The organism is Pseudomonas lutea (assembly GCF_000759445.1).
In the GTDB taxonomy this organism is placed as follows: domain Bacteria; phylum Pseudomonadota; class Gammaproteobacteria; order Pseudomonadales; family Pseudomonadaceae; genus Aquipseudomonas; species Aquipseudomonas lutea.
This window is the reverse complement of sequence record NZ_JRMB01000002.1, coordinates 1-230,686: the sequence shown is the minus strand read 5'-3', so window position 1 is coordinate 230,686 and position 230,686 is coordinate 1. Positions and strand designations below refer to the sequence as shown.

Here is a 230,686-nt window from a genome sequence, read left to right as displayed (position 1 = left end):
GTGCAGTTCCATCACGATGCGGCCCATTGGCTCGTCGTTGGCGGTGATGTCGAAAAATACTTTGGAGTTTGCCACGTGGTTTTACCTTCTATCGAGTTTGGCGCGACTGTCGCGCAAGGGGTATAGGGTTGCACAGAAACGCCATTGGGCGTGTCCGTGCGTCGTGAAAAAAAGCTTTAGCCGCCGCTGACCTCGACTGTGCTCAGGCCATTGCCCTGGCGCCGAACCTGAATCTGCACGGGAATTCGCTCGTGCATTTCCTGCACATGGGAAATCACCCCGACCTTACGGCCCTGCGCCTGCAGCCCGTCGAGGGCGTCCATGGCCAGTTGCAGTGACTCGGGATCCAGGCTGCCAAAGCCCTCGTCGATGAACAGCGATTCGATCTTCAGCGTGCTGGACGCCATGGACGCCAGGCCCAGCGCCAGCGCCAGGGACACCAGGAAGGTTTCACCGCCCGAGAGCGAGTGGACCGAGCGCAGTTCGTCGCCCATTTCGGTGTCCATTACCAGTAAGCCGAGCATGCTGCCGCCGCGCTTGAGGCGATAGCGCCGCACCAGTTGCTTGAGTTGCGCGTTGGCGTGGTGCACCAGCAGATCCAGATTGTAGGCCTGGGCGATCTTGCGGAAGGTGTCGCCGGTGGCGGAGCCAATCAGCGCATTGAGCCGGCCCCAGCGCTGATACTCGGCCTGCGCCCCGGCGATGCGTGATTGCAGTTCGCTGCTGGCATCGCGTCGGCGGTTGTCTTCGCTCATTTGTGCGCGCAGGTCCGCGCACAGCTGGTCCTGAACCCCCGACTGCGCCTGCACGTCGGTCAAGGTGGCGAGCAACTGCTCGGCATCGACGCCATCACTGTGATGCGCCTGATGTTGCTGCAATTGCGCGGCGCGCTCATCCACCAGCACCCTGGCTTGTTCCAGCGCTTTTTCGCTGCTCTGCAGCTGCTGGCGCAAGCCGCTGACATGCTCGTCGCTGAGGCCCAGTAAGGTGTCCAGTGCAGCATCGTCCAGCTCGCTGTGGCTGGCGCGCCACTCCGCGATCTGCCGTTCGAGCTCCGTCAGTTCCTGTTGCAAAGCCTGCAGCCGCTGCTGTTCACCGTCGAGCTCTGCGGTCAGCTTGATCAATTCGCCCCGTGCGATCTGCAATCCGTCTGCGTTGGCCGCCAGGGCCTGGCGCGCGTGCTCCACGGCTTGCTCAAGCGCTTGCTGCCAATGCTCCGGCGAGCGGTATTCGCCTAACACCTGTGCCAGTCGCTGCTGCGCCGTCTGTTGCAGCTCGCGACGGCTGTCCACGTGCGCCTGCAGCTTCTGATGCTCAGCTTGCCGAGCCTGCTGGGCTGTCTGCTCACGCTCCAGTCTCAGCGCGCGCTCGGCGTGCTCCTGCTGCTCGGTCTTCTGCTGGTCGAGCTGCTCGACGCGCGCGGCGATGTCGTTGTCCAGCTGCATGAAACTCTGCGTCGCCGAGTCGCGCCATTGGGTCAGGCTCTCGGCAGGCAGCAGCGGCTCGAACTCTTGCAACGCCGCCTCGAACGCCTGATTATCCAGCGCGATGTTGCGCTGTTGATCGTCCAGCCCTTTCATCGCCTGCTGACTGGCTTCGCGCGCGTCCAGTACCTGTTGCTGCAGTGACTCGGCGTCGCGCTGCACTTTCAGCAAACGGGCCTGGCGCTGCTCGGCGGTGAGGATGTCCTGCGCCAGTTGGTGCAGACGCTCGCTCAGCCAGTCCCCCCGCAGGTGCTCGGGCTGTTCAAGCAGGCGCGGGTACAGCGGGTGTGCCTCCAGCTCAGGGGCGAGGGTTTGCAGCTGTTCGGCCAGCTGATCGTGTTGCGGTTTGGCCTGTTTGAGCTGGTTGTTCAGTTCGGCGACTTCCGCGCGCAGCTCGGCGAGCTTTTCACTGAGCTGCCCGACGGCTTGCCGCGCGCGCGCTTCTTCGCCGTCGTCGTGGCCCGACAGCGCTTCAAGCAGCGCCTCGGACTGGTGATACGGATGTTCTTCGCTGCCACACACCGGACACGGTTGCTGATCGATCAATTGCCCGCGCAGCTCTTCGACGCTGGCACTGCGCGCAAGCCGCTGACGCTGCAGCAGTTCGACGGTGACCTTCAGCGCTTGCTCGGCGGTCTCTTGCTCGGCCTTGAGTTTCAGGCCCTGGGCGATGCGCTGGGCACGACGCTCGGTGGCCTCTTGCTGGCGCGTTTGAAGGTCGAGCAGGCGGTTGGCGACCTCCTGATGACGCTGCCACAGGCGTTCAAGGGTGTCGCTGGCACCGTGCTGCTGACGATTGTCCTGCAGCAACTGCCCCAGCCGTTCCACTTCCTGACTGACCGCATCCGCCTTGACTTCGGCGGTGTCATAAAGCGCCTGCAAAGCGCTGCGGCGTTCGCTGAGCGTCTGCTCGGCAAGGGTGGCGTTTTTCTCCAGCTGCGGAAGCTCGGCGCGCCCCTGGATCAGTCGCGCGCTGAGCTGCACGGTCTGTTGAAGGCGCGGGCGGTAGGCGTTCCATGACTGACTCAGGGTGCTCAGCGCTGCGCTGTGCTCCAGTTGTTCGGCAATGACCTGCAGGCGTGCTTCAAGCTGCCGTTGCTGCTCGGCGAGTTGATCAAGCGTTGCCTGCCCCTCGCGACTGGCATTGGCCGCAGCCTGCGCCTGTTCGTCGAGTTGCTGCAGTTCTTGATTCAGGTGAGTAAGGCGGGTCTGCTGCTCGAACGCTTCACTCAGCCCCGGCCGCGCCTGGCCAAGCTGTTCCTGCGCTTGCTGGAAGGCGAGCTCGGCGTGAGCTTTTTGGCTGTCCAGCGCTGCAATTCGCGCATCGAGCGCGGTCTGCTGCACGTGGTGAGCTTGAATGGCCGCCGTCAGCGGTTGGACCTGCACTTGAAGCCTGGCCCGCTGGGCAAACAGATGCCGCTGTGGCGCCAGCCGCTCCAACAGACCCAGTCGTTGGCGATCCGCGCTCTGTGCATCCCAGGTTTGCTGTGCGCTGGTCAGTTGTTCGTTGGCGGCCTCATGGCTGTCACGCAACCGGTTCAGCTCCTTGAACCATTGCTGCTTGAGCTCCAGTTCGCGCAGCTGTGCCTGAACCTGCTTGAGCTGCTGTTGAGCTTCGGCGAAGCGCTGTTCCAGTTCGGCGCGCTGTTCAGTCTCCATGGGTGTCAGCGTGCCGGCCTGGGCCTGAAGGGTTTTCAGTGCTTCTTCGGCTTCCTTGCTTTTGCTGTAGGCGCGACGACCCAGCTGGCTATAGATCGCCGTGTCGGTGAGCTTTTCCAGCAGTTCGCTGCGTTCTTTGTCGTCGGCCTTGAGGAAGGCGCTGAACTCACTCTGCGCCAGCATCACGGCGCGGGTGAACTGCTCGAAGTTCAGGCCCAGCCGCGCTTCGAGCAGGGTTTTGTACTCGGTCTTGTTCTGCGTGCTGAGAATCTGCTCGCTGTCCAGATCGATCAGCGTCTGGCGGCTCGCCTGGAGCTTTTTCGTGGCGTTGTCGCGAGCGCGGTTGGCTTCCCAGCGTGCGCGGTAACGGCGCTTGTCGATGCCGACGAAGTCCACCTCGGCGTAACCGCTGCCGGTGCCGCGACGCAGCAGGTTGCGCGGGTCGTTGGTGCTGATGTCGCCATCGATCTCCGGCACACGAGACTGGCCGATGTTGTTTAGTCGGGGAATCGCGCCGAACAGCGCCAGGCACAGGGCATCCAGCAACGTGCTCTTGCCCGCGCCGGTGGGGCCGGTAATGGCAAACAGGCCAGCGCTGGCAAGGGGTTCGGCGGTGAAATCCAGCTCGAACGGGCCGGCCAGCGAAGCCAGGTTTTTCAGGCGGATGGCGAGGATTTTCATGGTTGTTCGCTCTCCAGCTGCACGTCTTGAAGAAGGGTGGCGAAATCCTGGAGGGTCTGTTCGTCGACCTCGCTGCCGTAGCTGTCCTGCCAGGCGCGGCTGAACAGCTCCTGTGGGCTCAGTTGGTCGAGTTCGATCAGGTCCTGCCGGGCGTCTTCATCGCGACCGCCCTTGCCGGCGTATTCGGCAGCGATGCGCACCAGCCGCACGGCCTTGTTTTCCAGCGCAGCCTCGATCTGGTTGCGCAGGTCGGGTTGCGGCTCGTCAAGGCGTACGCGGACTTCAAGCCACGGCTGACGGTCGACGTCCGCCAGGAGGTCTATGTCCGGAAGGTCACGCAGTTGCAACAAGAGCTCGGCCAGCGGCGCCGGGCCTATGCGTTGCAGGTTCACCGCGCGCGGGATCAGCAGCGGTTTGACGCTGACGAGCTTGTCGCCTTCGCATTCGATTTCGAGGATCTGGTGCTGGTAGCCAATTTCCGAAAAGGACAGCGGAATGGGCGACCCGCTGTAGCGAATCCGGTCCTCGCCGTTGACGCGCTGCGGCTTGTGCAGATGCCCCAGGGCGACGTAGGTGATGCTCTCGCCAAACAGGCTGGCGGGCAGGGCTTCGGCGTTACCGATGATCAGGCTGCGCTCGGAGTCTTCCGACACCGAGCCGCCAGCCATGTGCGCGTGGCTGATGGCGATCAGTGCCTGGCCTTTCTTGCGCCGTTGATTCGCTGCGGCGATCAGCATCTCGTGGACCTGACCAATGCCGCGCAGGTAGTTGTCGCCCAAGGCGGCACCCGTTACTTCGGCCGGGCGCAGAAAGGGCAGCGCCAGGCACCAGCCCAGCACTTTGCCCTTGGCGTTGGTCAGTGGCAGCAGCAAGCGATCGACGTCCAGCACGCCATCGTCGAGCCAGAGCACACGGCCCAGCGCGTGGGTGCGCAGGCGTCGCATCAGCGGCGCGGGTAACTCGATGCGCGAGCCGGAGTCGTGGTTGCCGGCGATCATCACGATGGTCACCTGGGGGTTCTGCTCGTGGGCGCTGACGATGAAGTCGTAAAGGCGCTCCTGGGATTTGACCGGCGGATTGACCGTGTCGAAGATGTCGCCGGCAATCAGCAGGACATCCGGCTTGCGTTCGGCCAGGCGGGCCAGCAGCCAGTTGAGGAAACCGGCATGTTCGAAATCTCGCTCCTGACCGTGAAGGTTCTGGCCAAGATGCCAGTCGGAGGTGTGGAACAGACGCATGGGGGTACCTTGGTTTAACGATCAACACATCCTGTGGAAACGCGCTTGCCCGCGATGGCGGTGGGTCTGTGCCAGGTTCGCGACCCGACACCCTGTTCATGGGCAAGCGCGCTCCCACGGTGGGACGCGCTGATCGGTGAAATTATTTCGGATACAGCGGCGGCAAGCTGTCGCCTCCGCCCGGGTCCTGGGTTTTTTCGATGGCGGGCAGCGCTTTGACAGCGCGCCAGAGGTCTTCACCCAGCCACAGTTTTTCGGTCTCGCTATAAAGCGCACCGTTCAGCCCGTCCAGCGCATTGGACAGCGGCACGAAGCGTGCGGCCATGTCGGCCAGGGTTTCGGGCTGCTGACGCGCCCAGGCATCGAGTGCCTGGCGGGTAGCATGCGGGTCGTTGGCCAGGCTCGCGCGTTTCAGGTCGTCGAGCACTGTACGCGGACTCGGGCCTGTTTGCGCGACCCGCGCCAGGGCCGGCTGCCAGCGCCCACGCCACCACAGGCCAAAGCCCAGCAGCGTGGTAAAGCTCAGCAGCACCGTGCTGAGCTGCCACGGCCAGACCGGCGGGCCGATCACGGTGACGTTGTTGTCGCTTACCGGCGTGTCCACCGCAAGTGCGGGGTTGATGCTCACTTGCAATGTGCGGGCGGGCAGGGCGCTGTGCTCCAGATGATCTTCCTGCGTGTTCCACCAGACCAGATCCACCGCTGGAATGTCGATGGCACCGGGACGATTGGGCACTAGGGCCTCGCGCTCCTCGCGCACGCCGGTCAAGCCTCGCTCACCGGGCTGATTGCTCAACTGCGGCTGGTCCGGGTAGCGCCGCAACGCACTGACGTCGGTGGCCGGAAGCGGCGGTAACTGCGCGCTCGAAAGGCCTTCGGCCTTGAGTTGCAAGGTGCGGGTGAGGGAATCACCGACCTGGCTATGGGCCGGCTCCGGGCTCCAGCTTTCGCTGAGGCTGACGCTGCGCGCGGGCAGCCACGGCACGTCAGTGGGGTAGTGCGCCGGTTGCGGCCTGACGTTAAGCGTCAACGGCAGCGACGTGACGTGCATCAATCGACCGGGTTTCGGCCCGCTTGCAACCGCTCCCGGCCCCATGGCCGCCGCTGCGGTCGCATCGGTGGTGTCCTGAACCAGCGTCGCGCTGAACGCTTGCGCCGGTATGGTCAGGTCGCCGCTGTGCTGCGGGTACAGCGCGTAGCGCATCTCGATGACGCCGTGGCGAATGCCGTTGATCTGCTTCTCGTAGGTGCGCGTGTCGCCGAGCTTTTCAACGCGCGCATCCGGCACTTGCAGCGGTGTCAGGCTACTGTCGTCGAACAGCGACACCGAGTGATAGATTCGCACGGTCAGCAGTGCCTGGGCCTGAACGTACACACTGTCCTGGTCCAGGCTCGCCTCCATGAATACCGGGTCGAGTTTTTGCGCCTGGCCCTGCGCCGCCGGACCGACATCGACCACCTGCAGCACAATCGGCTGGCTGGTCATTTCCCCCAGCTTCAGCGGCGGGATTTCAATCGATCCGCTGTGGCGCGGCATCAACGTAATCAGCCAGCGCGTGGTGGCGTGGACATTGCCTTCCAGCGTGGTGAGGCTGTTGAGCTGACGCGTGTCGCGCACTTCGAAGTCAGCGTCGAGCCCGCTCATGTCGGGCCTGCCGAAGACCGTGGCGTCGTCGGTTTCAAGGGTCAGTTCGACGGTCTCGCCGGTGTTGACGCGCGTGCGGTCGACGCTTGAAAGCAGCGTCGAGCCAGCGCTGTCGGCCTGGGCCAGCCCTGCGCACAGGCATAACATCCCTGCGATCAACCACCTGTGCAGACGACTCATCGGGTCTTTTCCTGATGCTGCTGTTGTTCGTACCAGAATTTGCGCCGCAGCAGTTCACCGGGTTCGTCGGGAATCTGCCTCAGCCACTGTTCAAGCGCCTGTTTCTGTTCGCCATCAACCTGCCCTTCGGCGGGCCTGCCAGCGGCGCGGGCCGGACCGTCGGCGTCGCCACCCGCACCGGAAGCCTCCTGGTCGGCAGCATTTTGCTCAGCCTCCGGCGGGCGGTTTTCATCCGGGTCGCGTGGTGCTGACGACGCGCTCGACGATGAATCCCCGGCACTGCCCTGGCGCGCGTTATTGCCGTTCTCGTCAGTCTCGGCCTTGGTCTCGGTTTCCGACGGGTTCGCCGTTTTGTTCAGCTCCAGCACTTGTTCCACCAATGCCTTGTTGGCCAACGCTGCCGGAAAGTCCGGCTGACGATCCAGCGCCTGTGCGTAAGCGTCGATGGCGCCTTCGAGCTCACCGCTGCGGGCCAGCGCATTGCCGCGATTGTAATGGTCGACGGCGCCGCTGCCTTGGGCAAAGCGCTGGGCGGCGCCTGCGTAATCTCCCGCCTGGTAGAGCGCAACGCCTTGCCAGCGCGGGTCCTGGAAATGTCGCGCGGCTTCTGCCGGGTGATGGCGTCTGAGCAGGCGCTCACCCTGTTGGTCCGGCCGGCGCCACAGGTCCTGGAAATCAAAGGCATAGCTGGCTTGAGGCACGGTCATCAACAACAAGGGCAGGCACAACAGCCAGCCGCGTCTTCCGGCACAGCCGGCCAGCAGCAACAGCGGCAGCAGCAGCCAATAACCCTGATCGGCCCAGCGGTCGAGCCGCACTTTCTGGCCCTCACTGATGAGACTTTTCGGGCCGTCGAGCAGCCCGAGGTCGTTCAGATCCTGATTGTCCAGGCGCAGGGCGGTGTAGCGGCCGGCCATGCTGTCGGCGAAGTCTTTCAGTACCGGCCCGTCAAGACGCGGTACCAGAATGCCGCCCTGAGCGTCTTTCAGAAAGCCGCCTTTCTCCTGGGTGACCGGTGCGCCTTCCGCAGTGCCGACACCCAGCATCAGTAACGCAGGCGCGTCGCGGCCGGTCATGGCCGCGCGGATACCCTGACGCTCGGCCTCGCTGAGGGATGAACCAATCCACAGCAAACGCCCCTGACCGAGGTCGCCCTGTTCAAGCAGGTCAAGCGCCTTGCGCACGGCCAGGTCTGCGCGCTGACCGGCCTCGGGCATGATCGACGGCCTGATTGCATCAAGCAGATTTTTACTGGTCGCCAGATCGTCGGACAGTGGCACCAGCGTATGGGCGCTGCCGGCGTAGACGATGATCGCGGTCTGTGAGTCGCTGCGCGCTTGCAGCAGGTCGAGAAGCTTGCGACGCGCCTGCTCCAGGCGCGTAGGCGGGCTGTCGGCCGCGAGCATTTCCGGAGTCAGCTCAAGCATGACCACCAGCGGGTCGACCGGCCGTTGGCTGTTTTGCTCGACCCGCTGCCAGCTGGGACCCAGCAAGGCCAACACCGCCAATAACCAGCCAATCCCCAGCACGATCCATGGCAGCTTGCTTTCTCGGCCGCCACCGCCACTGAGCAGCGCCGAGTGGAAAGCGCTGGGCAAAATCATCTGCCAACGGCCCACGCGCTTTTGCCGATTCCACAATCGCCACAACAGCCAGCCGAGCAGCGGCAGCAGCAGTAGCCAGCCGGGGCGCAGCCAGTGAGGCCAGAGACTGGCGAGAAATTCCATCATGGGCGCCTCAGCAGGCGCTGCACGCGTTGACGCCAGCGCGCGACCTGCGCAAACACCGGGGCGAAGGCAAACAAGCGATACAGCGCGTTGTTCGGCCAGCGTTCCTGGATCACCAGCAAAAGGCTCAGCAGCAGCGCCATTGCCAGCGGCCAGTGATACAGCGAGTGGGCAGGGCGCGCCTGGGTCGGTTGTTGCGCGACAGGCTCCAGCCGGTCCAGCGCCTTGCCTATACCGGCCAGTTCGACGCCGTTGCGCGCCCGGAAGTACTGCCCGCCGCTGACAGCGGCGATTTCCCGCAGGGCCGGCTCGTCCAGGTCGAGGCTCGGGTTGAGGCCCAGAATGCTGGTCGCGCCCTTGTCAGGATCGGCGCCGATACCAATCGGGTAGATCTTCACGCCCTCGCTGGCCGCCAGACGCGCAGCGGTTCTCGGGTCGATCTGGCCCGCGTTGTTGGCGCCATCAGTGACCAGGATCAGAACGCGACTCTGGGCCGGGCGTTGGCGCAGGCGTTTCAGGGCCAGGCCGATTGCATCGCCGATGGCGGTGTTCTTGCCGGCGATGCCGATCCGCGCTTCGTCCAGCCAGACGCGTACGGTTTTGCGGTCGAAGGTCAGCGGCGCCTGCAGATAGGCCTGGCTGCCGAACAGAATCAGGCCGATGCGATCGCCCTGGCGGTGCTCAAGAAAATCCCCCAGCAGCGTCTTTACCAGCGCCAGGCGGCTGACCTCGTCGTTTTTCCACATCATGTCCGGGTAATCCATCGAACCCGATACGTCCACGGCGACCAACAGGTCGCGGCCACTGGCAGCCACCGGCAAAGGCTCCCCCAGCCATTGCGGGCGGGCGGCGGCCATCAGCAGCAGGAGCCAGATAGCAATAAACGGAAGCTGCCGTCGCCAGCCCGGCAGATGTGCTCGCGCACGGCGGCCGGCGAGACCTTCCAGCTCCTGAAGAAAGCTGACCTTCAAAGCAGCTTCGCCACTGTCTGCGGGGGGCAGCAACAGGCGCATCACCCACGGCAGCGGCAGCAGGAGGAAAAGCCACGGCCAGGCGAACTCAAACATGCTTGCGAATCCAGGTCTCGACCGACAGAGTCAGGCCGTTGATGGCCTTGTCGTCCAGCTTGCACTCAGGCTTGTAGGCGCCTTCGACGAGAATCATCCAGCGTGTCAGGCCGGCAGCCGGGCAGCGGTTATCGAGAAAGGCCAGCCATTTGCGTCCGTTGAGCGTGTGGCTCTGGCTGTAGGGGTAATGATTGCGGCACAAGCGCTTGAGCAGACCGTTGATCTGCTGCAGCCAGGCACCGGCTGGCGCACCGTCGTAAGGTTTGGGCATCTGCGCGAGTTCGACCAGGGCGGCCTGGCGCAGCGGATCCAGCGCTTCAACGTTCTCGCGCGGGGCTTTTTTTGGCAGCAGCGTGCGTGCGCGCCACAGACCATAGGCCAGTGCCGGCAGCAAAATCAGCAGCAACCACCAGCCGGGTGCAGGCGGCCAGGCGCTAATCGGCTCCGGCAGAATCAGCGGCTGCAATTGGTCCAGCGCACTCATGGCTGTTTCACCGGACGTTGACCGTTAAGGTATTCGCGCAGTTGCTCAACCATCTCGCGCTGAGTGCTCAGCGGCATCATCAGCACCCGCAGCTTCTGCGCGAGCAGTTCCCAGCGCGCCTGACGCGCTTCGCCCTGGGCACGGTAGCTTTGGCGCAAATCGGCATTAAGGGTGTCGAGTTCCAGGTGTGCGCCCCGGTCGGCAAAGCGCAACAGGCCGGCGGCCGGCAACGCATGATCCAGCGGATCGGACAGCGGCAACAGCAGCAGGTCGCAGTGGCGCGACAGCAAGGCCAACTGCTGCTCGGCGGAATCGGTCAGCGCGCGCTCGTCGCAAAGGATGATCGCCAGGCTGCCCGGGCGCATGACCTCACGCGCGCGGCGCAACGCTACCCCGAACGTGTCGCGGTCGGCAGCGGCCTCGGTGTGCAGCGATTGATTGACCCGCACCAGCCGGTTCAGCAGCTGCAGCAGGCTTTGCTTGCTGCGTCGGGGTTTGATTTCGTAGTGCTCGTTGTCACCGAACACCAGCCCGCCGACGCGATCGTTGTGCCCCAGCGCGGCCCATCCCACCAGCGCCGCGGCCTGCGCGGCGAGCACCGATTTGAACATCAGCCCGGAGCCGAAAAACAAACGCCGGCTCTGTTCGACCATGATGAAGATCGGCCGCTCGCGTTCTTCATGGAACAGTTTGGTGTGGGGCTCCTGCGTGCGTGCGGTGACGCGCCAGTCGATGGTCCTGACGTCGTCGCCCGCCTGGTACACCCTGACCTGATCGAAGTCGACGCCGCGCCCGCGCAGTTTGGAGTGGTGCAGACCAATCAGCGGGCTGCGCTGGCTGGGGGTCGAAAACAACTGCACTTCACGCACGCGATGCCGCATCTCGATCAGCTCGGCAAGGCTGATGCGGATGCCCGGTTGGGAGATCAGGTAGGGTTGCATGGGGTCAGGCGACGGCCACGACGTCGAGGATGCGCTGGATCACACGGTCCTGGTCGATGCCCGCCGCCTCTGCTTCAAACGACAGGATGATGCGGTGGCGCAGGACGTCGAAGACCATCGCCTGGATGTCTTCGGGACTCACGAAGTCGCGTCCTGCCAGCCAGGCATGGGCGCGGGCGCAGCGGTCGAGTGAAATCGAACCCCGCGGGCTGGCGCCATAGCCGATCCACTCGGCCAGTTCGGCGTCGAACTTGGCCGGCGTACGGGTCGCCATCACCAGCTGCACAAGGTATTCCTCCACCGCATCGGCCATGTACAGGCCGAGAATTTCCTTGCGTGCAGCGAAGATAGCCTGCTGGCTAACCCGGCGCTCCGGCTTGGTTTCGCCGTTGAGTGCTTCACCACGGGCCTGCTGGAGAATCTTGCGTTCGACGGTTGCGTCAGGAAAGCCGATCTTGACGTGCATGAGGAAGCGGTCGAGCTGAGCCTCTGGCAACGGGTAGGTGCCTTCCTGCTCGATAGGGTTTTGTGTCGCCATCACCAGAAACAGCGGCGACAGGTCGTAAGTGCTGCGCCCGACGCTGACCTGGCGCTCGGCCATGGCTTCCAGCAGCGCCGATTGCACCTTGGCCGGCGCGCGATTGATCTCGTCCGCCAGCACCAGGTTATGGAAGATGGGGCCTTGCTGGAACACGAAGCTGCCGGTCTCAGGGCGATAGATTTCGGTACCGGTGATGTCGGCGGGCAGCAGGTCGGGGGTGAACTGGATGCGGTGAAACTGGGCTTCGATGCCTTCGGCCAGCTCTTTGATCGCCTTGGTCTTGGCCAGACCCGGTGCGCCTTCGACCAGCATGTGGCCGTCGGCCAACAGCGCGATCAGCAGGCGCTCAACCAGTTTCTCCTGCCCGAGGATCTGGGTGGAGAGAAAGGTTCGCAGCGCGATCAACGCTTCACGATGTTCCATCGATGACAGTTCCTGGCAGGAGAGGCAGCAGCGCCAGGTGGCGCCGAAGCTGGGGGCGTTACTTTAATCCATCGCAAGGGCGCCGACTAATCGGCCGATGGCTTTTTTCGGCTTTTCAGCCAGGGACTGGGCAAAAACAAGAACTGTCTTACATTTGTGTCACTGGGCGCCCGTAGTTGACAGGCTCTCAGTTGATCTGGCTGACGTAGGTGCCGACGTCCTTGAGGATGATTCGCAGCGTGGCGTCCAGCTCGGCCAGTTCATTGGCGGGGGTGCTGTGGGTGATGTCGTAGGCCGTGTCGCCGCCCAGGGGTTTGGCATCGCTGGCGTCGATTTCCACCACTAGCCGAGTGGCGCTGAGCGTGACGGTGATGTTGTCTTCGACGTGGATAGTGTCGTCACGAAAGGTAATATCGACCTCATCCTCGTCGGGAAAGCGCGCGAGCAAGAACAAATCACCGGTGCTGCTGCCATGACAGCATGCCAGCGCCATGTCGTCTTCTTCTTCGTCGCATGGGTTGTAGATGAAGCTGTCGGTGGTCATGAGCATGGCGGCTATTTCTCTGTCGTGGTTCAGGGCAGGTGGGATTTTGCCAGTCCTGCACGAGATTTGCTGAAGATTGCGTTTGTTCGCCGGCCAGATTACCGAGTGGCGCCTGACCCGACGCGTTCGCCAGCAAGCCGGCTCCTACGATTTTGAGTGTGTCCACACCGGCCACTTCCCGGCTAAAGCCGGTCCCACTAAAACAACCGCGTGCAGTCAGTGGTACCGGCTTCAGGTGACGCGGAGCGTCACAGGATGCATACCCACGCGGAGCGTGGGAACGATCAAGCGCAGAGTTGAGGGCGACTGGGCCGGCCTCTTCCCGGCTAAAGCCAGTCCCACTAACAGCAGCGCGTGCAGTCAGTGACATTGGCGCTGACTGTAGGACCGGCTTCAGCCGGGAAGCTGTTGATCTGCTTCAAGAGCGCTTTTGATCTGCTTTTGATTTTCGTACGCAAAACGTCCAGGCACCGCCAAACGCGACTTTGGTGCAGGCTGAACGGAGGTCTCGTGGAGTGGGCCGAGCCGCATGGATGCGGCGAGAGCTGCCCCCGCCATGGATGGCGGATGGCAGCGGGCCCACGGAGCGAGGCCGGAGTGAAGGAACCCCGACGAAGGAGGGGCCCAACCGAGAGCAAGCACCCTTGGTTACTTGGGGTGCTTTTCCAAGTAACTCGCCGAAGGCGAAACCCAAGGCCGTTAGGCCGAAGCTCCTGATCTTCACGACACAGACCCAGCGAAACACCTCGCCTGCAACCCGATGTCCGAATATGTCGCAGCATCGCAAGCAGATTCAGCCCCCCTGTCGTTAAGCTGCGCAGCAAGTGCACAAAAGCGCGGCGGAGCCTGCCTGGGCAGAAACCGCACCGACGTACACCCAAGCCGAACAAATGTGACGGCACACACACCAAAAGCGTTAGTAATTCACGCAGTGCGAATCGCATTGCCCACTGTCACGTTATGCTGACTATCATCGACCAGACGCAAACGTGACAAACGCACCAGCTCCACCCGACACACGCATCTCTCCTATATAAAAGCTCAAGCCAAGCGGAGTACCACAGATGGCGTTCTTCACCGCAGCCAGCAAGTCCGACTTCCAGCACCAACTGCGAGCGGCACTGGCTCAGCACATCAGTGAACAGGCACTGCCACAAGTGGCGCTGTTCGCCGATCAATTCTTCGGCATCATTTCCCTCGACGAACTTACCCAGCGCAGACTGTCCGACCTGGCCGGCTGCACCCTCTCGGCCTGGCGCCTGCTCGAACGCTTCGAGCACGGCACGCCGCAGGTGCGGGTCTACAACCCCGATTACGAGCGCCACGGCTGGCAGTCCACGCACACCGCCGTTGAAGTTCTGCACCACGACCTGCCGTTCCTGGTGGACTCGGTGCGTACCGAGCTCAACCGTCGCGGTTACAGCATCCACACGCTGCAGACCACCGTGCTGAGCGTGCGCCGTGACGCAAAAGGCCAACTGCTCGAACTGCTGCCAAAAGGCACCAGCGGCGATGACGTGCTGCAAGAATCGTTGATGTACCTGGAGATCGACCGCTGCGCCAACGCCGCGGAGCTGAATGTGCTGGCCCGTGAACTTGAGCAAGTGCTGGGCGAAGTGCGCGTCGCGGTAGAAGACTTCGAGCCGATGAAGGCCAAGCTGCACGAACTTCTGGCGGGCATCGACGCCACCGAGTACAACGTCGACCCCGAAGAGAAATCCGAGGTCAAGGTGTTCCTCGAGTGGCTGGTCAACAACCACTTCACCTTCCTCGGTTATGAAGAATTCACGGTCAGTAGCGAAGACGAAGGCGGGCAGCTCAGCTATGACCCGTCGTCCTTCCTGGGCCTGACCAAGCTGCTGCGCGCAGGACTTACCGCCGAAGACCTGCACATCGAAGGCTATGCGGTGAACTACCTGCAGGAGCCGACCCTGCTGTCCTTCGCCAAAGCCGCGCACCCGAGCCGTGTTCACCGCCCGGCGTACCCGGACTACGTGTCGATCCGCCAGATCGACGCCGACGGCAAGGTCATCAAGGAATCGCGGTTCATGGGCCTGTACACCTCGTCGGTTTATGGCGAGAGCGTGCGCAATATCCCGTACATCCGCCGCAAGGTTGCCGAAGTCGAGCGCCGTTCCGGGTTTGACGCCAAGGCGCACCTGGGCAAGGAGCTGGCGCAGGTGGTCGAAGTGCTGCCGCGCGATGACCTGTTCCAGACCCCGGTGGACGAGCTGTTCACCACCGTGATGTCGATCGTGCAGATTCAGGAGCGCAACAAGATCCGCGTGTTCCTGCGCAAAGACCCGTACGGCCGCTTCTGCTACTGCCTGGCGTACGTGCCGCGCGACGTTTACTCCACCGAAGTCCGTCAAAAAATCCAGCAAGTGCTGATGGAGCGCCTGAAGGCCAGCGACTGCGAGTTCTGGACCTTCTTCTCCGAGTCGGTGCTGGCGCGCGTGCAGTTGATCCTGCGCGTGGACCCGAAAGTCACCCTCGACATCGACCCGCAGCAACTGGAAAACGAAGTGATCCAGGCGTGCCGGTCGTGGAAAGACGACTACGCCAGCCTGGTGATCGAGAGCTTCGGCGAGGCGCAGGGCACCAACGTCCTGGCCGATTTCCCGAAAGGCTTCCCGGCCGGCTACCGCGAGCGTTTCGCGGCGCACTCAGCCGTTGTGGACATGCAGCATGTGCTGAGCCTGTCCGAAGCCAACCCGCTGGTGATGAGCTTCTACCAGCCGCTGTCAGGCGACAAGGCGCAGCTGCATTGCAAGCTGTACCACGCCGACACCCCGCTGGCGCTGTCCGACGTCTTGCCGATTCTGGAAAACCTTGGGCTGCGCGTACTGGGCGAATTCCCCTACCGCCTGCGCCATACCAATGGCCGCGAATTCTGGATTCATGATTTCGCGTTCACCTACGGCGAAGGCCTGAAGCTGGACCTGCAACAACTCAATGACACGCTGCAGGACGCGTTCGTCCACATCGTCCGTGGCGAAGCCGAGAACGATGCTTTCAACCGTCTGGTGCTGACGGCCGGTCTGCCGTGGCGCGACGTGGCGTTGCTGCGGGCCTACGCGCGTTACCTGAAGCAGATCCGCCTGGGCTTCGACCTTGGCTACATCGCCAGCACGTTGAACAACCATGCCGACATCGCCCGTGAGCTGACGCGTCTGTTCAAGACCCGTTTCTACCTGGCGCGCAAATTGAGCGGCGGCGACCTCGACGACATGCAACAACGTCTCGAACAGGCCATCCTGACTGCGCTCGATGGCGTGCAGGTGCTCAACGAAGACCGCATCCTGCGTCGCTACCTTGACCTGATCAAGGCGACCATGCGCACCAACTTCTACCAGGCCGACGCCAACGGTCAGAGCAAGAGCTATTTCAGCTTCAAGTTCAACCCGCGTCTGATCCCCGAACTGCCGAAGCCGGTACCGAAGTTCGAAATCTTCGTCTACTCGCCGCGTGTTGAAGGCGTGCACCTGCGCTTCGGCAACGTGGCCCGCGGCGGCCTGCGCTGGTCCGACCGCGAAGAAGACTTCCGTACCGAAGTCCTCGGGCTGGTCAAAGCCCAGCAGGTGAAGAACTCGGTCATTGTGCCGGTGGGCGCCAAAGGTGGCTTCCTGCCGCGCCGTCTGCCGACCACCGGCACCCGCGACGAGATCCAGGCCGAGGCGATCGCCTGCTACCGCATCTTCATTTCCGGGCTGCTGGACATCACCGACAACCTGAAAGAAGGCGCGCTGGTGCCGCCTGCCAACGTCGTGCGTCACGACGATGATGACCCGTACCTGGTCGTGGCCGCCGACAAGGGCACCGCGACCTTCTCCGACATCGCCAACGGCATTGCCATCGATTACGGCTTCTGGTTGGGTGACGCCTTCGCTTCCGGCGGCTCGGCGGGTTACGACCACAAGAAGATGGGCATCACCGCCAAGGGCGCGTGGGTCGGTGTGCAGCGCCACTTCCGCGAGCGCGGCATCAACGTCCAGCAGGACAGCATCAGCGTGATCGGCGTCGGTGACATGGCCGGCGACGTGTTCGGCAACGGCTTGTTGATGTCCGACAAACTGCAACTGGTGGCGGCGTTCAACCACCTGCACATCTTCATTGATCCAAACCCGGACCCGGCGAGCAGCTTCGCCGAGCGTCAGCGTCTGTTCGACCTGCCGCGTTCGGCCTGGACCGATTACGACACCAGCCTGATGTCCGAAGGCGGCGGTATCTTCCCGCGCAGCGCCAAAAGCATTGCGATCACTGCGCAGATGAAAGCACGCTTCGACATTACCGCTGACAAGCTGACCCCGACCGAACTGATGCACGCGCTGCTCAAGGCGCCGGTGGATCTGCTCTGGAACGGCGGCATCGGCACTTACGTCAAAGCCAGCACTGAAAGCCATGCCGATGTGGGTGACAAGGCCAACGACGCATTGCGCGTCAACGGCAATCAGCTGCGCTGCAAAGTGGTGGGCGAGGGCGGCAACCTCGGCATGACCCAACTGGGCCGCGTCGAGTTCGGCCTGATGGGCGGCGCGACCAACACCGACTTCATCGACAACGCCGGTGGCGTGGATTGCTCCGACCACGAAGTGAACATCAAGATCCTGCTGAACGAAGTGGTCCAGGCCGGTGACATGACCGAGAAGCAGCGCAACCTGCTGCTCGAAAGCATGACCGATGAAGTGGGCAACCTCGTCCTCGGCAACAACTACAAGCAGACTCAGGCCCTGTCGCTGGCGGAGCGCCGTGCCTACGAGCGCATCGCCGAATACAAGCGCCTGATGAGTGATCTGGAGTCGCGTGGCAAGCTGGACCGTGCCATTGAGTTCCTCCCGGCCGAAGACCAACTGGCCGAGCGCATCGCGGAGAAGAAAGGTCTGACCCGCGCGGAGCTGTCGGTGCTGATTTCCTACAGCAAGATCGACCTCAAGGAAGCGTTGCTGGAATCCCGCGTGCCGGATGACGATTATCTGGCCCGCGACATGGAAACCGCGTTCCCGCCGTCATTGGGTGCGAAGTTCTCGGAATCGATGCGTCGCCACCGTCTGAAGCGTGAAATCGTCAGCACGCAGATCGCCAACGATCTGGTCAACCACATGGGCATCACCTTCGTGCAGCGTCTCAAGGAGTCGACCGGCATGACGGCAGCCAACGTGGCCGGTGCGTATGTGATCGTGCGCGACATTTTCCACCTGCCGCACTGGTTCCGTCAGATCGAGGCGCTGGACTACAAGGTCCCGGCCGAGATTCAGCTGGCGCTGATGGATGAGCTGATGCGCCTGGGCCGCCGCGCGACCCGCTGGTTCCTGCGCAGCCGTCGCAACGAGCTGGACGCGGCACGCGATGTTGCGCACTTCGGTCCGCACATCGCGGCGCTGGGCCTGAAACTGGACGAGTTGCTGGAAGGCCCGACCCGCGAGGTCTGGCAGACGCGCTACCAAGAGTACGTCGCCGCCGGTGTGCCGGAGTTGCTGGCGCGGATGGTCGCGGGCACCAGTCACTTGTACACGCTGTTGCCGATCATCGAAGCGTCTGATGTCACCGGTCAGAATGCGGCGGATGTGGCGAAGGTGTACTTCGCGGTCGGCAGTTCGCTGGACGTGACCTGGTATCTGCAGCAGATCAGTGCCTTGCCGGTGGAGAATAATTGGCAGGCGCTCGCGCGTGAGGCGTTCCGTGATGATATCGATTGGCAGCAGCGGGCGATTACGGTCTCTGTGTTGCAGATGCCGAACGGTCCTGCGGACATCGAGGAGCGCTTGACGCTGTGGCTGGAGCAGCATGTGCAGATGGTTGAGCGCTGGCGCGCGATGTTGGTTGAGTTGCGTGCGGCGAGTGGCAATGACTATGCGATGTATGCGGTCGCCAACCGTGAGTTGCTGGACCTGGCGATGAGTGGGCAGACGTCGGTGGTTTGATGGTTAGCTTGCTGTAAACAGAGGCCCCGTATCGCAAGATGCGGGGCTTTTTTGTTTTTGCGTTTTGGAGATCAAGATCAGGGGCGTCTGCCTGGGGGCAGACTGTTTCGCCTTCGGCGAGTTACTTGGAAACCGTCGAAAGTCGCACCGTCCCCAAGTAACCAAGGGTGCTTGCTCCTGGTTTGGTTCCTCCTTCGTCGGAATTCCGTCACTCCGACGATGCTCCGTGGGCCCGCGCCGAACGGACATCCATGTCCTGACGGCGCTCTCGCCGCGTCCATGCGGCTCGACCCACTGCGCATCGTCTACGTTCAGCCTGCACCCAAGTCGCGATTGGCGGCGGCTGGGCTTTATGCGTATGAAGACCAAAAGCAGATCAGAAGCAGATCAGAAGCAGATCAAAGGCTTCCCGGCTGAAGCCGGTCCCACAGGAGTGCGCCTTCGGTGCCGCTGAATGCGCGCCCGCTGTTTTAGTGGGACCGGCTTCAGCCGGGAAGGGCCGACTTGGGCGCGACCAAATGCACTGGGTGAATGCAGTCTTCTGTAGGAGCCGGCTTGCTGGCGAACGCGAAGGGTCTGCTGGGAAGATGCCGCCTGACACACTGCTTTCGCCAGCAGGCCGGATCCTGCATTCTGCGTTGATCGTGCTCACACTTCACGTGGGCATGCATCCTTTGACGCATACGACGCCCTGGTGGGACCGGCTTTAGCCGGGAAGGGGCCGGATTGGACGCGATCAAATGCACTGGGTGAATGCAATTTTCTGTAGGAGCCGGCTTGCTGGCGAACGCGGAGTGTCTGCGGGGAAGATGCCGCCTGACACACTGTTTTCCCCCGACAAAGCGGCTTGTGCATGTTCTGCGTTGATCGCGCCCTCACTTTGCGTTGGCATGCATCCTTTGACGCTTTGCGTCGCTCTCTCGACAACGGGACGTGGTTATTTCAATCGCGCCATGCTGATGGCGTCGACCAGCACCCCGTCACGGATGGCGTAGTCCCGCAGGCGACCTTCGTTTTCGAAACCGAATTTGCGATACAGGGCCAGCGCGGCTTCGTTGTCGGCAAATACGGTCAGTTCGACACGGTGCAGGTTCATCCAGTTGTCCGCGACTTCCAGCACGGCAGCCATCAGCCGCGACCCAACCCCTTTGCCCTGCCACGCCGCTGCCACGCCCATACCAATGGCGCCTACATGACGCTGCCGAATGCGCGCGTATTGCTCCAGCCCGATGTTGCCGATCACTTGGCCCTGATGCAAAGCCACAAGCTTTACCGAACGCTCATCCGCGCCCGCCAGCCGCTTGCGCCAGACCTCAGCGGATTGATACGGCATTTGAAGCACCTGACGGCACACCAATGGGTCGTTATAAAGAGCCGTGACGCCCTCGATATGGGACTCGGTAAAACGATGGATCACTACCTGATCGACAGCCGCATTCACTGGATTCATCCTTTGAAAACAGAAAGAAGCGGCAGTCTAAGCGGCCAACTGCCCACGTGGCTACGCCGACCAGCAACCGTAAGAGGTGACAGCCTGCACGGTGACGCGGAGCGTCGCGGGATACATGCCTACGTGGAGCGTGGGCACGATCAATGCGGAACATGCAGGAGCCGGCTTGCTGGCAAAAACAGTGTGTCAGGCGGTATCTTCCCCGCAGACCCTCCGCGTTCGCCAGCAAGCCGGCTCCTACAGAATGACTGCATTCACCCAGTGCATTTGATCGCGTCCAATGCGGCCCATTCCCGGCTGAAGCCGGTCCCACTAAAAGCAGCGTGTGCATTGATCGGGACCGTCCTCTCGGCTGAAGCGGATGCTACCAAGGGCCGTATAAACACTGTGGGACCGGCTTCAGCCCCGGAAGCTCTTGATCTGCTTTAGACATCCTTTTGATCTGCGTACGCAAAAAGCCCAGTCACCGCGAAACGCGACTTGGGTGCAGGCTGAACGTAGACGATGCGCAGTGGGTCGAGCGGCATGGATGCCGCGAGAGCGCCGTCAGGACATGGATGTCCGTTCGGCGCGAGCCCACGGAGCATCGTCGGAGTGAGGGTATTCCGACGAAGGAGGAACCAAACCAGGAGCACAAGCCCTTGCCTGCTCTTTGAAACCGAAAGCGGGGTTTTATCAAGTAACTCGCCGAAGGCGAAACAGTCTGCCGTTAGGCAGACGCTCTCGATCTATCAAAAAAAGCCCATAAAAAAACCCCGCCGAAGCGGGGTTCTTTCAACACGGTTCAGCTATTACGCCTGAACAACCGGAATATTAGCGTTGGCCGCAGCCTCACGGAATTCCGCGATCTGATCGAAGCTCAAGTAACGGTAAACATCGGCAGCCATGCTGTCGATCTTGCCCGCGTACTCCATATACTCCTCGACCGTCGGCAGACGACCCAGAATCGACGCAACGGACGCCAACTCGGCCGAAGCCAGGTAAACGTTCGCACCATCGCCCAGACGGTTCGGGAAGTTACGAGTCGACGTCGAAACGACTGTCGAATTCGGCTCAACACGTGCCTGGTTACCCATGCACAGCGAGCAGCCCGGCATTTCCATGCGCGCGCCAGCCTTGCCGTAAATCCCGTAGTAACCTTCCTCGGTCAACTGGTGAGCGTCCATCTTGGTCGGCGGCGACAGCCACAGACGCGTCGGCAGCTGGCCTTTGACCTGCTCCAGCAACTTGCCCGCAGCGCGGAAGTGGCCGATGTTGGTCATGCACGAACCGATGAACACCTCGTCGATCTTCTCGCCAGCTACGCTGGACAGCAGACGGGCATCATCCGGGTCGTTTGGCGCGCAGAGCACAGGCTCTTTGACGTCAGCCAGATCGATTTCGATGATTTCCGCGTATTCGGCGTCAGCATCGGCTTCCAGCAACTCTGGGTTGGCGACCCAGGCTTCCATGGCCTGAGCACGACGCTCCAGCGTACGCGGATCACCGTAGCCTTCGCCGATCATCCAGCGCAGCAGGGTGATGTTGGATTTCAGGTACTCGGCGATCGACTCTTTCGACAGCTTGATGGTGCAGCCGGCGGCGGAGCGTTCGGCCGAGGCGTCGGACAGTTCGAAAGCTTGCTCGACGGTCAGGGTTTCCAGACCTTCGATCTCCAGAATGCGACCGGAGAAAGCGTTCTTCTTGCCCTTCTTCTCGACCGTCAGCAGGCCCTTCTGGATCGCGTAGTAAGGGATCGCATGAACCAGGTCACGCAGGGTGACGCCTGGTTGCAGCTTGCCTTTGAAGCGAACCAGAATCGACTCCGGCATGTCCAGCGGCATAACGCCGGTGGCAGCGGCAAACGCGACCAGACCTGAACCGGCCGGGAACGAGATGCCGATCGGGAAGCGGGTGTGCGAGTCACCACCGGTGCCGACGGTGTCCGGCAGCAGCATGCGGTTCAGCCAGCTGTGGATGATGCCGTCGCCCGGACGCAGGGAAACGCCGCCGCGGGTCATGATGAAGTCAGGCAGCGTGTGGTGAGTCTTGACGTCGATCGGCTTCGGATAGGCCGCAGTGTGGCAGAAAGACTGCATCACCAGATCGGTCGAGAAGCCCAGGCACGCCAGGTCTTTCAGTTCATCACGGGTCATGGGACCGGTGGTGTCCTGAGAACCGACGGTGGTCATCTTCGGCTCGCAGTAGGTGCCCGGACGGATGCCGTCGGTGCCACAGGCCTTGCCGACCATCTTCTGCGCCAGGGTAAAGCCTTTGGTGCTGGCCACTGGAACGTCGGGCAGCTTGAACAGCGTCGAAGGCGGCAGACCCAGCTCGGCGCGTGCCTTGCCAGTCAGGCCGCGACCGATGATCAGCGGAATACGGCCACCGGCGCGAACTTCGTCAAGCAGCACTGGCGTCTTCAGTTCGAAGGTTGCCAGCACGTCGTCGGTGCCGTGTTTGGTGACTTTGCCGGCATACGGGTAAACGTCGATCACGTCGCCCATGTTGATGTTCGAGACGTCGAACTCAATTGGCAGTGCGCCCGCATCTTCCATGGTGTTGTAGAAGATCGGAGCGATTTTGCTGCCGAAGCAGAAGCCGCCGGCGCGCTTGTTCGGCACGTTCGGGATGTCGTCACCGAAGAACCACAGCACCGAGTTGGTGGCTGACTTACGCGAGGAACCGGTACCGACCACGTCACCGACGTAGGCAATAGGGAAGCCTTGACCGCGCATGTCTTCGATTTGCTTCATCGGGCCGATCGAGCCTTGCACGTCGGGCACGATGCCGTCACGGGCCATTTTCAGCATGGCGAGGGCGTGCAGCGGGATGTCCGGACGCGACCAGGCATCAGGCGCAGGCGACAGGTCGTCGGTGTTGGTTTCACCGGTGACCTTGAAGACGCGCAGGCTGATCTTTTCGGCCAGGGTCGGACGCTTCTGGAACCACTCGCCGTCGGCCCAGGACTGCATCACGCCTTTGGCGTGTGCGTTGCCGTTCTTGGCTTTTTCAGCGACGTCGTGGAAGGCGTCGAACATCAGCAGGGTGTGCTTCAGTTGTTCTGCGGCCACCGGTGCCAGCTCGGCATCGTCCAGCAGCTCAACCATGGTGACGATGTTGTAGCCGCCCTGCATGGTGCCGAGCAGTTCGACAGCGCGCTTCTTGTCCAGCAGAGGGGAATGAACTTCGCCCTTGGCCAGGGCAGAAAGGAAACCGGCTTTGACGTAGGCCGCTTCGTCAACTCCCGGTGGAACGCGATTGGTGATCAGGTCAAGCAGGAAAGCTTCTTCGCCAGCCGGTGGGTTTTTCAGCAGCTCGACCAGGCCTGCGGTTTGTTCGGCGTTAAGCGGCTGGGGCACGATACCCTGGGCGGCACGCTCTTCGATGTGTTTACGGTAGGCTTCAAGCACAGTATTACCCTCATCAGTGGTCCCAAATGGGTGTCCGGGACGCTCATCCGGAAAAGGTCCGCATCGATGCTCTCGAACTTTTTAAAGTTTCTTGGCAGGAAGCTGACGATCTCCAACAGAAGCTGTTTTCAAAGTTTTACGCCTGCATGATCGGCTGGGGAGGGGACGCGAACCTTTCGCGTCAAACCGGACTGCGGGGCGGGCTTTGGGCAATAAGTAGCTGGGCGACTTACCGGACAAAGCCCTGACTGTGCTCGTGACGCTTTGAAAACAGCTTCCAACGGACATTGGCGCCTTAAAAGGCCCGGTGATTCTACGGGAAAAAACCGCTGAAGGTAAGTTAGCCCCCACAGGTTGAAGGGTGTACCTCGTTAGACAAAGGGCTAACATGCCGGCTTGTTCCGTTCGCCGTCGTGTTGTTTTGCCATGCCCAATCAGATCATCAAAACGCCCTGCGTGGGCCTCTGCTCCACCGTTTACGGGGACCTTGTGTGCCGGGGATGCAAGCGTTTCCATCACGAAGTCATCCACTGGAACGGTTACAACGAAGACGAAAAACGCGCGGTCTGGCTGCGCCTTGAACAGCTGCTGGTGCAGGTCATGGCGGCGAAGGTCGAGGTCTTCGACCCCGTGAAGCTGCGCCAGCAGCTGGAACAACGCAAGATCCGCTTCGTCCCGCACCAGTCGGAATATTGCTGGGCTTATCAGTTGATTGCGCGGGGCGCTCGGGTGATCAACCAATTGGACGCATACGGCATGGTGCTGCTGCCGGAGTTTCGCGACTGGTCACTGCCCGAACTGCGCGATGCCATTGATCGGGAATTCTTCCTGCTGTCCGAAGCGCATTACGAGCGTTACATCGCGCCGGGTTTCCTGAGGGACGCGATGGGCGCGCGCTGATCGTTTCGGCCCGGCAGCGGGGCAGGCGAAAATTCCCGGCTGTCACTGCCAGGCAGGCTGGTTCTGTCCGTCAGGCTCCGTATAATGCTGCGCCTTTCCCAACCCGCTATTTTGTGAACCCATGCAGACCTATCCAGACGTCGACGCTTTCCTGCTTTGCCCCACCCCGGACAGCTGGGTGCAGGCTGCCTTGCAGAACCTGGATATCCTGCTGATTGACCACGCCAACAATGAAAAGAAAGCCGCCGGCGCGGCGTTTCAGTTCATGTTTCAGTACAACGACAAATTTGACCTGCTCGCCAAAATGTCCCGGCTGGCCCGCGAGGAGCTGCGCCACTTCGAGCAAGTCATCGGCATCATCAAGAAGCGCGGCATTCCGATGGCCAACATCAGCTCCGCGCGTTATGCCGGTTCGTTGCGCAAACTCGTGCGCACCCATAACCCTTACCGGCTGACCGACGCGCTGGTGGTTGGCGCCATCGTGGAAGCACGCTCGTGCGAACGTTTCGCCGCGCTGGTGCCGCATCTGGATGAAGACCTGGCGAAGTTCTACGCCAGCCTGCTTAAATCCGAAGCCCGTCATTTTCAGGACTACCTGAAGCTGGCTTACACCTATGGCACTGCGGCGGACGTCGACGCCAAAATCGAAGAAATCCGCCTCGCCGAGCGCGAGCTGATCGAAAGCCCCGATGAAGACTTCCGCTTCCACAGCGGTGTACCGGCGGCTTAAGCCTTTTAGGGCAAACACCGATTCGTAGGAGCGCGTTTGCCCGCGAATCGGTCTCCCCCCGACATTCTTAGCGTCTGACCGACCGCGCTCGCGTTCGCCAGCAAGCCGGCTTCTACGGAGGCCGCTGCCACTGCATAAAAACGCCTCGTCAATCCGTCGAATCACGTTCGTCCGAATCAGTACACCTTAAATATTGTTTCATTGTGTGTTTACTGCCTAGGCAGTAAGATCCTTCCCATTCACTGCCTAAGCAGATAATGGGTGGCTACCAAATGGCACATTTTACCCCCGAGAATTTCCACGACAGCCTCCTTGGCATGTTGCTCGGCCGGACTGAACAGCTGAAAAATCGCATCCTCGATCGGCATCTGGAGCCCCACGGCGTCACCGCGCAGCAGTTCAAAGTGCTGGTGATGATCGCGCGCTTCTGCGCCGAAACCCCGGCTGACATCTGTCGCATGCTGAACCTGGACAGTGGTTCCATGACCCGCATGCTCGACCGTCTGGAGCAGAAAAACCTGTTGTCCCGCGCCCGTTCCGAGGCGGATCGCCGTCAGGTGCAACTGGTGCTGACCGATGAAGGCAGGGCGCTCTCCGACCTGTTGCCGGAAATCGGCGCACACGCGATGAACGAGATGGTCGGGGTGCTGGAAGACAGCGAGCTGCTGGCGCTGGAAAAGATTCTGACGAAAATTCTGGTTGCCTCGGGCGACCCCATCACGATTGCCCGGATTGCCGAACGATGAGCACTCATATCCAGCAGGGTTCGACCCTGCGCACGTCCCTGAGTCTGGTATTCGTGGCGCTGGTCCTGGCCGGTTGCGCCACCTCCAAAGGCCTGAAGACCGAAGGCGTCGGCATTGATGCCAACCACCTGCAAACCGCCCAAAGCCTCAACGGCATTCAGCTCTCGCCGGCGGCCTGGCCAAAGCGCGATTGGTGGACCAGCCTCGGCGATCCACAGCTCAACACGCTGATCACCGAAGCGTTGCGCGACAGCCCGGACATGCAAATTGCCGCTGCTCGCACGCATCAGGCGACCGCGCAGGCGTATGCCGCCGATGCCGAACGCATGCCGACCGTCGATGCCGACGCCAGCATCAGTCGCTCGCGTCTGGCCCGCGATCAGGATCCGACTGGCGCAGGCGGCCGTTACAGCACCTTGCGCAGCTTGAGCGCGGGCTTCAATTACAACTTTGATCTGTGGGGTGGCCAGCGTGCAGCCTGGGAAGCGGCGTTGGGGCAGGCCCGCGCCAGCGAAGTCGATCAGCAAGCGGCGCAATTGACCCTCGCCGCTGACGTGGCCCGCGCCTACAGCGACCTGGGCCAGGCCTACATCGTCCGCGATCTGGCGGCTGAAGACCTCAAGCGCACGAGTCAACTGCTGGATTTGGGCGCACGGCGTTTCAAGTCGGGCATCGACAGCGAATACCAGTACGAGCAGACCCAGAGCCTGGAAGCCAACTCTCGCGAATCGCTGGCGGACGCGGACAAGAGCCTGCGCAGCGCCAAAATCCAGTTGGCCGTGCTCATGGGCAAAGGCCCGGACCGTGGCGAACAACTGCGTCGGCCTGCGGTGCTGCAACCTGCTGTCGTGGCCCTGCCTTCAGTGGTGCCCGCCGAGTTACTAGGCCGTCGCCCGGACCTGGTGGCAGCGCGCTGGCGGGTTGAGGCGGCAAGCAAAAACATCGACGTCAGCAAGACCAACTTTTACCCCAACCTCAACCTCAGCGCCTCTGCAGGCGCCGAGTCGCTGCTGGGCGATGCAATGTTTGGTTCGGCGAGTCGCTTCTTCAATGTTGCGCCGACGGTCTCGCTGCCTATTTTCGACGGCGGACGTCGCCGTGCCGACCTTGACGCTCGGGACGCCGACTACGACCTCGCAGTGGCGCAGTACAACAAGACACTGGTCCGGGCGCTGGGCGATGTTAGCGATGGCATCGGCCAGTTGCGTGACATCCGCCGTCAGATCGAGGCGCGTCAGCAGGCGACCGATGTGATTCAGAAATCCTACGACACCGTCGTTCAGCGCTACTCATCGGGCATCGGCAATTACCTGGACGTCCTGAGCGTCGAGCAACAACTGCTGCAATCGCAACGCCAACAGGCTGATCTCAACGCGGAACGAATCGATCTTTCGATCCAGTTGATGCAGGCCCTCGGGGGAGGCTTTGAAGACAGCAAGCCCGGCGACAACGCCGCCCCGGACGTCCCGTCAACTGCTTCGATGACTCATTAAGGTAATCGACATGGCCACTGCCACTACCGAAAACAACGCTACACACGAACAAAAGGACAGCACCGGTCCTGACGCCGGGAAAGGTGCCGACAACAAAGCCGGTCAGAACACACCGACGAAAAACCCGCGCAAGCGCAAGCTGCTGCTACTCGGCCTGCTGTTGGTGGTCGTACTCGGGGTGATTGGCGTTTGGGCCTGGTACGAAATGTACGGGCGCTGGAGCGAAAGCACCGACGATGCCTATGTGAACGGCAACGTGGTGGAAATCACTCCGCAGGTCACCGGCACCGTGGTGAGTATCGGCGCTGACGATGGCGACCTGGTTCGTGAAGGTCAGGTGCTCGTCCAGTTCGACCCCAACGATGCCGAAGTCGCGCTGCAAAGTGCCGAAGCCAACCTGGCTAAAGTGGTGCGTCAGGTGCGCGGTCTGTACAGCAACGTCGATGGCATGAAAGCGCAACTGGCCGCTCAGCGGGCTGAGGTTCAGAGAGCCCAGGATAACTACAACCGTCGTCGCAGTCTGGCGGCGGGCGGGGCGATTTCCCAGGAAGAGCTGTCCCACGCCAAGGATGACCTGACCACCGCACAGAACGCGTTGACCAACATCCAGCAGCAGTTGGCCACCAGTACCGCGCTGGTGGACGACACACAGGTGTCTTCGCACCCGGACGTGAAATCCGCCGCCGCACAGTTGCGTCAGGCCTATCTGAGTAACGCGCGCAGCACGCTGATCGCGCCGGTCACCGGCTATGTCGCCAAGCGCACGGTGCAGCTGGGCCAGCGGGTGCAGCCGGGCACTGCGCTGATGGCGGTGATTCCGCTGGACCAGCTGTGGATAGACGCCAACTTCAAGGAAACCCAACTGGGCCAGATGCGGATCGGCCAGCCGGTGGACATCGAAGCGGATCTGTACGGCAGCGACGTCAAGTACAGCGGCACCGTAGACAGCGTCGGCGCCGGTACTGGCAGTGCGTTTGCCTTGCTCCCCGCGCAAAACGCCACGGGTAACTGGATCAAGATCGTGCAGCGGGTGCCGGTGCGCATTCACATCAATGCTGACGAGCTGTCGAAGCACCCGTTGCGAATCGGCCTGTCGACCACCGTTGACGTGAACCTGCACGACCAGAGCGGTCCGGTACTGGCGCAGCAAGCGCCTAAACAGCCGTTGTTCACCACCGACGTCTATGCCAGGCAACTGGCCGATGCCGACACGCTCATTGCACGCGTGATCCACGAAAACAGCGCCTCTTCGAGCGGCAAGACCGCTCAGCGCTGATTCGCCAATCCATCTCCCCAGACCCGTTCACGCGGGCCTGGGTGATCTTCGAGTGTCAAAGGATTCGCGATGAGTAATAACGCTCCCGCTTCTTTCACGCCGCCAAGCCTGTTGCTGACCACCATCGGCCTGTCGCTGGCGACGTTCATGCAAGTGCTCGACACCACGATCGCCAACGTGGCCTTGCCGACCATCTCCGGCAACCTGGGCGTCAGCTCGGAGCAGGGCACGTGGGTCATTACCTCGTTCGCGGTCAGTAACGCCATCGCATTGCCGCTGACCGGCTGGCTCAGTCGGCGCTTCGGCGAAGTGAAGCTGTTTCTGTGGGCCACATTGCTGTTCGTGACGGCGTCCTTCCTCTGCGGCATCTCGACGTCGATGCCTGAACTGGTGGGCTTTCGGGTTATTCAGGGCATGGTGGCCGGTCCGTTGTACCCCATGACCCAGACGCTGCTGATCGCGGTTTATCCCCCGGCGAAAAGGGGGATGGCATTGGCATTGCTGGCCATGGTGACGGTCGTGGCGCCCATCGCCGGGCCGATCCTTGGCGGCTGGATCACTGACAGTTACAGCTGGCCGTGGATTTTCTTCATCAACGTACCGATCGGTCTGTTCGCCGCCTTTGTCGTTCGTCAGCAGATGGCCACGCGGCCGGTGACCACCAGCCGGCAACCCATGGATTATGTGGGTCTGATCACGTTGATCATCGGGGTCGGCGCCCTGCAGATCGTGCTCGACAAGGGCAACGACCTGGATTGGTTTGAATCGAACTTCATCATCATCGGTTCGGTTATCTCGGCGATTGGCTTGGCGGTGTTTGTGATCTGGGAAATGACCGACGATCATCCGGTGGTCAACCTGCGGCTGTTTGCCTTCCGCAATTTCCGCTTCGGGACCATCTGTCTGGTGCTGGGCTACGCCGGGTTCTTCGGTATCAACTTGATCCTGCCGCAGTGGCTGCAGACGCAGATGGGCTACACGGCCACCTATGCGGGGCTGGCGGTGGCGCCGCTCGGGGTGCTACCGGTGCTGATGTCGCCCTTCGTCGGCCGCTATGCCCACAAATTCGATTTGCGTCTGTTGGCCGGCCTGGCATTCCTGGCCATCGGCCTGAGTTGTTTCATGCGGGCGGATTTCACCAGTCAGGTGGATTTCACCCACATCGCGCTGGTGCAATTGTTCATGGGGGCGGGCGTGGCGCTGTTCTTTATGCCGACCTTGAGCATCCTGCTGTCTGACTTGCCGCCTTCGCAGATTGCGGACGGCTCGGGCCTTGCGACGTTCTTGCGTAACCTGGGTGGCAGCTTCGCGGCCTCGTTGACCACGTGGATCTGGATACGCCGGGCTGACCAGCATCACGCGTATCTCAGCGAGAGCGTGAACGCCTACGAGCCCACGACACGGCACGCACTCGAAACCCTGGGCGGGGCGAGTAATCAGGCCTATGCGCAGCTTGATTCGATGGTGACCAGCCAGGCCTACATGATGTCGACCGTGGACTACTTCTACATGATGGGTTGGATCTTTCTGTCGCTGATCCTGATCATCTGGCTGGCCAAACCGCCGTTCACAGCGAAGGCGGCGCCTGGGGGAGGGCATTGATCGTCCGCCGGGCTGCGCAACTGCTTCGCCCTTACCGGCGTGTTGCCTGTCCGTGAGCGCCCGGGAATACCCGGTCGCAACCTTGTGAATGCGGCTTTAACGGATGTGCCGCCTCATCTGTGACCAACGTAGATCTTTGTAGGAGCAGCTTGCCCGCGAACGCGTTTTCTCAGACGCGACTTGTCTGAACGACCCACCGCAATTCGCGGGCAAGCGCGCTCCTACAGGTCTGTGTCCAGCGATAAGCCTGCATCCGACCCTGACCTGTCGCCAACCCGGCTGTCGCGGGAACGCATTTGCCCATGAATTGCGTTGTGCCAGACGTTTCAGCTCTGAATGCTCTACTGCAGGGGGCGGCGCATTCGATGTGGGTGAGGCGCCACAACAGCCACGACTGGCGAAGATCAGTGTAGGAGCGCGCTTGCCCGCGAATGCGTTTTCTCAGACGCTACTTGCCTGAATGACCCACCGCGATTCGCGGGCAAGCGCGCTCCTACAGGTCGGTGTCCGGCGATGAACCTGCATTCCTAACAGGTCGATGTCCGGCGATGAACCTGCATTCCTAACAGGTCGGTGTCCGGCGACAATCTGCATTCCTGCAGGGCATCGCCCGGGGGCAGTTTGTGTCCAGCCTTGATGTCCGGCTAACCCGGCTATTACTCATTAACCAAAAACCGACTACGGCTCGAATTCGAACGATTCCAGGTGAAAGCCCTGTTCATCGATCCGAAGCAGCCATCCTTCGCGGTCCCAGTCACCCAGCACGATGCGTTGGGCTGTAGTGCCGTCGAGCTGCACGTCATGAACCGCAGGCCGGTGGGTGTGGCCGTGGATCAGCGTCTGTACCCCGGATTCGGCCATCACGCGCACGACCTCGTCGGGCGTGACATCAACAATGTCGTTGGCCTTCATCCGCGTCTGCGCACGGCTTTCGCTGCGCAGTTTGCGGGCCAACTTGTGCCGCGTACTCAACGGCAGATGCCGGAGCACCCACAGCGTCAGCGGATGCCGCAGGTAGCGGCGCATGCGCATGTAGGCCTCGTCCCGCGTACACAGGCTGTCGCCGTGCATCAGTAACACCGGTTCGCCATTGAAATTTACGACGCTCGGGTCCTTGAGCAAGGTGCAGCCGGCCGCTTTGCAAAACGCCTTGCCGATCATGAAGTCGCGATTGCCATGCATCAGAAAGACTTTCGTGCCGCTGTCGCTCAATGTGCGCAATGCCTGGCAGATGGAGCGCTGAAACGGCGACATGGCGTCGTCACCGATCCAGGCCTCGAAAAAATCCCCGAGAATATAAAGTGATTCGGCGGTGCGTGCGCGCCCGGCCAGCAGACCGAGAAACGCCCGGGTGATGTCCGGGCGTCCTTCTTCAAGGTGAAGGTCGGAGATCAGCAATATCACTCAACGATCTCGGCTTTCTCGATGATTACGTCTTCAGCCGGCACGTCTTGATGTCCCGCCTTGGACGTAGTGGCGACGCCCTTGATCTTATCGACCACATCAGTGCCTTCCACCACCTCGCCGAACACCGCATAGCCCCAGCCCTGTACGGTTTTGCCCGTGTGGTTGAGAAAGCTGTTGTCGGCGACGTTGATGAAGAACTGCGCGGAGGCTGAATGCGGCTCCATGGTGCGGGCCATGGACACCGAGTACTTCTTGTTCGGCAGGCCGTTGTCGGCTTCGTTCTGGATGCTCGGACGCTTGTCTTTTTTCTCTTTCATGCCCGGCTCGAAGCCGCCGCCCTGGATCATGAAATTGCCAATCACGCGGTGAAAGACCGTGTTCTCGTAGTGGCCGGCCTTGACGTATTCGAGGAAGTTGGCAACGGTCAGCGGGGCCTTGTCAGCGTTCAATTGCAGAACGATTTCACCGTGATTGGTGGTCAGCTTTACTTTCGACATGTGTCAGCTCGCTCTTTGAAGTCGTGGTGGGAGGTGGTGAGCGCAGAACCGGGCGCACGTCGTGACGGGCCACAGTTGCAGGTTCACCCCAGGCGTGTAGTTTACAGAGGCTAGCCGCAGGACGGGTAGTTGCGATTGAACGGCCGTGGCAACCGGCCTCAAGCCCATCTCCGCAGTTTTGTCACGGCGCGCTGTCAGGGGCTTGACAGCTTCGGCTATGATAGGCGCTTTGATTTAACCGGCCTTCCTGGCCGCGACCCGTACAAGGATCCTATGAGCAAGCCCACTCAAGACGCCGCTGCGAACTCCAAGGCAGGCCCTGCAATTCCAACCAACTTCCTGCGCCCGATCGTGCAGGCTGACCTGGATTCGGGCAAGCACACCCAGATCGTGACCCGCTTCCCGCCGGAGCCCAATGGCTACCTGCACATCGGTCATGCCAAGTCGATCTGCGTCAACTTTGGTCTGGCTCAGGAATTCGGCGGCGTGACGCATCTGCGCTTCGACGACACCAACCCGGCGAAGGAAGACCAGGAGTACATCGACGCGATCGAAAGCGACGTCAAATGGCTGGGCTTCGAGTGGTCCGGCGAAGTGCGCTATGCCTCGCAATACTTCGACCAGCTGTACGCCTGGGCGGTCAATCTGATCGAGGCGGGCAAGGCCTACGTCGACGACCTGACCCCCGAACAGGCTCGCGAATACCGCGGCACGTTGACCGAACCCGGCAAGAACAGCCCGTTCCGCGAGCGCAGCGTCGAGGAAAACCTTGACCTGTTCAGCCGCATGAAAGCCGGCGAGTTCGAAGACGGCGCTCGTGTCCTGCGCGCGAAAATCGACATGGCTTCGCCGAACATGAACCTGCGCGATCCGATCCTCTACCGTATTCGCCACGCTCACCACCACCAGACCGGTGACAAGTGGTGCATCTACCCGATCTACGATTTCACCCACGGTCAGTCGGATGCCATCGAAGGCATTACCCATTCGATCTGCACCCTGGAGTTCGAGAGCCATCGCCCGCTTTACGAGTGGTTCCTCGACAACCTGCCGGTGCCGTGCAAGCCGCGCCAGTACGAGTTCTCGCGCCTGAACCTGAACTACACCATCACCAGCAAGCGCAAGCTCAAGCAGCTGGTCGATGAAAAACACGTGCACGGCTGGGACGACCCGCGCATGTCGACGCTGTCGGGCTTCCGCCGTCGCGGTTACACCCCGGCGTCGATCCGCAATTTCTGCGAAATGATCGGCACCAACCGCTCCGACGGTGTGGTCGACTTCGGCATGCTGGAATTCAGCATCCGTCAGGACCTGGACCACAACGCCCCGCGCGCCATGTGTGTGCTGCGACCGTTGAAGGTTGTCATCACCAACTACCCGGAAGGCAAGGTCGATCACCTCGAACTGCCGCGTCACCCGCAGAAGGAGGAGCTGGGCGTGCGCAAGCTGCCGTTCTCCCGCGAGATCTACATCGACCGCGACGATTTCATGGAAGAGCCGCCCAAGGGCTACAAGCGTCTGGAACCGAACGGCGAAGTGCGCCTGCGTGGCAGCTATGTGATTCGCGCCGACGAAGCCATCAAGGACGCCGACGGCAACATCGTCGAACTGCGCTGCTCCTACGACCCGGAAACCCTGGGCAAGAACCCTGAAGGCCGCAAGGTCAAAGGCGTCGTGCATTGGGTTCCGGCAGCCGAAAGCATCGAATGCGAAGTGCGTCTGTACGACCGCCTGTTCCTGTCGGCCAACCCCGAGAAAGCAGAAGAGGGCAAGACCTTCCTGGACAACATCAACCCGGGCTCGCTGCAGGTCCTGACCGGTTGTCGTGCCGAACCGTCGCTGGCTGATGCTCAGCCGGAAGACCGTTTCCAGTTCGAACGCGAAGGTTATTTCTGCGCGGACCTGAAGGACTCGAAACCCGGTCATCCGGTGTTTAACCGGACTGTGACGCTCCGCGATTCGTGGAGCTAAGGTAGGCAACGTGCTTTCTATCTACAACACGCTCAGCAAGAGCAAAGAAGTCTTCAAGCCGCTGGATGGCAACAAGGTGCGCATGTACGTCTGCGGCATGACCGTGTACGACTATTGCCACCTTGGCCACGGCCGCAGCATGGTGGCCTTCGATCTGGTGACTCGCTGGCTGCGTTTCAGCGGCTACGACCTGACCTATGTGCGCAACATCACCGACATCGACGACAAGATCATCAATCGCGCCCGTGAAAACGGCGAAGCGTTCGATGCCCTGACCGCGCGCATGATCGACGCGATGCACGAGGACGAAGCGCGGCTGAACATCCTCAAGCCGGACATGGAACCGCGCGCCACCGATTACATCGGCGGCATGCATGACATGATCCAGAGCCTGATCGACAAGGGTTACGCTTACGCGCCGGGCAACGGTGACGTGTACTACCGCGTCGGCAAATTCCTCGGTTACGGCAAGCTGTCACGCAAGAAAATCGAAGATTTGCGCATCGGCGCCCGGATCGAGGTGGACGAAGCCAAGGACGATCCACTGGACTTTGTCCTCTGGAAGGGCGTCAAACCGGGCGAGCCCAGCTGGGAATCGCCGTGGGGGGCCGGGCGTCCGGGCTGGCACATTGAGTGCTCGGTGATGTCCACCTGCTGCCTCGGTGAGACGTTCGACATTCATGGCGGCGGCAGCGATCTCGAATTTCCGCACCATGAAAACGAGATTGCCCAGAGCGAAGCCGCGACCGGCAAGACGTACGCCAATGCCTGGATGCACTGCGGCATGATCCGCATCAATGGCGAGAAGATGTCCAAGTCCTTGAACAACTTCTTCACCATTCGCGATGTGCTGGATAAATATCATCCGGAAGTCGTGCGGTACTTGCTGGTGTCGAGCCACTACCGCAGCGCGATCAACTATTCCGAAGACAGCCTGAAAGAATCCAAAGGTGCGCTGGAGCGGTTCTACCACGCGCTGAAGGGGCTTCCGGTCGCTGAGCCCGCAGGCGGCGAAGCATTCGTCGAGCGCTTTTCTGCAGCCATGAACGACGACTTTGGCACGCCGGAAGCCTGTGCCGTGTTGTTTGAAATGGTCCGCGAGATCAACCGTCTGCGCGACAGCGATGTCAACGCAGCGGCAGGTCTGGCAGCGAGGCTGAAAGAGCTGGCGAGCGTATTGGGTGTGTTGCAGCTGGAAGCCGATGACTTCCTGCGCGCCGGCGCGGAGGGGCGTGTCGACGCTGCCGAAGTCGAAGCCCTGATCGCCGCCCGCCTGCAAGCGCGTGCGGACAAGAACTGGGCTGAATCCGACCGCATCCGCGACCAGCTCACCGCCATGGGCGTCGTGCTGGAAGACGGCAAGGGCGGGACGACCTGGCGTCTGGCGGACTGATCGGCCGCGTAAACGGTTTATGTGGGAGCGAGCTTGCTCGCGAAAGCAGGCTTTCTGCCGCTGAATACTTAGCGGCTGTACCAGCCTCTTCGCGAGCAAACTCGCTCCCACCGTTCATACGCCAGCAGATGCATTTGCCGTGATTCTTCCCGCTCTTCGCGGAAAGGATCAGAGTGGCGAAGTTCAGCTGGCACAGATGATCTTGACGTCTGGTGACCTGCAGCTTTCCGCGTTCAGTCGCTTCAGGCCAGCACTGCCAGTGACGTGTACTTGGCAACCATCGCGTCTGAGGTAATAAGTTTCATGGGTTCTGTAATGGCAGCCGCAACGATCAGCCTGTCGAAAGGGTCGCGGTGGTGATGTTCCAGATCTTTGACCGCAATGGCATGTTCCACGCTGACAGGAAGTTCGATGAAGCCGCTGTCCTGGCAGTATTCGCGAATCTCCTCTAGATCGGCCGTCAGCTTCCCTAGCCCGATCTTTATCGACATCTCCCAAAACGTAGCTGCACTGATATAAACCTCAGTAGCGGTTTCAATCAGTTTTTTTGCTTTGGGAGAGAGCCTCGGGTCGTCTGTCAGAGCCCACAGAAGAATATGAGTATCCAGCAGTATCCTCATGAGCGACCGCCTTCGAAATCATCAAGCACCGCGTCAGAAAGCGGTGCATCGAAGTCGTCGGGTAGTTGAAGAATACCTTTCATAGCACCGATGCGTTTACCGGTGGGCCGCCCGATCGGAACCAGGCGTGCCATGGCGCGGCCATGTTTAGCGATCGTGATGGTCTGGCCTGCTGCGGCGTCATCCACCAGTTTTGACAGATTGTCTTTGGCCTCGCCTAGGGGAACGATGATCATGACGGATGCTCACTGGAAATATTGGCCAAATATAGCCATATATTCATTCTCGACCAAGCCGCCGTTACAATTCTGTGCGGGTCGTTCTCCGCTCTGCTCGGGAATGCATCGTCTGACGCTCCGCATCACGTTTGCTGTCCAGCGCACGGACGATTGGATATTGGAACTGTAGGAGCCGGCTTGCTGGCGAATGCGATGAATCACCCATGGAGTGATCCACTGACCCACCGTTTTCGCCAGCAAGCCGGCTCCTACAGGGCTCTGTGTTTCGCCAGCAAGTCGGCATTCGCAGGGGCTGAGTTTCGCCGCAATATGTCAGCCGGGCTCAGGCTAAAACCCCTGTTCCCGCAGCCGCTTGTACAGCGTATTGCGGCTGACCCCCAGTTGCTTGGCCAGCTGCGAGATGTTCCCGCCCGCCGCCTGCAGCAACTCGTTCAGCTCTTCCGGCGTGTCCAGCGCGGCCTTGCGGTTGAACGCTGTTTCGGGCTCGACGCTCTCGCAACCTATCGCCAGATCAGCGAAAAAGTCCTCCGGCAGATGCTCCGTGGAAATCGGCTGATCGTCGGCCAGCGCCAACGCCACCTGAATCACGTTGCTCAACTGGCGCAAATTACCCGGCCATGGATGACGTTCGAACAGCTCCATTACCTGCGGCTCGAAACCTGCCGTTTGTTGAGGTTCGCGGTGCTGTTCCCAGATGGCAAGCACCAGCCCGGCCTTGTCACTGCGCTCACGCAGCGGCGGCAATTCCAGGTTCAGCCCGCTGATGCGGTAGTAAAGATCCTGCCGAAACCGCCCGTTCTGAACATGTTCACGCAATGAGCAGTGGGTGGCGGAAATCACCCGGATGTCCACCGGATAAAGCTCGCTGCTACCCACCGGCTGCACGCAACGCTCCTGCAAAACACGCAGCAAGCGCGCCTGAACCGCCAGCGGCATGTCGCCTATTTCATCCAGAAACAGCGTGCCCTTGTCGGCCTTGCGGATCAGTCCGATGCTGCCTTTGTGGTGAGCGCCGGTGAACGCACCTTTTTCATAGCCAAACAGCTCGGCCTCGACCAGCTCCGACGGAATCGCCGCGCAGTTGACCGCCACCAACGGCTGATCGGCTCGCGAGCTGGCGCGGTGCAGGGCTTTGACGAACACTTCTTTCCCCACACCCGTCTCGCCCAGGACAAGCAGCGGCACGTTCTTCTCCAGCAACCGCTGACCCTGACGGGCGGCTTTCTCCACACGCTCATCTGCAGCGCAGAGCGCCACCGACGTGGGAACGGAAGCCCGCGCAGTAACAGGTACGGCCCGAAGCTTGAGAACAGGCGCCTTGGGCCTTTTCAGCACGCAATGAAAGCGGTTATGGCCCAGCGCCTGTAGCGGGAAGGGCTGGCCTTCGACCTGATCCAGCAAATGTTCAATGGGCGCCTTGAACAGGTTCTCGATATGGGCGTTCAACAAGCTGACCCCCAGGAGATTGTCAGCGCGTCGATTTGCGCACAGCACCCGGCCGCTTTCATCGAACACCAGCAACCCTGCCCACTGGCTGTCCAGATTGTTGAGGCCGGTATTGAAAATGAGCTGGAAATAGCCGTCCTGAAACTGGTCGAGGATCAGTCGGTTTTCGATGGTCTGGCTCATCATCTTCACCATCCCAAGGGTATGGGAAGGCGGCAGGAAGCTGTCGCTGGACACATCGAGCACCGCAATCATCCGTCGCGACGCATCGAAAATCGGTGCGGCAGAACCGGTCATGAAGCGGTTGGCTTTCAGAAAGTGTTCATCGTGTTCAATGTGAACAGCCTGTTCACAGGCAAGCGCAGTACCGATGGCATTGGTGCCAGCCCCTTGCTCCAGCCAGCTGGCGCCTGCGACGAAGCCCGGTTGCTGGTCCGGCTCGACGAAGCGTTTATTGCCCCAGGAGTTGAGCACCTGGCCTTGTTGATCCGCAAGCAGGATCAGGCAATTGGAATTGCTCAGAATGTTCTCGTAAAACGGCAGCACTTGCTGGTGGGTGGTTTGCACCAGCGAATGGTGACGTTCCAGCAGTTGCGACACTTGCTGTTCGGGCAGACGGCCGAAGGAGGGGCGTGACTGGTGGTCAAGGCCGAACTCGCGGCAGCGGGCCCACGAATCCTGAATGATGGTGTCGTGGCTGGGGGATGCGCCTGGTGTGGCCATTGAATGGCTCCGTCCGAGTACTTCTTATTGTTGTCGAGATGCCGGTTGGGCGGAGCATCCCTGCTCGAAAACGTCCACCCATTGTTGTTCAGGATTGTTCAAAGTCAACGTTCATTTTGTTCAAGTGTTCAGCCTTTGCTGTTCATTTAAGTTCGCCTGTGAACGCCCCTCCATGCGAATCAGCAGCATAACCGCTCTGGCACGGGCTTTTCAGCGCTTGGGCTGAGCGTGCAGCGGATTGGCACGATTGTCGCTATCCAACAAGCGGTCGGCGAATGTCACGACCCGCCGCAAGGCAAAACACGCAACACCCCGAACAAAACAAATAAAAAGGGCACGCCATGTCTCTCACGCTTGAGCACGTCAGCCGCGCAGTCGACGGTCAGATCTGGATCGACGATGCGTCGCTGAGCTTCGAACCCGGCTCATTCAATGTATTGCTGGGGCGCACCTTATCAGGCAAAACCAGCCTGATGCGCTTGATGGCCGGTCTGGACAAACCAGACAGCGGCCGGGTACTGATGAATGGCAAAGATGTCACCCATGTCGCGGTGCGTCATCGCAATGTTTCGATGGTTTATCAGCAGTTCATCAACTATCCGAGCATGACCGTCTACGACAACATCGCCTCGCCACTGCGCCAGGCCAAGATGTCGAAAGAGGAAATTGACCGACGCGTGCGGGAAACCGCCAAGATGCTGCGCATCGAGAAATTTCTCCCTCGTTACCCCCTTGAGCTGTCCGGCGGCCAGCAACAGCGCACCGCCATGGCGCGGGCACTGGTCAAGGACGCTGAATTGATTCTGTTTGACGAGCCTCTCGTCAACCTCGACTACAAATTGCGTGAAGAACTGCGGCAGGAGATGCGCCAGCTGTTCGAGACGCGCAACACCATTGCTATCTACGCCACCACCGAGCCGAACGAAGCGCTGGCGCTGGGCGGTACCACGACGATTCTGCATGAAGGCCGGCTGATCCAGAGCGGCAGAACACCCGAGGTGTATCACCAGCCGAAAACCGTGCTGGCCGCCGAATTGTTCTCCGAGCCACCGATCAACCTGATGCCGGGTCGCATTGAAGGCAACGAAGTCAGCTTCGCCAACTTTGCTCACTTCCCGCTGAACGTTGACCTGCGCCGCATCGGCGATGGCGACTACCGCTTCGGCGTGCGCCCGAGCCATCTGAGTCTGGTGCCCTCCAACGACGACGACCTCGAACTGGCAGTGACCGTCGAGCTCGCCGAGATCAGCGGCTCTGAAACATTCCTGCACGTGCGCAACGAGCATTTCTCGCTGGTGCTGCATTTGCCGGGCGTTCACGAATACGACGTGGACACGCCGATTCGCGTGTACATCCCGACTCACAAACTGTTCGTATTCGATCAGCAGGGCGGCCTTATCCAGGCGCCGGGCCTGCGCATGGCGAGGGTTGCCTGATGGCCGAGATCCGCTTGCAACAACTCGCACACAGTTACAGCGCCCACCCGTCAGGTCCTGAAGACTACGCGATCCGTGAAATGACCCACATCTGGGAGCAGGGCGGTGCTTACGCTTTGCTCGGCCCGTCCGGCTGTGGCAAATCGACCCTGCTCAACATCATCTCCGGTCTGCTCAGCCCGTCTGAAGGCAAGGTGATGTTCGACGAGACGGTGGTCAACGACATGTCGCCGGAGGAGCGCAACATCGCTCAGGTTTTCCAGTTCCCGGTGGTCTACGACACCATGACGGTGTACGACAACCTTGCGTTTCCTCTGCGCAATCAGGGCATGCCTGAAGCCAAGGTCAAGATCAAGGTGCATGAAATCGCCGATGTCCTGGACCTGCAGCCGCTGTTGAAGAAGAAAGCCAAGGGCCTCACCGCTGACGAAAAACAGAAAGTGTCGATGGGTCGCGGCCTGGTTCGCGATGACGTGTCGGCAATTCTGTTCGACGAACCGCTGACCGTAATTGACCCGCACCTGAAGTGGAAGCTGCGCCGCAAGCTCAAGCAGATTCACGAGCAGTTCAACATCACCATGGTTTACGTCACTCACGATCAGCTGGAGGCATCGACCTTCGCCGACAAGATTGCAGTGATGTACGGCGGTCAGATCGTGCAGTTCGGCACGCCTCGCGAGCTGTTCGAAAAACCGCATCACACCTTCGTCGGTTACTTCATCGGCAGCCCCGGCATGAACCTCATTGAGGTCAAGCCTGAGGTGGGCGGTGTGGGTTTCGGCGGCATTCATCTGCCTCTGTCCGACGCTTTGCAGCAGCGGCTGGCCGCGACTCAGTGGAGCACCTTGAAAGTCGGGATTCGTCCCGAATTCGTGCATGTCTGGGACGGACCCGTTGACGACGCCATGCAGGCTGAAGTGACCTACGTCGAGGATTTGGGGACCTACAAGATCCTCACCCTCAACCTGGCCGGCCAGCTGTTGAAAGTGCGCATGCAGGAAGACAAGCCGGTGCCCCAGGGCCAGGCATGGATCAGTTTCCCTGCGCAGTGGCTGATGCTGTACGCCGATGAATTTTTGCTGGAGGCCGCTACCCAACCAGTGCCGGCCGGCGAGGTGCCCCATGAGTAAAGTGCAGAACAACAAAGCCTGGTGGCTGGTCCTGCCGGTGTTCCTGCTGGTGGCGTTCAGCGCCATTATTCCGATGATGACCGTGGTCAACTATTCGGTGCAGGACATCTTCGATCAGTCCAGCCGCTACTTCGTCGGCGCCGACTGGTTCCGCCAGGTGCTGCAGGATCCGCGGCTGCACGATTCGCTGCTGCGCCAGTTCATCTACTCCGGCTGCGTACTGCTGATCGAAATCCCGCTGGGCATCGCCATTGCGCTGACCATGCCGACCAAGGGTCGCTGGTCTTCACTCTGTCTGATCGTGATGACCATCCCGCTGCTGATTCCCTTCAACGTGGTCGGGACCATCTGGCAGATCTTCGGCCGTGGTGACATTGGTCTGCTCGGCTGGATCCTCAATGATGTGCTGGGCATCAGCTACAACTACGCGGCCAACGCGTCGGACGCCTGGGTGACCGTGCTGGTCATCGATGTCTGGCACTGGACCTCGCTGGTGGCATTGCTGTGCTACTCGGGTCTGCGCGCCATTCCGGATGTGTACTACCAGGCCGCGCGTATCGATCGGGCGTCCAACTGGGCCGTGTTCCGTCACATCCAGTTGCCGAAGATGAAGAGCGTGCTGTTGATCGCGGTGATGCTGCGCTTCATGGACAGCTTCATGATCTACACCGAGCCGTTCGTGCTCACCGGTGGCGGTCCAGGCAACTCGACGACCTTCCTCAGCCAGACCCTGACGACCATGGCCCTCGGCCAGTTCGACCTGGGGCCTGCGGCGGCGTTCTCGCTGGTGTATTTCCTGATCATTCTGTTGGTCTCGTGGGTGTTCTACACCGCCATGACCCACAGCGAAAAGAACTGAGGCACGCCCATGAACAAGCGCGAAAAAGTGTCGTTCAAAAAGCTCATTCCGCTGTGGATCTACCTGCTGTTTCTGCTGGTGCCGATCTACTGGCTGGTCAACATGTCTTTCAAGACCAACACCGAAATCCTCGGCGGGCTGACCCTGTTCCCCCGGGACTTCACGTTGGCGAATTACAAGGTCATCTTCACCGACGAAAGCTGGTACAGCGGGTACATCAACTCGCTGTACTACGTCTGCCTGAATATGGTGATATCGCTGAGTGTCGCATTGCCAGCGGCCTACGCGTTTTCACGCTATCGTTTCCTCGGCGACAAGCACCTGTTCTTCTGGCTGCTGACCAACCGGATGGCGCCGCCAGCGGTTTTCCTGCTGCCTTTCTTCCAGCTGTACTCGTCCATCGGCCTGTTCGACACGCACATTGCGGTAGCGTTGGCGCACTGTTTGTTCAACGTACCGCTGGCGGTGTGGATCCTTGAAGGCTTCATGTCCGGTGTTCCGAAGGAAATTGACGAAACCGCCTACATTGACGGCTATAGCTTTCCCAAGTTCTTCGGCAAGATTTTCATTCCGCTGATTGGCTCGGGCATCGGTGTGACTGCGTTTTTCTGCTTCATGTTCTCGTGGGTCGAGTTGTTGCTGGCGCGTACGCTGACCTCGGTCAACGCCAAGCCGATCGCGGCGGTCATGACGCGTACCGTTTCGGCATCAGGTATCGATTGGGGGGTGCTGGCAGCGGCGGGGGTGTTGACCATCCTGCCGGGCATGCTGGTGATCTGGTTCGTTCGTAATCACGTGGTCAAGGGCTTTGCTCTTGGTCGTGTCTGAGGAGTCGAAAAATGGAGTGGATGTCCTGGACCCTGCCGACTGCTATTTTCTTCGCGTCCATCGCTGCGATTCTGGTGGCGATGACCGCGTGGGAACTGCGCTCGGCGAGCATTGAACGTCGCGGGTTTTTGCCGATTGCCACCACGCGAGGCGATCGTTTGTTCATCGGCCTGCTCGGCAGCGCCTATCTGCACCTGCTGGTGATTGGCGCGACCAGCTGGAATATCTGGGTCGCCTCCGGGCTGTCCCTGGTGTGGCTGTTGGTGGTGATGCGTTGGGGTTGAGAAGGCTTTAGCGAAGGTTGAAACGCGGGATCACATAAGAATCAACACAAGAGGTGTCTATGTTCAATAAGAAAAACAAGCTGCGACATAGTGTGACGGTAGCAACGATGGTGATGCTCAGTGGCTTGAGCGTTTCGGCCTGGGCCGACCAGTACGAGGATGCCGCCAAGAAATGGGCCTCCAGCGAATTCAAACCGACCACGCTGTCCGATGCCGACCAGCTCAAGGAGCTGGAGTGGTTCATCAAGGCGGCCGAGCCGTTCCGTGGCATGGACATCAAGGTGGTTTCCGAAACCTTGACCACCCACGAATATGAATCCAAAACCCTGGCCAAGGCGTTCACTGAAATCACCGGCATCAAGGTCACCCACGACCTGTTGCAGGAAGGTGATGTGATCGAGAAGCTGCAGACTGCCATGCAGTCCAACCAAAGTATCTATGACGGCTGGGTGAACGACTCCGACCTGATTGGTACTCACTTCCGCTACGGCAAAGCGATGTCTCTGACAGACCTGATGGCGAGCGCCGAGGGGTCGAAAGTCACTTCCCCTACGCTTGACCTCAAGGACTTCATTGGTACGTCTTTCACCACCGCGCCAGACGGCAAGCTTTATCAGCTGCCCGACCAGCAGTTCGCCAACCTCTACTGGTTCCGCGCCGACTGGTTCGACCGTGCTGACCTGAAAGAGAAGTTCAAGGCCAAATACGGCTACGAGCTGGGCGTCCCGGTCAACTGGTCGGCCTATGAAGACATTGCCAAGTTCTTCAGCGAGGACGTCAAGGAACTGGACGGCAAGAAAGTCTACGGCCACATGGATTACGGCAAGAAAGATCCATCCCTGGGCTGGCGCTTCACTGACGCCTGGTTCTCCATGGCCGGCAGCGGCGACAAGGGCCTGCCCAACGGTCTGCCCGTGGACGAGTGGGGTATTCGCGTAGAAGCCTGCCACCCGGTCGGTTCAAGCATCACCCGCGGCGGCGACACCAACGGCCCGGCCGCTGTGTATGCCACCCAGAAGTACATCGACTGGCTTAAGGCCTACGCGCCGCCTGAAGCTGCAGGCATGACCTTCTCCGAGTCCGGCCCGGTGCCGTCCCAGGGTAACGTCGCGCAGCAGATCTTCTGGTACACCGCCTTCACCGCCGACATGACCAAGCCTGGTCTGCCGGTCATGAACGCCGACGGCACGCCGAAATGGCGGATGGCGCCATCGCCAAAAGGTCCTTACTGGAAAGAGGGCATGAAGCTGGGTTATCAGGACGTGGGCTCCTGGACCTTCCTCAAGTCCACCGAAGAGAAGAAGCGCCTTGCGGCCTGGCTCTACGCGCAATTCGTAACGTCGAAGTCGGTTTCGCTGAAGAAAACTATCGTGGGCCTGACGCCGATTCGTGAATCGGACATCAACTCCAAAGAGATGACGGCCCTGGCGCCGAAGCTCGGTGGTCTGGTCGAGTTCTATCGCAGCCCGGCCCGCGTGCAGTGGTCGCCGACCGGCACCAACGTACCGGACTATCCGAAGCTGGCTCAGCTGTGGTGGAGCCATGTGGCTGAGGCCGTTACCGGCGAGAAAACCGCCCAGGCGGCTCTCGACGGTCTGGCCAAGGATCAGGATGCAATCATGACCCGCATCGAGCGCTCCAAGGTTCAGGATGCCAGCGGTTGCGCACCGAAGATGAACCCGGAAACCTCGGCTGAGGAGTGGTACACCAAGGCAGAGAAGAGCAACGGTGCGTTCCTGGCGCCGCAACGCAAGCTGGCCAACGAGAAGCCGAAGGGCGAAACCATCGCTTACTCCGACCTCTTGAAGAGCTGGGAAGCGGGCAAGAAATAAGCTGGCTGGAGAGACTTCCGGCGAATAAAAAACGGCACCCTCGGGTGCCGTTTTTCATTGGTGCGCTTTGCTGCGCAATACGGGAGCGATCAGCCGTGCAGCGTCTCGGCGGCATACAGCGTGTTTTCCAGCAGGCAGGCGCGGGTCATCGGGCCCACGCCACCGGGCACGGGTGTAATCCAGCCTGCACGGGGCAGGGCGGTTTCGTACACCACATCGCCTACCAGTTTGCCGTCGTCCTGACGGTTAATGCCGACGTCAATGACAATCGCACCCTGCTTGATCCACTCGCCCTTCACCAGGCCCGGTTTACCCGCGGCCACAACCACCAGATCGGCGCGGCCGACGTGCCCGGCCAGATCCTGAGTGAAGCGGTGGGTCACGGTCACGGTGCAGCCTGCCAGCAGCAGTTCCATCGCCATCGGACGACCGACGATGTTGGACGCGCCGACGACCACTGCGTCCTTGCCGTACAGATCAACGCCGGTGCTTTCCAGCAGGGTCATGATGCCCTTGGGAGTGCAGGGCCGCAGCAGGGGAATGCGCTGGGCCAGGCGGCCGACGTTATACGGATGAAAGCCATCGACATCTTTGTCCGGACGGATGCGTTCCAGCAGGCTGGACGACTCCAGGTGCTCGGGCAGTGGCAGTTGCAGCAGGATGCCGTCAATGGCCGGATCGTCGTTGAGGCGATCGATAAGGTCGGTCAGTTCGGTCTGGGTGGTTTCACTGGGCAGGTCATAGGCCTGCGAGATGAAGCCGACCTCTTCGCAGTCTTTGCGTTTGTGCGAGACGTAAACCTGAGAGGCGGGGTCGCTGCCGACCAGAATCACCGCGAGGCCGGGCGTGCGCAGACCTTGCTCGCGACGCTGGGCGACTCGTTGGGCGATCTGCTGGCGCAGGTTGGCTGCGATCGCTTTGCCGTCTATTAGTTTTGCAGTCATTACGCGTGATTAACCATCGGAAGGGAGGGAAAAAGAGCGCGCATTCTCGCATGACCTGACCCAAGGGCAAAGACGGTTGGTTCGCTTAATAAGCTAAGCCCTTTAATTAACTCAATTTTTTAGAAAAAAGTGTTGACGACCTTTTGGGCCGTCTATAAGATTCGTCGCACTTGTCGGGCACAACCCCACACAGGATTAGCCGGAAACGGCAGATCCGGTCGAAAGGTTGAATAAGTCAGGTAGAGTTAAGATCGGCTCAGCGTGATTGAAAGCTCTTGATTTGCAGTCTAAACGAAGGCAAATAAATAAGTGCCCGTAGCTCAGCTGGATAGAGCATCCGCCTTCTAAGCGGATGGTCGCAGGTTCGAGTCCTGCCGGGTGCGCCATTAGGCAACTTTGGCACAAGTAGCATTCAGTTTGAATGCGTCGGTTACAACGCAATATGGTGGGCGTAGCTCAGTTGGTAGAGCACGGGATTGTGACTCCCGTTGTCGAGGGTTCGATCCCCTTCGTCCACCCCATATTCGAAAAGGCGCCAGATTCATAATCTGGCGCCTTTGCTTTAAGCGCTTCAAAACGCGGATGTGGTGGAATTGGTAGACACACTGGATTTAGGTTCCAGCGCCGAAAGGTGTGAGAGTTCGAGTCTCTCCGTCCGCACCAGCTACAAGCCTCGCAACACTTTATTTGAGTGTTGAGGGGATAAAGAAAGCCGCCTTGTGCGGCTTTTTTTGTTTCAACGCAGGTTTCATCGTGGCCCTCGCTTGATGTGTCCATGACACAAGGCCCACAAGGTGTGCCTCCAGGGGCTGGATCATGACTGGGCCGTCCTTTCGCTTCCTTTTATATGGGGGGCGATCAGGTGCGTCCCAGACACCTCCCGCAGGCCGAATCATCGGCTTGCGATTCCCGGGCTGCACGCCACTTTATTTACCCTTGTTCAGTAGGGTGACTTCTTGAGTTTGACCCACTAGAATGCTTGCCCTTGATTCTGGGGTCGGAAACGGCCGGCTAACGTCTGTGCAACGAGGAATATCCATGCAAGTTTCTGTTGAAAATACTTCCGCTCTCGAGCGCCGCATGACCATTGGCGTGCCTGCTGAGCGCATCGAGACTGAAGTCAACAAGCGTCTGCAGCAGACCGCACGTAAAGCCAAGATCCCGGGCTTCCGCCCAGGCAAAGTGCCTATGAGCGTGATCCGCCAGCGTTACGAAGACGGTGCTCGTCAAGAAGCACTGGGCGACCTGATCCAGGCAACCTTCTACGAAGCTGTCGTCGAGCAAAAGCTGAACCCGGCTGGCGCACCTTCCGTAGAGCCCAAGACCTTTGAAAAAGGCAAGGACCTCGAGTACATCGCGACTTTCGAAGTGTTCCCCGAGTTCTCCGTTGCCGGTTTTGAATCCATCTCTGTCGAGCGTCTGTCGGCTGACGTTGCCGATTCCGACCTGGACAACATGCTGGAAATCCTGCGCAAGCAAAACGTCAGCTTTGAAGTGGTTGACCGTGCTGCACAAAACGAAGACCAGCTGAACATCGATTTCGTCGGCAAGATCGACGGTGAAGCATTTGCTGGCGGTTCGGCCACCGGTACTCAGCTGGTGCTGGGTTCGGGTCGCATGATCCCGGGTTTTGAAGACGGTCTGGTCGGTGCCAAGGCGGGCGAAGAGCGCGTTCTGAACCTGACTTTCCCACAGGATTACCAGAATCTGGAACTGGCTGGCAAGACCGCCGAGTTCACCGTTACCGTCAACACGGTGTCGGCACCGACCCTGCCTGAGCTGAACGAAACGTTCTTCAAGCAATTCGGTATCAAGGAAACCAACATCGAAGGCTTCCGCACCGAAGTTCGCAAGAACATGGAACGCGAGCTGCGTCAGGCGATCAAGTCCAAGGTCAAGAATCAGGTAATGGACGGTCTGCTGGCCGCCAACCCGATCGAAGTGCCTAAAGCGCTGCTGGAAAACGAAGTAAACCGTCTGCGCGTTCAGGCTGTTCAGCAGTTTGGTGGCAACATCAAGCCTGACCAACTGCCAGCCGAGCTGTTCGAAGAGCAGGCCAAGCGCCGCGTCGAGCTGGGTCTGATCGTCGCTGAAGTCGTCAAGCAGTTCGACCTCAAGCCAGACGACACCCGTGTTCGCGAGCTGATCCAGGAAATGGCTTCGGCCTACCAGGAGCCAGAGCAGGTCGTGGCGTGGTACTACAAGAACGAACAGCAAATGAACGAAGTTCGTTCGGTTGTGCTGGAAGAACAAGTTGTGGATACTGTTTTGCAGAAAGCGAGCGTGACCGACAAAGCGGTCTCGTACGAAGAGGCAGTCAAGCCGGTTGAAGCTCCACAAGCCGACTGATCACCTTCTCTCGTTCGAAAACACCATAAGCCAGCCTTCGCGCTGGCTTATGCGTATTCAAGACATGACTATTTGGGAGTGAATGCGAGACATGTCCCGCAATTCTTATATTCAGCAGAACTCTGACATCCAGGCCGCTGGCGGCCTGGTCCCGATGGTTATCGAGCAGTCCGCCCGTGGCGAGCGCGCCTATGACATCTACTCCCGCCTGCTCAAGGAACGCGTCATCTTCCTGGTCGGCCCGGTTGAAGACTACATGGCCAACCTCATCTCGGCACAACTGCTGTTCCTTGAAGCGGAGAACCCGGACAAGGACATCCATCTTTACATCAACTCCCCTGGCGGTTCGGTGACTGCAGGCATGGCGATCTACGACACCATGCAGTTCATCAAGCCGGATGTGTCGACGACGGTGATGGGGCAGGCGTGCAGCATGGGCGCTTTCCTGTTGGCCGGTGGTGCGAAGGGCAAGCGGTTTGCGCTGCCTAACTCGCGCGTCATGATTCACCAGCCGCTCGGCGGTTTTCAGGGCCAGGCGTCGGACATCGACATCCACGCCCGGGAAATCCTGTTCATCCGTCAGCGCCTGAACGAACTGTTGGCGCACCACACCGGTCAGACGCTTGAGACCATTGAGCGTGATACCAACCGCGACAATTTCATGAGCGCCGAGCGTGCTGCTGAATACGGTCTGGTGGACTCGGTCATCGACCGTCGTCAAATGGCCAAATGATTGCGTGAAGGGCAATGATCCCGGGTGGTCGGCATCGCCGCGCCACCTGCGGACTTGAAATATCGGGCAATTGCCTTCATCTTGTGTTGCAAGCCTACCGGATTGGATCGATCGAATGACTGACACCCGCAACGGCGAGGACAACGGCAAACTGCTTTATTGCTCCTTCTGCGGCAAAAGCCAGCATGAAGTGCGTAAATTGATTGCCGGCCCCTCGGTATTTGTATGTGACGAGTGCGTCGACCTGTGCAATGACATCATCCGCGAGGAGGTGCAGGAAGCACAGGCCGAGAGCAGTGCGCATAAATTGCCATCGCCCAAAGAAATCAGCGGCATCCTTGACCAGTACGTCATTGGTCAGGAGCGTGCCAAAAAGGTTCTCGCAGTAGCGGTCTACAACCACTACAAGCGTCTGAACCAGCGCGACAAGAAAAACGACGACGTTGAACTGGGCAAGAGCAACATCCTGCTGATCGGCCCTACGGGCTCCGGCAAGACATTGCTTGCGGAAACGCTTGCGCGTTTGCTCAACGTACCGTTCACCATCGCCGACGCCACCACCCTGACCGAAGCCGGTTACGTGGGTGAGGACGTCGAGAACATCATTCAGAAGCTGCTGCAGAAGTGCGATTACGATGTCGAGAAGGCCCAGATGGGTATTGTCTACATCGATGAAATCGACAAGATTTCACGCAAGTCGGACAACCCTTCCATCACGCGTGATGTGTCGGGCGAAGGCGTGCAGCAGGCCCTGTTGAAGTTGATCGAAGGCACTGTGGCTTCCGTTCCGCCCCAAGGCGGTCGCAAGCACCCGCAGCAGGAGTTCCTGCAGGTGGACACGCGCAATATTCTCTTCATCTGCGGCGGCGCGTTCTCTGGCCTGGAAAAGGTCATCCAGAATCGCTCCACCAAGGGCGGCATCGGCTTCAACGCCGAAGTTCGCAGCAAGGAAGAGGGCAAGAAGGTCGGCGAGTCCCTGCGTGAAGTCGAGCCTGACGATCTGGTCAAGTTCGGCCTGATTCCGGAGTTTGTAGGTCGTCTGCCGGTATTGGCGACCCTCGACGAACTGGATGAGGCTGCTTTGATGCAGATTCTCACAGAGCCGAAGAACGCGCTGACCAAGCAGTATGGCAAGCTGTTCGAAATGGAAGGTGTGGACCTTGAGTTCCGCCCCGATGCGTTGAAATCGGTTGCCCGCCGCGCGCTTGAGCGCAAGACCGGCGCCCGTGGTCTTCGCTCGATCCTCGAAGGCGTTTTGCTCGACACCATGTATGAGATTCCGTCGCAGTCGGACGTGAGCAAGGTGGTGATCGACGAAAGCGTCATCGAAGGCACTTCCAAGCCACTGTTGATCTACGAAAACAGCGAGCCACCTGCCAAGGCGGCACCGGACGCGTAGCCCCTCGGCAACGCACCGGGCGACTGGAAACGAAAAGGGCCCTCGGGCCCTTTTCGCGTTTCCTCCCAACACCTCACCCGACTGGGCCGGGCTGTTGCCGTTTCTGCACCGCTGGCGGATTAACTCAAAGCGGCGCTTGTTTTTTTAAGGTCCAACCCCCATCTTGATTTTCAGCTTATTTATATCTGTCCATGGCCTGAAGGCCGCCGTAGAGGCGAAATCATGAAGACGACCATTGAACTGCCTCTGTTGCCACTGCGCGATGTTGTGGTGTACCCGCATATGGTTATCCCACTGTTTGTGGGACGCGAGAAGTCGATCGAAGCCCTTGAAGCCGCGATGACTGGCGACAAGCAGATTCTGCTGCTCGCGCAACGTAATCCTGCCGATGATGATCCTGGTGAAGACGCGCTCTACAGCGTAGGTACTGTCGCGACCGTACTGCAGTTGCTGAAGCTGCCGGATGGCACAGTGAAGGTACTGGTCGAAGGCGAGCAGCGTGGCTCGGTGGAGCGCTTCATTGAGGTGGACGGTCACTGCCGCGCCGAAGTGGCGCTGATCGACGAGGTTGATGCACCGGATCGTGAATCCGAAGTCTTCGTCCGCAGCCTGCTGGCACAGTTTGAACAATACGTGCAGCTGGGCAAAAAAGTCCCGGCTGAAGTGCTGTCCTCGCTCAACAGCATCGACGAGCCGGGTCGTCTGGTCGACACCATGGCCGCGCACATGGCGTTGAAGATCGAGCAAAAGCAGGAAATTCTTGAAATCATCGACCTCTCCGCCCGGGTCGAGCACGTTCTGGCGTTGCTGGATGCCGAAATCGACCTGCTGCAGGTCGAGAAGCGTATCCGCGGTCGCGTGAAGAAGCAGATGGAGCGCAGTCAGCGCGAGTACTACCTGAACGAGCAGATGAAGGCCATTCAGAAAGAGCTCGGCGACAGCGAAGAAGGCCACAACGAAATCGAAGAGCTGAAGAAGCGCATCGATGCGGCCGGTTTGCCAAAAGACGCGATGACCAAGGCGACCGCCGAGCTGAACAAGCTCAAGCAGATGTCGCCCATGTCTGCGGAGGCGACGGTGGTTCGCTCCTACATCGACTGGCTGGTCCAGGTGCCGTGGAAGGCTCAGAGCAAGGTCCGTCTGGATCTCGCCCGTGCCGAAGACATTCTCGACGCTGACCACTACGGTCTTGATGAAGTCAAAGAGCGGATCCTCGAATACCTCGCCGTGCAAAAGCGCGTGAAGAAGATTCGCGGTCCGGTGCTGTGCCTGGTCGGTCCTCCTGGTGTGGGTAAAACCTCGCTGGCGGAGTCGATTGCCAGCGCGACCAATCGCAAGTTTGTTCGCATGGCGCTGGGCGGCGTGCGCGATGAGGCGGAGATCCGTGGACACCGCCGTACTTACATTGGCTCGATGCCAGGTCGCCTGATTCAGAAGATGACCAAAGTGGGTGTGCGCAACCCGCTGTTCCTGCTCGATGAAATCGACAAGATGGGCAGCGACATGCGTGGCGACCCGGCATCGGCGTTGCTGGAAGTGCTCGATCCCGAGCAGAACCACAATTTCAACGACCATTACCTCGAAGTCGATTACGACCTTTCCGACGTCATGTTCCTGTGCACCGCCAACTCGATGAACATACCTCCGGCGCTGCTTGACCGGATGGAAGTGATCCGTCTGCCCGGTTACACCGAAGACGAAAAGATCAACATCGCGACCAAGTACCTCTCACCCAAGCAGATCGCTGCCAACGGTTTGAAGAAGGGCGAGATCGAGTTTGAAGAGGAAGCCATTCGAGACATCGTGCGCTACTACACCCGTGAAGCGGGTGTGCGCAGCCTTGAGCGCCAGATCGCCAAGGTGTGCCGCAAGGCGGTCAAGGAGCACGCCCAAGAGAAGCGTTTCTCCGTCACTGTGACTGCAGCGACGCTGGAGCACTACCTCGGTGTTCGAAAGTTCCGTTATGGCCTTGCAGAACAGCAGGATCAAGTCGGCCAGGTGACGGGCCTGGCCTGGACGCAGGTCGGCGGCGAGCTGCTGACCATCGAGGCGGCTGTTGTACCGGGCAAAGGGCAACTGATAAAGACCGGTTCGCTTGGCGACGTCATGGTCGAGTCAATCACCGCTGCGCTGACGGTTGTGCGCAGCCGTGCGAAGAGCCTGGGCATCCCCCTGGACTTCCACGAGAAGCGCGACACGCATATCCATATGCCGGAAGGCGCTACCCCCAAAGACGGCCCTAGCGCCGGCGTGGGCATGTGCACGGCACTGGTGTCGGCCCTGACGCAGATCCCGGTCCGTGCCGATGTCGCCATGACGGGTGAAATCACCCTGCGTGGACAGGTACTGGCCATAGGTGGTTTGAAGGAGAAATTGCTGGCTGCTCACCGTGGGGGCATCAAGACGGTGATCATCCCCGAGGAGAACGTTCGCGATTTGAAGGAAATCCCTGACAACATCAAGGCGGACCTGCAGATCAAACCGGTTAAATGGATTGACGAGGTCCTGCAAATTGCGCTGCAATACGCGCCGGAGCCCTTGCCGGACGTGGCTCCCGAGATGGTTGCCAAGGATGAAAAACGCGAGTCTGACGCCAAGGAGAGGATCAGCACGCATTAGTCTGGGAGGCCTTCCTTGACAGGTTTTTGGAGCCCTTGCTATAAAGCGGCTCTTTAAGCCTGTTCAGGCCGCTCAGTGTTCGTTTGGTTGCACCCAAAAAAACTTAGAAATACTCAAATATATAAGGGGACTTAGAGTGAACAAGTCGGAACTGATTGATGCTATCGCCGCATCCGCTGACATCCCGAAAGCTGCTGCTGGCCGTGCGCTGGACGCTGTAATCGAATCCGTCACTGGCGCTCTCAAGGCTGGCGACTCTGTTGTACTGGTAGGCTTCGGCACTTTCTCCGTCACTGATCGTCCTGCCCGCACCGGCCGCAATCCTCAGACCGGTAAGACCCTGGAAATTCCAGCGGCCAAGAAACCAGGCTTCAAAGCCGGTAAAGCCCTGAAAGAAGCCGTCAACTAAGTTCTTTTACTTTGCCCGCTCAGGACAGCGTTATCTCTGTTCTGGTCGTGAAGCGGCAAGTGCGGTTGGTCAAGCGCTGGACTGTCACTCGGGGAACGCACATCGAACCCCGTCCGCTTTGCAAGTTACGAGAAGGCGCATCCTCGGATGCGCCTTTCTTCTATCCGGATTCAACCCACGCTCCGCGTTACCGTGTGCCGCAGCCTGGTGAGTCGAGTACAACCCTCTGGGGGACGCATGCTGCAGAATATCAGGGACAATTCACAAGGCTGGATTGCCAAGACCATTATCGGGGTGATCATCGCTCTGATGGCCCTGACCGGCTTTGATGCCATTTTCAGGGCTACCAGCCATTCGCAGGATGCTGCGAAGGTCAATGGCGAAGAAGTGACTCAGGCTGAACTGGGTCAGGCTGTTGAAATGCAGCGCCGTCAGCTGATGCAACAGCTGGGCAAGGATTTCGATCCTGCGATGCTTAACGAAAAGATGCTGCGTGATTCAGCGCTTAAGGGCCTGATCGACCGCAAACTGCTTTTGCAGGGCGCCGCTGATTCGAAGTTCGGTTTCTCCGAGGCGGCACTGGACCAACAGATCCTGCTGACGCCTGAATTCCAGGTTGACGGTAAATTCAACGCCGATCGCTTTGACCAGGTGGTTCGCCAGCTCGGTTACACGCGTCTTCAGTTCCGCCAGATTCTGGGCCAGGAAATGCTGATCGGCCAGATTCGCGCCGGTATCGGCGGCAGTGCATTTGTGACTGACGCTCAAGTGGATGCCTTCGCGCGTCTGGAAAAACAGACCCGCGATTTCGCTACGCTGACGCTGCCCGCAGACCCGTCGAGCGTGAAGGTAACGGATGACGAGATCAAGGCTCACTACGATGAGCATGCGAAGGAGTTCTTGAGTCCCGAGCAGGTGGTGCTTGATTACATCGAGCTGAAGAAGTCGTCTTTCTTCGACAAGGTGTCGGTTAAGGATGAAGACCTGCAGGCGGCCTATCAGAAAGAGATTGCCAACCTGGCAGAGCAGCGTCGTGCGGCGCACATCCTGATCGAAGTCAACGACAAGACTACTGACGCTCAGGCGAAAGCCAGGATCGAAGAGATCCAGCAGCGAGTGGCCAAAGGCGAAGATTTCGCCGCACTGGCGAAGGAGTTTTCTCAGGATCCGGGCTCGTCCACCAAAGGCGGTGACCTGGGTTACGCCGGCAAGGGTGTCTATGACCCGGCCTTCGAAGACGCGCTGTACGCGCTGAACAAGGATCAGGTATCCGCGCCTGTTCGCAGTCAGTTTGGCTGGCACTTGATCAAGCTATTGGGTGTTGAAGCGCCATCGGTGCCGACGTTCGCCAGCCTGAAGGAGAAGCTGACCAACGATCTCAAATCCCAGCAGGTCGAGCAGAAGTTCGTCGATGCGAGCAAGAAGCTCGAAGATGCTGCTTTCGAAGCATCGGATCTGGCTCAGCCTGCTCAGGACCTGGGCTTGAAAGTGAAAACGACTGCGCCATTCGGTCGTGAGGGCGGTGAAGGGGTTGCAGCCAACCGAGCCGTTATCCAGGCCGCGTTCAGCCCGGAAGTGATGGAAGAGGGCTCCAACAGCTCCGCGCTGGAACTGGACCCCGAGACGGTCGTGGTGGTGCATGTGAAGGAGCATCGTCAGCCGGAGCAACTTCCTTTGGAAGCGGTATCGGCACCGATCCGCGCGCAATTGGCGAAGCAGCATGCCAGCGATGCGGTGAAGGCACGCGGTGAGGCGCTTCTGGCAGGCCTGCGTGACGGCAAGGTGCCTTATGCAGCGACCAAGCAGGACGGTCAGAGCTGGAAGGTGGTGGAAGCGGCTTCACGCGGCCAGGAAGGTGTTGAGCCTCAAGTGCTGCAGGCGCTGTTCCGTATGCCCAAACCTGAGGGCAAGAACAAGCCGTTGTATGGCAGCCTGACTGCAGCGGATGGCAGCTTTGTGATTGTGCGCTTGAATGGCGTCAATCAGGCCGCTCCGGCGACGGATGAGGAGAAGAGCCAATACCGTCGCTTCCTGGCGTCCCGTGAGGGCCAGCAGGATTTCGCGGCGTACCGCGCGCAGCTTGAAGCGGCGGCGAAGATCGAGAAATATTGATCGACGTAGAACGCGGTTAACAGAAAGCCCCGACTCGTGAGAGTCGGGGCTTTTTTGTGGCCGGTATTTGGCCTACGTGCTTGAAGGGACCCGCAATGTTGGGTTTGAGACAAGATCACAGCAACAGCTTCTCGGCTAAAGCCGGTCCACTGGATGACCGCGATTTCATCGTAGGAGCCGGCTTGCTGGCGAATGCATTCTGTCAGTCAACGTATTCATTCCTGATCCGCCGCGTTCGCCAGTTCAAGCCGGCTCCTACAAAAAAATGCGTTCAGTCAGGTACGACGATGATCGGTCAAAGATTTTTGAAACAGCGCGTCCCAAGTGGGATTGGCTTGGCCGGGAGGCCTTTGATCCGCGCGCTTCGCTTCTGATCTTGATCTTCATACACATAAAGCCCAGACGACACCTATCGCGACGTGGGTGCAGGCCAAACGCCTTTCCAATTAACTCGCCGAAGGCGAAGCCCGAGGCCGTCAGGCCGCCTATAACGAACGCCGCAAAACCCGACTGGCAAACCCAGCACGAAAAAAAACGGCAGACCCTCCAGCCAAATGGCCGTCTGATCCACCGTCTTCGCCAGCACGCCGGCTTCTACACGTTGGGCAGCGCTCCCCGAAGCAAGCGCCGGAGACCCGCTATGCGATCAACCTTCCAGATCACCCATCGCCGTGGTGTTGAAACCGCCGTCGACGTACATGATCTCGCCGCTGACACCGGAAGCCAGGTCAGAACACAGGAAAGCACCCGCGTTACCCACTTCTTCGATGGTCACGTTGCGACGCAACGGAGTTTGGGCTTCGTTGGCCGCCAGCATCTTGCGGAAGTTGGAAATACCCGAGGCCGCCAGCGTGCGGATCGGGCCAGCCGATACCGCGTTGACGCGAGTGCCCTCAGGGCCCAGGCTGCGGGCCAGGTAACGAACGCCGGCCTCAAGACTGGCCTTGGCCATGCCCATCACGTTGTAGTTCGGCATGGTGCGCTCGGCGCCCAGATACGACAGCGTCAGCAGGCTGCCGTTGCGGCCCTTCATCAAGTCACGACCGGCTTTGGCCAGGGCCACGAAGCTGTAGGCACTGATGTCGTGGGCGATGCGGAAACCTTCACGGGTGGTGGCCTGGGTGAAGTCACCGTCCAGTTGGTCGCCCGGTGCGAAGCCCACGGAGTGCACGATGCAGTCCAGACCGTCCCACTTCTTGCTCAACTCTTCAAAAACCTTGGCGATTTCTTCGTCGCTGGCGACGTCGCAAGGGAAGCACAGGTCAGCGTTCGAACCCCAGCTTTCGGCGAATTCTTCCACGCGCTTTTTGAGTTTTTCGTTCTGATACGTGAAGGCAAGCTCAGCGCCTTCACGGTGCATGGCGGCAGCGATACCGGATGCGATGGACAATTTGCTGGCGACACCGACGATCAGGACGCGCTTACCGGCGAGAAAACCCATTGTTTTGTTCCTCTTCAGGTTAATCGACAGCTGCCGGCGCCAAAAAGGCGGCCTCCAGCAGCTGCTGTGTATAAGGATGTTGCGGTGCAGCGAAGATGTCTTCTGCCACACCTTGTTCAACCACTTGGCCTTGCTTGACCACCATCAGTTGGTGGCTTAACGCCTTGACCACCGCCAGGTCATGGCTGATGAACAAATACGTCAGGTTGTACTTGGTTTGCAGGGAGCGCAACAGCTCCACCACTTGGCGCTGAACGGTGCGGTCGAGGGCCGACGTCGGCTCGTCCAGCAAAATCAGCGCCGGTTTTAACACTAATGCCCGTGCGATGGCGATCCTTTGCCGCTGCCCCCCGGAAAACTCATGGGGATAACGGTGTCGGGTTGCCGGGTCCAGGCCTACTTCCTTGAGCGCTTCGATCACCGCAGCTTCCTGCTCGACCGGCGTGCCCATTTTGTGAATCCGCAGGCCTTCGCCGACGATGTCACACACCGACATACGCGGGCTCAGGCTGCCGAACGGGTCCTGAAACACCACCTGCATCTGGCGCCGCAGCGGCCTGACCTGATGCTGTGTGAGCTCGTCCAGGGCGTGGCCATGAAAGCGTATCGCGCCTTCGCTGCGAATCAACCGCAGAATCGCCAGGCCCAGCGTCGATTTGCCCGAGCCGCTTTCGCCGACAATCCCCAGCGTCTGACCCTTGGGCAGACTGAAGTGGATGCCGTCGACCGCTTTGACATGATCGACCGTGCGCTTGAACACGCCTTTCTTGATCGGAAACCAGACCCGCAGGTCCTCAACTTCGAGCAGGGGCGCACCCGGCGGGTTATTCGCCGGGCCACCTTTGGGCTCCGCGCTGAGCAGTTCACGGGTGTACGGATGCTGCGGCGCGCGGAACAGCTCTTCGCACGATGCCTGTTCGACGATGCAACCGCGCTGCATGACACATACTCGGTTGGCAATTTGCCTGACGACGTTCAAATCGTGGCTGATCAGCAGCAACGCCATGCCCAGCCGCGCCTGCAATTCCTTGAGCAGTTCGAGGATTTTCAGCTGGACCGTCACATCCAGCGCGGTGGTCGGCTCGTCGGCGATCAACAGCTCGGGCTCATTGGCCAGGGCCATGGCGATCATGACGCGTTGCCGTTGACCACCGGACAACTCATGCGGCAGGGCTTTCAAACGCTTGGCCGGTTGCGGAATGCCGACCAGCTCGAGCAACTCCAGCGTCCGCCGGGTTGCCGCTTTGCCGGTCAGCCCCTTGTGCAGGCCGAGCACCTCATTGATCTGTTTTTCGATGGACTGCAGCGGGTTCAGCGATGTCATCGGTTCCTGGAAAATCATCGCGATGCGGTTGCCGCGAATGCCCCGCAAACGTTTCTCGCTGACATGCAGCAGGTCGTCACCGGCGTAGCGGATCGTTCCGCTGGGGTGGCGCGCGAGCGGGTAGGGCAACAGCCGCAGAATCGAATGAGCGGTGACTGACTTGCCTGATCCGCTTTCGCCGACCAGGGCCAGGGTTTCACCCTTGCGGATGTCAAAGCTGATGCCCTCGACCACGCGCTGAACGTTGCTCCCTGCGACAAACTCCACCGACAGATCGCGGATTTCGATCAGATTGTCCTGGTTCATGTCATTTCCTCGGATCGAACGCGTCGCGGGCGGATTCGCCGATGAACACCAGCAGGCTCAACATGATTGCCAGCACCGCAAAGGCACTGATGCCCAGCCAGGGCGCCTGCAGGTTGGATTTGCCTTGCGCTACCAGTTCCCCCAGCGACGGCGAGCCAGCGGGCAGACCGAAGCCGAGGAAATCCAGCGCGGTCAGGGTGCCAATCGCGCCGGTCAGGATGAATGGCATGAAGGTCATGGTCGATACCATCGCGTTAGGGAGGATGTGGCGGAACATGATCGCGCCGTTTTCCATGCCCAGCGCCCGGGCGGCGCGCACGTATTCAAGGTTGCGGCCGCGCAGAAACTCCGCGCGTACCACGTCGACCAGGCTCATCCACGAAAACAGCAGCATGATGCCCAGCAGCCACCAGAAATTGGGCTGGACGAAACTGGCGAGGATGATCAGCAGATACAGCACCGGCAACCCGGACCAGATTTCCAGAAAACGCTGGCCGATCAAGTCGACCCAACCGCCGTAGAAACCCTGCAGCGCGCCGGCGATCACGCCGATGATCGAGCTGAGGATCGTCAGCGTCAGGGCAAACAGGACTGACACTCGGAAGCCGTAAATCACCCGCGCCAGTACGTCACGCCCTTGGTCGTCGGTGCCCAGCAGGTTGTCCTGCGAGGGTGGGGCAGGTGCCGGGACTTTCAGGTCGTAGTTGATGCTCTGGTAGCTGAAGGGGATCGGCGCCCACAGCGTCCAGCCGTCTTTGGCCGCCAACAGCTCCTTGATGTAGGGGCTCTTGTAGTTGGCCTCCAGCGGAAACTCACCGCCGAAGGTGGTCTCCGGGTAGCGCTTGAACACCGGGAAATACCATTCGCCGTCGTAACGCACGGCCAGCGGCTTGTCGTTGGCGATGAGTTCGGCGCCCAGGCTGGCGCCAAACAGGAGGAGAAACAGCCACAACGACCACCAGCCGCGCTTGTTGGCCTTGAACCGTTCGAAGCGGCGTCGATTGAGAGGGGACAACGTCATATCAATGATCCCTGCGGTCGAAGTCGATGCGTGGGTCCACCAGCGTGTAGGTCAGGTCGCCGATCAGTTTCACCACCAGCCCCAGCAGGGTGAAGATGAACAGCGTGCCGAACACCACCGGGTAGTCGCGATTGATGGCTGCTTCAAAGCTCATCAGGCCCAGGCCGTCCAGGGAAAAGATCACTTCCACCAGCAGCGAGCCGGTGAAGAAAATGCCGATGAAGGCTGAGGGAAACCCGGCGATCACCAGCAGCATGGCGTTACGGAAAACGTGGCCGTACAGCACGCGGCGCTGGGTCAGGCCCTTGGCTTTGGCCGTGACCACGTACTGCTTGCCGATTTCGTCCAGAAAGCTGTTCTTCGTCAGCAGGGTCATGGTGGCGAAGTTGCCGATGACCAGGGCGGTGATCGGCAATACCAAGTGCCAGAAATAATCACCCACTTTGCCCAGCCAGGTCATTTCATCGAAGTTGCTGGAGGTCAGTCCACGCAGCGGAAACCAGTCGAAATAACTGCCACCGGCGAACACCACGATCAGCAGGATGGCGAACAGAAACGCCGGGATGGCGTAGCCGACGATGATCGCCGAACTGGTCCAGACGTCGAAGTGGCTGCCATGCCGCGTGGCTTTTGCGATGCCCAGCGGGATCGACACCAGATACATGATCAACGTGCTCCACAGCCCCAGCGAGATCGACACCGGCATCTTCTCGACGATCAGGTCGATCACCTTGGCGTCACGAAAGAAGCTGTCGCCGAAGTCCAGCTGCGCGTAGTTCTTGACCATGATCCATAACCGTTCGGGCGCCGACTTGTCGAAGCCGTACATGTGCTCGATTTCCTTGATCAGCGCCGGGTCCAGGCCTTGTGCGCCGCGGTAAGTCGAGCCGGCTACCGAGACTTCGGCGCCACCACCGGCGATGCGGCTGGTGGCGCCTTCGAAGCCTTCGAGCTTGGCAATCATCTGCTCGACCGGCCCGCCCGGGGCGGCCTGGATGATGACGAAGTTGATCAACAGGATGCCGAACAGGGTCGGGATGATCAGCAGCAGGCGCCGCAGAATGTAGGCCAGCATGTTATTGCTCCGCGCCCTTGGGCTGCTCGGTGTCTGGCTGAGCCTGATCCGGCGCGACCTGCACCGGAATGGCCGGCGTCGCGTCAGGCTTGACCCACCACGTCACGGTGCCAATGTCGTAGAGCGGGGTCTTGCCCGGATGGCCCAGGTGATCCCAATACGCCACGCGCCAGGTTTTGATGTGCCAGTTCGGAATCACGTAATAGCCCCACAGCAGCGCGCGGTCGAGGGCGCGGGTGTGATCGATCAGGCTCTGGCGCGAATCGGCATTGATCAGGCCGTTCACCAGGGTGTCGACCGCCGGGTCCTTGAGGCCGATGACGTTGTAGCTGCCCGGCTTGTCGGCAGCGGATGAATCCCAGTACTCGCGCTGCTCGTTCCCCGGTGAGCTGGACTGCGGAAAACTGCCGACGATCATGTCGTAATCGCGGGAGCGGCGGCGGGTGATGTACTGCGAGACGTCGACACGACGAATTTCCAGGTCAATGCCGATGTCGGCCAGGTTGCGTTTGAAAGGCAACAGCACGCGCTCGAATTCGGTCTGGGCGAGGAGGAATTCGATGGTGACCGGCTTGCCTTCGGTGTCGACCATCTTGTCGCCAACGATTTTCCAGCCGGCCTCCTTGAGCAGCTGAAACGCCTTGCGCTGCTGTTCGCGAATGATGCCGCTGCCATCGGTCACCGGCAGTTTGAAGGCCTCGGTGAAGACCGATTCCGGCAGCTTGCCGCGCAGGGGTTCGAGGATTTTCAGCTCGGCAGGCGTAGGCAAACCGCTGGACGCCATGTCGGAATTATCGAAATAGCTTTTGGTGCGGGTGTAGCTGCCGAAGAACAACTGCTTGTTGGTCCATTCGAAGTCCAGCAGCAGACTGAGGGCCTGGCGTACCCGCACGTCCTGAAACATCGGTTTGCGCAGGTTGAAGATAAAGCCCTGCATGCCCTGAGGGTTGCCGTTGGCAATTTCCTCTTTGATCAGGCGGCCCTGTCTGACGGCCGGAACGTCGTACGCCGTTGCCCAGTTTTTCGCGGCCATTTCCTGCCAGAAGTCGAAGGCACCTGCTTTCAACGCTTCGAGCGCTACCGTGTTGTCGCGGTAGTAATCGGTCGACAGCCGATCGAAGTTGTAAAAGCCCTTGTTGATGGGCAAGTCCTTGCCCCAGTAATCCTTGACCCGCTCATAGCGCACCGAGCGTCCGGCCTTGACCTCGACCACCTTGTACGGCCCGCTGCCCAACGGGATTTCGAGACTGCCTTTGCTGAAGTCGCGACTGGCCCACCAGTGTTTGGGCAGGACCGGAAGCTGGCCGAGAATCAGCGGCAACTCGCGGTTATCGTTGTGTTTGAATTTGAACAGCACCGTGGTCGGATTTTCGGCAACGGCCTGGTCCACGTCAGCGTAATAACTGCGGTACAGGGGTGAGCCGTCTTTTATCAACGTGTCGAAGCTGAACACCACGTCTTCTGCGCGGACGGGATGGCCGTCGTTGAATTTCGCTTCGGGTCGCAGGTAGAAGCGCACCCAGCTGTTGTCCGGGGCTTTCTCTATTTTTGCCGCGATCAGGCCGTATTCGGTAAACGGCTCGTCCAGGCCCTGACGGGCGAGGGTGTCGTAGATCAGGCCGATGTCGTCGGCGGGTACGCCCTTGCTGATGAACGGATTGAGGCTGTCGAAACCGCCAAAGCCGGCGCTGCGCAGGATTCCTCCTTTGGGCGCATCCGGGTTCACGTAATCGAAGTGTTTAAAGTCGGCCAGGTATTTCGGCGCCTCGTTGTAGAGGGTGATGGCGTGTTGCGGAGCCGCCCGGGATGCACCTGCCACGCCCAACAGCAGCGGGGCAAGCACGAACGGGCTCAGGAACAGGCCGCCAGCGCGGGCGAATGAGCGCAGGGCAGTCATTGGGTTTTCTCCGAAAGCTTGAGCCACCACGCACGCAGGCCCAGGGTGTAGGGCGGGGTGGTGACCATGGCGAACCGGTTGCGGTACGCCAGACGGTGATTGTTGAGGTACCAGTTGGGGATCATGTAGTGCTGCCAGAGCAGCACGCGATCCAGCGCGCGGGTTGCGGCCACCTGATCGTCCCTCGTTTTGGCCGCCAGCAGTTGATTGAGCAGGTTGTCCACCACCGGGTTTGCCACCCCCGCGTAGTTTTTGCTGCCTTTGATGCTGGCCTGGCTGGAGTGGAAGTACTGCCATTGTTCCAGACCGGGACTGAGGGTCTGATTGAGAGTCATCAGGATCATGTCGAAATCGAACTGGTCCAGGCGCTGTTTGTATTGCGCGCGGTCAACGGTGCGCAGATGGACATCCACGCCGACGCGCGTGAGGTCTTCGATGTAGGGCTGCAGGATTCGTTCTAGATTCGGATTGACCAGAAGTATTTCGAAACGCAACGGCTGGCCGGCGTTGTTGGTCAGGCCGCGTTCGGTGAACGTCCAGCCGGCATCGGCCAACAGGGCCAGCGCCCTGCGTATGGAATCGCGCGGAACGCCGCCGCCGTCGGTTTTCGACACCGCGAAGGGCTGCGTGAAAAGATTGGCCGGTAGTTGCTCCCGGTAGGGCGCGAGCATCAGGAACTCGCGGCCCGCAGGAAGCCCACTGGATGTGAACTCGCTGTTGGGGTAATAGCTGGTCGATCGCTTGTAGGCGTCATTGAACAACGTGCGGTTGGTCCACTCGAAGTTGAACATCAGGCCCAGCGCTTCACGCACACGAATGTCGGCGAATGCGCCACGCCGGGTGTTCATGAACAGCCCTTGAGTCTGGGTGGGGATCTGGTGCGGGATCTGCGCCTTGATCACCTTGCCGTCGGCCACCGCCGGGAAGTCATAGCCGGTCAGCCAGTTTTTGGCCTGGTGCTCGATGTAAATGTCGAACTCGCCCGCTTTGAAGGCTTCGAACGCCACGTCGGCGTCGCGGTAGAACTCTACTTCGACGCGGTTGAAGTTGTATTTACCGCGGTTGACCGGCAAGTCCTTGCCCCAGTAGTCCTTCACCCGCTCGAACACAAGACTGCGACCGGGCCGCACCTGGGTGATGCGATAAGGGCCGCTGCCCAGGGGCGCTTCAAAGGAGGTCGCCTTGAAGTCACGGTTCTTCCAGTAGTGCTGCGGCAGCACCGGCAACTCGCCGAGGCGCAGAATCAGCAGGGGGTTGCCGGAGCGTTTGAACACGAAACGGATGCGGTGACGGTTGAGGATGTCCACCCGCTGTACTTCCTGCAACGCGGTGCGGTACTGCGGATGGCCGTCCTTGAGCAGTGTTCTGTAGGAAAACGCGACATCGTAGGCGGTAATTGGCTTGCCGTCGTGAAAGCGCGCCTCGGGCCGCAAATTGAAGACCACCCAGCTACGGTCCTCGCTGTACTCGACGGTTTTGGCGATCAGGCCATAACTGGAGGTGGGTTCGTCCCCGGACGGATCGTACTGGCCGGTGCCCACCATCAGCGGTTCATTGAGTTCGCTGACACCGTACTGGCCGAAGTTGGGCGTCGAGATCGGGCTGCTGCCCTTGAAGGTGTAAGGGTTAAGGGTGTCGAATGTACCGTTGGCCATGATTCGCAGGGTGCCACCCTTCGGCGCCTCAGGATTGACCCAGTCGAAATGCGTGAAACTGGCAGGGTACTTGAGCAGGCCGAATTGTGCGTAACCATGGCTTTCGCTGAGGGTCGCGGCGGCTGTTGTGCTCAAGACCAGGCTGAAAGTCAGCAGCAGGGTGCGTATCAAGTCGGCGGTCGATCCAGGCAGCGGTCGGTAACAGTAACAGCTTGTATCGGCTGGAAAAAGAGCAGGGACGTTGAGGCAATGCCGGTTGTTGGGGCGTTACGTTCGACCACCGCTGGAGCGTCCCGACCTGTAGGAGCGCGCTTGCCCGCGATTGAAGTTTGTCAGGCAGCGCATCAGCGTCTGGAAGACCGCGTTCGCGGGCAAGGTGGAGCGCCACCCCGGTCGCTCCTGCAGGGAGCATTCGCATAGCGCGCGAGTTATCAATGTGGCAGATACACCGTCAGTGTCTGGCCTGGCTTGAGGGCCTGGCCGCTGCGCGGATTCCAGCGCTTGAGGTGCTGCATTTCGACGTTGAAACGCTTGGCGACGAGGTACATCGAATCGCCCTTCTGAATTCTGTATTGCATCGACTTCTTGCCGGCGTCTTCACCTTTGCTGCTGCTGTCGGCCTTGGCGACTGCGCGGGAGGAGGCCTTCGCCGGCTTGCTGTTGTCCTGCATCACAAGGGTCTGGCCGACCTTCAAATTCTGGCCGGACAGCTTGTTCCAGTGCTGCAAATCCTTGACGTCGACCTTGTTGATGCGCGCGATCTGCACCAGGTTGTCGCCTTTCTTCACCCGGTAAGTGCGGGTGCGCACAGGCTTCTCGTCGACTTCGGCGACTTCTTCAAACACCGGCATCGCGGTCTGCATGCCCGGTTGAACCGGAATGGTCAGGGCCTGACCCCGTTTCAACTGGTTGCCGGACAGCTTGTTGAGGTCCTTGAGCGTGTTGGTCGACACTTTGTAGCGACTGGCAATGCTGGCCAGACTGTCGCCCGGACGCACGCGATACTGCTGCCAGTCCACCAGCTCTTCAGGCTTCATGTTTGACAGGTTGGCCGTCAGCAACTGGGATTTCGACGTTGGCACCAGAAGGTGCTGCGGGCCGTCGATGGTCAGACGCTTTTTGAATGCCGGGTTGAGCTGGACCAGTTCGTCTTCGTCGATGTTCGCCATGGCCGCCACTTTCGACAGGTCCATGCGCTGATTCAGCTCGACGACCTGGAAGTAGGGCTTGTTGTCGATCGGGTTGAGGTTGACGCCGTAGGCGTCTGGCGACATCACCACCTGCGACAGCGCCAGGAGTTTCGGCACGTAGTCGCGGGTTTCCTGCGGCAGGGGCAGGTTCCAGTAATCGGTTGGCAGGTTGAGCTTGTCGTTGCGCTCGATGGCGCGGCTGACCGTCCCTTCACCGGCGTTGTAGGCGGCCAGTGCCAGCAGCCAGTCACCGTTGAACATGTCGTGAAGCTTGGTCAGGTAATCCAGCGCCGCCGTGGTCGACGCTGTGATGTCGCGCCGGCCATCGTAGAAGTTGGTCTGTCGCAGGTTGAAGTAGCGGCCTGTGGACGGGATGAACTGCCAGATCCCTGCGGCATCGCTGCGCGACAACGCCATGGGGTTGTAGGCGCTCTCGATGATTGGCAGCAACGCCAGTTCGAGCGGCATGTTGCGTTCTTCCAGGCGCTCGACGATGTAGTGCATGTACAGGCTGCCACGGTTGCCCGCAGTTTCGAGAAACGAAGGGTTGTTGGCGTACCAGAGACGCTGCTGGTCAATGCGCGGATTGAGATCGTTGCCGTCCTGCAGCTGAAACCCCTGGCGCATCCGCTCCCAGACATCATGGGGAGGGGCCAGGGGGACAGGTTTGCGCGCGATATAAACAGGTTTGGGTTTGGTGCTGGCAACGGAATGGGAAGCGCCTGCGCCGTTCCCGGATTCCAGGCTGCCGGTACTCTGGCAGCCTGCCAATGTGGCGCTCGCAATCACTGCGATCGCTTGGGCCAACCGAGTCAATGTGTCGGAATTAATGGTTTTGCGTATGGATGACGACATTGGCTGGGGAATAGTTCCAGGCGAAAATGTCGGGCGATTCTAGAAAGCGGCTCGGTAACGGTCAACCTTTCAGAATTTCCGTACCGATTTGCCGCCCGATTAGAACTTATCTTTCCACGCCCGCAGCACCGCAAAGACCTCTGTGGGCGTTGCGTTGTCGGTTCCGCTCCGTTCGTCTGCTTTTTGTTTCACCGAGCTGACCGAGGCTCGCAGAAACGGGTTCGTCCTGCGCTCCAGCGCCAGCGTAGAGGGCACACTGATACGATCTTGTGCCCGCCATTGGGTGACTTGCTCGAACCGTTGCGCTACATCGGCATTGTCGGGCTCGACGGCGACGGCGAAGCGCAGATTGCTCAGCGTGTATTCATGAGCACAATAAACAAGCGTGCTGTCGGGCAGTTCGGCGAGCCGGCTCAGGGACGCGTGCATCTGCTGGGGCGTGCCTTCGAACAGGCGGCCGCAGCCGGCAGCAAACAGCGTGTCGCCGCAGAACAGCAAAGGCTGACGCTCATCGGCGTGATAAAACGCGATGTGGCCCAAGGTGTGTCCGGGAACTGCATGGACGGCGAATGTCAGGCCGAGTACGGTGAGCTCATCGTTGTTCGCCAGCGCGACGTCCCGTGCCGGAATGTTCTCGCTGGCCGGGCCGTATACCATGGCGCCGGTGAGTGCCTTGAGTTGCGCGACGCCGCCGGTATGGTCGGCATGGTGATGGGTGATGAGGATGTCACTCAGGCGCCAGTCAGGATTGCGCTGAAGCCAGGCGATCACGGGGGCTGCATCGCCGGGATCGACGACCGCGCAGCGTTTGGCGGCATTGTCTTGTAACAACCAGATGTAGTTATCGCTGAAAGCGGGCAGGGCATCGACCTGTATCATGGCGCGGTTCGCTTGGCTGGAAACATAGAGAAGCATCTTAGAGTCTGAACAGGGCCGAGGCGAGCCTCGCGCGCACCAGGCGACTCACGGCTCGCATCGCCCCCACAAGGAGACCGGAAATGACCGATGAAGCGTTCGCCCAGGCCGACCCCGAGTGGCTTGAGCTGATCAGCTCCGCCCGCGATTGGCTGTCCGGGCCCTTGGGACAGTTATTGCTGGAGGAAGAAAGCCGCGTTCTCGAACAAGAGCTCGAGCGCTTTTTTGGCGGTTATCTGGTGCATTACGGCCCGTCCGCACAGACACCTCCGACGGCAAAGCAGGTGCAGCGCAACGTGCGGCTCGGTGCGCCGCTGCCGGGGGTCGAGATCGTGTGCGAAGAGCAGGCCTGGCCATTGAGTGAGCATGCTGCCGACGTCGTGGTGATGCAGCACGGCCTGGATTTTTGCCTGTCGCCCCACGGCCTGCTGCGCGAGGCCGCCAGCAGTGTGCGTCCCGGCGGGCATCTGGTGATTGTCGGCATCAACCCCTGGAGCACGTGGGGAGTCCGTCATTTTTTCGCCAACGATGCCCTGCGCAAGGCGCGTTGCATCTCGCCTTCGCGGGTCGGCGACTGGCTCAACCTGCTGGGCTTCGCGCTGGAGAAACGCCGCTTCGGGTGCTATCGTCCGCCGCTTGCTTCGCCCAGGTGGCAGGCCCGCCTGGCCGGACTCGAACGTTTTGGCGATGGCTGGCAAAGTCCCGGGGGCGGCTTCTATCTGCTGATCGCACGCAAGATGGGGGTAGGGCTGCGACCCGTGCGCATGCCGCGTCGCGAGCCGATGGGTAAATTGCTGCCCCTGCCGATGGCCAAGGTCAATCGGCGCACCCCCGAGTCCTGATCCAAAGGCTGGCGCCCTGGCTTTCTCAATTTCTGGAAACACTGCAATGAGCGATACCGTTGAACTGTTCACCGATGGCGCCTGCAAAGGCAACCCCGGCCCCGGCGGCTGGGGCGCATTGCTGGTGTGCAAGGGCGTGGAAAAAGAACTTTGGGGCGGTGAAGCCAACACCACCAACAACCGCATGGAGTTGCTGGGTGCCATTCGCGGCCTGGAAGAGCTGAAGCGGCCCTGCGAAGTGGTGCTGGTCACCGACTCGCAGTACGTGATGAAGGGCATCACCGAGTGGATGCCCAACTGGAAAAAACGCGGCTGGAAGACGGCGGCCAAGGAGCCGGTGAAAAACGCCGATCTGTGGAAGCAGCTGGACGAGCAAGTCGGCCGGCACAATGTCAGCTGGAAGTGGGTGCGCGGGCACATCGGCCATGCCGGCAACGAACGCGCTGACCAGTTGGCGAACCGTGGCGTGGATGAAGTGCGCGGGATCAAACACGCCTGATCAACACAGTCCCGTTGACGCTGATGATCACGACTGTAGGGGCCGGCTTGCTGGCGGCGATACATGCGTTCAGGCGACATCTTCATCCCTGACACGCTTTCGCCAGCAAGCCGGCTCCTGCAGAAACAGCGTTCGCGCGTCGCCAGAAGGCGATAGCCGCGCGCGCACATCCCAAAACCCCCATGCTAATATCCGCGCCTGAAGCTGAGGCGGTAGGCAATGACTGTACAAAACATCATCACTGAACGAAGGGTCGTCCTCGATACCGAGACCACCGGTATGCCCGTTACCGACGGGCACCGGGTCATTGAAATCGGCTGCGTCGAGCTGATCGGGCGACGCCTGACCGGGCGGCACTTCCATGTTTATCTGCAGCCGGATCGGGAAAGCGACGAGGGCGCCATTGGCGTCCACGGCATCACCGACCAGTTCCTTATCGGCAAACCGCGTTTTGCCGAGGTGGCCGACGAATTCTTCGAGTTCATCAAAGGCGCCCAGCTGATCATCCACAATGCGGCGTTCGACGTCGGCTTCCTGAACAATGAGTTCGCGCTGATCGGTCAGCACGACCGCGCCAACCTCAGCAGTTACTGCTCGATTCTCGACACCCTGGCCATGGCCCGCGAGCGCCACCCCGGGCAGCGCAACAGCCTCGATGCGTTGTGCAAGCGTTACGACGTAGACAACTCCGGTCGTGAACTGCACGGCGCATTGCTCGACTCGGAGATCCTCGCCGAAGTCTATCTGGCAATGACCGGTGGCCAGACGACGCTGTCGCTGGCCGGCAACAACGACGGCGAGGGGGGGGGCGATCGTCCTTCCGAAATCCGCCGCATCGCCAATCGCACCCCAGGTCGCATCATCCTCGCCAGCGAAGCCGAATTGGCCGAGCACCAGGCGCGGCTGGCAGTGATCGAAAAGTCCGCTGGCGCCCCGGCCTTGTGGACCCAACTGCTAGAAGCACAAAGCCAGGCGCAAGCCTGACCGAGACAGCGGCGCAACAGGCCATGTTGGCGCCAGCCAGCGGCCTTTGATAAAGGTGATGTCGATCCCGGCAACGGTGCAGGAGGCTCATGGTGGACACGTCCAGCCCGACGTTCAGTATTCGTGTCGCTGACGAGTGCTTCGAGGATTACATTCTCAACAGCGAATTCACCTTCACCGTCTCCGGCTACGCCCAGGTGCAGATCGGCGCGCCTGTTGCACAGTGGCAGGTAGATCCGGTTGAGCCATACCTGAAAAACTACGGCATCGATTCCGAAGAGTTTTGCAATTATCGCGACGCAGCGGACAGCACCGTGCTGGTGGCCTGGCTTGATGAGCAGCCGGTGGGGCATGTGGTGGTCAGTCAGCACTGGAATGGCTTCGCCCACATCGATGAGTTGGCGGTCGACACGCAGGCGCGACGCAACGGTGTCGCGCGCAGGCTGCTGGACGTGGCGCAGTTCTGGAGTCGCAAGCGGGGGCTGCCGGGGATCACGCTGGAAACCCAGAACAACAACCTGGGGGCGTGCCAGTTATATGAGGACTATGGGTTTGTGGTCGGCGGCGTGGACCATCTGCGTTATCGCGCAATCGAGCCCGCGACACGGGAGTCAGCCATTTTCTGGTATTTGCTGTTTGACCCAACTGAGGTGGGCCAAACAGAGCCTTCGTAAGCCGCGCCATCGCATGCGGCGCTGCGCAGTCACCTGCGGCGAGCGCTCGGCTTTAAGGGGCGTCAGACAACGCGCGTCAATTTGATACCCGACTGCACCAACTCGAACTCTTCGCCACCGAGATATCTGACACGGTCGCCAATGGCCAGGCGATAAGTGGAAACGGGCTCGGTGCCGTCCGCCGCCACAGGCTGGGATTCACGGAATTCCTGCACGGGGTAGATGCGACCTTCTTCATCCCTGGCATGAAATTGCCCAACTAGAACTGAAGCCATTTGCTTTGTAACCTCTGGAAATAACTGCTCGTTTTCGCCTGCATCCTAACACTGCAAGTGAATAAACCGTGTCCGCTTGTAAGGTAATTCTGAAATTTCCACCGGGTGCTTATTCACCCAAGGCCTTCAGATGCCCGTTTCAAGGGGGAGTTTTTTGACCTGCGGTGAAACGGTCGCGACCGACGGTAGCATGCCTTGGTTGAGCCGTGCGTTCTGCATCCAACAGCCAGATCGATCACTTCGATGATTACCAGCGGAAAAACAACGCAGATTTGCGCGCATCTTTGATCTATAACTGTGGGTTCCAACCACCGCATAAGGTCCGCTTCATGAGCCAGGTTCATACAATTGCAGTCATCGTCGGCAGTTTGAGGAAAGACTCCATCAACCGCAAAGTGGCCCACGCACTGGCCGAACTGGCGCCGTCCAGCCTGAAGCTGAGCATTGTCGAAATCGGTGACCTGCCGTTGTATAACGAGGACATCGACCTCGATTCACCACCTGCTGCCTACGCTGCTTTCCGTGAAGCCTTGCAGGGAGCAGACGGTTTTCTGTTCGTCACCCCGGAGTACAACCGCTCGGTGCCGGGCGCGTTGAAAAACGCCATCGACGTGGGTTCGCGCCCTTACGGCAAAAGTGCCTGGGGCAGTGCCAAGCCGGCGGCGGTGGTGAGCGTCTCACCGGGAGCCATCGGTGGCTTTGGCGCCAACCAGCACCTGCGTCAGTGTTTTGTGTTCCTCAACGTCCTGTGCATGCAGCAGCCCGAAGCCTACCTGGGCAACGCGGGCACCTTCTTTGACGAGCAGGGCAAGCTGAACGAGAAAACCCGGCCGTTCCTGCAGAACATCATTGATGCCTTCGCCGGCCATGTAGAGCGCACGCTGAAAGCGTAACAAGCGGCCCCTGTACGAGCCTGATTGATCCCGCTGCCTGGCGCCGGGCGTGGTCAGGCTCGGCATCTGAGCGGCTGGCGCGCGCCGCGTCTTCGCCAGTTAACCTCGAATCCCCCCGCCCGTGTACAGCGTTATGTAACGCAGACGCCTCGAATTTGTTCTCTACGCTCCCTGGCTTTCCCTGCCCACGCCCGGCTCTGCGCCGCGTGGGCGTTTGCCCAAGGAGCTGCAATGTCCACGGTTATCACCTCTTATTTCCACAGCGCTTCTCTTCGGCAGCGCTTCCTCCATCAACTCGACCTCGGCCTGAGCTCAGGTCGGCTTCAGCCTGCAGAGCGGGCCTGGCTTGAACCGCTGGCGCTGCCGCCTGCGCCTGTTGTGCCCGCCATCGCCCCCGCTGCCAGCTTGGCGGTGGATGCCGGCCCCGTGCGGGTTGACCGGCTGTTGACCGAGGACGGCACGCCTTTGTCGCTGGAGTTGTCCTCCGCGCTGTTGATCAGCCAGCGGCATGTTGCCGACGCGCGGATCTTTTTGTTCACGCATGCTGCGGGGCTCGAGGCATTCGATAACCGCCGCCAACTTCTGAACGCACTGATCACGAAGTTTGCCCACGGCAGCCGCTCGGTCGCTTACGAATACGAAAAGATCGAGGGAGATGTGTTCCTCGCCCAGATGCGCGCCATCGTCGAGTTTCAGGCCAATTCGGTCCGGCAATTCACCGAGCAGTTCCGGGGCACGCCCAGTCTTTTCAGCACGGTCACTTCAGCGCTGGATTTTCAATTGCAGCGCCTGTTGCCCCATCTGACACTCGACGCCGCGACGCAATTGGTGCGGGTTATCCAGCCGGCTTCGCAGTCCGAAGCCGAGGTGATGCTGACCACGCAAACCCTGGCGCAACTTGCGTTCGAAGATGTGTGCAGCAGCGGGCAACACGCTGCCTCCGCACGGCAATACCTTGATAGCGAAGGCCGGATACTCAGTGTCGGCGATGCCGATCTTCTGGCTCAGGCATTGCGCAACACGGTGCAGGTGCTGCCCGGCCACTTCGCGCAGCGGCTTGCGCAGTTCTGGAGCGGTCCTGCAGAGGCTCAGCCCATGCGTGACCTGGCGCGGCGACGCTACACTGCGAGCCTCCTTCACAGGCTGTATCAACGCGCTCACGACGGTACCGTTTTGGCGCAGGAGTCGGCCGCGCTGCAGAAGTGCCTGTGGGCCGAAGCCGATGCGGGCGGCACCGATGCGCGCTGCGTGCGGCTGAGGCTGCACTGGGAGGACGGCGTGGAGACACCCATGGCCGGCACATTTGCCTGGGTCGTTACTGCACCGACGGGCCATTCGCTCCTGTGGTTTACGCCAGAGCACGACTTCAGGCGATTCGAGGGCATTGCAGCACTCAGCGCATTCTGCTCCAGCCCTGAAGGTCGCGAGCTTCTGAGGCCGACCGTGCCCCTGGCTGATCAACATCGATTGCTGCAAGTCGATGGGCTGGAATTGTCGTTCGAGGCCATTGCCGGGCCGTTATTCGAGGAGCGGATCGAGTCGATCCTCTCGATGCAGGCGCGCAATCTGCGCTGGGCGTGGGCGGTCATTACGCAACCAGAGAAGCGTTCGGCGATGATCGACGACGCCCTGGACGTCCGTCAGCTCATCGATCCCTGTCAGCAGCATTTCAGCGTAGGACGCTGGAGCCGTGAGATGCCGCTGAACTTCGCTCGCACGTGGGCAAGTTCTGACGCAGACGATCTGATCCAGGTGGGTTCACGCATTGATCCCTCCGAAACGGTACTGGCCGTTGCCGACAGTGCACGGAGCACCCGACCCACCGCGCAACAGCTGGCCCCTTCGTGGCTGGAGCGCACCGAGGATTCCGACGCGGGCGCCGCCCACCTGCGCGAGTTGGACAACGTCCTTGTTGGTTACGCCGAAAACGCGCTGCAAGCCTATGTCTGCGTGGCGTCAGGCATCCGTTTGCGGGCACGTGATGTGAGGGTGCGCTGGCTCGAATCATCCCCGGTGGATGCGTCCGATGTTGAAACGGGCGCGGTGGTGGTGAGCGAGTCCCTTGAAGCGGTGTCGATGGACCTCGTCTCACTGCTGCTTGAACACGTAAGCGGGCACCGAAGGGCGCCTGTTGTGCCTGGCGCGCAGATCGTGTTTGAGACAGGCAGCCCCGACGTGTCTGTAGATCTGGAACTGATCGATTTGGCCATCGAACACGCCGCGATCGATTTCACCGAGCGCTATCTGGAGCGCTTCAAGCATTCCCGCACGGGCGTCGCCCGGCTGGGCAACCGGCAACTGCAGCCGGTGGCCGTGGCGCTGGGTTTGCGCGAAGACGCGCTGCGCCTGGACCTGGCGCTACGCCAACGGATGGCGGTGTTGTCGGAAGCGTCGATAGACGTGGTCCGACAGGTGCTGGATGCGCCCGTGAGGCAGTTGCGAGCCATCGCTGGTCCGGCGATGACTGAAGTGTTCACCGTTGCGCTGGCCTGTGGCGACCAGACCGGCATTGCCATGAGTGATTGCCTGGTGTTGTGGCAACCGAAAAACCCGACGGCCGGGGTGCTTCTGTGGGTCGGCGCGCGCGGCTGGCGCAATTACGATTCGATGCAGGCGTTGAGTGCCAAAGTGCTCGGCGCCCTGCGCGGCGCGCACCGCGAGCGCTGGCTGCGATTGCTCGATGTGCGCGGAGAACTGCTGCTGCGTCATTTACTGGCGCAGGATCGCGATGCACCGATGCGCCTGAACCTGCAGCGGGTGGACGGACATGCGATCGAAGCGTTGCAGCAGACTATTTTCGACCGGCAGCAGCAAAGTCTTGAGCAACTGTGTGCACGCGCACGACGCTGTCGATTCGAAGCACGTTTGTTTGGCGCACTGGCCCGATCTACCGAGCTCGATGATCAACTTGTCGTCATGCTCGACAGCCTGGCATTACGCCTCGACGGCACGCTGTTCGAAGAGTTGCTGCCCCAATGGCTGCGGACGGCGTCTGTCACTGACCTGAAGACCTACAATGCGATCTGGCGCCGTTACTACCTGGCGACCAGCGATGGAGAGGATTTCCTGTTCGGCATCCCGCCGCTGGGTGAATATGCGCGCGACCGGCTACTCGATCAGTTCGCCAGGGACTTTCCCGAGAAGCATTGGGACCCGGACCAGATCACCATCACCTTGCGCCGCTATGTGCCTGCTTTGCCCGGCTTGGGACAAATACCCTCGGGCGTTCCCGCAGCCACCGTCGTCACTCGCGAATCGTTAACCGACTATGCGGTCAACCGTTTCGTCGACATCCCGGACGGCATGCTGACGGTGGAATCCGCCAAACACCCCGACGCGGTCAGTCTGCTCACCCCTCACTATTTGCGCAGCATGGTCCGGCACGTGGATGTCGGTACTGCCTTCCTGGCATTGCTGCGTCGATCACTCGATCCTGCGGCGCCGGACTGGTCCAGGCGTCTCAAACTGTACGTCGATCAGTTCCCGCCGATGCTGCAGGCCGTGGCAATGCAACAAAAACTCGAGGGCACCCTGAGCGAGCGCGCGTATGCGTTCATCTCCCGCATCGTCGAGATGCCGGACGGGATCGCCCGCGTGCCGGTGGACGACAGCACGGTGATCATCAGCCCCCTTCGGCTGGTGGCTGACGAAGGCATGACGCCGGATACGGTGAAGGGGATGTACCTGATTTGCCCGCGCGACCCTGGCGCAGGCCCTGTTGTCCTGCACGCGATCGTCCATCCGGGCTTCGTGTTTCGTGAGTACCCGGACTCGGCCGCGCTGCTGGCCGATATCCGCAACGATGAGCTGTTGCAGCAGATGCTTCTGGATCGTCTTGAGGCCGAGGTGCGCAGACGTTACGAGCATGGGGGGTTCATCGAACCCCATTTGCCGTTTTTCGCCGAGGGTTTCGGCGATGTTCCGACGCGGGCACCGGGGCCGGTCACGGTGGCACTGGCAGAGGAGAAGGGCAATGCACTCCACTTCATGTTCAGGGACACGGTAAACCTGCTGATCGACATGGGCGTTGCGAATACAGTGACCACCGCGCAGGCGGATCAAGCGTCCAGTAAGTTTCTTGGCCTGCTGGGGCTGGAACAGGTGTTGAGCCTCTTGCCAGGCAAACTCGCCACGATGGTCGCGCTGTGGCAAAGCCATACCTTGTTTCGTGCTTCGGCGGCGTCTGCTTCGGGGCGTCGTTGGGGCGAGGCCCTGTCCGAATTCTCGGCTGCGCTGGGCGTGATGGCGGCGGCACGCGAGCAGGCCGAAAAGGATGATCTGATTGCCGGCGAGCTGTCGACGGGTGAAGAGTCCACCTCGACCACTTTCGAGTGGGCAGGGTTACGGTTGACCCCCGAGCAGCTCAAGCGCTTGCACGCGCTGGAGGCCAGAAACGTCTCGTTGAGCGAGCTCAAGCGCGATGAATTGTTGAGCCTTTACCTGGATGGCAAGACCGAGAAGGTTTACGCGGCAGTCGGGGGGCGGGTGTATCAAGTCCAGCGCCGCAGTGAGGATGGCCGCTGGCTGATCACCGGCGAAGACGGCAGCCCTGGGCCCGGCCTCAAGCTGGACGGGCACCAGCGCTGGCAGCTGGACCTCGATGCAGGCTTGAAAGGCGGCGGTGGCCTGCTGACCAAGATGCGCGCCGAAGGTGCCGAAACCACGGCCGAGGACGCGCTGATCATCGAAGCCACGGGCATGCCGGAGATTCGCAAGATTTACCGTGAACGGGCGCTGAACATCGGCGAAGCGCACCTGCAAGCCAAGCGCTATCTGGAAAACTGCCTCGACAACCTGAACGTGCACACCCCGGAGATGCCGGTGGACGAGCGCGTGCTTGAGATCGTCGGCGACTTCTTTGGCGTGACCCCGCCCGGCGCGGACCTGTTGATCGAGACCGAGCGCACGATCAAGGCGCTGTTCGACGAGGTCATGGATGCTTCGCTGTCGCCTTATTCATCGCCGCGCTTTGTGGTGGGGTCCACCCGCCCGGGTAACGAGAATACGGTGGCGTTCATCATCAGGTCGGACCCCAAGAGGAGGGTGTTCCTGACGGAGCGGTTTTTCGAAGTTCCGCCATTCGCGCTCAGCGCCAGCGCGCCGGATTTTGACATGCCGGCCCATCACCGTGCGGCCACTTTGATTCATGAGCTTTCGCATCTGGTTCTGGGCACACACGACATCGCGTACCTGGAAACCGCCGCGCCGTACCCAGACCTGATCGTCGCCGACAGTGCCAACAGCATTCAGCTCAAGGCGGATCTGGAGCGGCTGCAGAACGAGGGGCTTTCCCACACCAGTCACCGGGAAGATTTGTTTGTACACATGAAGGACGGCGAGTGGGGGGATCTGAATCCCGAGGACAGCGAGGCGTATAACGCCGTTCTTGCACTGACCAAGACCCGCACGCTGGAGGAGGCACGGCATGTGTTTCTGAGCGATGCGCAAAAACGCAGCCGTGTCCTGCTGGCCAACGCCGACTCGGTGACGCTGTTGATACTGCGTCTAGGGCGGCACAATTTTGTATTGCCAACGCTCTGAACGTTACGACCGCCGCAATGAAGCAGGTCCCGGCTCGACATCGAGCCGGCTTGCCCGTTACAGCGCGTAATGCCGCAGCTCGCGAGCGATCAGCAGCCGCTGGATCTCGCTGGAGCCTTCATATATCTGGGTGATCCGTGCGTCCCGGTAATATCGCTCCACCGGGTAATCCTCCAGATAGCCATAGCCCCCGTGGATCTGCACCGCTTTGGAACACACCCATTCGGCCATTTCCGAGGCGAACAGCTTGGCCTGCGATGCTTCCGACAGACAGGGTTTGCCCGCCGTGCGCAAGCGTGCGGCGTGCAACACCAATAGGCGCGTGGCATTGATACGGGTGTGCATGTCGGCCAGCAGATTGGCGACGCTTTGGTGTTCGATGATCGGCTTGTCGAACTGCACGCGCTCGCGGGCGTAACCCAGTGCGGCTTCGAATGCCGCACGCGCAATGCCCAGCGCCTGAGCGGCAATGCCGATGCGCCCGCCTTCCAGGTTGGAGAGGGCGATCGACAGGCCTTTACCGCGCTCACCCAGCAGGTTGTCGGCGGGGATGCGGCAGTCGCTGAGCGTCACCGCGCAAGTGTCGGAGGCGCGGATGCCCATCTTGTGTTCCAGGCGGTCGACCCGATAACCCGGGTTTTCCGTCGGCACCAGAAATGCCGACAGGCCACGCTTGCCCAACTCAGGGTCGGTCACGGCAAAGACGATCGCCAACTGCGCGCGTTTGCCGTTGCTGACGAACTGCTTGGCGCCGTTGAGCACCCATTCACCGTCTTTCAGCTCCGCACGGGTGCGCAGGTTGTGCGCCTCGGAACCGGCTTGCGGTTCGGTCAGGCAGAAGCAGCCAATGGCCTGTCCGCTGGCGAGTTTTTCCAGCCACTGCTGTTTCTGCGCCTCGCTGCCATAGTTGAGGACCGGCCCGCAGCCCACTGAACTGTGCACGCTCATCAGCGTGCCGGTGGCGCCATCTGCGGCGGAGATTTCTTCGACCGCCAAGGCGTAGGCCACGTAATCGATGTAGCTGCCGCCCCATTGCTCGGGGACGATCATGCCCAGCAGGCCCAGCTCACCAAGCTTGGCGACGAGCGCGTCGTCGATCCAGCCGGCTTTCTCCCAGGCCTGCGCGTGGGGGGCGATTTCATTGCGCGCAAAATCTCGCGCCATGTCGCGGATCATCACTTGTTCTTCGGTCAGTTCAAGATCTTGCATAGGTCAGGCCTCATGACCGCTGAAGAAGCTTGCCACGTGCTCGGCATTCAATGCCTGCACGCTGGAAGGGCTCCATTGCGGTTTCTTGTCTTTGTCTACGATCAGGGCACGAATGCCTTCGATCAGGTCACCACGCTCAAACCACTGGCGATCCAGATGCAGCTCCAGGGCGAAGCATTGCTCCAGCGTCAGATGCCGGCCGCGGCGCAACAGCTCCAGCGTGACTGCCATCGCCAGCGGTGAGCGGGTTTGCATCAAGTGTGCGGTGTCCATCGCCCACACATGGGTATCGAACACGCGCACCTCCATCAACTGCTCGATGATACTTGGCACGTCTGGCAAGGCGAAAAAATGATCGATGGCCGGACGCAGGCTGGCCAGCGGCGGGCCGGGCAGATGCTGCACGCCCAGTTTGGCCAGCGTGCCCTGCAAGTCTTTGAGTGGGGTCAGGCTCCACCTGAGGTTATCCAGCTGCAGATCGAGTTCATCGAGGCGCGCGCTGTCTAGGTACCAGTTTGCCAGTCCGCAATACAGCGCGTCGGCCGCCTGTACCTGCACGCCGCTGACGCCCAGATAGATGCCCAGCTCGCCCGGCACGCGGGAGAGGAAGTAACTGCCGCCCACATCAGGGAAGTAACCAATCGCGACTTCCGGCATCGCCAGTCGGCTGCGCTCGGTGACCACGCGCAGGTCGGCGGCTTGCGCCAGGCCCATACCACCGCCCAGCACCAGGCCGTCCATCAGGGCGACGACGGGTTTGCGGTAATGATGAAGGGTCAGGTCGAGGGCATATTCTTCGACGAAGAAGTCCTCATGCTCGGTGCGGCCGTTTTTGAAGCTGTCGTAGAGCGAACGAATGTCGCCACCTGCGCAGAAAGCCTTCTCGCCGGACCCGCGCAAGACCACGGCGTAGACGTCGTCATCCTTCGCCCATGCGTCCAGTCGGGACTGCAGCTGGCGAATCATGGGCAGATCAATGGCGTTGAGGCCTTGAGGGCGATTAAGGGTGAGGTGGCCAATATGATTGCGTACGTCGAACAGAACGGTGTCGCAGGCCAGTGGCTGGCTCGCGCATTCGGCAGGGGCTACCTGTGCCGTCATCGCTGACTCCCTGTTAATTATTGTTTTACTCAATTCCCGGCGTGACTGCCGAAATCCGTGAGGGTGCTAACGGATCCTACCAGCGCCATTTTACAAATGACAATTAAGATTCCTGTACGGCATGTCCGCGAGAGCCATCCATCGGAGGAGGCGGCGTGCTGGCAAAGCCGTTGCGTCATCCATTTGTTGCGGTGGATGGAACGACGCTTTCGCCAGCAAGCCGGCTCCTACAGGTTCGGCGTCTACAGATGCGGGTGCGTATGGGTCCACGTTTGCCGCGACGTGCTTGACCTTAAGTAGCAACGCCTCTACGGCTGTCGCGACGTGCGAGACCTCAGGCAGCAGCGCCTCTACGGATGTCGCGGCGTGCGTAAAACTGGGCGGCGCCGTCGATCTACCGTAGGAGCCGGCTTGCTGGCGAACCGGTTGTGTCAGCCAGTGGTGTAGGCGCTGACACAACGCTTTCGCCAGCAAGCCGGCTCCTACAGTTCGGTTCTACAGCATGCGCGGGAGCAATCGCCCCTATGCATTGCCCATCACGCTCGCAGGCTGAACAGCGCCACCTCCGGCGCGTCGCTGACCCAGTGCTCACTGACGCTCCACCCGCCACGCGCGGCCAGGTCGGTGAACGATTCCACCGTGAACTTGTGAGAGTTCTCGGTGTGCAGCCGTTCACCGGCGGCGAAGCGGAAAGTGTGGCCGGCCACGGTAACGCTCTGCTGCCGGCGGCTGACCAGGTGCATTTCCATGCACGCCTGCTCTGCATTCCAGACCGCCAGGTGATCGAACGCAGCCACGTCGAAATCGGCATGCAGCTCGCGGTTGATGCGCGTCAGCAGGTTTTTGTTGAACTGCGCGGTAACGCCTTCGGCATCGTCGTACGCCGCGACCAGCGTTTGCTCATCCTTGACCAGATCGACGCCGACGATGAAATGCGCGTTCTCGCCCAGCACGTCGTGGGCGCGGTGAAGGAAATCCACCGCCTGCTGGTGCGTGAAATTGCCAATGGTCGAGCCCGGAAAGAAGCCTACGCGGGTATGGCCGTCCGCTTCTTCGGGCAGCGTCAGCACGCGGGTGAAGTCGTCAACCTGCGGCGCAACAGTCAGCGCCGGATAGCGCTGGCGCAAAGCGCGCGCGGCCTTGTTCAGGGCTGTTGCACTGATGTCGATGGGCACGTACACCGCAATGTGCGGCGCGGCATCCAGCACCAGACGAGTCTTCTCGCTTGCACCGCTGCCAAACTCCACCAGCGCTGCGCCTGCCGGGATGCTCGCCGCGATCTGCCCGGCGATGCCTTTCAGCAGGCCGGTCTCGGCGCGGGTCGGGTAGTACTCGGCCGTCTCGCAGATCGACTCGAAAAGATCGGAGCCCGCTGCGTCATAAAAGTATTTGGGTGACAGGGTTTTGACCGGTGCGCCGAGACCGGCGACCACGTCGCGGGCAAACTCGCTGTCGTTGGGGTCCACGACGCCCGGCTGACGGCTGTCGCGTGCCAGGCGCAGGCCGGACACCATCCAGCGCTTGTCGGCGTGGAAGAAGTTGCGGTACGTCAGACGGCAATGCTCGGGCGAAGTGACGCTGGCGCCGCCGCGCAGGACCATCTGGTTGACCATGAATTTGCCGTTGTACTCGCCGACCGCGCCCATCGAAGGCTTGAAGCCCGGGTAAGCGCTGTAGGCACTTTGGGTCCACTGCCAGGCGACGTCATCGACCTGTTCAAGCAAGCCCGCGCGTGCGGCAGCCTCCCATTCCGCCTCAGTGGGCAGGCGTGCATCGGCCCAGTTGGCATAGGCGGCCGCTTCGTAATAACTGATGTGCGTCACCGGCGCAGAGGGGTCAATGCCCTCCAGGCCTCGCAGGCTCATGCGCTTCCAGCCGTTTTCGTCGTGTTGCCAGTACATCGGCGAATTCCAGCCGTGTTCCTGCACCAGCGTCCAGCCTTCCGACAGCCACAGGGACGCCGTGTGATAACCGCCGTCGGCAATGAAGCTCAACCATTCACCATTGGTGACCAGCCGATCGCTGATTTCGAACGACTGCAGATAGGTGGTATGACGCGGGCCTTCGTTGTCGAAGGCAAACCCGTCGCCGTCATGACCGATTTCAGTGAGCCCGGCACTCAGCGGCTTGAAATGCCCGCGGCGGCCTGACATGTCTTTTGGCCAGCGCGGGCTGTAGGCAGGTTTGAGTGAGGACAAGCTGAACAGATGGAGAATGTCCATTAACAACAGTTCCTGATGCTGCTCTTCGTGAGCCAGCCCCAGTTCGATCAGGCTGCTCATCTCATCGCTCAGCGGCGTCATCAGCAGCGTCGTCATGTTTTCATCGACGTGCTTGCGATAGGCCAGCACTTGATCCACGCTGGGCCGCGTCATCAGACCGCGCTGCGGACGAGGGTGGCGCGGGCCAACGGCTTCGTAATAGGAATTGAACAGATACCCGAAGGTCGGATCGAAAACTGCGTAGCCTGGCAGGTTGGGGATTAGCAGGAAGGTTTCGAAAAACCAGGTGGTGTGCGCCATGTGCCACTTGGCCGGGCTGGCGTCGGGCATCGACTGCACCACCATGTCTTCGGCACTGAGTGGCTCAACCAGAAATTCGGTACGGTCGCGCACGGCCTGAAAACGCTGGCACAGCGTGTGAGTGGCGGATGTTTCGCGAAGCTGGCGTAATTGGCGCGTCATCAGGTGCTCTCCGGCGTAGCCGATGCCTGGTCAGTCCGGTGGATTGATTCCACGCAGTCAGGCGGAACGGCGATCCAGGCTTTGAGAGTGCGTTTGCCGCGAATGTTCAACTTAATATCCAAATGAGGGATGAACAGCCGCTGGATGAGTGAGCGCTGTTGCGCAGCACACCTGAACCTGTGCGGCCACTGGGAGTCAGCACAACAGCACATGCGTTCAGGACGCTCACGCCTGCTGTATGCATCCTGCAAGCATTGAGTGAATAACGCCGAAATGAATCAACCGGTTTTTGGGGACGCGCATGAATGATCTATCCAGTCTGCTGGCGGCGCTTGAAGACGCGCAACGCGGGCAGCAGGACGTGGTAATCGCCACGGTGGTCAAGGTCGAAGGTTCGGCCTACCGCCGTCCGGGCGCACGCATGATCATCGCGCCGATGGGCGAAGCGACCGGCACCGTCAGCGGCGGATGCCTGGAGAGCGATGTCAGCAAAAAGGCCTGGTGGCTGACCGCAAGCGGCAAGCCCGCGCTGCGCACTTACAGCACGGGCGAAGATGATGATGAGCTCGAAGATGCCGAGCTCAGTTTCGGGCTGGGTTGCAACGGCACCGTGCACATTCTGTTTGAACGGGTGCTGTTTGAAGATCACCCCGAGGAGAAGGGGATGCCGCGGGCTGCCAGTCTGGTGGTCGACGTGCTGCGGGAAGTGAAAGCCAGCGGGACAGCTGCGGCGCTCGCCACCGTCATTGGTACACAAAGCGAGCGTCACACGGCTCTGGGCGAGCGGGTGGCGATCCGTTCAGCCGGACAGGTGCAGATTGAAATGCACGAGCGCTGGCTGGCAACGGCGGTGGCTGAGGATCTGAAGGCCGTGCTCAACGCCCGTCGCTCGGCCACTCGCACCTATGAAGGCGCGGACGGAGCCGTTGAAGTGTTGCTGGAATACATCGCCCCGCCGCGCCGGCTGGTTATCTTTGGGGCCGGGCATGACGCCATGCCCCTGGTCAGCATGGCGCGCTTGCAGGGTTGGCACATTACCGTCATCGATGCGCGCTCGCATTTCGCCCGGGCACAGCGCTTTCCCGATGCTGATCAGGTTCTTTCGGCGCCGTTGCAGCCGATGCCCGAACTGCATGCCATGGTGGCGGACGCCGCAGTCGTAGTGATGACCCACAGCTTGAGCCAGGATCGTCACTGGCTCGGCCAAGTGCTGCTGTCTACCCCGCGCTATATCGGTCAGCTCGGACCGCGCAGCCGCACCGAGCGCCTGCTGGACGAACTCCCCGAACAGGCTCGCCAAGCCGCTGCGTGCGCCAATCTGCACTATCCGGTCGGGTTGGACCTGGGCGGCGACGCTCCGGACAGCGTGGCGCTGTCGATCCTTGCGGAGGCCAACGCGGTCTTCAACGGCCGCGACGGCGGGATGCTCAAGCACCGGCAGGCGAGCATTCATGCGGTCGACGTTACCCTCGACCGCACCCTGGAGAAGACCCGCGAATTGAGAATGATCAGCTAGTGTGGAACGTGACGTTGCGGGCCAGGAGGGGGCCCGCAACGTCCATCAAGGTTTTCAGGCGGCCAGGGAGTCATATCGCGCCGCGCGGGGTCACAGCACGGCATTCATCAGGTCTGCTCAATGAACGACAAGTACCGACCCCACGACTGGGCACCTCACGAGCGGCCGACACTGCCGGGCTCGCCGTCGACGCCTTTGCACGCCACGCCCAAGCGCTGGGCGTTTGCCATCGTCGGCGTGATCGTGGCGTTGACGGGTGGGTTGGGCAACGCGCTGGTGGTGGCCAACCTCCAATACCTGCAGGGTTCGCTGGGGGCCACTCAGGCTGAGATCGCCTGGCTGCCTGCCGCTTATGTCATGACCAACGTCTCGATGAACCTCTTGCTGGTGAAGTTTCGCCAGCAATTCGGCTTGCGCGCGTTCACTGAAGTATTCCTGGTGCTGTACGCCCTCGTCACCTTTGCGCACCTGTTCGTCAACGACATCGGCTCGGCCATCGCGGTACGGGCGGCCCACGGGATGGTCGGTGCAGCGCTGAGTTCGCTTGGGCTGTATTACATGATTCAGGCCTTCCCGCAGAAATGGCGAATGAAAGCGCTAGTGCTCGGGCTGGGCACCGCGCAGCTGGCCACACCGCTGGCGCGACTGGTGTCCGAGGACCTGCTGCAGATCGCCGAATGGCGCGGTCTCTACCTCTTCGAGCTGGGGATGTGCCTGCTGTCACTGGGCTGTGTACTGATTTTGAAGCTGCCGCCCGGCGATCGCTTCAAAGCCTTCGAAAAACTCGATTTTCTGACCTTCGCACTGCTGGCCTCGGGGTTTGCCGCGCTGTGTGCTGCGCTGTCGCTGGGGCGGATCGAGTGGTGGCTGGAAGAACCGTGGATTGGCATGGCCCTGGCCTCGTCCATCGTGCTGATCCTGGCCGGGCTGTGCATCGAACACAATCGCGTCCGACCGCTGTTGATCACTCGCTGGCTGGGCAGTGGCCGGATGATTCGTTTCGCCTTCGGCGTGCTGCTGACGCGCATTGTGCTGTCTGAGCAGTCGACCGGCGCTGTCGGGTTTCTTCAGGGGCTGAACCAGGGCTCCGAGCAATTGCATACCTTGTACCTGTTCATGCTGCTGGGGAGTGTTGCCGGGCTGGTCATCAGCGCGTTGACGATCAACCCGCAACACTTGTTCAAACCGCTGATCATCTCGCTGGCATTGATGGCCATCGGGTCGAGCATGGACAGCTTCTCGACCAGCCTGACCCGTGGCCCGCAGATGTATTTCAGTCAGTTCCTGCTGGCGTTTGGCGGTACGTTTTTTCTCGGCCCGACGCTAGTGCTGGGCATCAGCGGGGTGATCAGCAACCCGCGCAACATGGTCAGTTTTTCGGTGATGTTCGGGATCACGCAGAACGTCGGCAGCCTGATCGGCTCGGCGCTGCTGGGGACTTTTCAGGTCTGGCGCGAGAAATTCCATTCGGCGCACATTGTCGAACATGTCACGCTGATCGACGCTCAGGTGCAGTCGCGGCTGCAAAGCTCCAGCGGCGCCTATATTTCGGCCATTGCCGATCCGGCAGCCCGCACCAACCTGGGCATACGTTCGCTGGCCACCGCCGCCACCCGTGAAGCCAATACGCTGGCCTACAACGACGTGTTCATGCTGATCGCGGTCATCGCGGTGCTGACCATGATCTGGATCACCAGCCGTGCGACCTGGCTGTGGATTACCACAGAGCCGGTGGCGCCCTTTACCCCGGCGACTCCAGTGGCATCCCCCGTTCAACCTTCTGGCGCTCATTCTTCATGACTCAATCCGACAAACCTACCGGCGATAGCAGCGATAACAGCAGCAACCCGGCCGCCAGTTCGACACCTCCCCATGCCGCGGCCGCAGCACCTGCACCCGCTCCTGTGGTAATGCCGGCCACCACGCAGCCGCGTTCGGCCCGCATTCGCCTGGTGTCGGCGATCCTGTTCGGCGGCATCGCCCTGGCCGGGGTGCTGGTGGTGCTTTACGCCTGGCAGTTGCCGCCTTTCAGCAGCCCGATCGAGAGCACGGAAAACGCGTTGATACGAGGCCAGACCACACTCATTGGCCCACAGCTGAGCGGTTACGTGTACGAAGTCCCGGTGCAGGATTTCCAGTGGGTCAAGCAGGGCGATCTGCTGGTGCGCATTGACGACCGGATTTACCAGCAGCGCCTCGATCAGGGACTGGCGCAGTTGGGCATCCAGAAAGCCGCTCTGGCCAATAATCTGCAGCAGCGACGCAGCGCCGAGGCCACGATTGCCCAGCGTCAGGCGGCCGTTGCCAATGCTCAGGCGCAGAGTGAAAAGGCCGGTGCCGACCTGCGCCGTGGTCAGGCGCTGGTCACCGACGGCTCGGTGTCGAAAAGTGAGTTTGACGTCACGCGCGCAGCGGACGCTCAGGCGAAAGCGGCCCTGGCCGAGGCCAGGGCGGCGCTGGAAATCTCCCGTCAGGACCTGCAAACCGTGATCGTCAACCGTGGCTCCCTGGAGGCCTCGGTGAAAAACGCCGAAGCGGCCATCGAGCTGGCGCGGATCGACCTCACTAACACGCGCATCACGGCGCCCCGCGACGGCCAGTTGGGACAGATTGGCGTGCGCCTCGGGGCCTATGTCAACTCCGGGGCGCAGTTGATGGCGCTGGTCCCGCGGCCGCGCTGGATCATCGCCAACATGAAAGAAACCCAAATGGCCAATGTGCGTCTGGGGCAGCCAGTGAGCTTCACCGTCGATGCCCTTGAGAACCTGAAGATGCACGGCCGGGTGCAGCGCATTTCACCGGCGGCAGGGTCCGAGTTCAGCCTGCTGCCTGCCGACAATGCGACCGGTAACTTCGTCAAGATTGCACAGCGGATTCCGGTGCGCATTACCATCGACGACGACCAGCCCGAGGTGGACCGGTTGCGTCCTGGGATGTCGGTGGTGGTCAGCATCGACACCAGCCAGGACGGCCCCGTGCCGCCTGATCCGGTAGACGGAACGGTGGACTCGGCTGACAGGCACCGCTGATGCGCTTCGTGTATCGCGGTGTATCGCAATGCGGGCCAGACACTCGTTGATCCATTGGCCTGCGGTCGGGACACATCGACGACACTTCCCGGGCGTTGAATGACGCCATCGAGGCGATTGCCCTCGATGACTTCAATCCAACGCATTCATCGCCCGGGGCCCCGTCATGAACTGGAAAAACCTTACACCTGATCTTCTCTTCGCCCGCGCTCCAGGCGGCGCCTCCGCTGGAGGTGAACGTCCATGTTCCTGATCGCATTTCTGGGCGGCATCGTTACCGTGCTCAGCCCCTGCATCTTGCCGGTTGTGCCGTTTCTCTTTGCCCGCGCGGATCGTTCGGCAGCGTCGATTCTCATGACGCTGCTAGGGCTGATGCTGACCTTTGCTCTGGTTTCCAGCCTCGCAGTGGTCAGCAGCGACTGGGTGGTTGCCGCCAACGGCATCGGTCGTGACGTCGCGCTTGTGGTCCTCGTGCTGTTCGCACTGTCGCTGCTCTGCGCGCGGGTCAGCCATTGGCTGACGCTGCCGCTGGTAGCGTTGGGCAATCGCCTCGACCCCGCCACGCGGCGGCTGTCAGGACCTTTTGCCTCGGTGCTCATAGGTGTCGCCACGGGGTTGCTGTGGGCGCCCTGCGCCGGCCCTGTTCTTGGGATCATTCTGAGCGGGGCGATGCTGCAAGGGCCCAACCCGCAGACCAGCTTGCTGTTGCTGGCGTACGGGCTGGGCAGCGCGGTTTCATTGGGTGTTGTGATCTTTGCCGGGCGCGGTTTGCTGGCGCGGTTGAAGTTGTCGCTGCCCGTGACCGCCTGGCTGCGTCGCAGCGCTGGTCTCGCGGCACTGCTGGTGGCCGTCGGCATTGCCACCGGCACGCAGAATCAGCTCCTGGCCGGGACGTCGTCCGAGTCCGCAGCGGCAGTCGAGCAGCGGCTGCTGAGCAGCGTGCCCAAGGCCATCGATTATGTGGTCAGCAGCGTGAAAGCGGCTGCGGCGCCGGACGTCAGCAGCCAGGGCGAGATGCCGTCGTTATCCGGCGCGTTGGCGTGGCTCAATTCACCCGCGCTGACCTCCGAATCCCTGCGCGGGAAGGTGGTGCTCGTCGACTTCTGGACATTCGACTGCATCAATTGCCGGCACAGCATTCCGCACGTTAACGAATGGGCGAAAAAGTACGAGAAGGACGGTCTGGTGGTCATCGGCGTCCACACGCCTGAATACCCCTACGAGCGGGTCATCGACAACGTGCGCAAGAGCGTGGCCAGGCTGGGCCTGAACTACCCAATCGCGATCGACAATGACTATGCGATCTGGCGCGCGTTCGACAACCAATACTGGCCTGCGCACTACCTTGTCGATGCCCGGGGGCAGATCCGTTACAGCCATTTCGGGGAAGGCGCGTACGAAGAACAGGAGCAGGTTATTCGCGGGCTTCTTGATGAGGCTCGCATGGCCGCGCCCGCCCCACGCGCCTGATCGGAGCCCGGCGCTGAGCGGGGCAACTGCTCGCGCCAGGCCGCCTTCACACCATACGTCTGACCGTGTTGTCCTTGCGCACGAAGTGGTGCCAGACGGCCGCGATCACGTGCAGGCCAATGACGTAGTAAAAAATAGTGCCGAGCAAGACGTGATAGTGCTCCAGCGTCTCGGCGGTGTCTTTGGACATGTCGAAGGGCGCAGGAATGCTCATCCCGGTAAGGGGGATTGGCAAGGCGCCGCGTTCCAGCAGCACTGTAAACAGACCCAGCAGGGGTTGTGCGAAGAGGAAAGCGTAAAGCGCGTAATGCGACAGCGTGGCCGCCAGACGCAGCACGCCTTCAAGTGGCGGGGTAATACCTGGCGGCGTGTGACGGCGGCGCTCGGCAACCCGGAAGAAAGCCATCACCAGCACGACGATACCGACCCAGAAATGCGTCTGCACAACGAAGGTGCGGGCGTCGCTGCCTCGGGCAAGCTGTGTACGGCTCAGGATCAGCGCATAGGCCAGCACAATCAGGACGGCCATGACCCAGTGAAACCAGCGGGCCTTGTAGCTGTAGCGTTGGGTGTCGGAAGGTGTGCTCACGGTCAGGTCTCTTGGTCTGTTTTTTGATCTATTTCGGTCCGGCTGTTAAAACCGGGCCGGTGCGGTGGTTGCCGTCTCGCTTTCATAACCCAACGCTCGGCGGCCGTCGAGTGACATGTGTGATCGAACACGCCCAGGCGTGCATTTATCCGTTGAGGCAATGCGCATGTTCCATTGATCACACTTATTGTTAGATCTACAACTAACGTGAGAAGCATGCCTATTCAGCACGTGGTCATTGATATAAGTGAACGGCTTATTGTTTTTATAAGTAACGCGGCACTCATATGATTTCATCCATTTGAATCTCTCCGAAAAAGGGCCTCGGACTGACTCATGCCCTCTGCAGCTACTAAGACGCACGATTAAACTTCTTATTCCAATTCGGCATTAAAAATCCACTGAATTGCGTTTGACAGGTTGTCCGATTGGATCCATCGTAAGGTCTCGAAGCCCCAGTCATCCGACTATTAGCTTGAAAAAGCTGGCATTTTGCCCGTGCTGCATGTGGGCTTCGATTTCCGTGTTCTCATGACAAAGGAAGGGCATCTTCATGGATGGTTCGGGCTTCGTTCAGCTTTTAAAACATTATAACTCCGACTCGGAAGTCTGGTTTGATTCTTCGCCTGTTATATATAACGACTGCCGTCTCAAGTTGTTGCGGAGCTATCCAGGTATGCAGGCATTTATCGCAGACCTTCTCCCGCAAGAATGGGGTCAGCCGGGCTCGGCCCTGAGTGGCGCCACCACTAACCCGGTATTGATCAGTCAGGCGGTCATGAACCATGCGGCGCATTACCGGGATGTCCTCAACGCGGTGCCGTCGACGATGCCCGCCCATGCGCGAGTGGCCAGGCTCTACGATCAGTCGATCGTTGAGGCTGCAGAGCGGCTACTGCCGCTGTTCAGGCAATCGCGGCATCAGGCGGGCTGGCTGTCGGCGCAGATCGAAGGCGGGCACTGGATGAACCGCGACGCACTGGTGGCGCGCGGCCTGGAGTTGGCCGCGCTGGCGCCCAATATCATGATCAAGATTCCGGGCAGCGCGCAGGGCTATCACGCCATCGAACACCTGGTCGCGCAGGGCTGTTCCATCAATAACACCTTCTGCTTTTCGGTCTCGCAGCTTGATGCCTGCCTGAAAGCCATTCACGCCGGCCGACAACGAGCGCAGGCCAACGGGGTGAATCTGAAGCGGGCGCGCTACGTGGTGAGCTTCATGATCGGGCGCCTGGGGTCGGAGGTGGAGTTCGTGCGGCAGGCACGCAGCAATCGCATTAACCTGACCCGTACGGACATGCGTTGGGCTGAACTGGCGGTGTATCAAGCGATGCAGGCGCTGATGCGCCGGCGCGACACGCCAGCCCGACTGCTGCTGTGCAGCATCAAGGTCGACACCGACGCGCGCGGACGCGAGCACTGCTGGCACTTGCAGCGCACCGGGGCCGAAACCACGCTCTATACGCTGACGCCGGCCATCCTCGAGTTCCTCGTGCGCCGCGCACAGTCGGGGCGGCCGATCGAGCCGTCGCCGCAGTGGCTGGCGATACCGGACAAGGTGCTCGACCGTCTGCTCGGCCTGTCCTATTTCAATCAGGTGTATTTCGAAGGCGGTCTTGCGGCCGACGAGTTCGCCCGCCAACCGGCCTTTCTGACCGCAGCCAATGACGCGCGTCGTGGTGTTGAGCGCCTGCACCGGTTTGTCAGCGACACCCTCGACGGGCCTGACTGTGTGCCCCGTTCGGCGCCCCGTCACACTGGCATGGAGCAGCGCGCATGAACCGCATGATCGCCCTGTGGGCTCATCCGCGTTCTCGCTCGACCGTGCTGGAGCGGGTGTTTATCGAACGCGGTGATTTCGAGGTGTTTCATGAACCGTTTGCGTACATGGCCTTTGACGCCCGGTCGGCCATTCCCCATGACGACCTGAATGGCGACATGCCGCGTGACTATGAAGCGATCAAGGCGATGTTGCGCACCGCGAGGCAGCGCTCAAACGTCTTTCACAAGGACATGTGTTACCACTGCGTCGATGCGCTGAAAGCCGATGACGCATTTCTGCGCGAGCAGCAGCACGTGTTCATCATCCGCGAGCCCGCGCGCGCCATCCTGTCTCATCACGCCATCTTTGCGCACATGCCGGTGCATGCCATCGGCCATCAGGCGCTGCACGAGATTTTCTGCGCGGTCACCCGGATCACCGGAAAAATCCCGTACGTGATCAACGCCGAGGACCTCGCCCGGCATCCCGAATACACGCTACGCAAGCTCTGCGAGTACCTGCAACTGGAGTTCCTGCCCCAGGCGCTGAGTTGGGCGCCGGCGTGTCCCGAGCAATGGAAGGCGTGGCGCTGTTGGCACAAGGATGCCGAGAACAGCACCGCGATCAGGCCGGACCCGAAGGAGACCGGGGCGGATTGTCTGCGTCTTCCTCCTCACCTGATTGGCCACTACGAACGTCATCGCCCGTTCTACGAACGCATGAATCAGTTCACCCAGCAGGTACAGCCATGAACCAGGACGTCATCCCCGACACCGCCATGAAGAAGGTTGTGATCACCGGCGCGGCCAATGGCATTGGCAAGGCCACCGCCATTGCCTGCGTCGAGGCCGGTTATTACGTCATTGCTGCCGACAAGGACCGCCTCGGGCTGCAAGCCCTGCAGGCCCGTCTGCCAACGCACCGGCTGGAAACCCATCTGGCGGACTTTTCCCGGCCGCATGTCTACCAGTCCTTCATTGGTGATCTGTACGACCGTCATCGCCATTGTGCACTGGAGGCACTGGTCAACAACGCCGGGGTGTATCACGGCAAAAGCGTGTACGACTACAGCGACGAGGAGGTGGAGGAGATCTGGGCGGTCAACCTGAAGTCGCTGATCTACCTGTCGAAGGACTTCGCCCGTCGTGAAACCAGGGCGACGCATTCGCGCAGTATCGTCAACGTCACCTCCGTCGCCGGTGAGGTCGGCAGCATGGACGCGTTGTATGGCGCGACCAAGGCCGGGGTCATCGGGCTGACCAAGGCCAATGCCTGGAATTTCGCGCCCCGTGTCCGAGTGAACGCGGTGTCGCCGGCGCTGGTTCGCGACACGTCCATTCATGATCGCATCCCCGAGCACCGGCGCCGGGAGTACGAGCGCCAGGAAATCATCGACGCACCGCTCCAGCCGCAGGGCGTGGCCGACGTCATCCTGTTTTTGTTGTCGGCGCAAAGCCGGCACCTGACCGGCAAAGTCATTGCCGTGGATAACGGCGCGTACCCGCGCTAGTCATTGGCAACGCCACCCTTGTTCACGCGTTTCAGGGAGAACACCATGCACCGCAAGAAACTGCTCATCGTCGGCGGCGGCAACCTGTGTCTGCAGATCCTGCAGATCCTGGCCCCTCGCAATCAGTTCGAGTTTCACGTGGCAAGCCGGGATCTGGAAAAGGCGGACCGGCTGACCAACCTCATCCGTCTCGCCGCGCTCCAGCAAAACGTGGCGGTCGAGATCCACAGCCACCACATGGACCTGAAGGAATCGTGGATCGGCCGCAACGCCGAGACGCTGCTGAAAATCAAACCGGACATCGTGCTCAACTGCGCTTCCTTGCAGTCCTGGCGCGTGATAACGCAGCTGCCGGCCGACAAGTTTGCCGCCCTTGATCACGCCCAGTTGGGCCCCTGGCTGCCGATGCACCTTGCGCCGGCCCACGCCTTGATGCGGGCGATCAAACAATCGTGCCCCAAGTGCCTGGTGATCAATGCTGCCTTTCCGGACGCGGTGAACCCGATTCTGTACAAAGTGGGCATGGCGCCGGATGTCGGCGTTGGCAACATCGCCAATCTGGTTCCCGCCACGCGCAGCGCGATTGCGCGCCTTACCGAATGCCATCCCTCGCAAGTCAGGGTGAAACTGGTGGGGCACCATTATTTCAGCCACTGGGTGCCACGGCATGGTCTGCCTCCGCAAGTGCCAGACCCCACGTGTAGTCTGACGTACTGGATTGAGGGTGAAGAACGCACCGATGAGCATGCCGCCGACGCTATCTTCGGCTGTATCGCCAGCGAGTTCCGACGGTTGGGTGGTACGGACGGGCAGTACCTGACGGCGATGTCGGCGGTGACCGTGCTGGAAAACCTCTTCGCTGAAAATGAGGTGCGGGTCCATGCACCCGGGCCCCAGGGTCTGCCTGGCGGTTACCCCATCAAGGTCGGTATGGGCAAGGTCTTGCTCGACCTGCCCTACGGCGTCACCCGCGAAGAAGCCATAAAAGTCAACGAAGCCGGCCAGCGGCTGGACGGGATCAGCATGATTCGCGCCGACGGTACGGCGGTGTTCGGCCAGTCACAAATGGCCGTCATGCAGCGTGAGCTGGGTTTCTCCATGGCCGAAATGCGCGTCAGCGACGCCGCTGCCTGGGCCGAGGAGCTGGGCTGCAAATACAAAACCTACGCCGGGAACGGCGCGCACAAAGGAGTCGTTGCCCATGCCACCGGCCATCGCGCTTTCGCCCGTTGAAGCTTCGAGTAGTGCGGACCACGATTATGCTCGGCAGTACGCTGAAGATTTCGTCGCGCGCTGGGACGAATTGATCGACTGGGAAAAACGGGCAGCCGGTGAGGGGGCGTTCTTTTCCGATCTTCTGCGCCAGGCCCGCGCCTGGCGAGTGCTGGATGTCGCCACTGGCAGCGGCTTCCATGCGGCGCAGTTGCACAAGGCCGGTTTTGATGTGACCGCCAGCGACGGCAGCCCAACGATGGTGGATCGCGCACGGTGCAACCTGGATCGACTCGGCATCGGCGTGCCAGTCCACTGCCACGATTGGCAGGCGCTGGATCCACGGGTGCTGGGCACCTTTGATGCGGTGCTATGTCTGGGCAGCTCCCTGTGCCATGTGTTTGACCGGCAGGCGCGCATAGCGGCGCTTGAGCGGTTCCGGCGGATGCTCAAACCCGGCGGGCTGTTGCTGGTGGATCAGCGCAATTTCGAGGCCATTCTCGCCGGGCGCTTTTCGTCCTCGGGGCGTTATTACTATTGTGGCAAGACCGCCCGCGTGACACTCGGTGAACTGGACGAGTCACGGTGCGAGTTTGTTTACGATTTTGCCGACGGGGCTCAATACCGCTTGCGGGTGTTCCCGATTCGACCCCGCCAGTTACAGGAAGAATTGCGCGAGGCCGGCTTCCACACCCCGCGCTCCTTTGGCGATTTCAAACCGGTGTATGACGTCATGAGCGTCGATTTCATCGTCCATCAAGCCCACGCCTGACACTGACTCAAGGAGGAGCCTGCACATGAAAACCTACAACCCTGGCCTGACCCGACACAACCACCTCACGCCGTATGCTTTTCAGCACACCACCGCGACTGGCGCCCACATCAGGCCGCGGGTCATCTGGCTGACGGGGCTATCGGCAGCGGGTAAATCGACGATTGTCGACAGCCTCGGCCCGGTACTGCAAAACCGTGGCCTGACAACCTGCATTCTGGATGGCGACTCGGTGCGCACCGGCCTGTGTCGGGACCTGGGTTTCTCGGCCCAGGACCGCGATGAAAACGTTCGCCGCGTCGCCGAGGTGGCCGCGCTCATGGCCGATGCGGGACTGACGGTGATGGTTGCGTTGATCTCGCCCACGCGCGCAGCTCGGCATCTGGCCCGATCGATTGTTGGCAGCACGCGGTTTGTGGAAGTCTATGTGGATGTGCCGCTGGCGGTGGCCGAGGCCCGCGATCCCAAAGGCTTGTACCGCCGCGCACGGGCGGGGTCGATTTCCGGGTTTACCGGATTGGATGCCCCTTATGAGCCACCGGTGTTTCCCGAGCTGCACATTCACAGCGACCAGGTGGATGTGCAGGAGGCGGTGGGGATGATCGACGACTGGCTGCTGGCGCGAGGGTAGGAGAGGGAGGCAGACCTCCTGACGACCGGGTCGTCAGGAGGCATCTGTCGGGTTAGCGAGGATTGGGCTGGTCATCCAGCTCGGCATTATCGACGTCCACATCCGGCATATTTCCCTGACGCGAGGCTTCCTGGTCCGTATCTGCCGGGGTTTGACCTTCGTTATCGGGTAGCTCGTCCACGCCTGGCTGGTCGCTGGGGTGCAAGTCTGTCCGGCGAGGTGACAGCGGGTCGGGGGACGTCGGCATCGGGTCGTCACCGCCCAGGTCACTTTGAAATCGGGTCTCTGTGTTCATCACAACCTCCTGGCACCGCGTTATGCCGTGCATATCAGTTGGAAAGCGGATTGCGGCGGCGGGTTCGTCTGGAATGGCCAGCGAATGACTGACGGTCAAGTGGCAGTCGGCAACGGGCAGCGCCTCGGCTCCCGCATGCCTGTCTGCCTTTCTGCGTGCTTGCCTGGACCTGACGTGGAAGTGGGCTGGATGAAGATTTCCGACCGGGACATGCGAGAGGGGCATCGATTTGATAGCCTCGGTCAACCTTTTGGAGAGACCCCGATGACCCCCACCAGCCAGGCAAAAATGGCGGCTCGCTACGGCGAGCCTGATGCATCTCCGCTCGCCCCGTGGAGCGACACAATCGATCTGCTGCTTGATCATCGCAGCGTCCGGGCCTTCAGCTCCGAGCCGTTGCCGGATGGGCTGATCGAGACCCTGATCGCCGCTGCACAATCTGCAGCCACCTCGTCAAACCTGCAGGTCTGGAGCGTTGTGGCGGTGCAGGAGCCCGAGCGAAAGGCGCGTCTCTCGGCGCTGGCCGGCAACCAGGCCTACATCCGACAGGCGCCGCTGTTCTTCGTATGGCTCGCCGACCTGTCCCGGGTTTCTCGCATCGCTGCACAGCAAGACGTCGAGCTGCAGGCGCTGCCTTATCTTGAAAGCCTGTTGCTCGGCACCATCGATGCGTCGCTGGCGGCGCAAAACGCCGTTGTGGCACTGGAATCGTTGGGGCTTGGAAGCGTTTACATCGGGGCCATTCGCAACGATATCGAAGGGGTTGCCAAAGAGCTCGGGCTACCTGCGCACGTCTATCCCGTGTTCGGCCTCTGCGTCGGGTACCCCTCTGCGGAGCTGCCAGGCAAGGTCAAGCCGAGACTTCCACAAGCAGCGGTGCTTCACCACGAAACCTACTCGGCGGAGCCGGAGCCAGCGGCGGTCGCCGATTATGACCAGCGGCTGGGCGACTTCTATCAACGCGAGGGCATGAAGGCAAACGGCTGGTCGGAGCAGGTCGTCAATCGACTGCACAGCGCCGCAAATCTGCATGGTCGCGAGCACCTTGTTGATCAGCTGACCCGCATGGGCTTTGGCCTTCGCTGAGCGCCTGACTGCGCACAACGGATGCGTGTCCTGCGGCCTGCATCCGCTCGGCAAAAGCGCTGGCGGCAAGCGTTTGAAGCAGCCTGGCGGCATTTAATGAGCGCCACCTTTCAACGCTTTCAGCTCAGCCTTGAGCACGTCGTTCATGGCGATCAACGTACGCGCGTCGGCCTTCAACCGTCTGATGTCAGACCATGCGTCATGAAGCTCGTCAACGAGCATCAGGCACTGGTGCTGGTAGCTCTCAAGCTCGGTGGGTACGCCGAGTTCAAGGAAGGAGTCATCCGGGAGGTGAGGTGAGTGAGTCATGAGAGGGCGCCGTTGGAGTGCAGATGTTTCCGGCAAGCCTAAACCCGAATACTGGATGGATCAACAGTGTTTTTTATGTTTGTCTGGCCGGCAGATCACTGGCCGCGAGGGTTGTCGCGAACCGGCACGGCGAGTGGCGGCTGCCGCGCCTGTTAGTTTCTGACCGTTCGCCAAGCCGCTTCAGCGAGTTGGGTACGGTATTGATCAGGGCTGTTTTTCACTCGCCCCGATAGCCAGGCCCTGCAGTAGTTTTCGGTAGATCCAATGATCAGCGACAGCAACAGATCCAGCGGGAATTGCTGCATCGCCCCTTGTTGTACCGAGTCTTCGTACCAAGCCCTGAGCTTGGCATTGCGCGCCTGATTGGCCTGTATAAGGCGGTCGCCAAAGGCGCTTTTGGCGACCTCATAGCGGGCCTGAAACTGGAACCTGGCCCACTCGGGTTGCTGCGTGACCCAGTCGACGTAGCTGTACACCAAAGCGTGAATGACTGACTCGGCTGACTGAGCCGCTCCTACGTAATCGTCGCGAAGCATGCCCTGATCCTCCAAGGCGGCCATGTACAACGCGGCCACCAGCCCCTCCTTGTTTTCGAAGTGATGATAGATCGCGCCAACGCTCATCTCGCTGTCACTTCGAATGTGCTCAATGGTCGTCGCTTCAATGCCCTGCTGATTGAACAACGCCAGGGCGCTACGAAGAATCAGCCTTTTGGATTCGGCACGTCGGCCCGGGTAGCAGCGTTCTAGAAGATCGGCGGGTTCCATCGTTTTCTCGCGAAAAGCCGGATCGTATCGGAAAGCGTGACCGAGAACGAGGGATTGACGATTCCTTATTAGCAGAATATCGTTCCGTTACAGAATATTATTCTGTTTAATCCGATTCGTTCAAAGACTGAGGTGTATCCATGAGTCAGACACTGAGCATGTATCAAAGCGTTGGCGCGTCAGCCTTTAGTAATATGGCCTGCCAAATGGCTCCGTACTTCAGCACCATCACACCCCAAATTTCGGTTCTGGCCCCCGGCAGAGCCGAAGTCCACGTCCCGTTTCGAAAGGAAATCACCAACCATCTGGCGTCCGTACACGCCATTGCGCTGTGCAACGCCGCAGAGCTGGCGGGCGGGATGATGACCGAGGTGTCCATTCCCGCTGGCGCTCGCTGGATTCCAAAAGGCATGACGGTTGAATACCTGGCCAAAGCCAAAAGTGACGTTCACGCCATCGCTGATGGCAGCGCAATTGACTGGGCGACTCCCGGAGACAAAGTGGTGTCAGTCGATATTTTTGACGAAGCGGGCAGTAAGGTTTTCAACGCGCGTATCACCATGAACGTCAAGCTGGCTTGATGCGCACGCGGGTTTGACTACTGCGTTCGGATAGGCACGTCGGCGGTGCTCTGGACCGTTGAAGCAATGAGATCTCGCAGCCACAGATGGGCGGGATCGCGGTGCAGGCGTTCGGGCCACAGCATCAGCATGTCGAATCCGGGTATGGGGAGCGGGGGTGCCTGAACATGCAGAGAGGGTTGGTCGCACAGCATCCGCTCCGGCACCACAGCCACCAGATCGCTGTGGGTCAAGGCTGAAATCAGTGAGTTGAAATTGGGCACTGATAGTACGACTTTGCGTTCCAGGCCCTCGGCGGCCAGTGCCTGATCTGTGCTTGCCGCGAACCCGGCGCCGTTGGGCGACATGATGGCGTGTTCCAGATCGCAGAACGCTTTAAGGGTCAGCTTTGACTTGAAAGCGGGATGTCCGCGCCGGCCGGCCAGCATGTAGCGCTCATGCACCAACGAACGTTGACGCAGCTTCGGTGGGGCTTCGCCACGAATGTGCAGAGCGAGATCAAGCCGTCCGCTTTCCAGATCGCCGGCCAGGTCGACAGGGTTCTTGTTCAGCAGCGCCAGACGAGTATTCGGGGCTGTGCTTCTGATCAACCGCAGCGACGGCCACACTAGGGCGGTGGTTGCGTAATCGCTGGCGGCGACCCTCCAGGTGTGCGTCGCGCAGGCGGGATCAAAGGTTTCAGCAGGGCTTAGCGCATTCCCCAATGCCGCGAGGGCATCGCTCAGCGGCTTGCGCAACTCGCGGGCACGTTCGGTGGGTAGCATTCCCCTAGGGCCGGGTAAAAGCAGGGGGTCGTCGAGCATGTCCCTGAGCCTGCCGAGCTGCAGGCTCACGGTTGGCTGGGCAAGGTTCAACACGCGCGCCGCCCGCGTCACGTTTTGCTCGGTCAACAGCACGTCCAGCGTTAACAACAGGTTGAGGTCGAGATGGCGCAAGCTATAGTGCATGGCAATACCAGTTGTTTCAGGAATTCATTTCCAGCATAGCGAATTCACACTTACGGTGTGGCATCTCAATCAACCGGTGCCTGCTGTGAACATACTCTTGATTTACGCCCACCCTGAATCCCGCTCGCTCAACGGATCGTTGCGGGACTTCGCAATCGCTCATCTGAAGGGGAAGGGTCATGAGGTGGAGGTTTCGGACCTCTACAAAATGCAATGGAAGGCGGCGCTCGATCCTGACGACGCCCCTGGCTACGACCACCAGACGCCTTTCAATCCTGCCGTCGAGTCGCAACGGGTGTTCGCCGCAGGTGCCCAGCCCAAAGACGTAGAGATTGAACAGGCCAAGCTGCTGTGGGCCGATGCGGTGATCTTCCAGTTCCCGATGTGGTGGTTTTCGATGCCCGCCATCCTCAAGGGATGGGTTGATCGCGTTTATGCCTATGGCTTTGCCTACGGTGTGGGTGAGCACAGCGAAAAACACTGGGGCGATCGCTACGGTGAGGGCACCCTGGCGGGCAAGCGCGCAATGCTGACGGTGACCATGGGCGGATGGGAATCGCACTACAGTGATCGCGGGGTGAGCGGGGCCTTGAACGACGTGTTGTTTCCTATTCAGCACGGGATCCTGTTTTATCCGGGATTCACGGTCCTGCCGCCTTTCCCGGTTTATAAAACCGGTAAAGTCGACGCCGCTCGGTTCGACCAGCTGTGCAGCGCTTATGCGAAAAGGCTCGATAACCTGTTCACTGATCAGCCATTGCCGTTTCGTCGGCAGAACGCTGGCGATTACGACATTCCGGCGCTGACCCTCAAACCGCACATTGCCCCGGGGCGCCATGATCTGGGCATTCACCTCACCGACAGTGACGCAACCTGAAGCCGTCGCTGACCAAACGATTGCATCGTTCCACGCGGGCAGCGTCTACGCTGGGTTGTCAGGCATTACTTTCTGCACAACCCTTTGGAGCAGCCCATGTTCAGTAATTGGAGCGGTCAGGTTGCCCTGGTCAGTGGAGCGGGCAGCGAACAGGGCATTGGCTTTGCCATCGCCAAACGCCTCGGCGACGCTGGCGCAAAGCTGATCATCACCGGCAGCAGCGCTCGTATCCATGAACGTGTCGCCGAGCTCAGCGCCGCGGGTTATGAGGTTCAAGGCCGCGCGGCGGATCTCACCCAGCCGCTTCAAGTCGCAGAGCTCGTTGAGTGGGCAGAGTCGCTGTGGGGCAGGATCGACGTACTCGTGAATAACGCCGGCATGGCCATTCAGGGAGATGCCGAAGCGTTTTCGGAAGTTTCGACGATGAGCCTCGACGCCTGGAATACCTCGATTGCCCGTAATCTCACGACCGCATTTTTACTCACCCGAGGGGTTTTGCCGGGCATGCAGAACCGCCGCTACGGACGGATCGTCCATGTCAGTTCGACGACCGGCACGCGTGTCAGCAACCCCGGGGAAGCCGCTTATGCTGCTGCCAAAGCGGGAATGGTCGGCATGAACATGAGCCTGGCGCTTGAGGTGGCGCCGTACGGCATCACGGTCAATTGCGTTGCGCCTGGCTGGATCGCCACCCAGTCGAGCACCCGCGAAGAACTGGCCGCCGCGCAGTACGTGCCGGTCGGCCGCGCAGGCCGGCCTGATGAGGTGGCTTCTGCAGTAGCATTCCTGGCTTCCCCCGAGGCCAGCTACATCACTGGCGAAGTTCTGGTGGTTGACGGCGGTAATTGCCTGTCGGAAAACAAGGGCCCTCGTTGAGGTGTCGTGTGCCTGCGCAAGGGCCAGGCTTCGTTCTGGATCGTCAACCTGAGCCTGCAGTCGAGTCACTTCGCGTCCAGCCGGCGCCAGACGCGTCAGGGTCAGTGCCTCGGCAATTTGAGGCTAAATACAGTCCCGGTGTCTGCTGTTGATTCCAGCGAAACAGTGCCGCCGTGAGCGGCCACGATTTCCCTGACGATAAACAGCCCGAGTCCAATGCTGCGCAGGTCGCCGGATTCGCTAACCCCTCTCACCATGGGTTCAAACAAGGCCGATGAGGCCGATTCGGGTATCGGGGCGCCGTGGTTATGAACTGAAAGCAGCACGCTTTCCTCTTCAATGTGGCAGCTCACGGTGATGGGCAGCGACGTGTCGCCGTAGGCCACCGCATTGCTGGCCAGATTGCCAATCGCCTGCTGCAGGCGATCTGCGTCCAGCATCACGACTGCCTCCCCCGAGGCCTGATGTACCCAGGTGGCAGCCGGAAATGCCACTTGCAACTCTTCGACGGACTGCCGTGCCAACTGCTGCAGGTCCGCGGGCGCACGCTTGACCGCCAGTCCGCGTCCGACGCGTACCAGGGCCAGATCGAGCAGGTCTGAAATCATCCGTTCGGCCCGGTCTGTCGATTGACCAATGTGTCCAAGCAGCGTGGTCTCTCTGGGAGGACGTTCACTTCTGCTCAACATTTGAGTGGCCATCTTGATGGCGGTCAAAGGGTTTTTCAGGTCGTGGCTGACAATGGCCACCATTTGTTCGGCAAACGTAGCGCGTTGCTGGGCCTTGAGGTACGCGGCCCTCAATTTTTCCTGTGCTTCCCTGAGCGCGTTTTCGGCTTCGGATTTCTGCGCCAGTAACTGCTCGGCAACCTTTCGTGCATTGAGCAACTCACGCTCGTACATGTCCCGATCGGTTGTGGTGAACAGTGCCAGCTCATGGAAGCAGCCACCGGCGTGTTCGCGCCGCACACCGTTCAGGAGCATGGTGATGATGCGCCGGTCATGGTGGAGCACGTCGAGTTTCACCTCCGCCACCGACCCTTGCATCTGCATCAAAGGGGCCCAGTGCGTCTGGTGAAAGATGCGCCCACCCATGGTCAAAAGGCTCTGAAAACGCCTTCCGAGCAGGGCGTTTTCCGTCATCCCGATCCAGGTGCAGAAAGTGAGATTGGCACGAACAATCGTACCGTTTTGTTCGGTGACCACGAGCCCGCAAGGCGCGCCTGAAAACAGGATCTCAACGTCAGGCAGAGGCGGTCGGTCACTGCTCATGAACAGGCGTCAACCAACGTTGCAGGAACTGATTCATGGCCGCGACGCAGGTGCTGGGCGCGCTCATATGGGGGCAATGCCCCACGTTGTCGACCAGGCAAAGCTCGCTGTTGGGAAGAATTGCATGCAGATACTCGCCGACTTCAACCGGCGCGATCATGTCGTCGGTTGACTGGATGATCAACGTAGGGGTATTCAGCCCCTGAAGGTCAGCCCGGTTGTCCGAGAGGAACGTGACGCGGGCAAATTGTTTGGCGATTTCCGGTTCAGTGCGGCAAAAGCTGTTGGTCAGCTCGACACCCAGCGCAGGTTGGCCGGGCGCGCCCATGATCGCCGGCGCCATGGTGCTGGACCAACCAAGGTAGTTGCGATCCAGGGTATCAAGCAGTGACTCGACGTCTTCGAGGGTGAACCCACCGACGTAATCATCCGAATTGATGTAGCAGGGTGATGGCCCGATCATCACGTGGCCGGCAATGCGCCCGGGCGACTGCCTGTCTGCCAGTGCGCCTATCATTGCGCTGACCGAGTGGCCGACCGTGATGACCGGCCCGATGGCGAACTGCTCGATGAGTTGTGCCAGATCGTCGGCATAGCCGCCAAGCGAGTTATATCTGGACGCGCTATAGGCAGTGAGATCCGACCCGCCGGCGCCTACCAGGTCGTACAGCACGACCCTGAAACGCCCGGCGAAGTCCGGCGCCAGATACCGCCACATGCTTTGGTCGCAGCCAAAGCCGTGTGAAAAGATCAAGGTTGCAGGGCCTTCACCGGTCACCTTGACGTTATTGCGGCGTTCAAGCTCCATCCCGCCCTCCAGGCAAGCCCGGATGGGTTCCGGGGATGGCGGATTGTAGTGAGTCGCAAAGGTTTGGTCACGCGTGGGCGGGGGCAGCGGTTAGTGATCGGGCCATGCCCATTTGGAAAGTGAGGGCGTCTTCGGGCCTCAGGGATTCAAACCAGTTGCTTCTCCATGACAACGGTGCGCTCCGTGCCATGAAATTCATCGCGAACTTTCGAAAATCCAAGAGAGGCATAAAATCCCTCGGCCGTGATCGAAGAGGGTACGCGCAGCACCTCATGCCCGTGATTGGCAGCCACGCATTCCAGATGCACCATCAGTCGCTTTCCAATCCCGGTCCGCTGGTGGTGCGGATCGACGAAGACACTTCGGACGATATTCTGGTCAAGACTCGCCGTGGCAACGATATCGTCATTGATCATTGCTACATACACATCTCGCTCTGCGATCAGCCGCACGACCTGGGGCAGGGAAAAGCTTTGCGCTACCTGGCTGATCACCTCTGGCGAATAGTCTCGCGCATTGGATTTACGCAACGCCGCAACGATAATTTCGCTGATCCTTCTTGCGTCGGCACTCGTCGCGTTACGAACAAGATCGGGCATCTCGATTTCCTGGTTGAGGGGCGAAAGAGCACGCGCCAGTTTTCGCGGTGTGCCGGTCATGACCGGGTGAACGATTGCGCTGGTGTGCTCAGGCAACTGTGCATCGCGTCAACCCTGCCAAGCCCATGCTTGACAGGCTTCGGCGCGTCCCATGTAATGGCCGCCGCTCAAGGACGATGCAAGGATTTGCCATGAACCATACACCCCCCTCCGGCCGAGGCGATTTTATTCGAGCCCTTGTGTTCGTACCGTTAGGCCTTTTCTTGCTCTACATCACCTTCTGCCTGGTCAGCGACCGTCTGGATTTTCTCGCCCAGGCTCAGCGAGCCCAAGGGCATGTCAGCGCCCTCAATGCGGACGGCAGCCACCCTCAAATTGACTTCACCGATGCCACAGGACACGCGGTCAGCTACGCTGAAAGCGGCTTGATTTTCGGCTATTCCGTGGGTGATGCGGTGACCGTCTTTTATCGCACCGAAGCCTCGGAAAAAACTGCGATCATCGGAGATCGTGGCGCGTTATGGGGCGCCAGTCTTCTAGCCAGCGTGTTCGCAGTCGTCTTCACGGCGGGCGGCGGCTATCACCTGGTCGCATGGATCCGCCGCCGCCGCGTGGCGCGGCCCTGATAAGGACATTCAGATGCAAATCCCGTTACCTGTCAGCGTCAGTGACTGGCGCTACAAGACCGCCAGCGGTGGTGGACTGACGCTGGTGTTCGCCGCCGCCGCTGGCGGCGCGTTGACCCTGATTGACCCCAAGGGAAACGACCAGCAGTTTCGCTACGGCTCGGTCGGGGCCGGCCTGGGTATCGGCGCACGTCTGCCGCGATTCGGCAAAGTCAACTTGAGTGTGCGAGGCAAGAGCGTTGGCGCCGCAGGCGCAAGTGAAGACTTCCCGGCGTTCGGCCAAGTGTTGGTGGCCGACTCGATCGCTGAACGTGGCCTTGTGCGAGAAGACTTCACAGGCGCCTGCGTTTTCATCGAAGGAGGGGTGGGACTGGTCGGCGGGGCCAGCGGGTCGGCCATGCTGTTTGGGCTGGACCCCAAACTGCTGGCCATGGCGGCTGCCACATTGAGCCCGCTGGGCAGTTTATTTTTGCCTCACGACAGCGCCTCGCGTCTGCTGCGCTCAGCCAAAGGCGTCATCGTCTCAGCCGGTCTCAACGTGGGACTTCAAGCCGGTGCCGGGGCGACGATTTCACTGGGTGGGCTGTACTGATCGTCGGCCTGCTGCCTCCCTTGAGTTGCGAAAGCGACTGACACACTCAAAACAGATGGAATTGCCGGTAAGCGCACGCGGTCTATCCACAGCAAGTGAATGTGCAAACGGGCCGCAGCGTCTTGCGACGTAGATGATTTCAGGTCACGGCTGATCATCCGGCCTGCTCGCCAAATCTGCATCGTTTAGAAGGGGAAGTATATGGACCTGCTTTTTCTCGGTACCAGCGCTGGAGTACCCACCCGCGTGCGTAACGTCAGCGGCACGGCGGTGGTCGAGTCCGAAGGCAAAAACTGGTGTCTGGTGGATTGCGGTGAGGCGACGCAACATCGGTTGCTGCGCACATCCCTGTCACTTCATACCCTGCGCGGCATCATGATCACGCACGTCCATGGCGACCACTGCTTCGGTTTGCCGGGCCTGCTGACCACTGCCAGCATGTCGGGGCGCACCGAGGCACTCGACGTGATCCTGCCGCAAGCGCTGCATGACTGGGTGCTCCACGGGCTGAGCGTTACCGGATCGCACCTTGGCTTTGAACTGCGCCTGCACGCAGCCGAGACCTTCGAGGGCTGTCAGGTGGGCAACTTTCACGTCAGCGCGGTCGCGCTTTCCCACCGCGTGCCGTGCCACGGCTATGTGTTCGATGAAATCAATCACGGCGCGCGTCTGGACGTGCAACGCCTGGAGCAGGAAGCCATCCCTCGCGGCGAGCTCTGGGGCGAACTCGCTCGCGGCCGCGACGTTGAACACGATGGGCGTTTGCTGCTCGCCACCGATTATGCGCAGCCTACCCAGCCGTCACGTCGGGTGATCGTATGCGGTGACAACGACACCCCCGAACTGCTGGAGGATGTGGCGCGCAATGCTGACGTGCTGGTTCATGAGGCAACGTTCACCGAAGCGCTGGCCAAGGGGCGTGAAAATTATGGTCACAGCACCGCCGCTTCCGTTGCGCGTTTTGCCGAAGACGTCGGTGTGAAGAATCTGGTGCTGACGCATTTCAGCGCGCGGTATCAGGATAATCCTGAACGCAGCCCTTCCATCGCGGACATCCACGCCGAGGCGCAAGAGAGCTTCAATGGCGAGCTCATTCTGGCCAGAGACCTCAGGCGTTATCACTTGGCACGTGACGGTCGGCTGACCTGGTTGCCCGATTCCGTGAAAACCATGAGCAACGAAGTTTAACGACGTCGGGCCATCCGCTGGCGCCGCGACACGTAAACGCCGCAGCACTTAAACCACGGGCGCCGTTGGCACATCTCCGTCACCACACGATGGGCTTGTTGTCCCAGGCCCAGAAGGTGCCGCTGTCGGCCGGCCCGTGTGCCGCGACCAGCTCAATGATGCGATCGGCCGAAAACCCTGGCTCGAACAGCTGACCATCAGGGACGTTCCCCTGAAACGGCTGAGAAAGCGCTGTGTTGGTGGTGCCCGGGTGTATCGCCAATACAGTCGAGGCAGGGTTGAGGCGTTTCAATTCGATACTGGCGGTGTGCAGCAATTGGTTGAGCGCCGCCTTGCTCGCCCTGTAGCTGTACCAGCCACCCAGGCGGTTGTCGCCAATGGATCCCACCCTCGCAGACAGCGCCGCGAAGGTCGAGGGCTGTTTGCGCAGTAACGGGAGTAAATGCTTAAGCAGCAGGATCGGTGCAAATGCGTTGGTCGTGAAGCTTGCCTGCAGGCTCGCCAGCGTTACCTGTGCCAACCCCTTTTCTGGTTTTGCTCCGTCCTGATGAAGAATGCCCAGCGCACTGATGACCAGGTGCAAATGCACAGACCCGGCTCGGACCTCACTCACCAGTGTCTCGAGAGCCTGCTCGTCGCGCGCATCGCAGTCGACTCGTTTGAGGCGGTCGCCATAGGTCTCTGCAAGTCCCGCCAGCTCTGTAGAGGTGCTGGCTTTCCGCGCCAGCGCCCACACCTGGGCCACGTCTTCGCGCGCAAGCATCGCCGCGCACAACGCCAAGCCGATACCGCGACTCGCGCCGGCGATCAGGACGTGAGCTTTGCTGTCTAGTCCGGGTATCAAACTCATAAGGCACCTTGAGGAGCATGGTCGAAGTGCCCTGTTGGACGTCGGGGCAGGGCTTTGCGTTCAGACAGGCGATGCCTGCCGGCAAGGTTTCGTCGAAAGGGAAGGGTGCCGGTCGACGGTTTTGCACACTCTGGTCCGATAGTCATCGCGCCGGATCGTCCTGATATGATCCAGTCTGCCCGGCAAGTTGCTAAGGTAATGCTGCCCGCACAGTGCAAGCCGAGCGCAGAGTTCGGGACTCTTCAATGACCAAGACTTCATTCCCAGAGGCGCGGACAATGTCGTGCCGCTTCGAGTTGGCTCCGATCCTGCCCCGAGTCTGGACGCCCCACGGAAAATGAAACTGACGATCGTCCGCCAATCGCCCGGCATGAAGGATCGTGGCTGCTGGCCTTACCGGCAGGGAAGTATCGAGTCCCGAAACTGCCGCGCCTCCGTGGGTCTCAAACACCGAGACTAGTCGTGCAACGGGCACGGTAATCAAGGTGGGTTTTATCCTCATGCATGGAGGTGAGCAATGAAGACGTACCGACCCCTGAAGTGCGAGCTCTATGACTACCTGGAGATTGCGTGTTTATACCGCTACACCCTGGCCATCGAACTGATTGACGGCCAGCGCGTCACAGCCCGGGCGATCACCACGCGAACCTCGCCCACAAAGGAGGAGTTCCTCGAGGTCGAGACCGCCGACGGTCACCGGGAGATCCGGTTGGATCAATTGCTGGCGATTACCCCGCAGGAGAGCAACGCCCGGTTCGGTCGGGTCGTGCTATTGAGCAATGGGCCCACGACGCCTCAGGCGTGAAGCACCTGCGTGCGGGCGGATGACCTTTATGACCCGAAAAGCGCAGATGTGACAGGCAACCTTCCCCCTTGAGCAGTACGGCTGATGGCCGCGGGTGCACCGCGCTTACGCAAGGCGTTTGGGCGTTGCCGGATCAGCTCAGGTCTCCCTTCTCGGCGCGGGCAACCAGCTCATCCACGACACGCCTTACCTTCGGCTGCAGATGCCGCGTCTGCGGCCAGACAGCGTGGATGGCCACGTCTCCCTGGCTGTAGTTCTCCAGCACAGGCACAAGCCTCCCGGCATTGAGATGGTCCCGGATCAACGAGCCAGGCATCTGGCAGATTCCCTGTCCGGCCGCGGCCATGGCAATGATTGCATCCCCGTCGCCTACCTCATGAGTACCCGGTGGAGTGATCCGGGTTAATACACCGGTTTCATCCAGAACCGTCCAACTTACTCTCTGGCCCCGTCGATAGTTGACGATACAGCGGTGCTGTTGAAGCTCTTCCAGGGACTTCGGGTGACCGTATTTTTCGATGTATGAAGGCGCGGCGCAGATGATCTGCTTCTGTACAGCCAGACGCCTGGCGACCAGGCCGCTTGAGTCCTTGAGCGTCCCGAATCGAATACTGAGATCAATCCCTTCTTCAATAAGGTCGACCACACTGTCGGAGAACGTCACCGTCAACTTGAGCTCGGGGTACGCCGCGAGGATGTCCAGGAGCACTGGAAGAACGACGCTACGTCCATACGCTGCTGGCAGGTCGATACGAAGACGACCGCCGGGCGTTTTCTGATTGCTCGTGAGAAATGCTTCAGCAGCGAGAATTTCATCCACGGCCAGCGAGCAGCTTGCAAAGTAAGCCTCGCCGTCCACGGTGAGTGCCAGGCGTCGAGTAGATCGATGAAAAACCTTGCAGCCCAACCTGTCTTCCAGTTTGGCGATGCTCTTTCCCACTGCGGATTTAGTGATGCCTAGCCGGTCGGCGGCCAGGGTAAAGCTGCCAGCTCTTGCTGCCGTGACAAAAATCACAACTCCGCTCAAGGCCTGTTCTACAGAGGGCATTGTCTACTCCTGCTCTACTCAGTAACGACTTTTGCCGTCTTTATCGCGTTAGCACTCTACCTTAGCCTGAACATTCATTTGAACAGCGAGAGAGGACGGAAAAGCAATGACGACTCAAAACATAGAACTGCTCGCGGCCTACTGGACGATTGCCGGTGACGTTTACCCGATGGGCCCCAGTGAAGTGAGCCCGTTTTCCTTCAACGACCGAATGGAGGCGGCGGGCAGGGCAGGCTTCACGGGTATCGGACTGGTACATAACGGCATGATCGCCACGGTGGATCAGATCGGCTATCCCGCCATGAAGTCCATCCTTGAGCAGAACGGCATCAAGCACATTGAGCTGGAATTCCTGGTGGACTGGTATCACACCGGAGAGCGTCGACGCCAGTCAGACAAGGTCCGTCGAGAACTGCTTGAAGCAGCCAGGGCGTTAGGCGTTCGCTCAATCAAAATTGGCCCCGGCATAGGGGAAGACTCGGCAGACATTGAACTCATGGTCAAAGAGTTCACCGTGCTCTGCCAGCAAGCGGCCGACGTTGGCGCCAACATAGTCCTTGAAATCATGCCGTTCAGTAACGTGCGCACAGTCGAAACGGCCTTGGCTATTGTCGAAGGCGCCGATCAACCAAACGGCGGTCTTCTGCTTGATATCTGGCATCTGCAGCGCGGGGGCATCGACTTCAGCGAAATCGCCCGAATCCCGGCTCGGTTCATAAAGTCGGTGGAGCTGAATGATGCGCACAGATACCCGATCGAACCGCTATGGATGGACACCATTCATAAGCGTGTTTTACCGGGCGACGGCATCTTCGACATCCCAGCTTTTATCCATGCGATTCAAGCCAAAGGTTATGAGGGGCCGTGGGGGTTGGAAGTGATTTCGGACACCCACCGCAAGCTCCCCCTGGAAGTCATGGCCAATCGTGCTTTCGAAAGCACCATGCGCCAGTTCAATGAATGAAAGGCCTGACTCTCAGGACCTCGCCTCAGATTGGATGCGGAGATTGTCGCCCCGCCAATGCGGAGCCCGATTAATCTCGGGCTGACCCCGGACCTGGACCTTTTGAGCACCGTTTCATCTTTATAACCACCTTGGAGCACCTCATGAGCTATTTCAAAACGCTTTGCGTTGTCACCTTACTTTCGGCAGGGCTGTCCGGGTGCTTCGATACTTCGAATAATGATCAAGGCACTACACAGAATCCCGATAATGGTTCTTCTGTCCGGATGAAGCAGCACTGATCGCTCGCGTGTCAGAGGTCGTGTTGGGGCTTCTATATCGGGTGCCGATCAGTTTGAGAAGGGCGCGGTGGGGAGAGCGCTGTCGGCCGAAAGCTGGCTGTTGCGCTAGCTGCTAGCGGCCAAAAGCGGATGAGCCACGTCCGAACTGGTAAGGTGTGGCATCAAATGCACGGACTGACGGGCGAATGGATAAGCTTCATCAACTGCAGAGCGCCTTGTGCGCCGATCCCGCGCGGTTACGCGTGCTCCGGTTGGTCAGGGATCTATGCCTCCCGGATTGCTGGGTGGGTGCAGGCTTAGTCCGCAGCGCGATATGGGATATGCAGCACGGTCGCCCTTTTTCGCCACTGCCATCTGACATAGACGTCATCTGGTTTGATGAAACACTCCTGGATCCTGCCGTCGACAATCTCATAGAGGCCAATCTGTGCCGATTGGCCCCTTCATTGAATTGGTCCGTAAAAAACCAGGCTCGAATGCATGTACGCAATGACGACCCGCCTTATTGTTGCGCTACAAGCGCTATGGAGGCATGGCCTGAAACGGCAACAGCCGTCGCAGTCAGGCTTGGTAAAGACGAAGTCATTGAAGTGGCTGCACCCTTCGGGCTTGACGATCTTTTTAACCTCGTCGTCAGACCAACTTCAAGATTCGAGGTGGAGAAAAAGGCGCTGTACCTCGATCGTATCCGATCAAAAAATTGGGCCGCTGTTTGGCCTTCCTTGCACATCATCGATGCGTGATGCGTGATGCGTGATGCGTGATGTGAGATCAGATATCTAGAATATGGCCGCCTTGGTTCGGTAGCGGCCTGCTTTGATTGTCTGCTTTCGGCCGATTCTGTTGAAAACGTCGGTTCCTCTAAACCGCCTACATACTGACCGCCGAAAATTCCTTTTTTAGGCGCCGCTACGCGAAGTGTGGGTCCGGAATCCTCTGCTAAATGGAGAGATTTCAATCTCAAACGCGTACTTTTCTACGGTGGAAAACATGGCGGACTTTTTCAACAGAATCGCCAACAGCTGCCTTTCAGGAAGGGCAGCTAACGATCTAAAACCGCACAGCCAGCTGTTACTCTGAAAATAAATCCGTCCCCTTTCCTACAGCGATGGCGCCATTATTACCGTCACGTTGGACATTTCTTTATCAAACTGCCGCTCTAGACTGGCGTCATCCGTTGGCCAATCGGAAAGAACACTCAATGGAAGACGTCACGGGGGTAAAAGGGGCGGTCACTCATCTATGGATGCTCCAACCCAAAACCTGCGTTGAGCAAACCCGGCTAGGCATGCTCGCGTCGCTGTAGTCACTCTATTGCCGATCGTACTTCCAGGAGCTTGCCCCATTGTCCGACACGCCGATCAACGTCGCTTACACAAAGCGCTTCAACGCCGTACTCGCCTACATTGATGAGAATCTCGAAGGTGATCTGTCGGTGAAGACGTTGAGTCATGTGGCGAACTTTTCGACGTTTCACTTCCATCGCCAATTCACCGCGTTCGTCGGCGTGCCTGTTTCACGTTATGTGCAACTGATGCGGCTACGACACGCCGCCCATCGCTTGGCCGCCGTTGCGGATCACTCGGTACTGGAGGCGGCACTCAGTGCCGGTTTCGACAGTCCCGAGGCATTTTCCAGGGCGTTCAAGCGGGCGGTCGGTATGACGCCGAGTGCGTTCAGGAAGGCGCCGAACTGGCAGGTCTGGCATGCGGTGTTCGCCACACCTCATTTTTCCAGGACTATCATCATGCAAGTACGCATCGTGGAATTCCCAGAAGTCCGGGTCGCAGCGCTTGAACATTGCGGCTCGCCCAGGCTCGTCAATGAGAGCGTGAGCAGGTTCATCGAGTGGCGCATGCAGAGCGGTCAGTCGCCGGTGGCATCGAGTCGCAGCTTTGGCATTCCCTACGGCAATCCCGACACCACGCCAGCAGAAGCATTCCGCTTCGCCATTTGCGGCGAGATTCACGAGGCGGTGAAACCGAATGCGTTCGGCGTGCACGAACAGGTCATTGCTGGCGGTCGCTGCGTCGTAGTGCGGCACGTGGGGTCGCCGGACCACATTGGCGAATCGATCTATCCGATCTACCGCGATTGGCTGCCTGCCAGTGGCGAAGAACTGCGTGATCAGCCACTGTTCTTCCATTACGTGAGCGTGTATCCGCAAACACCGCAGGATCAATGGCAAACGGACGTGTATGTTCCGTTGCAGTAACGGGGCGAGCTGCTTTTGATCTTGGCTGACGTTGGCGAGTGTCCGCTCAGGGGGAATAGCTTTTTGTGACAGGCCGCAATCGACCCAAAGCAGCCGCTCGGACTTTAGGCTCATGCTACCTACTGGCTGCGAATAACGGCATTTACGTTAAATGCCTACTTCGTCCGACTAGATTTAGCTGTCTCGTAGCCAAGACCAAGCGGGATTGGAGAGGGTAGAGGTTCCAGTTACGCATCGGGTTTAGTAATTTTTGAGACCTTCCCACCGGTTGTTTTCAACCCAGTGGGTCGGGAAGTACTCATACCTAAGTAATACGCCGACAGCGCAGTTATCACGCTGGCCAGAAACGATAGTGCTGATTTTCCTGCTCGAGCAAAGCCTACCTCACCTTGAAAGATCCTACGAGCTTAGACAATCCGGAGAACTGCAATTGCAATTGCTCACAGGCCGCAAGGGTGGCATTGAGACTGAGAACAGATTGCTCGTTGAGCGTGTTTATCTCGACGATGTCAACGTTTAGCAATTCGATTACCGATGTTTGCTCCTCAGTAGCAGCGGCCACTGATTGGTTCACCCCATCAATCAGCGTAATTCCTTGGGTAACAGCGTCAAAACGTTCACCAGCCTGAGTGGCGATGGAAATACTCTGCGCGCTGTAATGCTGACTTTCATTCATGGTAGTTACGGACGAGCGTGAATCTGCTTGGAGCTCTTCGATCATTTGTTGGATTTCTTCTGCCGAGGATTGCGTTCTATGCGCAAGGCTACGGACCTCATCGGCAACCACGGCAAACCCTCGTCCAGCCTCCCCGGCGCGCGCAGCCTCAATAGCGGCGTTCAATGCAAGTAGGTTCGTCTGCTGGGATATGCTTTTGATCACCTCAAGAATCCTGCCAATATCTACAGTTCTTCCATTCAAAACCTCGAGTCGGCTCGAAGATGTGATTATTTTTTCAGAAAGATCGTTGATCGCCGAGAGGGTCTTGGATAAAACACCTTGGCCGTCCATTGCTTGTGACTTAGCAGCCGATGCCTGCACAGACGCGGAGGATGCATTCCTCGCAATTTCTTGAGCGGTCGCGCCCAACTCATTCAGTGATGTAGCGATGCTGTTGCTACGCTGGTTCTGTTCGTCGCAGCTTTGCAGTGAGGAAGTGGAGCTATTATGGACCTGCTCGACCATCCGGTTGAGAAGCTCTGTAGTAGACGCAAGTTCGAGCATCGATTGGTGGATACGCGCCACGAATGTGTTGAAGGACTGCGCTACTGATCCAAACTCGTCGTTGCTTTGAGCTGACAGCCTCAGGGTCAGATCGCCTTCTCCCTTAGCTACCGCTTGCATGGCGTTGCCAAGCGTTCGCAGGGGGGTCATCAGGATGTGCATCAAGCCACCCAACAGGGCAATGATGAGAACAACAGTGATAATCGTTGCTAGGATTGCCGAGTTCCGCAATTCATCGAGCGCCGCGTAGGCTTTGTCGTGATCGATAGAGATCCCGACATACCACTGCGCGCCTGGGAGACCTTTGATCGGCGTGAAGCCAATAATCTGCTCATGGCCATCCAGCGTGCTTGTATTGAACGATTGATCCAATCGGGGTGCGCTGTCGCCATATATTTCAGACAGCGTCTTCATCACATGCTGCTGGTTGGGGCTGACCAGCACCTTGCCCTGCGCATTTACGATGAATGCATATCCAAGCCCGTTCAGGCTCAGCCCATCGATCATCTTCGTCAAGGCATCCAGGCTTAGGTCGCCACTGGCAACACCAATCAGGCGATTGCTGCTGTTTAAGGGTGAATTGATTGAAAGAACCAGTTGTTGGGTAGCCTGGCTGATGTACGGCTCGCTAAGGTTCAGCGTCTGGCTAGAAGCAGTGTCCTTGTACCACGGCCGCGTGCGTGGGTCGTAATTTTCGGGCAGCGATGTCGTCGGTTCCATGACAACGTTTCCGTCCGCCAAGCCGATGAAGTTCTGCAAAAATTCACCCGTTAGTGCTTTTTGCGAAATTAACGCTTTAATATTTTCAGGGCGCGGGTCCAAGCCTATGTTCTGGCTCAAGTTCTGTATCATCAATACACGCCCATCGAACCAGCTCTGCACATGGTTAGCGGTGCTTTGGCCTGTATTGCTAAGGCGTGCTTGTATCGTATTAAGGATGTAGCGCTCCTGATGCTTCACGGTGTAAGTCGAAAAAGAAGCGAACGCAAGGGTGACGACCGATACGGCGGCCAGCAATATTTTATGGCTGAATTTCATCGCTAATGCTCATCTGCGAGGAGGGACAGGCGGCTTCGCCGACATGGTGATGCGAGTGTAGTTGCGCTTGAGAAAAGCGCTTTAAACTTCAAATAAATTGCGTACGTGCCTAGCAATCGCCAAGCAGGATGTTAGTCCTGGTGACTCGATGCCAAATAGGTTGATCAATCCCGGAATACCATGGGCGCACTGGCTGCTAATCATGAAGTCCTTTGCCGGCTCGCCAGGGGCTGAGATTTTTGGCCGAATCCCGCTGTAGCCTGGTTGCAGGCTGTCATCCGGCAAATCAGGCCAGTAGCTGCGAATGGCCGAGTAGAAGCCGTCCGCGCGCGCGGGGTCGACCTGATAGTCCTCACTTTCTACCCATTCGGTGTCTGGGCCAAAACGGGCCTGTCCCCCCAAGTCGACCGTCATATGCACTCCGAGACCATCAGCACTTGGTGCAGGGTATATGAGATGCGTGAAGGGCACTCGCTTGGCTACGCTGAAATAACTGCCCTTGCACAGATAAGGTCGGGGTATCTTTTCCGGCGCTAATCCTTCGATAGACCTCGCCAGAGCGGGGGCATGAAGCCCAGCTGCATTGATCAGCTTGCTGCAAGTTAGCTGCATTGGAGACTCCCCCCCAATGTCCAGCAAGAAACCTTCCGCTGTAACCTTGGCACCAAGCAGGGGAGTGTGAAACGCGACACTGGTACCTGCCGCTTCGGCATCACCCTGCAATGCCAGCATCAGCGCATGAGAATCGACGATGCCGGTAGAGGGGGAATACAACGCAGCAATACAGGCGAGCGCAGGCTCCAGAGCCATGGCTTCATCACGGTTAAGCATGCGTAGGTCATCTACACCATTCTCGAGCCCACGCTGCAGTAGTTGATTGAGCTGATGAACTTGCGCGTCAGTGTTTGCGACAATCAACTTTCCGGTTTTTCGCGTGCTGACTCCGTGACTCTCGCAGTAAGCGTATAGGGCGTGTCGGCCCTCTACGCAAAGTCTCGCTTTCAGGCTTCCTGGCGGGTAATAAATTCCGGCATGGATGACCTCCGAATTACGCGAGCTCGTGCCAATACCGATCGCCTCGCCAGCTTCTATTACCAGCACTTCATGGCCGGCCTGGGCCATTTCGCGTGCCACTGCAAGGCCAACCACGCCCGCGCCCACTACCAAGCAATCGATATCGACATTCACTTCACGACTCCTTCAAAGTCTTAAATGCCACCCAGACACATATATTTGATTTCCAGGTAGTCATCGATACCGTATTTGGAGCCTTCACGACCCAAGCCAGAAGCTTTCATGCCTCCAAAGGGTGCGGTTTCGGTGGAAATAATGCCGGTGTTGATGCCGATGATTCCGTACTCAAGCTCTTCGGCGACTCTGAAAACTCGCGACAAGTCTCGCGCAAAGAAATACGCCGCTAAGCCGAACTCGGTGTCATTGGCTTGCGCGATGACGTCTGCTTCGCTTGTGAAGCGAAACAGGGGCGCCAGCGGACCAAAGGTTTCTTCACGTGCGACCAAAGCTGTCTTGGGCACATCCACCATGATGGTCGGCTCGAAGAAGTTGCCCCCCAGTGCATGGGGTTTACCGCCTTCAATCACGCGTGCTCCTTTTTTGACCGCGTCAGCAATGTGCTCCTGCACCTTTAACACCGCTTTTTCGTCGATCAATGGGCCCGTGGTGGTGCCTTCGTCCAGACCATTACCTAAGCGAAGTTTGCGGACGGCTGCCTGCAGTTTTTCGGCAAACGCGTCGTACACACTGTCGTGGATGTACAACCGATTGGCACACACGCATGTTTGCCCTGCGTTGCGGTATTTCGATGCCAAGGCCCCTTCAACTGCGGCATCGAGATCGGCATCCTCAAACACAATGAACGGCGAGTTCCCGCCGAGCTCAAGCGACACCTTTTTGATGTCCTGAGCGCATTCCGCCATCAATTGACGCCCGATTTCGGTGGAGCCGGTAAACGAGAGTTTGCGGACGATGGGGTTGCCGGTGAGTTCGGCTCCGATCTGTGCGGCAGAGCCGGTAATAACACTCAGGACCCCCTCCGGAATACCAGCGCGAGCGGCAAGCTCCGCCAAGGCCAGTGCAGAAAAGGGCGTCTGGCTAGCTGGCTTGATCACCATGGTGCAACCAGCAGCCAAAGCTGGGCCGGCCTTACGGGTGATCATCGCGCATGGAAAGTTCCAAGGCGTAATTGCTGCAGTCACGCCAATAGGTTGTTTGGTCACTAGCAAACGCTTGTCAGGCTGATGACCTGGAATGATGTCGCCGTAAATGCGTTTTCCTTCTTCGGCAAACCATTCGATGAAGGACGCAGCATAGGCAATCTCACCCTTGGCTTCGGCCAGGGGCTTGCCCTGCTCCAAGGTCATCAAGCAGGCCAGATCGTCCTGGTTGGACATAATCAGGTCGAACCAGCGGCGCAGAATGGTGGCGCGGTCTTTTGCAGTTCGTGCCCTCCAGGCGGGCAGAGCCTGTTCTGCAGCTTCAATGGCTCGGCTGGTTTCCGTAGCTCCCATTTTAGGTACGTAACCGAGTGCTTCACCCGTTGCTGGGTTGTTAACGGTAAGACGTTGTCCGTTATCGGCGTCACTCCAGACTCCGGCTATGTAGGCTTGCTGGCGGAACAGGCTGCTATCACGCAATTTCATAGAGACTCCAGGTAAACGTTCCACGAAGAAAGGGCAATCGATCAGACGTGCTGACCGCCATTGACCTGGATCTCTGCGCCATTGATGTAAGAGGCGCCCGAAGTGCACAGGAAATGGATCAGGGATGCGACTTCCTCAGGCTTGCCGAGCCGACGCATAGGAATATCTCGCTCAACAATGTCCTGGGTACCGGGAGAGAGAATCGAGGTATCAATTTCACCTGGCGCGATAGCGTTCACGCGAATGCCATAACGACCGTAGTCATAGGCCATCTCGCGGGTCAGAGCAGAGAGCGCAGCTTTAGACGATGCGTAAGCAACGCCGGCGAACGGGTGAACCCTTGAGCCAGCAATGGAGGTCACATTGATGATGGTGCCTTGAGCAGCCTTCAACTCTTCAAACAGGCCTCTGGCGAGCAGCGCGGTGGAAAACAGGTTGACGTTAAATACTTGGAGCCACGTCGCGTAGTCAGTTTCCAATACACCAAGTCGACCTCCCTCAGGTCCCTTGGGGCTCATGCCTGCGTTGTCCACCAGCGCATGCAGCTTGCCATCACCCAGCTTCGTTTTGATCAGCTCTAGGCTGGCCTCAATGCTGCCGATGTCTTCGAGATCAAGATGTATGTGATTCTCCTGGCCATCTGCCCAAGGACACTCACTTCCCCAGCTCTGACGTGAAGCGGTAAAGACACGCCATCCCGCGGCATTGAAGTATTTGACTGTTGCATGCCCGATGCCTCTGCTTGCGCCTGTCAGCAGAAGGGTCTTTATCTCACTCATGAGAAGTCCTCGTTTGAAGTGATTTGATGTTTGATGCATCATGTTTAAAAGCCGGCGTGCTGTCAAATTTTATCTTGCCCCCTCCCAGTGCGCTCAGCACTCGATCCGCACCCGCCCGGTGCCTCAAGCCTCTGAAGCCCCTGTAAAGCCGCCAGCCAATGGGCTGTAAGGCCAGAGAAATCCTGGCACGCGATATGCTTGGAACATCAAATATAAAACATGATGCATCATAATCTCAGGTATGCTTAAAATGATCCCCTCCCAGCTGAAGCAACTTTTCTATAACAACAATAAGCAGGTGCAGCGATGAGCATTGCCCCCCCTTATGTACGCTTCCAAGGCGTGCAAAAAAGCTACGACGGTGAGCAATTGGTGGTCAAAAATCTTGACCTCGACATCAAGCGTGGTGAATTCCTGACATTGCTTGGGCCTTCAGGCTCAGGAAAAACGACCAGCCTGATGATGCTGGCAGGCTTCGAAACACCTACCCAAGGTGAAATCCTGCTCGCTGGGAAGCCGTTACACACTGTGGCGCCGCACGAACGCGGAATCGGCATGGTGTTCCAGAACTACGCACTGTTTCCCCATATGACCGTAGCGGGCAATCTCGCTTTTCCACTTCGGGTCAGGCGCATGAGCGCTGTTGATATCGAGCTTAAGGTCAAGCGGGCACTGGATATGGTCCAGCTGGCTCACCTTGCGCAACGGTATCCAGCACAGCTATCCGGAGGACAGCAGCAACGTATCGCGTTAGCACGCGCGCTGGTGTTTGAGCCAAGCCTTGTCCTGATGGATGAGCCGCTCGGAGCACTGGATAAGCAATTGCGCGAACAGATGCAGCTGGAAATCCGGCGCTTGCATCGTCAACTGGGGCTAACCGTTGTCTTTGTCACTCACGACCAAGCTGAAGCCCTGACACTTTCCGATCGTGTTGCAGTTTTCAACGATGGCGTGATCCAGCAAATCGACACGCCAAAAGCGCTCTATGAGCATCCTCGTAACTCCTTCGTGGCTCATTTCATCGGTGAAAACAATGCATTGCCGGGCACTGTTATCGCCGTTTCCAGCGCTGAATGTCGGGTACGCCTGAACAACGGTTGTGAAGTAGGTGCGCGTCCCGCTACGAATCTGCTTGCTGGCGACCCTACGTCGCTGTCGATACGACCAGAACGTATCGAGCTAGACAGGCCCTCTCCAAACAGCCTCCCTGGACGCATCGAAGAGCTTATTTACCTTGGCGATCACGTTCGGGTACGACTCAACGTTGCTGGCCATCAGGAGTTCACTGCCAAGGTCCCTATCGCTGACATGAAAGATAGCTGGATGACTGGTCAGACCGTTCCGGTTGGTTGGCTCAGCCATGACGCCAGTGCGCTTGATCCTTTGTTACTCCACTAAAAAGCAATACCAAACACTGCTCAGGAGCGTTTCCATGTTGAAGAAAATTGCGATTTTGGCGGTTGTGGTGGGTGTGGCAAGTCAGGCGCAGGCCCAGCAACTCACGGTTGTTTCGTTCGGGGGGCTAAACAAACAGGCTCAGGAGAAAGCGTTCTACCAGCCCTTCTCCAAGTCAAATGACGCCACCATCGAAGCAGGTGAGTACAACGGCGAAATGGCCAAGATCAAAGCTATGGTCGAGACGGGCCAAGTTGGCTGGGATGTGGTTGAAGTCGAAAGCCCGGATTTGGTGCGTGGCTGCAGTGAAGGGCTGTTTGAGCCTTTGGATTGGGCAAAGCTAGGCGATAAGAAACAGTTTATCGAATCAGCTGCCACTGAGTGCGGCGCCGGCATTTTTATATGGTCGACCGTCTTGGCGTACGACTCGAAGAAACTTTCCAGGGCTCCCACCGGATGGGCCGATTTTTGGGATGTGAAAACATATCCAGGCAAGCGTGGGCTACGCAAGAGTGCGAAATTCACTCTTGAAATTGCACTCCTTGCAGATGGTGTTCTTCCAGGCCAGCTGTATTCAGTGCTGTCCACCCCCGAGGGTGTCGATCGAGCCTTTAAAAAACTTGATCAAATCAAGTCGAGCATACAGTGGTGGGAGGCTGGTGCTCAGCCAATGCAATGGCTTGTTTCCGGGGATGTGGTCATGACCTCGTCGTACAACGGGCGGGTCACAGCAGCGCAGAATGAAGGACACCCATTCTCTATCGTCTGGAACGGTAGTTTGTACGATCTGGACAGCTGGGCGATCGTCAAGGGATCGAAGAACAAAGCATTGGCTGAGCAATTCATCGCCTTTGCAAACCGCCCCGAGAACCAGAAAGTGTTCGCCGAAACCATTCCATACGGCCCGACCAATACGCAGACCATCGCTCAAATCGACCCAAAAGTGCGAGCCGACTTGCCTACCGCTCCTGCCAACCTCAAAGGGGCGCGCGGCGTGGATACCGAGTTCTGGATAGAGCACGGTGAAGAGCTGGAGCAACGCTTCAACGCATGGGCGGCTAACTAAGCCGTCAACACCGGCTTCAGGCGCTGAAGCCGGATCAGCCTCTATACCTGGAGACCAGCATGTCAGAAGTCAGCCTGACGGCTCTCGATCATTCAACCGAAAAGGGTGCTTCGCTCAAGCAGCGACTGCTGCATGCCGAACGTACTTACCGTAAGCGATCCATTTTGTTGGTCGCTCCGCTTTTGATGTTTTTGTTAATCTGCTTTGTTTTCCCGATTGGCAACATACTTTGGAAGAGCGTCGACAACCCAGAGGTGGCCAGGGCGCTACCGTCAACTCTACTGGAACTCCGTGAATGGGATGGCAAGAGCCGTCCTGATGAGAAAGTTTATTCGGCGCTGGTCAGGGATTTGAAAGTGGCCAAGGCGGACGGGAAAATCCCGGGGTTGGTTAAACGTCTAGGCTATGAGGACGGCCGCTATCGCGCCTTGCTCACGCTGACGCTTAACAAATTGCCTGATGCCGACGCCGTATCCAAAGGCCGCGCTTTGATCGCCCAATCGACGATGTGGGCGGAGGCGAGTACCTGGAGGAGTATTCAGCGCGCGGGGCGCAATTTCACCAGCTATTACGTGCTAGCCGCCTTCGATCGCCAGGTTGATGTGGAAAGCGGTGACATTGTTGAGCTGCCCCAAGGTCAGGCGCTTTACCTGTCGGTAATGTTGCGAACATTGTGGATGGCCAGTGTGGTGACGTTGTTGTGCGTGCTGTTCGGCTACCCAGTGGCGTATTGGCTCGCTAAGCAACCTGGCAATCGGGCCAATCTGCTGCTAATCATGGTGTTGCTGCCGTTTTGGACGTCTTTGCTGGTACGCACGGCTGGCTGGATCGTGCTGCTGCAGAAAGGCGGTTTGATCAACAGTACGCTGGTCGGCCTAGGCTTTATTGACGAGCCGCTGCAACTGGTATTCAACAGGGTCGGGGTTTATATCTCCATGACCCACATACTTTTACCGTTCGTCATCCTACCTCTCTACGCGGTCATGAAGGGCATCTCTCCCAACTATGTCCGTGCCGCGGTTTCACTCGGAGCTCACCCGTTCCGGGCATTCTGGTCTGTATATGTGCCACAGACTTTCGCGGGTGTGACAGCAGGTGCGTTGCTGGTCTTCATCATGGCTATCGGTTACTACATCACGCCTGCGCTGTTAGGCGGACCAGGTGATCAGATGCTTAGTTACTTTGTCGCGTTTTACACCAACTCCACCATCAATTGGGGGATGGCCGCAGCTTTGGGTAGCCAGCTGCTGATCATCGTCCTCCTGCTTTATTGGGTGTATTCGCGCATTACCCGCTCAGCCAATCCAGGCCAACGCGCATGAGGTGTTTGATGAATCATCATTCCACACGGATCGAGCGAATCTGGTCGCCGATCTTTAGCGTATTCAGCCTTGGCATGCTGATCTTTCTGGTGGTCCCAATTTTGGTGATTGTGCCTCTATCATTCAATGAAGGGTCATTTCTCAGCTACCCGTTGAGCGGTTTCTCACTCCGCTGGTATGAAGAATTTCTTGGTTCTCAAGAATGGATGCGGGCACTGCGCAACAGCTTGATCATCGCGCCGGCAGCCACTTTACTGGCAACCGCGCTAGGTACTCTGGCGGCCGTTGGACTCGCCCGTGGTGAGTTTCGTGGCAAAGGGCTTGTCACGGCCGTCCTTATTTCGCCGATGATCGCTCCTTTGGTGATCGTCGCCGTAGCGCTCTACTTCTTTTTCGCTCAGATGAACCTTCTCAATAGCTATCTGGGCTTGGTCCTGGCTCATGCGGTGCTGGGGGTTCCTTTCGTGGTGATAACCGTGTCGGCAACATTGCAGGGTTACGACCGTAACCTTTCACGTGCTGCTGCAAGCCTTGGGGCACCTCCGTTTTTCGCGTTTCGCAAAGTGATGCTGCCCTTGATCGCGCCCGGTGTGATCAGCGGGGGGTTGTTTGCGTTCGCCACGTCCTTCGATGAAGTGGTGGTGACACTCTTTTTAGCCAGTCCCGCACAACGCACCTTACCGATGCAAATGTTTGGCGGAATTCGCGAGAACCTCAACCCGACTATCGCTGCGGCGGCGACCTTGATGATCGGTGCTTCTGCCTTACTGTTGCTCCTTATGGAGTGGTTGCGCCGTCGTAACGAAAAGCTCCGTGGCTCCAGTGCTATCTGATGTTTTCTTCCAACACATCCCCGTGGTGCTCATTGAGGTAAACGATGAAGGTCTTAGTCTCTGTAAAGCGCGTGATCGACTACAACGTGAAAGTTCGCGTAAAAGCGGATAACTCAGGCGTCGATCTCGCAAACGTTAAGATGTCGATGAACCCATTTTGCGAAATCGCTGTGGAAGAGGCTGTACGCCTGAAAGAGCAGGGAATCGCTACCGAGATCGTTGTCGTCTCCATCGGCACAACCAATGCACAGGAACAATTGCGAACGGCATTGGCTCTGGGGGCGGATCGTGCAGTCCTGGTCGAATCCGCCGCAGAGCTCAGCTCCCTGGCCGTAGCCAAGTTGCTCAATGCGGTTGTAACTAGAGAGCAGCCTCAGCTAGTGATTCTTGGCAAGCAGGCAATCGATAGCGACAACAACCAAACCGGCCAAATGCTAGCGGCGCTGACCGGTTATGGCCAAGGTACCTTTGCTTCGAAAGTTCAAGTCAGCGGCGACAGCGTTGTGGTGACGCGAGAGGTCGATGGGGGTGCCCAGACTGTATCCCTGAAGCTGCCCGCAATCGTCACGACCGACCTGCGCTTGAACGAGCCACGCTATGCGTCACTGCCCAATATTATGAAAGCCAAGAAGAAGCCGCTCGAGGTGCTGAAGCCTGAAGACTTGGGTGTATCAACCGTTTCCACAGTCACAACGCTTAAGGTCGAAGCACCAGCTGCACGTAGCGCCGGCATCAAGGTCAAGTCGGTAGCTGAGTTGGTCGACAAACTGAAGAATGAGGCGAAGGTAATCTAAATGAATATCCTCATAATCGCTGAACACGACAACGCAACATTGTCTCCGACCACGATGAACACTGTGGCGGCGGCGACTAAAATCGGCGAAGTCATTCATGTGCTGGTGGCTGGCCAGGGGATTGGTGAGTTGGCTGGAGCTGCTGCAAAAATTGCAGGCGTGACTAAGGTCCTGTCTGCTGACGATGCTGCCTACGCCCACCAGTTACCGGAAAACATTGCGTCTTTGGTGGTCGGTCTCACTCCGGGCTACAGCCATATAATGGCGGCGGCCACCTCTAACGGCAAAAACATCCTGCCGCGCGTTGCTGCATTGTTGGATGTCGATCAGATCTCCGAGATCATCTCGGTGGAGTCGCCTGACACCTTCAAGCGTCCGATCTATGCCGGTAACGCTATTGCTACTGTGCAATCCTCCGGCTCGGTGAAAGTGATTACAGTGCGTGCCACCGCATTCCACGCGGTTGCCAGTGAGGGTGGGGCAGCAGTAGTGGAAGCTGTCAGTGCAGTGCACGAAGGGAACAAATCGAGCTTTGTGAGTGAAGAACTGGCCAAGTCTGATCGTCCTGAACTGACCGCAGCAAAAATTGTAGTAGCCGGCGGCCGTGGTATGCAGAACGGCGATAACTTTAAACATCTGTACTCGCTTGCCGACAAGCTTGGCGCCGCAGTAGGGGCTTCTCGTGCGGCTGTAGACGCAGGGTTCGTGCCGAACGATATGCAGGTAGGTCAAACCGGCAAGATCGTTGCGCCGCAACTGTATATTGCTGTTGGTATTTCTGGTGCCATTCAGCATCTGGCTGGCATGAAAGATTCCAAGGTTATTGTCGCAATCAACAAGGACGAGGAAGCACCAATCTTCCAAATTGCTGATTACGGCTTGGTAGCCGATCTGTTTGATGCGGTTCCAGCGGTTCTTGCTGAGCTCGACTGAGTCCTCGCCGTTCACAAAAAAGGCCTGTTTAAAACCAGGCCTTTTTTGTAGCAAAACGGTTTATCCGTTGACCCATTTGCTCGTGTCGTCTAGTGCGCTGCCGAATCTTTCAACAATTGACCTCACTTCATCTGCATTGATTATCAGTGGAGGGCAAAAGGCAATAGCATCACCCATGTTGCGGGTGATCATGCCGTGAGCTAAAGCGCGTCCTGCAAGGTGGCGGCCTAGCGTGCCCGGTACATCCAAAGGAGCCTTGGTTGTACGATCGGCGACCAGCTCCACTGCGGCAATGAGCCCAGCTCCGCGAATCTCGCCTACCAGAGGATGGTCGCTGAAGCGCTGCAATTCTCGACGCAGAAGCTCGCCCATGCTCGCAGCATGGTCAACCAGGTTTTCTTCATCGATGATCTTCAAGTTTTCCAGCGCAACCGCGGCTGCGACAGGATGACCACCGCCGGTGAAACCATGACCCAAGGCGCCGAAGGACTTGGTTTGGTCAGCGATGCCTTGATAAACCCTGTCATTGAGGAGGATTGCAGAGATAGGCAAATACGACGAGGACAGCTGTTTGGACAAAATCATGATGTCCGGTTTGATGCTAAATGTCTGGCTGCCAAACATGTTGCCGGTACGTCCAAATCCACAGATCACCTCATCGGCGACTATAAGAATGTCGTGTTTGCGGCATACGTTCTGGATTTTTTCCCAGTAAGTCCGTGGCGGCACAATCACGCCACCGGCGCCCATTAAGGGTTCACCTACAAAAGCCGCGATAGTTTCAGGGCCTTCCCTCAGGATCAGCGTATCCAGCTCCAAGGCCAAGCGATCGGCAAATTGTTCCTCGCTTTCATTAGGCAGCGCGTGACGATAGTGGTGAGGACAACCCACATGCAAGAAGCCCGGTAAAGGCACATCGAAGCCACGCTGGTTAGCTGGCAGACCGGTAAGGCTTGCACTGGCGAGAGTAATGCCATGGTACCCGCCAATGCGGCTTATGAGTTTTTTGCGACCTGGCTTGCCTAACGAGTTATTGAGATACCAGAGCAGCTTGATCACGGTGTCGTTGGCTTCAGACCCGGAGTTGGTGAAAAACACCTTACTCATGGGCACAGGAGCCATGTTGATCAGTCTCTCTGCCAGTTCAATACTCGGCGCGTGAGCCTTGTGTCCGAACAGGTGGTAGAAGGGCAACGTCGACATCTGCTTTTCAGCAGCCGCCACCAAACGTTTATTACTGAAGCCCAATGCTGTGCTCCACAGTCCGGCCATGGCTTCGAGGTAACGATTGCCATGCTCATCAATCACAAACACCCCATCGCCTCGCTCGATTACCAACGGCCCCTGCTCCTCATGAGCTCGGGCATTTGTGTAGGGGTGCAGCTGGTGACGCATGTCTTTATCGGCAAGTGACGAACGTGTTGTGCTCATGATGATCTCGCTATGGGATGGGACCGCGTAGCTGATCATAATGCATGATGCATCATGTTGTGTAGCTGGTTTTTTCGCCATAAAAGGGTGATGATGTCTGCTGTGCTGCCGGCCGGCTCGTCCATGCCCGGCTAGAGCCTTCATAATTCGGATTTGATATGAGCTACCCAATCGGCGGAATAAATCATGCATATCTCGGTACCAGCGTCTATACGTCGCTGCGGGAAGCGCTGGTCACAGGCAAGCTCAAACCCGATGACAAACTTCGTATTCGTGACTTGGCGACTCAGTTGGGCACCAGCGTCACGCCTGTGAGGGACGCGATTCTTCAGCTTGCCAAAGAGCAAGCGCTTGTCATGAAAACCCCCAAAGATATTCGTGTTCCAATCCTGACGGTCCAGCAGTATCTGGAGATTCATTCAGTGCGCTTGGCGCTGGAGGGATTGGCTGCTCAGACGGCGGCCTCAATGGTCACCGACGAGGATTTGGAGCGCATTGAATCAAATATCAATGCCAACCTAGATGCTATTCATCGTGCAGATATGGGAGAAGCGTTGAGTCTCAATCAAAGCTTTCACTTCTTTTTCGCAGACATCGCGCAGATGCCACTAATGAGAGGCTTCCTGGACAGCCTGTGGATGCGCACCGGGCCGCTCCTTGCTCTGGCATACAATCGTTTCTCTGAGAAGATTGCGATTGAGCACCATTGGGAAGTACTGGCCGCATTGAAGATTCGAGATGGCGCCGCCGCTAGGCAAGCGATCTGCGAGGACATTATCGACGGTCATGACATGCTGCTCGAATACATCAAAAGCAGGTAGTTGCCCCTGTTCAGCTGATTCGCATGGCGTCCTCTAGAGGAGTGAAAGTGGCGCGGCCAGCCTACGATGTTGAGCTAAGGTTGCTTCCATCGGTCCGCTCGTAGCGCACAGAAATGGGGTAACCGCTTTCGGCCCAAAGCGCTTAGCCACACCGGCTGCTTTCGACCCTAAGCTGACTGTGGCGACAGGTGGAAGTCGGTCCCGAACAGACATTCAAGAGGGGACATCATTGGGATAGCTACGAAGCACCTCATAGGTCAATCCAGCCTCAAAATATGAGGCTCTCCATTCGAGAGATCCTGCATGTGACTCGCACAGCAAGCGAGCGATACATCCAGCTTCACCCATTGAAATCTCTTCCACTTCCGCGATATCTCCAGGAGCCGCCTCCCGGGAGTTCAACCAATCAGAGAGCACTACCTTTGCTTGGTCAACATCGATCAGCTTTACGATGTCGCCTTTGGAAAGTGTCATGACGTCTCGCCTAAACTTGTGCCGGTATCTGGTTTGTAAACGCGCTTGGAGATTTGCGAAAGGGCTGCTCCTGGCCGAAAGCGGTCAGTCATTCGACCGCTTAGATCGCGGCGATTAAGCTGGCACCTAATCACCTGCATGGAACAACGTATGACAGAGGTTTATCAAGGAAGCTGCCTGTGCGCAGCCGTGGTTTATGAGCTGCTCGGCCCGCCAAAAGCAGTCAGCCACTGTTACTGCAGCCAATGTCGCAAAGCGCATGGCGCAGCATTCGCTTCGTACGGCAGCGTACCGCGCGGCGCGCTGCAAATACTTCGCGGTTCTTCATGGGTCAGAACCCACGCTTCCTCTGAGATTGCATCACGGGAGTTCTGCGGGCAATGTGGTTCAACCTTGTTTTGGTCGCGATCACAAGGCGAGTTCGCCGACTGGATTTCGATAGCGCTAGGCACGCTTGATACCTCTTTCATGCCTCAAACGCAGAAGCACGTTCATATCGAATCTGCAGCTCCTTGGTGGCCGTCATCCAGCCCATGCCCGCCGGTCAGCTGACCACGTTGGGTCGAAAGCGGTCAGGCGCGACCAACCGCCTTGATAGCTCTACGAAGAACCGCACTTACAGAACCCGCCCCAGATCACGTCCGGCAAAAGCACCAGCCCAAAGGTTCGTGCGAGTCGCCGAAGGGTGCACCCATAAAAGGAGAGCGTCAGTCTGGCTTGCTGAGACTTCTCCAGATGCACCGGTGTACCGCAACGATGCGGCGACGCGATGGCCTGTAGTCGTGGTGAGGGTTATTTCCTAGCAGCGCCGCGGTCCCTGGCCAGAGTCCGACGCAAGCGGAAGTTATCCAGCCCCAGCGAGATGAGTAGCACGACACTCAGCACCGAAAACGCGTCGTCGCCCAGATAATGCAAGATTGCCCAGGCGAGCATCGAGAGGCCAAGTGCGCAGATCAACAGCAGGAAAGAATCTTTCATGCGGTGTGCTGCCAGTGTCGATACAGCATCTTCCCTGGGTGGTTCGACGTGTAGAGGCCCGGGTGCCGCTGAATGCAGGTCCGCATCCACTCTCGGTCCAGCTGGTTGCGCGTCAGCAACAACATGACGTCAGACATCGACGTGCCGTTGGCAAGTACGCGTCCTGTCGCCACTGCGATGCTGCCAACAACAGCGCCCGCGTAGAAAGCGGCCGAGCAGGCGCCGACTACGGCGAGCTTTTCCAGCCGCGTGCCCGCACCAACGATTTCCATAAGGGTGACCCTGGAACCGAACTTGTCGATCTGGGTGGCCAGGGCCGTGGCAGTCGCAAGCGCAGTGGTTGCGTTGGCGAAAAGCGTTTCGGGGGCGGCAAGCCCGAGAGCATCCATGTTTTCTTTGAAGTACTGGTAAAACTCAGACATCTTTTGTCGTCCCTGGCAAAGTGGTCTGCACAACCCGTAGACGGCCCAGGTGCGCAGGGTTGGCATCGTAGCCACCCGGAATGGGCTTGTCCAAAAAACCCTTTGCGACCTGGGTAGCTTTTTGCCGGGTGGAAGAGCTATCGACCCATGGCCCCTTGTGCGTCGAACGGAGGCAAGACTCACTCATAGGCTTGGGCACAGGGTCGGAGAGGCCCTTATCGAAAAACCGCACCAAGGGTGTGCGAATGCGCGTCAAACACTGGGGTCACCAGCCGTCACTGCTCCTGCCCGTACGACGGCTCACAGCGTATAAGACACACCCACCTGAACGGTGCGGGGCTCTCCAGGGTAGGCGTACACATTGCCGAACGCGCCTTCTTCAAAATCCCGATCGAACAGATTTTTCACGTCAAGATTCAGCCTGATCTTGTCATTGACCTTGTAGTAGCTCAGTAGATCGGCGACGGCGTAACTGCCCATGCTGAATGCCGTGTTGGCGGTCTGTCCGGCACGCTCATCGACGTATTTCGCACCTACACCCAGGCCAAGCCCTTTCAGTTCGCCATCCTGAAACTCGTACATGTTGAGCAGGCTGAAACTGTTCTTCGGGATGTTCAACAAACGCGTGCCGGATTGCAGCACGTTGTCCTTGGTCACTTCAGCGTCGACGTAGGCGTAACCGCCGATGACTCGCCACTGGGGTGTGACATTGCCGGCGACGTTGATGTCCAGGCCCCGACTGCGCACTTCGCCTGCCGCAACGCTGAAGGTTGAGTCGACCGGGTCTGTGGTCAGCACGTTGCGCTTTTCGATTTGATAGATCGCGGCATCGACGCTGAGCTGGCGATCCAGCGCTTCCCATTTGACGCCGATCTCATAGGACTTGCCCTTTTCCGGCTCAAAGCCGCCGCCTTGACGACTCGCACCGGTGTTGGGCTTGAACGAGCGAGCGGTGTCGGCATAGACCGCGACAGTGTCAGTCAGGTCGTAGCTCAGGCCCACGCGTGGTGTCACCGCGTTGTCGCTCGCCTCCCAGCTTTTCCCGCCCGGCACGTAAGTGTCGTAGTCGTGCTCGAAACGCTCAAATCTAGCGCTGCCCAACAACCTCAAGCGATCAGTGAGCGCTACTTGATCCTGCACAAAGGCCGCGTAGGTCTTGAGGTTTTCCTTGTCGTGGGTGGGCGTGCGGGTCAAGGCAGGTCGCGGCTGACCGTACACCGGATTGAAGATGTCGATTGGATACGCACTGACGGCACCGCTGGAACGTTGAATGATGGAGGTGTAATCGTAATTTTCGACCTCCACGCCGGTCAGCAAGGTGTGGTCCAGGCCCATCGTCGAGAAGTGGCCGGTCAGGTTCAGCTGGGTATCCTTATCCGTCCACTCAAGCTTGCGGTAGTTGAAATTGCGGCCCAGGGTGCGGCCGTCGTCAGCCACGCCGTTGGCTTCTATCGCGTTGCCTTGCAAGCTGCCGTCCAGCCACTGGAAACCGCCGGCCAGTGTCCAGTTTTCATTGAGCAGATGCTCGAAACGTAATTGAGCCATGTTGTTGTCGTTGTGCAACTTGCCGGCGTCTTTCTCGCCAAAGAAAGTGTCCCGGGAGGCCGTACCGATCTGCTTGGCGTAACGCGTCACGCCGCGATCCAGCGGGTGATTGTTACGCATGAAATCCCCCTCGAAAACGACCTTGGTGTCATCGGATGCTTGCCAGCTCAGGACGGGGGTAACTCCGTACCGCTCGGTTTCAACGTGATCCCTGAATGTGTCTCCTCCTTCGCCTATGACGTTCAGTCGGTACGCCAGACGACCTTCATCGTCCAGCGGGCCAGAGGCGTCCAGGGTGCCGCGTTTCATGCCCTGATCATCGAGCTGACTGCCCAGGGTCACGGTGCGTTCGGCAGTGGGCTGTTTGGATACGACGTTGAACGTGCCGCCCGGATCGCCACGGCCGTATAAAGTCGTGGCCGGGCCGCGAATGACCTCAAGACGCTCGATGCTGTTGGCGTCCGGCATATTCGGGTAGCCCCGGTTGATCGGGAACCCGTTGCGATAGAACTCGCCCGTGGTGAAGCCACGTACGGTAAAGGTGGTGAGGCCTTGTCCGCCAAAATTGTTGGCCCGCCCCACACCGCCTGCGTAGTCCAGCGCATCCTGCAGGCGCGTCGCACCCAGATCGTCAACGACGTCCCTGGAAACGACGCTGATCGACTGGGCGGTTTCATGGATCGAGGTATCGGTGCGGGTGACACTGGCTGAACGAGTGGCGTGATATCCGTTCACCGGGCCGAAGGCCGACTCATAATCTGCGGTACCGACAATGTCTGTCGCCTCCAATTCCAGGCTGTGGGGCAGGGCGGGGATCTCTTCAGCCCACGAAGAAGGCGAGCAAGCCTGGAGCACACAAAGGGACAGCAACGTACGACGCATCGAGGGGAGCCTTAGCTGGAAGAAAGACGTGTTGGCGTCCATGCCAAAGGGCGCGAATGATATTTGATATGTAACAGTAATGATATGTATTGCTATTCGTGACGCTGCAATCCGTACGACAAAGCGGGCAAGGCGCTGGATTCGCCGCGCCGCGTGCATCGGGCCCCTATTTCACCGGCAGGGCATTGCTACCGCTGCGCCTGTTGTCGCTCGACTTGTCGGGTCACAATGACGAGCCCAACATCGCGACTGAATGTCGAGAGTGCCGGGCGTGCTTGATGCACCTTTACTGCGTCATACGCACCAGGACGTTCAGATCGAATTCCTCGAGACCAGACCGGTCTCATTCGCAACCCGCGCTGCTGCGTCAACAAGATCGGCGAGGCGTGCCGACCCAGCCGGTACAATCCCCTGTCACTGCCCACCCGGAGCCTGTGCTTCCAATGTCGTTGTTCACTCGCTTGACTGCTTTTTCCACCCAGAGCGGCAGGGCGGTCGGCCTTGTCTGGGAGACTTCCCGCCCCCTGTTCAGCGGCTTGATCGTGGCGACGCTGATTGCCGGCATTTTGCCCGCACTTGCCGCCTGGATCGGCCAGCGGATTGTCGATGCCGTGGTTCAGGCGATGCAGATCCATGCGACTGGAAGCCAGGCGCCGGTTTGGCCTGTCCTGCGTTACGTGTTGGCGGAGGCGGGCGCGTTGGCGTTGCTGGCCGCGGCGCAACGGGCGCTTTCGATGCAACAAGCGCTGCTGCGGGTGCAGCTGGGCCAGAAGGTCAACCTGATGATCCTGGAAAAGGCCCAGACCCTTTCGCTGCTGCAGTTCGAGGACTCGGCCTTTTACGACAAGCTGGTGCGCGTGCGCCGCGATGCGTCCACCCGGCCACTGGGCCTGGTTACCAAAGGCCTGGGCCTCGCGCAAAACCTTATTTCGCTGGCCAGCTTTGCAGTGTTACTGGTGCATTTTTCCCCTTGGGCGCTGCTGATTCTGGTGCTCGGCGCGCTGCCGGTGTTCTTCGCCGAGACGCACTTTTCCGGTAATGCCTTTCGCCTGTTTCAGCGTCGCGCTCCGGAAACCCGCCAGCAAAATTACCTGGAAGCATTGCTGTCCCAGGAGGCTCACACCAAGGAAGTGAAGCTCTTCGGCATGGCGCCGTTGTTGCTGCAGCGCTACCGCGACAATTTCACGCGCCTGTACGCCGAAGACCGCCGGCTCACCGTGCGCCGTGATGGCTGGGGCTTTGCCCTCGGGTTATTGGGCACCGCCGCGTTCTATGTGGCGTACGCCTGGGTGGTGCTGGACACCGTTCGCGGCCAGACCACTCTGGGGCAGATGACCATGTACCTGGTGCTGTTCAAGCAAGGACAGGTCGCCATCACTGCCAGCCTCAGCGCGATTGCCGGTTTGTACGAGGACGGCCTGTACCTGTCCGACCTCTACGAGTACCTGGAGGTGCCGGTGGCGCCTGGCCGAGGCACGCTTAAGGCCGGAGCGCGCCCGGGCGACGGTCTGCGCTGCGAGCGGCTGGGGTTTCGCTACCCGGGTGCCGCGCAGCCCACGCTGAGCAACATCAGCCTGCACTTGAAGCAGGGCATGAGCCTGGCCCTGGTGGGCGAAAACGGCTCGGGCAAAACCACACTGATCAAACTGCTGACCCGGCTCTATACGCCTGACGAGGGCCGGATCCTGCTGGACGGTAGCGATTTGCAGGACTGGGACGAGCAGGCCTTGCACCAGCGCATCGGGGTAATCTTTCAGGACTACATCCGTTACCAGATGACGGTCGGCGAAAACCTTGGAGTGGGTGACGTCGCAGCGTTCGATGACCAGGCCCGTTGGCGCGATGCGGCCACTCAAGGGATCGCCGCCGAATTCATCGAGCGCTTGAGCAACGGCTACTACACGCAGTTGGGACGCTGGTTTGTCGGCGGCCAGGAACTGTCCGGCGGGCAATGGCAAAAACTGGCGCTGTCACGGGCCTACATGCGCCGTGAGGCCGATCTGCTGATTCTGGATGAACCGACGGCCGCCCTCGACGCTGCGGCGGAGGCTGCCGTATTCGAGCGCTTCCGCACGTACGCCGAAGGGCGCATGACGTTGCTGATCTCTCACCGATTTTCCAGCGTACGCAACGCTGATCACATCATCGTGCTGGATCAGGGCCGGATTCTGGAAGAAGGCACTCACGAGCAACTGATGGCTGGGGGCGGGCGGTACGCCAGCCTGTTCAACATCCAGGCGCACGGGTATCGGTAATTGCCCCGACGACCCACTGCCGGGGCAACACTCGTTTGCCGCTGTCAGGTCACTTCGCGAGCAATACCGACGAATCGAAGCCCATCCGCAAGTTGCCCCAATGACGACCGTCAAAAAAGAACGGTACGTCAATTTCGGTCATGATTTCCCCGGTGTCGCGCAGGTAGGTCTGCAGCAGGAAGCGCTGGGTATTGCCTGCGGCGCGCAGGCCGACCGGGTCGGCGAACATGCGCTTGTTGCGGCACACCGGCAGGTCGATGGTGCGGTCACCGGTGGGCGGTTTCGAGACCCAGCTGTTGTTGACCGGGCAATAGCCCCGGTTGTCGACGATGAAGGAGACCTTGCCACCCTTGGTGCCTTTGGTCAGTGCGTCAATTTCTTCCTGGCACACTTTCGCGAAGCGCTCGCTGTAGCTGGTGACGTACTGTTTCGGGTCAGTGTTCGGTATCGGCTTGTAGTTTTGGTCAAACAGGTTCAGGCCTTCACGCTGCAGCTCTGCCAGGCGTTGCTGGAGAGTGTCGCGGCATTTCCCCGCCCGGGTGACCGCCGCATCAAGGGCGCCGTGACCCAGCACGAAACTGCCAAGCATCGCCTGTACGCGCTCGGCGACGCCCAGCAAATCGCGCGTAGCGGTTGCGGAATGCTGCATGCGCTGATCGATCGACTGGCTGTCGGCATAGATTTGCGCGACCCGCTCGTTGATTCCGCTGTTGCTCACGGCGAAGTTCTCGACGTGCTCTGCAATGCCCGCCAGCTTGCCGCTGGTGGCCTCGAAATCAATGATCATGCTCTCGAAGTGGCCGGAAGCCCGCTCCACGATCGTGCGGGTTTCGCGCGCGCTATGGCTGATGTGCGAGGTCTGTTCGTGAGTGGACGTGACTTCCAGCAACATCGCGTCGATGTCCCGGGAAATATCATCGGTGGCCGTGCTGACGTTTTGCGCCAGCGTGCGCACCTCGTCGGCAACCACCGCAAATCCGCGTCCGCTCTCACCCGCGCGTGCGGCTTCGATGGCAGCGTTGAGAGCCAGCAAATTGGTCTGCGAGGAGATTTTCTGAATCAGACCAACGATGGACTTGATGCTCGAAGAGCGCTGTGTCAAAGCGGCGACCAGGGTGCTGAATTCGTTGAGGCTGTTGGAGATCTCGCTAATTTTGCCGGTGACTTCCAGCAGCTCGGCGTACGAGTTGCGGGCCATGTCGAGGTTCTGCGCCGTCGTGCTGGTAATGCCCTGAGTCTGCTGTGAGACCTCGTGAATATTACCCACCGCCATATTGCTTTGCTCCATCACTTCTTTGGCAAAACGTGCCTGATGGGTGGCGCTGTCGCTGGAATCGCTGATGTTTTTCAGGGAGCGCGCCGACTCGACGGCAATCTGCACCGTGAGCGCCTGGATCTCGCTGATGGTCTCCCGCTGTCTGGCGAGGAAGCGGTTGCACGTGCTCGCCAGCACCCGGATTTCATCGTGGGTGAGCAGCGGCAGGTCCTTGGACAAATCGCCCTTGCCGTTGGCAATGTCTTCCAGGGCGTGGGTCATCAGCGTGACCGGGCGCACGATCAGGTGACGGAAATACCACACCATGAAGCTGATCATGGCGAAGGTAAACAGCGTACTGAACAGAATGGCGTTGCCAAGACTGTCCAGGCTGCTCTCGATGCCCTGCACCACAGTCGCATCCAGTGAGGTACTGCTGAGCTTCGCAAGGATGTCCGTACGCGTGCTCACGGCGCGCCAATACACACCGCCGCTGACCGCGACGAGCAGGAAGAGGCTCGAGAGTTTTTTGGTCAGGGTGTTGAAAAACTGCAGCTCGATTGACTCGTATAGCTCCTTGAACATCCGCATTCCAACGGTTCCCCTCTTGGTTAAACACTGATCCCTAATGGATAGTGTTCGACCTGAAACAGGAAAGCTTTAACGAATGCTGGCCAGGTTGGCTGATCTGGATCTCAAACCTCTCCGCGTTGCCGCTTTCAAAGAAGCCAAACGCCTTAGTTGCAAATACCTCATGGTCGCCTGGCCGTTGTCGGTTAATATTTTCTGAGTGTTCGCCGCACATTTTAAGAAAATCTTGGCGCGGTTAAGAAAATCCAGCCATAGAGAGGGGGAGATATGGGAAATCTAGTGGGTTACGCCCATCTGATCAAGGCGATGGAGCTGGAGGTTATAGGGGTAAAGAAGCCTGCACTCGTTCAACCCGTCACCCGCATTGAGCAGATCACCGGCGCGCTCGCAGTTCCGCCGGCGGTCGCACCGGACGCTGGTGATTACCTCGCCCACATTGTCTTTGCGCTTAAACATGAGGGCGTCAATCTTTCTAGTTGGCCCAGGCTGGAAATGCCAAGAGGCTAAAGTTGAAAGACGTTTAAGCCATCCTCGGAGACCCTGTTCCCATGCTTGAAATCAATTCCCGCACCAAGGTCCTGACCTTCGATTGCTACGGCACACTGGTGCAGTGGCACCGAGCCGTCCGCCACGCTGCCGCCGCCATCCTCCAGCGGCATCTCGCGGCCGAGGCCCCGGATCAAAGCAGCTCGGCCCTCGCGGTCCGGCTGCGTGAGCGCGCGGTTGAGCTTCAACAGCAATCAGGTTTTCTGGACTATGAGGCGGTGCTTGAAGCGAGCCTGCGCGAAGCGTTGGGTGAAAACGGCTTTGAGGCCGATGCCCAAGACCTTGAAATCCTCCTGGCCACTCTGGGGAAGATCGCGCCGCACCCCGAGGTGCCTGAGGTGCTTGCCCGGTTGCGCCAGCATTACCGGATCGCCGTGATCAGCAACACCAGCGACGCATTAATTGGCGGCACCATCGCCGCGATTGGGACCCCCATCGATTTTGTCATCACTGCTCAGCAGGCACGCGTCTACAAGCCCGATCACCGTCTGTTCGAGCATTCTCACGCCGTGATGGGGGTTACGCGGGATGAAACGATCCACGTCGCCATGGGCCAGTTCTCTGACCTGAAGGTATGCCAGGAACTGGGCATTCGGTCGGTCTGGATTGACCGTGAAGGTGAACCTCTCGACCCGGCCTGGCACCCGGATGCGGTGTTGAAAGACCTCTCCGGGCTGCCGCAATTGCTGATGCCGACGTTGGGGTAACGCCAGGCGCCTATGGCTTCACCGCAGCAGGCGGAAGGTCTCGCGCACGTGCTCGGTGAGTACCGTCGGGTTTTCGAGAGCGGCGAAATGGCCGCCGCTCTCGGCTTCGGCGAAGAACCTCAGATCATCGAACCGCGCGTGCGCCAAACGCTTGGAAAGGCGAAGCAGCTCGCCGGGAAACATGCTCACACCCGCAGCCGTGGGCTGAGGCGGGGCCGGACCGCGGGTCTGCATTTCACGGATGCTTTCCCAGTAGAAACGCACCGAGCTGGGGCCTGCGTTGGGCAGCCAGTACAGCATGATGTCGTCGATCAACGCGTTGATGTCGATCACCTGCTCCGGTTGCCCGGAGCTGTCGGAGGCGTCCTGAAACAACGCGTAGATCCACGCCGCAAGACCGACCGGCGAATCGGCCAGCGCAAAGCCGATCGACTGCGGACGGGTGCTCTGGACTTTCATGTAGCCGGACAGCTCGCGCTCATAGCGTTGAGCGTCGGCCAGCATGCGCTGTTCCTCAGGCGTGGCGTCAGTGATTTCAGCGTCGGTGGGCTGGTACATCACCATGTTCAGATGAATGCCCACCAGGCCTGGCGGGCTCATGTGACCCAACGCCGTCGTCACGGCCGCGCCCCAGTCACCGCCCTGGGCAGCCCAGCGGTCGCCATAGCCTAGGCGTTTCATCAATTGAACCCAGGCGGCAGCGGTCTTGCCCACGCCCCAGCCCGGTGAGCGTGGTTTGTCACTGAAACCAAAACCCGGCAGGGCCGGAATCACCAGATGGAACGCGTCGCTGGCCTGCCCGCCGTGGGCGGTGGGGTCGGTGAGCGGGCCGATCATCGCATTGAACTCCAGGAGGGAGCCGGGCCAGCCATGGGTCATCAGCAAGGGGAGGGCGTCAGCATGGGGCGAACGGATGTGCAGAAAGTGAATGCCCAGCCCGTCGATTTCGGTCCGGCTGCTGTTCCACTGATTGAGCCGGGTTTCAGTGGCGCGCCAGTCGTAATTGTTCTGCCAGTGCTCGACCAGCGCGCGCACTCGCTCAAGCTGCGGGCCCTGGCTGATGTCGGAGACGGTCTCCGCGTCAGGCCAGCGGGTCTGGGCCAGGCGTACGGCAAGGTCGTCGAGTTGTGCTTGCGGGATGTGGATGGGGAAGGGCTGAATGCGGTCGGTCATCATCGGTTTCCTTGCACATGAATACGGGCCAGGGTGTCGCGCACGGATGCCCATTCACGTTGGCCGTAACGGTCGTTGTCAAGCTCGAGCAGCTTGCCGCGGCCGCTCATCATGTCTCGTAGATACTGCATGCCTTGCCAGGCAGGAAAAGGCTTGTCGCTTGCGGGTGTGAGCGCACGCACCACGGAGATGATCACCGACAACGCAGCGAGATTGCCCGGACGCAAGGTGCGGTAGGGTTGGCCTGTCAGCTCGGCCAGGGTGTTGGCGATCTGCGCGGGCGACACGCTGTTGCCGGCAATGCGCAAGAAACGCGGCGTGTCAGGGTCCAGGGCGGCGTCGGCTGTGAAGGCCGCGACGTCGTCCTTGGCCGTGAAGTCCAGCGCTTGCTGCGCGTCGCCGAAGTGCAGCACCCGGCGCCCGGGCAATACGATGGGGGCATCGCCTTCCAGCAACTCCAGAAAACCGCCGTTGAGGATGGAAGTCGCGGCGATGTCGGCGTGGTCGAGTCGTGCAGCGAATTGCCTGCGAAGGTCCATGTTGCGGTTGTCGCCGGGGCGGGTACGGGTGTAGTCGAGCGAGTAATCCGACGGAATGAACCGCGGGACTCCGGCGGCGACGGCGGCCTCCAACAGCGCGGTCTGTTGCTTGATGATGACCGTCTCCAGACCATTGAGCGTGGAGACCACACAACCCGAGCCGGCGACGGCACGGCGCAGGCCGTGAGCATCATCCAGTGAAACTGGAATGATCACGGTATGGTTGCCTTGCAATCCTTCCAGTCGCGCCGGCTCAGTGTCGGGCCGAACCAGTGCGATGATGCGGGCGCCGCGCGTGGCCAACGCCTGCACGACACGCTGGCCGAGATCGCCCGTAGCGCCGGCAACCACGATGGGTAACTCAGTGGTGTGATTCAAGGCGCGCTCTCATGATCGGAATGAAGGGACGGAAACGGCGTTTGCCGAGCCGATTTAACTGAACGTTACCGTTTAGTTGACGAACAAACAAGGCGGCTGTAAGTTGCCGGCCATGACCACAATCAAGACTCCATCCAAAGGCGGCAGGCCCCGGCAGAGCGAAGCGGGGGAGGTCGAGCGCAGGTTGCTGGATGCGGCCCTGCAGCGCTTTCTGGCCTGCGGTCTCGACGGCACGTCATGTGAGGACATCGCCCGCACGGCAGGTGCGAGCAAGGCCACCCTTTATGCGCGCTATGCCAATAAAGAGGCGCTGTTTGAGGCGGTGGTGCAGCGCCATGTCGCCACATTGCAGGTCCCTTCCGAGACCACGCCTTCGCTCGCGCTGCAAGACCGTCTGCGACACGTGGGCCGCGGCATTCTGGAACATGCGCTGCAACCCCGGACGCTGGCCATGATGCGCCTGGTGATCGCCACGTCTACCCGCGCCCCGTCGCTGGCCGCCGAGGTGAACCGCCTGGGCTGGGAAGGCGGGTTCTTGCGTGTGCATTCGGCCATTCTCGCAGGCCCGGACCAGCCGTCCGACCCTGACGGGCTGGCCCGTCAGTTCATCGATCTGGTATTCGCCCCGCATCAGCTTCGGGCATTGCTGGGCGAGGACCGCGAGCAGTTGGTCCGGGCCATTCCCGAGCGTGTGGAGTGGGGCCTCAAGATGGTCAACGCCGCAGACCTGTTGCGCTGACTGGGCTCTCCCGATTACTTGCGGCGCAACGCACCCCCCCAAAAAAAATAACCGGTGAAGTTCTCATCGAACGTGTGATGCCGTCCGTTCTGCATTCGTCTTGAATGCTAGCCCCTGCTGCCGTCGGGGAAACAATGACAAGGTCCGCCATGCAAACGCTGTTGAACGAGATCCTCGACGAAGTGCGTCCCCTGATCGGCCAGGGCAAAGTAGCCGATTACATTCCCGCGCTGGCCGACGTGCCAGCCGAACAGTTGGGCATTGCGGTGTACGGCAACGATGGCACCTTTTATTGCGCGGGTGACGCTCAGGTGCCGTTTTCAGTGCAGAGCATTTCCAAGGTGTTCAGCCTGGTTCAGGCGATTGGCCACTCCGGCGAGGCCATCTGGCAGCGCTTGGGTCATGAGCCCTCGGGGCAGCCGTTCAATTCGCTGGTGCAGCTGGAATTCGAGCGCGGGCGCCCGCGCAATCCCTTTATCAATGCCGGCGCGTTGGTGATCTGCGACATCAACCAGTCGCGTTTCGCCGCGCCGACCTTGTCGATGCGTGACTTCGCCCGGCGCCTGTCGGGCAACCCGCAGGTGATGATCGATGCCCGTGTGGCCGATTCGGAATATCAATTCCGCGCGCGCAACGCGGCCATGGCGTACCTGATGCAATCGTTCGGCAATTTCCATAACGAGGTCGAAACCGTGCTGCGCAGCTACTTCAGCTATTGCGCGCTGAAAATGAGCTGTCTGGATCTGGCCCGGGCGTTCTGCTTCCTGGCCAACGATGGCTTCTGCAAGCACAGCGGCGAGCAAATCCTCACCCGGCGGCAGACCCAACAAGTGAATTCGATCATGGCCACCAGCGGTCTGTACGACGAGGCCGGAAATTTCGCCTACCGCGTCGGTTTGCCCGGCAAGAGCGGCGTCGGGGGAGGGATCGTGGCGATCGTGCCGGGGCAGTTCACGGTGTGCGTGTGGTCGCCTGAGCTAAATGCCGCAGGCAACTCCCTCGCCGGGATGGCGGCGCTGGAGCGGCTGAGCTCGCGGATTGGCTGGTCGGTCTTTTGATCCGGGCGTGAACCCGCCGCGCTTGCGTGGTGCCTGCGCACCCTTCGCGGGCAAGCGGGCTCCTACAATGGGTGGTGCTGTCCAGCCGGGCAGGCGGTGTCCCCGCTCAGATCGACAGCGCCATAAAGTGATTTTCAAGAAACTCCACGCAGGCGCGCAGTTTGCCCGAGTGGGCCAGGCGCGTGGGGTACACCGCCCAGACATTTGCATTCTGGTGGTAGCCGGGCAGCACCTGGACCAGCTTTCCCTGTTCCAGCAGCGGCTTGGCGTCCCACATCGAACGCAAGACGATGCCTCGGCCATCCAGCGCCCATTGCAGCACGATTTCCCCACTGTTGGACGACAGCGGCCCGCGCACTTTTACCGTTTCATGGGCGCCATCGCGTTCCAGTGACCACACGCCGAAGGCGTTGTCGCGCTCCTTGATGACCAGACAATCATGATGCTCCAGGTCCACAAGCGATTGCGGGGTACCTCTGCGTTCAAGGTAGCCGGGCGCCGCGCACAAGATGCGCCGGTTCCGGACCAGTTGGCGGCCGATGTGCTGTCCGGGCAGGTCGTCGCCCACGCGGATCTCCAGGTCGAAGCCTTCGCTGACGATGTCCACTACCCGATCAAACAGGTCCAGACGGATCTCCAGCTCGGGATAACGTTCGGCCAGCATCGATACCGCCGGGGCCACGTGGTTCCGACCGAAACCGAAGCTGCTGCACAGATGCAGCCGGCCCCGAGGCGTCTGGTGAGCGTCGCCCAACTCGTCGGCCATGCCCTGGAAGTCTTCAAGAATGCGCATGGCCCAGACCTTCACACGCTCACCGTCATCGGTCAGGCTCACGCGGCGGCTGGTACGGTGCAGCAGGCGAGTGCCCAGCGTGCTTTCGAGGATCTGGATGCGCTTGGTGACGTAGGCGGCCGACAGTCCCAGCTCATCGGCGGCGCTGGCAAAACCGGATTTTCGGATCACGGTGAGGAATACCCGCAGATCCTCGGGAAGCGGCGTCGAGCCTTTCATGAGCGTCATCGTGAGTGAAACGGGTGGCCAAAGGGGCGATCAGAATAGCACCGTGTCGACGCACCTGAGCCCCGCTGTTCCAGTGTGGGCTCAGCCGGGCACGTGCGATTGGCTACCTCCAGGAATGCCACTCGGCGAACGCGCCGACAGCAGCTCGGGGAAAAAATCTTCAACCGCTTCGAGCAGGCGTTCGGGCGCTTCTTCGGCGATGTAATGACCTGACGGCAGCGCGTAACCGCGCACATCGCTCGCGACCTTTTGCCATTCCTTCAGAGGCTCGAAGCAGCGGCCAACCACGCCATCGGCGCCCCACAGGGCAAGCAGCGGCATCTCAAGACGGCGCCCGGCGGCAATATCCGCGCGGTCGTGCTCCAGATCCAGACCGGCGGAGGCGCGGTAATCCTCACAAATTCCCCGGGCGCTGCCAGGCAATTGCAGGCACCGCACATATTCGGCGAAAGCGGCGTCAGTAAAAGGCGTCAGGCCCGCGCTGCGGCTGCCCATCACGCTGCGCAGGTATTGCTCGGGATCGGCCTCGATGAGGCTCTCGGGCAGCGGTGCCGGCCGAATGAGAAAGAACCAGTGCCAATACGCGCGGGCGAAGGCTTCATCGGTTTGCTCGTACATCGCCAGCGTGGGCGCGATGTCCAGCAACGCCAGGCGCTGCACCGCATCGGGATGGTCCAGGGCCAGGCGATGAGCAACGCGTGCGCCCCGATCATGGGCCAGCACGCTGAACTGTTCAAAACCGAGCGAGCGCATCAACCTGACGTTATCCATCGCCATGGTGCGCTTGGAGTAATTGCTGTGCTCGGCATCCGCGGCAGGCCGGCTGCTGTCGCCGTAGCCGCGAAGGTCAGCCGCTACCACAGTGAAATGCTCGGCCAGCCGAGGCGCGACCTTGTGCCAGATGACGTGGGTCTGAGGGTGGCCGTGCAGCAATAAAAGACCGGGGCCTGTACCGCCCATACGAAAATTGATGTCGACGCCGTTGACGTGGCGTTTATAGGTCTGGAATCCGGCAAACATGGTTCGACTCCTTGAGCAGTTCCCCGAAAGCCTGAGGTCAAGCGGCGGACGATGCAAGAGCCCAGGCGTGTGAGGAAAGTTCATGAAGTGTGTTTCAGGTGGGGCCATCGAACGACGTTAATCGTTGCTCGTACACGTTTCGTGGACTTTGCATCCACTCTTGCGCCATTGATGGGCGCGGTCACGAGGCTATCTTGTAGCCAGGTTGCATCGCCTCGCAGTCGACAGGTGATGGCAGCAGGCGAACCACAAGAGGTACCCATCGTGACTGACCTTCCCAAGACGCTCTATCAAAAGCACATCGACGCACACACCGTCTGTGAACTGGATGACCAGGGCCACGTGCTGCTTTATATCGACCGCCAGGTGGCCAACGAATACACCAGCCCGCAAGCCTTCAGCGGCCTGCGGCAAGCCGGGCGTGGTGTCTGGCGGCCCAGCGCGACGCTGTGTGTGGTTGACCATGTGAACCCTACGGCCCCGGAACGTAATGCAGCCATGGCGGATCCCGGTGGCGCGCGCCAGGTGAGTTACTTCGAGGAGAACTGTCGGGACTTCGGCATCGAGCTGTTCAACGTTCTCGACAAGCGCCAGGGCATCGAGCATGTGGTGGCGCCCGAGCAGGGCTTCATTTTGCCTGGCATGGTGATCGCGGCAGGGGACAGCCACACCACCACCTATGGCGCCCTGGGTGCCTTTGGTTTCGGCATCGGCACTTCTGAAATCGAACACCTGCTGGCGACCCAGACACTGGTGTACAAGCGGCTGAAGACCCTGCGCGTGACGGTTGAAGGCCGGCCCGGCCCTGGGCTGGTCTCCAAAGACATCATCATGGAATTGATCCGGCAGATCGGCGCGTCTGGCGCAACCGGCTACGCGATCGAGTTCACCGGGCCGGCCATCAGTGCGCTGAGCGTCGAGGCGCGCATGACCATTTGCAACATGGCGGTGGAGGCCGGCGCCAGGGGCGCATTCATGGCGCCGGACGAGAAAGTCTATGCCTACCTGGCCGACAAGCCTCGCGCGCCAAAGGGTGAGTTGTGGAATCAGGCGGTCGCGCGATGGCAGTCGTTGCACACCGATGTCGGCGCCCGGTTCGACCGCGAAGTGCACATGCACATCGACAAGCTGCAGCCCATGGTCACCTGGGGCACCAGCCCGGACCAGGCTGCCGCGATCACCGGCTGCGTGCCGGACCCCTCGCAAGAGCCTGATCTGATCCTGCGGCAGGACCTTGAGCGTGCGCTGCGTTATATGGACCTGACGCCGGGCACGGCGCTGGCGAGCATTCCCATCAGCCATGCGTTCATCGGCTCGTGCACCAATGCGCGCATCGAAGACTTGCGCGACGCGGCGCGTGTCGTCAGAGGCCGAAGCGTGGCGCAGGGCGTGCGCGCGATGATCGTTCCCGGCTCAACGCAAGTGCGCGACCAGGCCGAGACAGAAGGGTTGGCGCAGGTGTTTCGCGATGCCGGTTTCGAGTGGCGCCAGTCGGGCTGCTCGATGTGCCTGGCGATGAACGACGATGTGCTCAATCCGGGAGATCGCTGCGCGTCGAGCACCAACCGAAACTTCGAGGGGCGGCAGGGCGCGGGTGCGCGCACCCACCTGATGAGCCCGGCAATGGTTGCCGCTGCTGCGGTCACTGGCCATCTGGTCGATGTTCGTCAATTTGGAGCGGAGGTTTGATATGCAACCTTTTACTCGGGTTCAAGGCATCGCCGCGCCTTTGCCTGCGGCCAATGTAGACACCGACGTCATCATGCCCAAGCAGTTTCTCAAGGGCATCGATCGCAGCGGGCTGGACCGGGGCGTGTTTTTTGACTTGCGCTTTCTGGCCGACGGCACGCCAAACCCTGATTTTGTACTGAATCAAGCGCCGTGGCAGAACGCGAACTTTCTGGTGGTCGGGCCCAACTTCGGCTGCGGTTCAAGTCGGGAGCACGCGGTGTGGGGCTTGCAGCAGCTGGGCATCAGGGCGCTCATCGGCACACGCTTCGCCGGGATCTTCTACGACAACTGCCAGCGCAACGGGGTGTTGGTCATCACGCTCACGCCGCCCGAACTCAAGGCATTGAGCGACCGCATAAGCCAGGGCGACACGGCGTCTATCGCCATCGATCTGGAGAGCCAGCGCATCGAGCTCTGCGATGGGCAAAGCATCGACTTCGAAATCGAAGCCTTGCGCAAACAGTCGCTCATGCTTGGGCTGGACGCGATCGGCACGACGCTGCAGCGCCGCGAGGCCATTGAAGCGTTTGAAGCCCGCCATTTGCAGGAAAACCCTTGGCTGGTCTGAAGTCGTCAGCATAAAGGGGCTGTCAATCAGCCAATCCAGCAAGCAGTGCGGCGGCAAGGTTGGCCCGTTACGACCGCAGCCGCCGCTGCACCATCGCGGTCAGGCGTTCACCGACGTGCTCAATGCCCCTGTTTTGCGCCACCACCTGAGCGCCCTCCATCAATAACGTCAGCTCCTCGGCGACATGCCCAGGCTCGTTCAGGTGCATGGCGGCGCAGAGGGCGGTCAGTCGGGCGAACTGCTGTTGCTTGTGCTGCTGGATCATCGCCCGGACGGGATGATCATCCTCGGCCACTTCGGCCAGCGTGTTGGTGAACGGGCAGCCGCGATAACCCGAGCGCTCAAGGTCCTGCACGATGTAATCGACGAATCCCAACAATTGCCGACGCGGCGAATCAGGGTACTGCGCTGCCATCCGGTCCAGAGCATCGGCGTAGCTTTCGATCAGTTGCCCCAGCCACTCCAGCACCAGCGCATCCTTGTTTTCGAAATGGCGGTAGACCGTCATCTTGGTCGACGCGGCCCGGGCGGCGATGGCATCCACGCTGACGCGCGTGATCCCTTGCTCCATGAACAGCGCAGTGGCGGCTTCGATGATGCGCTCTCTGGGCGGCAACTGAGGAATAGGTGAGGGGCGCATCGTTTTCTCCTTGACAGCGATACCGGGAAGTATCGCATGATACTCTTCGGTATCGTCCGATACCGAAGAGTATCGATCATACCGAATTGGAGATTGCCATGCACCTGAGTGAATACACCGAACAGGATGCCACCGGCCTGAGTCAGCTCATCGAGGCCGGACATGTGAGTGCCGACGAGGTTCGTACTGCGGCTTTGCGCGCCATCGAAGTGCTCAACCCGCAGATCAATGCGGTGATCGAAACATGGGACGACGAACGCTCGCCGCGAACAGGCGCGTTCAACGGGGTGCCCGTTCTGATCAAGGACGTGGGCATTACGGCCAAGGGGCGGCGCAACGAACTGGGCAGCAGGCTGGCGCTGGGCTGCACTGCCGAGAGTGATACGCAGCTCATGACCCGTTTGCGTCTTGCCGGCCTGTTGCCATTGGGCAGGACCACGACACCCGAGTTCGCGGCGAGCACCACCACGGAAAGCCGTCTGCATGGCGCGACCCGCAATCCCTGGGACCTGCAGCGAAGTGCCGGAGGTTCCAGTGGCGGCTCTGGCGCAGCCGTCGCGGCAGGTATGGTGCCGATCGCTCACGCCACCGACGGCGGCGGTTCCATTCGCGTGCCGGCTTCCATGTGCGGCCTGTTCGGCCTGAAGCCGAGCCGCGGACGTGTGCCCGTGGGGCCAGACATCGATGAGGTCTGGAGCGGCCTTGCCGTACACGGCCTGCTCACCCGATCGGTGCGCGACAGTGCAGCATTGCTGGACGCGATTCATGGCAGCGCAGCGGGTGATCCCTTCCGGATTCCCGTACCGGCCGAGAGCTTCCTCGCGCAGTCCCGGCGCACACCGGGTTCATTGCGCATCGGTGTGCAGACGCGGCCGTTGAATGGCCACGCGCTGCACCCTTCAGTCGGCAGGGCACTGCAACAGGCGGCCCGGCAACTTGAAGCCCTAGGGCACCGGGTGGAAGAAATCGAACCGGATATCGGCATGAGCTGGGCGGCTTTCGTTGAACTGAACGGGCGGTTCTGGTCGTCCAACACGGCGGCCTGGGTGGATGCGATTGCAGCCGCAACCGGGCGTAGCATCGATGCAAGCCATCTGGAGCCGGCCACGTTGGCGCTGTACCAGTACGGCAAAGGCCTGAGTGCCACCGAATTGTTGGGCGCTTTGTTCGAGCGCAACACCGTCGCCCGAAAGCTTGGCGGCTTCTTCGAGGCTTATGACTTGCTGCTGTCGCCCACCTTGCCAAGCCTGGCCCCGATGATCGGCCACTACAACGCTGCGCAGGAGCAGCTGGACGGGCGAGGCTGGATGAACCATGTATTCGATCAGTCTCCGTTCACTGCGCTGGCGAATGTCATCGGTGCGCCGGCGATGTCCGTTCCGCTGTCCCACGACCCTGAAACCGGCTTGCCCATCGGCATGCAGTTCATGGCCGGATTTGGCGAGGAAGGCATGCTGCTGGGGCTGGCTGGGCAACTCGAGCGCGAGATGGCCTGGGCCACTCGTCGGCCGCGCCTTTGGGCGGGCAACTACTGATCGTGACGCAGGCGTGGCGCTGCGCTTACTCGGCCATGTCGTGGTCGGACAAGTGGGGTACCCCGTGTAACGGAAGAGTGGCTTTGAAGCACGTGCCGTCAGCGGCGGTGGACACGACGGAGATCGAGCCGCCGTGGCTTTTGACGATCTCTGCGGCGATGTACAAACCCAGTCCCAGGCCGCCGCCGTAGCCGCTTTTCTCCGAACGCGTATACGGCTGGAACAGCAGCCCCAGTCGTTCCGGCTCAATGGGTTGACCCTGATTGGTCACCGAAATGACCAGTAGGTTGTGTTCCACCCCCGCCCGAACCGTGACCGGAAAATGCGTGTCGCCGTGGGTCACGGCATTGCCAAGCAAGTTGCACAGCAATTGCCCCACCCTGACCCGGTCACAATCAATCGCCGTGGGGATGTCAATGGATTGCTGAATGCTCGCTGCGGGGTGAGACCTGCGCACCTCTTCAATCACCCGGTGCAGCTCAGATTGCAGATCGTCGACGTGGGTCCGGCGCACCGGGATGCCGCCGCCCAGACGTCCTCGGGCGAAGTCGAGCACGTTCTCGATCAACAGACCCATGCGCTGAGTGCTGGTCTGGATGGCGTGAACCAGTTTACGGGTCGATCGCTCCGTGACACGGCTGTCGATTAAATCGGCGCTCATGCGGATGGCGCTCAATGGCGTGCGCAAATCGTGGCCCAGCACGGCAATGAATTGATCGCGCAGCCGACTGGTCTCACGCTCGTCCAGCAGCTCACGCTGGCTTAGATCGAGCGAATCCTGCATGTCCAGGTTTGCAGCGATCAGCTGTGAGAACAGGGTGAGGTTTTCCAGCACTTCAGGTGTTTCGATCGCGCTGGGCGTGCGATCCACTGCGCAAAGCGTGCCGAAAAACTCGCCGTTGGCGCGAATGATGGGGATCGAGATATAGCTTTCAAACCCGAAAAGCCGGGGAGTGGGGTGGGTGGCGAACACCGGATGCTCACTGGCGTGGCCGAAAATCACGGGTTGTTTGTGCTGCGAGATTTCGTGGCAGATCGTCGTCGCGACGTCGACCTTATCGCCCGGCGCCAGCCCATACTGGATAGAGTCATCAATCGCACAAGCGACCCAGTACCGGTCCGTGACCCGCGCCACGGCGGCGAAGCCCAGGCCCGTAACGCGCTTCACCATTCGCAGGATCATCGGTATGGAGTCAATCTGACCGATCGCCCGGATGTCGGTCTCGAAATTCGTTTGTGTCACGCTGCCGACTCCAATCCCGCAGGAAAAAATCACTATACAAACGCCTTGGCGACAAACCAATGAATAAAAGCGGGCTCATCGCACCGTTCTGTCCACCACAGCACTGCGGGCCCTCTTTACAAGCCTCGGCCGTCCGAAACAAAAGCGTCCTGCCCGTTGTCTGCCATCATTCATGCACTGCTATGCGCTGGGGCCTGCCATGTCTATCGGACAACTGAAGATCAATGCCATCCGTCTCGTCGGCGGGTCAGCGGTGCTGGACTACCTGAATACCTGTGACGGACGTCGCCCGGGTACAGGGTTGAAGGAAGTCGTCGATAAGCTGAGCAGTCTGGAGGACGTGGTTCACTGGTTCTTTCATGCCGGGCTGATCGAGCAAGACGAGCATCAGCATTTCGTGGCGCTTGTGAGGCGTTCCTCCTGGCAGACGCTGACTGCCTTTCAGCAAATGATCGACTTTCGTGAAGCGTTGTATCGTCTGCTGTTGCCACTGGCGCTGGGGCGGGAAGCCGACGCGCAGAGCCTGGAGGCGTTGAATCAGGCACTGGCGGCCACCGCTTACCAGCGGCTACTCGTATCGACGCCGGTTGGCATTTTGTGGCGCTGGCGTGTAGGCGACGATTTGGGTTCGATGACCGACGGTTTCATGGGCCGGCTGGCCGTGCAGGCGTCAACACTGCTGACCTGCGGCGAGCTCTCGCGGCTCAAGGTGTGCGCAACCCCGGACTGCGACTGGATCTTCCTCGACACCTCGAAAAACGGTCGGCGGCGCTGGTGCCAGATGACCGTCTGCGGCGCGCGGGAAAAAGCCAGAAGAGCGCTGGCAGAGTTCTGATTGCGGACGCGGGACGCAGCTTGTGATCACGCCCTGAATCGGTAGGAGCCGGCCGGCGAATCCGTATCGTCAGCAAGCCGTCGGTTTTGATCCACCGCATTCGCCAGCAAGCCGGCTCCTACAGATGTTGCTTTGCCATCTCAGATTGGCCAGCAAAAACAGGGCACTTGCTGCACCTAAAGCTGTAACGTACTGCTCAAATCACCCATCGGTGCCTGCCCGCGTGCCGCCATTGCGGTGTCCGGGTTGACCCTCTGTCTGCCGAACGAGCGCAGCGGTGGGCGTGACGCAGCTTGTGATCACGCCCTGAATCTGTAGGAGCCGGCTTGCTGGCGAACCCGTTCCGTCAGTCGACACCGTCGGTTTTGACCCACCGCATTCGCCAGCAAGCCGGCTCCTACAGATGTTGCTTTGCCATCTCAGATTGGCCAGCAAAAACAGGGCACTTGCTGCACCTAAAGCTGTGACGTATTGCTCAAGTCACCCATCGGTGCCTGCCCGCGTGCCGCCATTGCGGTGTCCGGGTTGACCCTCTGTCTGCCGAACGAGCGCAGCGGTGGGCGTGACGCAGCTTGTGATCACGCCCTGAATCTGTAGGAGCCGGCTTGCTGGCGAACCCGTTCCGTCAGCAAGCCGTCGGATTTTGATCCACCGCATTCGCCAGCAAGCCGGCTCCTACAGATGTTGCTTTGCCATCTCGGATTGGCCAGCAAAAACAGGGCACTTGCTGCACCTAAAGCTGTAACGTACTGCTCAAATCACCCATCGGTGCCTGCCCGCGTGCCGCCAATGCGGTGTCCGGGTTGACCCTCTGTCTGCCGAACGAGCGCAGCGGTGGGCGTGACGCAGCTTGTGATCACGCCCTGAATCTGTAGGAGCCGGCTTGCTGGCGAACCCGTTCCGTCAGCGAGCCGTCGGTTTGACCCAACGCATTCGCCAGCAAGCCGGCTCCTGGAGATGTTGTGACGTGGCGCAAAGCCGCAACCCACGCGCCGAATGCCAAGGGAACCTGCCCGGTTCTCAAGCTTCTTATCTCTAGTTCAGAAGTGACGCGGCAGGTGCCGCGACAGAACATCAGAGAGCGTAGGCATGGGCGACATCCGTATCGGCATTTCAGGCTGGCGTTACACGCCATGGCGCGGGGACTTTTATCCCGAAGGCCTGACGCAGAAAAACGAGTTGAAATTCGCCTCCAGGGCCGTGAACAGCATCGAGATCAATGGCTCGTTCTATTCACTGCAGTCGCCTGACCTTTACGCACGCTGGTATGCAGAGGCACCGAAGGGGTTCGTCTTCAGCGTCAAGGGCCCGCGCTACATCACCCACACCCGCCGTCTCAAAGAGATTGACGAGCCGCTCGCCAATTTCTTCGCGTCCGGGGTCTTTCAGCTCAAGGACAAACTGGGCCCGTTCCTCTGGCAGTTCCCGCCTAACTTCAAATTCGATGCCGAGCGCTTCGAACACTTTTTGAAGTTGCTGCCCCATGACGGTAAAGCGGCAAAAGCTTGCGCAAGCCGCTGCGCCGAGCGGCTGCAGCAGCCCGGTTATCTGGATATTCCTGCGCGCCTGAAGCTGCGCCACGCCGTCGAAATCCGCCATGAAAGCTTTTTAGTACCGGAATTCGTCGCACTGTTGCGCAAATACAAGGTCGCACTGGTGGTCGCCGACACCGCCGGCAAATGGCCGCATGTCGAAGACCTGGCCACAGACTTTATTTACATACGGCTGCATGGCGACAAAGAGCTTTACGCCAGCGGTTATTCGACCGAGGCGTTGAAGCACTGGGGCGACCGCATCGATGCCTGGCAGCAGGGCGGTCAGCCAAAGGATGCGCAGCTGATCGTCAAAAAAACGCCCCGGGCGCGCAAGTCTCGCGACGTTTATTGCTATTTCGATAACGACATCAAGGTCCGTGCGCCCTATGACGCGCGACGCCTGCTTGAGCGTTTCAATCTCACTGAAAACCTGGAAGTTGCGCCAGGCGATTTGCATGGAGCCACGTTGTGACCAGTGCCCTGATTCCCGAAGACCTTAACGGCCGACGACAAGGCGCGTCGGCCTCAGTCACGCTCAACGTGCTGACCATGAACATGCACATGGGCTTCGGTTTCCTCAACAAACGTTTCATCCTCCCGGAATTGCGCGACGCGGTGCGATCGGTGTCCGCCGATATCGTGTTCCTGCAGGAGGTGCACGGCGAACATCAGGACCACGCCCAAAACGTGAAGAACTGGCCGACGACCTCACAGTACGAATTCCTCGCCGACAGCATGTGGAAAGATTTCGCCTACGGCCGCAATGCGGTTTACCCCCACGGCCACCATGGCAATGCGTTGCTGTCCAAGTACCCGATCATTCGCCACGACAATCTCGACATCTCCATCCTCGGCACCGAAGAGCGCGGGCTGCTGCACTGTGTGCTGGACGTGCCGCAGGTCGGCGAACTGCATGCGATCTGTGTGCATCTGGGCCTCAAGGAGGTCCATCGTCAGCAGCAACTGAAATTGCTGGCCGATCTGGTGGGGCGTCTGCCTGTGGGCGCACCGGTGATCGTTGCAGGGGACTTCAACGACTGGCGTCAGAAGGCCGATGAGGTGTTGACCCCTGCCGGGCTGCGCGAGGTGTTCGTTGAAACATCCGGCAAACCGGCAAAAAGCTTCCCGGCGCGCTTTCCATTGCTGCGCCTGGACCGTATTTACGTGCGCAATCTGCACATCCGGTCGCCCAGGGTGATGTCCAATCGTCCCTGGTCGCACCTTTCCGATCATGCGCCTTTGGCGGTGGAGGTAACGCTATGAAGGCTGTAGGCGCCATGTGTGGCATCTGGCGAGACGGCAACTCGGTGGAGTTGCTGATTAACGGCGAGGATTTTTTCGCCCGGGTGTTCGACGCTATTCGTGCGGCGCGCGAGGAAGTGCTGATCGAGACGTTCATCATTTTCGAGGACCGGGTGGGCGAGGGGCTGCAACAGGCAGTGATCGAGGCCGCGAGCCGCGGCGTGCGCGTGATCATCACCGTGGACGACTACGGCACCAGCGACCTGAGTACCGAGTTCGTGAGCAAGATGATCGAAGCGGGCGTGCAGATTCAGCTGTTTGACCCGCGGCCCAAACTGATGGGCATGCGCACCAACCTGTTCCGGCGCCTGCACCGCAAAGTGGTGGTGATCGACGGCGAGCTGTCGTTCATGGGCGGCATCAATTACAGCGTCGACCACATGGCCGACACCGGGGTGACCGCCAAACAGGACTACGCCGTGCTGGTGCGTGGCCCCATCGTTGCCGACATCTACCGCTCGACACTTGGCATGCTGGGCCCCGCGGTGCGCAAGACCTTCACGCCGCTCAAGCCGGTGACGCGGCAGGCCGGCAGTGCGCGCATGTTGCTTGCCGAGCGTGACAACAGCCATCACACCACTGACATCGAAGAGCAGTACCTGATGGCGATGCGCAACGCGACGCAGCGCATCACCATTGCCAACGCTTACTTTTTCCCCAGCTACCGTTTTCTGCGTGAACTGCGCAATGCGGCGCGCCGTGGGGTGAAAGTTACGCTGATTCTGCAGGGCAAGCCGGACATGCCGTTCGTGCGCGTGTGTTCGCGCCTGACCTACACCTGGCTATTGCGCGAAGGCGTGATCATTCACGAATACAAGCAGCGCGCGCTGCACGGCAAGGTCGCGTTGATCGATCACGAGTGGTCAACCGTGGGCTCCAGCAACCTCGATCCGCTGAGCCTGGCGCTGAACCTGGAAGCCAACCTGTTCATCCGCGACCACGCTCTGAACCAGCGTCTGCACGAACACCTGCGCGATCTTGCCGTCGCCCACAGCAAACAGGTCAACCTCAAGGGACTGGCAAAAGGGCAGTGGTGGCGTGCGCCGATGATCTTCCTGAGCTTCCACTTTCTGCGCCACTTTCCGGCCATCGCCGGTCTGTTCCCGGTACACGGGCCACGGCTGAAACCGCTGCGCTCACCCGAAACGCTGCCGGAGGCGGCTGTGATCAAGAATGAGCTGTCGTCCGATCAGGAGAAGTCCCTATGAATGGCGTTTCGCACACGTCCACTCACGAGCAAAAGCCGGCCGAAACCGGCAAGCAAAAGCCCTGGCTGATATGGGGCAAGCGTGCGTTCACGCTGTTCTTTTTTATCGCCGTGCCGGTGCTGTTGTTCACCTTGATGAAAAACCTCGACTGGAACGAGGTGATGCATGCGCTGGAGTCGTACAAGGCCACCACTCTGGCGCTGGGCTTTGCCATTGCGGCGGGCAGTTACCTGACCTACTGCGGTTTTGACGTCCTGGCGCGGCGCTACACCGAACACAAACTGTCGGTGAAGCAAATCGTTCCGGTCACTTTCGTCTGCTACGCCTTCAACCTGAACCTCAGCTCATGGGTCGGCGGCATCGCGTTGCGCTACCGGCTGTACTCGCGTCTGGGGCTGGACGTTCCGACCATCACCCGCATCCTCAGCCTTAGCCTGATCACCAACTGGCTGGGTTACATGTTGCTGGCCGGGTTTGTGTTCGCCGGTGACTTCGTTGACCTGCCGGAAGGCTGGAAGATCGGCGACACCACCCTGCAACTGATCGGCTTCGTGCTGCTGGCGGTGTGTTTCGCCTATTTCGCGGCCTGTCGTTTCTCCAAAAAACGCACCTGGACCGTCCGCAAGCAGCAATTGGTCCTGCCCTCGCTGAATCAGGCCCTGCGCCAGGCTCTGCTCGGCGCGCTGAACTGGGGACTGATGGCGCTGCTGATCTACGTGCTGCTGCCGGAAAAAGCGTTCTACCCCGCCGTGTTGGGCATTTTGTTGATCAGCAGCATCGCCGGCGTCATCGCCCACATCCCCGCCGGGCTTGGCGTACTGGAGACGGTGTTCATCACCCTGATGCAACACCAGTTCAGCAAAGGCCAACTGCTGGCCGCGTTGATCGGCTACCGGGTGATCTACTTCCTCATCCCGTTGATGCTCGCGCTGGTGGTGTACGTGGTGCTGGAAAAACGCGCCAAAGCGATGCGCAAGAGGAACGAAGGGCAACTGTAGCGCCGCACTGGCAATGGCTCTATTTGTGAGAGTCAGCTTGCTGGCGAATGCGTTAGGCCAAGCAAATGGCGCGCCTGACCCAACGCGTTCGCCAGCAAGCCGGCTCCTACAGGGGAATTGCGTTTTGTCAGGCGACGTCGATGTATGAGCAAAATCGCCTTCGCGGGTAAGCGCTCCTACCCCTGCGGCAGAGGCTTCAATGCAGGTCCATCGCGGAGCACCCCCGGTCTGTAGGAGCCGGCTTGCTGGCCAAAGCGGTGCGTCAGACGCCAGAGCCGCGCCTGATCCACTTCAGGTCAGCCGCTGGAAAACATCCCCCTCAACAATCCCAAAATTGCCAGCGTCTGAATTGACCTCTTCCCGGCTAAAGCCAGTCCCACAAAAAGCACCGCGTGCATCCCGTGGGACCGGCTTCAGCCGGGAAGCTGTTGATCCGCATCCGCATCCGCATCCGCTCCCGCTTGTGCCTGTGCTTGTGCTTGTGCTCTGCTTTTGCTCTTCATACGCAAAACGCCCAAACACCGCCAATCGCGACTTGGGTGCAGGCTGAACGCAGGTTTTGCGCAGTGGGCCGAGCCGCATGGATGCGGCGAGAGCGCCGTCAGGACATGGATGTCCGTTCGGCGCGGGCCCACGGAGCAAGACCGGAGTGAAGGAACCCCGACGAAGGAGGGGCCAAACCAGGAGCACAAGCCCTTGGTTACTTGGGGCTTTATCAAGTAACTCGCCGAAGGCGAAACAGTCTGCCCCCAGGCAGATGCTCTAGATGCAGATGCAGATCCTGCCCCTGATCTGAAAGCAAACAATCAATCCCGCCCGGCAAACATCCTCACCGCATCCACCGCATCGTTGGTCCCCGAACTGATCTGCACAATCGCATTGCCCGCCTGATCCGCCAGATCAACACCTTTTACTGCCGTCGTGCGCGTGTTATCCATGCTCACGATTGCCTGCCGCGTCTCACTCTGGATCACCTGAATCATCTCGGAAATCTCCTGAGTCGAGCGGCTCGTGCGCCCGGCCAACTGCCGAACCTCATCGGCCACCACCGCAAATCCACGGCCCTGATCCCCGGCCCGGGCCGCCTCGATGGCCGCATTCAGCGCCAACAGATTGGTCTGGTCGGCAATACTGCGGATCGTATTGACGATGGCCGTGATCTGCTCTGATCGCTCGCCCAACTGACCGATGATTCGCGAAGAATCGTCAATGTTTTGCGAAATCTGCCGCATCTCGCTGGCAGCTTGCTGGATGACCTGAGTGCCTTGCTCGGCGTATTTCTGCGTCTGCACCGAGATGTGATAGGCCTGCGCCGCGCTGTGGGAATCCTGCTCGTGCTTCTCGATACGCGCGGTCACGTCCGACGCAAACTTGACCACCTTCCACAGCTTGCCGCTGGCGTCGTACACCGGGTTATACGAAGCCTCCAGCCACAGCGTCTGACCGTGCTTGCCGATGCGCTTGAACTGATCGCTGAAAAACTCGCCTTTGTTCAAACGACGCCAGAAATCCTGGTACTCGGCACTGTTTGCCAGTTCAGGCGGGCAGAGCGACCGGTGATTCTTGCCCAAGAGCTCTTGTCGGCTATAGCCCAACAGGCGCAACAGATTGTCGTTGGCCGCGATGATCGTGCCATCCAGGTTGAACTCGATCACCGCCATGGCGCGGTCGATGGCCTGGAGCTTGTTGCGCGTTTCACTTTCTTCCTGAAGCTTGGCGGTGACGTCCATAGCGTACTTGACCACCCGGATGACCTTGCCGTCGGCATCCCGCACCGGGTTGTAACTGGCCTCAAGCCACACCGTCGTGCCGTCGCCGGCCACCCGCTGAAAGGTCGACGTCACGAACTCGCCGTTGCGCAACCGTGACCACAGCTGCGCGTACTCAGGGCTGCGCGCGTGCTCGGCGGTGCAGAACATGCGGTGTTCCTTACCGATGACCTGCTCGGGCCGGTAGCGCATGGTTTTAAAAAAGTTGTCGTTTGCCTTGAGCACCACGCCGTTGAGATCGAACTCGATACTGGCCATCGAGCGATTGATGGCCTCCAGCAGACTGGTCTGGTGGGCGACGGTGAGTTGCAGATCCTGGATGATTTTATTTTTAGGCGAGTCGAAAAACATGATGGCGGCTCAGGGCAAGTGGAAAAGGGGGGCCCGATCCATGACCTTGCAAGCGCGCGAAGCGGCTCAGATGCGTGTTCCTTTTGCAGTGCAGCTGATAATCACGCAGGTGATGTTAAAAAGCTATACCCAAACTTGTACAGTTCGTCGGGTTTGTACAAGACAGTTTTATGTCAGTCCTCGAACCCGGCCTGTTCGGACATTTCATCCACTTTCAGCTCCAGCCGGTAGGCCACCGCGATGAACAGCGCCTGACACAAACACAGGGTGGCGCTGAGCGAACGGAACGCGAACGAGCTGCCTTCGTTGACCAGCAACACAGCATTGGCCCGCTTGGCCAGTGGCGACAGGTTGCTGTCGGTAATGATCAACGTCTTGGCCTGATGATGCTGGGCGATACGCAAGCAGTGCTGGGTTTCCTTGCCGTAGGGCGTGAAGCTGATGGCAATCACCAGGTCATTGGCGCGCACACTGCGCATCTGCTCGCGGTAACTGCCGCCAAGACCGGAAATCAAATGGATACGCTTGTTAGTGTGTTGCAGGTTGTAGACCAGATAATCGGCGACCGCGAACGAACGCCGTACGCCGACCACGTAGATGTTGTCGGCATTGACGACCAGATCCACAGCTTTCTCGAAGGCCTCATCGTCCAGTTCGAGGGCCAGTCGCTCAAGCCCCGACAGGGTGGCGTTCACGCATTCACGCGCCAGGTCGCCCGCGCTGGCCTTCTGTGATTTGTTGGCAATCATGCTGCGAATGCGCTGCTGGTAATTCTGCACCGGCGTGGTTTTATGCGTGTACGCCTCGCGGAACAGCGCCTGCATCTCACTGAACCCGCTAAAACCGAAACGCTGGGAAAACCGCACGATGGCCGACGGGTGCACTTCGCACTCGCGAGCAATGTCGCTGATGCGATCGACCATGATCCGGTCGCTCTGCTGGCTCATGTAACTGGCGATGCGCTTGAGCTGTCGCGGCAGGCTTTCGTATTCGGCCGTGATCAGTTTGAGCAGCGCGTCAGCCGACTCCGGGGCGGTGGTGACGGGCGTTGCAGCCTCGTCTCCCGAGTCGGGCGAGCCTGGCTGATCGAGGCTGGACATACGTGTGGATCCTTTGGCGTATTTGTTTTGGATGGCAGGCCGCCAGTTTTGCAGGCCGCGACGCGCAATGCAAAGTGGAAAATAAATTCCACATGAAAATAATTTAGAAAAATCCATTGCCCCTGGCGTTGCGTCGTTCTAGTCTGCACCCACCAACTCGCAGCAAGCACCGTGCTTGCCGCCAAGCCAATAACAATAAGATAAGAGGGGCCGGCATGGGCCAGACTCGTTTTGCCAGTGGACGTCAGCTGGACGTGATTTGCCTTGGGCGGCTGGGCGTTGATCTCTATGCCCAGCAGATCGGTGCGCGCCTGGAGGATGTCAGCAGTTTCGCCAAATACCTCGGCGGGTCCTCCGCCAATATTGCATTCGGCACCGCGCGGCTGGGCGTCAAGTCGGCCATGTTGACCCGCGTTGGCAATGACCACATGGGTCGCTTTCTGGTTGAGTCCCTGGCGCGCGAGGGGTGTGACGTCAGCGGCATCAAGGTCGATGATCAGCGTTTGACCGCCATGGTGCTGCTCGGCATCAAGGACCGTGAGACTTTTCCGCTGGTGTTCTACCGCGAGAACTGTGCCGACATGGCGCTGCAACCCGAGGACATCCGGGAAGCGCAGATCGCCTCAAGCAAGGCGCTGCTGATCACCGGCACGCATTTCTCCACCGATCAGGTGATGCGCGCCAGCACGCAGGCGCTGGACTATGCCGAAAAACACGGCGTCAAGTGCGTGCTCGACATCGACTACCGGCCGGTGCTCTGGGGCCTTGCCGGCAAGGCCGATGGAGAAACCCGTTTCGTCGCGGACGAGACGGTCAGCCAGCACGTGCAACGCATCCTGCCGCGGTTCGATCTGATCGTCGGCACCGAAGAAGAATTCCTGATCGCCGGCGGTTCGACCGATTTGCTCAGCGCCTTGCGCCGGGTTCGCGAGCTGAGCGCGGCAACCCTGGTGGTCAAGCTCGGCCCCCAAGGCTGCACGGTGATTCACGGCGCCATCCCGGCACGGCTGGAAGACGGCGCTATCTACCCCGGCGTGCGTGTGGAAGTGTTGAACGTGCTGGGCGCGGGCGACGCGTTCATGTCCGGCTTCCTCAAGGGTTGGCTCGAGGACGCCAGCGACGAGCGTTGCTGCCAGTTGGCCAACGCCTGCGGCGGTCTGGTGGTGTCGCGCCATGCGTGCGCGCCGGCCATGCCGACGATGGTCGAGCTGGAATACCTGTTCAACAGCCCGATGCCGATCACCCGGCCCGATCAAGACCCGATATTGCAGCGCCTGCATCGGGTCAGCGTGCCGCGCCGCGAGTGGCAGCCGCTGTTCATCTTCGCGTTTGATCATCGCGGGCAACTGGTCGAACTGGCCCAAAAAGCCGGGCGCGATCCGGCTTGCATCAGCCAGCTCAAGCAATTGTTCGTTCAGGCTGTCGCGCGGGTCGAGGCGGACCTGGAAAAACGCGGTATCGCTGCCGATGTCGGTCTGCTGGCCGATCAGCGTTTCGGGCAGGACGCGCTGAACGCCGCCACCGGTCGCGGCTGGTGGGTGGCCCGACCGGTAGAGGTGCAAGGGTCGCGTCCACTGGCGTTCGAGCACGGTCGCTCGATTGGCAGCACGCTGCAGGCCTGGCCGCAGGAACAGATCATCAAGTGCCTGGTGCAATACCACCCGGACGACGAACCCATGCTGCGTCTGGAGCAGGAGGCGCAATTGCTGGGGCTGTATCAGGCGGCACTTGCCAGTGGCCATGAACTGCTGCTGGAAGTCATTGCGCCCAAGGATCATCCCTCGACCCACCCTGACGTGATCTACCGTTCCCTCAAACGCTTTTATAACCTGGGCATTTATCCGGCCTGGTGGAAAATCGAATCACAGTCCGCAGAGGTCTGGGAACAGCTCGATGCGCTCATTCAGGAACGCGACCCGTATTGCCGTGGGGTGGTCCTGCTGGGGCTTAATGCGCCTGCCGAAACCCTGGCCGCCGGCTTTCGCGATGCGGCGAAGAGCACGACCTGCAAGGGGTTTGCGGTGGGGCGTACGATATTCCACGAGCCAAGCCGCGCGTGGCTGGAAGGCGAAATCGATGACGCAGGGCTGATCGCTCGAGTGCAAAGCAACTTCGGATTCCTGATCGAATCCTGGCGCGACGCCCGGGCCTGACAACCGCTCCTGACGAACCAGGCCTGACAGCCATGCTTGATCAACAGGCGCCGCGCCTTGTGGCGCCGGGCCTGATGCTCTGAACGTGAGAACAACAATAAAGGTGCAGCCATGCCCGCTTCTGCAATCCGAATTGGCATCAACCCTATTTCCTGGAGCAACGACGACCTGCCGGCACTGGGCGGTGAAACGCCGCTCAGCACTGCACTCAGCGAGGGCAAGGCAATCGGCTACGAAGGCTTTGAGCTTAACGGCAAGTTTCCCAGGGACGCAGCTGGCGTCGCCGATGTGCTGCGTCCGTATGATCTGGCGCTGGTGTCGGGCTGGTATTCCGGCAGGCTCGCCAGTCGGTCTGCGGCGGAAGAAATCGACGCCATCGCCGGCCATGTCGAGTTGCTCAAGCACAATGGCGCGACGGTGCTGGTGTACGGCGAGGTCGCCGACTCGATCCAGGGCCAGCGCATTCGTCTGGTCGAGCGGCCGCAATTTCACAGCGACAGCGCCTGGCAGGGGTACGCCGACAAGCTGACCGAACTGGCGCGTTTCACCTTGTCCCGCGGTGTGCGTCTGGCCTATCACCATCATATGGGCGCCTACGTCGAGTCGCCGCAGGACATCCACACCCTGATGGCCCTGACCGGCCATGAAGTCGGCCTGCTGTTCGATTCAGGGCACTGCTACATGGGCGGCGGCGACCCGTTGCAGGTGCTGAGCGCGCACATTGACCGCGTTTGTCATGTGCATTTCAAGGACGTGCGCAAGCCTGTGGTGCAGTTGGCGCGCAACAATCTCTGGAGCTTCCCGGACTGCATCGTCAACGGCACCTTCACCGTGCCCGGCGACGGAGACATTGACTTCGCCGCGCTGCTCGACGTGCTGATGCAGGCGCGTTATCAGGGCTGGCTGGTGGTCGAGGCCGAACAGGACCCGGCCGTGGCGCCGAGCTATGCCTTCGCCAAAAAAGGCTTCGAAACGCTGCGCACGCTGCTGTCGGCTGCGCAGTTGCAGTACGCCTCCGGGCATGACCTTCACCATGCCCGTCAGCAACCGCCTCAACCTTGGAGCGTGTGAACATGAATCTGTTGGTCAAGAGCAAGGCCGAAGGCCGAGACGTCGTGGCGCTGGCCGAGGGCGTCCTCACGTACGTGGGTTTTTCCGCGCACCGATTGAGCGTCGGCGAACGCCTGCCGGTGAGCTCGCAAGACAAGGAAATATGCCTGGTGCTGCTCAGCGGGCGCATCAGCGTCACGGGCGAGGCGCCGGGGCAAGGCCGTTTCGACTGGCAGAACCTGGGCGATCGGCAATCGGTGTTCGAAGACAAGTCGCCCTTTGCCGTGTACCTGCCGCCGGGCAGTCAGGCCGAGGTGACGGCCTTGAGTGCGGTGCAGATTGCCGTATGCGTCGCGCCGGGCGACCCGTCTGCGGATTTGCCCGCACGCGTGATCGCTCCCGATTCGATGAAGCGCAGCGTGCGCGGCAAGGCGGCCAACACCCGCTACGTCTGCGACATCCTGCCGGACTCGGAACCCGCGCACTCGCTGCTGGTGGTGGAAGTGCGGACCCCTTCGGGCCATTCGTCAAGCTATCCGCCTCACAAGCATGACGAGGATGATTTGCCTCACCAGAGCTTTCTCGAAGAAACCTATTACCACCAAGTCAACCCGCCGCAAGGCTATGTGTTCCAGCGCGTGTACACCGACGATCGCAGCATTGATCAGGCCATGACCGTGGAGAACAACGATCTGGTAACGGTGCCCAAGGGCTATCACCCGGTCACCGTGCCCTATGGTTACGAATCGTACTATCTGAACGTCATGGCCGGCCCGAAGCGCGCCTGGCAATTTCACAACGATCCGCAGCACAGTTGGCTGCTGGATCTGTAGGCTCTTTACAACCAGTGGCTGCGCGAGCGCCATGCGGGCAAGAATCAGGCTCGCCTGACACGCGCTCGCCGACATTTCGTAAAGACCCCAATCCATTAGAGGAGCCCGTCATGAGCAACGCCCCGATCATCGGCCATTACATCAACGGCCAGGTTCACGACAGCGCCGAGCGCTACAGCGATGTGTTTAATCCCGCGACCGGCGCGGTACAGGCCCGCGTGGCGCTGGCAGAGCAAAAGACCGTCGACGAGGCCGTCGCCGCCGCACAGGCCGCGTTTCCCGCATGGGCCGATCAATCCTCGCTGCGCCGGGCGCGGGTCATGTTCAAATTCAAGGAGCTGCTCGACCAGCACCACGACGAGTTGGCGGCCATTATTTGTCGGGAGCACGGCAAGGTGTTTTCCGACGCCAAGGGCGAAGTGGTGCGCGGCATCGAGATCGTCGAGTTCGCCTGCGGCGCGCCGAGCCTGCTGAAAAGCGACTACAGCGACAACATCGGTGGCGGCATCGATAACTGGAACCTGCGTCAGCCGCTGGGCGTGTGCGCTGGCGTCACGCCGTTCAACTTCCCGGTGATGGTGCCGCTGTGGATGATTCCGATGGCGCTGGTCACCGGCAACTGCTTCATCCTTAAACCGTCCGAACGCGACCCGTCGGCGAGCCTGCTGATGGCGCGCCTGCTCAAGCAGGCCGGGCTGCCGGACGGCGTATTCAGCGTCGTGCAAGGTGACAAGGTGGCGGTGGATGCGCTGCTGCAGCACAAGGGAATCGAGGCGATTTCCTTCGTCGGCTCCACGCCCATCGCCGAATACATCCACCAGCAGGGCACCGCCCACGGCAAGCGTGTGCAGGCATTGGGCGGTGCGAAGAACCACATGATCGTCATGCCCGACGCCGATCTGGACCAGGCCGCCGACGCGTTGATCGGCGCAGCCTACGGTTCGGCGGGCGAGCGCTGCATGGCCATTTCCATCGCCGTGGTGGTGGGCGACGTGGGCCAGAAGCTCATCGACAAGCTGCTGCCGCGTATTGACGCGCTCAAAGTGGGCGACGGGATGAACGCCGATTCGGACATGGGCCCGCTGGTCACGGCGGTGCACAAGGCCAAGGTCGAGGGCTACATCGCCCAGGGCGTGGAGGAGGGCGCGAAGCTGATCAGCGACGGCCGCAACTTCAAGGTGCCCGGTGCGGACGGTGGGTTCTTTGTCGGCGCCACGCTGTTCGATGACGTAACGCCGCAGATGACTATCTATAAGGAGGAAATCTTCGGGCCGGTGCTGGGCATCGTCCACGTGCCTGATTTTGCCTTGGCCGTGGAGTTGATCAATGCCCACGAATTCGGCAACGGCGTGTCGTGCTTCACCAGCGATGGCGGCATCGCCCGGGCGTTTGCGCGCAATATCAAGGTGGGGATGGTGGGCATCAACGTGCCGATTCCGGTGCCGATGGCCTGGCATTCGTTCGGCGGCTGGAAACGCTCGCTGTTCGGCGATCATCACGCCTACGGCGAGGAAGGCTTGCGCTTCTACAGCCGTTATAAAAGCGTCATGCAGCGCTGGCCGGACAGCATCGCCAAAGGCGCCGAGTTCAGCATGCCGACGGCGAAGTAAATGCCGATATTTGTCAGGACTGAACGGACACGCGGGTGAGTGATGATTTGTAGGAGCCGGCTTGCTGGCGAACAGCGGTTGACCAGCGCCAAATGGGTTGACTGACCCGGTGCATTCGCCAGCAAGACGGCTCCTGCAGATCGCACCACCTGATCCTCATACACGTGTTGGCGGCGGCAGCGCAGTCAACACGGTCGGCATCAGCCGCCAGACCATCGCGCGTAGAGATTCATCACCTCCAATAACAACAAGGTGCACGCATGACCACCACACGTTTGACCATGGCCCAGGCCCTGGTGAAGTTTCTGGATAATCAGTACGTCGAAGTCGACGGCGTGCAAAGCAAGTTCGTTGCCGGGGTGTTTACCATTTTCGGGCATGGCAACGTGCTGGGCCTGGGCCAGGCGCTTGAGCAGGACAGCGGCGACCTGGTCGTGCATCAAGGCCGCAACGAACAAGGCATGTGCCATGCCGCGATGGGTTTTGCCAAGCAGCACTTGCGGCGCAAAGTCTATGCGTGCAGCTCGTCGGTCGGCCCCGGTGCCGCCAACATGATCACCGCCGCTGCCACCGCGTCGGCCAATCGAATCCCGCTGCTGTTGCTGCCGGGCGATGTCTACGCCAGTCGCCAGCCCGATCCGGTGCTGCAACAGATCGAACAGTTCCACGACCTCAGCATCAGCACCAACGACGCCTTCAAGGCCGTCAGCAAATACTGGGACCGCATCAATCGCCCCGAGCAGTTGATGAGCGCCGCCCTCAACGCCATGCGTGTCCTCACTGACCCTGCCGAAACCGGCGCGGTGACCCTGGCGTTGCCCCAGGACGTGCAGGCCGAGGCCTACGACTACCCCGACTCGTTTTTGCAAAAGCGCGTACACCGTATCGACCGGCGTCCCCCCACCGAGGCGATGCTCGACGATGCCGTTGCCCTGCTGACGAGCAAGCGCAGGCCTTTACTTATTTGTGGCGGCGGCGTGCGTTACTCCGGCGCGGCCGCTGCATTGCAGGCGTTCGCCGAACGCTTCGGTATACCCTTCAGTGAAACCCAGGCCGGCAAGAGCGCGATCATCTCCGACCATCCGCTGAACATGGGTGGCATCGGCGAGACCGGCACGCTGGCGGCCAACACCCTCGCGCGGGAGGCGGATTTGATCATCGGCGTAGGCACCCGTTACAGCGATTTCACCACTGGCTCCAAGTCGCTGTTTCAGAACCCCGAGGTGCAATTTCTCAACCTCAACGTCGGCGCCTTTGATGTGCAAAAGCTCGACGGCGTTCAGGTGCTGGCCGATGCGCGTCTGGCCCTTGAGCTACTCGCGGAGCGATTGGGCGACTACTGCGCGCGATGGGGCGCTCAGCCGCAGGAGGCGCGAGCCGCGCTGGAAGCCGAAGTGGATCGGCTGTATGCGCTGGAATACCAGGCCGAAGGTTTCGAGCCGGAAGTCAGCGGCCATCTTGACCCGCAGGTGCTGCGTGATTTCATCGAGATGACCGGCTCGTGCCTGACCCAGAGTCGGGTGCTGGGCGAACTCAATCAACATTTGCCGGCGGACGCGGTGATCGTCGCCGCCGCGGGCAGCCTCCCCGGGGATTTGCAGCGGGCGTGGCGCAGCACCAGCGTGGACAGCTACCACGTCGAATACGGCTACTCGTGCATGGGTTATGAAATCAATGCCGCGCTGGGTGTAAAAATGGCGGCGCCTGAGCGCGAGGTGTATGCGCTGGTCGGCGATGGCTCCTACATGATGCTGCACTCCGAGCTGGCCACTTCCATTCAGGAGCGGCGCAAGATCAACGTGGTGCTGCTGGATAATATGGCGTTTGGTTGCATCAACAATCTGCAGATGGGCAACGGCATGGGCAGTTTCGGCACCGAGTTCCGTTTTCGTAACCCCGAGAGCGGTCTGCTGGACGGTGACTTCGTGCCGGTGGATTTCGCCATGAGCGCTGCAGCGTACGGCTGCAAGACCTACAAGGTCAGTAATGCCGAGCAACTGCGGGCGGCGTTGGCCGATGCGCGTACCCAAACCGTATCGACGCTGATCGACATCAAAGTGCTGCCTAAAACCATGATCCACGGGTATCTGTCGTGGTGGCGGGTGGGCGTGGCGCAGGTGTCGACCACAGGCACGACGGCCGAAGCGTATGAGCGGCAAAAAGCGGCGTTGGCCAAAGCCCGCCAGTATTGAGGACCACCGTTCCGTAGGAGCTGTATACGTCCGTGAAAAATGGAGAGAACTATGAAAATCGGACTCATCGGTTATGGCAAAGGCGGGCGCTATTTTCATGCGCCGCTGATTGCCAGCCTGCCGGGCGTCACGTTCGCCGGCGTGGTCACCCGCTCGCCGGAGCGTCGCCAGGACCTGCGCAACGATCACCCCAAAGTGCCGGCGTTCGATACCCTGGCTGAGCTCGTCGCGGCGGGGGTCGATGCGGTGGTGATCTCGACGCCGCTGGCCTCCCGCCGTGCATTGATTCTGACAGCCATCGACCTCGGCGTCCCTGTGGTCAGCGACAAGCCGTTCGCGCCGGATGCTGCGGCAGCCCAGGAGTTGGTGGACGCCGCCGAGCGCCGTGGGGTGCTCTTGGGCGTGTACCAGAACCGGCGCTGGGACTCGGATTTTCTGACTGTGCGCAAGCTTATAGATGAAGGCGTTCTGGGCCAGATCAGCCGTTTCGAATCCCGGGTCGAGCGCTATTCGCCCGCCTCGGTGGGCAAGCAAAGCGGCGGCGGAATCTTGCGTGATCTTGGCAGCCATCTGGTCGATCAGGCGTTGTTGCTGTTCGGGCCGGTTAAGCGGGTCTACGCCGAACTTGAGTTCGCGACGCCCGAGCAAGCGGTCGATCACGGCTTCTTTATGTCGCTGACGCATGCCAACGGTGTGGTATCGCATTTATGGGGGAATTGCCTGCAAAACGCCCAGGGGCCGCGTTTTCGCGTCAATGGCGCGCAAGGGTGCTATACCGTGGAAGGCCTCGACGGTCAGGAGGCCGCAGCGCTGGCCGGGTTGTCGCCCAAATCCGAAGGTGAACGCTGGGGCGTGGAAGAGCATCGACGCTGGGGCTGGTTCGAGCAGGGCGAACACCGCGAGCGCGTGCCCTCGGAGCGTGGATGCTGGAGCGAGTTTTACCGGCAACTGCAGGAGGCGGTCGTGAACCGGGGGCGTAACCCCGTGGATGCAAAAGACGCAGTAGCGTCGGCCAAGGTGCTGGACGCCGCGCGCGTCAGCGCAATGGAGGGCAGGGTCGTCATGATGTGAGGCGTTTTCATTCCTCGTCTGTAGGCGCCGGCTTGCTGGCGAACCGATGTCTGCACCGGGATCGGTATGACACACCCGGATCTGTCCGCAACGGCAATCGGAATGACACACCCGGATCTGTCCGCAACGGCAATCGGAATGACACACCCGGATCTGTCCGCAACGGCAATCGGAGTGACACACCCGGATCTGTCCGCAACGGCAATCGGAATGACACACCGATCTGTCTGCAACGGCAATCGGAATGACACACACCGATCTGTAGGAGCCGGCTTGCTGGCGAACCGGTGACGGACTGGTGTCGCAGAGGTGGATGACACACCGCGTTCGCCAGCAAGCCGGCGCCTACGGTAGGGCGTTTATGCCCTGCGGAGTTGAGAAGCCACATCGCAAAAAATACAAAATAGAAATAAGTTCTAAAACCGGTTGAAGTAGAAATTATTTTCCAATAGAGTCATTTCCAAGTTGCCGACTACCGCCGTCGGCGCCTGATATCGGTCACTCCGGGATCAGGCGCTACGAGCGACACAAAAACAAGAAAGCCAATCGCAGACAGGTACCGCCAATGAACACCCTCAGATCAGCCATCAAGGCTTGCCGTCCCTTCTTCCGCTTGCTTGCCACCCCGCTGGGCGCCACCGCCCGTGCTATCTCCAGAACAGCAAAACAATCCGTGCCCGCTTTCGAATCCGCCCTTGAAACCATCGCTCATATCCTCTGCGTTGAAAGTCGCGGTGTCATGGTATGCGGCGCGTCGGGCGGTTCGGTCGCGCACCTCGCCGAGCACGCCTCCAGCGCTCGGCGTTAGGCATCGGCCACTTCTGCTGGTCATCCGTTATCACAACAACAAGAATCCGGAGAAAAACCGTCCATGAACACCCAGCTCCGCTTCACCTCGCTCGCCCTCGCCTTAATGCTCTCCAGCGGTGCCGCTCTGGCCGCCGACCTCAAGATCGGCGTATCCATGTCGCAGTTCGATGACACCTACCTGACCTACATGCGTGAAGACATGAACAAAAAGGCCAAGGCCATGGGCGGCGTTGATCTGCAGTTCGTCGATGGGCGCAACGACGTGAACAAACAGCTCGACCAGGTGCAGGAGCTGATCGGCAAGAAGGTCGACGCACTGATCGTCAACCCCGTCGACACCGAAGCCACCAACCGGATCACCCAGATCGCCACCGCTGCCGGCATTCCGCTGGTTTACGTCAACCGCCGCCCGGACGATCCCAAACTGCCTTCAGGCGTCGCGTCGGTGACCTCGGACGATAAAGAAGCCGGCCGCATGCAGATGGAGTACCTGGCGAAGAAAATGGACGGCAAAGGCAACGTCGTTATTTTGCTGGGCGAACTGGCCAACAACTCGACCCGCGACCGCACGGCCGGGGTCAAGGAAGTCCTGAAAAGCTACCCCAACATCAAGGTCACGCAGGAGCAGACCGGTGCCTGGCAGCGTCAGCGCGGCATGGACGTCACCAATGATTGGCTGACCCAGGGTGGCGACTTCAAGGCGGTTATCTCCAATAACGATGAGATGGCCATCGGCGCGGCCATGGCCCTCAAGCAAGCGGGCAAGAAGGGCGAGGTGTTCGTTGCCGGCGTCGATGGCACGCCCGACGGGCTGAGCGCCGTCAAAAAAGGCGACCTCTCGGTCTCGGTGTTTCAGGACGCCAAAGGGCAGGGCGAGGGCGCAATCGATGCCGCGGTGAAGCTGGCGAAAAAGGAAACGCTGCCTGAACAGGCCATCGTCATCCCGTTCAAGCTGATCACGCCAGACAACGTCGGCACCTTTAAATAATCAATCGCCCAAATAATCACTCGCCGCACAACGGCGGCCATCGAGCAGAGCGCGACGCTGCCGCGCTTCTGCCCTGACGCCGTCCCTGCATCACGAGGAGCCTGTGACCATGTTCGCTTCCGCAAATGCTTCGGCCTCACCGAATGCTGCCGCGCCCCAGCCTGTTGCAGCCGGCACCGATGCCCAGCATCCGTATCTGCTGGAAATCACCAACATCAGCAAAGGGTTTCCCGGGGTGGTTGCGCTGGACAATGTGCAATTGCGTGTGCGCCCCGGCAGCGTGCTGGCGCTGATGGGCGAGAACGGTGCGGGCAAGTCGACGTTGATGAAAATCATTGCCGGCATCTACCAGCCCGACACCGGCGAAATCGTCCTGCGCGGCAAGCCGGTGGTGTTCCAGTCGCCACTGGCGGCGCTGCAATCGGGCATTGCGATGATTCATCAGGAGCTCAACCTGATGCCGCACATGAGCATCGCCGAAAACATCTGGATCGGTCGCGAGCAGCTCAATGGCCTGCACATGGTCGATCACCGCGCGATGCACCGCTGCACCGAAGAACTGCTGGAACGCCTGCGCATCAACCTCGACCCTGAAGAGCAGGTCGGCAACCTGAGCATCGCCGAACGGCAAATGGTCGAGATCGCCAAGGCCGTCTCCTACGACTCCGACGTGCTGATCATGGACGAACCGACCTCGGCCATTACCGAGAAAGAAGTGGCCCATCTGTTCTCGATCATTGCCGACCTGCGCGCCCAGGGCAAAGGCATCATTTACATCACCCACAAGATGAACGAGGTGTTCGCCATCGCTGACGAAGTGGCGGTGTTTCGCGACGGCGCCTACATCGGCCTGCAGCGTGCCGACAGCATGGACGGCGACAGCCTCATCTCAATGATGGTCGGGCGCGAACTGACCCAGCTGTTTCCCGAGCGCGATAAACCGGTGGGCAAATTGCTGATGTCGGTCCGTGATCTGGCGCTCGACGGCGTCTTCGAGGGCGTGTCGTTCGACCTGCACGCCGGCGAGGTGCTGGGCATCGCCGGCCTGATGGGGTCTGGGCGCACCAATGTCGCAGAAACGATTTTCGGCATCACCCCGAGCACGCGCGGCGAGATCCTGCTCGACGGCCTGGCGGTCCGCATCAGCGACCCGCACTTTGCCATCGAGAAAGGCTTCGCATTACTCACCGAAGACCGCAAGCTCAGTGGGCTGTTTCCGTGCCTTTCAGTGCTGGAAAACATGGAGATGGCCGTGCTGCCGCATTACGTCGGCAATGGCTTCGTGCATCAGAAAGCGCTGCGCGCACTGTGCGAAGACATGTGCAAGAAGCTGCGGGTCAAGACACCGTCGCTTGAGCAGTGCATTGACACCCTGTCCGGCGGCAATCAACAGAAAGCCCTGCTGGCGCGCTGGCTGATGACCAACCCGCGGGTACTGATTCTGGATGAACCCACCCGCGGCATCGACGTAGGCGCCAAGGCCGAGATATACCGGCTGATTTCCCAGCTCGCCAGCGAAGGCATGGCGGTGATCATGATTTCCTCGGAGCTCCCGGAAGTGCTGGGCATGAGCGACCGGGTCATGGTGATGCACGAAGGCGAGATGATGGGCACCCTCGATCGCGCCGAGGCGACGCAGGAGCGGGTCATGCACCTGGCGTCCGGCAATCCCGTGCACTGAGTCCTTTACCGGGCGTCTGCCCATGAGTCCATGGCCTCGGGCAGCGCCCAAGGCCCGTCTCGGGGCTGACCAGAACAAGAACGAGAGGCACACATGACGATGAACGCGATGCTGGATAACAAACCCGCGCTGGCGCCTCGCAAGCACAAGCGCCGACTGCCCACCGAATTGAGCATCTTCCTGGTGCTGATCGGCATCGGCCTGATCTTCGAGCTGTTCGGCTGGATCGTGCGCGATCAGAGTTTTCTGATGAATTCCCAGCGGCTGGTGCTGATGATTCTGCAGGTGTCGATCATTGGCCTGCTGGCCATCGGCGTGACCCAGGTCATCATCACCACCGGCATCGACCTGTCATCGGGCTCGGTGTTGGCGCTGTCGGCCATGATCGCCGCCAGCCTGGCACAGTCTTCCGATTACACGCGGGCAGTGTTTCCGTCACTCACCGACCTGCCGGTATGGGCTCCGGTCATCGCCGGGCTCGGGGTTGGTCTGCTCGCAGGTGCGATCAACGGCAGCATCATTGCCATCACCGGCATCCCGCCCTTCATCGCCACATTGGGCATGATGGTCTCGGCGCGCGGGCTGGCGCGCTATTACACCGGTGGTCAGCCGGTGAGCATGCTTAACGATTCCTACACCGCGATTGGCCAGGGCGCCATGCCGGTGATCATCTTTCTGGTGGTTGCGGTGATCTTTCACATCGCGCTGCGGTACACCAAATACGGCAAATACACGTACGCCATCGGCGGCAACATGCAGGCGGCGCGCACCTCGGGGATCAACGTCAAGCGGCATCTGGTCATCGTCTACAGCATCGCCGGGCTGCTGGCAGGGCTGGCGGGCGTGGTGGCCTCGGCACGCGCGGCGACAGGGCAGGCAGGGATGGGGGTTTCCTACGAGCTGGACGCCATTGCCGCCGCCGTGATCGGTGGCACCAGCCTGGCGGGCGGTGTCGGCCGCATCACCGGGACAGTCATCGGTGCGCTGATCCTTGGCGTCATGGCCAGCGGCTTTACCTTTGTCGGGGTCGACGCCTACGTCCAGGACATCATCAAGGGCCTGATCATCGTCGTTGCCGTGGTCATCGACCAGTACCGCAACAAGCGCAAACTCAAGCGCTGATCCTTCTTTCCGGCAATGCTGCAAAGGGCCTGATCTCAGGCCCTTTTGCTTTTTCATCGGTTTGAACCGATCGCCTCATGGCCGGTCAGACACCCTCTGCGATCCAATACATCACTGCAGAACCTTGTAAAGTCGGGCGTCAGTCAATGCCGCCGGGGCTCAAGGGCCTTGTTGGACGAATCCTGATCAATTATGTTGCCGAGTACCGAACCCGGCCTTAGACTGCCGCCCCTCGTAAATTGAGTGCCAAGCGGCGCTTCGAGACGACGGCGCTTTCAATGCCAGGTTGAGGCGCACCTTTGAGATCGCCTTAATGCACGTTTTTTTATAGAGAAATCAATGACCAAGGAAAAGTTGCTGGCGATGCCGGCCGATGACTACATGAACGCCGAACAGCACGCGTTCTTCGTCGACCTGCTGCAAGCCATGAAAGTCGAAATCCACGAGCGCATCGAGCAGAGCCGCATCGCCATCGAAAGCCTGGACACCCCGGCCGACCCCGCTGACGCCGCTTCCGTGGAAGAAGAGCGTCACTGGCTGGTGAACGTGATTGACCGTGACCAGCGCATGCTGCCGCAGCTGGAAATGGCCCTGAGCCGCATCGCCGAAGACACCTTTGGCTGGTGCGAAGACAGCGGCGAACCTATCGGCCTCAAGCGCCTGCTGATCAGCCCGACCACCAAGTACTGCATCGAAGCTCAGGAACGCCACGAGCAGATCGACCGCCACCAGCGTCAGGCGTGATCCCTCGGACTCGGCCGCCCGCAAGGGGTGGCCGAGCCGCATTTCTCATACCCGCGTCGCCGTGTTCCCCGACCCCGGCCACCCTTCCGACCGATTGCCACTGAAGACTCATGGCGCATAGCCGCTATTGGGCGTTTAATGCTTTCACAACAATGAAAGCAGGGCAGGTCGCGGACATGGAAGCGAAACTACGGCACTCGGCAGCACCCTCCCAATCGACATCAACCTCTCCTGACTATCCGTCGTCCACCGGTTTTCGATGGCTCACACCTGTGCTGCAAAGCTTGGGTCTGTGTCTGCTGTTCGCTGCGATGGCAGAGGCACAGGTTTCCGTCTACCTGGGTTTGCCCGTTGCGCTGATGGTGCTTTGGTTGCCGCGGTGGCTGCAGCGCCGGCCTGCCGTTTCACCTGCAGTTACCGGGGACGAGCCGATGGCGATACTCACCCGCGACCTGTCCCGCAGCACCAGCCGCAACGCCTTGTCAGCCGCTGCGGTGGCGTTTGCGGTGCGGCAACTGGCGGGCAAGTTGAAGTCCCAGGTCAGTGCTGCCGAGCAGATCGTGAGCAGCGCCGAGGTGATGATTGCCACCGAGCGTGCGACCTCGGCCCTCAGCCAGCAAGCGCTGGGCGCCGCCAGCCAGGCACGGGAGAGCAGCGGCGCCGGGCTCAACGTGTTGAATGCGTCCATTGGCCTGATGCATCAGCTCAGTGAGAGGGCCGACAACAGCCGTGAGCTGATCGAAGCGTTGAGTCAGCGCAGTGAAGACATTCAGCGGGTGACCGCTGTGATCCAGTCCATCGCCAGTCAGACCAACCTGCTCGCGCTCAACGCCGCCATCGAGGCTGCGCGCGCCGGTGAGCACGGCCGTGGCTTCGCTGTGGTGGCGGATGAAGTGCGCGGTTTGGCAGGGCGCACCGCCACGGCCACCAGTGAAGTGGGGGAGATGGTGGTTGATATCCAGCAGCGCACGCGCCAGGTCGTTGAGCAGATTCGTCAATTGTCGGGCGATCTCAGCGGGGGCGTGGCGCAGGTTGAATCCACGGGTCGGCAGTTGGCGAGCATCGCCCGGCTAGCCGTGGATGTGGAGGTGCAAGTGGGTGAAATCGCGCAGGGCGCACAGACCAACCAGGAGCAATTAAGCAGCCTCTTCTCTGCCGTGGAGCAAATGCGCAGCGACCTCGCCGTCAGCGACGATCAGACTCGCCATCTGGCGCAGTCGGCGCTGCACATGGAAGCGCAGGCCGAAACCATCAGTGAGCGCCTGGCTCAGGTAGGTCTGGATGATTACCATCAACGCATCTATGACCTGGCCCAGGAAGCAGCCGGACAGATTGCCGCCCGGTTTGAACAGGACATTGATCAAGGACGGGTCAGCCTGAGCGACCTGTTCGACCGCACCTACCAGCCCATTGCCAATACCTCCCCAGCCAAATACCAAACCCGTTTTGATCGCTACACCGACCAAACCTTACCGGCCATTCAGGAGCCGCTGCTCAAGCGCCATGAAGGGCTGGTATTTGCCATTGCCTGCACGCAGCAAGGCTATGTGCCGACGCACAATCAGGTGTTCAGCCAGCCGTTGACCGGCGATGCAGCCGTCGATGCCGTCAATAACCGCACCAAACGCAAATTCGATGATCGCACCGGCATCCGTTGTGGCAGTCATCAACAAGCCGTTCTGCTGCAGACGTACACGCGCGATACCGGTGAACTGATGCACGACCTGTCGGTGCCCATCATCGTCAAGGGCCGACACTGGGGCGGGCTGCGCCTGGGGTACAAGCCAGAGGAACACGCCGCGACGCCTAAGCGTTGAGCTGCACGTCTGACCGGCAGACGGTGAATCGTAAACGCGGCTCCGAGGGATACAGCTTCGCTTGCCGCATCGACTTCAGCCCTTCAGCCCTTCAGCCCTTCAACTTGCGCCTGTCTTCCGATAATCAAGTAGGAAGCGTCTGAAGTGCCGTTCACTCGGTTGACGAGACGTTAACTGCGCTCATCCTGTGGGTATATGTCCGCATATTTAAAAGTGTCCGGATCCATGTCAGTACTCAGGGATGAAGCAAATGACAAAATATTTTAATCAGGGCGCGGGCGAGTCTCGCGCCGACGCCCCGCAGGTGACCGTTCGTCTGGGCGTGTTCTTCGACGGCACCGGCAATAACCGCGTTAACAGCCAGATTGGCGCTGACTGCCACGCCATGACGGAAATCAACGGTGGCCAGCACACGAAAGAATGTGGGGGTCGCCACAGTGACCCCTCCAGCAGTTACAGCAACAGTCTCACCAACATCGCCAGGCTTGCAGGCTTGTACAGACGCCAACGCAAAGCCTCGCCCGGGGCCAATGGTTTATGCGTGTACGGCGCGGTTTATGTCAGCGGCGTCGGCACCACTTCCGGAGGGCGCGACACTCGGTTGTCCGGGCAGGGCTTTGGCCGGGGCACTACCGGGGTGGTGGCAAAGGTCTGCCGCTGCGTCAAAAAAATCGCCGATGAGCTCAGTGCTTTTGAAGGCGATAACCCCGGCTGTGTGATCGGCGCGCTGGAGCTGGACGTGTTCGGTTTCAGTCGTGGCGCCGCGTCGGCCCGGCACCTGGCGAACGAGGTGCTGAAAAAATCCCGGGGTGCGCTCGACCCTATCCTTGATCCGCGCGCCTTGCCACTGTCTGATCACTTCTCCTGGGCCAGCGGCAGTGTCCGTCTGAAAGTCATCGGGCTTTTCGACACGGTGGCTGCGGTGGGCGGGTTCTCCGACCTGGGCAGCGTTCGCGATGCGGTCAACAAGCGGGTCAATCTGTTTCTGCCTCCCGGGTGTGCGCAGCAGGTCCTGCATCTGGTGGCCGGCGACGAACACCGCCGCAACTTCGTGCTCAACAGCGTCAAGCCCGACTGGCCCCGTGAGATCGTGTTGCCCGGCAGCCATTCCGACATTGGTGGGGGTTACCAGCCGCAGGAGATAGAGAAGGTGGCGCTGTTTCGCCCTCACCGAAGCCTCGTCGGTGCCAACACGCCTTATGACGCCACGGACGCCTGGTTACAGGCCCATGCAGAACTGTCGACCGTCCAGGCGGGAGATTTGCTGGACCCCACCGACGAGGGAGCTTCACTGGGGGTTGAGTGTTTCGAGCGGTTCGGCACGGCTTCAAGAGGGGTCAAGACAGTGGTGGCGACCGTGACACTTGAGCGCCGCGTCTACAATCATTTAAGCCACGTTTACCTGCGAGTCATGCACGCGCTGGCCAGCGACGAAGGTGTGCCGTTCATGCCGATCATCGATTGCGCGCAGATAACTCTGCCACCGGAACTGCAAACGATTGCCGCCAGGCTGATCAGCCATGCGAGGGGAGAAGGCGATGGGTTGAGCGATGACGAGCGATCGCTGTTGTACAGGCGCTATATCCATCGTTCGGCGCACTGGAACAACGCACGACCCGATGCGCTGATGGACGGGCTGTTCCTGCATGCGCCTGCAGCGAACGGTCGACGGACCTTTTCAAACCTTGGTCAGCCTGGCTATCCGCAGTAAGTGCAGGGCGGTGAGCGGGGCGATGATACAACTAAAAAAATGGCGGACCTCGACGGGCCGCCATTTGGTTTCGCAGAATCGATCAGGCCGGCGTATGCAGGAGCACGTTGAGTTCGTCGACGATAGGCGCCCAGTCGTCATCCTCCATGATCTTTTCCTTCAGCAGCGCGCCCTGTTGCGGTGTCCAGAATTCTGCCTCGGAAACTTTCACGTCTTCAGGCAGGTGGTGCGCGCCGACAAACGCGTCGATGCTGGCCTGGTCAGACTCCAGGCCCAGCTGTTCAAATAAAAGCTCAAGCGACGGTGTCATGATTTCCATTTTGTCTCCCGGACGGGTCAGAAACCCGGATTGGCGTGGTCAGTGAGTAACCTTCTGATTCATGGGAGTGCGCGCGAGGGGCAAGAGTTCTAAGCATTTTCCAGTGGACCTTTTGTGAGACCGGCCTCAAGGACGCGCGCGATGTTGTGGGACCGGCTTCAGCCGGGAAGGCGTCAGGTGTGACACCGCAAATTCATGCAGTCTTAACAACCCTCTTCCCGGCTAAAGCCGGTCCTACTTGGCATCGCGTGCGTGGAGGATAATTCTTGGGGTCTGAACAACCCTCTTCCCGGCTAAACCGGTCCGTCTTAAATATTGCATGCGAAGGATATTTGGCGGGGCACCTGCGCCCTGCGCACCGCACGATCAATGCCAGCGGACGAAAGGGATATATCCCGGTTAGACTCACTGCCGGTAGAATCCACGCTCACGCCAGCGTCCGGCTCCGGGCGCATCATTTCTTGTTTCTTTCCTGCGCGGGTTTTCCCGGGCGGGTTCCTATCAGGTTGGGAGTTTGTACATTGGCAGTAGGTAATCTGGATACCCACGCGTTATTCGTGCTCGGAGACGTGCGCGCGAAGTTGGTGAAGTTGTTCCAGGCGCGATTCGTTTATGTCATCGAACAATCCCCTGAAGGCATTTACATGTCCGAGATCGACACCGAAGACGCACTGGTGGTCGACGACAAACCCGGGCTGGACTTGAAAGTAGGCGACCACTTCCGCGCCTCGGTATTGCCCAGTCGCGAAGGCGGCAAGTTGGAAATCCGCTTTCGCGACATCAAGATGACGATCTACGGCCTCGGTGAATACGCTTTTGTCGAAGTGCCCGAAGGCAACGGCATCGTGTTCAAAGAGTCGCACTGCGTCTTCATGGTATTTGCCGCGCATGAACAGATTCAGTCGGGTCTGGGCAAAGTGCTGAAAGCCGCAACCGCCAAGGCAGCGAAATGGCGCAAGGGCGAACTGACGTTCAAAGCCAGCGAGTAAGCCAGCCGACCGCCGCGTGTGGATAAGGCCCTCTCGCCAACTGCCTCCGACAGTTATCCAGAGCTATGGCCTGCAGGCAACACGCAAGCGCGCAGTCAATGGCCCTGCTGCCTGCCGTCGCTGACCTCGGGGGGCACGTCGTCACCCGCCATGCGCTTGCGAAACAGCCCGGTGCGGGCGAGCAGCAAAGTCGTGACCGGGACGGTGATCGCCAGCAGGACCGGGATGAGCCACGCGTGCAGAACCGGGCCTTCCTTCAGCGCCGAGAAGTAGATGATCGAGGCCAGTGCCACGCACCACGCGCCGAGGGTCGACGCCAGGGCAGGCGGGTGCATGCGCTGGAAAAAATCTTTCATGCGCAGAAGACCCAGCGCTCCGATCAGGCTGAACAGGCTACTGAGCAGCAGCAGAACCGCCGTCAGCACTTCGACCCAGAAGGGCAATACCTGCAACGAATTCATTCGATCACCTCGCCGCGCAACAGGAACTTGGCCAGCGCGAATGAACCAACGAAGCCGAACAGCGCAATCAACAGCGCCGCTTCAAAATAGGTGTCGCTGGCGTAGCGAATGCCCAGGACCAGCATCATCAACATCGCCAGGATGTACAGATAGTCCAGCGCCAGCACGCGGTCCTGCGCCGACGGGCCCTTGAACAGGCGGATCAGCGTCAACACCATGGCCAGTGTGAACACCGCGAGCGTCAGCAGGATTGCGTTGGTGAGCAGCACGCTCATTGAAAAATCTCCATCAGTGGCCGTTCGTAGGTGCTTTTGAAATGCTCGATGAAGTGCGTCTCATCGTCCAGGTCGAACACGTGCATCAGCAGGACACTGCGATCCAGCGCCAGCTCGGACCACACGGTGCCCGGCACGACCGTGCAAATCATCGCCAGTGCCGCCAGGCCGTGGGCGTCGTGCAGGTCCAGCGGCACTTTGACGAACGCCGAGCGCGGTGGCCGGCGTCCGGCGCGCAGAACCCCCCACGCCGTCGACACGTTGGACGCAATCACATCGCGACCGACCAACAGGAACAGCCGCAACGCGACGCCCGGCTTGCGCAGGTGAGCAGGCGAGGGGCGCAACGGCGCGAAGATATAGGGTGCGAAGACAGCCAGTAATCCGCCCAGCAACAGATTGCCGGGGCTCAACGACAGGTTGAGCAACAGCCACAGCGCCCAGAGGGACAGTGACAGCAGCGGCGCAGGAAACAGACGCTTCATGGTTGCACCTCCGCTGCCGCCGAGGCCGGCCCGGGTATCGGCCTGGCGGCTTTCACCGACAGCACGTATTGCTGGGGATCGTGCAGGGCCTGCGCCGTGTCCTGGGTGTAATGCAGCAGCGCCTGGGCCTTGAATGTCAGCACAATGGCGCAACCGACCAGCAAGGCAATCGGCAGGCATTCGTTGAGCCGCAGCAGGGGCACGGCATGCTCCTGGGGTGTCCAGAAGCGCTTGATGCCGACCCGAACAAAGGCAAACAGCGACGCCAGCCCGGAAATAATCAGCAGCGCCACCAGCATCCAGCTGTCACCGCGAATGGCTTCGTCCTTCGCCACATCAAGCCCCAGCGGATTGAGCAGTGCGCTGATCAGCGTCAGTTTGCCGAGGAAGCCCGACAGCGGCGGCAGGCCGATGATCAGCAGGGCGCAGGCCATGAAGCTCAAGCCCAGGAACGCCATGGTCCAGGGAATGACGTGGCCGACGACGGCTTTCTGCTCATCATCCAGATTGGTGCCCGGCACCGGGTGCAGTGACTCCAGCGCCTTGGGCAACTGGTCGGCGTCCTCGTCCAGGGAAATGTCATTGGCCGAGCGCGAGCGCTCGATCAGCTCTGCCAGCAGGAATAGCGCTGAGAGCGCGAGGGTCGAGCTCACCAGATAGAACAGCGCGCCAGCGGTCAGGCTTGGCTGAGCGAAACCGACAGCCGACAGCAAAATGCCCGCCGACACCAGAATGCTCAGGCTGGCCATGCGCTCCAGCCGCTGGGCCGCGACCACGGAAATCGCCGCCACCGTCACGGTTGCCATACCACCCCAGATCAGCCAGTCGCCGCCGAAGAACGCTGACGCGCCGGCCTGCCCCGAAAACAGCAACGTCCACAGGCGCAACAGGGTGTAAGCGCCGACTTTGGTCATGATCGCGAACAGCGCCGCCACCGGCGCGCTGGCGGCGGAATAGGCCGGCACCAGCCAGAAATTCAGCGGCCACATGCCGGCCTTGGCGAGAAACGCGACTGCCAGAATGGCAGCGCCGGCGTGCAGCAGGCCCAGGTCGCCCTCCGGCACCTGCGGGATCTTGACCGCCAGATCCGCCAGGTTCAGCGTCCCGGTCACGCCGTAGATCAATGCCGCGCCGATCAGGAACAATGAGGACGCCAGCAAATTGATGGTGATGTAATGCAAGCCCGCTGATACTCGCGCCCGTCCCGAACCGTGGAGCATCAGACCGTAGGACGCTGCCAGCAGCACTTCGAAAAATACGAACAGGTTGAACAGATCGGCCGTGAGGAAGGCGCCGTACAGGCCCATCAACTGAATCTGAAACAGGGCGTGAAAACTGGCACCGGCGCGGTCCCAGCGCGCCAGGGCAAAGAGCAGGGCGCAGAAGGCAATGATGCCGGTCAGCACCAGCATCAGCGCCGACAGGTGATCGATTACCAGGACGATGCCGAACGGCGCTTCCCAGTTGCCCGGCAGGTACACGCCGATGGAGCCGGTGGTGCCGGTCTTCTGCACCCACATCATTAGCGTGATGGCGATCGCCAGACCCAGCCCGGTCGACACGAGATTGATGCGGGCTTTGAGCGGTCGGTGCTTTTCGCCGAGCCACAGTACCAGTGCGGCTGTCAGCACCGGCAGCAGGATGGGCGCAACGATCAGTTGATTCATCAGGTTCATTCACCCAGCTCCCGGCCGTCGACATGGTCGTTGCCGGTCAAACCGCGCGACGCCAGCAGCACCACCAGAAACAGTGCGGTCATGGCAAAACTGATCACGATGGCTGTCAGCACCAATGCCTGGGGCAGAGGATCGGTGTAGTTGAGCAGGTCGTGGGGTACGCCGTCCTTGATGATCGGCTCTTTGCCGATAAACAGGCTGCCCATGCTGAAAATGAACAGGTTGACGCCGTAAGACAGTAGGCACAGGCCCATCACGACCTGATAGGTTCGCGGACGCAGGATCAGCCAGACGCCCGAGGCGGCAAGCACGCCGATGGCAATGGCAATGACTTCTTCCATCAGATGGCTCCTTGTGAAGTCGCAGTGTCGGCCGCAGCCGGTTCAATCGGCGGCGGCAGCGACGTCGGCCGATGGCTGCGCACCGATTGGTGGGCCAGCGCCGTAAGGATCAGCAGGGTCGAACCGACCACCACCGCGTACACGCCGATGTCGAAAAACAACGCGCTGGCAATGTGCAGATCGCCCAGCACCGGCAGATGCACATGAGCGGTGTGCGTGGTCATGAACGGGTAACCGAGGGCAATCGAACCCATCCCCGTGGCCAGTGCGAAGAACAGCCCGGTGCCCATCCAGCGCAGTGGTCGCAGGCTCATGTTGGCTTCGACCCATTGAGTTCCGGCGACCATGTACTGAAGAATGAAGGCCACCGACATCACCAGCCCGGCCACGAAACCGCCGCCTGGCTGGTTATGCCCGCGCATGAACAGGTACATGGAAACCACGAAAGCCACCGGCAGTAGCAGGCGCACCAGCACGGCCGGCACCATCATGAAGCCCAGTGCGGTGTCAGCGGCATGGCGCGGGTTGATCAGATCGGTGACCACGTCGCGCGCCAGCAAACGTTGTTGCGCCGGCAGGGCAATACTTTCCCTGGGCGGCCGGAAACGTCGCAGCAGCGCAAACACCGTCAGCGCCACCACGGCCAGCACAGTGATCTCGCCAAACGTATCGAAGCCGCGGAAGTCCACAAGCATCACGTTGACTACGTTAGTGCCGCCGCCCTGGGCCAGGGCGCGGCTCAGGTAAAACTCGGAGATGGCGTTGGGCGTTGGCCGGGTCAGCATCGCGTAGGACAACACGGCCATGCCGCCGCCAACCGCCACCGCGAGGACAAAATCGCGGATTCGACGCACTTTCGCCCGGCGCCGGGCTTGAGCGGCAGGGGGCACATTTTCGTTGCGTCGCGGCAGCCAGCGCAGGCCGAGCAAAATCAGTACCGTGGTGACGACCTCCACCGCGAGCTGAGTCAGTGCCAGGTCGGGCGCGGAAAACCAGACGAACGTCACGCACGTCATCAGCCCGCAGACGCTGACCATCGTCAGTGCCGCCAGCCGGTGGTACTTGGCTTGCCAGGCGGCACCGATGGCGCAGGCGATGGCGATCAGCCAAAGCATTACGAACACGCCCGAGCCCGGTATTTTAGGCCGGTCGCCCCAGCTGAGGCCGCTTTCGTACATCGGCACGAAGCCGGCGACCAGCGCGGCCAGCACCATCAGAAACAGCTGCGCCTGCAAGCGGCGCGTGGTCAGCAGGCCCTCAAGCCGGCGTGCTCCGCGCATTTTCAACACCAGCACGCGCTCGAACATGCGCTTGCCATTGAGCCGCCAGATCAGCGGTGGTCCTTTGACCTGCCGGCGCTTGATCGGCGCGCGTAGCAGCAGGTACAGCACAATCCCGGCCGCCATGGCGATCAGGCTCATGACCATCGGCGCGTTCAGCCCGTGCCAGATTGCCAGGCTGTACTCGGGCAATTCTCCGCCCACTACAGGCTGTGCGGCCGCCGCGAGCAACGGGCCGACCGACTGTGCCGGGAAGATCCCGACAATCAGGCAGGCCAGCACCAGCAGTTCAACCGGCAGGCGCATCCAGCGCGGCGGCTCGTGGGGCGTGTGCGGCAACCGGGTCGCTTTCGGGCCGAAGAACACATCGACCGTGAACCGCAGGGAATAGGCCACGCTGAAGATCCCGGCGACCGTTGCGATCACCGGCAGAGCGATCTCGACCCAGTCGGTCGAGGTGATGAACACGGTCTCGGCAAAGAACATTTCCTTGGACAGGAAACCATTGAGCAACGGCACCCCGGCCATCGATGCGCTGGCGACCATGGCCAGCGTGGCGGTGTAGGGCATCAGCTTGATCAGCCCGCTCAATTTGCGGATGTCGCGGGTACCGCTTTCATGGTCAATAATGCCCGCCGCCATGAACAGCGAAGCCTTGAACGTGGCGTGGTTGAGGATATGAAACACCGCCGCCACTGCGGCCAGCGGACTGTTCAGCCCCAGCAGCAAGGTGATCAGGCCCAAGTGGCTGATGGTGGAGTAGGCCAGCAGGCCTTTGAGGTCGTTCTGGAACATCGCCGAATAGGCGCCAATCACCAGCGTACACGCCCCGGCACCGCTGACGATCCAGAACCACTGCTCGCTGCCCGACAATGAAGGCCACAAGCGCGCCAGCAGGAATACCCCGGCCTTGACCATGGTTGCCGAGTGCAGATACGCCGACACCGGGGTCGGTGCCGCCATGGCGTGAGGTAGCCAGAAGTGGAAAGGGAACTGCGCGCTTTTGCTCAATGCGCCGACAAGAATCAGGGTCAGCAGCACGGGGTACAAGGCGTGGGCACGGATCGCGTCGCCCGAGGCCAGCACGCGGTCCAGGTCGTAACTGCCGACGACGTGGCCGAGCAGCATCATCCCGACCAGCAGCGCCAGGCCGCCTGCGCCGGTGACCATCAGTGCCATATAGGCACCGCGCCTGGCGTCCGCCCGATGGTGCCAGTAGCCGATCAGCAGGAACGAGAAAATGCTGGTCAGCTCCCAAAAGAAGACTATTTGAATGAGATTGCCGGACATGACCAGCCCGAGCATGGCGCCCATGAACGCGAGGAAGAAAGAGAAGAAGCGCGGCACCGGGTCGTCCGGCGACATGTAGTAACGCGCGTACAGCGACACCAGCGCGCCAATGCCCAGCACCAGCATCGAAAACAGCCAGGCAAAACCGTCCAGTCGCAAGACGAAGTTCAGGCCAAGGCTCGGCAGCCAGAAGAATTCCTCTCTGATGACCCCGCCGTGGGCGATCTGTGGATACCAGAGTGCGACCTGCACCGCGCCGATCAAGGCGATTGCGCCTGCCAGAAGGGATTCACTGTTGCGTGCGTTGTGCGGCAAGAGGGCCGCCAGACAGCTGCCGATGAAAGGCAGAAGCAGCAGAACTATCAGGGACATAGGCTTCAAATCTGCGGAGAAATGTCAAGGACTATACGTGCCGGGTCCGGGATGACCAAACGCCAAGATGTCGCAGAATCCTACAAAGTTGGTAGGCAGCAGCGTAGTCCATGAATACGAACGGATACTTTCTTCGCCTCAGGCCCGCTGCTGCATTTGGCGTGCTTCATCAATTAGGCGACAATGCCGGCCTGTTTCCGGAGCGCCCCATGTCTGATTCAACCGAACATCTCACCGTCGACGCCGTGCTCGACGCGACCGGGCTCAATTGCCCCGAGCCGGTCATGATGCTGCACCAAAAAGTGCGCGACTTGCCGCCTGGCGGTTTGCTCAAGGTGATTGCCACCGATCCGTCCACCCAACGCGATATTCCGAAGTTCTGCGTGTTCCTTGGCCACGAACTGGTGGACAAGCAGGTCGGCAATGCCGAGTTTTTGTACTGGATCCGCAAGAAGCTCGACTGATCGGTTGCTGATCGGCTGACGCGTTGCGCATGACGCTGGCTCGTCAGGGCGCTGGCGCCTACACTGCGGCCACTCCAGGAGCCCTGACATGCGCATAGTTGCCGACGAAAACATTCCCCTGCTCGACGCCTTTTTCGAAGGTTTCGGTGATATCCAGCGATACCCGGGGCGCACGCTTGATCGCGCCGCCGTTGCCGAAGCGGACATTCTGCTGGTGCGCTCGGTCACTCGGGTGGACCGCGCATTGCTCGAAGGCACGCCCGTGCGCTTCGTCGGCACGTGCACCATCGGCACCGACCACCTCGACCTCGAATACCTCGACCAGGCCGGCATTCAATGGTCCAGCGCGCCGGGCTGTAATGCCCGCGGTGTAGTGGACTATGTGCTGGGCAGTCTGCTGACCCTGGCGGAAATCGAGGGGGTTGAGCTTGCCAGCCGCACCTACGGCGTGGTCGGCGCCGGTCAAGTCGGCGGCCGTCTGATCAAGGTCATGCGCGGCCTTGGCTGGAACGTCTTGGTGTGCGACCCGCCGCGTCAGGCGAGTGAAGGCGGCGATTACGTCAGCCTCGACGAGATCATCGCCCGCTGCGATGTCATCAGCTTGCACACCCCGCTGGATAAACACGGCGAGGCGGCCACCTGGCATTTATTTGATCACGGCCGTTTGCAGCAACTGCGGCACGGCGCCTGGCTGATCAACGCCGCACGCGGTCCAGTGGTCGATAACCGCGCCCTGCGCCACGTCCTGCTGGAACGCGAGGACTTGCAGGCGGTGCTGGATGTGTGGGAAGAGGAGCCGACCGTCGACGCCGAACTGGCCGAGCTGTGCGTCATCGCCACGCCGCACATTGCCGGCTACAGCCTCGACGGTCGTCAGCGCGGCACCGCGCAAATTTATCAGGCGCTGTGCACATACCTGAGCCAGCCCGCGAGCATCAAGCTTGACGACTTGCTGCCCAAACCCTGGCTGGCGCACGTCACACTGGATGCCGCCACTGATCCAGTCTGGGCGCTCAATGCACTGTGTCGCGGGGTTTACGACCCGCGGCGCGACGATGCGGATTTCCGCCGAAGCCTGATAGGCGATACCCACACTCAGCGGCTGGCATTCGACGCCTTGCGCAAGCATTACCCGCCGCGCCGGGAAATCGACAGTCTGCACGTCAGCGTCAACGGCGAGTCCGAAGCGTTGTGTCAGATCGTCAAGGCCTTGGGCGCGACGCTTGTCGCCAAGTGAATCGCACACTGCCGGACGTCCAGCCTCGACGCCGGCACGGTTCACCCGCATTGGCATCAACCCGAATCTATAGGAGCCAGCACGGTTCACCGCCGTTGGCACCAACCCAAACCTGTAGGAACAGGCTTGCCGGCGAACGCATTTCGGCAGGTACCGCTGCATTGACTAGGTAACCGGGTTCGCCAGCAAGCCGGCTCCTACAGGGCTTGGCCAAATGCTTGAACCCGTGCCAAGAGGACCGGGGCAAACGTTTGAACCCAACGCCAAGGTACTGGGTGAACGTTTGGACCCAGCGCCAAGGTACCGGGGCAAACGCATGAACCAGCGCCAACAGGACCGGGGCAAACGTCTGAACCCAAGGCCAATAGAACCGGGCGAGCCTATTGAGCCTTCGCGCAAAAAGGGTGCCGTGACCCAACCCGCTTCGCGCCGCCTGATATGAGCCGCCCCCGACGCCAGGACGGTTCACCCGCATTGGCATCAACCCCAATCTGTAGGAGCCGGCTTGCTGGCGAACGCATTTCGGCAGGCACCGCTGCGTTAATGGGTAACCCGGTTCGCCAGCAAGCCGGCTCCTGCAGGGCCGGTCCCGCCTCTCGAACTCTGGCTCGCGCGCTGCGTCGCGCCGCCTGATCCGTACGGCGCTTATAAAAAACCCGGCAACTTGGCCGGGTTCCAGTCAAATCCGTACATCAATCTTGTTTTTCTGGCCGCACCCAGTACTTCTCGCATTCCTGGCAGGCGGCCTGGACCATTTCTTCAGTAATCAGAATTTCCTGCCCGTTTCTGTCAAGGATCGCGCCGCCCAGTTGCAACTCGGGTTGAGGGCGGAACACGGGTTCTTGATTGCTGCTGCTTTGCAAGCTCATGGCCTGTCTCCTCATCAGGTAACTGCGCGTCGATAGTAGCCACGCCTGCATGAATGCGCTGTGACACTCACCCTGAACGAGCTTCCACGGAACGGATGCGAGTCGTCGCGGGAGGTGTTCGGCAGGTGTGCGAGCGCGTTGGCGTGACAGCATTCGTTGACTGAGCGAAGCGGCCGGAGTTCAGCAAAAGCTGACGAGCGTAGGGCGGTGTTGAGGTGTAGGCTCTGCGGCTGGTTTGTTTATCGGGTGTGATTCATGGCTTCAGTATTTTCCGGCCGTCAGCGGCATGCCATACGACTGGCGCTGCGCCTGATTGCGCCGTACTGCAAGCAGGCGTTCGGGGCGCTGCTGGCGCTGGTGGTCACGGCGGCGATCACGCTGTCGATGGGCCAGGGCATCCGGTTGATGGTCGACCAAGGTTTCATGACCCGTTCCCCCGCGTTGCTCAACGAAACCATTGGCCTGTTCATGGGGCTGGTGGTCGCGCTGGCGGTGGGCACCTTCGCGCGCTTTTATCTGGTGTCGTGGATCGGCGAGCGCGTGGTGGCCGATTTGCGCAAGCAGGTCTTCGATCACCTCGTTAGCCTGCACCCTGGGTTTTACGAGAACAATCGGAGCTCGGAAATCCAGTCGCGCCTGACCGCTGACACCACGTTGCTGCAGTCAGTGATCGGCTCTTCGCTGTCGATGTTCCTGCGCAACGCCTTGATGGTCATTGGCGGGATCATCCTGCTGTTTTTCACCAATCCCAAGCTCACCAGCATTGTGGTCGTGGCACTGCCGTTGGTGATTGGGCCGATCTTGATCTTCGGGCGGCGAGTGCGCAGCCTGTCGCGGGAAAGCCAGGACCGGGTCGCGGACGTCGGCAGTTACGTGTCTGAAGCATTGGGGCAGATCAAGACCGTTCAGGCCTACAACCATCAGGCGCAGGATCGCCAGCGTTTTGCCCGGACGGCCGAAGATGCGTTCGACACTGCACGCAAGCGCATTTTGCAGCGCTCATGGCTGATTACGCTGGTGATCGTGCTGGTACTCGGCGCCGTGGGTGTCATGCTCTGGGTCGGAGGCATGGACGTCATCGCCGGGCGGATCTCGGGGGGCGAGCTGGCGGCGTTCGTGTTCTACAGCCTGATTGTCGGCAGCGCATTTGGCACACTCAGCGAAGTGATCGGCGAGATGCAGCGCGCGGCGGGCGCGGCCGAGCGCATCACCGAACTGCTACAGGCACGCAGCGAAATCGCCGCGCCCGCCAGCGACCTGCTGACACTCCCCGCGCGCATCAGCGGCCGCCTGGTCCTTGAAAACCTCACGTTTGCCTACCCCTCGCGCGCAGAGCGCAACGCCGTCGATGGGCTGACTTTGAGCATTGAAGCGGGCGAGACGCTGGCGCTGGTCGGACCGTCCGGGGCGGGCAAATCGACCCTGTTCGATCTGCTGCTGCGTTTCTACGACCCGCAGCAGGGGCAGGTGCTCATCGAAGGGGTGCCTGTTGAACGCCTTGATCCGCTGGACCTGCGCCGCTGCTTCGCCTGGGTATCGCAAACCCCGGCGCTGTTTTTCGGCACGGTGGAGGACAACATTCGCTACGGCAACCCGGCCGCAAGCGTGGAGCAAGTGCAGGCGGCGGCACGCATCGCGCACGCCCACGAGTTCATCGAGCTTCTGCCGCAGGGTTATCAGACCCACCTGGGTGATGGCGGCATGGGCTTGTCTGGGGGGCAGCGACAGCGCCTGGCCATCGCTCGGGCCTTGTTGGCCGACGCGCCGATTCTATTGCTGGACGAAGCCACCAGCGCCCTAGACGCGCAGAGCGAACATCTGATTCAGCAGGCGTTGCCGACATTGATGAAGGGCCGCACCACTCTGGTCATCGCCCACCGGCTGGCAACGGTACAGAACGCCGACCGCATCGCGGTGATGGATCAAGGCAAGCTGGTGGCGGTGGGCACGCATCGGGAATTGATCGCCAGCAATCCGCTTTACGCGCGGCTGGCGGCGTTGCAATTCAATGCCGGGAATGAAGAGGTCGGCTAAGCGCCGACCCGAGGGGCTGAATCAACCCTTGCGGTATTCGCAAAGGTAAGCGGTTTCGACGGTGGCTTCGACATCAAACTTGATGTTCGCCGGGATATCGAACTGCTGGGCTGCATCGTAGGTTGCCCAGTTATCGCTGTCCGGCAGCAGGACTTTCAGTTGCCCGGAGATGACGTGCATGATTTCACGGTCGGCCGTACTGAAATTGTATTTTCCGGGAGCCATCACGCCGATGGTCGCGTCGCCTTCTGCTTGCTTGAAGGCAATGGATTTCACGGTGCCGTCGAAATACTCGTTGACCTTGAACATGGCTGATCTCCTTGGGAAGGGATGGGAAAAGGCCGGACAGTATGCCGAACGTGTAAAAGGCCGTCATCCGCTTTGATAAATGCGTCACGCCTCAGCCGGGAATCACCAACGGTAACAATCGTGCGGTATTGCGCGCATCCGACAGCGCCCGGTGTTGCTGCCCGTTGAAATGCATGCCCGCGAGCTGCAGCGCGGCGTTCAGCCCGCAGGGTTTTTGCAGATGGCGGGCCTTGGCGAAGCGTTGTTTCAGGTTGATGTGGGGGAGGGTGGCCAGCTCGCTGGCGAGGCGATGCTGTTGCCATTCCTGTTGTAATTGCTGACGGTCGTAATCGCCCCAGCTGGTCCAGGCCACCAGCTTGGCGCGGTACTGAGCGATCCAGCGCTCGAACTGTGGCCAGACCGCAGGCAGTGTCGATGCGCTGTCGATCAAGTGCTGCTGAATGTGGGTCAATTCCCTGCAGAAGGAGGTCAACAATGGTCGGCGCACGGGCCGCACGAACCGTTCAAAGTGGTCGATTTCTCGCCCGTCCTGATTGACCAGCGATGCGCCGATTTCGATTATTTCCATCTCTGCTACCGGCCAACCGCCCTCTTCGGTGGTGGCCTCCAGGTCTATCACCAGCCAGTAGGACATCTTCAACTCCTGTTTTAAGCCCGCAGCTCCGCAATCGAGCGTAGTGACATCACGGCCATCACGTCCAGCGACCGGCGCAGATGATCCATGATTGGGACTCACGTTGCCGAGGAAGGTTTGCCTGGACAGGCATCATTTATGCCGACTGACTGGCCTATGGCCGGGACGGCGCTTGCCTGGTCACTGCGCCTCGGCATAAATTGCATCCGCAGTCGGTGCTCATATCGTCCTCATATAAAGCGAAGCGCGGTCGATAACGCAAAGGACAAGGACAGTTTCAGCGCTTTTGGCGGGATCGGCTTCAGCCGCAAACAGGCCGCAAGGGAAAGGGGCAGTAGCGCGCAAGGAGGGCGGAAGGGGGAAGACGAGGGTTTAGCCTCTGTTTGACCGTTGTCTAATTGATCGCGAACGCATAGCTTACGTACTCCGTTTCGCCTGAGGTGCCTTGTCTTGATGTCCACGCCGATGCGGATGGCTTTTAACACGTTGTTGTTCACGACCACGACCCTGTGGGCCTGGCAGGCCGGTGCGGCGCAAGTCGTGCGCATTGGCGCGGCGCATTTCCCGCCCTATACGATTCGTCCCGAGCGCGGCGAGGACACCGGTCTGCTCCCGCAGATGGTCAGCGCGCTCAACGCCATGCAGCATGACTACCGCTTCGAGATGGTGCCGACGTCTATTCCGCGCCGGTTCCGCGATTTCCAGGAGTCGCGCTTTGACATGGCTATCTTTGAGAACCCCGAATGGGGCTGGAAGGGCATTCCCCACGAGGACGTCGACATGGGGCTTGAAGACGCCGAAGTCTTCGTCGCCCACCGCGCGCAAGGGCGTACGCAAACCTATTTCGATGAATTGCATGGCAAGCGTCTGGCGTTGTTCAGCGGCTATCACTACGCGTTTGCGCGGTTTGATGCCGACCCCAAGTTTCTCGCTGACAATTACAACGCCACACTGACGTACTCCCACGACAGCAACTTGCTAATGGTGCTGCGCGACCGCGCCGACGTTGCGCTGGTGACGCGCTCTTACCTGAGCACGTTCATGTCCAGCAACCCCGAAGACGCCGACCAGTTTCTGGTCTCGGACCGCGTCGATCAGGTGTATCGGCACTACGCATTGCTGCGCCCGGACGCGCCCATCAGCGGAGAACGCTTCAGCGAACTGCTCAGACAACTTCGCGAGAACGGGGAAATGTTTAAAATCTTTCAGCCATTCCGCATCGCGGTCACCCCTCAAGCCACCCATCACGCGGTGGCGCTGGGCGAAGGCGCCGACACGGACTGAGGCGACAGGTACTGATCGATTCAAATCATTTGAAGAAGGGGGATTGGGAAGGACGGCTTACTGCGGGAGCGCTGGAACGCACCCCCACAGCATCGTTTAGCGGTCTCGTGCTTCCTTTGCATCCATTTCGGCGTTGCGCTCGTGAACACGCTTGAGCTGTTCATCGGTCAGGGGGAGTTTCTTCGCTGAATCCTTGAGCATCAGCAGGCCGCCGACGATCGAGCCGATTGCAACGACCAGAATTAACCAGGCATACCAGGGCATAGTGCTCTCCTTGTTGTGATAGGGGTTGGAGCAGCGGCGCCGTCCAGTGGTTCAATTGTAGAAGATGCTCGACGCACGGCGCGGTTCGGGCAGGCATTTAGCAATTGCCGGGTCCCGCGCTGCGGGATGTTCGGCTACAATGCGCGCCGATTTCGACTTGCCAGAGAACCCGCTCATGTCCGCCTGCCAGACCCCCATCATCGTCGCCCTGGATTTCCCCACCCGCGAAGCCGCGTTGAGTCTGGCGGATCAACTGGACCCCAAACTGTGCCGGGTCAAGGTGGGGAAAGAGCTGTTCACCAGTTGCGCATCGGACATCGTGGAAACCCTCAACAGCAAGGGCTTCGAGGTATTCCTGGATCTCAAATTCCATGACATTCCCAACACCACGGCAATGGCGGTCAAGGCTGCCGCCGAGATGGGCGTGTGGATGGTCAACGTGCATTGCTCGGGCGGTCTGCGCATGATGGCGGCCTGCCGTGAGGTGCTGGACCAGCGCACCGGGCCCAAGCCACTGCTGATAGGCGTGACGGTGCTGACCAGCATGGAGCGTGAGGACTTGGCGGGAATCGGTCTGGACATCGAGCCACAGGAGCAGGTGCTGCGCCTGGCGTCACTGGCGCAAAAGGCCGGCATGGACGGGTTGGTGTGTTCCGCCCTGGAAGCCCAGGCGCTGAAGGCGGCACATCCGTCGCTGCAACTGGTGACCCCCGGTATTCGTCCGGCCGGCAGCGCCGTGGACGATCAGCGGCGGATTCTGACACCGCGTCAGGCGCTGGACGCCGGTTCGGATTATCTGGTGATCGGCCGTCCCATCAGTCAGGCGGCAGATCCGGCAAAGGCCCTGGCTGCGGTAGTGGCTGAGCTGGCGTAAAACCCGCCATTCCAGCCTGAACACGTTCTGCGGGAGCGACCGGAGCGGCACTCCCGCAGCCTGCACGCCTTGATGAGTCGCGGTGCGGTCTGGGGCTCAATAACCGTTGCGCTTGAGGATCGAGTCCAGGCTCTCCTTCGACGGGCGACCGTAGAACTTCAGCAACTCCGACGCCCGATTGGTGAAGAACCCGTCCACTCCACGCTCGCTGATGGACTTGAAATCCACCGCCTCATCGACGGTATACGGGTGAATGATCATGCCGCGGTCGTGGGCCATCTTGTTCATCCATGTCTGCACAAGATCCATGTAGCTCTGGTCACCGCCATTTTTCAACGCTGAAGACGGCCCCGTACCCACCGCGCCATGAGCTTTGGCCCAATCCATCCAGGCGGCAAACTCTTCTTTGGATTTCACCTGCTGGCTCGCATAAAAGCTGGCCTTGTCCTTGGCGCCTGAATCTTTGAAGGTCTTGTTCGAGGCTGCTGCGATGGAGCCGTCGCCGAGCCAGAGGAGCAGGACTTTCGGTGTGTCCGGCATGCTTTTCTGGAGCAATTCCAGGCTCGGCTTCTCGAATGTCTGCAGCATGACGCGGCCGGGCATGTGAGCAACGTTCACGTAACCTTTTTCGGCAGCGGGTCGCTGGGTCAGCCAGCCGCGCTGCTGCAGCTTGTTCTTCAGGTCTTCTTCGATGCCGGGAAATTGCGACGGCACCTTGGTTTCGATGTACAAACCGGGCTTGTTCTTGCCGCCTTCGGCGATATCCATCACCTCGTCGAGGGTCAGAATTTTCAGCCCGGCGTAACTGGCGCGTGCGCGGTCCGGGTGTGCCGTGTTGAACCATGAGCCGGCGTCCAGGCGCTTGATTTCCTCCAGCGTGAACGTGTTCAGCGGGTCCTTGGTCCGTTGCGGGTAGACCTCGGCGATGTTGGTGGTGCGCTCCAGCGTGTTGTCATGCAGCGCGATCAGCACGCCATCTTTGGTGCGCTGAATGTCCATCTCCAGGTAGTCGGCACCGAGTTCGCGCGCCAGCGTGTAGGCAGGTACGGTCTCCTCCGGCGCATCGAACGACGCACCGCGGTGGGCAATCACCGCTGGCCAGGGCACGCCGATCTTGGCAGCCAGGGCTCGCCCCGGTTCCTTATCCATGTCAGTGGCGGCCAAGGCTATGGAGGATGACAACAGCACACCGGCGATCGCGGCGCCGCTCAACGTTCTGGATAGTCCTTTCAACATGGTTCTGACGTTCCTTATGGGCGTGTTCGTTCAAGGCGCAGACGTCGCCGCGCCGCGTGGCACATTGTTTTGTCGGAGTGAAACCGGCTCTCGCCTGACGCAGACCTTAAACAGCAATGCCCATGACCGGCAACCGGGATTGTTGTTGTGAGGGCATTGCTGTTGGTCTGGATGGCAATGGAGCGCTGCCAGTTTCCGGGATTTTGATGACATTGAGGTGCCAGCGGACGCTAGGTGCGGGGACTACGTTTCGGCAATTTTTTTGCGTGGTCGGCCGCCTTTCGCCCCGTTAGCCTTCGACGCGGTGGCTTTTGCCGCACTGATACGCCGCCCGTTTCGCGCAGCGACGAGGCTACCAGCAATGGCCATCAGCGACTCGCTGGCCGAAATCATCCCCGAAATCGACATATGCATATCGCGATGTTCAAGGCAGATAGCTTTCCCGCCGAAGCCCAATTCGATTTGACCGAGCTCTATGACCGAGAGCTCGCGCAACTCGGGGTAATTAGCGACAGGGAGAAGGAGGGCCGTCTGGTCCGAAAAGCCGATGGCCAAGGCGTTCAGCTCACTCAGAAAACGCAGCGTTGTCGGTTGAATGTTCGGCGCATTTCGTTTGCGGCCCTGATCAATGGCCTGATCCAGGATGCGCTGGGTAACGGGCTGATCCTCGTGTTTCCGCGCTTTGATCGTCTTCATAACTCAATCTCCAGTGGCTCGATGTGCCCGGCGAGGTACAGCTGCGTTTTATAGGCGTAAGCGTCATACGTACCGTTGACAATCTTCAATGTCTGAGGCTGATCAAGGAGAGAAGAGACGACTTCATCGGACCGCAAGCTCCACCCCATATTTTCCAGGCAGACCGTGCTTCGGCTTCGCCACCAGCAGTCCCTTGCCTTGCGCAGATTGTCCCGGCGGTTGATCACTCGACGTAGCTCTTCGAGCACACGGAAGCACGGCTCGTTTTTTGAAAGAGTGACGTCCCAGAGCTTTACGCCGTTATGCCAGAAACTGAATAAGAACCGCGCGTCCCACCTGCTGGTACCCACGTGGACATGAGGTGGACAGTGTTTATCTCTGGTAAAAACCGCGATAACAAATCCTTTATGACTGCACACCCTCATCTTTAACCCATCCGTTAGGTTTTAAGTCTACGCGTCGATGACGTGTTTTGCGAAGATCCCGATGACGCCTATTCGCCCAACACGATTAACGGGCCCTCTGGAGCCAGCAGAGTTGAACGTGGATCAGCGTTCTGAGCCAGAACTCAACAGCCACAAAACTTGACCGAGGTGGCAGAGCTGGTGCATTCGCTCAGGGCTACCCTCTTTTTAGGCCGGCAACCCTGCCCAACCGCTCTAACTCGCGCTACTGTCAGCACCACGTATTTTGCCGACGGGAAGAATGATGAAAACGGTGCTGGTGCTGGTTGAGAACGTGAACATGTATCTGCCGATTCTGGAGAGCAGCGGGTTTCGCCTGATTCTGGCGCCGACACCGGCGATGCGCGCGCAGGCGGTGGCCGACGGCGGCGACACGATTGATGCGGTACTGACGCGTGGGCCGCTGGGTTTTACAGCCGAGGAAATGGCCGCGCTGCCGAAGCTGGGCATCATCTGCGTGATCGGCGCGGGCTATGAGCGGGTTGATCTGGAAGCTGCCGAAGCGCGCGGCATCGTGGTGACGAACGGAGCGGGGGTCAACGCCCCGACGGTAGCCGATCACGCGATGGCGTTGCTCCTGGCCGCGATCCGGGACATTCCTCAGGCGGATGCCTCGGTGCGCCGCAGCGAATGGCGCAAGGTGACGCGACCCTCGCTGGCCGGCAAGCGCCTTGGCATTCTGGGGCTTGGTGCCGTCGGCATGGCCATCGCCAAACGTGCGACGGGGTTCGACATGTTGATCAACTACCACAGCCGCTCGCCGCGCCCCGACGTGGATTTCAACTATTGCCCCACGCCGCTGGCGCTGGCCGAAGCGTCGGACTTTCTGGTGGTGGCGACGCCGGGCGGTGGCTCGACGCGGCACCTGATCGACAAGGCGGCGATTGACGCGTTAGGGCCTGAAGGCTTCATCGTCAACATCGCGAGGGCCAGTGTCGTGGATACCGATGCCTTGATCGACGCGCTCCAGCAACACCGTATTGCCGGTGCGGCGCTGGATGTATTTGACGACGAGCCGCATGTGCCTGATGCCCTCAAAACGCTGAACAACGTGGTCCTGACGCCTCATCTGGCCGGGCTGTCGCCTGAAGCGTCGCGCGACACGGTGCAAAGGGTAGCCGACAACCTGCTGGCGTTTTATGCCGGTCAACCGGTGCTCACACCTGTCTTTAGCGGGTAACCCCCTGCGGCGTGCCGCGGGTCACCTGCCGTCGCCAAAACCTCAACAATAAAAAAGGAAACGCGCATGTCTTCTGAAACGAAAGTGGCGCTGGTCACCGGTGCTGGCAGCGGTATCGGCCGCGCGGTGGCGCTGCAACTGCTGGCCGATGGTTTCACCGTTGTGCTCGCCGGACGTCGGCCGGAACCCTTGCAGGCGCTGGTGGAACAGGCACACGCCGCTGGCCGGCAGGCGCTGGCGGTACCAACGGATGTGCGCGACCCGGCGAGTGTCGACGCGCTGTTCGCTGCCATCGAAAAGACCTTCGGTCGGCTGGACGTTTCTTTCAACAACGCCGGCATTGGCGCGCCTGCGGTGCCCATGGACGAGCTGTCTGTCGAACAGTGGAAAAACGTTGTCGATACCAACGTCACCGGGATGTTTTTGTGCGTGCGCGGTGCATTCGGGCTGATGCGACGTCAGGTGCCCCAGGGCGGCCGGATTATCAACAACGGTTCGATTTCGGCGCACACCCCGCGCCTGTTCAGCTCGCCCTACACATCGAGCAAGCATGCCGTACTGGGTCTCACCAAAAGCACGGCGCTGGACGGCAGGCAATTCAATATTGCCTGTGGCCAGGTCGATATCGGCAATGCGCTGACGGAAATGACCGACCGCATGACCAAAGGGGTGTTGCAGCCCAGCGGTGATCTCGCCGTCGAACCGACCATGAGCGTGCAGCACGTGGCCGATGCCGTGAGTTACATGGCCGGGCTGCCGCTGTCAGCCAACGTGCTGAACATGACGGTGATGGCCAGTGGCATGCCATTCGTGGGGCGTGGCTAAGGGCTCTTCGCAGGTTTTTGCGTTGTTTCGTCCAAAACCTGATGGGTTCTGTCCAAGTTCATGGGCCGCCAGGTTGCGACACTCATCCCATGCCCAAGCCCCTCCAAACAAGGAAAAGCCATGAGTGAATTCGTCATTGCCCCCGTTGCCACACCGTCCCTGGCGGTCGCCGGAACGTCGAGCCGTTTTCCGATTCGTCGGGTGTTTTGCGTAGGCCGCAACTACTCCGATCATGCCCGGGAAATGGGTCACGATCCCGATCGCGAGCCGCCATTCTTTTTCATGAAGCCTGCCGACGCGGTGGTGCCGGCAGAGGGCCAGATCGCTTACCCGCCGCTCACCGAGGACCTGCACCACGAGATCGAGCTGGTAGTCGCCATCGGCAAGGGCGGGGTCAACATCAACCCCCAGGATGCGTTGACTCACGTGTGGGGCTACGGCGTCGGTCTGGACCTTACGCGCCGTGACTTGCAGGCCCAGGCCAAGAAAATGGGCCGGCCCTGGGAATGGGCGAAAGCCTTTGATGCCTCCGCGCCCGCGACGCCGCTGCACCCGGTCAGCCAGATCGGCCATCCAGAGGCCGGTGCGATCTGGCTGGACGTCAATGGGGAAAGTCGCCAGCGCGGTGATCTTGCGGATCAGATCTGGGCTGTGAGGGACGTGATCGCCTACCTGTCGCAATCGGTGGGCATCAAGGCCGGTGACCTGATCTACACCGGCACGCCGGCCGGGGTCGGGGCGCTGCAGCGCGGCGATGTGGTCACCGCCGGGATCGAAGGCGTTGCCGAGCTGAGGGTCACGATCGGCTGATCAAACGAGCTGTTCAATCGCTTGGTGCGGCCGCTGCCGTTGACCTAACATGTGGCGGTCCGAACCGGCGATTCAGGTAGTTGAGCAATGGCCCATCCATCCCGCATCCAGACCTATGGCATGCAGCAGCGCAGCGACCGCATGGATTTTTACATCCGTGACCAGTCGGGCCGGCCCGCGCTGACGGCGCCTCACCGTCATGAGTATTTCCAGATCCAGATCAACCTTGGCGGCGACACCGTGCAGCACATCGGCGGCGCGATCAGACCGTTTCCGCGCAACACTCTAGCGTTCATCCTGCCCCACCGCTTGCACGTCATCCCCCATCCGGACGATGGCAACTTTGTGTTGATCAACTTTTCTCAGGAATTTCTTTTTCAGCATTTGAGCTGTGATCCGATGGATCTGGAAGACGTGCCGGTGGCCGACGCGCCGGAGCTGGCGCCGTTCAGGTTTCAGGAGCACCTGGACTTCACCCTGGATGACGTCGAGTTCGGCCGGGTCACCGCGCTGCTGGGACAGATGCGCGATGTGGACCGTGCAAGGCAACTGGGTTCACCGGCGGTATTGCGCGGCTGTCTGCTGCAATTGATCGGCGCGGTGTGCAACCGCTATGAAGCGCAATTGCTCGCCCTGGCGGCGAACAAGGCCGAACGGCGGGGACGGCGTGATGCGATGAGTCGGGTCACCGATTACATCCGCGAACACATTGCCGACCCGCAAATGACCCTCACCGATGCCGCTGCGGCGGCGTTTCTGTCACCCAACTACCTGACCCACCTGCTGCGCAAGGAAACCGGCAACACCTTTTCAGAAATGGTCCTGGAGCGGCGCATGCGCCTGGCGCGCACGCACTTGATGAACAGCAACAAGCCACTGAGCCACATTGCCCACATCTGCGGCTTCGCCGACGAAGCTTATTTTTCACGTCGCTTCCGCAAAGCCCACGGCATGCCGCCGGGGCAGTTTCGTCGAGAGCGGCGCAGCAGCTGAGCAAGCCCGGCTCGCAGCCTCGATTTTGCGCCGGACGGGGGGTTAGTTGTGCGCTACATCTGTAGGAGCCGGCGTGCCGGCGAACGCGATCGGCCTGTGACGCATCCGATGACTGACCCGCCGCTTTCGCCAGCAAGCCGGCTCCTACGACTCACGCTCGGTATGGCGCGCCTCAGGTCTTCTCCTGCAACTCGATTGCCTGGGTCAGCTCGCGGAACAGCGCCGACACCGATCTCAGCGCCCGGCAATCCGGACGGGTCAGCAGCCATAGCCCGGTGTCATAGCCTTCGATTGCCTCACCTATGGGCTGAAGCTCGCAGTCCCTCAGCATGAAGTCCGGCAGCGCTGCCACGCCCATGCCCGCTCGCACGAGTTGCGCGACCGCAAGCATGGAGCTACAGCGGTAGGCCAGGTTCACGCCGGGCAGATGCTGCCTCCGCCACATCACGGTCGAGTGATCAGGGAGGAAATCGTCGGGGGCGATCCAGGCCATGTCGTTGAGGGCCAGCTGACCGCAGCGCCGCGTGTAAGCCTCGCTGGAACAGACCCTATACGCAACCGTGCCGAGGCGAGTGCCGACCAAGTGCCCAGGCGGTGTATTGGTCAGACGCAACGCGATGTCGGCGTCGCGATGGCTCAGGTTGGCGAAGGTGCTTGAGGTATTCAGCTCCAGGCGCAGGCCCGGGTAATTCGGCATGAAACGGCTCAAGGCCGGGAGCAACAGGCTTTGCAAAACCGCTTCGGTGCAGGTCAGGCGCACGGTGCCGCTGACGACTTGCCGGCCCTCCTCGAGACTCAACTGCGCGAGCGCCAAAGCGCTCTCGGCATTTTCGGCCTGCTGGGCGAGCGCCAACGCTGCGCTGGTTGGCACATAGCCTGCGCGGCTCTTGTCGAAGAGCGCCGTCCCCACCGCCTTTTCCATCCGACGCACCGCACGGAATACCGTTGAAACATCGACCTTCAGCAGTTCGGCGGCCTTGGCCAGCGTCCGCCCCCGTACCAGCGCGAGGATGAGGGTGAGGTCGGCATGATTGATTCGATAGTGCGCAGCTGCATTGATCACTTGCCGGAACGCCAATTCTGATTGCATGGGCACAAGCTTATAGTCGCCCCCGAACCTTACGCAAAGCGATTTGATATCAGGGAGCACAGATGAGTCAGCGGCAGACAATCAAGATTGCATTGGTGGGAGACTACGACCCGAATGTGCCAGCGCATCAGGCGATACCGGTGGCACTGGAGAGGATAGCGAACGAAACGGTTTTCAACGTCCAGGGAATATGGGTGGCGACGCCGGACATCGGCGATGGAGCGAGCCTGCGGACATTCGATGGCATCTGGTGTGTCCCGGCGAGCCCTTACCGCGACATGGCCGGCGCGCTGTCCGCGATTCGCTTCGCTCGTGAGCGGCAGGTTCCCTTTCTGGGGACCTGCGGTGGCTTTCAGCATGCGTTGCTGGAGTACGCGCGCAATCATCTGGGCTGGGCGGATGCCGAGCACGCTGAGACCGCGCCGGAATCCGAGAACGCGATCATCACGCCGTTGAGTTGTTCGCTGGTCGAGGCCTTCGCGCCGATTCGTCTGCGGGCCGATTCGCGGATTGCCGCCGCGTACGACGCACTGGAAACCCGAGAGCGCTATCGCTGCCGCTACGGTTTACGCAAGGCGCTGGAAACGGATGTGTTCGCCGGTCCGCTGAAAGCGTCGGGCTATGACGACGACAATGAAGTTCGCGCGATGGAGCTCGACGGGCATCCGTTTTTCGTCGCGACATTATTCCAACCGGAACGCGCCGCGCTGGAGGGCAGGACGCCGCCGCTTGTGAAAGCATTTGTGCTGGCCTGCGCGCAGAGTAATGGGGCATGACATTGGCAGACACCTTTGGCGCGCCGTACTACGCAGTGATTTTCACCTCGGTCCGCACTGAACTTGAAGCCCGGGAATATGACGACGCGGCACGGCGGATGCTGGAACTCGTTCGTCAGCAGCCGGGCTTCCTCGGCGTGGAGTCGGCACGCGGTGACGATGGGCTGGGAATCACCGTTTCTTACTGGGCCAGTGAAGCCGCGATCCTGGCCTGGAAGGAACATCCAGAACATCGGGACATTCGTGAGCGCGGCCGCGCGACCTGGTATCGGCAATGCACTACGCGGGTTTCCAGAGTGGAGCGGGAATACAGCTTTCGGCGTTAAAGCCGGATTGCAGCGTTATTGGAGCGTAAACCGGCAGCCATTTGCGCCAGCTGATAAACGTCGTTCGTGCTCATTATTCGTAGGAGCCGGCTTGCTGGCGAACGCGATCTGCCTGTGACGTATCCGGTGACTGACCCGCCGCTTTCGCCAGCAAGCCGGCTCCTACAGGTCGTTGCAAGCAAGCCCGTTCATGCAGGTGGTCGGCAGCAGGGCGCTCGCGGGCGCAGCAAGCCATCTTCCGCCAGAACATCGGGACATTCGTGAGCGCGGCCGCGCGACCTACTTTCGGCAATGCACCACAGGGATTTCCAAGGTGGCGCGGGGATACAGCTTTCAGCGTTAAAGCCGAATTGAAGCGCTATTGGAGCGCTCTCGGAGCGTAAACCGGCAGCCATTCGGGACGGCAAATAAACATCGCTCATGCGCATTATTCGTAGGAGCCGGCTTGCTGGCGAATGCGGTGGTTCAGTCACAGCAGCGGTGGGTGAGAAGACTGGTTCGCCAGCAAGCCGGCTCCTGCAGGTCGTCGGCAGCAGGGGGCCGGCAGGTGCACGGAAGCCATCTTCCGCGCGCCTGGTTCCGGGCCCAGTCAGGGCATGATCGGCGGGATGTACGCCAGGGTTGTGCCCAGTGCCCACAGCAGGAACAACACCAGTGGCGTGTGCACCAGCAGCTGCACAAACGAGAAACCGATCAAATCCCGCGCCTTCAGCCCAAGCACGCCGAGCAGCGGCAGCATGTAGAACGGATTGATCAGGTTCGGCAGCGCTTCGGCCGCGTTGTAGATCTGCACCGCCCACCCCAGGTGATATTTGAGGTCAGTGGCGACCTGCATCACGTACGGCGCTTCGATGATCCACTTGCCGCCGCCGGAGGGAATGAAGAACCCGAGGATCGCCGAATACACGCCCATCAGCAGCGCATAGGTGTCGTGGGACGCGATGCTGGTGAAGAACGTCGAGATGTGATGCGCGACGGTCTGTGCGTCACTGCCCTTGACCGTGGTCAGCAGCGCAGCAATCGAGCCATACAACGGAAACTGGATCAGCACCCCGGTGGTGGTCGGCACGGCGCGCGCCACTGCATCGAGAAAGCTGCGCGGACGCCAGTGCAGCAGCGCGCCGGCCATGATGAACAGGAAGTTATAGGTGTTCAGGCCCGAAATCGCCGTGATCGCGGGTTTGGTGCTGAACTCGTTGTACAACCAGCCGGACGCCAGCACGACCATCAGGATGATCAGCAACGGGCTGTATTCCAGCCATTCGCCCGGGCGGGTGCGGGGCGGCAGCGGTGGCAGGCTGAAGCTCGGGTCGATTCCGCATTCCTTGGCATCGCGGGCATTGGTCGGGCCGGGCGCCGTGGCGTAGGCGACGATGATCGAGACCACCACCAGCGCCAGCAACATCACGCCGGACTGCCACAGGAAAATGGTCTGGGTGAACGGGATCACGCCGGTGATCGCCAGAATGGACGGCGGCAGGCTGGCCGGGTTGGCTTGCAGTTGCGCTGCTGACGACGACAGGCCCAACGCCCACACCGCCCCCAGACCGAGATAAGCCGCAGCGCCGGCAGCGCGGTAATCCATTTTCAGGTCAGTGCGACGGGCGAGGGCGCGTACCAGCAAACCCCCGAAGACCAGCGACAGCCCCCAATTGAGCAGCGATGCGACCATGCTGATCAGCGCGACCCAGGCTACGGCAGAGCGGCCATTCTTCGGGATGCGTGCCAGGCGGTCGATCAGCTTGACCGCAGGCGGAGAACTGGCGACGACGTAACCTCCGATCACTACGAATGCCATTTGCATGGTGAAGGGGATCAGGCTCCAGAAACCGTCCCCGAAGGCCTTGGCGGTGTCGGCAGGCTTGGCGCCGATGACCAGGGTGGCGAGTGTCACGATGACCACGGCCAGGGCGGCAAACACCCATGAGTCCGGGAACCAGCGTTCCGCCCATTTGGCGCAACGCAGGGCAAAGCGGGCGGAGCGGCTTTCTTCAATGTCGGCGGCCACGGTTTCTTACCTCTTGTCGTTATTGTTCAAGTTATCTGGACGGTCGTTTCAGGTGTTGACGGTGACGCGAAAAAAGCACCGGCTCAGAGACAGCAAAGCCCCTTCATCGCTGAAGGGGCAGGGTGGTCTGACGAAAGGTGCGGGTGTGCGAAAGCTCAAGGTGTTGCCAAAAACGTGGTGCACGGCGCGGATCCTGTAGGAGCGCGCTTGCCCGCGAAAGAGGTTTTCAGACACTGCGTGGGTGTCTGGCGATCCGCGGTTCGCGGGCAAGCGCGCTCCTACAAGTACCGCGCCATCGCCGTTAAAATGTCATTTCAACCACATCGTCCGGCACGATCAGCTTGCCAGCGGTTTTGGCGATGATCTCTTCCACGGTGACACCCGGCGCGGTCTCGCGAAGGATGAATGCGCCGTTTTCGATTTCCAGGTAAGCCAGGTCGGTCAGCACCTTCTTGATGCAGCCGGCGCCGGTCAGCGGCAGGCTGCAACGCGACAGCAGCTTGGACTCGCCGTCCTTCGACGCGTGGGTCATGGTGACGATGATGTTGTCGGCGCCGGCCACCAGGTCCATTGCGCCGCCCATGCCCTTGACCAGCTTGCCGGGGATCATCCACGAAGCAATGTTGCCCTCGACGTCGACTTCAAAGGCACCGAGCACGGTCAGGTCAACGTGGCCACCTCGGATCATGGCGAACGACTCGGCCGACGAGAAGATCGACGCGCCCTTGCGCGCCGTCACGGTCTGTTTGCCGGCGTTGATCATGTCAGCGTCGATGGTTTCCTCGGTCGGAAATGCACCCATGCCGAGCAGGCCGTTTTCCGATTGCAGCATCACGTCAATGCCGTCGGGGACATAGTTGGCCACCAATGTCGGAATGCCGATGCCCAGGTTCACATAAAAGCCGTCTTGCAGTTCACGGGCGACGCGCTGTGCCATTTGTTCGCGGGAGAGTGCCATGATCTCGGGTCTCTTTTATTCTGTCCGGCCAGTGGGGGCCAGTAGTTTCGTGGGAGCAACAGGTCGAAGCGGGCGCAGTGTCAGGCTTTTCTGACGGTACGCTGCTCGATGCGCTTCTCGAAAGTGCCGAGGATCACGCGATCCACGTAGATGCCGGGGGTATGGATTTCGGTCGGCAGCAGCACACCCGGCTCGACGATTTCTTCCACTTCCACCACGGTGATCTTGCCGGCGGTCGCTACCACGGGGTTGAAGTTCTGCGCGGTGTGACGATAGACCACGTTACCGAAGTGATCGGCCTTCCAGCCTTTGACGATGGCGAAGTCGCCGGTGATGGCTTCTTCCAGTATCACGTTGCGGCCATTGAACTGTCGGGTTTCTTTGCCTTCCGCCACAGGCGTGCCGTAGCCGGTGGCCGTATAGAACGCGGGAATGCCGGCGCCGCCTGCGCGCATTTTTTCAGCGAGGGTGCCTTGGGGCGTCAGCTCGACCTCCAGCTCACCGCTGAGCAGCTGGCGCTCGAACAGGGCGTTTTCACCGACGTAGGAGGCGACCATTTTGCGGATCTGCCGGTCTTCCAGGAGGATGCCGAGCCCGAAACCGTCGACGCCACAGTTATTGGAAACCACCGTCAGGCCTTTCACGCCCATACGTTTGATTTCTGCGATCAGGTTTTCGGGGATGCCGCACAGACCGAAGCCGCCGGACAGCACGGTCATGTTGTCGGTCAGCCCGGCGAGGGCTTCTGCGTAGGTAGCGACGCGTTTATCGAGTCCAGCCATGGTGATATCCCGCCTTATTTGTAGTTGTGTCCGACAATCAGCGTATCGGAGAGCGTTGGTCGCATCTTCTCCTGCGTCCACTGATTTGTTAATTTTGTTTTTTTGATTGATTGATAAGAAACCCAAATATATGAACGTCAAACAGCTCCGTGCGTTTCTGGCCGTTGCGCAGTGCCTGAGTTTCGCCCAGGCCGGTGAACGTTTGCATCTGTCGCAGCCCGCGCTGAGCCTGACCATCAAGGCGCTGGAGGAAGACTTGGGCGGGCAATTGCTGACCCGCACCACGCGCAATGTGAGCCTGACGCCGGAGGGCGAAGCCTTGTTGCCATTGGCGCGGCAGTTGCTGGCCGATTGGGACAACACCGAAGAACTGCTGCGCCAGCGCTTCACCCTGCAAACGGGCAAGGTGTCGGTGGCGGCCATGCCCTCCTATGCGGGCAACCTGCTGCCCATTGCGCTCAAGGTGTTTCGCCAGCGCTACCCTCGAGTGAACGTCGCGGTGCATGACGTGATCAACGAGCAGGTGGTGGAAATGGTCGGGCACCGACGGGTCGAACTGGGCATCGGCTTTGAGCCGGAGGCTGGCAACAACCTGATCTTCACGCCGTTTTACATGGACCGCTTCGTCGCGGTGGTGCCCCGGGACTCGCCCTTGGCGATGCTGCGCGAGGTTAACTGGGACGAACTGCTGCGCCACGATTTCATCACCCTCCAGCGCCCCTCTGCTGTGCGGCTGTTGCTGGAGGAGGACCTGCAGCGTCAGCACGGCAAACTGTCGGTCGCGTTTGAAAGCCATCAATTGGCGACCGTTGGCCGCATGGTTGCCAATGGACTGGGTGTCAGTGCAGTACCGTCGCTGTGCATTGCGCAGATGGAAGAGCTCGGCGCCCGTTGCATCGCCCTGGAAGGCCCTCGGATCGAGCGCCGTATCGGCTTGATGACCCAGGCCGATCATCAACTGTCGGCGGCGGCCCAGGGTTTGCGTGAGGTGCTGATCGAATGCGCGCGTGACTCAAACGCCGCGTTCGCGAGCAAGCTCGCTCCCACCGGGTGATGTTGGGATCCACGTTTGAGACCAGCGGCGAAACGGCCATTTCATGTGAAATTTCACTGCGACGCAATGCCGCATCCGGTATGGTTCGGCCGGTTGAAACAAATTGTTTCAATCCATTCTGAAATCAAAACCGAACGATAAGGGGTTCCGCGTTGGATTTGTCCTCTGCTGCGTGGGTGTTCCATGACACCCGTCTGATCATCTGCTGCCTGATCGCCATTGCCACCATCATCGTGCTGATCAGCGCGACCAAACTCCCGCCTTTTCTGTCGATCCTGGTGGGTACATTCATCGCAGGGATAGGCGCGGGATTGCCAGCGGAGGCAGTGGCAAAGGCGTTCAGCAAGGGCGCGGGCGGGATTCTCGGTGAGGCCGGGATCATCATTGCCCTGGGTGCCATGCTCGGCGCGCTGATGGCCGAATCGGGCGCTGCCGATCGCATCGCCTCAACGCTGCTCGGCCTGGGCAAGGGTAAAAGCTTGCCGTGGGTCATGGCGCTGGTCGCGATGGTCATCGGCTTGCCGCTGTTCTTCGAGGTGGGACTAGTGATGATGGTGCCGATCATCTTCGTGATGGCACGCCAATCCAATCAGCCGCTGCTGAAAATCGCCATACCAGCGTTGGCCGGCATGACCACGCTGCACGCCCTGATGCCGCCACACCCCGGGCCGCTGATCGCTGTCAGCGCATTGCATGCCGATCTGGGCCTGACCATGTTGCTGGGGTTTTGCGTGGCAGTGCCGGCGGTGATTCTGGCCGGCCCCCTGTACGGCAACTGGTTGTCCAGGCGGTTGCACATTGAAGCGCCTGCGGAGTTGGGTGAGCTGTTTTCGGCCAAACCCGATGCCCCGCGTCAGCCGAGCTTTGGCATGTCGTTGCTGATCATTCTGCTGCCGGTGATTCTGATGCTCGGCAGTACGCTGGCCAAAATCGCCCTTGAGCCGGAAAGCAATGCTGCGTTGACCCTCAAGTTCCTCGGCGAGCCGTTGGTGGCTTTGGGCATTGCCGTGCTGGCGGCAACGGTTTGCCTGGGTTGGGCCAATGGCATTTCCCGCGAGCAAGTGGGCGGCACGTTGCGCAAGAGCCTGGCGCCGATCGCCGTGTTGCTGCTGACCATCGGCGCAGGCGGCGGTTTGAAGCAGACGTTGCTGGACGCCGGCGTCAGCCAGACCATCAGCAAGGTCGCCGAAGGCGCGCACATGCCGTATCTGCTGTTGGCATGGCTGATCGCGGTTGCCCTGCGCCAGGCCACGGGTTCGGCTACCGTCGCGACGACGACCACGGCGGGGATTCTTGCGCCGATGATGGCCGGGCTGGCGCCTGTCGAAGCGTCGTTGGTGGCGCTGGTCATCGGCGCCGGGTCGGTGTTCTTCTGCCACGTCAATGACGCCGGCTTCTGGATGGTCCGCGAGTATTTTGGCCTGCAGCTCAAACAGACGCTTTGGGTCTGGTCGGTGCTGCAGACCATTGTCTCGGTGGTGGGCCTGATCGGCACGTCGCTGTTGTGGCACTTTCTGGTCTGAAAAAAAAGCGATGATCCCCTGCTATCTCTCGTAGGAGCTGCTGGAGGTTACGACAGTGGCGAACCGGATGTTCTGACACTCCGCGTTCGCCACTGTCGGGATCCCGGCAGGCCCTGGAGGTATCGATCATTGCGCAATAACGTGCGTGCTCAGCTGCAAATCTCCTCAAGCCCGATAGCCACTATCAAGACGACTGATTTCTGCTGGAAAGGCCCGGCGCGTAGCCTTGGCTTCATTCCAGAAACGAGCCGAATGGAGGCTCCCAATGAACCGTCTTCTTGCCCTCTCCCTGTTACTCTCCGCCTCCGTTCTTGCCGGTTGTGCCGCTGGCAATCATCCCGAATTGCGCCCCTACAGCGCTGAGGAAACCCACCAGCTGGCGCTTGAAGACCTCAACCGTCGCGGCTTGTCCTACGACGAGTTTCAGGCACGCAAGGCGCAGCTGATGGAGCAGCCACAACTGCAACGCGCTCACGAGTTCGATAACCGTGGTGAAGTGAATGCCGACATTGGCATCCCTTCAAAAGCCCGTCAGGGTTGAATCGGCTCTTGCCTTCAGTGGAGCGCTTACAACGCCAGCTTCAAATGCCCGCCAGCGTCCTTGTGACGCGCCTGGGTCCGGTGTTGCAAGCCCAGTAGAAAGTGATCCAGCCCTTCATGCAGCCGTTGGGTCAACAGTTCGTCCAGATCGCCGCCCAATGGGCTCTCGCCGTAGCTGATCTGGCTGTCGATGGCGAATACCCCATGCAGCACTTCCTGGCATTTCAACGCTGAGAGCACCGGCTTGAGCGCGTAATCCACCGCCAGCATGTGCGCGATGCTGCCGCCGGTGGCGATGGGCAATACCACCTTGCCGTACAAAGAACGCTCCGGAAGTAGATCGAGCAGTGTTTTCAGTGCGCCTGAAAACGAAGCCTTGTACACCGGCGTGCCGATCAGCAGCCCGTCGGCCTTGGCCACGGCCTCGATAAAGGCCATCACTTGCGGACTGTCGAACTTGGCGTACAGCAAATCCTCTGCATTGAAATCCTGAATGCGTACACCGCTGACTTCCACGCCGCGGTCGTTTAGCCACTGTGCGGCATGCTGCAGCACCACACCTGAGCGCGATCGTGGGGAAGGACTACCTGAAATCGAGACTACCAACATGTAAGCGCTTTCCTTGGGGTCAGTCACACGGGGTGCAAGGCACCGTACAGGCCGCGTGAACGCGAGAATTATGGGCGTGAAGACCCTTTGACCGGATTCAAGCAGCATGCGTGCCAGCGCTTGCCATGTGCTGCAGAGCCCTGAAACCGGCCAACCTGGACCGCTGCATGACCCCGCTGTTGACTCACAGCCAACCCTCTGTTGATTCACTGTTGCCCCGGCAACACTTGCCGCCAAATGCCGGGCAAAAAAAAATCCCCGCAGTCGGACCACTGCGAGGATTTCTCTGTTGCTCTGTTGCTCTGTTGCTCTGCTGTCAGCTTGAAGCTTCACACTTGCCGCTTGAAACCGGACTCAATTCCTGAACATCGCACCGGTCTGGATGATGTTGTTCGAGCCCAGCAACTGGCTCACGTAACGGCTCCAGCGGGTGATGTTGGCAGGGCCGACAAACACCACGTCCTGGGCTTCCAGCTCAAAGCCCTTGGCCAGCGCGAAACTGGTCGGCTTCTTGGCGGCGAGGTGATAAACCGTCGCCGCATGCGTGGAGTCCTGCGCACGGATCACATACACCGCATCGCCATCGGCGGCATCCGGGCTCAAGCCGCCGGAAGTGCCAAGCGCTTCCAGCAGGGTCACGCTGGTGGTGCTGAAGGAGATGACCTGCGGACGCTGAACTTCACCCAGTACGTAGATCTTGTTCTTCGAGTTGCTGTTGAGGTGCAGGTAGTCGCCGTCTTTCAGAAAGATCTTGCTCAGCTGCGAGTCCTTGCGGTTCAGCGAGTCAACGTCGATCACGTAATCCTTGCCGTCGCGACGCAGGGTCAGGCCGGCAAGGTTGGCGTCGGTCAGGTCAAGACCGGCCTGGCTGATGGCCTGCACCAGGCTCAGCGGGATATTGGTGATCGGTTGCGGACCGGGCGACTTGAACGCACCCGACAGCAGGACGCGCTGGCTGTTGTAACGCAGCACTTTGACGTCGACTTTCACTTCGGTGTACTGCGGCGCCAGACCCATGCGCAGTTGATCGCGGATCTGCGACACGGTCTTGCCGGCGGCTTGAATGCGGCCCACGTACGGGAAGAACATCGTGCCGTCGTTCAGCACTTCACGGCTGTTGGCGTCCAGTTGCTCCTGGGAGCCGGGCGCAGTCAGCTCAGGGTGTTCGAACACCGTGACCAGCAAAGCGTCGCCCGGGCCAACGATGTATTCCGGCGTCTTGTAGCTCATCAGCTCGGGAGGCAATGGCTTGGCCGCCGCTGCTGCGGTTTTCTGCTGCTGCGCCAGGGTGGCCGGGGTGATATTGATCAGCGTGACATCGGGCCCGTCCGGGTCTTTGTCGGTGACATCGCTGTAAGACATGTACTGACCAGGGGCGAATGCGCAGCCTTGCAATACCAGACTGGAAAGCAGCACTGCCGCTAACGTTACCTTCATATGAATGTTCCTTCTAATCCTAATAGGTGCGTACTGGCACCGCAGTGATTTCTTTGCATCCCTTACTTACACCGAACAGCGGATCACATTCGCTCATGCACCCGTGCACCTCCCTGCGAGCTTACTAGCCCTTGGCCATATTTGTTGTTATCGGCAGATATTTCTTTTAGAAGGCGTTCTTGTTGACGAAGCCTTTGAAGAGCGTCAGCAGGATGATTTTCATGTCCAGCCAGACCGACCAGTGCTCGATGTACTGCAGGTCGAATTCAACGCGTTTCTGCATCTTGTCCAGCGTGTCGGTTTCACCGCGCCAGCCGTTGATCTGGGCCCAGCCGGTGATGCCCGGCTTGACCTTGTGGCGCAGCATGTAGCCCGACACTTGCTTGCGGTACTGCTCGTTGTGCGCGACGGCGTGCGGACGCGGGCCGACGATCGACATTTCACCGCGAAGTACGTTGAAGAACTGCGGCAGCTCGTCGAGCGAAGTGCGTCGCAGAAACGCCCCCAGCGGCGTGATGCGGCTGTCGTTGCGCGTGGCCTGCGTCACCACCGCGCCGTTTTCCTGCACGCTCATGCTGCGGAATTTCCAGACCATGATCGGCCGGCCGTCCAGACCGTAGCGGCGTTGACGGAACAGCACCGGGCCCGGCGAGGTGAATTTGATCGCCAGGGCAATCAGCATCAGGGGCAGGGCGATCATGCTCAGGATGATGCTCGACAACACGATGTCTTCCAGACGCTTGACCACGCTCCACGCGCCGTCCATGGGCGAGTCGAAAATACTGATGCTGGGCAGCCCGTTGATGCTTTCGCTACGGGCGTGCAGCAGTTCAAACATGAACACGTCCGGGATCACGTAGACCGACGCGGTGGTGTCGCTCAGGCCTTTGATCAATGCCTGCAGACGTTCTTGTGCGCCCAGTTCCAGGGTGATGTAAACCTTGTCGATCTTGCCGTCGCGTGCGTCCTGGATCAGTTGATCCAGATCGCCCAGCACCGGAATGCGTCGGCCGATGCGCGCCAGGTCGATCTGTTGCGGCGCTTCGTCATAAAAGCCCAGCAGGTTCAGGCCCATCCAGGGTGCGCGTTCGATCGACATGGCCAGCCGCTCGCCACAATGGCCAGTGCCGACGATGGCCACCCGACGGGTATTGAAACCCTGGGCGCGCAGGGTGTGCAGCACGCTGCGAATCGCCAGCCGATAACCACATAGCGCGACCAGCACCGCGCCAAACCAGGCCATCTGGCTGTTGTCTGCAATATCGTCGGGCTGCAACAGCAGGTAATCCACAAACAGCAGCAGGACAAAGGCCAGGCCCCAGTAATTGGCGACCTTGATCAGTTCACGCAGGATGCGTTCGCCGCGCCACGAGCCGTACAGCTGGTGATACTCGGCCAGCCAGTGAAAGGCCACCGCAGCCAGCAGGATCTGCATCCACGCTTCGCTGCTCATCGGCGTGCCGGTCAGCACGTTGACGCCGTAACCGCCGACCGCGATCACCGCCAGATCAAGCAACCGATGGGCGACGGACAGCGACGATTGATGGGCATGCAGGATGCCCCTTAAAGGAGTGCGCATAGACTGGGCTCGCTCAGACGGATTTGATCGGAACAACGCGGGCGGAAAGGTCATTGCTGACCAGGGTTGGGGCCATCTGCACCGTCCGGAAATGTGCTGGCAGGCGTCCTTGACGGGCGGCGCTCAGACGGGCTTCGACGAACTGACGCATTTCCACTTCGAAACGCGCTTCACTGAAGCGCTCGGCATTGGCCCGACACGCTTGGGCGGTGATGCGCGAGCCGTTGATCTCGAATGTCTCGATGGCCGCCATCAATGAGGCGACGCTTTGCTCCGGGTAAAACACCCCGGTCGGCTGCGGGTGATCCAGTCCGCAAACCGTTTCCAGCACACCGCCTTTGGCAAAAGCGATGACCGGTGTGCCACAGGCCTGCGCCTCCACCGGGCTGATGCCGAAATCTTCTTCGGCCGCGAAGACGAACGCCTTGGCGTTGCTCATGTGTTCCTGCAGCACGGCGAACGGCTGATAGCCCAGCAACGTGACGTTGGGTGCGTGAGCGGCAGCGGCCTTGGCCTTTTCCATCTCCGGTCCGTCACCGACCACCACCAGGCGCTTGCCCGGCATCGCCGCGAAGGCCTCGATGATCATCGGCATGCGCTTGTACGGAACCATGCGCGATGCGGTGAAGTAGTAGTCCTGCTTGTGCTCCTGCAGCGCGAAACCGCGGGTGTCGACCGGCGGGTAGATCACCGTGGACTCGCGACGGTAGGCCTTGGTGATGCGCGCACCGATGAAGTGCGAGTTGGCGATGAAGTCGTCGACGCCGGCGGCGGTGCGCTGATCCCACATACGCATGTAATGCAGGATCATCCGCGCCACTTTGCCCTTCAGGCCGGTGCTCAGGTTCGCTTCTTTGAGGTACTGGTGTTGCAGGTCCCAGGCGTAACGGATCGGCGAATGCACGTAGCTGACATGCACCTGGTCCGGTCCGCACAGGACGCCTTTGGCCACCGCATGGCTGCTGCTGATGATCAGGTCGTAACCGGACAGATCCAGTTGTTCGATGGCCATCGGCATCAGCGGCAGGTAACGCTGGTATTTGGTCTTGGCCTTGGGCAGGCGCTGGATGAAGGTGGTTTTGGCCACCTTGCCGCCCAGTTGCGCGCGATCCTGGTCACTGAGGAAGTCGATGACGGAAAACAGATCCGCCTCGGGCCAGATTTTAATCAGCGATGCCAAAACCCTTTCGGCACCGGCGTACGTGACCAGCCAATCGTGGACGATTGCAATTTTCATAGGAGTTCTCTGCATTAACGGCTGAAGGAGGCCCGGCACGTCGAGCGAAGCTCGCGAGGGCAGTCCGACAGCCTTTCCATGTGAGCAGGCGCAAAATCAGACGCTGACGGGCTGCGGTCCGGTTTTGCGGTTATTAAGGCGTTTCCCGAGCTGAATGAACGGGTGTTCGATGTAGCGAAAGCACAGATGGGCCGCGGCCAGGGTCAGGACAGTGGCGACCAGCGCCACCAGCAAGCCCGACGCATCAGTGCCGCGCAGCAGGAATTCGCTGAGCAGGCCCATCGACGGGTGCAGCAGGTACAGCGAGTAACTCACTGCGCCCAGCCAGACGAGTGCCGGATGGTCCAGACGAACACTGCGGGTCAACAGCACAAAGCTGACGATCGCCACCGCGTAGGTGAAGCAGTAACGGCCCCAGGTTTCGCCGGTGCCCATGTCTTTGCTGTAGGCCATGATCAGCGTTGGCGGCAGCAGCACGGCAAACGCCACGAACAGCATTTTCAGATTTCGCGTCAGGGCCGCGCTGTGTTCGGCCAGCAACCACTGGCGCCACACGGAACCGAAGAACATCAGCGATAACGCCAGAGGCAGCGCCACGGGCAGCTTGTGTTCGGTCAGCGCGCGGGCAGCGCTCATGGCCAGGGCCGCGAGCAAAAACGCCAGCGAGCAACGCGCCCGAAACGCCAGGTCATAAAGCTTGCCGGCGATGAACAGCGCCAGGCACAGACCGTAGAACACCAGTTCGATGAACAGCGTCCAGTACAGGCCGACGACATCATCAAAGCCCAGTGCCGCCTGCACCATCGTCAGGTTGGCGACAATCTGCGGCCAGGACGGCAGCGCAGCACCGGTCAGTTGCAGCATCAGCACAAACAGCACCAATGACAGCCAGTAGGCCGGGTACAAACGCATGAAGCGTGAGATCAGAAAACGCCGGGCCCCGTCGGGTACCGGCTTGAGGCTGTAGGGAATCACTACGCCGCTGATCATGAAAAACCACAGCACCCCTAATTTGCCAGGGTCAATGAGATAGTCGAAGACCCAGACGTGACCGATGACCGGTGCGTACAAATGGGTGAACACCACCATCAAGGCGGCGATGCCGCGCAATGCGTCGAGATAGGCAAGGCGTTTCATGGCGGCGCCTCAGAGCTTGCTGGACGATTCACGACCCAGGGCATCGCTGCTCTGGTTGCTGCGTCGGTCTCTGACCGGACTGAGCAGCGCGTCGATGCGTTGGGAAACCTGTCGCGCTGATTCTTCCCAGGAGAACCGAGCCACGTTGATCAAGCCGCGCCGCCGCAGCGACTGGCGCAGCGGGATGTCCGTGAGAATGCGTTCCATCGCCGCGGACATGTGGCTGACGTCCAGCGGGTCGAAATACAGCGCGCTGGCTTGCAGCACTTCTGGAATCGACGCCGCGTTTGCAGCGAGGACCGGGCAACCACACGCCTGCGCTTCCAGGGGCGGGATGCCGAAGCCCTCATACAAGGACGGAAACACGAAAGCGGTCGCGTTCTGGTATTGGGCGATCAACTCGCTGTCGCTTAACCGACCCAGGAACTGGATGCGCGAGTCGCGGCTGGCCAGGCGTTGCAGGTTGTCGTCATTGAAGACCCCGGACGCGCCGCCGACGATGCGCAGTTGCAAATCCTCGTGGCCGCGCAGCATCAGGAACGCTTCGATCATCCGGCTGAAATTCTTGTGTGCGCTGGGCGACGACACCGCCAGCAGATAATCCTGTTTGTTGGTCTCTTGCGAACCGGGGTGAAAGTCCCCGCTGACCGCGTTGGGCACCACGAAGATCTTCTTCTCGGGGTACTTGTAAACCTGAGCAATCTCACCCTTGGAGAAGGCGCTGACGGTCAACAGCGATTTGATCCGCGCCAGCATGATCGGCGTCATGGTCCGGTAGAGCAGGCGAAACGCGCGGGTGTAGCTTTCCGGGTGCCGCACATAGTTGACGTCGTGGTGCGTGGCGATCTGATTTGAATAGAGCAGCGGTGCGGTGCTGCACAGCGAAACCAGCAGCGGGTTGCCCTGGCGGCGCAGGTACAGCGGCAGATCCACTTGCTCCCACAAATGGCCGCTGTGACGACCGATGCATTGCACGTCGAGGGCTTTGGCGCTCTCGTGCATCTGAATGCCGTGGGGGGCGACGAAGACGACGTCGTTGCGCAGCTGCTTGAGGGCCAGGCATATCTGTTCGGCGAAGCGCTGAACGCCACGCAATTCCTGTGTCAGAAAACGTGCATTGATCACAATCATTGTGGTCGACCTGTAGAAGAAATAATGGGGTCGTGCGCAGCGGCCCTCAGCGCCCTGAATGAAGGGGCGCTCTCGATGCGGGCCGTTGATAAAAGCCAGAATTCAGGGCATGGCAAACAGTGCCGGGCGTGTGCCCAGGCTTATTATTTTGGGGAAGTCATCGATCGGCACCTGGGCCGAGCACCGCCCTTCGTTGCAGTTCCACGGGATGCCGCTGTCGACCAGACCGCTTTGCGGGTAGCGGGTGTCGAGGTATTGCACGTTGCCGCGCAGCACGCTGCTGGCGTCCACCTTGATCGAGCGCGGCAGCCCGGCTGTCCAGGCCACCATGATCTGCTCCGAACCCTTGGCGAAACGCAGCAGGTACTGCGAATCCTGTTCGCGACTTTTTTCGGCGTCGTAGCGGTATTGATGCAGCGTCGGGCTGATGGCCTTCAGCGTCAGGTACGCCTGCTTGACGCTCAGGTCCTGGTTGAGCAGGCCGAAATTCTGCTCCGGGTCGCTGCCATCGGGGCCGTCGTTGAGCAGCCCGTTCCACCACATGCCCTTGATGTTGGGCATCGTCTGAGCGAGAAAGAAGCTGCGCGCAAGAAACGCTGCCTGAGTCTTTTCATCGCCACCGCAGCGCCCGTCATTGCTGGGCCAGCCCATTTCGGTGAGGTACAGCGGCACCAGTCCTTTGTTGCGGTTCTTTTCCTTGAGGTCCTCGCTGATCCGGCGCAGCCAGGCAATCCAGTTTTCCGGGGTGTTGCGCTCATCCGAGCGGCAATGCACATAAGGATGAAGCGACAGCCCGTCGACGTGGTTGAGCACGCCCGATTCCACCAGGCGATCTGCAAACCCCAGGTCCATGCCCTGACTGGTCACTGCGCCCGCCAGAATCACCATCGGTCGCTGGTTGGCGCGGATGCGTCGGGCCGTTTGCTCGATGAGCAGGCCGTAGTCCCTGGCAAAACCGGCGTCGACCGGGTTTTCCTTGTCCCACTCGTTCCAGATTTCGTAGAAGTCCACGCTGTCGGTGAGCTGGCGCGTGACGAAGCTGGCGTAGTTGCCGTAGGCGTCGCGCACTGCCGGCTTTCGCGGCTTGGCGTAGTTCTCGTAAAAAGGGTTGCCGTAGCCGAGAACCAACAGGGGTCGCAAGCGATGTTCCTGCGCCTTGCCCAGATATGACTGCCACGCCGGTTCGATCTTCATCGCCCCTCGTCGGGGCTCGGCGCTGGACCAATACGCATCGTCACGCACCGAGTCGACACCGGCGGCTTCCAGCAACTGCAACGCCTTGGCCGAGGAGGTGGTTTTGTTCATCAAATGCGTGTCGACGCCAATGATGAACGCCTCGTCAGCCTGCGCAGTGCAACTGATCAACACGCCCAGTAACAGGATCGCCGCGGGGCGTCGTAACCTGGTCAGGTAAGGGATGGGCATGGATTGTCTCAATGAAGAGGCACGGTCCGGAGCGCTTGCTCAGGTGGGTCGCGGGCCGTCGGCGGCAAAGTCGGCATCTCTTGAGGGCATGCCGGCGTGGTCAAACAGGGTGGGGCAGGGCTTGCCGGTGGCGCTGGGCAGCGTCGTCCAGCAGCGTTTGGGCAAAAATGCTTTCGTAACTGTCGAGCATCAACTCCAGGTTCATCAACGACGCCACGCTGACGCGCGCCTGACTGCTCAGGCGGGCCAGCAATTCCGGGTTCTGGTGCAAGCGCAGCATCGCCTCGCCCAGTGAGTCGGGGTCTTGCGGATCGCACAACAAACCGTTGAGCGGGTCCTGAATGATTTCCGGCAAACCGCCCATGCGGCTGGCGATCACCGGCACCGAGTGCGCACAGGCTTCAACGGCGACCATACCGAAGGGTTCGTTCCACAGTGACGGCACCACGGCGACGTCGATCTGGCGGTAGAACTCTTCAGGCTTCTGATAGCCGACAAAACTGATGTTCGGCGACGTGGCCAGCGCCTTGAAAGCCGCTTCGTCGTCGTTCTGGCCGCGCCCGGCGATCTGCAACGTGGCATCGAATGGCAGTCGCTGAAACTGCTCGATCAGCCATGTCAGGCCTTTCTGATGCGACAGCGTCCCCATGTAACCGAAACGCAGCGGCGCCTTCTTCGTGGTCAGGTCCGCTTGCCTGCGCTGATGCGGCGCGCTGACCGGCGGTGTGAACGGGCTGGCGTTGTGCACCACGTAAGGGCTCGCGGCGCTGAAATAACCGCGCTGCTGGAGCTTCTCGAGAATGAACCGGCTGACCCCGACCACCGCCGTCACTTGCGCCGACCGTGCATCGTGGCCCTTGCGGAAGGTCTGGCAACTGCCGCATTGCTGCTGGCAGCACTGGCCGCGCTTGAACATGTTGCTGCTCGGGCACATCAGGTACATGTCATGCAGCACCTGCACGGTAGGCAGCCCCGCAGCGGTGATCTCGTCCCACACTGACACCGACCAGCCAGCGAGGTTATGGCAGACCACCAGTTGCGGCTGCTCGTCGCCGATGACCTTTCTTACATAGCTGCGCATCGCGCCGTTGTAGCGGTCGCGCAGATGCCAGCCCAGACGCGCCAGCCGCCCGGGCCGTTGAGCGCCGAAGTGCCAGTAGAAGTTACGCAGACCGGCGCGATACACCTTCACGCCATTCACCGCTTCGACGCTCAGCCCCGAATCGGGACCGGTCACCAGCACGCTGACTTCGCAGCCGCGCTGCTGCAGGCCTTCGACGGTTCGTTGAAGAATGATTTCCGCGCCACCTCCGATGTGAGGGGCATACAAGCTGCTGATGAACAGTATTTTCATAGTGGATACGACTGATTCAGGCCCAGCACCCCGGACTCACCGTCACGGATGGCTTGTTCGATCAGGCCGAGGCGCTCTTCGGCACCGCGGCGCTTGGCGATCAGCCGCAGCAGGCGGAAAAACACCCAGCGGTTGAGGCTGTACAGCAGCGACGAATTGGCCCAGATGTTTTTGTCGAACCAGGCTTGATTGCGTGCGCCGTAGTAGGCGCGCAGGTCCGAGCCACCCAGCAGGAAGCTCTCATAAATGTTGTTGGTGCGCGCCTTGATGTTCCAGGAGTTTTCCAGATCATCCAGCAGGGCATCGGGGACCAGGAAGATCCGCCCCCCGCCGGCTGTGATGCGCCAGGTGTATTCGCTGTCGTCCGCGTAAAGCATCAACGCATCCAGTGGCAGACCGATACGGCGGTATAGATTGCGATGGGCGAGCAGGCCGCCATACGTGGCGAAGGGCAGTTGCACCAGCGGCAGTTTGGTGTGCGAGCTCTGCGGTGCGCCCCACGGCAGGCGGCGCCAGATTTTGTAAGGCAACTGTGCGATGTGGAAACCGAAGAAGCTTGAACGGCGCTGAATGGCGAAGCGCTTCGGCACGCCGGCTGCGATGTCCGCCTGGTGAGTAGGGCGAAAGCCCAGCACGGCGGCCTTGTCTTCGCCGTCGATGCGTTTGCGCTCTTCAAGCACCTGATGCAGCGTGGCAATGGCATTGATGGTCGGCGCGTTGTCGTCGTCCATCAGCCAGATGTGCTCGGCGCCTGCGTCCAGCGCGGCCTGAATGCCCACCGAGTAGCCGCGCGCGGAGCCGGTGTTTTCGTGCATGTAGATCACGCTGACCTGGTTCGGCCAGGCCCGGCGCAAGTTTTCCAGCGGCGCGGTGGACGCATTGCTGACGATGATGACGCGATCAATCAGCGGGCTTTCCAGCGAGCGGCTGACCAGCGTGTGCAGGTAGTTGAAACGGTCACCATAGGTGAGCGTCACCAGCGTGGTTTTCTGGGTCATGGCGAGTTCCGGGCAAAGGGGGGTCAAGAGGCTGAAAACATCAGCCCCGGAGAAATCGGAATGTGTAGATCAGAAACTGCAGAAGCCAGCCACTCAGGGGCTGGTGTGGATCAGATCAGGCCTGCACTTGCGGCCGCGACAGGCTGCTGACCGGCAGGGTGACCTTTTGCTCGCGTTGCAGCAGGTTGAGCAGAATGACCGCGCGCTCATCACCGTCGGAGGCCAGGAAGATCGCTTCAACGTCGTTGAATCCCTCGGCGGTGATCCGCACGGTGTCGCCTTCCTTGAAGCTGACCTTGGCAGGCGGCGCCAATAAACGCTGGCGGATCTGCTCGATAAGCTCGTCCTTGACCGGAACCGGCATGCCACCGAAGGTCACAATGCGCGCCACGCCTCGGGTCGAGCGAATCGGATACCAGTTGTCGCTGGCCTGATCCATGTGGATGAACAGGTAACCAGGAAACAGTTCTTCTTCAGCCGGGGCCCGGGAGCCGCGTTTTTTCTCGCCGTGCTTGACCGGCCGGTAGCAGTCGAACTGCTGACGCTGCAGGTGTTCGGCCGCACGCGCTTCCTGACGCGGTTTGGTCTGGATGAGGTACCAGCGTGCCGCGCCGCGGGAGCTGCTAATGACTTCAGACATACACTTCACTCCACTGCGATCCGGTGAGACCCGGTCAGGACGACGTCAGGCTTTTGCGCCAGCCCGTGCATCATGCCAGACCTGAGGCAGGTCGGGTTCTTGTCCAGCCGGTACTCGGTCAACATTTGCTGGACCTGCTCGACGCAGTTGAACATCAGCACATCGATGATCGACAGATTGGCGACGAAAGGCTGCCTGAACTGCCGGTATTCAACCGGGTGCATCCTGAAGAACCGCACCAGCAAACCGTTGCGTGCAAAGTGGTCACGGTCGTAGATCACCGATCCGCCTTCCGGGGTGATGAACGCAGTGGCCTCAAATGTGTGGGCAATGCGGATGATCCGCTCTTGCTTGTCGGCAGCGCTGCCCAAAATCAGGTCCGAACTGCGCAGGATCGGCGTCACGATATGCAGATAAGCGCACATTTCTCGAATGGCATGCTCGGCATACAGCGCTATGTTTTGTTGCGGAAACCGGATCAGGCGTTCCAGCAGCGGCATGACCTGCGCAAAGTACGGCGCCTCCCGATAGCTCTCGGCAAGCAGATCAATCAGCCGCTGCGCTTCATCGCTGAAGTGGTCGCACAGTTGGCGCTGATTGATCTGCAACTGAAAGCGGTCTTTCTTCAACGGGAACGTGATCAGTTTTGCATTATCGTCGTGCAGGATCCGGTTGCGGTTGACCCAACCGGACCGCACGTATTGCAGATCGTCTCCCAGGACAAAAACGTCTGCGGCGGCAATGAGCTGAAAGTATCCCAGATAGGGAAACAGGTAGGGCTGCATCACTGCAATGGTCCTGGCCATGTGAATATCCTTGGCTTCGGTGTCGATTTACTTGCGGACCGTGGTGTAGTCGTAACCGTAGGCAGCGCAGTCGTAGTCGGCGGTGGAGGCTTTGCGCAGCACGCCGTTGAAGATCGCGCCCTTGATCAGGATGCCGTTGTGCATCAGGCGCCGCTTGCAGGCTTCGATTTCCTTGGCGGTGCTCAGGCCAAACCGGGTGACCAGCAGGCAGGTGCCGGACTGGCGGCCGACCAGCGTGGCATCGGTGACCGCCAGGATCGGCGGGGTGTCGATGATCACCAGGTCGTAGAGCGGCGACAGGTCGCTGATCATTTTGTTGAAGTTGTCGTGCATCAGCAGCTCGGACGGGTTGGGTGCTGCATATCCGCAGGAGATGAAGTCCAGGCCGCGCACTTCGGTATGGTTGATGACTTCCTTGCTGCCCAGTCGCGCCGCCAGGGTGTCCGACAAACCGTGCTTGGGCGTCAGGTTGAACATCTTGTGCAGGTAGCCTTTGCGCATGTCAGCGTCGATCAGCAATACGCGTTTGCCTGTCTGCGCGATGATGACCGCCAGGTTGCTGGAAACGAATGACTTGCCCACACCCGGCGTCGGGCTGGAAATCATCAGCACATTGTTGCGCGCTTCAAGCATGGCGAAGTGCAGGCTGGTACGCAGGCTGCGCAATGCTTCGATGGCCAGCTCCGTTGGGGCGCTGACGCTCAGCAGGCGCGGCTCTTTACTGGTCGAACGGCCTTGCGCGGCTTTCTCCATGCGCTCTTGCAGTCGCGAATACGGCAGCGAGGCGTAGACCGGCATGCCGAGGTTTTCGATGACTTCCGGGTTGTCCACGCCGCGGTAAAACGCCTGACGCACAAACACGGTGGCAACGGCCAGCAACAGGCCAATGAGGGCGGCGACCAGCACGATGATTTTGCGCATCGGCTTGACGGGCTCTTCGACGTTGACGTCGGCGTTGTCGATGATGCGAACGTTACCAATGCTGCCTGCGCGAAGAATGTCCTGCTCCTGACTCTTGTCCAGCAACAGGGTGTAGGTCTGCGAGGTCACTTGCATGTCTCGGTTCAGACGCAGCAACTCTTGTTGCGTGGCAGGCAGGGCTTCGATCTTCTTCAGCAGCGCGGCTTTCTGCGACTCGACCTGGCCGATCTGGGTCATCAGTGCGCGGTATGTCGGATGCTCCGGTGTATAGAGGCGCTCGACGTCGACGCGCTTCATTTTCAGGTCCGAGAGGGTACCTTCGAGCTTGACCACCTGATCCAGAACCGACTTGGTCTCCACGCTCAGGTCAACCGACTTGGCGCCCATCTGGAAGTTGTTCAATGCCATTTCCGACTGTTCCAGCTGCTTGCGCACGGCAGGCAACTGCGACCGCAGGAACTCAAGACGCTGCGCGGCTTCGGCTGAACTGCGCTCAACGTTCTGACGCACATACAAGCGGCTGACTTCGTTGAGGATACGTTTGGCCAGCACCGGGTCCGGGTCCTGGATCGACAAGTAGACGATCCCGGAGTCCTTGCCCGCTTCCAGGATTTTCAGGCGGTCCTGATAATCCAGCGCAGAAGTCAGGGTGCGCTGACGCACGACGGTGAACTCGGTGCCCGGACGGGCGTTGAGTGCAGCCACCTGAAGCTTTATGCCGCTGCCTTCGACGGGTTGACCGACCGGGCCGCTGAGCAGCTTGTTGCGGTCTTCGTCATAAAGCGTGAAGGTGCCAGGCTTGCCTGCCACCAGGGTCATTTTCTCGCCCAGCAGTGCGTCCGGCACTTCGAGCTGAAACACGTCGATTTTCTCGCCGCCCCACGCAAAGCTGTTCAGACCGAGCATCGGATCGGCCAGTGCGCCTTCGCGCTCCGGCTTGAAACGGCGTGCCATGTAGCTGCCCAGGCCCGGTACATACTTGGGCTTTTGCACGATGTAGAGCTTGAGGTCATCGACCACCTTGCCCAGCACCGCGCGGGATTTGATCAGCTCGATCTCGGTGGTCGCCTGGGAGACCGACAACGGCTTGTTGTTGACCTCGGTGCGGCCTTCGATGCCCACTTTGCGCGGCTCGATCTGAATCATCGCGTTGGCCTGGAAGATCGGCGTGGCCAGAATGGCGTAGGTCACGCCGATCAGTACGCAGATGCCAACAATCGACGCAATCAATCCTTTGTGATCGAAAAGTGTGCGCAAGATAGTCGCCAAATCGATCCGGGAGTCCTGGACCTCGTCCAGAGATGTACGGTTCATAGCGGTCATTTATCTTGGATCTCCTGACTGAAGATAAGGAAGCCAGTCGTCGACACAACGCGAAAGCTGCTCGTAGGTCTGTTCAAAGGCTAGTTTCGGGCGCCGGTAGGGGTCGGCGATTTCCAGCTCTAGTTGCCATTTGCCAATCAGAAACGTCTTGCCGCGTACCTCGGGGGCCAGCTTGAGGACGCTCTGGGTCTGACGATGCTCCATGACCAGAATCAGATCTGCTTCATGGAGCATCTGCCGATCGATCTGACGGCTTCGATGTTTGTGAACCGGGACCGCGTTGACTTGCAGCACGGCCTGGGCCAGCGGATCGGTGGTGGAACTGAGCATGGCGTGGGTGCCGGCCGACGTGATCTGTATGCGTGCGTTCTGCACGCGGTGTCGGAACATGGCTTCGGCCATGGGGCTGCGACAGATATTGCCGACGCAGACCACCAGTACGTTATTGAACATGGCCTTTGCTGAGGCTCGTCATCAGTCGTTTGCTGATGTTGGTGCTGAAGTTTTGCCCGACCGCCAGTAGCGTCTGCATCTTGCGTTTGGGTGTGATGGCGGACAGCGAGTACTCGACCAGCTCCATCAGGAAGTGCTCATACAGCTCCTGATTGCCCAGGCGGTTGTAGTAATTGGCCAGCGCGCCGGAGGTCTGCAGTGCCATGTGCAGCTTGCGTTTGTTGGAGCGCATGGAAAACACGCCGCCGGGGTGCAGTCGGTACATGGCCGGCTTGACCTCGCCCATGAATTTGCCCTTGCCGTAGGCCCCCAGTAGCGACCACCAGACCAGATCATTGAGCGGTGCGGCGCGAAGCTCGGGTGGCAACGAATCGAACACGTTGCGGAACACAGTGGTCAGCGTCGAGACAGGCCGCGCCTTTTGCAGTTCAAGCGCTGTGGCATCGCCGCGCAGCTTGCCCTGCAACTGGACGGGGTATTGGCCACTGATGTCGAAAGGGATCGCATCGTGGTAGGTCAACACGTAATCAGGGTGGCTCTCGAGAAAGTCCACCTGAAGCTGCAGCTTGCGCGGGTCGGTCCAGTAATCGTCACCTTCGCAGTAGGCGATGTACCGGCCGCGCGCTTCACCGAACAGGCGCGGCACGGGCGGGTTGTTTTGCGAGTACTGGTTGGTCTCGTTGTAGAAGGGCCGGATCAGCGTCGGGAAGCGCTTGACGTAATCGGCAATGATGCGTGCGGTGCCGTCTGTGGAGGCATCGTCGTTCACCAGAATCTCGAAAGCGAATGTGGTTTGCTGCATCAGGAAGCCTTCCAGCGTCTGCGCGACGTAGGCTTCCTGATTGAAGGCTGGGCAGACGATGCTGACCAAGGGCGCGGCGGACGGCGAGGGGCTCGTCTTGTTGCTATTAGCATCCATGGCTTGGGTACTCCGAGTTAAACACTGGGTTTGCTGAGCAGAACGGATATTTTCATCACCAGCGGCTTGTAGCTTGCCGCAACAACCAGCAGCGTGATCAGGCCGCTGACGGCCAGACCGATGAAGATACTGATGCGGTTTCCATTGGCGATCAGTCGCAGCAAAGGCTCGCTGAGCGCCAGGCCGACGCCGGTCATCACGCTGATGCGGATGATGTCGCGCAGCCATTGGCTGTGAATGCCGGGCGCCAGGCGCTGGTGCACAATCACCGGCCAGACCGCGAAGGACACAACGCGCAAGACAAACCAGGCGATCGCCGCGCCGTATGCGCCGTACCCGCGAATGGCCAGAAACATCACCGGCACCGTGATCAGCGCCGAAACAATGCTGTACCAGACGTGCAGGTGCATGCGGCCATAGGCGTACTGCAGATAAAACTGGAACGCGCTGACCGCCATGATGGCGCTGCCCAGCGAGTACCACGGCAGGATTGTCCGGCTCCACTCGGCGGCGGGCTGGTCGCCTGACCAGGCGAACACCATCTCGTCAGCGTGCAGCGCGATCAGTGCAGCGAGGGGAAACAGGAACGTGCAAACAAACCGGTTGGCTGCCAGATACAGCTGGTGCATGTCATCGCGCCGACCCTCTGCCATCAGCACTGTGAGGCGCGGCAGCAGCGTCTGCGCCAGCGGGTTGGAGAGCATCATGATCCCGGTGGTGATCAGCGCCACCAGCGAGAAGTAGCCGTATTCATGAAGCGGCAGCAGTTCGGAGAGCAGCACCTTGTCAATCTGGGTCAGCACGATCCACAGCACCGCAGTGCCGGACATGCTCGCGGCGAACGGGATGATCGGTTTGACCAGATCCCAGTCGAAGCCGGTCAGTGGCGACGGCGTCGGCATTTGCTGATAGGCACGGGCAGCGAAGATCAGTGCTTCGATCAAACCCACCAGCGCCTGAAATTCAAAAAAGTGCACCGGGTCATTGGAGATCGTGCTGACCAGCAACAGCCCGCCGAAGTAACGCAGCGTAGCGATGATCACATTGGCAATGTTCAGCCATGCGTGTTGCTCCAAGCCTTGAATCCCGCTTTTGTACAGCGTGGAAAACAACCGCAAGGCAATGACGATGCCCATCAGCCCGATGCACTGCACCAGCGTCTGCGTCGACAGTTGCTGCGCGTTGAGCCAATGCACGGCGATCCACTCGCTGCCGGCGTACATCGCGACGCAGCACAGGCCCGCCATCGGCAGAAAGATGATCTCGAACGAACGCAGCAAACGGCCGGTGTAACGGTCCAGCACGTCGCTGCCTTGCCGATGCGCCACAGCCCTGACCAGACTCGGTGACAGTCCGGCATCGAGCAACTGCAGCCAGGCCTGCAGCACCGAGAAGAACCCGATCAGGCCGTACGCCTCGGCGCCCATGTGGCCGAGGTAGAACGGCATGATCAGGATGCCCACGAGCAGCGTGTAGGCCTGGCCTGCATAGCTCAACGCAGTGTTGCGTATGACTGAGCGCTTGGTTTGCATCGAGTTTCCTTTCGCCGGAATGACGGTGGTGTAGGGCGGTGGCGTTACATGACCTGCGCGAGTGACGGCACGCGGTAGGGCGAATGCGCAGCGCTGGTTTCTGCGATCACTGTGTTGATGACGCGGTCTTGATCCTCGCGCAGCAGGCCTGGGTAGATCGGCAGGCACAGCACACGCTCACTCAACGAGCGAGACGCTGTCTGCGCCGCTTGCGGCTGCAAATACTCAAGGGTGTCCAGCGACGGGTAGAAATAGCGGCGCGGGTTGATGCCGTTGGTGTTCAGCGCAGACCGCAGACGCAGCAGTTGTTGTTCGTCGCTCAGGGCAATCGGGTAGTAGCTGTTATTGAGCTGGCTGTTGTGTTCCGGCCGCTGCAGGTCGACGTAATCGCCCAGGCGCGTGGTGTACCGATCAGCGATCTCGGCGCGCTGCTGAAGGATGTTCTCGATGTCATCGAGAATGCACAGGCCCATCGCCGCAGAGAACTCGTTGAGCTTGGCGTTGATGCCGATGCCATCGATCTTGTCCACGTCGGCAATACCGAAGTTGCACAGCAGGTGAACCCGGCGTGCTGTTTCATCATCGTTGGTGATGATCGCGCCGCCCTCGATGGTGTGAAACAGCTTGGTGGCGTGGAAACTCAGGGTGCTGATGTCGCCCCAATTAAGAACCGACTGCCCGGCGTGCCGGACAGCAAACGCATGGGCGCCGTCGTACACGACTTTCAGGTTGCGGCGGCGGGCGATCTCTTCGATCCGTTCGACGGCGCACGGGTTGCCAAAGACATGGGTGCCAACGATGGCAGTGGTGTCGGACACGATGCGGCTTTCAATGTGATCAGGTGAAATGTTCCAGGTCTGCGCATCGATGTCGGCGAAGATCGGGCGGATGCCTTCCCACTGCAGCGAGCTGCTGGTAGCAACGAAGGTGAACGGTGTAGTGACTGCGCTGCCCGTTAGTCCAAGAGCGCGATAGGCCACTTGCAGGGCGAGGGTACCGTTGTTGGTAAGAATGACGTGTTTTACGCCCAGGTAATCCTTGAGGCGTTGCTCAAGCTCGCACACCAGCGGTCCGTGGTTGGTCAGCCAGCCGCGCGCATAAATGCCCTCGACGTAGCCTTTGAACTTGTCGATATCGCCCAGGTAAGTCTTGGTGACGTTGATCATCGAATTCTCCATTTCAGATGCGAAGCTTTCTAAGGCTGTGAGGGCAGAGGTGTGTCTGCGCCGGTCTAGTGCCGGTCGGCTGACGCCAGGGTGGGTAGACATCATCCTGCGGTCGACGCAGGAGGTTGGGTGCCTGCCTTGCTGCTCATCCGGCGAGCGCGGCCCTGGTTAATCTTCAGAATCAGCCGGGTGGCCAGGCTGCCTGCATGCGGGTCACCGAAATGAAAGAGCGCTGTGGCACGTTTCACGTCCGGCCGGCACGCCTGATTGGCGTGCAGGCTGCGATAGCCCCAAAAGAAATAAACGCTGCCGGGCTCCAACCTCAGGACGTACGGCTTCAGCCAGTTGCGCTGCATGCCTTTGACGATCCAGCCCCGGGTGATCTTGTTCTGCAGCAACGCTTTCTCGATCACGTTGAACAACACCCATGACCGTACGCGTCGAATATTGGGGAAGAGCATGAGATCACCGCGTCCTTCACCCTCACTGGGGATGAACACCGGGATCAGCGCAGTCACCAGACTGGCGTCGTAATGAAAGCTGTTGGACTCGCGCTTGCCCTGGTTGCCTTGCACGCAGCGCAGCACCGGGAAGATGCGGTCGCTTGCTGCGTCGTGTCGCGCAGCGCGTCGATAAAGGCCACCCAGCAGCGCCTTGAATTGCGCGTCAGACCAGTAGCTCGCCAGCAAGCTGTCAGCCAGTGCGCTTTCACCGTGGTAGGCGAAATATTCGCCCTGGTGTTTTTGTGCCTGATCGTCAGTCCAGGCCCGCAACTGCTCCAAATCCGTGGTGGGCACGGCGGCGTGCAATTTTGCAAAGCCATTGGCATCGATTTCGTCAGCCAGTCGTTGAACCAACTGCTCATCCATATCGAAAGATAAAGCCATCGCAACAAACCCTCGTGGGGAGGAGAGCGGAGCAGAGAATAAATTGCGCTCCAGGCACGCTACCGCCCGAATCTGCAGATCCTGCCGTTGTACTTATAGGGAGTGCATTCAACAGTGGCTTGATTCAGCACCGGCTGACTAAAGCGTTGGGCAAAGCTACCGCCCCACCGAGCACATTCAGTAATTCGAACAAAGCTTTCTTTTGCCCAAAAACTGCCCACCGGCGTTTATTTCACACCGTTTGAATTGCTAACTTCATGAGCAGTTGCCGGGTATTCCAGTCGCAATGGTCTCTACGCACGGCGCGGAGGCCGCACTGCAAAAACGGGAAAACATTGGACGTGCATATATATCGACGGCGGCGGACTTTCTGTCAAATTATTTCGCCAACATTCTGTTAAATTTTTGATAACGGCGCCTCCTCACATGCTAAGTGATTGATTTAATTGGCAGTCAATAAACCATCACTGGCGTGCGGCAGCGTGCGTCGCTTTTTAGACGCAGTGCGCCACGCCGCCTGAAGTGCCTCTGGATAACCTAAAAGACAGTTTTCCACCGCCAGAACTTGGGCGTGGGCATGGCGTTCCATTTTTATGGCGCTTGATTATTGAACGCCGAAACATGGATGCACCGCCGCGGTGAAATGAATCCACAGATTGGCATTGGCTTTAATACGGATGATCAAAGTGTTGCAGTTCTATTTAAATACATTAGCTGTTTTATATATCGGTAAGGGGAGGAGTTTGAAGTTCTTATACGAAGTGCAGGAAACACAGAGATGTCTGAATGTGCAGCGCCCCATGCACCGCAGGTTACAGCGCCGCTGTTGCTCCGCTTTGAGCGCTGCTCCATTATCAGAGGCGTGCGACGCAAACATTTCTGGGCATCAGGAGATTCAATGAATACGCAGTCGAAAACCGGTGGAGAGGCATTGCAACGACTGGCGCAGGCTCGCGCCCTTATGAGCCGTGAAGGAATCGACGCCTGGCTGGTGCCGTCGGCGGACCCTCACCTTTCGGAATACCTGCCGGGGTACTGGCAGGGTCGGCAATGGCTCTCCGGTTTCCATGGGTCCGTTGGCACACTCATCGTCACTCAGGACTTCGCAGGTCTGTGGGCGGACAGCCGGTATTGGGAGCAGGCGGCCAAAGAGCTGGCCGGCAGCGGTATCGAACTGGTCAAACTGCAGCCCGGCCAGGCTGGGCCGCTTGAATGGCTGGCCGAGCAGGCCAGGCCAGAGACCGTCGTCGCCGTAGATGGCGCGGTGTTGGCCGTGGCCTCGTCGCGTACGCTGGCTGCCAACCTGTACGAAAAAGGCGCGCGACTGCGCACGGACCTCGACCCATTGATCGAGCTCTGGAGCGACCGACCCGCGTTACCGACTCAGGCCATCTATGAGCACGCCGCGCCCCACGCTACCGAAAAGCGAGGTGAGAAAATTGCGCGACTTCGCGCCGCAATGGCCGAGCGTGGCGCGAATTGGCATTTCCTGGCGACGCTGGACGACATCGCCTGGCTGTTTAACCTGCGCGGCGCTGACGTCTCCTACAACCCGGTGTTCATATCCTTCGCGCTGATCGGACCAGACAGCGTCAGCCTGTTCGTCGCTTCCCAGAAGACCAACGCGTCGCTGCGCAGTCTGCTGGAGCAGCAGGGCATCACGCTGCATGAGTACACGCGCATCGGTACGGCATTGCGCAACGTGCCGAAGGATGCACGCTTGCTGGTTGATCCTGCGCGGGTGACCTGTGGATTGCTCGACTACCTCGACAGCGAAGTCACGCTAGTGGAAGGCTTGAATCCCACCACTCTGTTCAAGTCTCAGAAAAGCGCAGCTGACACGCAGCATATTCGCCACGCCATGGAGCAAGACGGCGCGGCGTTGTGCGAGTTCTTCGCCTGGCTGGATACCGCGTTGGGCAAGGAAGCCGTCAGTGAGCTGACTATTGATGAGCGGCTCAGTGCGGCGCGGGCGCGGCGGCCGGGCTATGTTTCCCAGAGTTTCGCCACCATCGCGGGCTTCAATGCCAACGGAGCGATGCCTCACTATCGCGCGACAGAAGAAGAGCACGCGCAGATAGAAGGCGATGGGTTGCTGCTCATTGATTCGGGCGGCCAGTATCTGGGCGGCACCACTGACATCACGCGTATGGTCCCGGTCGGCAAACCTTCTGCCGAGCAGAAAGCCGACTGTACCCGGGTCCTTAAAGGCGTTATCGCACTGTCACGGGCACACTTTCCGCGTGGAATCCTGTCGCCGCTGCTGGACTCCATCGCCCGCGCGCCGATCTGGGCCGAAGGCGTCAACTATGGTCACGGCACCGGTCACGGCGTCGGCTACTTCCTTAACGTGCATGAAGGTCCGCAGGTAATTGCCTATCAGGCAGCCGCCACGCCGCAAACCGCTATGCAACCGGGAATGATCACGTCGATCGAGCCAGGTACTTATCGTCCGGGGCGTTGGGGAGTGCGAATCGAGAATCTGGTCATCAACCAGGAAGCGGGCAAGAGCGAGTTTGGTGAGTTCCTGAAATTCGAGACGCTGACGCTCTGCCCGATTGACACTCGCTGCCTCGAAATCAGCGCATTGAGCGCAGAGGAGCGGGACTGGCTCAATCAGTACCACGCACAGGTGAGGCAGCGACTGAGCCCGTTGGTGGAAGGCACCGCACTGGAGTGGTTGAACCGGAGCACTGCCGCTGTTTGATTTGCGACACACGCCCGGTGGGGTGAGCTGCATATAGAAGAAGCCGGTTACGGGTTAGCCGGCTTCTTGCAGATGATGATCATGCTGCGACTGGTGTACCCCGCGGGGTTGAGGCCCAGAGGATACTCACCGGGGTCCTCTGCGCCATCGCCGGATTTGGCAATCACGCGGTATTGTTTCGACACGCACGAGTTCGTCGCCATGTCGTAGCACTGCTGCCATGAGGACGACAGCCCTGAGCAGTTGATATGAATGCCGCGTTTACCCATGACCGGTTTGGAGGTCGCTGCGCATCCAGCGACAGTCAATGCTGCCAGTGCCATCAAAAAATACTTCATTCATTTCCTTACCTGAGCGGTGGGATACGGTCAGGACTATCCAGAATTTACAGGCTGCAACCGGTGGGCTCTTCCGTGCGGTGCGGCAGCACCATGGTGAGGCGCATGGGTTTAACATCGCTCAATAGTGGAACAAATGCCAGTGACATCGTGTATCTGCCCAGGATTCCACTGCTGAGTCTGGCCAGACGTGTATCGGAATCGCGCCTCGGGCATGCCCCGCTATATAAGAGCTCGATAAGCGTGATCTGTTAGCAGGAAAACTGCCAATTGAGCGTATTCTGGGGGCGCTTTGAAATAAGTGCTTGACGCCCCTCTGGATCTGTCTATAATTCGCCCCACTTCCGGCGCAGACGAAACGGAAAACTCCTTGGTAATCAAAGAGTTGGGCGAAGTAAGCAGCGAGGAATGCTTCGGTTCAGATGCTTGAATCGACAGCGATGAAAAAGGCAGTTGACAGCAGGTTGTAACGCTGTAGAATTCGCCTCCCGCTGACGTGAGACGCCAAGTCGAACGAAGCGCAAGTGGTTGAAGTTGATCAAGAAACTTTGAAAACTTCTTAAAATAATCGCTTGACAGATACAAGAGACGCTGTAGAATGCGCGCCTCGGTTGAGACGAAAGATCTTAACCACCCGCTCTTTAACAACTGAATCAAGCAATTCGTGTGGGTGCTTGTGCTGTAAGACTGAAGTCGCAAGATTATCAGCATCGCAAGTTACTCCACGAGAAATCATGGTTTAACCAACGATTGCTGAGCCAAGTTTATAAGGTTTTCTCAAAACCTAATTGCAGTATTGAACTGAAGAGTTTGATCATGGCTCAGATTGAACGCTGGCGGCAGGCCTAACACATGCAAGTCGAGCGGATGAAGGGAGCTTGCTCCCTGATTCAGCGGCGGACGGGTGAGTAATGCCTAGGAATCTGCCTGGTAGTGGGGGACAACGTCTCGAAAGGGACGCTAATACCGCATACGTCCTACGGGAGAAAGCAGGGGACCTTCGGGCCTTGCGCTATCAGATGAGCCTAGGTCGGATTAGCTAGTTGGTGAGGTAATGGCTCACCAAGGCGACGATCCGTAACTGGTCTGAGAGGATGATCAGTCACACTGGAACTGAGACACGGTCCAGACTCCTACGGGAGGCAGCAGTGGGGAATATTGGACAATGGGCGAAAGCCTGATCCAGCCATGCCGCGTGTGTGAAGAAGGTCTTCGGATTGTAAAGCACTTTAAGTTGGGAGGAAGGGCAGCTAATTAATACTTCGCTGTTTTGACGTTACCGACAGAATAAGCACCGGCTAACTCTGTGCCAGCAGCCGCGGTAATACAGAGGGTGCAAGCGTTAATCGGAATTACTGGGCGTAAAGCGCGCGTAGGTGGTTTGTTAAGTTGAATGTGAAATCCCCGGGCTCAACCTGGGAACTGCATCCAAAACTGGCAAGCTAGAGTAGGGCAGAGGGTGGTGGAATTTCCTGTGTAGCGGTGAAATGCGTAGATATAGGAAGGAACACCAGTGGCGAAGGCGACCACCTGGGCTCATACTGACACTGAGGTGCGAAAGCGTGGGGAGCAAACAGGATTAGATACCCTGGTAGTCCACGCCGTAAACGATGTCAACTAGCCGTTGGAAGCCTTGAGCTTTTAGTGGCGCAGCTAACGCATTAAGTTGACCGCCTGGGGAGTACGGCCGCAAGGTTAAAACTCAAATGAATTGACGGGGGCCCGCACAAGCGGTGGAGCATGTGGTTTAATTCGAAGCAACGCGAAGAACCTTACCAGGCCTTGACATCCAATGAACTTTCCAGAGATGGATTGGTGCCTTCGGGAACATTGAGACAGGTGCTGCATGGCTGTCGTCAGCTCGTGTCGTGAGATGTTGGGTTAAGTCCCGTAACGAGCGCAACCCTTGTCCTTAGTTACCAGCACGTTAAGGTGGGCACTCTAAGGAGACTGCCGGTGACAAACCGGAGGAAGGTGGGGATGACGTCAAGTCATCATGGCCCTTACGGCCTGGGCTACACACGTGCTACAATGGTCGGTACAGAGGGTTGCCAAGCCGCGAGGTGGAGCTAATCCCAGAAAACCGATCGTAGTCCGGATCGCAGTCTGCAACTCGACTGCGTGAAGTCGGAATCGCTAGTAATCGCGAATCAGAATGTCGCGGTGAATACGTTCCCGGGCCTTGTACACACCGCCCGTCACACCATGGGAGTGGGTTGCACCAGAAGTAGCTAGTCTAACCTTCGGGAGGACGGTTACCACGGTGTGATTCATGACTGGGGTGAAGTCGTAACAAGGTAGCCGTAGGGGAACCTGCGGCTGGATCACCTCCTTAATCGAAGACTCAGCTTCTTCGCAAGTTCCCACACGAATTGCTTGATTCATTGAAGAAGACGATAGAAGCAGTTTTTTGCTTTGCAAACCCGATTCGGGTCTGTAGCTCAGTTGGTTAGAGCGCACCCCTGATAAGGGTGAGGTCGGCAGTTCGAATCTGCCAGACCCACCAGTTTACTGGTGAGTTGTTGGATAGAGCGCACCCGCCCCAAGGTAAAAAGTGGTGAGGTCAGGTTTTGCGGTTCGAATCTGCCCAGACCCACCAATTTTGTTATGGGGCCATAGCTCAGCTGGGAGAGCGCCTGCCTTGCACGCAGGAGGTCAACGGTTCGATCCCGTTTGGCTCCACCATAACTGCTTCTGACTGCTGAAAGCTTAGAAATGAGCGCTCCATCCAGTGGATGATGAGTGTTGATTTCTAGTCTTTTGATTAGATCGTTCTTTAAAAATTTGGGTATGTGATTGAAATATAGACTGGGCACCTCTTTCACTGGTGCGTGTCCAGGCTAAGGTAAAGTTTGTGAAATGCAAACTTTCGGCGAATGTCGTCTTCACAGTATAACCAGATTGCTTGGGGTTATATGGTCAAGTGAAGAAGCGCATACGGTGGATGCCTTGGCAGTCAGAGGCGATGAAAGACGTGGTAGCCTGCGAAAAGCTTCGGGGAGTCGGCAAACAGACTGTGATCCGGAGATGTCTGAATGGGGGAACCCAGCTGTCATAAGACAGTTACCTTACACTGAATACATAGGTGTATGGAGCGAACCAGGGGAACTGAAACATCTAAGTACCCTGAGGAAAAGAACATCAACCGAGATTCCCTTAGTAGTGGCGAGCGAACGGGACCAGCCCTTAAGTTGATTTGAGATTAGCGGAACGCTCTGGAAAGTGCGGCCATAGTGGGTGATAGCCCTGTACGCGAAATCTCTTGTCAATGAAATCGAGTAGGACGGGGCACGAGAAACCTTGTCTGAACATGGGGGGACCATCCTCCAAGGCTAAATACTACTGACTGACCGATAGTGAACCAGTACCGTGAGGGAAAGGCGAAAAGAACCGCGGAGAGCGGAGTGAAATAGATCCTGAAACCGTATGCGTACAAGCAGTGGGGGAGCCCACTTTGTTTGGGTGACTGCGTACCTTTTGTATAATGGGTCAGCGACTTATTTTCAGTGGCGAGCTTAACCGAATAGGGGGAGGCGTAGCGAAAGCGAGTCTTAATAGGGCGTCTAGTCGCTGGGAATAGACCCGAACCCGGGCGATCTATCCATGGGCAGGTTGAAGGTTAGGTAACACTGACTGGAGGACCGAACCGACTACCGTTGAAAAGTTAGCGGATGACCTGTGGAT

General features: G+C 60.1%; 189 protein-coding genes, 5 tRNA genes, 2 rRNA genes and 5 pseudogenes (1 of these 201 cut by a window edge). 105 read left to right on the top strand and 96 right to left on the bottom strand.

From position 1 onward, the window contains the following. The 10 genes from LT42_RS13170 to LT42_RS13125 form a co-directional block, all read right to left on the bottom strand. A protein-coding gene (locus LT42_RS13170; protein ID WP_037013702.1) for a peptidylprolyl isomerase crosses the window boundary here: on the bottom strand, positions 1–75 show its 5' end (the start). Its footprint begins 435 nt before the window's first position; the window shows 75 of its 510 coding nt (coding positions 1–75); it begins with the start codon at positions 73–75; its stop codon lies off the left edge, out of view. A 101-nt stretch (positions 76–176) separates the two neighbouring features. Continuing rightward, a complete protein-coding gene (locus LT42_RS13165) occupies positions 177–3,824 on the bottom strand; it encodes an AAA family ATPase (RefSeq protein WP_037013700.1) in 3,648 nt (1,215 codons plus the stop codon). After that, the gene (locus LT42_RS13160; RefSeq protein WP_037013698.1) at positions 3,821–5,062 is read right to left on the bottom strand and encodes an exonuclease SbcCD subunit D C-terminal domain-containing protein; all 1,242 of its coding nucleotides are present in this window, start codon (positions 5,060–5,062) and stop codon (positions 3,821–3,823) included. Before LT42_RS13160 ends, LT42_RS13165 begins: the two co-directional genes overlap by 4 nt. Before the next feature lie 142 nt (positions 5,063–5,204). Continuing rightward, positions 5,205–6,887, bottom strand: a complete 1,683-nt coding sequence (locus LT42_RS13155; protein WP_037013696.1) for a BatD family protein — start codon at positions 6,885–6,887, stop codon at positions 5,205–5,207. Beyond that, positions 6,884–8,614, bottom strand: coding sequence for a VWA domain-containing protein (locus LT42_RS13150; RefSeq protein WP_037013694.1), 1,731 nt, complete (start codon positions 8,612–8,614; stop codon positions 6,884–6,886). The genes LT42_RS13155 and LT42_RS13150 overlap by 4 nt, the downstream gene beginning before the upstream one ends. Then, positions 8,614–9,681, bottom strand: a complete 1,068-nt coding sequence (locus LT42_RS13145) for a vWA domain-containing protein (RefSeq protein WP_037013692.1) — start codon at positions 9,679–9,681, stop codon at positions 8,614–8,616. The genes LT42_RS13150 and LT42_RS13145 overlap by 1 nt, the downstream gene beginning before the upstream one ends. Then, complete coding sequence (locus LT42_RS13140) at positions 9,674–10,165, bottom strand: DUF4381 domain-containing protein (protein WP_037013691.1); 492 nt, start codon at positions 10,163–10,165, stop codon at positions 9,674–9,676. The genes LT42_RS13145 and LT42_RS13140 overlap by 8 nt, the downstream gene beginning before the upstream one ends. Then, a complete protein-coding gene (locus tag LT42_RS13135) occupies positions 10,162–11,106 on the bottom strand; it encodes a DUF58 domain-containing protein (protein WP_037013689.1) in 945 nt (314 codons plus the stop codon). Before LT42_RS13135 ends, LT42_RS13140 begins: the two co-directional genes overlap by 4 nt. Positions 11,107–11,110: 4 nt before the next feature. Then, complete coding sequence (locus tag LT42_RS13130) at positions 11,111–12,070, bottom strand: AAA family ATPase (RefSeq protein ID WP_037013687.1); 960 nt, start codon at positions 12,068–12,070, stop codon at positions 11,111–11,113. 187 nt (positions 12,071–12,257) lie between these two features. Continuing rightward, positions 12,258–12,620: a hypothetical protein gene (locus tag LT42_RS13125; protein WP_037013685.1), complete on the bottom strand. Its 363-nt coding sequence runs from the start codon at positions 12,618–12,620 to the stop codon at positions 12,258–12,260. Positions 12,621–13,678: 1,058 nt separating this feature from the next. Between LT42_RS13125 and LT42_RS13120 the strand changes: the two genes are divergently transcribed. After that, positions 13,679–18,535, top strand: coding sequence for an NAD-glutamate dehydrogenase (locus LT42_RS13120; protein ID WP_037013684.1), 4,857 nt, complete (start codon positions 13,679–13,681; stop codon positions 18,533–18,535). Between the two features lie 937 nt (positions 18,536–19,472). On the opposite strand, the gene LT42_RS13115 is transcribed toward LT42_RS13120, so the two are convergent. Together LT42_RS13115 and acnB are read right to left on the bottom strand one after the other, a co-directional pair. After that, complete coding sequence (locus LT42_RS13115; protein WP_152597671.1) at positions 19,473–19,985, bottom strand: GNAT family N-acetyltransferase; 513 nt, start codon at positions 19,983–19,985, stop codon at positions 19,473–19,475. 791 nt (positions 19,986–20,776) lie between these two features. Continuing rightward, complete coding sequence (gene acnB / locus LT42_RS13110) at positions 20,777–23,377, bottom strand: bifunctional aconitate hydratase 2/2-methylisocitrate dehydratase (RefSeq protein ID WP_037013682.1); 2,601 nt, start codon at positions 23,375–23,377, stop codon at positions 20,777–20,779. 426 nt (positions 23,378–23,803) lie between these two features. Here acnB and LT42_RS13100 point away from each other — a divergent pair, with 426 nt between their 5' ends. The 6 genes from LT42_RS13100 to LT42_RS13075 all read left to right on the top strand — a co-directional run bounded on the left by LT42_RS13100 (position 23,804) and on the right by LT42_RS13075 (position 30,124). After that, positions 23,804–24,277, top strand: a complete 474-nt coding sequence (locus tag LT42_RS13100) for a DUF1289 domain-containing protein (protein WP_037013680.1) — start codon at positions 23,804–23,806, stop codon at positions 24,275–24,277. A gap of 121 nt (positions 24,278–24,398) precedes the next feature. Then, positions 24,399–25,007, top strand: a complete 609-nt coding sequence (locus LT42_RS13095) for a MiaE family protein (protein WP_037013679.1) — start codon at positions 24,399–24,401, stop codon at positions 25,005–25,007. A 272-nt stretch (positions 25,008–25,279) separates the two neighbouring features. Then, positions 25,280–25,753 (top strand): MarR family winged helix-turn-helix transcriptional regulator, encoded by a 474-nt coding sequence (locus LT42_RS13090; protein WP_037017236.1) that lies wholly within the window; start codon positions 25,280–25,282, stop codon positions 25,751–25,753. Beyond that, positions 25,750–27,246 (top strand): efflux transporter outer membrane subunit, encoded by a 1,497-nt coding sequence (locus LT42_RS13085; protein ID WP_037013677.1) that lies wholly within the window; start codon positions 25,750–25,752, stop codon positions 27,244–27,246. The genes LT42_RS13090 and LT42_RS13085 overlap by 4 nt, the downstream gene beginning before the upstream one ends. 10 nt (positions 27,247–27,256) lie before the next feature. Beyond that, on the top strand, positions 27,257–28,522 hold the full coding sequence (locus LT42_RS13080) for an HlyD/EmrA/EmrK family protein (protein WP_037013675.1): 1,266 nt from the start codon (positions 27,257–27,259) through the stop codon (positions 28,520–28,522). 69 nt (positions 28,523–28,591) lie between these two features. Further along, positions 28,592–30,124, top strand: a complete 1,533-nt coding sequence (locus tag LT42_RS13075) for a DHA2 family efflux MFS transporter permease subunit (RefSeq protein WP_037013673.1) — start codon at positions 28,592–28,594, stop codon at positions 30,122–30,124. A 678-nt stretch (positions 30,125–30,802) separates the two neighbouring features. On the opposite strand, the gene LT42_RS13070 is transcribed toward LT42_RS13075, so the two are convergent. Both LT42_RS13070 and LT42_RS13065 read right to left on the bottom strand, forming a co-directional pair. Continuing rightward, positions 30,803–31,528 (bottom strand): UDP-2,3-diacylglucosamine diphosphatase, encoded by a 726-nt coding sequence (locus LT42_RS13070; RefSeq protein ID WP_037013671.1) that lies wholly within the window; start codon positions 31,526–31,528, stop codon positions 30,803–30,805. Further along, positions 31,525–32,028, bottom strand: coding sequence for a peptidylprolyl isomerase (locus tag LT42_RS13065; RefSeq protein ID WP_037013664.1), 504 nt, complete (start codon positions 32,026–32,028; stop codon positions 31,525–31,527). The genes LT42_RS13070 and LT42_RS13065 overlap by 4 nt, the downstream gene beginning before the upstream one ends. A gap of 273 nt (positions 32,029–32,301) precedes the next feature. Here LT42_RS13065 and LT42_RS13060 point away from each other — a divergent pair, with 273 nt between their 5' ends. Together LT42_RS13060 and cysS are read left to right on the top strand one after the other, a co-directional pair. Beyond that, positions 32,302–33,999 carry a glutamine--tRNA ligase/YqeY domain fusion protein gene (locus LT42_RS13060; protein WP_037013663.1) on the top strand — a complete coding sequence of 566 codons (1,698 nt, stop codon included), beginning with the start codon at positions 32,302–32,304 and terminating at the stop codon, positions 33,997–33,999. A 10-nt stretch (positions 34,000–34,009) separates the two neighbouring features. Next, on the top strand, positions 34,010–35,392 hold the full coding sequence (gene cysS, locus LT42_RS13055) for a cysteine--tRNA ligase (RefSeq protein ID WP_037013662.1): 1,383 nt from the start codon (positions 34,010–34,012) through the stop codon (positions 35,390–35,392). 242 nt (positions 35,393–35,634) lie between these two features. Here cysS and LT42_RS13050 read toward each other — a convergent pair whose 3' ends face one another. The 3 genes from LT42_RS13050 to LT42_RS13040 form a co-directional block, all read right to left on the bottom strand. Then, positions 35,635–36,012: a type II toxin-antitoxin system VapC family toxin gene (locus LT42_RS13050; RefSeq protein ID WP_037013660.1), complete on the bottom strand. Its 378-nt coding sequence runs from the start codon at positions 36,010–36,012 to the stop codon at positions 35,635–35,637. Continuing rightward, entirely contained in the window at positions 36,009–36,248 is a 240-nt protein-coding gene (locus LT42_RS13045) for a type II toxin-antitoxin system Phd/YefM family antitoxin (protein ID WP_037013658.1), read from the bottom strand. Before LT42_RS13045 ends, LT42_RS13050 begins: the two co-directional genes overlap by 4 nt. A gap of 330 nt (positions 36,249–36,578) precedes the next feature. After that, the gene (locus LT42_RS13040) at positions 36,579–38,420 is read right to left on the bottom strand and encodes a sigma-54-dependent Fis family transcriptional regulator (RefSeq protein ID WP_037013657.1); all 1,842 of its coding nucleotides are present in this window, start codon (positions 38,418–38,420) and stop codon (positions 36,579–36,581) included. A gap of 341 nt (positions 38,421–38,761) precedes the next feature. On the opposite strand from LT42_RS13040, the gene LT42_RS13035 reads away from it, so the two are divergent. The 6 genes from LT42_RS13035 to LT42_RS13010 are packed head-to-tail and all read left to right on the top strand — an operon-like array spanning position 38,762 to position 44,789. Further along, positions 38,762–39,856, top strand: a complete 1,095-nt coding sequence (locus tag LT42_RS13035) for an ABC transporter ATP-binding protein (RefSeq protein ID WP_037013655.1) — start codon at positions 38,762–38,764, stop codon at positions 39,854–39,856. Further along, positions 39,856–40,986, top strand: coding sequence for an ABC transporter ATP-binding protein (locus tag LT42_RS13030; RefSeq protein ID WP_037013654.1), 1,131 nt, complete (start codon positions 39,856–39,858; stop codon positions 40,984–40,986). The genes LT42_RS13035 and LT42_RS13030 overlap by 1 nt, the downstream gene beginning before the upstream one ends. Then, positions 40,979–41,845 carry a carbohydrate ABC transporter permease gene (locus tag LT42_RS13025; RefSeq protein WP_037013653.1) on the top strand — a complete coding sequence of 289 codons (867 nt, stop codon included), beginning with the start codon at positions 40,979–40,981 and terminating at the stop codon, positions 41,843–41,845. Before LT42_RS13030 ends, LT42_RS13025 begins: the two co-directional genes overlap by 8 nt. Before the next feature lie 27 nt (positions 41,846–41,872). Further along, the gene (locus tag LT42_RS13020; protein WP_037017234.1) at positions 41,873–42,673 is read left to right on the top strand and encodes a carbohydrate ABC transporter permease; all 801 of its coding nucleotides are present in this window, start codon (positions 41,873–41,875) and stop codon (positions 42,671–42,673) included. An 11-nt stretch (positions 42,674–42,684) separates the two neighbouring features. Beyond that, positions 42,685–42,957, top strand: a complete 273-nt coding sequence (locus LT42_RS13015; RefSeq protein WP_037013651.1) for a DUF2160 domain-containing protein — start codon at positions 42,685–42,687, stop codon at positions 42,955–42,957. A 59-nt stretch (positions 42,958–43,016) separates the two neighbouring features. Beyond that, positions 43,017–44,789, top strand: a complete 1,773-nt coding sequence (locus LT42_RS13010; RefSeq protein WP_037013648.1) for an ABC transporter substrate-binding protein — start codon at positions 43,017–43,019, stop codon at positions 44,787–44,789. 89 nt (positions 44,790–44,878) lie between these two features. On the opposite strand, the gene folD is transcribed toward LT42_RS13010, so the two are convergent. Continuing rightward, on the bottom strand, positions 44,879–45,733 hold the full coding sequence (gene folD / locus LT42_RS13005) for a bifunctional methylenetetrahydrofolate dehydrogenase/methenyltetrahydrofolate cyclohydrolase FolD (RefSeq protein WP_037013646.1): 855 nt from the start codon (positions 45,731–45,733) through the stop codon (positions 44,879–44,881). A gap of 309 nt (positions 45,734–46,042) precedes the next feature. Between folD and LT42_RS13000 the strand changes: the two genes are divergently transcribed. From LT42_RS13000 to LT42_RS12960, 9 genes are all read left to right on the top strand, one after another. Continuing rightward, positions 46,043–46,119, top strand: a tRNA-Arg gene (locus LT42_RS13000). 59 nt (positions 46,120–46,178) lie between these two features. Further along, a tRNA-His gene (locus LT42_RS12995) sits at positions 46,179–46,254 on the top strand. Between the two features lie 57 nt (positions 46,255–46,311). Then, positions 46,312–46,396 (top strand) — tRNA-Leu (locus LT42_RS12990). Between the two features lie 375 nt (positions 46,397–46,771). Beyond that, positions 46,772–48,082: a trigger factor gene (gene tig, locus LT42_RS12985; protein WP_037013644.1), complete on the top strand. Its 1,311-nt coding sequence runs from the start codon at positions 46,772–46,774 to the stop codon at positions 48,080–48,082. Between the two features lie 91 nt (positions 48,083–48,173). Further along, a complete protein-coding gene (clpP, locus tag LT42_RS12980; protein WP_037013642.1) occupies positions 48,174–48,815 on the top strand; it encodes an ATP-dependent Clp endopeptidase proteolytic subunit ClpP in 642 nt (213 codons plus the stop codon). A gap of 115 nt (positions 48,816–48,930) precedes the next feature. Beyond that, positions 48,931–50,214 carry an ATP-dependent Clp protease ATP-binding subunit ClpX gene (clpX, locus tag LT42_RS12975; protein ID WP_037013640.1) on the top strand — a complete coding sequence of 428 codons (1,284 nt, stop codon included), beginning with the start codon at positions 48,931–48,933 and terminating at the stop codon, positions 50,212–50,214. Positions 50,215–50,436: 222 nt separating this feature from the next. Beyond that, a complete protein-coding gene (lon, locus tag LT42_RS12970; RefSeq protein ID WP_037013639.1) occupies positions 50,437–52,833 on the top strand; it encodes an endopeptidase La in 2,397 nt (798 codons plus the stop codon). Between the two features lie 121 nt (positions 52,834–52,954). Beyond that, complete coding sequence (locus tag LT42_RS12965; protein WP_272631174.1) at positions 52,955–53,242, top strand: HU family DNA-binding protein; 288 nt, start codon at positions 52,955–52,957, stop codon at positions 53,240–53,242. A 237-nt stretch (positions 53,243–53,479) separates the two neighbouring features. After that, positions 53,480–55,354, top strand: a complete 1,875-nt coding sequence (locus LT42_RS12960) for a SurA N-terminal domain-containing protein (protein WP_037013637.1) — start codon at positions 53,480–53,482, stop codon at positions 55,352–55,354. Between the two features lie 646 nt (positions 55,355–56,000). Here the strand turns inward: LT42_RS12960 and fabI are convergent. From fabI to gloB, 9 genes and pseudogenes are all read right to left on the bottom strand, one after another. Continuing rightward, positions 56,001–56,795, bottom strand: a complete 795-nt coding sequence (gene fabI, locus LT42_RS12955) for an enoyl-ACP reductase FabI (protein WP_037013635.1) — start codon at positions 56,793–56,795, stop codon at positions 56,001–56,003. Between the two features lie 19 nt (positions 56,796–56,814). Next, entirely contained in the window at positions 56,815–58,425 is a 1,611-nt protein-coding gene (locus LT42_RS12950) for an ABC transporter ATP-binding protein (protein ID WP_037013634.1), read from the bottom strand. A gap of 1 nt (position 58,426) precedes the next feature. Continuing rightward, positions 58,427–59,446 carry an ABC transporter permease gene (locus tag LT42_RS12945; RefSeq protein ID WP_037013632.1) on the bottom strand — a complete coding sequence of 340 codons (1,020 nt, stop codon included), beginning with the start codon at positions 59,444–59,446 and terminating at the stop codon, positions 58,427–58,429. 1 nt (position 59,447) lies between these two features. Beyond that, positions 59,448–60,521: a microcin C ABC transporter permease YejB gene (locus tag LT42_RS12940; RefSeq protein ID WP_037013631.1), complete on the bottom strand. Its 1,074-nt coding sequence runs from the start codon at positions 60,519–60,521 to the stop codon at positions 59,448–59,450. Position 60,522: 1 nt separating this feature from the next. After that, positions 60,523–62,418: an extracellular solute-binding protein gene (locus LT42_RS12935; RefSeq protein WP_081955386.1), complete on the bottom strand. Its 1,896-nt coding sequence runs from the start codon at positions 62,416–62,418 to the stop codon at positions 60,523–60,525. Further along, a complete protein-coding gene (locus tag LT42_RS12930; RefSeq protein WP_420806907.1) occupies positions 62,415–64,241 on the bottom strand; it encodes an extracellular solute-binding protein in 1,827 nt (608 codons plus the stop codon). The genes LT42_RS12935 and LT42_RS12930 overlap by 4 nt, the downstream gene beginning before the upstream one ends. Before the next feature lie 263 nt (positions 64,242–64,504). Continuing rightward, positions 64,505–65,941 carry a lytic transglycosylase gene (locus LT42_RS12925; RefSeq protein ID WP_420806906.1) on the bottom strand — a complete coding sequence of 479 codons (1,437 nt, stop codon included), beginning with the start codon at positions 65,939–65,941 and terminating at the stop codon, positions 64,505–64,507. Between the two features lie 123 nt (positions 65,942–66,064). After that, positions 66,065–66,118, bottom strand: a pseudogene (locus tag LT42_RS26545) (lytic transglycosylase domain-containing protein); the annotation flags it as partial. A gap of 99 nt (positions 66,119–66,217) precedes the next feature. Beyond that, positions 66,218–66,997 carry a hydroxyacylglutathione hydrolase gene (gloB, locus tag LT42_RS12920; RefSeq protein WP_037013626.1) on the bottom strand — a complete coding sequence of 260 codons (780 nt, stop codon included), beginning with the start codon at positions 66,995–66,997 and terminating at the stop codon, positions 66,218–66,220. A 119-nt stretch (positions 66,998–67,116) separates the two neighbouring features. On the opposite strand from gloB, the gene LT42_RS12915 reads away from it, so the two are divergent. The 4 genes from LT42_RS12915 to LT42_RS12900 all read left to right on the top strand — a co-directional run bounded on the left by LT42_RS12915 (position 67,117) and on the right by LT42_RS12900 (position 70,032). Beyond that, positions 67,117–67,875, top strand: a complete 759-nt coding sequence (locus LT42_RS12915; protein WP_037013625.1) for a class I SAM-dependent methyltransferase — start codon at positions 67,117–67,119, stop codon at positions 67,873–67,875. Between the two features lie 46 nt (positions 67,876–67,921). After that, positions 67,922–68,374 (top strand): ribonuclease HI, encoded by a 453-nt coding sequence (rnhA, locus tag LT42_RS12910; RefSeq protein ID WP_037013623.1) that lies wholly within the window; start codon positions 67,922–67,924, stop codon positions 68,372–68,374. Positions 68,375–68,593: 219 nt separating this feature from the next. Beyond that, positions 68,594–69,358, top strand: a complete 765-nt coding sequence (gene dnaQ / locus LT42_RS12905; protein ID WP_037013620.1) for a DNA polymerase III subunit epsilon — start codon at positions 68,594–68,596, stop codon at positions 69,356–69,358. Between the two features lie 89 nt (positions 69,359–69,447). After that, a complete protein-coding gene (locus tag LT42_RS12900) occupies positions 69,448–70,032 on the top strand; it encodes a GNAT family N-acetyltransferase (protein WP_037013618.1) in 585 nt (194 codons plus the stop codon). 62 nt (positions 70,033–70,094) lie between these two features. Here LT42_RS12900 and LT42_RS12895 read toward each other — a convergent pair whose 3' ends face one another. Then, a complete protein-coding gene (locus LT42_RS12895; protein ID WP_037013616.1) occupies positions 70,095–70,307 on the bottom strand; it encodes a hypothetical protein in 213 nt (70 codons plus the stop codon). 329 nt (positions 70,308–70,636) lie between these two features. Here LT42_RS12895 and LT42_RS12890 point away from each other — a divergent pair, with 329 nt between their 5' ends. Together LT42_RS12890 and LT42_RS12885 are read left to right on the top strand one after the other, a co-directional pair. Beyond that, a complete protein-coding gene (locus LT42_RS12890; protein WP_037017230.1) occupies positions 70,637–71,200 on the top strand; it encodes an NADPH-dependent FMN reductase in 564 nt (187 codons plus the stop codon). Positions 71,201–71,431: 231 nt separating this feature from the next. Beyond that, complete coding sequence (locus LT42_RS12885) at positions 71,432–76,741, top strand: M35 family metalloendopeptidase (protein ID WP_037013615.1); 5,310 nt, start codon at positions 71,432–71,434, stop codon at positions 76,739–76,741. Positions 76,742–76,798: 57 nt separating this feature from the next. Here the strand turns inward: LT42_RS12885 and LT42_RS12880 are convergent, their stop codons facing one another. The 3 genes from LT42_RS12880 to egtB form a co-directional block, all read right to left on the bottom strand. Then, positions 76,799–77,950: an acyl-CoA dehydrogenase family protein gene (locus tag LT42_RS12880; RefSeq protein ID WP_037013614.1), complete on the bottom strand. Its 1,152-nt coding sequence runs from the start codon at positions 77,948–77,950 to the stop codon at positions 76,799–76,801. 3 nt (positions 77,951–77,953) lie between these two features. Further along, the gene (locus LT42_RS12875) at positions 77,954–79,051 is read right to left on the bottom strand and encodes an enoyl-CoA hydratase/isomerase family protein (RefSeq protein ID WP_037013613.1); all 1,098 of its coding nucleotides are present in this window, start codon (positions 79,049–79,051) and stop codon (positions 77,954–77,956) included. A 536-nt stretch (positions 79,052–79,587) separates the two neighbouring features. Continuing rightward, positions 79,588–81,735 carry an ergothioneine biosynthesis protein EgtB gene (gene egtB, locus LT42_RS12865; RefSeq protein ID WP_037013609.1) on the bottom strand — a complete coding sequence of 716 codons (2,148 nt, stop codon included), beginning with the start codon at positions 81,733–81,735 and terminating at the stop codon, positions 79,588–79,590. 301 nt (positions 81,736–82,036) lie between these two features. Here egtB and LT42_RS12860 point away from each other — a divergent pair, with 301 nt between their 5' ends. The 4 genes from LT42_RS12860 (at position 82,037) to LT42_RS12845 (ending at position 87,750) form a co-directional block, all read left to right on the top strand. Continuing rightward, a complete protein-coding gene (locus LT42_RS12860) occupies positions 82,037–83,251 on the top strand; it encodes an XdhC family protein (RefSeq protein ID WP_037013607.1) in 1,215 nt (404 codons plus the stop codon). 120 nt (positions 83,252–83,371) lie between these two features. Beyond that, positions 83,372–85,051, top strand: a complete 1,680-nt coding sequence (locus tag LT42_RS12855) for an MFS transporter (RefSeq protein ID WP_037013605.1) — start codon at positions 83,372–83,374, stop codon at positions 85,049–85,051. A gap of 110 nt (positions 85,052–85,161) precedes the next feature. Beyond that, on the top strand, positions 85,162–86,280 hold the full coding sequence (locus LT42_RS12850; protein ID WP_276209549.1) for an HlyD family secretion protein: 1,119 nt from the start codon (positions 85,162–85,164) through the stop codon (positions 86,278–86,280). Between the two features lie 243 nt (positions 86,281–86,523). Continuing rightward, a complete protein-coding gene (locus LT42_RS12845; RefSeq protein WP_037013602.1) occupies positions 86,524–87,750 on the top strand; it encodes a cytochrome c biogenesis protein DipZ in 1,227 nt (408 codons plus the stop codon). A gap of 46 nt (positions 87,751–87,796) precedes the next feature. Here the strand turns inward: LT42_RS12845 and LT42_RS12840 are convergent, their stop codons facing one another. Beyond that, positions 87,797–88,339 (bottom strand): cytochrome b, encoded by a 543-nt coding sequence (locus LT42_RS12840; protein ID WP_037013600.1) that lies wholly within the window; start codon positions 88,337–88,339, stop codon positions 87,797–87,799. 676 nt (positions 88,340–89,015) lie between these two features. On the opposite strand from LT42_RS12840, the gene LT42_RS24895 reads away from it, so the two are divergent. Genes LT42_RS24895 through cysC form a run of 6 tightly spaced genes read left to right on the top strand, consistent with a single transcriptional unit; the run spans position 89,016 to position 94,226 of the window. Continuing rightward, positions 89,016–90,119, top strand: coding sequence for a transaldolase family protein (locus LT42_RS24895; protein WP_160176719.1), 1,104 nt, complete (start codon positions 89,016–89,018; stop codon positions 90,117–90,119). Beyond that, entirely contained in the window at positions 90,116–90,853 is a 738-nt protein-coding gene (locus tag LT42_RS12830; RefSeq protein WP_037013598.1) for a sulfotransferase-like domain-containing protein, read from the top strand. The genes LT42_RS24895 and LT42_RS12830 overlap by 4 nt, the downstream gene beginning before the upstream one ends. A 26-nt stretch (positions 90,854–90,879) precedes the next feature. Next, on the top strand, positions 90,880–91,611 hold the full coding sequence (locus LT42_RS12825) for an SDR family NAD(P)-dependent oxidoreductase (protein WP_037017226.1): 732 nt from the start codon (positions 90,880–90,882) through the stop codon (positions 91,609–91,611). 45 nt (positions 91,612–91,656) lie between these two features. Beyond that, positions 91,657–92,844 carry a hypothetical protein gene (locus LT42_RS12820; RefSeq protein WP_052075276.1) on the top strand — a complete coding sequence of 396 codons (1,188 nt, stop codon included), beginning with the start codon at positions 91,657–91,659 and terminating at the stop codon, positions 92,842–92,844. Then, a complete protein-coding gene (locus LT42_RS12815; RefSeq protein WP_052075275.1) occupies positions 92,813–93,595 on the top strand; it encodes a class I SAM-dependent methyltransferase in 783 nt (260 codons plus the stop codon). The genes LT42_RS12820 and LT42_RS12815 overlap by 32 nt, the downstream gene beginning before the upstream one ends. 25 nt (positions 93,596–93,620) lie before the next feature. Next, positions 93,621–94,226, top strand: coding sequence for an adenylyl-sulfate kinase (gene cysC, locus LT42_RS12810; protein WP_037013597.1), 606 nt, complete (start codon positions 93,621–93,623; stop codon positions 94,224–94,226). Between the two features lie 52 nt (positions 94,227–94,278). Here cysC and LT42_RS12805 read toward each other — a convergent pair whose 3' ends face one another. Continuing rightward, positions 94,279–94,521, bottom strand: coding sequence for a hypothetical protein (locus LT42_RS12805; RefSeq protein WP_037013595.1), 243 nt, complete (start codon positions 94,519–94,521; stop codon positions 94,279–94,281). Positions 94,522–94,785: 264 nt separating this feature from the next. Between LT42_RS12805 and LT42_RS12800 the strand changes: the two genes are divergently transcribed. Next, the gene (locus LT42_RS12800; protein ID WP_037013593.1) at positions 94,786–95,607 is read left to right on the top strand and encodes an NADPH-dependent oxidoreductase; all 822 of its coding nucleotides are present in this window, start codon (positions 94,786–94,788) and stop codon (positions 95,605–95,607) included. A 93-nt stretch (positions 95,608–95,700) separates the two neighbouring features. On the opposite strand, the gene LT42_RS12795 is transcribed toward LT42_RS12800, so the two are convergent. Both LT42_RS12795 and LT42_RS12790 read right to left on the bottom strand, forming a co-directional pair. Then, the gene (locus LT42_RS12795; RefSeq protein ID WP_037013591.1) at positions 95,701–95,916 is read right to left on the bottom strand and encodes a hypothetical protein; all 216 of its coding nucleotides are present in this window, start codon (positions 95,914–95,916) and stop codon (positions 95,701–95,703) included. Between the two features lie 152 nt (positions 95,917–96,068). Beyond that, positions 96,069–96,683 carry a TetR/AcrR family transcriptional regulator gene (locus LT42_RS12790; protein WP_037013590.1) on the bottom strand — a complete coding sequence of 205 codons (615 nt, stop codon included), beginning with the start codon at positions 96,681–96,683 and terminating at the stop codon, positions 96,069–96,071. A 140-nt stretch (positions 96,684–96,823) separates the two neighbouring features. On the opposite strand from LT42_RS12790, the gene LT42_RS12785 reads away from it, so the two are divergent. After that, on the top strand, positions 96,824–97,264 hold the full coding sequence (locus LT42_RS12785; protein WP_037013588.1) for a hotdog fold domain-containing protein: 441 nt from the start codon (positions 96,824–96,826) through the stop codon (positions 97,262–97,264). 17 nt (positions 97,265–97,281) lie between these two features. Here LT42_RS12785 and LT42_RS12780 read toward each other — a convergent pair whose 3' ends face one another. Then, positions 97,282–98,211, bottom strand: a complete 930-nt coding sequence (locus tag LT42_RS12780; protein ID WP_037013587.1) for a LysR family transcriptional regulator — start codon at positions 98,209–98,211, stop codon at positions 97,282–97,284. Positions 98,212–98,296: 85 nt separating this feature from the next. Between LT42_RS12780 and LT42_RS12775 the strand changes: the two genes are divergently transcribed. Beyond that, entirely contained in the window at positions 98,297–99,088 is a 792-nt protein-coding gene (locus LT42_RS12775) for an NAD(P)H-dependent oxidoreductase (protein ID WP_037017218.1), read from the top strand. Between the two features lie 96 nt (positions 99,089–99,184). Beyond that, positions 99,185–99,964 (top strand): SDR family NAD(P)-dependent oxidoreductase, encoded by a 780-nt coding sequence (locus LT42_RS12770; RefSeq protein WP_037013586.1) that lies wholly within the window; start codon positions 99,185–99,187, stop codon positions 99,962–99,964. A 101-nt stretch (positions 99,965–100,065) separates the two neighbouring features. Here the strand turns inward: LT42_RS12770 and LT42_RS12765 are convergent, their stop codons facing one another. From LT42_RS12765 to LT42_RS12755, 3 genes are all read right to left on the bottom strand, one after another. Further along, a complete protein-coding gene (locus tag LT42_RS12765; protein ID WP_037013585.1) occupies positions 100,066–101,235 on the bottom strand; it encodes a PAS domain-containing sensor histidine kinase in 1,170 nt (389 codons plus the stop codon). Then, complete coding sequence (locus LT42_RS12760) at positions 101,225–102,043, bottom strand: alpha/beta fold hydrolase (RefSeq protein ID WP_037013583.1); 819 nt, start codon at positions 102,041–102,043, stop codon at positions 101,225–101,227. The genes LT42_RS12765 and LT42_RS12760 overlap by 11 nt, the downstream gene beginning before the upstream one ends. A 146-nt stretch (positions 102,044–102,189) precedes the next feature. Beyond that, positions 102,190–102,642, bottom strand: a complete 453-nt coding sequence (locus LT42_RS12755; RefSeq protein WP_037013581.1) for a GNAT family N-acetyltransferase — start codon at positions 102,640–102,642, stop codon at positions 102,190–102,192. A gap of 191 nt (positions 102,643–102,833) precedes the next feature. On the opposite strand from LT42_RS12755, the gene LT42_RS12750 reads away from it, so the two are divergent. From LT42_RS12750 to LT42_RS12740, 3 genes are all read left to right on the top strand, one after another. Continuing rightward, positions 102,834–103,268 (top strand): DUF3592 domain-containing protein, encoded by a 435-nt coding sequence (locus LT42_RS12750; RefSeq protein ID WP_037013579.1) that lies wholly within the window; start codon positions 102,834–102,836, stop codon positions 103,266–103,268. A 13-nt stretch (positions 103,269–103,281) separates the two neighbouring features. Next, positions 103,282–103,860 (top strand): hypothetical protein, encoded by a 579-nt coding sequence (locus LT42_RS12745; protein ID WP_037013577.1) that lies wholly within the window; start codon positions 103,282–103,284, stop codon positions 103,858–103,860. A gap of 201 nt (positions 103,861–104,061) precedes the next feature. Then, positions 104,062–105,048, top strand: coding sequence for a ribonuclease Z (locus tag LT42_RS12740; protein ID WP_037013575.1), 987 nt, complete (start codon positions 104,062–104,064; stop codon positions 105,046–105,048). 79 nt (positions 105,049–105,127) lie between these two features. On the opposite strand, the gene LT42_RS12735 is transcribed toward LT42_RS12740, so the two are convergent. After that, complete coding sequence (locus tag LT42_RS12735; RefSeq protein WP_037013573.1) at positions 105,128–105,898, bottom strand: SDR family NAD(P)-dependent oxidoreductase; 771 nt, start codon at positions 105,896–105,898, stop codon at positions 105,128–105,130. A 517-nt stretch (positions 105,899–106,415) separates the two neighbouring features. On the opposite strand from LT42_RS12735, the gene LT42_RS12730 reads away from it, so the two are divergent. Further along, on the top strand, positions 106,416–106,703 hold the full coding sequence (locus LT42_RS12730) for a Rho-binding antiterminator (RefSeq protein ID WP_037013571.1): 288 nt from the start codon (positions 106,416–106,418) through the stop codon (positions 106,701–106,703). A gap of 133 nt (positions 106,704–106,836) precedes the next feature. On the opposite strand, the gene LT42_RS12725 is transcribed toward LT42_RS12730, so the two are convergent. After that, positions 106,837–107,751 (bottom strand): LysR family transcriptional regulator, encoded by a 915-nt coding sequence (locus LT42_RS12725; protein ID WP_037013565.1) that lies wholly within the window; start codon positions 107,749–107,751, stop codon positions 106,837–106,839. A 169-nt stretch (positions 107,752–107,920) separates the two neighbouring features. Here LT42_RS12725 and LT42_RS12720 point away from each other — a divergent pair, with 169 nt between their 5' ends. From LT42_RS12720 to LT42_RS12710, 3 genes are all read left to right on the top strand, one after another. Then, a complete protein-coding gene (locus LT42_RS12720) occupies positions 107,921–108,715 on the top strand; it encodes a sugar phosphate isomerase/epimerase family protein (RefSeq protein ID WP_276209536.1) in 795 nt (264 codons plus the stop codon). A gap of 466 nt (positions 108,716–109,181) precedes the next feature. Continuing rightward, on the top strand, positions 109,182–109,739 hold the full coding sequence (locus LT42_RS12715; RefSeq protein ID WP_037013561.1) for a nucleotidyltransferase family protein: 558 nt from the start codon (positions 109,182–109,184) through the stop codon (positions 109,737–109,739). A gap of 602 nt (positions 109,740–110,341) precedes the next feature. Then, entirely contained in the window at positions 110,342–111,211 is an 870-nt protein-coding gene (locus tag LT42_RS12710; RefSeq protein WP_037013557.1) for an AraC family transcriptional regulator, read from the top strand. 379 nt (positions 111,212–111,590) lie between these two features. Here the strand turns inward: LT42_RS12710 and LT42_RS26540 are convergent, their stop codons facing one another. The 5 genes and pseudogenes from LT42_RS26540 to LT42_RS12690 all read right to left on the bottom strand — a co-directional run bounded on the left by LT42_RS26540 (position 111,591) and on the right by LT42_RS12690 (position 116,910). Then, positions 111,591–112,394 (bottom strand): methyl-accepting chemotaxis protein, encoded by an 804-nt coding sequence (locus LT42_RS26540; protein ID WP_420806905.1) that lies wholly within the window; start codon positions 112,392–112,394, stop codon positions 111,591–111,593. 54 nt (positions 112,395–112,448) lie between these two features. Next, positions 112,449–113,471 (bottom strand): annotated as a pseudogene (locus tag LT42_RS26535) (HAMP domain-containing protein); the annotation flags it as partial. Positions 113,472–113,552: 81 nt separating this feature from the next. Further along, positions 113,553–114,659, bottom strand: coding sequence for an NAD(P)/FAD-dependent oxidoreductase (locus tag LT42_RS12700; RefSeq protein WP_037013554.1), 1,107 nt, complete (start codon positions 114,657–114,659; stop codon positions 113,553–113,555). A gap of 20 nt (positions 114,660–114,679) precedes the next feature. Beyond that, entirely contained in the window at positions 114,680–116,131 is a 1,452-nt protein-coding gene (gene gabD / locus LT42_RS12695) for an NADP-dependent succinate-semialdehyde dehydrogenase (RefSeq protein WP_037013552.1), read from the bottom strand. 41 nt (positions 116,132–116,172) lie between these two features. After that, complete coding sequence (locus LT42_RS12690) at positions 116,173–116,910, bottom strand: SDR family NAD(P)-dependent oxidoreductase (RefSeq protein WP_037013550.1); 738 nt, start codon at positions 116,908–116,910, stop codon at positions 116,173–116,175. A gap of 306 nt (positions 116,911–117,216) precedes the next feature. Here LT42_RS12690 and LT42_RS12685 point away from each other — a divergent pair, with 306 nt between their 5' ends. Genes LT42_RS12685 through LT42_RS12660 form a run of 6 tightly spaced genes read left to right on the top strand, consistent with a single transcriptional unit; the run spans position 117,217 to position 123,253 of the window. Further along, positions 117,217–118,308: an ABC transporter ATP-binding protein gene (locus LT42_RS12685; RefSeq protein WP_037013549.1), complete on the top strand. Its 1,092-nt coding sequence runs from the start codon at positions 117,217–117,219 to the stop codon at positions 118,306–118,308. Positions 118,309–118,342: 34 nt separating this feature from the next. Next, positions 118,343–119,371 carry an ABC transporter substrate-binding protein gene (locus LT42_RS12680; RefSeq protein ID WP_052075274.1) on the top strand — a complete coding sequence of 343 codons (1,029 nt, stop codon included), beginning with the start codon at positions 118,343–118,345 and terminating at the stop codon, positions 119,369–119,371. 59 nt (positions 119,372–119,430) lie between these two features. After that, on the top strand, positions 119,431–120,693 hold the full coding sequence (locus LT42_RS12675) for an ABC transporter permease (RefSeq protein WP_037013545.1): 1,263 nt from the start codon (positions 119,431–119,433) through the stop codon (positions 120,691–120,693). Between the two features lie 8 nt (positions 120,694–120,701). Further along, the gene (locus tag LT42_RS12670; protein ID WP_037013543.1) at positions 120,702–121,526 is read left to right on the top strand and encodes an ABC transporter permease; all 825 of its coding nucleotides are present in this window, start codon (positions 120,702–120,704) and stop codon (positions 121,524–121,526) included. 44 nt (positions 121,527–121,570) lie between these two features. After that, the gene (locus LT42_RS12665) at positions 121,571–122,320 is read left to right on the top strand and encodes an electron transfer flavoprotein subunit beta/FixA family protein (protein ID WP_037013541.1); all 750 of its coding nucleotides are present in this window, start codon (positions 121,571–121,573) and stop codon (positions 122,318–122,320) included. Next, positions 122,321–123,253, top strand: coding sequence for an electron transfer flavoprotein subunit alpha/FixB family protein (locus tag LT42_RS12660; RefSeq protein WP_037013538.1), 933 nt, complete (start codon positions 122,321–122,323; stop codon positions 123,251–123,253). A gap of 60 nt (positions 123,254–123,313) precedes the next feature. On the opposite strand, the gene LT42_RS12655 is transcribed toward LT42_RS12660, so the two are convergent. Next, entirely contained in the window at positions 123,314–124,684 is a 1,371-nt protein-coding gene (locus tag LT42_RS12655; protein WP_037017213.1) for an aspartate aminotransferase family protein, read from the bottom strand. A gap of 158 nt (positions 124,685–124,842) precedes the next feature. Here LT42_RS12655 and LT42_RS12650 point away from each other — a divergent pair, with 158 nt between their 5' ends. Next, the gene (locus LT42_RS12650) at positions 124,843–125,505 is read left to right on the top strand and encodes a GntR family transcriptional regulator (RefSeq protein ID WP_037013537.1); all 663 of its coding nucleotides are present in this window, start codon (positions 124,843–124,845) and stop codon (positions 125,503–125,505) included. A gap of 213 nt (positions 125,506–125,718) precedes the next feature. Here LT42_RS12650 and LT42_RS12645 read toward each other — a convergent pair whose 3' ends face one another. After that, entirely contained in the window at positions 125,719–125,979 is a 261-nt protein-coding gene (locus LT42_RS12645; RefSeq protein ID WP_037013534.1) for a hypothetical protein, read from the bottom strand. A gap of 150 nt (positions 125,980–126,129) precedes the next feature. On the opposite strand from LT42_RS12645, the gene LT42_RS25295 reads away from it, so the two are divergent. Beyond that, on the top strand, positions 126,130–126,531 hold the full coding sequence (locus tag LT42_RS25295) for a GFA family protein (protein WP_081955385.1): 402 nt from the start codon (positions 126,130–126,132) through the stop codon (positions 126,529–126,531). 240 nt (positions 126,532–126,771) lie between these two features. Here the strand turns inward: LT42_RS25295 and LT42_RS12640 are convergent, their stop codons facing one another. The 3 genes from LT42_RS12640 to LT42_RS12630 all read right to left on the bottom strand — a co-directional run bounded on the left by LT42_RS12640 (position 126,772) and on the right by LT42_RS12630 (position 129,806). Further along, on the bottom strand, positions 126,772–126,957 hold the full coding sequence (locus LT42_RS12640; protein WP_037013533.1) for a hypothetical protein: 186 nt from the start codon (positions 126,955–126,957) through the stop codon (positions 126,772–126,774). Further along, positions 126,954–127,379, bottom strand: coding sequence for a hypothetical protein (locus LT42_RS12635; RefSeq protein ID WP_037013531.1), 426 nt, complete (start codon positions 127,377–127,379; stop codon positions 126,954–126,956). Before LT42_RS12635 ends, LT42_RS12640 begins: the two co-directional genes overlap by 4 nt. A gap of 300 nt (positions 127,380–127,679) precedes the next feature. Further along, positions 127,680–129,806 carry a TonB-dependent siderophore receptor gene (locus LT42_RS12630; RefSeq protein WP_037013530.1) on the bottom strand — a complete coding sequence of 709 codons (2,127 nt, stop codon included), beginning with the start codon at positions 129,804–129,806 and terminating at the stop codon, positions 127,680–127,682. Positions 129,807–130,249: 443 nt separating this feature from the next. On the opposite strand from LT42_RS12630, the gene LT42_RS12625 reads away from it, so the two are divergent. Beyond that, complete coding sequence (locus LT42_RS12625) at positions 130,250–132,061, top strand: ABC transporter ATP-binding protein (protein ID WP_037013529.1); 1,812 nt, start codon at positions 130,250–130,252, stop codon at positions 132,059–132,061. 49 nt (positions 132,062–132,110) lie between these two features. Here the strand turns inward: LT42_RS12625 and LT42_RS12620 are convergent, their stop codons facing one another. Then, entirely contained in the window at positions 132,111–133,907 is a 1,797-nt protein-coding gene (locus LT42_RS12620; protein WP_037013527.1) for a methyl-accepting chemotaxis protein, read from the bottom strand. 267 nt (positions 133,908–134,174) lie between these two features. Between LT42_RS12620 and LT42_RS12615 the strand changes: the two genes are divergently transcribed. Both LT42_RS12615 and LT42_RS12610 read left to right on the top strand, forming a co-directional pair. After that, complete coding sequence (locus LT42_RS12615; protein ID WP_037013525.1) at positions 134,175–134,414, top strand: hypothetical protein; 240 nt, start codon at positions 134,175–134,177, stop codon at positions 134,412–134,414. A 41-nt stretch (positions 134,415–134,455) separates the two neighbouring features. Next, positions 134,456–135,160 (top strand): HAD-IA family hydrolase, encoded by a 705-nt coding sequence (locus tag LT42_RS12610; protein ID WP_037013522.1) that lies wholly within the window; start codon positions 134,456–134,458, stop codon positions 135,158–135,160. 18 nt (positions 135,161–135,178) lie between these two features. On the opposite strand, the gene LT42_RS12605 is transcribed toward LT42_RS12610, so the two are convergent. Then, complete coding sequence (locus LT42_RS12605) at positions 135,179–136,333, bottom strand: epoxide hydrolase family protein (protein WP_037013520.1); 1,155 nt, start codon at positions 136,331–136,333, stop codon at positions 135,179–135,181. Beyond that, complete coding sequence (locus tag LT42_RS12600) at positions 136,333–137,250, bottom strand: NmrA family NAD(P)-binding protein (RefSeq protein ID WP_037013517.1); 918 nt, start codon at positions 137,248–137,250, stop codon at positions 136,333–136,335. The genes LT42_RS12605 and LT42_RS12600 overlap by 1 nt, the downstream gene beginning before the upstream one ends. A gap of 112 nt (positions 137,251–137,362) precedes the next feature. Between LT42_RS12600 and LT42_RS12595 the strand changes: the two genes are divergently transcribed. Both LT42_RS12595 and glsB read left to right on the top strand, forming a co-directional pair. Then, a complete protein-coding gene (locus LT42_RS12595) occupies positions 137,363–137,989 on the top strand; it encodes a TetR/AcrR family transcriptional regulator (protein ID WP_037017210.1) in 627 nt (208 codons plus the stop codon). Between the two features lie 149 nt (positions 137,990–138,138). Next, positions 138,139–139,047 (top strand): glutaminase B, encoded by a 909-nt coding sequence (gene glsB / locus LT42_RS12590; protein WP_037013515.1) that lies wholly within the window; start codon positions 138,139–138,141, stop codon positions 139,045–139,047. Between the two features lie 106 nt (positions 139,048–139,153). Here the strand turns inward: glsB and LT42_RS12585 are convergent, their stop codons facing one another. Further along, on the bottom strand, positions 139,154–140,068 hold the full coding sequence (locus LT42_RS12585; RefSeq protein ID WP_037013511.1) for a LysR substrate-binding domain-containing protein: 915 nt from the start codon (positions 140,066–140,068) through the stop codon (positions 139,154–139,156). Positions 140,069–140,149: 81 nt separating this feature from the next. Then, the gene (locus tag LT42_RS12580; protein ID WP_052075273.1) at positions 140,150–141,088 is read right to left on the bottom strand and encodes an alpha/beta fold hydrolase; all 939 of its coding nucleotides are present in this window, start codon (positions 141,086–141,088) and stop codon (positions 140,150–140,152) included. Between the two features lie 264 nt (positions 141,089–141,352). On the opposite strand from LT42_RS12580, the gene leuC reads away from it, so the two are divergent. After that, positions 141,353–142,777 (top strand): 3-isopropylmalate dehydratase large subunit, encoded by a 1,425-nt coding sequence (leuC, locus tag LT42_RS12575; RefSeq protein ID WP_037017204.1) that lies wholly within the window; start codon positions 141,353–141,355, stop codon positions 142,775–142,777. Between the two features lies 1 nt (position 142,778). Continuing rightward, on the top strand, positions 142,779–143,387 hold the full coding sequence (leuD, locus tag LT42_RS12570) for a 3-isopropylmalate dehydratase small subunit (protein WP_037013509.1): 609 nt from the start codon (positions 142,779–142,781) through the stop codon (positions 143,385–143,387). Positions 143,388–143,454: 67 nt separating this feature from the next. Here the strand turns inward: leuD and LT42_RS12565 are convergent, their stop codons facing one another. Beyond that, positions 143,455–144,027 (bottom strand): TetR/AcrR family transcriptional regulator, encoded by a 573-nt coding sequence (locus LT42_RS12565; RefSeq protein WP_037013507.1) that lies wholly within the window; start codon positions 144,025–144,027, stop codon positions 143,455–143,457. Between the two features lie 98 nt (positions 144,028–144,125). Between LT42_RS12565 and LT42_RS12560 the strand changes: the two genes are divergently transcribed. After that, positions 144,126–145,562 (top strand): amidase, encoded by a 1,437-nt coding sequence (locus tag LT42_RS12560; RefSeq protein ID WP_037013505.1) that lies wholly within the window; start codon positions 144,126–144,128, stop codon positions 145,560–145,562. 25 nt (positions 145,563–145,587) lie between these two features. On the opposite strand, the gene LT42_RS12555 is transcribed toward LT42_RS12560, so the two are convergent. Next, positions 145,588–146,805: a GAF domain-containing sensor histidine kinase gene (locus LT42_RS12555; protein WP_276209534.1), complete on the bottom strand. Its 1,218-nt coding sequence runs from the start codon at positions 146,803–146,805 to the stop codon at positions 145,588–145,590. Positions 146,806–147,004: 199 nt separating this feature from the next. On the opposite strand from LT42_RS12555, the gene LT42_RS12550 reads away from it, so the two are divergent. The 5 genes from LT42_RS12550 (at position 147,005) to LT42_RS12530 (ending at position 152,683) form a co-directional block, all read left to right on the top strand. Then, positions 147,005–147,640 (top strand): CGNR zinc finger domain-containing protein, encoded by a 636-nt coding sequence (locus LT42_RS12550; protein ID WP_037017199.1) that lies wholly within the window; start codon positions 147,005–147,007, stop codon positions 147,638–147,640. A 1,089-nt stretch (positions 147,641–148,729) separates the two neighbouring features. Further along, positions 148,730–149,647 (top strand): DUF72 domain-containing protein, encoded by a 918-nt coding sequence (locus tag LT42_RS12545; protein WP_037013502.1) that lies wholly within the window; start codon positions 148,730–148,732, stop codon positions 149,645–149,647. After that, positions 149,644–150,438, top strand: a complete 795-nt coding sequence (locus tag LT42_RS12540; RefSeq protein ID WP_037013501.1) for an endonuclease/exonuclease/phosphatase family protein — start codon at positions 149,644–149,646, stop codon at positions 150,436–150,438. Before LT42_RS12545 ends, LT42_RS12540 begins: the two co-directional genes overlap by 4 nt. After that, entirely contained in the window at positions 150,435–151,685 is a 1,251-nt protein-coding gene (clsB, locus tag LT42_RS12535; protein ID WP_276209533.1) for a cardiolipin synthase ClsB, read from the top strand. Before LT42_RS12540 ends, clsB begins: the two co-directional genes overlap by 4 nt. Beyond that, complete coding sequence (locus LT42_RS12530) at positions 151,682–152,683, top strand: lysylphosphatidylglycerol synthase domain-containing protein (RefSeq protein WP_037013499.1); 1,002 nt, start codon at positions 151,682–151,684, stop codon at positions 152,681–152,683. Before clsB ends, LT42_RS12530 begins: the two co-directional genes overlap by 4 nt. Before the next feature lie 806 nt (positions 152,684–153,489). Here the strand turns inward: LT42_RS12530 and LT42_RS26530 are convergent. From LT42_RS26530 to LT42_RS12520, 3 genes and pseudogenes are all read right to left on the bottom strand, one after another. Next, positions 153,490–153,921 (bottom strand): annotated as a pseudogene (locus LT42_RS26530) (methyl-accepting chemotaxis protein); the annotation flags it as partial. Positions 153,922–154,026: 105 nt separating this feature from the next. Then, a pseudogene (locus tag LT42_RS26525) lies at positions 154,027–154,710 on the bottom strand (PAS domain-containing protein); the annotation flags it as partial. 266 nt (positions 154,711–154,976) lie between these two features. Beyond that, entirely contained in the window at positions 154,977–155,903 is a 927-nt protein-coding gene (locus LT42_RS12520; protein ID WP_037013495.1) for a MurR/RpiR family transcriptional regulator, read from the bottom strand. Positions 155,904–156,118: 215 nt separating this feature from the next. On the opposite strand from LT42_RS12520, the gene LT42_RS12515 reads away from it, so the two are divergent. The 13 genes and pseudogenes from LT42_RS12515 to LT42_RS12455 all read left to right on the top strand — a co-directional run bounded on the left by LT42_RS12515 (position 156,119) and on the right by LT42_RS12455 (position 173,685). Next, entirely contained in the window at positions 156,119–158,056 is a 1,938-nt protein-coding gene (locus tag LT42_RS12515) for a bifunctional 5-dehydro-2-deoxygluconokinase/5-dehydro-2-deoxyphosphogluconate aldolase (protein WP_037013493.1), read from the top strand. Between the two features lie 111 nt (positions 158,057–158,167). Continuing rightward, positions 158,168–159,127 (top strand): myo-inosose-2 dehydratase, encoded by a 960-nt coding sequence (gene iolE, locus LT42_RS12510; protein ID WP_081955384.1) that lies wholly within the window; start codon positions 158,168–158,170, stop codon positions 159,125–159,127. A gap of 2 nt (positions 159,128–159,129) precedes the next feature. Then, positions 159,130–159,939 (top strand): 5-deoxy-glucuronate isomerase, encoded by an 810-nt coding sequence (gene iolB / locus LT42_RS12505; RefSeq protein ID WP_037013491.1) that lies wholly within the window; start codon positions 159,130–159,132, stop codon positions 159,937–159,939. A gap of 110 nt (positions 159,940–160,049) precedes the next feature. Further along, positions 160,050–161,549, top strand: a complete 1,500-nt coding sequence (locus LT42_RS12500; protein ID WP_037013490.1) for a CoA-acylating methylmalonate-semialdehyde dehydrogenase — start codon at positions 160,050–160,052, stop codon at positions 161,547–161,549. Positions 161,550–161,809: 260 nt separating this feature from the next. Further along, on the top strand, positions 161,810–163,741 hold the full coding sequence (gene iolD / locus LT42_RS12495) for a 3D-(3,5/4)-trihydroxycyclohexane-1,2-dione acylhydrolase (decyclizing) (protein ID WP_037013489.1): 1,932 nt from the start codon (positions 161,810–161,812) through the stop codon (positions 163,739–163,741). Positions 163,742–163,792: 51 nt separating this feature from the next. Continuing rightward, the gene (locus LT42_RS12490; RefSeq protein ID WP_037013487.1) at positions 163,793–164,812 is read left to right on the top strand and encodes a Gfo/Idh/MocA family protein; all 1,020 of its coding nucleotides are present in this window, start codon (positions 163,793–163,795) and stop codon (positions 164,810–164,812) included. Between the two features lie 565 nt (positions 164,813–165,377). Then, positions 165,378–165,620 carry a hypothetical protein gene (locus tag LT42_RS25725; RefSeq protein ID WP_152597669.1) on the top strand — a complete coding sequence of 81 codons (243 nt, stop codon included), beginning with the start codon at positions 165,378–165,380 and terminating at the stop codon, positions 165,618–165,620. Positions 165,621–165,683: 63 nt separating this feature from the next. Then, on the top strand, positions 165,684–166,610 hold the full coding sequence (locus LT42_RS12480; RefSeq protein ID WP_037013482.1) for a sugar ABC transporter substrate-binding protein: 927 nt from the start codon (positions 165,684–165,686) through the stop codon (positions 166,608–166,610). Between the two features lie 109 nt (positions 166,611–166,719). Then, the gene (locus tag LT42_RS12475; protein WP_037013480.1) at positions 166,720–168,291 is read left to right on the top strand and encodes a sugar ABC transporter ATP-binding protein; all 1,572 of its coding nucleotides are present in this window, start codon (positions 166,720–166,722) and stop codon (positions 168,289–168,291) included. 99 nt (positions 168,292–168,390) lie between these two features. Next, a complete protein-coding gene (locus LT42_RS12470; RefSeq protein WP_037017187.1) occupies positions 168,391–169,413 on the top strand; it encodes an ABC transporter permease in 1,023 nt (340 codons plus the stop codon). Positions 169,414–169,752: 339 nt separating this feature from the next. Beyond that, the gene (locus tag LT42_RS12465) at positions 169,753–170,157 is read left to right on the top strand and encodes a TraR/DksA family transcriptional regulator (protein WP_037013479.1); all 405 of its coding nucleotides are present in this window, start codon (positions 169,753–169,755) and stop codon (positions 170,155–170,157) included. Positions 170,158–170,933: 776 nt separating this feature from the next. Continuing rightward, a pseudogene (locus tag LT42_RS12460) lies at positions 170,934–171,974 on the top strand (methyl-accepting chemotaxis protein); the annotation flags it as partial. 250 nt (positions 171,975–172,224) lie between these two features. After that, positions 172,225–173,685, top strand: coding sequence for a T6SS phospholipase effector Tle1-like catalytic domain-containing protein (locus tag LT42_RS12455; protein WP_037013477.1), 1,461 nt, complete (start codon positions 172,225–172,227; stop codon positions 173,683–173,685). 82 nt (positions 173,686–173,767) lie between these two features. Here LT42_RS12455 and LT42_RS12450 read toward each other — a convergent pair whose 3' ends face one another. Next, positions 173,768–174,004 (bottom strand): DUF2789 family protein, encoded by a 237-nt coding sequence (locus LT42_RS12450; RefSeq protein WP_037013475.1) that lies wholly within the window; start codon positions 174,002–174,004, stop codon positions 173,768–173,770. A 521-nt stretch (positions 174,005–174,525) separates the two neighbouring features. Between LT42_RS12450 and LT42_RS12445 the strand changes: the two genes are divergently transcribed. Beyond that, positions 174,526–174,993 (top strand): hypothetical protein, encoded by a 468-nt coding sequence (locus LT42_RS12445; RefSeq protein WP_037013472.1) that lies wholly within the window; start codon positions 174,526–174,528, stop codon positions 174,991–174,993. A gap of 95 nt (positions 174,994–175,088) precedes the next feature. On the opposite strand, the gene LT42_RS12440 is transcribed toward LT42_RS12445, so the two are convergent. Genes LT42_RS12440 through LT42_RS12415 form a run of 6 tightly spaced genes read right to left on the bottom strand, consistent with a single transcriptional unit; the run spans position 175,089 to position 181,173 of the window. Then, a complete protein-coding gene (locus tag LT42_RS12440; RefSeq protein WP_037013470.1) occupies positions 175,089–175,454 on the bottom strand; it encodes a Na+/H+ antiporter subunit G in 366 nt (121 codons plus the stop codon). Beyond that, on the bottom strand, positions 175,451–175,729 hold the full coding sequence (locus LT42_RS12435; protein WP_037013468.1) for a K+/H+ antiporter subunit F: 279 nt from the start codon (positions 175,727–175,729) through the stop codon (positions 175,451–175,453). Before LT42_RS12435 ends, LT42_RS12440 begins: the two co-directional genes overlap by 4 nt. Continuing rightward, positions 175,726–176,214, bottom strand: a complete 489-nt coding sequence (locus LT42_RS12430) for a Na+/H+ antiporter subunit E (protein WP_037013466.1) — start codon at positions 176,212–176,214, stop codon at positions 175,726–175,728. The genes LT42_RS12435 and LT42_RS12430 overlap by 4 nt, the downstream gene beginning before the upstream one ends. Beyond that, complete coding sequence (locus tag LT42_RS12425; protein ID WP_037013463.1) at positions 176,211–177,890, bottom strand: monovalent cation/H+ antiporter subunit D; 1,680 nt, start codon at positions 177,888–177,890, stop codon at positions 176,211–176,213. Before LT42_RS12425 ends, LT42_RS12430 begins: the two co-directional genes overlap by 4 nt. Next, positions 177,887–178,231 (bottom strand): Na+/H+ antiporter subunit C, encoded by a 345-nt coding sequence (locus LT42_RS12420; protein WP_037013461.1) that lies wholly within the window; start codon positions 178,229–178,231, stop codon positions 177,887–177,889. Before LT42_RS12420 ends, LT42_RS12425 begins: the two co-directional genes overlap by 4 nt. Further along, positions 178,231–181,173 (bottom strand): monovalent cation/H+ antiporter subunit A, encoded by a 2,943-nt coding sequence (locus tag LT42_RS12415; protein WP_037013459.1) that lies wholly within the window; start codon positions 181,171–181,173, stop codon positions 178,231–178,233. Before LT42_RS12415 ends, LT42_RS12420 begins: the two co-directional genes overlap by 1 nt. A gap of 209 nt (positions 181,174–181,382) precedes the next feature. On the opposite strand from LT42_RS12415, the gene tusA reads away from it, so the two are divergent. Continuing rightward, positions 181,383–181,637, top strand: a complete 255-nt coding sequence (gene tusA, locus LT42_RS12410) for a sulfurtransferase TusA (RefSeq protein WP_037013457.1) — start codon at positions 181,383–181,385, stop codon at positions 181,635–181,637. An 88-nt stretch (positions 181,638–181,725) separates the two neighbouring features. After that, a complete protein-coding gene (gene pdxB / locus LT42_RS12405; protein ID WP_037013451.1) occupies positions 181,726–182,874 on the top strand; it encodes a 4-phosphoerythronate dehydrogenase PdxB in 1,149 nt (382 codons plus the stop codon). A 692-nt stretch (positions 182,875–183,566) separates the two neighbouring features. Here the strand turns inward: pdxB and LT42_RS26015 are convergent. After that, positions 183,567–183,743, bottom strand: a complete 177-nt coding sequence (locus LT42_RS26015; RefSeq protein WP_037013449.1) for a PA1571 family protein — start codon at positions 183,741–183,743, stop codon at positions 183,567–183,569. A 255-nt stretch (positions 183,744–183,998) separates the two neighbouring features. Between LT42_RS26015 and LT42_RS12395 the strand changes: the two genes are divergently transcribed. Further along, positions 183,999–185,777, top strand: a complete 1,779-nt coding sequence (locus LT42_RS12395) for an ABC transporter transmembrane domain-containing protein (protein WP_037013447.1) — start codon at positions 183,999–184,001, stop codon at positions 185,775–185,777. Positions 185,778–185,798: 21 nt separating this feature from the next. On the opposite strand, the gene ppnP is transcribed toward LT42_RS12395, so the two are convergent. Both ppnP and LT42_RS12385 read right to left on the bottom strand, forming a co-directional pair. Further along, positions 185,799–186,086: a pyrimidine/purine nucleoside phosphorylase gene (ppnP, locus tag LT42_RS12390; RefSeq protein WP_037013445.1), complete on the bottom strand. Its 288-nt coding sequence runs from the start codon at positions 186,084–186,086 to the stop codon at positions 185,799–185,801. A 91-nt stretch (positions 186,087–186,177) separates the two neighbouring features. After that, positions 186,178–186,720, bottom strand: coding sequence for a 3'-5' exonuclease (locus tag LT42_RS12385; protein ID WP_037013443.1), 543 nt, complete (start codon positions 186,718–186,720; stop codon positions 186,178–186,180). A gap of 453 nt (positions 186,721–187,173) precedes the next feature. On the opposite strand from LT42_RS12385, the gene LT42_RS12375 reads away from it, so the two are divergent. Further along, positions 187,174–188,004, top strand: coding sequence for a substrate-binding periplasmic protein (locus LT42_RS12375; protein ID WP_052075270.1), 831 nt, complete (start codon positions 187,174–187,176; stop codon positions 188,002–188,004). Positions 188,005–188,100: 96 nt separating this feature from the next. Here LT42_RS12375 and LT42_RS24980 read toward each other — a convergent pair whose 3' ends face one another. After that, positions 188,101–188,268, bottom strand: coding sequence for a DUF2897 family protein (locus LT42_RS24980; RefSeq protein ID WP_065986232.1), 168 nt, complete (start codon positions 188,266–188,268; stop codon positions 188,101–188,103). Between the two features lie 175 nt (positions 188,269–188,443). On the opposite strand from LT42_RS24980, the gene pyrF reads away from it, so the two are divergent. Next, entirely contained in the window at positions 188,444–189,142 is a 699-nt protein-coding gene (pyrF, locus tag LT42_RS12370) for an orotidine-5'-phosphate decarboxylase (protein WP_162835412.1), read from the top strand. A 96-nt stretch (positions 189,143–189,238) separates the two neighbouring features. On the opposite strand, the gene LT42_RS12365 is transcribed toward pyrF, so the two are convergent. Beyond that, positions 189,239–190,378, bottom strand: coding sequence for a glycerophosphodiester phosphodiesterase (locus LT42_RS12365; RefSeq protein WP_037013437.1), 1,140 nt, complete (start codon positions 190,376–190,378; stop codon positions 189,239–189,241). A gap of 243 nt (positions 190,379–190,621) precedes the next feature. Beyond that, positions 190,622–191,074, bottom strand: coding sequence for a DUF2442 domain-containing protein (locus tag LT42_RS12360; RefSeq protein ID WP_037013435.1), 453 nt, complete (start codon positions 191,072–191,074; stop codon positions 190,622–190,624). Positions 191,075–191,782: 708 nt separating this feature from the next. Between LT42_RS12360 and LT42_RS12350 the strand changes: the two genes are divergently transcribed. The 4 genes from LT42_RS12350 (at position 191,783) to LT42_RS12335 (ending at position 195,346) form a co-directional block, all read left to right on the top strand. Further along, positions 191,783–192,718 carry a 2-hydroxyacid dehydrogenase gene (locus LT42_RS12350; RefSeq protein ID WP_037013430.1) on the top strand — a complete coding sequence of 312 codons (936 nt, stop codon included), beginning with the start codon at positions 191,783–191,785 and terminating at the stop codon, positions 192,716–192,718. A gap of 66 nt (positions 192,719–192,784) precedes the next feature. Continuing rightward, a complete protein-coding gene (locus LT42_RS12345) occupies positions 192,785–193,543 on the top strand; it encodes an SDR family oxidoreductase (RefSeq protein WP_037013428.1) in 759 nt (252 codons plus the stop codon). Positions 193,544–193,663: 120 nt separating this feature from the next. Continuing rightward, positions 193,664–194,353: a fumarylacetoacetate hydrolase family protein gene (locus LT42_RS12340; protein WP_037013426.1), complete on the top strand. Its 690-nt coding sequence runs from the start codon at positions 193,664–193,666 to the stop codon at positions 194,351–194,353. Positions 194,354–194,440: 87 nt separating this feature from the next. Then, entirely contained in the window at positions 194,441–195,346 is a 906-nt protein-coding gene (locus LT42_RS12335; RefSeq protein ID WP_037013424.1) for a helix-turn-helix transcriptional regulator, read from the top strand. Between the two features lie 172 nt (positions 195,347–195,518). On the opposite strand, the gene LT42_RS12330 is transcribed toward LT42_RS12335, so the two are convergent. Beyond that, positions 195,519–196,436, bottom strand: coding sequence for a LysR family transcriptional regulator (locus LT42_RS12330; RefSeq protein WP_052075269.1), 918 nt, complete (start codon positions 196,434–196,436; stop codon positions 195,519–195,521). Between the two features lie 62 nt (positions 196,437–196,498). Here LT42_RS12330 and LT42_RS12325 point away from each other — a divergent pair, with 62 nt between their 5' ends. Together LT42_RS12325 and LT42_RS12320 are read left to right on the top strand one after the other, a co-directional pair. Further along, the gene (locus LT42_RS12325) at positions 196,499–197,212 is read left to right on the top strand and encodes a CTP synthase C-terminal region-related (seleno)protein (protein ID WP_037013422.1); all 714 of its coding nucleotides are present in this window, start codon (positions 196,499–196,501) and stop codon (positions 197,210–197,212) included. Continuing rightward, a complete protein-coding gene (locus tag LT42_RS12320) occupies positions 197,209–197,538 on the top strand; it encodes an antibiotic biosynthesis monooxygenase family protein (RefSeq protein WP_037013421.1) in 330 nt (109 codons plus the stop codon). The genes LT42_RS12325 and LT42_RS12320 overlap by 4 nt, the downstream gene beginning before the upstream one ends. A gap of 589 nt (positions 197,539–198,127) precedes the next feature. Here LT42_RS12320 and LT42_RS12315 read toward each other — a convergent pair. The 3 genes from LT42_RS12315 to LT42_RS12305 all read right to left on the bottom strand — a co-directional run bounded on the left by LT42_RS12315 (position 198,128) and on the right by LT42_RS12305 (position 201,286). Then, positions 198,128–199,546: a short-chain fatty acid transporter gene (locus tag LT42_RS12315; protein ID WP_037013418.1), complete on the bottom strand. Its 1,419-nt coding sequence runs from the start codon at positions 199,544–199,546 to the stop codon at positions 198,128–198,130. 301 nt (positions 199,547–199,847) lie between these two features. Further along, on the bottom strand, positions 199,848–200,504 hold the full coding sequence (locus LT42_RS12310; RefSeq protein ID WP_037013415.1) for a CoA transferase subunit B: 657 nt from the start codon (positions 200,502–200,504) through the stop codon (positions 199,848–199,850). A gap of 80 nt (positions 200,505–200,584) precedes the next feature. Continuing rightward, entirely contained in the window at positions 200,585–201,286 is a 702-nt protein-coding gene (locus LT42_RS12305) for a CoA transferase subunit A (RefSeq protein ID WP_037013408.1), read from the bottom strand. Between the two features lie 130 nt (positions 201,287–201,416). Between LT42_RS12305 and LT42_RS12300 the strand changes: the two genes are divergently transcribed. From LT42_RS12300 to LT42_RS12290, 3 genes are all read left to right on the top strand, one after another. Further along, on the top strand, positions 201,417–202,340 hold the full coding sequence (locus tag LT42_RS12300) for a LysR family transcriptional regulator (RefSeq protein ID WP_052075268.1): 924 nt from the start codon (positions 201,417–201,419) through the stop codon (positions 202,338–202,340). A 152-nt stretch (positions 202,341–202,492) separates the two neighbouring features. Further along, complete coding sequence (locus LT42_RS12295) at positions 202,493–203,863, top strand: GntT/GntP/DsdX family permease (protein ID WP_037013406.1); 1,371 nt, start codon at positions 202,493–202,495, stop codon at positions 203,861–203,863. A gap of 265 nt (positions 203,864–204,128) precedes the next feature. Continuing rightward, positions 204,129–204,404 carry a hypothetical protein gene (locus tag LT42_RS12290; protein ID WP_037013403.1) on the top strand — a complete coding sequence of 92 codons (276 nt, stop codon included), beginning with the start codon at positions 204,129–204,131 and terminating at the stop codon, positions 204,402–204,404. A 26-nt stretch (positions 204,405–204,430) separates the two neighbouring features. Here LT42_RS12290 and ssuE read toward each other — a convergent pair whose 3' ends face one another. The 17 genes from ssuE to LT42_RS12205 all read right to left on the bottom strand — a co-directional run bounded on the left by ssuE (position 204,431) and on the right by LT42_RS12205 (position 223,957). Next, positions 204,431–205,012: an NADPH-dependent FMN reductase gene (gene ssuE, locus LT42_RS12285; protein WP_037013401.1), complete on the bottom strand. Its 582-nt coding sequence runs from the start codon at positions 205,010–205,012 to the stop codon at positions 204,431–204,433. A 354-nt stretch (positions 205,013–205,366) separates the two neighbouring features. Next, positions 205,367–206,449 (bottom strand): polysaccharide biosynthesis/export family protein, encoded by a 1,083-nt coding sequence (locus tag LT42_RS12280; protein WP_037013399.1) that lies wholly within the window; start codon positions 206,447–206,449, stop codon positions 205,367–205,369. A gap of 166 nt (positions 206,450–206,615) precedes the next feature. Next, on the bottom strand, positions 206,616–208,028 hold the full coding sequence (locus LT42_RS12275) for an undecaprenyl-phosphate glucose phosphotransferase (RefSeq protein WP_037013398.1): 1,413 nt from the start codon (positions 208,026–208,028) through the stop codon (positions 206,616–206,618). A 13-nt stretch (positions 208,029–208,041) separates the two neighbouring features. After that, positions 208,042–209,265: a glycosyltransferase family 4 protein gene (locus tag LT42_RS12270; RefSeq protein ID WP_037013395.1), complete on the bottom strand. Its 1,224-nt coding sequence runs from the start codon at positions 209,263–209,265 to the stop codon at positions 208,042–208,044. Between the two features lie 96 nt (positions 209,266–209,361). Continuing rightward, positions 209,362–210,402, bottom strand: coding sequence for an acyltransferase family protein (locus LT42_RS12265; RefSeq protein ID WP_052075267.1), 1,041 nt, complete (start codon positions 210,400–210,402; stop codon positions 209,362–209,364). A gap of 9 nt (positions 210,403–210,411) precedes the next feature. After that, the gene (locus tag LT42_RS12260; RefSeq protein ID WP_037013393.1) at positions 210,412–211,533 is read right to left on the bottom strand and encodes a glycosyltransferase family 4 protein; all 1,122 of its coding nucleotides are present in this window, start codon (positions 211,531–211,533) and stop codon (positions 210,412–210,414) included. 102 nt (positions 211,534–211,635) lie between these two features. After that, positions 211,636–212,958 (bottom strand): hypothetical protein, encoded by a 1,323-nt coding sequence (locus LT42_RS12255; RefSeq protein ID WP_052075266.1) that lies wholly within the window; start codon positions 212,956–212,958, stop codon positions 211,636–211,638. A 100-nt stretch (positions 212,959–213,058) separates the two neighbouring features. Next, entirely contained in the window at positions 213,059–214,312 is a 1,254-nt protein-coding gene (locus LT42_RS12250) for a glycosyltransferase family 4 protein (RefSeq protein ID WP_037013392.1), read from the bottom strand. Then, a complete protein-coding gene (locus LT42_RS12245) occupies positions 214,309–215,310 on the bottom strand; it encodes a glycosyltransferase (protein ID WP_037013391.1) in 1,002 nt (333 codons plus the stop codon). Before LT42_RS12245 ends, LT42_RS12250 begins: the two co-directional genes overlap by 4 nt. A 115-nt stretch (positions 215,311–215,425) precedes the next feature. Next, complete coding sequence (gene rfaH, locus LT42_RS12240) at positions 215,426–215,950, bottom strand: transcription/translation regulatory transformer protein RfaH (RefSeq protein WP_037013389.1); 525 nt, start codon at positions 215,948–215,950, stop codon at positions 215,426–215,428. Between the two features lie 5 nt (positions 215,951–215,955). Further along, positions 215,956–216,756 carry a WbqC family protein gene (locus tag LT42_RS12235; protein ID WP_081955383.1) on the bottom strand — a complete coding sequence of 267 codons (801 nt, stop codon included), beginning with the start codon at positions 216,754–216,756 and terminating at the stop codon, positions 215,956–215,958. A gap of 27 nt (positions 216,757–216,783) precedes the next feature. After that, on the bottom strand, positions 216,784–219,000 hold the full coding sequence (locus tag LT42_RS12230) for a polysaccharide biosynthesis tyrosine autokinase (protein WP_037013387.1): 2,217 nt from the start codon (positions 218,998–219,000) through the stop codon (positions 216,784–216,786). Continuing rightward, complete coding sequence (locus LT42_RS12225; protein ID WP_037013385.1) at positions 219,001–219,453, bottom strand: low molecular weight protein-tyrosine-phosphatase; 453 nt, start codon at positions 219,451–219,453, stop codon at positions 219,001–219,003. It lies immediately after the preceding gene. Continuing rightward, complete coding sequence (locus LT42_RS12220; RefSeq protein ID WP_037013382.1) at positions 219,443–220,372, bottom strand: glycosyltransferase family 2 protein; 930 nt, start codon at positions 220,370–220,372, stop codon at positions 219,443–219,445. Before LT42_RS12220 ends, LT42_RS12225 begins: the two co-directional genes overlap by 11 nt. 17 nt (positions 220,373–220,389) lie before the next feature. Further along, positions 220,390–221,904 carry a lipopolysaccharide biosynthesis protein gene (locus tag LT42_RS12215; protein ID WP_037013379.1) on the bottom strand — a complete coding sequence of 505 codons (1,515 nt, stop codon included), beginning with the start codon at positions 221,902–221,904 and terminating at the stop codon, positions 220,390–220,392. A 44-nt stretch (positions 221,905–221,948) separates the two neighbouring features. Next, positions 221,949–223,070, bottom strand: coding sequence for a DegT/DnrJ/EryC1/StrS family aminotransferase (locus tag LT42_RS12210; protein ID WP_037013377.1), 1,122 nt, complete (start codon positions 223,068–223,070; stop codon positions 221,949–221,951). Positions 223,071–223,171: 101 nt separating this feature from the next. Next, on the bottom strand, positions 223,172–223,957 hold the full coding sequence (locus tag LT42_RS12205) for a hypothetical protein (RefSeq protein WP_276209532.1): 786 nt from the start codon (positions 223,955–223,957) through the stop codon (positions 223,172–223,174). A gap of 898 nt (positions 223,958–224,855) precedes the next feature. Here LT42_RS12205 and LT42_RS12200 point away from each other — a divergent pair. Then, positions 224,856–226,664, top strand: a complete 1,809-nt coding sequence (locus LT42_RS12200) for an aminopeptidase P family protein (protein WP_037013373.1) — start codon at positions 224,856–224,858, stop codon at positions 226,662–226,664. 47 nt (positions 226,665–226,711) lie between these two features. Here LT42_RS12200 and LT42_RS12195 read toward each other — a convergent pair whose 3' ends face one another. Beyond that, on the bottom strand, positions 226,712–227,002 hold the full coding sequence (locus LT42_RS12195; RefSeq protein ID WP_037013370.1) for a hypothetical protein: 291 nt from the start codon (positions 227,000–227,002) through the stop codon (positions 226,712–226,714). Positions 227,003–227,800: 798 nt separating this feature from the next. On the opposite strand from LT42_RS12195, the gene LT42_RS12190 reads away from it, so the two are divergent. The 4 genes from LT42_RS12190 to LT42_RS12175 all read left to right on the top strand — a co-directional run. Next, positions 227,801–229,337 (top strand): 16S ribosomal RNA (locus tag LT42_RS12190). Between the two features lie 95 nt (positions 229,338–229,432). Continuing rightward, positions 229,433–229,508, top strand: a tRNA-Ile gene (locus LT42_RS12185). A gap of 103 nt (positions 229,509–229,611) precedes the next feature. After that, positions 229,612–229,687: transfer RNA gene (locus tag LT42_RS12180), tRNA-Ala, on the top strand. Positions 229,688–229,919: 232 nt separating this feature from the next. Beyond that, positions 229,920–230,686: ribosomal RNA gene (locus tag LT42_RS12175) — 23S ribosomal RNA — on the top strand; the annotation flags it as partial.

Excerpts from the sequence above, each read along its gene's own strand:
- cysC (WP_037013597.1), top strand. The coding sequence starts at position 93,621 with ATGAAAACCTACAACCCTGGCCTGACCCGACACAACCACCTCACGCCG.
- LT42_RS13080 (WP_037013675.1), top strand. The coding sequence starts at position 27,257 with ATGGCCACTGCCACTACCGAAAACAACGCTACACACGAACAAAAGGAC.
- LT42_RS12195 (WP_037013370.1), bottom strand. The coding sequence starts at position 227,002 with ATGAAGTATTTTTTGATGGCACTGGCAGCATTGACTGTCGCTGGATGC.
- LT42_RS12265 (WP_052075267.1), bottom strand. The coding sequence starts at position 210,402 with ATGAAACGCCTTGCCTATCTCGACGCATTGCGCGGCATCGCCGCCTTG.
- LT42_RS12290 (WP_037013403.1), top strand. The coding sequence starts at position 204,129 with ATGAACCGTCTTCTTGCCCTCTCCCTGTTACTCTCCGCCTCCGTTCTT.
- LT42_RS12780 (WP_037013587.1), bottom strand. The coding sequence starts at position 98,211 with ATGCACTATAGCTTGCGCCATCTCGACCTCAACCTGTTGTTAACGCTG.
- LT42_RS12325 (WP_037013422.1), top strand. The coding sequence starts at position 196,499 with ATGAGTCAGCGGCAGACAATCAAGATTGCATTGGTGGGAGACTACGAC.
- LT42_RS12815 (WP_052075275.1), top strand. The coding sequence starts at position 92,813 with ATGCCACCGGCCATCGCGCTTTCGCCCGTTGAAGCTTCGAGTAGTGCG.
- LT42_RS13035 (WP_037013655.1), top strand. The coding sequence starts at position 38,762 with ATGTCTCTCACGCTTGAGCACGTCAGCCGCGCAGTCGACGGTCAGATC.
- LT42_RS12880 (WP_037013614.1), bottom strand. The coding sequence starts at position 77,950 with ATGCAAGATCTTGAACTGACCGAAGAACAAGTGATGATCCGCGACATG.
- LT42_RS13090 (WP_037017236.1), top strand. The coding sequence starts at position 25,280 with ATGGCACATTTTACCCCCGAGAATTTCCACGACAGCCTCCTTGGCATG.
- gabD (WP_037013552.1), bottom strand. The coding sequence starts at position 116,131 with ATGAAATTGCGTGATAGCAGCCTGTTCCGCCAGCAAGCCTACATAGCC.
- LT42_RS13065 (WP_037013664.1), bottom strand. The coding sequence starts at position 32,028 with ATGTCGAAAGTAAAGCTGACCACCAATCACGGTGAAATCGTTCTGCAA.
- LT42_RS12935 (WP_081955386.1), bottom strand. The coding sequence starts at position 62,418 with ATGACTGCCCTGCGCTCATTCGCCCGCGCTGGCGGCCTGTTCCTGAGC.
- LT42_RS12435 (WP_037013468.1), bottom strand. The coding sequence starts at position 175,729 with ATGAGCGTGCTGCTCACCAACGCAATCCTGCTGACGCTCGCGGTGTTC.
- LT42_RS12595 (WP_037017210.1), top strand. The coding sequence starts at position 137,363 with ATGACCACAATCAAGACTCCATCCAAAGGCGGCAGGCCCCGGCAGAGC.
- LT42_RS12305 (WP_037013408.1), bottom strand. The coding sequence starts at position 201,286 with ATGGCTGGACTCGATAAACGCGTCGCTACCTACGCAGAAGCCCTCGCC.
- fabI (WP_037013635.1), bottom strand. The coding sequence starts at position 56,795 with ATGGGTTTTCTCGCCGGTAAGCGCGTCCTGATCGTCGGTGTCGCCAGC.
- LT42_RS12630 (WP_037013530.1), bottom strand. The coding sequence starts at position 129,806 with ATGCGTCGTACGTTGCTGTCCCTTTGTGTGCTCCAGGCTTGCTCGCCT.
- LT42_RS13060 (WP_037013663.1), top strand. The coding sequence starts at position 32,302 with ATGAGCAAGCCCACTCAAGACGCCGCTGCGAACTCCAAGGCAGGCCCT.
- LT42_RS13130 (WP_037013687.1), bottom strand. The coding sequence starts at position 12,070 with ATGGAACATCGTGAAGCGTTGATCGCGCTGCGAACCTTTCTCTCCACC.
- LT42_RS12475 (WP_037013480.1), top strand. The coding sequence starts at position 166,720 with ATGTTCGCTTCCGCAAATGCTTCGGCCTCACCGAATGCTGCCGCGCCC.
- LT42_RS12480 (WP_037013482.1), top strand. The coding sequence starts at position 165,684 with ATGAACACCCAGCTCCGCTTCACCTCGCTCGCCCTCGCCTTAATGCTC.
- egtB (WP_037013609.1), bottom strand. The coding sequence starts at position 81,735 with ATGACGCGCCAATTACGCCAGCTTCGCGAAACATCCGCCACTCACACG.
- LT42_RS12960 (WP_037013637.1), top strand. The coding sequence starts at position 53,480 with ATGCTGCAGAATATCAGGGACAATTCACAAGGCTGGATTGCCAAGACC.
- LT42_RS12805 (WP_037013595.1), bottom strand. The coding sequence starts at position 94,521 with ATGAACACAGAGACCCGATTTCAAAGTGACCTGGGCGGTGACGACCCG.
- LT42_RS12825 (WP_037017226.1), top strand. The coding sequence starts at position 90,880 with ATGAAGAAGGTTGTGATCACCGGCGCGGCCAATGGCATTGGCAAGGCC.
- LT42_RS13125 (WP_037013685.1), bottom strand. The coding sequence starts at position 12,620 with ATGCTCATGACCACCGACAGCTTCATCTACAACCCATGCGACGAAGAA.
- LT42_RS12760 (WP_037013583.1), bottom strand. The coding sequence starts at position 102,043 with ATGGAGCTTGAACGCCGCAATAACGTCAAGGTGACCGGTGAAGGCCCT.
- LT42_RS12645 (WP_037013534.1), bottom strand. The coding sequence starts at position 125,979 with ATGACACTTTCCAAAGGCGACATCGTAAAGCTGATCGATGTTGACCAA.
- lon (WP_037013639.1), top strand. The coding sequence starts at position 50,437 with ATGAAGACGACCATTGAACTGCCTCTGTTGCCACTGCGCGATGTTGTG.
- LT42_RS12250 (WP_037013392.1), bottom strand. The coding sequence starts at position 214,312 with ATGAAAATACTGTTCATCAGCAGCTTGTATGCCCCTCACATCGGAGGT.
- LT42_RS12640 (WP_037013533.1), bottom strand. The coding sequence starts at position 126,957 with ATGAAAGATTCTTTCCTGCTGTTGATCTGCGCACTTGGCCTCTCGATG.
- LT42_RS13140 (WP_037013691.1), bottom strand. The coding sequence starts at position 10,165 with ATGAGTGCGCTGGACCAATTGCAGCCGCTGATTCTGCCGGAGCCGATT.
- LT42_RS12650 (WP_037013537.1), top strand. The coding sequence starts at position 124,843 with ATGAGCTACCCAATCGGCGGAATAAATCATGCATATCTCGGTACCAGC.
- LT42_RS12220 (WP_037013382.1), bottom strand. The coding sequence starts at position 220,372 with ATGGATGCTAATAGCAACAAGACGAGCCCCTCGCCGTCCGCCGCGCCC.
- LT42_RS13115 (WP_152597671.1), bottom strand. The coding sequence starts at position 19,985 with ATGAATCCAGTGAATGCGGCTGTCGATCAGGTAGTGATCCATCGTTTT.
- LT42_RS12820 (WP_052075276.1), top strand. The coding sequence starts at position 91,657 with ATGCACCGCAAGAAACTGCTCATCGTCGGCGGCGGCAACCTGTGTCTG.
- LT42_RS12785 (WP_037013588.1), top strand. The coding sequence starts at position 96,824 with ATGAGTCAGACACTGAGCATGTATCAAAGCGTTGGCGCGTCAGCCTTT.
- LT42_RS12855 (WP_037013605.1), top strand. The coding sequence starts at position 83,372 with ATGAACGACAAGTACCGACCCCACGACTGGGCACCTCACGAGCGGCCG.
- LT42_RS25295 (WP_081955385.1), top strand. The coding sequence starts at position 126,130 with ATGACAGAGGTTTATCAAGGAAGCTGCCTGTGCGCAGCCGTGGTTTAT.
- LT42_RS12795 (WP_037013591.1), bottom strand. The coding sequence starts at position 95,916 with ATGACTCACTCACCTCACCTCCCGGATGACTCCTTCCTTGAACTCGGC.
- LT42_RS12580 (WP_052075273.1), bottom strand. The coding sequence starts at position 141,088 with ATGTTTGCCGGATTCCAGACCTATAAACGCCACGTCAACGGCGTCGAC.
- LT42_RS13120 (WP_037013684.1), top strand. The coding sequence starts at position 13,679 with ATGGCGTTCTTCACCGCAGCCAGCAAGTCCGACTTCCAGCACCAACTG.
- LT42_RS13025 (WP_037013653.1), top strand. The coding sequence starts at position 40,979 with ATGAGTAAAGTGCAGAACAACAAAGCCTGGTGGCTGGTCCTGCCGGTG.
- LT42_RS12660 (WP_037013538.1), top strand. The coding sequence starts at position 122,321 with ATGAATATCCTCATAATCGCTGAACACGACAACGCAACATTGTCTCCG.
- clsB (WP_276209533.1), top strand. The coding sequence starts at position 150,435 with ATGAAGGCTGTAGGCGCCATGTGTGGCATCTGGCGAGACGGCAACTCG.
- rfaH (WP_037013389.1), bottom strand. The coding sequence starts at position 215,950 with ATGTCTGAAGTCATTAGCAGCTCCCGCGGCGCGGCACGCTGGTACCTC.
- leuD (WP_037013509.1), top strand. The coding sequence starts at position 142,779 with ATGCAACCTTTTACTCGGGTTCAAGGCATCGCCGCGCCTTTGCCTGCG.
- LT42_RS12515 (WP_037013493.1), top strand. The coding sequence starts at position 156,119 with ATGGGCCAGACTCGTTTTGCCAGTGGACGTCAGCTGGACGTGATTTGC.
- LT42_RS12550 (WP_037017199.1), top strand. The coding sequence starts at position 147,005 with ATGTCTATCGGACAACTGAAGATCAATGCCATCCGTCTCGTCGGCGGG.
- LT42_RS12740 (WP_037013575.1), top strand. The coding sequence starts at position 104,062 with ATGGACCTGCTTTTTCTCGGTACCAGCGCTGGAGTACCCACCCGCGTG.
- LT42_RS12310 (WP_037013415.1), bottom strand. The coding sequence starts at position 200,504 with ATGGCACTCTCCCGCGAACAAATGGCACAGCGCGTCGCCCGTGAACTG.
- LT42_RS12900 (WP_037013618.1), top strand. The coding sequence starts at position 69,448 with ATGGTGGACACGTCCAGCCCGACGTTCAGTATTCGTGTCGCTGACGAG.
- ssuE (WP_037013401.1), bottom strand. The coding sequence starts at position 205,012 with ATGTTGGTAGTCTCGATTTCAGGTAGTCCTTCCCCACGATCGCGCTCA.
- LT42_RS12215 (WP_037013379.1), bottom strand. The coding sequence starts at position 221,904 with ATGCAAACCAAGCGCTCAGTCATACGCAACACTGCGTTGAGCTATGCA.
- LT42_RS13085 (WP_037013677.1), top strand. The coding sequence starts at position 25,750 with ATGAGCACTCATATCCAGCAGGGTTCGACCCTGCGCACGTCCCTGAGT.
- LT42_RS12730 (WP_037013571.1), top strand. The coding sequence starts at position 106,416 with ATGAAGACGTACCGACCCCTGAAGTGCGAGCTCTATGACTACCTGGAG.
- LT42_RS12270 (WP_037013395.1), bottom strand. The coding sequence starts at position 209,265 with ATGAAAATTGCAATCGTCCACGATTGGCTGGTCACGTACGCCGGTGCC.
- LT42_RS12470 (WP_037017187.1), top strand. The coding sequence starts at position 168,391 with ATGAACGCGATGCTGGATAACAAACCCGCGCTGGCGCCTCGCAAGCAC.
- rnhA (WP_037013623.1), top strand. The coding sequence starts at position 67,922 with ATGAGCGATACCGTTGAACTGTTCACCGATGGCGCCTGCAAAGGCAAC.
- LT42_RS12845 (WP_037013602.1), top strand. The coding sequence starts at position 86,524 with ATGTTCCTGATCGCATTTCTGGGCGGCATCGTTACCGTGCTCAGCCCC.
- LT42_RS12750 (WP_037013579.1), top strand. The coding sequence starts at position 102,834 with ATGAACCATACACCCCCCTCCGGCCGAGGCGATTTTATTCGAGCCCTT.
- LT42_RS13050 (WP_037013660.1), bottom strand. The coding sequence starts at position 36,012 with ATGAGGATACTGCTGGATACTCATATTCTTCTGTGGGCTCTGACAGAC.
- LT42_RS12360 (WP_037013435.1), bottom strand. The coding sequence starts at position 191,074 with ATGAAGACGATCAAAGCGCGGAAACACGAGGATCAGCCCGTTACCCAG.
- LT42_RS12945 (WP_037013632.1), bottom strand. The coding sequence starts at position 59,446 with ATGACGTTGTCCCCTCTCAATCGACGCCGCTTCGAACGGTTCAAGGCC.
- LT42_RS12300 (WP_052075268.1), top strand. The coding sequence starts at position 201,417 with ATGAACGTCAAACAGCTCCGTGCGTTTCTGGCCGTTGCGCAGTGCCTG.
- LT42_RS12565 (WP_037013507.1), bottom strand. The coding sequence starts at position 144,027 with ATGCGCCCCTCACCTATTCCTCAGTTGCCGCCCAGAGAGCGCATCATC.
- LT42_RS13095 (WP_037013679.1), top strand. The coding sequence starts at position 24,399 with ATGCAGACCTATCCAGACGTCGACGCTTTCCTGCTTTGCCCCACCCCG.
- LT42_RS12615 (WP_037013525.1), top strand. The coding sequence starts at position 134,175 with ATGGGAAATCTAGTGGGTTACGCCCATCTGATCAAGGCGATGGAGCTG.
- LT42_RS12635 (WP_037013531.1), bottom strand. The coding sequence starts at position 127,379 with ATGTCTGAGTTTTACCAGTACTTCAAAGAAAACATGGATGCTCTCGGG.
- LT42_RS12255 (WP_052075266.1), bottom strand. The coding sequence starts at position 212,958 with ATGCCCATCCCTTACCTGACCAGGTTACGACGCCCCGCGGCGATCCTG.
- LT42_RS12260 (WP_037013393.1), bottom strand. The coding sequence starts at position 211,533 with ATGATTGTGATCAATGCACGTTTTCTGACACAGGAATTGCGTGGCGTT.
- LT42_RS12680 (WP_052075274.1), top strand. The coding sequence starts at position 118,343 with ATGTTGAAGAAAATTGCGATTTTGGCGGTTGTGGTGGGTGTGGCAAGT.
- LT42_RS12455 (WP_037013477.1), top strand. The coding sequence starts at position 172,225 with ATGACAAAATATTTTAATCAGGGCGCGGGCGAGTCTCGCGCCGACGCC.
- LT42_RS12675 (WP_037013545.1), top strand. The coding sequence starts at position 119,431 with ATGTCAGAAGTCAGCCTGACGGCTCTCGATCATTCAACCGAAAAGGGT.
- LT42_RS12520 (WP_037013495.1), bottom strand. The coding sequence starts at position 155,903 with ATGTCCAGCCTCGATCAGCCAGGCTCGCCCGACTCGGGAGACGAGGCT.
- LT42_RS12420 (WP_037013461.1), bottom strand. The coding sequence starts at position 178,231 with ATGGAAGAAGTCATTGCCATTGCCATCGGCGTGCTTGCCGCCTCGGGC.
- tig (WP_037013644.1), top strand. The coding sequence starts at position 46,772 with ATGCAAGTTTCTGTTGAAAATACTTCCGCTCTCGAGCGCCGCATGACC.
- LT42_RS12430 (WP_037013466.1), bottom strand. The coding sequence starts at position 176,214 with ATGAAGCGTCTGTTTCCTGCGCCGCTGCTGTCACTGTCCCTCTGGGCG.
- LT42_RS13030 (WP_037013654.1), top strand. The coding sequence starts at position 39,856 with ATGGCCGAGATCCGCTTGCAACAACTCGCACACAGTTACAGCGCCCAC.
- LT42_RS12450 (WP_037013475.1), bottom strand. The coding sequence starts at position 174,004 with ATGGAAATCATGACACCGTCGCTTGAGCTTTTATTTGAACAGCTGGGC.
- LT42_RS12530 (WP_037013499.1), top strand. The coding sequence starts at position 151,682 with ATGAATGGCGTTTCGCACACGTCCACTCACGAGCAAAAGCCGGCCGAA.
- LT42_RS12230 (WP_037013387.1), bottom strand. The coding sequence starts at position 219,000 with ATGACCGCTATGAACCGTACATCTCTGGACGAGGTCCAGGACTCCCGG.
- LT42_RS13010 (WP_037013648.1), top strand. The coding sequence starts at position 43,017 with ATGTTCAATAAGAAAAACAAGCTGCGACATAGTGTGACGGTAGCAACG.
- LT42_RS12225 (WP_037013385.1), bottom strand. The coding sequence starts at position 219,453 with ATGTTCAATAACGTACTGGTGGTCTGCGTCGGCAATATCTGTCGCAGC.
- LT42_RS12860 (WP_037013607.1), top strand. The coding sequence starts at position 82,037 with ATGAATGATCTATCCAGTCTGCTGGCGGCGCTTGAAGACGCGCAACGC.
- LT42_RS12350 (WP_037013430.1), top strand. The coding sequence starts at position 191,783 with ATGAAAACGGTGCTGGTGCTGGTTGAGAACGTGAACATGTATCTGCCG.
- glsB (WP_037013515.1), top strand. The coding sequence starts at position 138,139 with ATGCAAACGCTGTTGAACGAGATCCTCGACGAAGTGCGTCCCCTGATC.
- LT42_RS12345 (WP_037013428.1), top strand. The coding sequence starts at position 192,785 with ATGTCTTCTGAAACGAAAGTGGCGCTGGTCACCGGTGCTGGCAGCGGT.
- LT42_RS12465 (WP_037013479.1), top strand. The coding sequence starts at position 169,753 with ATGACCAAGGAAAAGTTGCTGGCGATGCCGGCCGATGACTACATGAAC.
- LT42_RS12670 (WP_037013543.1), top strand. The coding sequence starts at position 120,702 with ATGAATCATCATTCCACACGGATCGAGCGAATCTGGTCGCCGATCTTT.
- LT42_RS12725 (WP_037013565.1), bottom strand. The coding sequence starts at position 107,751 with ATGCCCTCTGTAGAACAGGCCTTGAGCGGAGTTGTGATTTTTGTCACG.
- LT42_RS12665 (WP_037013541.1), top strand. The coding sequence starts at position 121,571 with ATGAAGGTCTTAGTCTCTGTAAAGCGCGTGATCGACTACAACGTGAAA.
- LT42_RS12850 (WP_276209549.1), top strand. The coding sequence starts at position 85,162 with ATGCCGGCCACCACGCAGCCGCGTTCGGCCCGCATTCGCCTGGTGTCG.
- LT42_RS12275 (WP_037013398.1), bottom strand. The coding sequence starts at position 208,028 with ATGCGCACTCCTTTAAGGGGCATCCTGCATGCCCATCAATCGTCGCTG.
- LT42_RS12245 (WP_037013391.1), bottom strand. The coding sequence starts at position 215,310 with ATGACCCAGAAAACCACGCTGGTGACGCTCACCTATGGTGACCGTTTC.
- LT42_RS12715 (WP_037013561.1), top strand. The coding sequence starts at position 109,182 with ATGGATAAGCTTCATCAACTGCAGAGCGCCTTGTGCGCCGATCCCGCG.
- LT42_RS12875 (WP_037013613.1), bottom strand. The coding sequence starts at position 79,051 with ATGACGGCACAGGTAGCCCCTGCCGAATGCGCGAGCCAGCCACTGGCC.
- clpX (WP_037013640.1), top strand. The coding sequence starts at position 48,931 with ATGACTGACACCCGCAACGGCGAGGACAACGGCAAACTGCTTTATTGC.
- LT42_RS12375 (WP_052075270.1), top strand. The coding sequence starts at position 187,174 with ATGTCCACGCCGATGCGGATGGCTTTTAACACGTTGTTGTTCACGACC.
- LT42_RS12585 (WP_037013511.1), bottom strand. The coding sequence starts at position 140,068 with ATGACGCTCATGAAAGGCTCGACGCCGCTTCCCGAGGATCTGCGGGTA.
- LT42_RS12755 (WP_037013581.1), bottom strand. The coding sequence starts at position 102,642 with ATGCCCGATCTTGTTCGTAACGCGACGAGTGCCGACGCAAGAAGGATC.
- LT42_RS12200 (WP_037013373.1), top strand. The coding sequence starts at position 224,856 with ATGAATACGCAGTCGAAAACCGGTGGAGAGGCATTGCAACGACTGGCG.
- LT42_RS12745 (WP_037013577.1), top strand. The coding sequence starts at position 103,282 with ATGCAAATCCCGTTACCTGTCAGCGTCAGTGACTGGCGCTACAAGACC.
- LT42_RS13155 (WP_037013696.1), bottom strand. The coding sequence starts at position 6,887 with ATGAGTCGTCTGCACAGGTGGTTGATCGCAGGGATGTTATGCCTGTGC.
- LT42_RS13165 (WP_037013700.1), bottom strand. The coding sequence starts at position 3,824 with ATGAAAATCCTCGCCATCCGCCTGAAAAACCTGGCTTCGCTGGCCGGC.
- LT42_RS12210 (WP_037013377.1), bottom strand. The coding sequence starts at position 223,070 with ATGATCAACGTCACCAAGACTTACCTGGGCGATATCGACAAGTTCAAA.
- folD (WP_037013646.1), bottom strand. The coding sequence starts at position 45,733 with ATGACTGCAAAACTAATAGACGGCAAAGCGATCGCAGCCAACCTGCGC.
- LT42_RS12320 (WP_037013421.1), top strand. The coding sequence starts at position 197,209 with ATGACATTGGCAGACACCTTTGGCGCGCCGTACTACGCAGTGATTTTC.
- LT42_RS12385 (WP_037013443.1), bottom strand. The coding sequence starts at position 186,720 with ATGTCCTACTGGCTGGTGATAGACCTGGAGGCCACCACCGAAGAGGGC.
- LT42_RS12415 (WP_037013459.1), bottom strand. The coding sequence starts at position 181,173 with ATGTCCCTGATAGTTCTGCTGCTTCTGCCTTTCATCGGCAGCTGTCTG.
- LT42_RS12330 (WP_052075269.1), bottom strand. The coding sequence starts at position 196,436 with ATGCAATCAGAATTGGCGTTCCGGCAAGTGATCAATGCAGCTGCGCAC.
- LT42_RS13040 (WP_037013657.1), bottom strand. The coding sequence starts at position 38,420 with ATGGCCACACCAGGCGCATCCCCCAGCCACGACACCATCATTCAGGAT.
- LT42_RS13145 (WP_037013692.1), bottom strand. The coding sequence starts at position 9,681 with ATGTTTGAGTTCGCCTGGCCGTGGCTTTTCCTCCTGCTGCCGCTGCCG.
- LT42_RS12800 (WP_037013593.1), top strand. The coding sequence starts at position 94,786 with ATGACCCCCACCAGCCAGGCAAAAATGGCGGCTCGCTACGGCGAGCCT.
- LT42_RS12765 (WP_037013585.1), bottom strand. The coding sequence starts at position 101,235 with ATGAGCAGTGACCGACCGCCTCTGCCTGACGTTGAGATCCTGTTTTCA.
- LT42_RS12280 (WP_037013399.1), bottom strand. The coding sequence starts at position 206,449 with ATGAAGGTAACGTTAGCGGCAGTGCTGCTTTCCAGTCTGGTATTGCAA.
- LT42_RS12365 (WP_037013437.1), bottom strand. The coding sequence starts at position 190,378 with ATGTTGAAAGGACTATCCAGAACGTTGAGCGGCGCCGCGATCGCCGGT.
- LT42_RS12425 (WP_037013463.1), bottom strand. The coding sequence starts at position 177,890 with ATGAACCTGATGAATCAACTGATCGTTGCGCCCATCCTGCTGCCGGTG.
- LT42_RS12610 (WP_037013522.1), top strand. The coding sequence starts at position 134,456 with ATGCTTGAAATCAATTCCCGCACCAAGGTCCTGACCTTCGATTGCTAC.
- LT42_RS13015 (WP_037013651.1), top strand. The coding sequence starts at position 42,685 with ATGGAGTGGATGTCCTGGACCCTGCCGACTGCTATTTTCTTCGCGTCC.
- LT42_RS12340 (WP_037013426.1), top strand. The coding sequence starts at position 193,664 with ATGAGTGAATTCGTCATTGCCCCCGTTGCCACACCGTCCCTGGCGGTC.
- LT42_RS12830 (WP_037013598.1), top strand. The coding sequence starts at position 90,116 with ATGAACCGCATGATCGCCCTGTGGGCTCATCCGCGTTCTCGCTCGACC.
- pyrF (WP_162835412.1), top strand. The coding sequence starts at position 188,444 with ATGTCCGCCTGCCAGACCCCCATCATCGTCGCCCTGGATTTCCCCACC.
- LT42_RS12895 (WP_037013616.1), bottom strand. The coding sequence starts at position 70,307 with ATGGCTTCAGTTCTAGTTGGGCAATTTCATGCCAGGGATGAAGAAGGT.
- LT42_RS26540 (WP_420806905.1), bottom strand. The coding sequence starts at position 112,394 with ATGGTCGAGCAGGTCCATAATAGCTCCACTTCCTCACTGCAAAGCTGC.
- LT42_RS12500 (WP_037013490.1), top strand. The coding sequence starts at position 160,050 with ATGAGCAACGCCCCGATCATCGGCCATTACATCAACGGCCAGGTTCAC.
- LT42_RS24895 (WP_160176719.1), top strand. The coding sequence starts at position 89,016 with ATGCAGGCATTTATCGCAGACCTTCTCCCGCAAGAATGGGGTCAGCCG.
- LT42_RS12735 (WP_037013573.1), bottom strand. The coding sequence starts at position 105,898 with ATGAGTTTGATACCCGGACTAGACAGCAAAGCTCACGTCCTGATCGCC.
- LT42_RS12545 (WP_037013502.1), top strand. The coding sequence starts at position 148,730 with ATGGGCGACATCCGTATCGGCATTTCAGGCTGGCGTTACACGCCATGG.
- LT42_RS13150 (WP_037013694.1), bottom strand. The coding sequence starts at position 8,614 with ATGGAATTTCTCGCCAGTCTCTGGCCTCACTGGCTGCGCCCCGGCTGG.
- LT42_RS13160 (WP_037013698.1), bottom strand. The coding sequence starts at position 5,062 with ATGCGTCTGTTCCACACCTCCGACTGGCATCTTGGCCAGAACCTTCAC.
- ppnP (WP_037013445.1), bottom strand. The coding sequence starts at position 186,086 with ATGTTCAAGGTCAACGAGTATTTCGACGGCACCGTGAAATCCATTGCC.
- LT42_RS12720 (WP_276209536.1), top strand. The coding sequence starts at position 107,921 with ATGGGCCCCAGTGAAGTGAGCCCGTTTTCCTTCAACGACCGAATGGAG.
- iolB (WP_037013491.1), top strand. The coding sequence starts at position 159,130 with ATGAATCTGTTGGTCAAGAGCAAGGCCGAAGGCCGAGACGTCGTGGCG.
- clpP (WP_037013642.1), top strand. The coding sequence starts at position 48,174 with ATGTCCCGCAATTCTTATATTCAGCAGAACTCTGACATCCAGGCCGCT.
- tusA (WP_037013457.1), top strand. The coding sequence starts at position 181,383 with ATGTCTGATTCAACCGAACATCTCACCGTCGACGCCGTGCTCGACGCG.
- LT42_RS12685 (WP_037013549.1), top strand. The coding sequence starts at position 117,217 with ATGAGCATTGCCCCCCCTTATGTACGCTTCCAAGGCGTGCAAAAAAGC.
- LT42_RS12885 (WP_037013615.1), top strand. The coding sequence starts at position 71,432 with ATGTCCACGGTTATCACCTCTTATTTCCACAGCGCTTCTCTTCGGCAG.
- LT42_RS13100 (WP_037013680.1), top strand. The coding sequence starts at position 23,804 with ATGCCCAATCAGATCATCAAAACGCCCTGCGTGGGCCTCTGCTCCACC.
- LT42_RS12625 (WP_037013529.1), top strand. The coding sequence starts at position 130,250 with ATGTCGTTGTTCACTCGCTTGACTGCTTTTTCCACCCAGAGCGGCAGG.
- LT42_RS12655 (WP_037017213.1), bottom strand. The coding sequence starts at position 124,684 with ATGAGCACAACACGTTCGTCACTTGCCGATAAAGACATGCGTCACCAG.
- LT42_RS13045 (WP_037013658.1), bottom strand. The coding sequence starts at position 36,248 with ATGATCATCGTTCCCCTAGGCGAGGCCAAAGACAATCTGTCAAAACTG.
- iolD (WP_037013489.1), top strand. The coding sequence starts at position 161,810 with ATGACCACCACACGTTTGACCATGGCCCAGGCCCTGGTGAAGTTTCTG.
- LT42_RS13075 (WP_037013673.1), top strand. The coding sequence starts at position 28,592 with ATGAGTAATAACGCTCCCGCTTCTTTCACGCCGCCAAGCCTGTTGCTG.
- LT42_RS12395 (WP_037013447.1), top strand. The coding sequence starts at position 183,999 with ATGGCTTCAGTATTTTCCGGCCGTCAGCGGCATGCCATACGACTGGCG.
- LT42_RS24980 (WP_065986232.1), bottom strand. The coding sequence starts at position 188,268 with ATGCCCTGGTATGCCTGGTTAATTCTGGTCGTTGCAATCGGCTCGATC.
- LT42_RS12690 (WP_037013550.1), bottom strand. The coding sequence starts at position 116,910 with ATGAGTGAGATAAAGACCCTTCTGCTGACAGGCGCAAGCAGAGGCATC.
- LT42_RS12915 (WP_037013625.1), top strand. The coding sequence starts at position 67,117 with ATGACCGATGAAGCGTTCGCCCAGGCCGACCCCGAGTGGCTTGAGCTG.
- LT42_RS12940 (WP_037013631.1), bottom strand. The coding sequence starts at position 60,521 with ATGCTGGCCTACATTCTGCGGCGCCTGCTGCTGATCATCCCGACCCTG.
- gloB (WP_037013626.1), bottom strand. The coding sequence starts at position 66,997 with ATGATACAGGTCGATGCCCTGCCCGCTTTCAGCGATAACTACATCTGG.
- LT42_RS12205 (WP_276209532.1), bottom strand. The coding sequence starts at position 223,957 with ATGGCTTTATCTTTCGATATGGATGAGCAGTTGGTTCAACGACTGGCT.
- LT42_RS26015 (WP_037013449.1), bottom strand. The coding sequence starts at position 183,743 with ATGAGCTTGCAAAGCAGCAGCAATCAAGAACCCGTGTTCCGCCCTCAA.
- pdxB (WP_037013451.1), top strand. The coding sequence starts at position 181,726 with ATGCGCATAGTTGCCGACGAAAACATTCCCCTGCTCGACGCCTTTTTC.
- LT42_RS12890 (WP_037017230.1), top strand. The coding sequence starts at position 70,637 with ATGAGCCAGGTTCATACAATTGCAGTCATCGTCGGCAGTTTGAGGAAA.
- LT42_RS12790 (WP_037013590.1), bottom strand. The coding sequence starts at position 96,683 with ATGGAACCCGCCGATCTTCTAGAACGCTGCTACCCGGGCCGACGTGCC.
- LT42_RS13135 (WP_037013689.1), bottom strand. The coding sequence starts at position 11,106 with ATGCAACCCTACCTGATCTCCCAACCGGGCATCCGCATCAGCCTTGCC.
- LT42_RS12335 (WP_037013424.1), top strand. The coding sequence starts at position 194,441 with ATGGCCCATCCATCCCGCATCCAGACCTATGGCATGCAGCAGCGCAGC.
- LT42_RS12620 (WP_037013527.1), bottom strand. The coding sequence starts at position 133,907 with ATGCGGATGTTCAAGGAGCTATACGAGTCAATCGAGCTGCAGTTTTTC.
- dnaQ (WP_037013620.1), top strand. The coding sequence starts at position 68,594 with ATGACTGTACAAAACATCATCACTGAACGAAGGGTCGTCCTCGATACC.
- LT42_RS12490 (WP_037013487.1), top strand. The coding sequence starts at position 163,793 with ATGAAAATCGGACTCATCGGTTATGGCAAAGGCGGGCGCTATTTTCAT.
- LT42_RS25725 (WP_152597669.1), top strand. The coding sequence starts at position 165,378 with ATGAACACCCTCAGATCAGCCATCAAGGCTTGCCGTCCCTTCTTCCGC.
- LT42_RS12560 (WP_037013505.1), top strand. The coding sequence starts at position 144,126 with ATGCACCTGAGTGAATACACCGAACAGGATGCCACCGGCCTGAGTCAG.
- LT42_RS12770 (WP_037013586.1), top strand. The coding sequence starts at position 99,185 with ATGTTCAGTAATTGGAGCGGTCAGGTTGCCCTGGTCAGTGGAGCGGGC.
- LT42_RS12440 (WP_037013470.1), bottom strand. The coding sequence starts at position 175,454 with ATGAATTCGTTGCAGGTATTGCCCTTCTGGGTCGAAGTGCTGACGGCG.
- LT42_RS12950 (WP_037013634.1), bottom strand. The coding sequence starts at position 58,425 with ATGAACCAGGACAATCTGATCGAAATCCGCGATCTGTCGGTGGAGTTT.
- iolE (WP_081955384.1), top strand. The coding sequence starts at position 158,168 with ATGCCCGCTTCTGCAATCCGAATTGGCATCAACCCTATTTCCTGGAGC.
- LT42_RS12235 (WP_081955383.1), bottom strand. The coding sequence starts at position 216,756 with ATGGCCAGGACCATTGCAGTGATGCAGCCCTACCTGTTTCCCTATCTG.
- LT42_RS12605 (WP_037013520.1), bottom strand. The coding sequence starts at position 136,333 with ATGACCGACCGCATTCAGCCCTTCCCCATCCACATCCCGCAAGCACAA.